At 72.0% G+C, this 230686-nt stretch carries 182 protein-coding genes, 5 tRNA genes and 11 pseudogenes (2 of these 198 cut by a window edge); 110 read left to right on the top strand and 88 right to left on the bottom strand.

Features of this window, described 5'->3' with window-relative positions:
• A protein-coding gene (locus ACZ4O3_RS08735) for a helix-turn-helix domain-containing protein (RefSeq protein WP_467721708.1) crosses the window boundary here: on the bottom strand, positions 1-312 show its start. Its footprint begins 552 nt before the window's first position; only the first 312 of its 864 coding nucleotides appear in the window; the start codon lies at positions 310-312; its stop codon lies beyond the left edge, outside the window.
• A gap of 86 nt (positions 313-398) precedes the next feature.
• Positions 399-1229 carry a helix-turn-helix domain-containing protein gene (locus tag ACZ4O3_RS08740; RefSeq protein WP_362720188.1) on the bottom strand — a complete coding sequence of 277 codons (831 nt, stop codon included), beginning with the start codon at positions 1227-1229 and terminating at the stop codon, positions 399-401.
• Between the two features lie 128 nt (positions 1230-1357).
• Here ACZ4O3_RS08740 and ACZ4O3_RS08745 point away from each other — a divergent pair, with 128 nt between their 5' ends.
• From ACZ4O3_RS08745 to ACZ4O3_RS08780, 8 genes and pseudogenes are all read left to right on the top strand, one after another.
• Positions 1358-1663 (top strand): 4a-hydroxytetrahydrobiopterin dehydratase, encoded by a 306-nt coding sequence (locus tag ACZ4O3_RS08745; protein ID WP_362720186.1) that lies wholly within the window; start codon positions 1358-1360, stop codon positions 1661-1663.
• A gap of 288 nt (positions 1664-1951) precedes the next feature.
• Positions 1952-2656: a ferritin-like domain-containing protein gene (locus tag ACZ4O3_RS08750; RefSeq protein WP_467721709.1), complete on the top strand. Its 705-nt coding sequence runs from the start codon at positions 1952-1954 to the stop codon at positions 2654-2656.
• A gap of 72 nt (positions 2657-2728) precedes the next feature.
• A complete protein-coding gene (locus ACZ4O3_RS08755) occupies positions 2729-3937 on the top strand; it encodes a cysteine desulfurase family protein (protein WP_467721710.1) in 1209 nt (402 codons plus the stop codon).
• A 69-nt stretch (positions 3938-4006) separates the two neighbouring features.
• Positions 4007-7231, top strand: a pseudogene (fdh, locus tag ACZ4O3_RS08760) (formate dehydrogenase); the annotation flags it as partial.
• Positions 7232-7317: 86 nt separating this feature from the next.
• Positions 7318-8346 (top strand): 4Fe-4S dicluster domain-containing protein, encoded by a 1029-nt coding sequence (locus ACZ4O3_RS08765; protein WP_362727026.1) that lies wholly within the window; start codon positions 7318-7320, stop codon positions 8344-8346.
• A complete protein-coding gene (gene nrfD / locus ACZ4O3_RS08770) occupies positions 8343-9344 on the top strand; it encodes an NrfD/PsrC family molybdoenzyme membrane anchor subunit (RefSeq protein WP_467721711.1) in 1002 nt (333 codons plus the stop codon). The genes ACZ4O3_RS08765 and nrfD overlap by 4 nt, the downstream gene beginning before the upstream one ends.
• Positions 9345-9581: 237 nt before the next feature.
• Positions 9582-10937 (top strand): L-seryl-tRNA(Sec) selenium transferase, encoded by a 1356-nt coding sequence (selA, locus tag ACZ4O3_RS08775; protein ID WP_467721712.1) that lies wholly within the window; start codon positions 9582-9584, stop codon positions 10935-10937.
• Positions 10938-10940: 3 nt separating this feature from the next.
• Positions 10941-12722: a SelB domain-containing protein gene (locus ACZ4O3_RS08780; RefSeq protein WP_467721713.1), complete on the top strand. Its 1782-nt coding sequence runs from the start codon at positions 10941-10943 to the stop codon at positions 12720-12722.
• Positions 12723-12745: 23 nt separating this feature from the next.
• Here ACZ4O3_RS08780 and ACZ4O3_RS08785 read toward each other — a convergent pair.
• Positions 12746-12838 (bottom strand) — tRNA-Sec (locus tag ACZ4O3_RS08785).
• 85 nt (positions 12839-12923) lie between these two features.
• Between ACZ4O3_RS08785 and selD the strand changes: the two genes are divergently transcribed.
• A complete protein-coding gene (gene selD / locus ACZ4O3_RS08790) occupies positions 12924-13970 on the top strand; it encodes a selenide, water dikinase SelD (protein WP_467721714.1) in 1047 nt (348 codons plus the stop codon).
• A 117-nt stretch (positions 13971-14087) separates the two neighbouring features.
• Positions 14088-14774: pseudogene (locus tag ACZ4O3_RS08795) on the top strand (glycoside hydrolase family 6 protein); the annotation flags it as partial.
• 27 nt (positions 14775-14801) lie between these two features.
• Here the strand turns inward: ACZ4O3_RS08795 and ACZ4O3_RS08800 are convergent.
• Positions 14802-15578: a phytanoyl-CoA dioxygenase family protein gene (locus tag ACZ4O3_RS08800; RefSeq protein WP_384990044.1), complete on the bottom strand. Its 777-nt coding sequence runs from the start codon at positions 15576-15578 to the stop codon at positions 14802-14804.
• 122 nt (positions 15579-15700) lie between these two features.
• Between ACZ4O3_RS08800 and ACZ4O3_RS08805 the strand changes: the two genes are divergently transcribed.
• Both ACZ4O3_RS08805 and ACZ4O3_RS08810 read left to right on the top strand, forming a co-directional pair.
• Complete coding sequence (locus tag ACZ4O3_RS08805) at positions 15701-16654, top strand: class I SAM-dependent methyltransferase (protein WP_467721715.1); 954 nt, start codon at positions 15701-15703, stop codon at positions 16652-16654.
• Positions 16655-16745: 91 nt separating this feature from the next.
• Positions 16746-17447, top strand: a complete 702-nt coding sequence (locus ACZ4O3_RS08810; protein ID WP_362729968.1) for an SDR family oxidoreductase — start codon at positions 16746-16748, stop codon at positions 17445-17447.
• A gap of 51 nt (positions 17448-17498) precedes the next feature.
• On the opposite strand, the gene ACZ4O3_RS08815 is transcribed toward ACZ4O3_RS08810, so the two are convergent.
• Positions 17499-18194, bottom strand: coding sequence for a glycoside hydrolase family 75 protein (locus ACZ4O3_RS08815; RefSeq protein ID WP_467721716.1), 696 nt, complete (start codon positions 18192-18194; stop codon positions 17499-17501).
• Between the two features lie 226 nt (positions 18195-18420).
• On the opposite strand from ACZ4O3_RS08815, the gene ACZ4O3_RS08820 reads away from it, so the two are divergent.
• Entirely contained in the window at positions 18421-19032 is a 612-nt protein-coding gene (locus tag ACZ4O3_RS08820; protein WP_467721717.1) for a hypothetical protein, read from the top strand.
• 89 nt (positions 19033-19121) lie between these two features.
• Here the strand turns inward: ACZ4O3_RS08820 and ACZ4O3_RS08825 are convergent, their stop codons facing one another.
• The 3 genes from ACZ4O3_RS08825 to ACZ4O3_RS08835 all read right to left on the bottom strand — a co-directional run bounded on the left by ACZ4O3_RS08825 (position 19122) and on the right by ACZ4O3_RS08835 (position 23991).
• Positions 19122-19958 (bottom strand): aldo/keto reductase, encoded by an 837-nt coding sequence (locus ACZ4O3_RS08825; RefSeq protein WP_384989912.1) that lies wholly within the window; start codon positions 19956-19958, stop codon positions 19122-19124.
• A 543-nt stretch (positions 19959-20501) separates the two neighbouring features.
• Positions 20502-22328 (bottom strand): AMP-dependent synthetase/ligase, encoded by a 1827-nt coding sequence (locus ACZ4O3_RS08830; RefSeq protein ID WP_362729689.1) that lies wholly within the window; start codon positions 22326-22328, stop codon positions 20502-20504.
• A gap of 799 nt (positions 22329-23127) precedes the next feature.
• Complete coding sequence (locus ACZ4O3_RS08835; protein ID WP_362731737.1) at positions 23128-23991, bottom strand: LysR substrate-binding domain-containing protein; 864 nt, start codon at positions 23989-23991, stop codon at positions 23128-23130.
• Between the two features lie 158 nt (positions 23992-24149).
• Here ACZ4O3_RS08835 and ACZ4O3_RS08840 point away from each other — a divergent pair, with 158 nt between their 5' ends.
• Both ACZ4O3_RS08840 and ACZ4O3_RS08845 read left to right on the top strand, forming a co-directional pair.
• Positions 24150-25202, top strand: coding sequence for a bile acid:sodium symporter family protein (locus tag ACZ4O3_RS08840; protein ID WP_467721718.1), 1053 nt, complete (start codon positions 24150-24152; stop codon positions 25200-25202).
• Between the two features lie 87 nt (positions 25203-25289).
• Positions 25290-25817 (top strand): isochorismatase family protein, encoded by a 528-nt coding sequence (locus tag ACZ4O3_RS08845; RefSeq protein ID WP_362731213.1) that lies wholly within the window; start codon positions 25290-25292, stop codon positions 25815-25817.
• Between the two features lie 4 nt (positions 25818-25821).
• Here the strand turns inward: ACZ4O3_RS08845 and ACZ4O3_RS08850 are convergent, their stop codons facing one another.
• Entirely contained in the window at positions 25822-26541 is a 720-nt protein-coding gene (locus ACZ4O3_RS08850; protein WP_362731215.1) for an SDR family oxidoreductase, read from the bottom strand.
• A 139-nt stretch (positions 26542-26680) separates the two neighbouring features.
• Here ACZ4O3_RS08850 and ACZ4O3_RS08855 point away from each other — a divergent pair, with 139 nt between their 5' ends.
• Complete coding sequence (locus ACZ4O3_RS08855) at positions 26681-27505, top strand: LysR family transcriptional regulator (RefSeq protein WP_467721719.1); 825 nt, start codon at positions 26681-26683, stop codon at positions 27503-27505.
• 72 nt (positions 27506-27577) lie between these two features.
• Here the strand turns inward: ACZ4O3_RS08855 and fdhD are convergent, their stop codons facing one another.
• The 5 genes from fdhD to ACZ4O3_RS08880 are packed head-to-tail and all read right to left on the bottom strand — an operon-like array spanning position 27578 to position 34000.
• A complete protein-coding gene (gene fdhD, locus ACZ4O3_RS08860; protein WP_467721720.1) occupies positions 27578-28426 on the bottom strand; it encodes a formate dehydrogenase accessory sulfurtransferase FdhD in 849 nt (282 codons plus the stop codon).
• A 7-nt stretch (positions 28427-28433) separates the two neighbouring features.
• Positions 28434-29294, bottom strand: coding sequence for a 2Fe-2S iron-sulfur cluster-binding protein (locus tag ACZ4O3_RS08865; RefSeq protein WP_362730549.1), 861 nt, complete (start codon positions 29292-29294; stop codon positions 28434-28436).
• A complete protein-coding gene (locus ACZ4O3_RS08870; RefSeq protein ID WP_467721721.1) occupies positions 29291-31108 on the bottom strand; it encodes an NADH-ubiquinone oxidoreductase-F iron-sulfur binding region domain-containing protein in 1818 nt (605 codons plus the stop codon). Before ACZ4O3_RS08870 ends, ACZ4O3_RS08865 begins: the two co-directional genes overlap by 4 nt.
• A 4-nt stretch (positions 31109-31112) precedes the next feature.
• Positions 31113-33032 (bottom strand): molybdopterin oxidoreductase family protein, encoded by a 1920-nt coding sequence (locus tag ACZ4O3_RS08875; protein ID WP_467721722.1) that lies wholly within the window; start codon positions 33030-33032, stop codon positions 31113-31115.
• Positions 33029-34000 (bottom strand): 2-dehydropantoate 2-reductase, encoded by a 972-nt coding sequence (locus ACZ4O3_RS08880; RefSeq protein WP_467721723.1) that lies wholly within the window; start codon positions 33998-34000, stop codon positions 33029-33031. Before ACZ4O3_RS08880 ends, ACZ4O3_RS08875 begins: the two co-directional genes overlap by 4 nt.
• Positions 34001-34205: 205 nt before the next feature.
• Here ACZ4O3_RS08880 and ACZ4O3_RS08885 point away from each other — a divergent pair, with 205 nt between their 5' ends.
• The 4 genes from ACZ4O3_RS08885 (at position 34206) to ACZ4O3_RS08900 (ending at position 37558) form a co-directional block, all read left to right on the top strand.
• Positions 34206-35534, top strand: coding sequence for an OFA family MFS transporter (locus ACZ4O3_RS08885; protein WP_362723551.1), 1329 nt, complete (start codon positions 34206-34208; stop codon positions 35532-35534).
• On the top strand, positions 35509-35643 hold the full coding sequence (locus ACZ4O3_RS08890) for an MFS transporter small subunit (RefSeq protein WP_362723548.1): 135 nt from the start codon (positions 35509-35511) through the stop codon (positions 35641-35643). Before ACZ4O3_RS08885 ends, ACZ4O3_RS08890 begins: the two co-directional genes overlap by 26 nt.
• Before the next feature lie 147 nt (positions 35644-35790).
• The gene (locus ACZ4O3_RS08895; protein ID WP_467721724.1) at positions 35791-36738 is read left to right on the top strand and encodes a beta-ketoacyl-ACP synthase III; all 948 of its coding nucleotides are present in this window, start codon (positions 35791-35793) and stop codon (positions 36736-36738) included.
• 142 nt (positions 36739-36880) lie between these two features.
• Entirely contained in the window at positions 36881-37558 is a 678-nt protein-coding gene (locus tag ACZ4O3_RS08900) for a GntR family transcriptional regulator (protein ID WP_384989888.1), read from the top strand.
• Between the two features lie 33 nt (positions 37559-37591).
• On the opposite strand, the gene ACZ4O3_RS08905 is transcribed toward ACZ4O3_RS08900, so the two are convergent.
• The 6 genes from ACZ4O3_RS08905 to ACZ4O3_RS08930 all read right to left on the bottom strand — a co-directional run bounded on the left by ACZ4O3_RS08905 (position 37592) and on the right by ACZ4O3_RS08930 (position 47016).
• Positions 37592-38581 (bottom strand): WD40 repeat domain-containing protein, encoded by a 990-nt coding sequence (locus ACZ4O3_RS08905; RefSeq protein ID WP_467721725.1) that lies wholly within the window; start codon positions 38579-38581, stop codon positions 37592-37594.
• Positions 38582-39022: 441 nt separating this feature from the next.
• Entirely contained in the window at positions 39023-40426 is a 1404-nt protein-coding gene (locus ACZ4O3_RS08910; protein WP_362726778.1) for an OFA family MFS transporter, read from the bottom strand.
• A 1-nt stretch (position 40427) separates the two neighbouring features.
• Entirely contained in the window at positions 40428-41816 is a 1389-nt protein-coding gene (locus ACZ4O3_RS08915; protein ID WP_362726775.1) for an OFA family MFS transporter, read from the bottom strand.
• Between the two features lie 123 nt (positions 41817-41939).
• Positions 41940-44084, bottom strand: coding sequence for an acetate--CoA ligase family protein (locus ACZ4O3_RS08920; protein ID WP_362730561.1), 2145 nt, complete (start codon positions 44082-44084; stop codon positions 41940-41942).
• A gap of 4 nt (positions 44085-44088) precedes the next feature.
• Complete coding sequence (gene frc / locus ACZ4O3_RS08925) at positions 44089-45321, bottom strand: formyl-CoA transferase (protein ID WP_467721726.1); 1233 nt, start codon at positions 45319-45321, stop codon at positions 44089-44091.
• Positions 45322-45333: 12 nt separating this feature from the next.
• On the bottom strand, positions 45334-47016 hold the full coding sequence (locus tag ACZ4O3_RS08930; RefSeq protein ID WP_384989878.1) for a thiamine pyrophosphate-binding protein: 1683 nt from the start codon (positions 47014-47016) through the stop codon (positions 45334-45336).
• Between the two features lie 188 nt (positions 47017-47204).
• Between ACZ4O3_RS08930 and sucC the strand changes: the two genes are divergently transcribed.
• The 7 genes from sucC to ACZ4O3_RS08965 all read left to right on the top strand — a co-directional run bounded on the left by sucC (position 47205) and on the right by ACZ4O3_RS08965 (position 53975).
• Complete coding sequence (gene sucC, locus ACZ4O3_RS08935; RefSeq protein ID WP_362727568.1) at positions 47205-48335, top strand: ADP-forming succinate--CoA ligase subunit beta; 1131 nt, start codon at positions 47205-47207, stop codon at positions 48333-48335.
• 14 nt (positions 48336-48349) lie between these two features.
• Positions 48350-49234 carry a succinate--CoA ligase subunit alpha gene (sucD, locus tag ACZ4O3_RS08940; RefSeq protein ID WP_467721727.1) on the top strand — a complete coding sequence of 295 codons (885 nt, stop codon included), beginning with the start codon at positions 48350-48352 and terminating at the stop codon, positions 49232-49234.
• A gap of 2 nt (positions 49235-49236) precedes the next feature.
• Complete coding sequence (locus ACZ4O3_RS08945; protein ID WP_467721728.1) at positions 49237-50772, top strand: aldehyde dehydrogenase family protein; 1536 nt, start codon at positions 49237-49239, stop codon at positions 50770-50772.
• A 217-nt stretch (positions 50773-50989) separates the two neighbouring features.
• Positions 50990-51074, top strand: a tRNA-Leu gene (locus ACZ4O3_RS08950).
• A 570-nt stretch (positions 51075-51644) separates the two neighbouring features.
• The gene (locus ACZ4O3_RS08955) at positions 51645-52280 is read left to right on the top strand and encodes a ParA family protein (RefSeq protein WP_362724166.1); all 636 of its coding nucleotides are present in this window, start codon (positions 51645-51647) and stop codon (positions 52278-52280) included.
• A gap of 650 nt (positions 52281-52930) precedes the next feature.
• Positions 52931-53383: a RidA family protein gene (locus ACZ4O3_RS08960; protein ID WP_362724169.1), complete on the top strand. Its 453-nt coding sequence runs from the start codon at positions 52931-52933 to the stop codon at positions 53381-53383.
• A gap of 10 nt (positions 53384-53393) precedes the next feature.
• Complete coding sequence (locus tag ACZ4O3_RS08965; RefSeq protein WP_467721729.1) at positions 53394-53975, top strand: TIGR03086 family metal-binding protein; 582 nt, start codon at positions 53394-53396, stop codon at positions 53973-53975.
• Here the strand turns inward: ACZ4O3_RS08965 and ACZ4O3_RS08970 are convergent.
• Positions 53957-54946, bottom strand: coding sequence for a helix-turn-helix transcriptional regulator (locus ACZ4O3_RS08970; RefSeq protein WP_467721730.1), 990 nt, complete (start codon positions 54944-54946; stop codon positions 53957-53959). The two genes, ACZ4O3_RS08965 and ACZ4O3_RS08970, sit on opposite strands and share 19 nt — an antisense overlap.
• 94 nt (positions 54947-55040) lie before the next feature.
• Between ACZ4O3_RS08970 and ACZ4O3_RS08975 the strand changes: the two genes are divergently transcribed.
• The 9 genes and pseudogenes from ACZ4O3_RS08975 (at position 55041) to ACZ4O3_RS09015 (ending at position 71933) form a co-directional block, all read left to right on the top strand.
• Positions 55041-55439, top strand: coding sequence for a VOC family protein (locus tag ACZ4O3_RS08975; protein WP_362724177.1), 399 nt, complete (start codon positions 55041-55043; stop codon positions 55437-55439).
• 50 nt (positions 55440-55489) lie between these two features.
• Positions 55490-55849, top strand: a complete 360-nt coding sequence (locus tag ACZ4O3_RS08980) for a hypothetical protein (protein ID WP_467721731.1) — start codon at positions 55490-55492, stop codon at positions 55847-55849.
• A gap of 473 nt (positions 55850-56322) precedes the next feature.
• Positions 56323-59883 carry a choice-of-anchor D domain-containing protein gene (locus ACZ4O3_RS08985; protein WP_467721732.1) on the top strand — a complete coding sequence of 1187 codons (3561 nt, stop codon included), beginning with the start codon at positions 56323-56325 and terminating at the stop codon, positions 59881-59883.
• 75 nt (positions 59884-59958) lie between these two features.
• A pseudogene (locus ACZ4O3_RS08990) lies at positions 59959-61522 on the top strand (discoidin domain-containing protein).
• A gap of 32 nt (positions 61523-61554) precedes the next feature.
• Positions 61555-62178: a class I SAM-dependent methyltransferase gene (locus ACZ4O3_RS08995; RefSeq protein WP_467721733.1), complete on the top strand. Its 624-nt coding sequence runs from the start codon at positions 61555-61557 to the stop codon at positions 62176-62178.
• 89 nt (positions 62179-62267) lie between these two features.
• A complete protein-coding gene (locus ACZ4O3_RS09000) occupies positions 62268-63254 on the top strand; it encodes a hypothetical protein (protein WP_362727830.1) in 987 nt (328 codons plus the stop codon).
• A gap of 43 nt (positions 63255-63297) precedes the next feature.
• Complete coding sequence (locus ACZ4O3_RS09005) at positions 63298-65148, top strand: HSP90 family protein (RefSeq protein ID WP_467721734.1); 1851 nt, start codon at positions 63298-63300, stop codon at positions 65146-65148.
• 2 nt (positions 65149-65150) lie between these two features.
• A complete protein-coding gene (locus ACZ4O3_RS09010) occupies positions 65151-68084 on the top strand; it encodes a hypothetical protein (protein WP_467721735.1) in 2934 nt (977 codons plus the stop codon).
• A 576-nt stretch (positions 68085-68660) separates the two neighbouring features.
• Positions 68661-71933 (top strand): GH92 family glycosyl hydrolase, encoded by a 3273-nt coding sequence (locus tag ACZ4O3_RS09015; RefSeq protein ID WP_467721736.1) that lies wholly within the window; start codon positions 68661-68663, stop codon positions 71931-71933.
• A gap of 83 nt (positions 71934-72016) precedes the next feature.
• On the opposite strand, the gene ACZ4O3_RS09020 is transcribed toward ACZ4O3_RS09015, so the two are convergent.
• The 3 genes from ACZ4O3_RS09020 to ACZ4O3_RS09030 form a co-directional block, all read right to left on the bottom strand.
• On the bottom strand, positions 72017-73720 hold the full coding sequence (locus tag ACZ4O3_RS09020; RefSeq protein ID WP_467721737.1) for a carbohydrate binding domain-containing protein: 1704 nt from the start codon (positions 73718-73720) through the stop codon (positions 72017-72019).
• A 269-nt stretch (positions 73721-73989) separates the two neighbouring features.
• The gene (locus ACZ4O3_RS09025; RefSeq protein WP_467721738.1) at positions 73990-74187 is read right to left on the bottom strand and encodes a hypothetical protein; all 198 of its coding nucleotides are present in this window, start codon (positions 74185-74187) and stop codon (positions 73990-73992) included.
• A gap of 70 nt (positions 74188-74257) precedes the next feature.
• Positions 74258-75436, bottom strand: a complete 1179-nt coding sequence (locus ACZ4O3_RS09030) for an MFS transporter (RefSeq protein ID WP_467721739.1) — start codon at positions 75434-75436, stop codon at positions 74258-74260.
• A gap of 993 nt (positions 75437-76429) precedes the next feature.
• Between ACZ4O3_RS09030 and fusA the strand changes: the two genes are divergently transcribed.
• From fusA to ACZ4O3_RS09070, 8 genes are all read left to right on the top strand, one after another.
• Complete coding sequence (gene fusA / locus ACZ4O3_RS09035; protein WP_467721740.1) at positions 76430-78490, top strand: elongation factor G; 2061 nt, start codon at positions 76430-76432, stop codon at positions 78488-78490.
• A 1243-nt stretch (positions 78491-79733) separates the two neighbouring features.
• Positions 79734-81050, top strand: coding sequence for an ABC transporter substrate-binding protein (locus ACZ4O3_RS09040; protein WP_362723503.1), 1317 nt, complete (start codon positions 79734-79736; stop codon positions 81048-81050).
• A gap of 5 nt (positions 81051-81055) precedes the next feature.
• Positions 81056-82048 carry a carbohydrate ABC transporter permease gene (locus ACZ4O3_RS09045; protein ID WP_362723500.1) on the top strand — a complete coding sequence of 331 codons (993 nt, stop codon included), beginning with the start codon at positions 81056-81058 and terminating at the stop codon, positions 82046-82048.
• Positions 82041-82901 (top strand): carbohydrate ABC transporter permease, encoded by an 861-nt coding sequence (locus ACZ4O3_RS09050; protein ID WP_362723497.1) that lies wholly within the window; start codon positions 82041-82043, stop codon positions 82899-82901. Before ACZ4O3_RS09045 ends, ACZ4O3_RS09050 begins: the two co-directional genes overlap by 8 nt.
• A gap of 38 nt (positions 82902-82939) precedes the next feature.
• Positions 82940-84298 (top strand): GH1 family beta-glucosidase, encoded by a 1359-nt coding sequence (locus ACZ4O3_RS09055; RefSeq protein ID WP_467721741.1) that lies wholly within the window; start codon positions 82940-82942, stop codon positions 84296-84298.
• A gap of 144 nt (positions 84299-84442) precedes the next feature.
• Complete coding sequence (locus tag ACZ4O3_RS09060) at positions 84443-86317, top strand: discoidin domain-containing protein (RefSeq protein ID WP_467721742.1); 1875 nt, start codon at positions 84443-84445, stop codon at positions 86315-86317.
• Positions 86318-86415: 98 nt separating this feature from the next.
• Positions 86416-87069 carry a hypothetical protein gene (locus tag ACZ4O3_RS09065; protein ID WP_467721743.1) on the top strand — a complete coding sequence of 218 codons (654 nt, stop codon included), beginning with the start codon at positions 86416-86418 and terminating at the stop codon, positions 87067-87069.
• 51 nt (positions 87070-87120) lie between these two features.
• Positions 87121-87849, top strand: a complete 729-nt coding sequence (locus ACZ4O3_RS09070) for a YcnI family copper-binding membrane protein (protein ID WP_467721744.1) — start codon at positions 87121-87123, stop codon at positions 87847-87849.
• A gap of 125 nt (positions 87850-87974) precedes the next feature.
• Here the strand turns inward: ACZ4O3_RS09070 and ACZ4O3_RS09075 are convergent, their stop codons facing one another.
• On the bottom strand, positions 87975-88823 hold the full coding sequence (locus ACZ4O3_RS09075) for a CDP-alcohol phosphatidyltransferase family protein (RefSeq protein ID WP_467721745.1): 849 nt from the start codon (positions 88821-88823) through the stop codon (positions 87975-87977).
• Positions 88824-88944: 121 nt separating this feature from the next.
• Here ACZ4O3_RS09075 and ACZ4O3_RS09080 point away from each other — a divergent pair, with 121 nt between their 5' ends.
• The 5 genes and pseudogenes from ACZ4O3_RS09080 to ACZ4O3_RS09100 form a co-directional block, all read left to right on the top strand.
• Positions 88945-89928: a zinc-dependent alcohol dehydrogenase gene (locus ACZ4O3_RS09080; protein WP_467721746.1), complete on the top strand. Its 984-nt coding sequence runs from the start codon at positions 88945-88947 to the stop codon at positions 89926-89928.
• 150 nt (positions 89929-90078) lie between these two features.
• Complete coding sequence (locus ACZ4O3_RS09085; protein ID WP_467721747.1) at positions 90079-90477, top strand: 6-pyruvoyl trahydropterin synthase family protein; 399 nt, start codon at positions 90079-90081, stop codon at positions 90475-90477.
• Positions 90474-91685, top strand: a complete 1212-nt coding sequence (locus ACZ4O3_RS09090) for a glycosyltransferase family 4 protein (RefSeq protein ID WP_385000497.1) — start codon at positions 90474-90476, stop codon at positions 91683-91685. Before ACZ4O3_RS09085 ends, ACZ4O3_RS09090 begins: the two co-directional genes overlap by 4 nt.
• A gap of 92 nt (positions 91686-91777) precedes the next feature.
• Positions 91778-92725: a class I SAM-dependent methyltransferase gene (locus ACZ4O3_RS09095; protein ID WP_467721912.1), complete on the top strand. Its 948-nt coding sequence runs from the start codon at positions 91778-91780 to the stop codon at positions 92723-92725.
• Positions 92722-93600 (top strand): annotated as a pseudogene (locus ACZ4O3_RS09100) (lysylphosphatidylglycerol synthase transmembrane domain-containing protein); the annotation flags it as partial. The gene ACZ4O3_RS09095 and the pseudogene ACZ4O3_RS09100, both read left to right, overlap by 4 nt.
• A 101-nt stretch (positions 93601-93701) precedes the next feature.
• On the opposite strand, the gene ACZ4O3_RS09105 reads toward ACZ4O3_RS09100, so the two are convergent.
• Positions 93702-94463 (bottom strand): creatininase family protein, encoded by a 762-nt coding sequence (locus ACZ4O3_RS09105; protein ID WP_362725419.1) that lies wholly within the window; start codon positions 94461-94463, stop codon positions 93702-93704.
• A gap of 35 nt (positions 94464-94498) precedes the next feature.
• On the opposite strand from ACZ4O3_RS09105, the gene ribA reads away from it, so the two are divergent.
• Both ribA and ACZ4O3_RS09115 read left to right on the top strand, forming a co-directional pair.
• Positions 94499-95158 (top strand): GTP cyclohydrolase II, encoded by a 660-nt coding sequence (gene ribA / locus ACZ4O3_RS09110; RefSeq protein WP_362725422.1) that lies wholly within the window; start codon positions 94499-94501, stop codon positions 95156-95158.
• Positions 95159-95213: 55 nt separating this feature from the next.
• Positions 95214-96359, top strand: coding sequence for an NAD(P)/FAD-dependent oxidoreductase (locus ACZ4O3_RS09115; RefSeq protein ID WP_467721748.1), 1146 nt, complete (start codon positions 95214-95216; stop codon positions 96357-96359).
• Positions 96360-96366: 7 nt separating this feature from the next.
• On the opposite strand, the gene ACZ4O3_RS09120 is transcribed toward ACZ4O3_RS09115, so the two are convergent.
• Positions 96367-97590: a serine hydrolase domain-containing protein gene (locus ACZ4O3_RS09120; RefSeq protein WP_362725426.1), complete on the bottom strand. Its 1224-nt coding sequence runs from the start codon at positions 97588-97590 to the stop codon at positions 96367-96369.
• A 304-nt stretch (positions 97591-97894) separates the two neighbouring features.
• Here ACZ4O3_RS09120 and ACZ4O3_RS09125 point away from each other — a divergent pair, with 304 nt between their 5' ends.
• The 3 genes from ACZ4O3_RS09125 to ACZ4O3_RS09135 all read left to right on the top strand — a co-directional run bounded on the left by ACZ4O3_RS09125 (position 97895) and on the right by ACZ4O3_RS09135 (position 99235).
• Entirely contained in the window at positions 97895-98320 is a 426-nt protein-coding gene (locus ACZ4O3_RS09125) for a PPOX class F420-dependent oxidoreductase (protein WP_467721749.1), read from the top strand.
• A gap of 117 nt (positions 98321-98437) precedes the next feature.
• Positions 98438-98848, top strand: a complete 411-nt coding sequence (locus ACZ4O3_RS09130; protein WP_362725432.1) for a VOC family protein — start codon at positions 98438-98440, stop codon at positions 98846-98848.
• A gap of 45 nt (positions 98849-98893) precedes the next feature.
• Positions 98894-99235, top strand: a complete 342-nt coding sequence (locus ACZ4O3_RS09135; RefSeq protein ID WP_362725435.1) for a VOC family protein — start codon at positions 98894-98896, stop codon at positions 99233-99235.
• Here ACZ4O3_RS09135 and ACZ4O3_RS09140 read toward each other — a convergent pair.
• The 3 genes from ACZ4O3_RS09140 to ACZ4O3_RS09150 form a co-directional block, all read right to left on the bottom strand.
• Entirely contained in the window at positions 99132-100346 is a 1215-nt protein-coding gene (locus ACZ4O3_RS09140) for a glycosyltransferase (protein ID WP_467721750.1), read from the bottom strand. The genes ACZ4O3_RS09135 and ACZ4O3_RS09140 overlap by 104 nt on opposite strands.
• 74 nt (positions 100347-100420) lie before the next feature.
• Positions 100421-101743, bottom strand: coding sequence for a nucleotide sugar dehydrogenase (locus ACZ4O3_RS09145; protein WP_362730460.1), 1323 nt, complete (start codon positions 101741-101743; stop codon positions 100421-100423).
• Positions 101744-101822: 79 nt separating this feature from the next.
• Complete coding sequence (locus ACZ4O3_RS09150) at positions 101823-103244, bottom strand: glycosyltransferase (RefSeq protein WP_467721751.1); 1422 nt, start codon at positions 103242-103244, stop codon at positions 101823-101825.
• A gap of 101 nt (positions 103245-103345) precedes the next feature.
• Between ACZ4O3_RS09150 and wecB the strand changes: the two genes are divergently transcribed.
• Genes wecB through ACZ4O3_RS09170 form a run of 4 tightly spaced genes read left to right on the top strand, consistent with a single transcriptional unit; the run spans position 103346 to position 109089 of the window.
• Positions 103346-104434, top strand: a complete 1089-nt coding sequence (gene wecB, locus ACZ4O3_RS09155; protein ID WP_362731070.1) for a non-hydrolyzing UDP-N-acetylglucosamine 2-epimerase — start codon at positions 103346-103348, stop codon at positions 104432-104434.
• Entirely contained in the window at positions 104427-105098 is a 672-nt protein-coding gene (locus ACZ4O3_RS09160) for a class I SAM-dependent methyltransferase (RefSeq protein ID WP_467721752.1), read from the top strand. The genes wecB and ACZ4O3_RS09160 overlap by 8 nt, the downstream gene beginning before the upstream one ends.
• Positions 105098-106906: a hypothetical protein gene (locus ACZ4O3_RS09165; RefSeq protein ID WP_467721753.1), complete on the top strand. Its 1809-nt coding sequence runs from the start codon at positions 105098-105100 to the stop codon at positions 106904-106906. Before ACZ4O3_RS09160 ends, ACZ4O3_RS09165 begins: the two co-directional genes overlap by 1 nt.
• Positions 106903-109089: a glycosyltransferase gene (locus tag ACZ4O3_RS09170; protein WP_467721754.1), complete on the top strand. Its 2187-nt coding sequence runs from the start codon at positions 106903-106905 to the stop codon at positions 109087-109089. The genes ACZ4O3_RS09165 and ACZ4O3_RS09170 overlap by 4 nt, the downstream gene beginning before the upstream one ends.
• Before the next feature lie 97 nt (positions 109090-109186).
• Here ACZ4O3_RS09170 and ACZ4O3_RS09175 read toward each other — a convergent pair whose 3' ends face one another.
• A complete protein-coding gene (locus ACZ4O3_RS09175; RefSeq protein WP_467721755.1) occupies positions 109187-110188 on the bottom strand; it encodes an acyl-CoA desaturase in 1002 nt (333 codons plus the stop codon).
• 264 nt (positions 110189-110452) lie between these two features.
• On the opposite strand from ACZ4O3_RS09175, the gene ACZ4O3_RS09180 reads away from it, so the two are divergent.
• Positions 110453-110758 carry a hypothetical protein gene (locus ACZ4O3_RS09180; protein WP_362728204.1) on the top strand — a complete coding sequence of 102 codons (306 nt, stop codon included), beginning with the start codon at positions 110453-110455 and terminating at the stop codon, positions 110756-110758.
• A gap of 82 nt (positions 110759-110840) precedes the next feature.
• Here ACZ4O3_RS09180 and ACZ4O3_RS09185 read toward each other — a convergent pair whose 3' ends face one another.
• Positions 110841-112202: an MFS transporter gene (locus ACZ4O3_RS09185; RefSeq protein WP_467721756.1), complete on the bottom strand. Its 1362-nt coding sequence runs from the start codon at positions 112200-112202 to the stop codon at positions 110841-110843.
• A 209-nt stretch (positions 112203-112411) separates the two neighbouring features.
• Positions 112412-113077 carry a TetR family transcriptional regulator gene (locus ACZ4O3_RS09190; protein WP_467721757.1) on the bottom strand — a complete coding sequence of 222 codons (666 nt, stop codon included), beginning with the start codon at positions 113075-113077 and terminating at the stop codon, positions 112412-112414.
• Positions 113078-113220: 143 nt separating this feature from the next.
• On the opposite strand from ACZ4O3_RS09190, the gene ACZ4O3_RS09195 reads away from it, so the two are divergent.
• Positions 113221-114102 carry a shikimate dehydrogenase gene (locus ACZ4O3_RS09195; protein ID WP_467721758.1) on the top strand — a complete coding sequence of 294 codons (882 nt, stop codon included), beginning with the start codon at positions 113221-113223 and terminating at the stop codon, positions 114100-114102.
• A 6-nt stretch (positions 114103-114108) separates the two neighbouring features.
• Positions 114109-115926: a bifunctional sugar phosphate isomerase/epimerase/4-hydroxyphenylpyruvate dioxygenase family protein gene (locus ACZ4O3_RS09200; RefSeq protein WP_467721759.1), complete on the top strand. Its 1818-nt coding sequence runs from the start codon at positions 114109-114111 to the stop codon at positions 115924-115926.
• A 273-nt stretch (positions 115927-116199) separates the two neighbouring features.
• Here ACZ4O3_RS09200 and ACZ4O3_RS09205 read toward each other — a convergent pair.
• The 9 genes and pseudogenes from ACZ4O3_RS09205 to tkt form a co-directional block, all read right to left on the bottom strand.
• A pseudogene (locus ACZ4O3_RS09205) lies at positions 116200-116331 on the bottom strand (beta-galactosidase small subunit-related protein); the annotation flags it as partial.
• A gap of 9 nt (positions 116332-116340) precedes the next feature.
• Positions 116341-116691 (bottom strand): annotated as a pseudogene (locus ACZ4O3_RS09210) (carbohydrate ABC transporter permease); the annotation flags it as partial.
• An 89-nt stretch (positions 116692-116780) separates the two neighbouring features.
• Complete coding sequence (locus ACZ4O3_RS09215; protein ID WP_362727200.1) at positions 116781-117374, bottom strand: histidine phosphatase family protein; 594 nt, start codon at positions 117372-117374, stop codon at positions 116781-116783.
• Between the two features lie 6 nt (positions 117375-117380).
• Positions 117381-118259 (bottom strand): phosphogluconate dehydrogenase (NAD(+)-dependent, decarboxylating), encoded by an 879-nt coding sequence (gene gnd / locus ACZ4O3_RS09220; RefSeq protein ID WP_362727202.1) that lies wholly within the window; start codon positions 118257-118259, stop codon positions 117381-117383.
• 6 nt (positions 118260-118265) lie between these two features.
• Positions 118266-119906 (bottom strand): glucose-6-phosphate isomerase, encoded by a 1641-nt coding sequence (gene pgi, locus ACZ4O3_RS09225; protein WP_467721760.1) that lies wholly within the window; start codon positions 119904-119906, stop codon positions 118266-118268.
• Positions 119899-120834: a glucose-6-phosphate dehydrogenase assembly protein OpcA gene (gene opcA / locus ACZ4O3_RS09230; protein ID WP_467721761.1), complete on the bottom strand. Its 936-nt coding sequence runs from the start codon at positions 120832-120834 to the stop codon at positions 119899-119901. The genes pgi and opcA overlap by 8 nt, the downstream gene beginning before the upstream one ends.
• A complete protein-coding gene (zwf, locus tag ACZ4O3_RS09235) occupies positions 120831-122399 on the bottom strand; it encodes a glucose-6-phosphate dehydrogenase (RefSeq protein ID WP_385000435.1) in 1569 nt (522 codons plus the stop codon). Before zwf ends, opcA begins: the two co-directional genes overlap by 4 nt.
• Positions 122399-123541 carry a transaldolase gene (tal, locus tag ACZ4O3_RS09240; RefSeq protein ID WP_362726221.1) on the bottom strand — a complete coding sequence of 381 codons (1143 nt, stop codon included), beginning with the start codon at positions 123539-123541 and terminating at the stop codon, positions 122399-122401. The genes zwf and tal overlap by 1 nt, the downstream gene beginning before the upstream one ends.
• A gap of 32 nt (positions 123542-123573) precedes the next feature.
• On the bottom strand, positions 123574-125652 hold the full coding sequence (gene tkt, locus ACZ4O3_RS09245; protein ID WP_385000429.1) for a transketolase: 2079 nt from the start codon (positions 125650-125652) through the stop codon (positions 123574-123576).
• 145 nt (positions 125653-125797) lie between these two features.
• On the opposite strand from tkt, the gene ACZ4O3_RS09250 reads away from it, so the two are divergent.
• Positions 125798-126694, top strand: a complete 897-nt coding sequence (locus ACZ4O3_RS09250) for a helix-turn-helix transcriptional regulator (protein WP_362726226.1) — start codon at positions 125798-125800, stop codon at positions 126692-126694.
• A 94-nt stretch (positions 126695-126788) separates the two neighbouring features.
• A complete protein-coding gene (locus ACZ4O3_RS09255; RefSeq protein ID WP_467721762.1) occupies positions 126789-127310 on the top strand; it encodes a hypothetical protein in 522 nt (173 codons plus the stop codon).
• Positions 127311-127383: 73 nt separating this feature from the next.
• Here ACZ4O3_RS09255 and ACZ4O3_RS09260 read toward each other — a convergent pair whose 3' ends face one another.
• Both ACZ4O3_RS09260 and ACZ4O3_RS09265 read right to left on the bottom strand, forming a co-directional pair.
• On the bottom strand, positions 127384-128793 hold the full coding sequence (locus ACZ4O3_RS09260; RefSeq protein ID WP_467721763.1) for a glycoside hydrolase family 16 protein: 1410 nt from the start codon (positions 128791-128793) through the stop codon (positions 127384-127386).
• Between the two features lie 156 nt (positions 128794-128949).
• Positions 128950-129702, bottom strand: a pseudogene (locus ACZ4O3_RS09265) (L,D-transpeptidase); the annotation flags it as partial.
• On the opposite strand from ACZ4O3_RS09265, the pseudogene ACZ4O3_RS09270 reads away from it, so the two are divergent.
• Positions 129701-129904, top strand: a pseudogene (locus ACZ4O3_RS09270) (hypothetical protein); the annotation flags it as partial. The pseudogenes ACZ4O3_RS09265 and ACZ4O3_RS09270 overlap by 2 nt on opposite strands.
• Positions 129905-130177: 273 nt before the next feature.
• Here the strand turns inward: ACZ4O3_RS09270 and ACZ4O3_RS09275 are convergent.
• The 7 genes from ACZ4O3_RS09275 to ACZ4O3_RS09305 form a co-directional block, all read right to left on the bottom strand.
• Complete coding sequence (locus ACZ4O3_RS09275) at positions 130178-131509, bottom strand: lanthionine synthetase LanC family protein (RefSeq protein ID WP_467721764.1); 1332 nt, start codon at positions 131507-131509, stop codon at positions 130178-130180.
• A gap of 9 nt (positions 131510-131518) precedes the next feature.
• Positions 131519-132298, bottom strand: coding sequence for an IclR family transcriptional regulator (locus tag ACZ4O3_RS09280; protein WP_467721765.1), 780 nt, complete (start codon positions 132296-132298; stop codon positions 131519-131521).
• A 168-nt stretch (positions 132299-132466) separates the two neighbouring features.
• Entirely contained in the window at positions 132467-135388 is a 2922-nt protein-coding gene (locus ACZ4O3_RS09285; protein WP_467721766.1) for a glycoside hydrolase family 2 TIM barrel-domain containing protein, read from the bottom strand.
• Positions 135385-136245 carry a carbohydrate ABC transporter permease gene (locus ACZ4O3_RS09290; RefSeq protein WP_362723384.1) on the bottom strand — a complete coding sequence of 287 codons (861 nt, stop codon included), beginning with the start codon at positions 136243-136245 and terminating at the stop codon, positions 135385-135387. The genes ACZ4O3_RS09285 and ACZ4O3_RS09290 overlap by 4 nt, the downstream gene beginning before the upstream one ends.
• A gap of 14 nt (positions 136246-136259) precedes the next feature.
• Positions 136260-137216 carry a carbohydrate ABC transporter permease gene (locus ACZ4O3_RS09295; protein WP_362723387.1) on the bottom strand — a complete coding sequence of 319 codons (957 nt, stop codon included), beginning with the start codon at positions 137214-137216 and terminating at the stop codon, positions 136260-136262.
• Positions 137216-138502 (bottom strand): ABC transporter substrate-binding protein, encoded by a 1287-nt coding sequence (locus ACZ4O3_RS09300; protein ID WP_362723389.1) that lies wholly within the window; start codon positions 138500-138502, stop codon positions 137216-137218. Before ACZ4O3_RS09300 ends, ACZ4O3_RS09295 begins: the two co-directional genes overlap by 1 nt.
• Positions 138503-138579: 77 nt before the next feature.
• Positions 138580-139599 (bottom strand): carbohydrate kinase family protein, encoded by a 1020-nt coding sequence (locus ACZ4O3_RS09305; protein WP_362723392.1) that lies wholly within the window; start codon positions 139597-139599, stop codon positions 138580-138582.
• A 126-nt stretch (positions 139600-139725) separates the two neighbouring features.
• Here ACZ4O3_RS09305 and ACZ4O3_RS09310 point away from each other — a divergent pair, with 126 nt between their 5' ends.
• The 4 genes from ACZ4O3_RS09310 to ACZ4O3_RS09325 all read left to right on the top strand — a co-directional run bounded on the left by ACZ4O3_RS09310 (position 139726) and on the right by ACZ4O3_RS09325 (position 146458).
• Positions 139726-140490, top strand: a complete 765-nt coding sequence (locus tag ACZ4O3_RS09310; RefSeq protein WP_362723395.1) for a DeoR/GlpR family DNA-binding transcription regulator — start codon at positions 139726-139728, stop codon at positions 140488-140490.
• Between the two features lie 286 nt (positions 140491-140776).
• A complete protein-coding gene (locus ACZ4O3_RS09315) occupies positions 140777-142114 on the top strand; it encodes a 6-phospho-beta-glucosidase (protein WP_467721767.1) in 1338 nt (445 codons plus the stop codon).
• A 44-nt stretch (positions 142115-142158) separates the two neighbouring features.
• A complete protein-coding gene (locus tag ACZ4O3_RS09320; RefSeq protein ID WP_467721768.1) occupies positions 142159-145203 on the top strand; it encodes an alpha-mannosidase in 3045 nt (1014 codons plus the stop codon).
• A 4-nt stretch (positions 145204-145207) separates the two neighbouring features.
• A complete protein-coding gene (locus tag ACZ4O3_RS09325) occupies positions 145208-146458 on the top strand; it encodes an alpha-L-fucosidase (RefSeq protein ID WP_467721769.1) in 1251 nt (416 codons plus the stop codon).
• A gap of 219 nt (positions 146459-146677) precedes the next feature.
• On the opposite strand, the gene ACZ4O3_RS09330 is transcribed toward ACZ4O3_RS09325, so the two are convergent.
• Together ACZ4O3_RS09330 and ACZ4O3_RS09335 are read right to left on the bottom strand one after the other, a co-directional pair.
• Entirely contained in the window at positions 146678-148360 is a 1683-nt protein-coding gene (locus tag ACZ4O3_RS09330; protein WP_362726843.1) for a carbohydrate binding domain-containing protein, read from the bottom strand.
• 184 nt (positions 148361-148544) lie between these two features.
• A complete protein-coding gene (locus tag ACZ4O3_RS09335; RefSeq protein WP_385001452.1) occupies positions 148545-149666 on the bottom strand; it encodes an ATP-grasp domain-containing protein in 1122 nt (373 codons plus the stop codon).
• Positions 149667-150022: 356 nt separating this feature from the next.
• Here ACZ4O3_RS09335 and ACZ4O3_RS09340 point away from each other — a divergent pair, with 356 nt between their 5' ends.
• On the top strand, positions 150023-150928 hold the full coding sequence (locus tag ACZ4O3_RS09340; protein WP_467721770.1) for a metallophosphoesterase family protein: 906 nt from the start codon (positions 150023-150025) through the stop codon (positions 150926-150928).
• Positions 150876-151556 (top strand): 4'-phosphopantetheinyl transferase family protein, encoded by a 681-nt coding sequence (locus ACZ4O3_RS09345; protein ID WP_385001446.1) that lies wholly within the window; start codon positions 150876-150878, stop codon positions 151554-151556. Before ACZ4O3_RS09340 ends, ACZ4O3_RS09345 begins: the two co-directional genes overlap by 53 nt.
• A gap of 27 nt (positions 151557-151583) precedes the next feature.
• On the opposite strand, the gene ACZ4O3_RS09350 is transcribed toward ACZ4O3_RS09345, so the two are convergent.
• The 3 genes from ACZ4O3_RS09350 to ACZ4O3_RS09360 form a co-directional block, all read right to left on the bottom strand.
• Positions 151584-151814 carry a hypothetical protein gene (locus tag ACZ4O3_RS09350; protein WP_362729813.1) on the bottom strand — a complete coding sequence of 77 codons (231 nt, stop codon included), beginning with the start codon at positions 151812-151814 and terminating at the stop codon, positions 151584-151586.
• Between the two features lie 169 nt (positions 151815-151983).
• Entirely contained in the window at positions 151984-152553 is a 570-nt protein-coding gene (locus tag ACZ4O3_RS09355) for a toxin-antitoxin system, toxin component (protein WP_467721771.1), read from the bottom strand.
• Positions 152554-152599: 46 nt separating this feature from the next.
• Positions 152600-153256 carry a helix-turn-helix domain-containing protein gene (locus ACZ4O3_RS09360; protein WP_362729807.1) on the bottom strand — a complete coding sequence of 219 codons (657 nt, stop codon included), beginning with the start codon at positions 153254-153256 and terminating at the stop codon, positions 152600-152602.
• 246 nt (positions 153257-153502) lie between these two features.
• On the opposite strand from ACZ4O3_RS09360, the gene ACZ4O3_RS09365 reads away from it, so the two are divergent.
• Positions 153503-154171, top strand: coding sequence for an MmyB family transcriptional regulator (locus tag ACZ4O3_RS09365; protein ID WP_362729804.1), 669 nt, complete (start codon positions 153503-153505; stop codon positions 154169-154171).
• 629 nt (positions 154172-154800) lie between these two features.
• On the opposite strand, the gene ACZ4O3_RS09370 is transcribed toward ACZ4O3_RS09365, so the two are convergent.
• Together ACZ4O3_RS09370 and ACZ4O3_RS09375 are read right to left on the bottom strand one after the other, a co-directional pair.
• Entirely contained in the window at positions 154801-155580 is a 780-nt protein-coding gene (locus ACZ4O3_RS09370; protein WP_467721772.1) for a cache domain-containing protein, read from the bottom strand.
• A gap of 38 nt (positions 155581-155618) precedes the next feature.
• The gene (locus ACZ4O3_RS09375) at positions 155619-156359 is read right to left on the bottom strand and encodes a FadR/GntR family transcriptional regulator (protein WP_467721773.1); all 741 of its coding nucleotides are present in this window, start codon (positions 156357-156359) and stop codon (positions 155619-155621) included.
• A 123-nt stretch (positions 156360-156482) separates the two neighbouring features.
• Between ACZ4O3_RS09375 and ACZ4O3_RS09380 the strand changes: the two genes are divergently transcribed.
• From ACZ4O3_RS09380 to ACZ4O3_RS09425, 10 genes are all read left to right on the top strand, one after another.
• Positions 156483-157514, top strand: coding sequence for an ABC transporter ATP-binding protein (locus ACZ4O3_RS09380; RefSeq protein ID WP_385001429.1), 1032 nt, complete (start codon positions 156483-156485; stop codon positions 157512-157514).
• 68 nt (positions 157515-157582) lie between these two features.
• A complete protein-coding gene (locus ACZ4O3_RS09385; protein WP_467721774.1) occupies positions 157583-158773 on the top strand; it encodes an ABC transporter substrate-binding protein in 1191 nt (396 codons plus the stop codon).
• A gap of 3 nt (positions 158774-158776) precedes the next feature.
• Positions 158777-159640, top strand: coding sequence for an ABC transporter permease (locus ACZ4O3_RS09390; protein WP_467721775.1), 864 nt, complete (start codon positions 158777-158779; stop codon positions 159638-159640).
• Between the two features lie 11 nt (positions 159641-159651).
• Complete coding sequence (locus tag ACZ4O3_RS09395; RefSeq protein WP_362714963.1) at positions 159652-160467, top strand: ABC transporter permease; 816 nt, start codon at positions 159652-159654, stop codon at positions 160465-160467.
• Positions 160468-160524: 57 nt separating this feature from the next.
• Entirely contained in the window at positions 160525-161520 is a 996-nt protein-coding gene (locus ACZ4O3_RS09400) for a LacI family DNA-binding transcriptional regulator (RefSeq protein WP_362714966.1), read from the top strand.
• Positions 161521-161671: 151 nt separating this feature from the next.
• Positions 161672-163024, top strand: a complete 1353-nt coding sequence (locus ACZ4O3_RS09405) for an ABC transporter substrate-binding protein (RefSeq protein ID WP_467721776.1) — start codon at positions 161672-161674, stop codon at positions 163022-163024.
• Between the two features lie 6 nt (positions 163025-163030).
• The gene (locus tag ACZ4O3_RS09410) at positions 163031-163987 is read left to right on the top strand and encodes a carbohydrate ABC transporter permease (RefSeq protein ID WP_385001413.1); all 957 of its coding nucleotides are present in this window, start codon (positions 163031-163033) and stop codon (positions 163985-163987) included.
• Complete coding sequence (locus ACZ4O3_RS09415) at positions 163984-164865, top strand: carbohydrate ABC transporter permease (protein WP_362729152.1); 882 nt, start codon at positions 163984-163986, stop codon at positions 164863-164865. Before ACZ4O3_RS09410 ends, ACZ4O3_RS09415 begins: the two co-directional genes overlap by 4 nt.
• Before the next feature lie 30 nt (positions 164866-164895).
• Entirely contained in the window at positions 164896-166503 is a 1608-nt protein-coding gene (locus tag ACZ4O3_RS09420; RefSeq protein ID WP_362729154.1) for a glycoside hydrolase family 13 protein, read from the top strand.
• A 61-nt stretch (positions 166504-166564) separates the two neighbouring features.
• Positions 166565-168742 carry a discoidin domain-containing protein gene (locus tag ACZ4O3_RS09425; RefSeq protein ID WP_467721777.1) on the top strand — a complete coding sequence of 726 codons (2178 nt, stop codon included), beginning with the start codon at positions 166565-166567 and terminating at the stop codon, positions 168740-168742.
• Here the strand turns inward: ACZ4O3_RS09425 and ACZ4O3_RS09430 are convergent.
• The 6 genes and pseudogenes from ACZ4O3_RS09430 to ACZ4O3_RS09455 all read right to left on the bottom strand — a co-directional run bounded on the left by ACZ4O3_RS09430 (position 168711) and on the right by ACZ4O3_RS09455 (position 172382).
• Positions 168711-169455: pseudogene (locus tag ACZ4O3_RS09430) on the bottom strand (ABC transporter ATP-binding protein). The gene ACZ4O3_RS09425 and the pseudogene ACZ4O3_RS09430 sit on opposite strands and share 32 nt — an antisense overlap.
• A 24-nt stretch (positions 169456-169479) precedes the next feature.
• Positions 169480-169575: pseudogene (locus ACZ4O3_RS09435) on the bottom strand (ABC transporter permease); the annotation flags it as partial.
• Between the two features lie 160 nt (positions 169576-169735).
• On the bottom strand, positions 169736-170674 hold the full coding sequence (locus ACZ4O3_RS09440) for a PDR/VanB family oxidoreductase (RefSeq protein ID WP_467721778.1): 939 nt from the start codon (positions 170672-170674) through the stop codon (positions 169736-169738).
• Positions 170671-170841, bottom strand: a complete 171-nt coding sequence (locus ACZ4O3_RS09445) for a hypothetical protein (protein WP_467721779.1) — start codon at positions 170839-170841, stop codon at positions 170671-170673. Before ACZ4O3_RS09445 ends, ACZ4O3_RS09440 begins: the two co-directional genes overlap by 4 nt.
• Positions 170838-171902, bottom strand: coding sequence for a Rieske 2Fe-2S domain-containing protein (locus tag ACZ4O3_RS09450; RefSeq protein ID WP_467721780.1), 1065 nt, complete (start codon positions 171900-171902; stop codon positions 170838-170840). The genes ACZ4O3_RS09445 and ACZ4O3_RS09450 overlap by 4 nt, the downstream gene beginning before the upstream one ends.
• A gap of 147 nt (positions 171903-172049) precedes the next feature.
• Entirely contained in the window at positions 172050-172382 is a 333-nt protein-coding gene (locus tag ACZ4O3_RS09455; protein WP_467721781.1) for an ATP-binding protein, read from the bottom strand.
• A 377-nt stretch (positions 172383-172759) separates the two neighbouring features.
• Between ACZ4O3_RS09455 and ACZ4O3_RS09460 the strand changes: the two genes are divergently transcribed.
• On the top strand, positions 172760-176140 hold the full coding sequence (locus tag ACZ4O3_RS09460; RefSeq protein WP_467721782.1) for a S8 family peptidase: 3381 nt from the start codon (positions 172760-172762) through the stop codon (positions 176138-176140).
• 69 nt (positions 176141-176209) lie between these two features.
• On the opposite strand, the gene ACZ4O3_RS09465 is transcribed toward ACZ4O3_RS09460, so the two are convergent.
• Complete coding sequence (locus ACZ4O3_RS09465) at positions 176210-177208, bottom strand: helix-turn-helix domain-containing protein (RefSeq protein ID WP_467721783.1); 999 nt, start codon at positions 177206-177208, stop codon at positions 176210-176212.
• Between the two features lie 275 nt (positions 177209-177483).
• On the opposite strand from ACZ4O3_RS09465, the gene ACZ4O3_RS09470 reads away from it, so the two are divergent.
• The gene (locus ACZ4O3_RS09470; RefSeq protein ID WP_467721784.1) at positions 177484-178902 is read left to right on the top strand and encodes a DEAD/DEAH box helicase; all 1419 of its coding nucleotides are present in this window, start codon (positions 177484-177486) and stop codon (positions 178900-178902) included.
• A 63-nt stretch (positions 178903-178965) separates the two neighbouring features.
• Here ACZ4O3_RS09470 and ACZ4O3_RS09475 read toward each other — a convergent pair whose 3' ends face one another.
• Positions 178966-179361, bottom strand: coding sequence for a nuclear transport factor 2 family protein (locus ACZ4O3_RS09475; protein WP_362732305.1), 396 nt, complete (start codon positions 179359-179361; stop codon positions 178966-178968).
• A gap of 53 nt (positions 179362-179414) precedes the next feature.
• Here ACZ4O3_RS09475 and ACZ4O3_RS09480 point away from each other — a divergent pair, with 53 nt between their 5' ends.
• The gene (locus ACZ4O3_RS09480; RefSeq protein ID WP_467721785.1) at positions 179415-179993 is read left to right on the top strand and encodes a PadR family transcriptional regulator; all 579 of its coding nucleotides are present in this window, start codon (positions 179415-179417) and stop codon (positions 179991-179993) included.
• Positions 179994-180043: 50 nt separating this feature from the next.
• Here ACZ4O3_RS09480 and ACZ4O3_RS09485 read toward each other — a convergent pair whose 3' ends face one another.
• The 4 genes from ACZ4O3_RS09485 to ACZ4O3_RS09500 all read right to left on the bottom strand — a co-directional run bounded on the left by ACZ4O3_RS09485 (position 180044) and on the right by ACZ4O3_RS09500 (position 185708).
• On the bottom strand, positions 180044-181192 hold the full coding sequence (locus ACZ4O3_RS09485; RefSeq protein WP_467721786.1) for a C40 family peptidase: 1149 nt from the start codon (positions 181190-181192) through the stop codon (positions 180044-180046).
• Positions 181193-181289: 97 nt separating this feature from the next.
• A complete protein-coding gene (locus ACZ4O3_RS09490) occupies positions 181290-181850 on the bottom strand; it encodes an RNA polymerase sigma factor (RefSeq protein WP_467721787.1) in 561 nt (186 codons plus the stop codon).
• 66 nt (positions 181851-181916) lie between these two features.
• Positions 181917-182582, bottom strand: coding sequence for a M15 family metallopeptidase (locus ACZ4O3_RS09495; RefSeq protein WP_467721788.1), 666 nt, complete (start codon positions 182580-182582; stop codon positions 181917-181919).
• Between the two features lie 84 nt (positions 182583-182666).
• A complete protein-coding gene (locus ACZ4O3_RS09500) occupies positions 182667-185708 on the bottom strand; it encodes an AfsR/SARP family transcriptional regulator (protein WP_467721789.1) in 3042 nt (1013 codons plus the stop codon).
• Between the two features lie 391 nt (positions 185709-186099).
• Between ACZ4O3_RS09500 and ACZ4O3_RS09505 the strand changes: the two genes are divergently transcribed.
• The 4 genes from ACZ4O3_RS09505 (at position 186100) to ACZ4O3_RS09520 (ending at position 190563) form a co-directional block, all read left to right on the top strand.
• Positions 186100-187035 (top strand): hypothetical protein, encoded by a 936-nt coding sequence (locus tag ACZ4O3_RS09505; protein WP_467721790.1) that lies wholly within the window; start codon positions 186100-186102, stop codon positions 187033-187035.
• Between the two features lie 93 nt (positions 187036-187128).
• Positions 187129-187590 carry a hypothetical protein gene (locus ACZ4O3_RS09510; RefSeq protein ID WP_363014281.1) on the top strand — a complete coding sequence of 154 codons (462 nt, stop codon included), beginning with the start codon at positions 187129-187131 and terminating at the stop codon, positions 187588-187590.
• Positions 187591-187792: 202 nt separating this feature from the next.
• Entirely contained in the window at positions 187793-189841 is a 2049-nt protein-coding gene (locus tag ACZ4O3_RS09515) for a phosphocholine-specific phospholipase C (RefSeq protein ID WP_467721791.1), read from the top strand.
• A 65-nt stretch (positions 189842-189906) separates the two neighbouring features.
• Positions 189907-190563 carry an LURP-one-related/scramblase family protein gene (locus ACZ4O3_RS09520; RefSeq protein ID WP_362712997.1) on the top strand — a complete coding sequence of 219 codons (657 nt, stop codon included), beginning with the start codon at positions 189907-189909 and terminating at the stop codon, positions 190561-190563.
• A gap of 121 nt (positions 190564-190684) precedes the next feature.
• On the opposite strand, the gene ACZ4O3_RS09525 is transcribed toward ACZ4O3_RS09520, so the two are convergent.
• Positions 190685-191644 (bottom strand): DMT family protein, encoded by a 960-nt coding sequence (locus tag ACZ4O3_RS09525; RefSeq protein ID WP_467721792.1) that lies wholly within the window; start codon positions 191642-191644, stop codon positions 190685-190687.
• Positions 191641-192486 carry a phosphatase PAP2 family protein gene (locus tag ACZ4O3_RS09530; RefSeq protein ID WP_362730683.1) on the bottom strand — a complete coding sequence of 282 codons (846 nt, stop codon included), beginning with the start codon at positions 192484-192486 and terminating at the stop codon, positions 191641-191643. The genes ACZ4O3_RS09525 and ACZ4O3_RS09530 overlap by 4 nt, the downstream gene beginning before the upstream one ends.
• A gap of 234 nt (positions 192487-192720) precedes the next feature.
• Between ACZ4O3_RS09530 and ACZ4O3_RS09535 the strand changes: the two genes are divergently transcribed.
• Complete coding sequence (locus tag ACZ4O3_RS09535; protein WP_467721793.1) at positions 192721-193371, top strand: TetR/AcrR family transcriptional regulator; 651 nt, start codon at positions 192721-192723, stop codon at positions 193369-193371.
• Positions 193372-193488: 117 nt separating this feature from the next.
• On the opposite strand, the gene ACZ4O3_RS09540 is transcribed toward ACZ4O3_RS09535, so the two are convergent.
• On the bottom strand, positions 193489-194568 hold the full coding sequence (locus ACZ4O3_RS09540) for a DUF2510 domain-containing protein (RefSeq protein WP_467721794.1): 1080 nt from the start codon (positions 194566-194568) through the stop codon (positions 193489-193491).
• Between the two features lie 179 nt (positions 194569-194747).
• Positions 194748-196019 carry an MFS transporter gene (locus ACZ4O3_RS09545; RefSeq protein WP_467721913.1) on the bottom strand — a complete coding sequence of 424 codons (1272 nt, stop codon included), beginning with the start codon at positions 196017-196019 and terminating at the stop codon, positions 194748-194750.
• Between the two features lie 141 nt (positions 196020-196160).
• Here ACZ4O3_RS09545 and ACZ4O3_RS09550 point away from each other — a divergent pair, with 141 nt between their 5' ends.
• The gene (locus ACZ4O3_RS09550; RefSeq protein WP_362725071.1) at positions 196161-198842 is read left to right on the top strand and encodes an ATP-binding protein; all 2682 of its coding nucleotides are present in this window, start codon (positions 196161-196163) and stop codon (positions 198840-198842) included.
• Positions 198843-198914: 72 nt separating this feature from the next.
• Here ACZ4O3_RS09550 and ACZ4O3_RS09555 read toward each other — a convergent pair whose 3' ends face one another.
• From ACZ4O3_RS09555 to pcaH, 5 genes are all read right to left on the bottom strand, one after another.
• Positions 198915-199706, bottom strand: a complete 792-nt coding sequence (locus ACZ4O3_RS09555; RefSeq protein WP_384997569.1) for an SDR family NAD(P)-dependent oxidoreductase — start codon at positions 199704-199706, stop codon at positions 198915-198917.
• 64 nt (positions 199707-199770) lie between these two features.
• Positions 199771-200886 (bottom strand): bifunctional 3-oxoadipate enol-lactonase/4-carboxymuconolactone decarboxylase PcaDC, encoded by a 1116-nt coding sequence (gene pcaDC, locus ACZ4O3_RS09560; protein ID WP_362725316.1) that lies wholly within the window; start codon positions 200884-200886, stop codon positions 199771-199773.
• Positions 200883-202229 carry a 3-carboxy-cis,cis-muconate cycloisomerase gene (gene pcaB / locus ACZ4O3_RS09565; RefSeq protein ID WP_467721795.1) on the bottom strand — a complete coding sequence of 449 codons (1347 nt, stop codon included), beginning with the start codon at positions 202227-202229 and terminating at the stop codon, positions 200883-200885. The genes pcaDC and pcaB overlap by 4 nt, the downstream gene beginning before the upstream one ends.
• The gene (gene pcaG / locus ACZ4O3_RS09570; RefSeq protein WP_467721796.1) at positions 202226-202828 is read right to left on the bottom strand and encodes a protocatechuate 3,4-dioxygenase subunit alpha; all 603 of its coding nucleotides are present in this window, start codon (positions 202826-202828) and stop codon (positions 202226-202228) included. The genes pcaB and pcaG overlap by 4 nt, the downstream gene beginning before the upstream one ends.
• A gap of 6 nt (positions 202829-202834) precedes the next feature.
• Positions 202835-203608, bottom strand: a complete 774-nt coding sequence (gene pcaH / locus ACZ4O3_RS09575) for a protocatechuate 3,4-dioxygenase subunit beta (RefSeq protein WP_467721797.1) — start codon at positions 203606-203608, stop codon at positions 202835-202837.
• Positions 203609-203851: 243 nt separating this feature from the next.
• On the opposite strand from pcaH, the gene ACZ4O3_RS09580 reads away from it, so the two are divergent.
• On the top strand, positions 203852-204316 hold the full coding sequence (locus ACZ4O3_RS09580) for a MarR family winged helix-turn-helix transcriptional regulator (protein WP_362725328.1): 465 nt from the start codon (positions 203852-203854) through the stop codon (positions 204314-204316).
• Here ACZ4O3_RS09580 and ACZ4O3_RS09585 read toward each other — a convergent pair.
• Together ACZ4O3_RS09585 and ACZ4O3_RS09590 are read right to left on the bottom strand one after the other, a co-directional pair.
• Positions 204313-205287 carry a DUF3048 domain-containing protein gene (locus tag ACZ4O3_RS09585; RefSeq protein ID WP_362725331.1) on the bottom strand — a complete coding sequence of 325 codons (975 nt, stop codon included), beginning with the start codon at positions 205285-205287 and terminating at the stop codon, positions 204313-204315. The two genes, ACZ4O3_RS09580 and ACZ4O3_RS09585, sit on opposite strands and share 4 nt — an antisense overlap.
• A gap of 73 nt (positions 205288-205360) precedes the next feature.
• Positions 205361-206425 carry an ATP-dependent DNA ligase gene (locus tag ACZ4O3_RS09590; RefSeq protein ID WP_467721798.1) on the bottom strand — a complete coding sequence of 355 codons (1065 nt, stop codon included), beginning with the start codon at positions 206423-206425 and terminating at the stop codon, positions 205361-205363.
• Positions 206426-206579: 154 nt separating this feature from the next.
• Between ACZ4O3_RS09590 and ACZ4O3_RS09595 the strand changes: the two genes are divergently transcribed.
• From ACZ4O3_RS09595 to ACZ4O3_RS09605, 3 genes are all read left to right on the top strand, one after another.
• On the top strand, positions 206580-207134 hold the full coding sequence (locus tag ACZ4O3_RS09595; protein ID WP_467721799.1) for a hypothetical protein: 555 nt from the start codon (positions 206580-206582) through the stop codon (positions 207132-207134).
• 135 nt (positions 207135-207269) lie between these two features.
• Entirely contained in the window at positions 207270-208289 is a 1020-nt protein-coding gene (gene ligD, locus ACZ4O3_RS09600) for a non-homologous end-joining DNA ligase (protein ID WP_362725084.1), read from the top strand.
• Between the two features lie 108 nt (positions 208290-208397).
• Positions 208398-209435 (top strand): LacI family DNA-binding transcriptional regulator, encoded by a 1038-nt coding sequence (locus ACZ4O3_RS09605; protein WP_467721800.1) that lies wholly within the window; start codon positions 208398-208400, stop codon positions 209433-209435.
• Between the two features lie 12 nt (positions 209436-209447).
• Here ACZ4O3_RS09605 and ACZ4O3_RS09610 read toward each other — a convergent pair whose 3' ends face one another.
• Complete coding sequence (locus ACZ4O3_RS09610) at positions 209448-210236, bottom strand: VOC family protein (protein WP_362725078.1); 789 nt, start codon at positions 210234-210236, stop codon at positions 209448-209450.
• Positions 210237-210457: 221 nt separating this feature from the next.
• Here ACZ4O3_RS09610 and ACZ4O3_RS09615 point away from each other — a divergent pair, with 221 nt between their 5' ends.
• The 7 genes from ACZ4O3_RS09615 to ACZ4O3_RS09645 all read left to right on the top strand — a co-directional run bounded on the left by ACZ4O3_RS09615 (position 210458) and on the right by ACZ4O3_RS09645 (position 214390).
• Positions 210458-210751, top strand: a complete 294-nt coding sequence (locus tag ACZ4O3_RS09615; protein ID WP_362725093.1) for a WhiB family transcriptional regulator — start codon at positions 210458-210460, stop codon at positions 210749-210751.
• A gap of 67 nt (positions 210752-210818) precedes the next feature.
• A tRNA-Gly gene (locus tag ACZ4O3_RS09620) sits at positions 210819-210890 on the top strand.
• Positions 210891-210901: 11 nt separating this feature from the next.
• A tRNA-Ala gene (locus tag ACZ4O3_RS09625) sits at positions 210902-210973 on the top strand.
• A gap of 26 nt (positions 210974-210999) precedes the next feature.
• On the top strand, positions 211000-212328 hold the full coding sequence (locus ACZ4O3_RS09630; protein ID WP_467721801.1) for an SDR family NAD(P)-dependent oxidoreductase: 1329 nt from the start codon (positions 211000-211002) through the stop codon (positions 212326-212328).
• Positions 212325-213497 (top strand): leucine-rich repeat domain-containing protein, encoded by a 1173-nt coding sequence (locus tag ACZ4O3_RS09635; protein ID WP_467721802.1) that lies wholly within the window; start codon positions 212325-212327, stop codon positions 213495-213497. The genes ACZ4O3_RS09630 and ACZ4O3_RS09635 overlap by 4 nt, the downstream gene beginning before the upstream one ends.
• An 80-nt stretch (positions 213498-213577) precedes the next feature.
• Positions 213578-213653, top strand: a tRNA-Trp gene (locus ACZ4O3_RS09640).
• A gap of 113 nt (positions 213654-213766) precedes the next feature.
• On the top strand, positions 213767-214390 hold the full coding sequence (locus tag ACZ4O3_RS09645) for a hypothetical protein (RefSeq protein ID WP_467721803.1): 624 nt from the start codon (positions 213767-213769) through the stop codon (positions 214388-214390).
• 46 nt (positions 214391-214436) lie between these two features.
• Here the strand turns inward: ACZ4O3_RS09645 and ACZ4O3_RS09650 are convergent, their stop codons facing one another.
• From ACZ4O3_RS09650 to ACZ4O3_RS09660, 3 genes are all read right to left on the bottom strand, one after another.
• Positions 214437-215411, bottom strand: coding sequence for an acyl-ACP desaturase (locus ACZ4O3_RS09650; protein WP_362726310.1), 975 nt, complete (start codon positions 215409-215411; stop codon positions 214437-214439).
• Between the two features lie 228 nt (positions 215412-215639).
• Positions 215640-216416, bottom strand: coding sequence for a dimethylargininase (gene ddaH / locus ACZ4O3_RS09655; RefSeq protein ID WP_467721804.1), 777 nt, complete (start codon positions 216414-216416; stop codon positions 215640-215642).
• Positions 216417-216513: 97 nt separating this feature from the next.
• Positions 216514-218151 carry an ABC-F family ATP-binding cassette domain-containing protein gene (locus ACZ4O3_RS09660; protein WP_467721805.1) on the bottom strand — a complete coding sequence of 546 codons (1638 nt, stop codon included), beginning with the start codon at positions 218149-218151 and terminating at the stop codon, positions 216514-216516.
• 325 nt (positions 218152-218476) lie between these two features.
• Here ACZ4O3_RS09660 and ACZ4O3_RS09665 point away from each other — a divergent pair.
• A pseudogene (locus ACZ4O3_RS09665) lies at positions 218477-219301 on the top strand (isocitrate lyase/PEP mutase family protein); the annotation flags it as partial.
• A 16-nt stretch (positions 219302-219317) separates the two neighbouring features.
• Here the strand turns inward: ACZ4O3_RS09665 and ssgD are convergent.
• The gene (gene ssgD, locus ACZ4O3_RS09670; RefSeq protein WP_467721806.1) at positions 219318-219734 is read right to left on the bottom strand and encodes a spore wall synthesis regulator SsgD; all 417 of its coding nucleotides are present in this window, start codon (positions 219732-219734) and stop codon (positions 219318-219320) included.
• 202 nt (positions 219735-219936) lie between these two features.
• Between ssgD and ACZ4O3_RS09675 the strand changes: the two genes are divergently transcribed.
• The 3 genes from ACZ4O3_RS09675 (at position 219937) to mmpA (ending at position 222070) form a co-directional block, all read left to right on the top strand.
• Positions 219937-221040: a WD40/YVTN/BNR-like repeat-containing protein gene (locus tag ACZ4O3_RS09675; RefSeq protein ID WP_467721807.1), complete on the top strand. Its 1104-nt coding sequence runs from the start codon at positions 219937-219939 to the stop codon at positions 221038-221040.
• A gap of 121 nt (positions 221041-221161) precedes the next feature.
• Positions 221162-221851, top strand: coding sequence for an endonuclease V (locus tag ACZ4O3_RS09680; RefSeq protein WP_467721808.1), 690 nt, complete (start codon positions 221162-221164; stop codon positions 221849-221851).
• A gap of 75 nt (positions 221852-221926) precedes the next feature.
• A complete protein-coding gene (gene mmpA, locus ACZ4O3_RS09685; RefSeq protein ID WP_467721809.1) occupies positions 221927-222070 on the top strand; it encodes a morphogenic membrane protein MmpA in 144 nt (47 codons plus the stop codon).
• A 1-nt stretch (position 222071) separates the two neighbouring features.
• Here the strand turns inward: mmpA and ACZ4O3_RS09690 are convergent, their stop codons facing one another.
• Complete coding sequence (locus ACZ4O3_RS09690) at positions 222072-223250, bottom strand: saccharopine dehydrogenase family protein (RefSeq protein ID WP_467721810.1); 1179 nt, start codon at positions 223248-223250, stop codon at positions 222072-222074.
• A gap of 178 nt (positions 223251-223428) precedes the next feature.
• Between ACZ4O3_RS09690 and ACZ4O3_RS09695 the strand changes: the two genes are divergently transcribed.
• Genes ACZ4O3_RS09695 through ACZ4O3_RS09710 form a run of 4 tightly spaced genes read left to right on the top strand, consistent with a single transcriptional unit; the run spans position 223429 to position 229079 of the window.
• Positions 223429-224577, top strand: coding sequence for a CaiB/BaiF CoA transferase family protein (locus tag ACZ4O3_RS09695; protein WP_467721811.1), 1149 nt, complete (start codon positions 223429-223431; stop codon positions 224575-224577).
• On the top strand, positions 224577-225590 hold the full coding sequence (locus ACZ4O3_RS09700; RefSeq protein WP_384997525.1) for an LLM class F420-dependent oxidoreductase: 1014 nt from the start codon (positions 224577-224579) through the stop codon (positions 225588-225590). The genes ACZ4O3_RS09695 and ACZ4O3_RS09700 overlap by 1 nt, the downstream gene beginning before the upstream one ends.
• 38 nt (positions 225591-225628) lie before the next feature.
• The gene (locus ACZ4O3_RS09705) at positions 225629-226843 is read left to right on the top strand and encodes an acetyl-CoA C-acetyltransferase (protein WP_362718245.1); all 1215 of its coding nucleotides are present in this window, start codon (positions 225629-225631) and stop codon (positions 226841-226843) included.
• Positions 226844-226883: 40 nt separating this feature from the next.
• On the top strand, positions 226884-229079 hold the full coding sequence (locus tag ACZ4O3_RS09710; RefSeq protein ID WP_467721812.1) for a 3-hydroxyacyl-CoA dehydrogenase NAD-binding domain-containing protein: 2196 nt from the start codon (positions 226884-226886) through the stop codon (positions 229077-229079).
• 27 nt (positions 229080-229106) lie between these two features.
• Here the strand turns inward: ACZ4O3_RS09710 and ACZ4O3_RS09715 are convergent, their stop codons facing one another.
• Complete coding sequence (locus tag ACZ4O3_RS09715; protein WP_467721914.1) at positions 229107-229832, bottom strand: MerR family transcriptional regulator; 726 nt, start codon at positions 229830-229832, stop codon at positions 229107-229109.
• Between the two features lie 261 nt (positions 229833-230093).
• On the opposite strand from ACZ4O3_RS09715, the gene ACZ4O3_RS09720 reads away from it, so the two are divergent.
• Positions 230094-230686: the 5' portion of an amino acid permease gene (locus ACZ4O3_RS09720; protein WP_467721813.1), read on the top strand. It continues 877 nt past the right edge of the window; only the first 593 of its 1470 coding nucleotides appear in the window; it begins with the start codon at positions 230094-230096; the stop codon falls past the right edge of the window.

A 230686-nucleotide genomic window follows, 5' to 3' on the forward strand; every position in this document is an offset into this window, starting at 1 on the left:
CACGTACAGACTGAACCAGTCCGGCAGCACGTCGTGGAACCGCTGCCACCAGCCCGGCTGGTTGGCCTCCTCGGCCAGCCGCACGAACGCCGCGTGCTCCTCCTCGGGCACCCCGTACGTCTCCAGCAGCACCTGGACGTAGGGGATCTTCAGCGCGACCTCGGCCATCTCCATCCGCCGCACGGTCGCCTGCGCCACCCGCAACACCCGCGCGGCCTCGTCCCGGCCGAGGCCCGCGGCCTCCCGCAGTTCCTGCAACCGCTTGCCGAGCACGACCTGCCCTACGGTGGGCGCAGCACGCCGCTCACTCACGCCACGCCTCCCCTACGCGCACAAGTACGGGGAGCAGTGTGTCACGCGATGCCGCCTCGCACATCTGGTCGAAGCAACCTCTTGAGTCAACTTGCCAACGAATGCAGGTACTTGGCGGTCGCCGGATCCGCCGGCAGGAACGTCTCGATGGCCAGTTCGGCGACCGTCACGTCCATCGGGGTGTTGAACGTCGAGATGGACGACACGAACGACAGCACCCGGCCCTCGTGCTCGATCCGCATCGGCAGCGCGAACCAGACGGCCGGTTCCGTCGGCCGCCCGTCGTCCGCGCCCGCCGGGGCCGGGTAGGCGGTGACCTCCTCGTACAACTCCCGCAGCGCGTCGCAGCGGTGCAGCGCGATCCGCCGAGCCATCTGCTCCAGCAGGTGTCCGCGCCACTCGCGCAGGTTGCGGATGCGCGGTGCCAGGCCCTCGGGGTGCAGGGTCAGCCGCATCGCGTTCGGCGCGGGCGTCAGCAGGGACTCCGGTACCCCCTCCAGCAGCATCGAGATGCCCCGGTTGGCGGCGACCACCGTGTACGTGGCGTCCACCACCAGTGCCGGGTAGGGCTCGTAGCCCTGGATCAGCCGCTGCATGCCATCGCGGAGTGCGTCCAGCGCGGGGTCCTCCAGCGGGGTCTGCGGGTAGTGCGGGGCGTAACCGGCCGCCAGGAGCAGCGCGTTGCGCTCCCGGACCGGCACGTCCAGGTGCTCGGCCAGGCGCAGCACCATCTCCTCGCTGGGGCGGGACCGGCCGGTCTCGACGAAGCTGATGTGCCGCGCGGAGGAGCCGGCACGCAGTGCCAGCTCCAGCTGGCTGACCCGCCGCCGCTCCCGCCAGGCGCGCAGCAGCGGACCGGCACCCTTCCCGTCGGGGGCGGGCGGGGAGGCGGCGGGGCCGGAGGAGGCAGCGGTCATGCCGACGACCGTAGCCGAGGAGGGTGCGGGGCAGGCGCGCCGCGCGATGCGGGTGCGCCCGCAGGGCCCGGTCGTGGCAGGCTGAACCCACGTACGCCTCCGGGCACCTGAGGGAAGGAAGCCGCATCATGGCCGTCGAACCGCTGGCGCAGCAGGAGATCGAGGACCGGCTGACCGAGCTGCCCGGCTGGTCGCTGGACGGCGACCGGCTCGCCCGCGGCTACCGTCTCGACTCGCACTTCGCAGCCGCCGCGCTCGTCCTGCACATCGCCCGGATCCAGGACGAGCTGGACCACCACTCCGACCTCACGCTCGGTTACCACACGGTCACCCTCACCGTGAACACGCACAGCGTGGGCGGTGCCGTCACCGCCCTGGACTTCGAACTCGCCCGCAGGGTTGAGGACATCGCCCCAGGCCACGGCGCACACTGAGCCATGTGCTCGACCACGACAGGGAAGCCGGTGCCTACGACGCGACGCGCGGCGGCGAAGCGCGCGCCGAGGCGGCCGCCGACGCCGTCCGCGGCCTGATCCCGGCCGCCCGGACCGTTCCGGCCGTCTCCTCGACCTCGCCTGCGGCACCGGCATCCTCACCCGGCGCCTCGCCGCCGCCCAGCTCAAGGTGCGCGCCGCCCGCACGCCGACCGGATCAGCGGCCGCTTCCACCTCGACGCTCCCGGCTGGTACCCGGACGCCGTCCAGGCCCCGTACCTCCCCGTGGTGGCCGCCGTCGTCCAGGTGATGACCTACCTGGTGGAGAACGAGCAGGCCGCCCTGGTGATCCCGGGGCGGCTGCTGGTCCAGGTCCATCCGCACTTCCGCGAGGTGCTCCAGCTGCTCGCGGTGCAGGCGGCCGACGAGGCCAGGCACGTGGAGGTCTTCACCAGGCGGGCGCTGCTGCGCGGCGGCGAGATGGGAACCTCCTCGGTGGGCGGCCGGGCCTCCCTGGCGAGCCTGCTGACCGAACCGGACTTCTCCGTCGCCTCCTTCCTGCTGTCGGTGCTCGGGGAGGGCAGCTTCCTGAACCTGCTGTCCTTCCTGGAGCGGCACGCCCCCGATCCGGTCACCCGCCGCATCAGCCGTCTGGTGCGCCAGGACGAGGCGCGGCACGTGGTGTTCGGTGTCGGGCACCTGGAGCACCGGGCCGCGGTCGACCCGCTGCTGCACGGCCGGCTGCGTGCCGCGGTGGAGCGGCGCCACGACGCCCTGACCGGCACCGCGGGACTCGACCAGGACGTCTCCGACTCCCTGGTGCTGCTCGCCGCCGGCTCCTGGGCGCCAGGGGACATCGCCCGCGGCTGGCAGGCGGTGCAGCGGCTGCGCAACGAGATGGACGAAGGACGCCGCCACCGCCTGGGACGCCTGGGCTTCCCCGACGACGAGGCGGCGGACCTGTCCGCACTGCACACCCGCAACTTCATGTGACGCTCCGGGGCGGCGCACGCACCCGCACCCGGGGCCCGGCTCCGTCCGCGACCGAACGAATGCGCAGGGACCATGACCGACACACCGGAGCCCCCGGGCCGGGGCGACGCTCCGATCTACCTGGACAACAACGCCACCACCCCCGTCGACCCCCGGGTGGTGCAGGCGATGCTCCCCTTCCTGACCGACTGCTTCGGCAACCCGTCCAGCGCACACGCCTACGCGCGGGAACCGCGCACCGCCCTGGCCCGGGCCCGGGAGCAGATCGCCGCGCTCGTCGGAGCCGACCCGCGGGAGGTCGTACTCACCGGCTCCGGATCCGAGGCGAACAACCTCGCGCTGCGCGGCGCCGTCCTCGCCTCCGCCGCCGGCAGACGGCGCGTGATCACGCAGGTCACCGAGCACCCGTCGGTGCTGGAGACCTGCCGTGCCCTGCACCGCCTGCACGGCGTGGACGTGACCTGCCTGCCCGTCGACGGGGAGGGCCTGGTCGATCCCGCCGACCTGGCCGCGACGCTCGACGAGCGGACGGCGGTGGTCTCGGTCATGGCCGCCAACAACGAGACCGGCACCCTGCAACCGGTCGCCGAACTGGCCCGGCTCGCCCACGACCACGGCGCGCTGTTCCACTGCGACGCCGCCCAGGCCGCCGGCAAGGTCCCGGTGGACGTACGGGCGCTCGGCGCCGACCTGCTGACCGTCGTGGGCCACAAGATGTACGCCCCGAAGGGCGTGGCCGCGCTGCGCGTACGGGCCGGCGTCCGCCTCGAACCTCTGGTGCACGGCGGCGGCCAGGAGGGCGGGCTCCGCGCCGGCACCGAGAACGTCGCCCTCGCCGTGGCGCTGGGCGCCGCCGCCGAACTAGCCGCCGCCGAACTCGCCGAGGGCGGTGCCCGGCGCGTCGAGGCACTCCGCGACCGCCTGCACCGGAGCCTCACCGAGGCGCTCCCCGGCCGGGTGCGCCTGAACGGGAGCGTCGTCCACCGCCTGCCCGGCACCCTGAACGTCAGCGTCGAGGGCACCACGGGCCACGACCTGCTCGCCGCCGTGCCGCAGCTCGCCGCCTCCACGGGCTCGGCATGCCACAGCGGGACGCACACGCCGTCACCGGTACTGCGCGCTATGGGCCTCGACGACCCCCGGGCACTGGCCGCCGTGCGGCTGTCGCCGGGCCGCTGGACGACACCGGCGGACGTGGACCGGGCGGCCGGGATACTGGCCGGCGCCGCACGCTCGCTCGCCACCGCGGGCCGGGCCGGGGCCGGGTCCGCGGCGCCCTGACTTGCCGCGGCCCACCCCGCGGGTAGTTTGGAGGGGAGGTCGGGGGCCCTGACGCGAAGGAGCGGGCGGATGGGCGTGAAGCGGTGGGCGGACCTGTGGCCCGTGTACCGGCAGATCACCGGAGCCGACCGGCTGGGCCGGGGCAGGGCCGTCGAGTCGAAGCGGTCCAGGAAGCTCGCGCCCCGCACCGAGGACGCCGACCGGGTCGTGCACTCGGTGTGCCCCTTCTGCGCCGTCGGCTGTGCCCAGAACGTCTACGTCCAGGACGAGCACGTCACCCAGATCGAGGGCAACCCGGACAGCCCGGTCTCCCGCGGCCGTCTGTGCCCCAAGGGCTCCTCCAGCAAGCAGCTGGTCACCGGACCGCAGCGCGAGGACAAGGTGCGCTACCGGGCCCCGTACGCCACCGAGTGGCAGGACCTGGACCTGGAGACGGCCCTCGACATGGTCGCCGACCGGGTTCTCGACGCCCGCCGCCGGGGCTGGCAGGACACCGACGAACAGGGCAACCCGCTCCGCCGCACCATGGGCTTCGCCAGTCTGGGCGGAGCGGCGCTGGACAACGAGGAGAACTACCTCATCAAGAAGCTGTTCACCGCCCTGGGCGCCCTGCAGATCGAGAACCAGGCGCGCATTTGACACTCCGCCACGGTTCCCGGTCTGGGAACCTCGCTCGGCCGTGGCGGTGCCACGGACACCCCGGAGAGCCTGACGGACGCCGACTGCATCGTCATCATGGGCTCCAACATGGCCGAGGCCCATCCGGTCGCCTTCCAGTGGGTCGTCGAGGCCAGGAAGCTCGGGGCCCGGGTGGTCCACATCGACCCCCGGTTCACCCGCACCAGCGCGCACGCCGACCAGCACGTGCGGATCAGGGTGGGCAGCGACATCGCCTTCCTCGGCGGAGTCGTCAACCACATCCTCTCCCACGACCTCCACTTCGAGGAGTACGTACGGGCCTACACCAACGCCACGTTCCTGGTCCGCGAGGACTTCCGGGACACCGAGGACCTGGACGGGCTGTTCAGCGGCTACAACCCGGAGACCGGCAAGTACGACAGCAGCAGCTGGGCGTACGAGTGCGTGGGCGGCGAGGGCGACGGCAGGCAGGGCAGCACCCTCATCTCCGCCACCCCCGCGCAGTCGGCGGGCGGCCACGAGGACCTGCCCGGTACCGCCGGCCGGATCGCCACGGACCCCACGATGCGGCACCCGCGCTGCGTGCTCCAGATCCTCAAACGGCACTTCTCCCGGTACACCCCGGAGATGGTGGAGCGGGTCTGCGGCATCCCCCGGCGGCAGTTCCTCGACGTGTGCCGCGCCTGGACCGAGAACTCCGGCCGGGAGCGCACCACTTCGCTCGTCTACAGCGTCGGCTGGACCCAGCACTCCGTCGGCGCCCAGTACATCAGGGCCGGCGCCATCGTCCAGCTGCTGCTGGGCAACATGGGGCGCCCCGGCGGAAGCATCCTGGCGCTGCGCGGTCACGCCAGCATCCAGGGCTCCACGGACATCCCGACCCTGTACAACCTGCTGCCCGGCTACCTGCCGATGCCCAACGTCACCCACACCAGCCTGACCAGGTTCGTGGACGACGTACGCCATGTGATGCGCAAGGGGTACTTCGCGAACGCCAGGACGTACATGGTCTCCCTGCTCAAGGAGTACTGGGGTGACGCGGCCACCGCGGAGAACGACTTCTGCTACGACTGGCTGCCGCGGATCAACGGCGACCACGGCACCTACCGCACCGCGATGGACATGATCGCCGGCACGGTCCACGGCTTCTTCCTGGTCGGGCAGAACCCGGCGGTGGGATCGGCCCACGGACGGCTCCAGCGGCTCGGCATCGCCAACCTGGAGTGGCTGGTCGTCCGCGACCTGGCGATGATCGAGAGCGCGACGGTGTGGAAGGACGCGCCCGAGATCGAGACGGGCGAGATCTCCACCGAGACCTGCAGGACCGAGGTGTTCTTCTTCCCCGCCGCCTCGCACGTCGAGAAGTGCGGCACGTTCACCCAGACCCAGCGCATGGTCCAGTGGCGCGACCAGGCGCTCGAACCGATCGGCGACCGCCGCTCCGACCTGTGGTTCTTCTACCACCTCGGGCGGCTCGTCCGGGAGAAGCTGGCGGGGTCCGAGGACGAACGCGACCGACCGGTCCTCGATCTGGCCTGGGACTACGCGCTGGAGCACGGGGACGAACCGTCCGCCGAGGACGTCCTGCGCCACATCAACGGCATCGACCTCACCACCGGACGGACCGTCAACTCCTACGAGGAGCTCAAGGACGACGGGACCACCGCGTGCGGCTGCTGGATCTACAGCGGCGTCTTCGCGGACGAGACGAACCAGGCCCGCCGCCGCACCTCGCGGTTCGAGCACCCGATCACGGACAACCAGTGGGCCTTCGTGTGGCCGCTCAACCGCAGGGTCCTCTACAACCGGGCGTCCGCCGACCCGGACGGACGGCCGTGGAGCGAGCGCAAGGCCCTGGTCTGGTGGGACGCGGACCGCGGTGAGTGGACCGGCAACGACGTGCCCGACTTCCAGCGCCACAAGCCGCCGCACCACCAGCCGCCGCCGCAGGCGACCGGTACGGACGCGCTGGCCGGGGACGACGCGTTCATCATGATGGGCGACGGGAAGGCGGCGCTGTTCACACCGACCGGCCTGGTCGACGGGCCGCTGCCCACCCACTACGAACCCGAAGAGTCCCCGGTGCGCAACGCCCTCTACACACAGCAGTCCAACCCGACCCGGCTCACCTACCCGCGCACCGACAACCCGTACAACCCCTCGCCCCCCGAGCCGCACACCGACGTGTTCCCGTACGTGTTCACCGCCTCCCGGTACACCGAGCACCACACGGCCGGCGCGATGAGCCGTCAGCTCCCCTGCCTCTCGGAACTCCAGCCGGGACTGACGGTGGAGGTCTCGCCGGAACTCGCCGCCGAGCGCGGGCTGCACCACATGGACTGGGCGCACGTGATCACCAGCCGGACCGCGGTGGAGGCCAAGGTGGTCGTCACCGACCGGCTGGCCCCGCTGCGGCTCGACGGCCACACGGTCCACCAGATCTGGATGCCCTACCACTGGGGCGGCCGCGGCATCACCACCGGCGACGTCGTCAACGACCTGATGGGCGTGGTGGCCGACGCCAACGTACTGATCCAGGAGAGCAAGGTGCTCACCTGCGACATCCGGCCCGGGCGGCGCCCGCGCGGCCCCGCGCTCCTCGCGTACGTCGAGGAGTACCGGCGCCGCGCGGGGATCACCACGAGGACCGGCACCAGCGAGGTGACGGCCCACGGCCACCGGACGGACGGACCGGACGAAGACGGCCGCCCGGCCACCACTGAAGGGCCGGAGGAACCCTGATGAGCGAGCACGAGAACAGCTTCTTCGGCCCGCTGGCGGACCCGGCCGGGGACGCCGGCCACCCCGAGGACCACCCGCCCCGGGTCGGTTTCTTCACCGACACCTCCGTCTGTATCGGCTGCAAGGCGTGCGAGGTGGCCTGCAAGGAGTGGAACGGTGTCCCGACGGACGGCTTCGACCTGCTCGGCATGTCCTACGACAACACCGGCTCGCTCGGCGCCAGCACCTGGCGGCACGTCGCCTTCATCGAGCAGGACCTGCGCCTCGGCGACCAGGACTCCGGCCTGGTCGGCCTGCCCACCGGACCGTCCGGGACGGAGACCACCCGCGAGGTGGTCGCGGAGGCGCTGCAGGACGCGGGCCACCGTGCCGGCGCCGAACTCGGCACGGAGCCGGTCGACCTGGGCTTCCCGAGCTTCGACCTGCCCGGCGCCGGGAGCGGCGCGGAGACCCGCACCGACTTCCGCTGGCTGATGTCGTCGGACGTGTGCAAGCACTGCACCCATGCCGGATGCCTGGACGTCTGCCCCACCGGGGCGCTCTTCCGGACCGAGTTCGGCACCGTCGTCGTCCAGCCCGACATCTGCAACGGCTGCGGCTATTGCGTCTCCGCCTGCCCCTACGGCGTCATCGACCGCCGCCCCGACGACGGCCGGGCCTGGAAGTGCACCCTGTGCTACGACCGGCTCAAGGGAGGTCTGGAACCGGCCTGCGCGAAGGCCTGCCCGACCGACTCCATCCAGTTCGGCGTCCTCGACGAACTGCGCGAGCGCGCCGACGCCCGCCTGGAACAGCTCCACGAGGCAGGCGTGCCCGAGGCCCGGCTCTACGGCCGTGACCCCGACGACGGGGTCGGCGGCGACGGCGCGTTCTTCCTGCTCCTCGACGAGCCGGAGGTCTACGGGCTGCCACCGGACCCGGTCGTCACCACCCGCGACCTGGGATCGATGTGGAAGCACGCGGCGGTTGCGGCGGGGATGATGATGGCCGCGTCCGCCTCGGTGTTCGTCAAGGCAGGCCGTCGATGACCGGACGCGGCGCGGGCGGGAAGCACCGCGGGGGCGGCGCCGGCGAGGAGCCGATGGTCCCGCGCGCGGAGTTCCGTTCCTACTACGGACGCCCGGTGCTGAAGCCGCCGGTCTGGGAGTGGAAGGTCCCCGCCTACCTCCTCGCCGGCGGCCTGTCGGCGGGCGCCGCCCTGCTGGCCGTCGGCGCCGACCTGACCGGGCGGCCCGAGACGCGCAGGTCCTGCCGGGTCGGCAGTTTCGGGGCCCTGCTCGCCAGCAGCTACTTCCTCATCGGTGACCTCGGCCGGCCACTGCGCTTCCACCACATGATGCGGGTGGCGAAGCCGAGTTCCCCGATGTCGATGGGCACCTGGATCCTGATGTCCTACGGCCCCGGCTGCTCCCTGGCCGGCATCGCCGAACTCGTGCCGAAGCCCTGGCTGGACCGAGCGGGGCTCACCACCGCCGTGAAGTGGGCCGCCCGGCTCGGCGGCGTCTCCGCGGCCGCGATCGCCCCCGCGCTCGCTTCGTACACGGCCGTGCTGCTCTCCCAGACGGCGGTGCCGGCCTGGCACGAGGCCTACCGGGAGCTGCCGTTCGTCTTCACGGGGTCCGCCGCGGCGAGCGGCGCCGGTCTGGCGATGATCTGCGCCCCGCCGGCGGAGGCGGCCCCGGCCCGCCGGCTGGCTCTCCTCGGGGCCGCGATCGAGATCGTGGCGGCCCACCGCATCGACCGCAGGCCGCAGTTCGAGACCTCGGCGTTCACCCACGGTGCCGCCCACCGGATGCGCAGGGCGTCGGAGTACCTGACCATCGGCGGGGCGTGCGCCGCCCTCACCTTCGCCCGCCGCAGCCGGGTCGCCGCCGCGCTCGGCGGCCTCGCGCTCCTGGCGGGCAGCGGGTTCCAGCGGTTCGGGACCTTCGAGGCGGGCGTCGCGTCCACGAAGGACCCGGCGTACGTGGTGAAACCACAACGCGAACGCCTCGACGCCCGCCAGGAGTCCGAGGGCGACGCCTGACCCCGTCACGATCAGCACCGGGCACCGATCCCGGCGGGGGCGTGGGCCGCTCGGGGTGCGGCGCGGTTTTTGGGCGCGGTCCGATCCGGGTCGGCGGGCCGGGTGCCGATCCTGGTGGGGGCATGAGCCGGGCAGGTCAGGGAGGGGACGCTCACGGTGCGGCGCGGGCCGCGGAAGCGGTCGCCGACCTAGCCTGGCCGGGTTGCCGTCAGCAGGGCCGGAGCGGAGGTGCACGGGATGGCGCGCGAGCAGGCGGACGCCGGGGCGCCCGTCGACGGGCGGCGCGGACTGCCGCGTACCGATGTGCTGCTGGCCGATCCCCGGCTGACCGCGGCGGCGCGGCGGCTCGGGCGGGAGCTGGTCAAGGACGTGGTCGCGGCAGTGCAGTCCCGGGCCCGGGCGGGCGAGGTACCCGTCGACGAGATCGCCGACCGTGCCGTGGCCGCCCTCCCCGCCACCGCCTGCGCCCTGCGCCCGGTCGTCAACGCCACCGGCGTACTGCTCCACACCAACCTGGGCCGGGCCGCCCTCTCGCCGGCCGCCCGGGACGCCGTACTGGCCGCGTCCGGCACCGCGGACGTCGAACTCGACCTCGTCACCGGGACCCGTTCCCGGCGGGGGCGAGCGGCACTCGACGCCCTGCTGCGCGCCGTGCCGGCCGCCGAGGCCGCCCACGTGGTCAACAACGGCGCGGCGGCGCTCGTCCTGGCCGCGACCGTGCTCGCCCAGGGCCGGGAGATCGTCGTCAGCCGGGGCGAGCTGGTGGAGATCGGGGACGGCTTCCGGCTGCCCGACCTGCTCGTCGCCACCGGCGCCCGGCTGCGCGAGGTCGGCACCACCAACCGCACCACACCCGCCGACTACGCGGCGGCCCTGGGTCCGGAGACCGGCTTCGTCCTGAAGGTCCACCCGTCCAACTTCCGGGTCACCGGTTTCACGCGGGAGACCTCCGTGGCCGAACTGGCCCCGCTCGGCGTGCCGGTGGTGGCCGACATCGGCTCCGGACTGCTCGCCCCGGAACCCGCGCTGCCGGGCGAGCCCGACGCGACGACCTGGCTGCGGGCCGGGGCGTCCCTGGTCACCGCCAGCGGCGACAAGCTGCTCGGCGGACCGCAGTGCGGGCTTGTGCTCGGCGACGCGGAACTGGTGCGGCGGCTGGTCCGGCACCCGCTGGCCCGTGCCCTGCGGGTGGACAAGCTGACCCTTGCCGCCCTGGAGGCGACCGTGCGCGGCCCCCTCCCCCCGACGGTCACCGCCCTGCGCGCCGACCCGGTACGGCTGCGGGAACGCGCCCGGGACCTCGCCGCGGGCCTGCGCGCGGACGGCTTCGACAGCCGTGCCGTCGACACCGAGGCGGTGGTCGGCGGCGGCGGCGCGCCGGGCGTGACGCTGCCGAGCGCCGCCGTCTCGCTGCCCGCCGCCTACGCGGCCCCGCTGCGCGCGACCGACCCCGCCGTCATGGGCCGCGTCGAGGACGGCCGCTGCCTGCTGGACCTGCGGGCGCTGCCGCCGGAGGCCGACGCGCTCGTGGCGCGGGCGGTGCGCCTGGCCGAGGTCCCGTCCGGGGCGGCGGGGCCGGGGACGGGGAGCTGACCCGTGCACGTCGTCGCCACCGCGGGACACGTCGACCACGGCAAGTCCGCGCTGCTGCGCGCCCTGACCGGGATGGAGCCCGACCGCTGGGCGGAGGAACGGCTCCGGGGCATGACACTGGACCTCGGGTTCGTGTGGACGCGCCTGCCCGGCGCGGGTGACATCGCCTTCGTGGACGTACCGGGGCACGAACGCCTCGTGGGCAACATGCTGGCCGGGGTCGGCCCGGTCCCCGCCGTCCTCTTCGTCGTCGCCGCCGACCAGGGCTGGCAACCGCAGTCCGAGGAGCACCTGTGCGTCCTGGACGCGCTCGGGGTACGGCACGGCGTCCTCGCCGTCACCCGCCGCGACCTGGCCGCACCGGACGCGGCCCGCGCCGGGGCGCTCGCCCGGATCGCCCGCTCGTCCCTCGGTGCCGTGCCGAGTGTGGCCGTCAGCGCGGTGACGGGTGCCGGCCTGGACGCGCTGCGCGCCGCCCTGGTCCGGATGACCGGCGGCCTGCCCGCCCCCGACCTCACCGCGGACGTACGGCTGTGGGTGGACCGGGCGTTCACGGTGCGCGGCCACGGCACGGTCGTCACCGGCACTCTCGGCGCGGGGACCGTGCGCGTCGGCGACCGGCTCCGGCTCGCCCGCGACGGGCGGACGCTGCGGGTACGCGGGCTGGAGTGCCTCAAGGAGCAGTGCCAGGAGGCCGGCGCGGTCGCGCGGGTGGCGGTCAACGTGACCGGGCCGGGCGCCGCGGACCTGCGTCGCGGGGACGCGCTGCTCACCCCGGACCGCTGGCTGATCACCGGCGTCACGGACGTACGCCTGCGCGGCGACGCGGCCCGCGACCTGCCCCGCGACCTCACGCTGCACGCGGGCTCCGCTGCGGTGCCGGTGATGGTCCGTCCGCTCGGCACGGACACCGCACGCCTGCGGCTGGCCGCACCGCTGCCGCTGCGCGTCGGCGACGTCGCGCTGCTGCGCGACCCCGGGCTGCACCGTGTCCCGGCCGGGGTCACCGTGCTCGACGTCCGCCCGCCGCGGCTTGCCCGGCGCGGTGCGGCGGCGGCCCGGGCCAGGGAACTGGGGGCGGTTGCCGAACACGCCGACGGCGCGGGAGAACTGCGCCGACGCGGTCTCATCCACCGCTCCGAGCTGCTCGCCATGGGCGTGCGGCCCCCCGTCGAACCGGTCGCGGGGGAGTGGCTGGCGGACCCGGCCCACTGGGCGGCGCTGCGCGAGCGCCTGGCCGAGGCGGTCGAGGAGTACGCCGTCCGCAACCCCCTCGAACCCGGCATGCCCCTGGAGGCGGCCCGCCGGACGCTCGCTCTGCCGGACCGCGGCCTCGTCGACGCGCTCCGGGCACACTGCCCCGCCCTGCGGTACCGCGACGGCCGGCTCTACGGCAGCCACGGCGGCCCCACCCTGCCGCCCGCGGCCGAGGCCGCGGTGGCAGCCGTACGCGCGGACCTCGCGCGTGCTCCGTTCCACGCCCCGGACGCCGGGCGGCTGCGCGAACTCGGCCTCACTCCCCAGCTGCTGGCGGCCGCCGAGGCCGCGGGAACCCTGCTGCGGATCGGCCCGGGGATCGTGCTGCTTCCGGACGCGGACGTACGGGCCGCGGCCGTCCTCGCCCGGCTGGCGCAGCCGTTCACCACCAGCCAGGCACGCCGGGCGCTGGACACCACGCGCCGGGTCGCCGTTCCGCTGCTGGAACACCTGGACCGGCACGGTCACACCGTGCGGGTGGACGCCGCGCTGCGCCGCTGCCCGGCACCGGGTCCGGACGGCCGGTGACGGGGCCCGAACGCGCCGGCCGGCGGAGACGGACGGGAATCGAACCCGCCTGCCCGAGTTGCTCGGACACCTCGGTTTTGAGGACCGGGAGGGCCACCAGGCACCCTTACGTCTCCCCGTCGGGCCATCGAACCGTCGCATTCCCGGGCAAGTCAACGCGCCACACGGCGCTCCCCCTCACCCGCAAGGACTGATGCACCCATGACCGACATCCGGACCGGTGTCCAGGAGCCACGGCAGCAGGGCCCCGCGCGGCTCACGCAGTACGCCCACGGCGGCGGTTGCGCCTGCAAGATTCCCCCCGGCGAACTCGAGGAGATCGTCGCCGCGCTGACGGTCCCGGGGACGCCCGGCGTCGCGAGGGGCGACCTGCTCGTGGGGCTCGAAGCCGGTGACGACGCGGCGGTCGTCCGGCTGCCGGGCACCTCCGGGGCGACCGCCGCCGTCGCCACGGCGGACTTCTTCACACCGGTGGTCGACGATCCCTACGACTGGGGCCGCATCGCCGCCGCCAACGCGCTCTCCGACGTCTACGCCATGGGCGGCACCCCGCTCGTGGCGGTCAACCTCCTGTGCTGGCCCCGGGACGTGCTGCCGTTCGACCTGGCACGAGAGGTGCTGCGCGGCGGACTGGACATCGCCGCGGCGGCGGGCTGTGTCGTGGCGGGCGGCCACAGCGTGGACGATCCGGAACCCAAGTACGGCATGGCGGTGACCGGCACCGTCGATCCGGACCGCCTCCTGCGCAACGACGCGGGACGGCCGGGGACGCCACTGTCGCTGACCAAGCCACTGGGGCTGGGAGTCCTCAACAACCTGCACAAGGCGACCGGCGAGGTCTTCCCGCAGGCGATCGAGACGATGGTGGCGCTCAACCGCGACGCGGCCCGCGCCGCGCTGGCCGCGGGGGCGGTCTGCGCCACCGACGTCACCGGCTTCGGCCTGCTGGGACACCTGTACAAGCTCGCCCGCGCATCGGACGTGACGGCCGTCGTCGACTCCGCCGCGGTGCCGTTCCTCGACGGTGCCCGGGAGGCCGCCCGCACCGGACACATCAGCGGCGGCACCCGCCGCAACCTCGCATGGGTCACCCCGTACACCGACTTCGGCGACACCGACGACCTGACCCGGCTCCTCCTCGCCGACGCCCAGACCTCCGGCGGCCTCCTCGTCGCCGGCGAGGTCCCGGGCGCCCCGGTCGTCGGCGAACTGGTCCCGCCGGGAGCGCACCGGCTGGTCGTACGCTGACCGGACCCGTCGAGCGGCGGGGGCCGTTCCGGTGTGAGCGGAAAGCGCCTTCCGGCCGGTGCGAGAGGTGCCGGGCCCCGTGCGAGGGGGCCCGGCAAGCAGGTGCGGCCGCAGCGCGCCCTCGCCAGGCTCGGTGCGATCCCGCACGTCTGCGACTATCTGGACGCCGGGCAGCACGGCCGGCTCGCCTGGGACGACAACTTCGCCCCCGCGACCGCCATCGTCAGGCAGGCGGCCACCAGCGCGGGCGCGACCGCCGACGACGTGGCCGGCTTCATCACCGACACGGCAAGCCACAGCGCCCTGAAGGAGACCAACTTCACCGCCAACGACACGGTGAACGGCACCTCCGTCCGCCAGTCGCTGGTCTCGGTCGGCTTCGACTCCGGCATCGGCATGCTGACCGACACCTCCCGCAACGGCCGGGGCGGCAGCGCCCGCCCGGCCGGACCCGGCGCGACGACCAGTGTGGACACCTATGTCTACGGCGGGCGCTACGACCGCCGGATCCACATCGGCAACTGGTGCAACCGGTCCGGAGCCGGTCTCGGCGAGCGTCCGCAGGCCAGCCCCGTCACCCGGATCGACGCCTACGTCTGGATCAAGCCTCCGGGCCAGTCCGACGGGTCCAGCACCGCCGTCGCCGACGAGGGCAAGGGCTTCGACCGGATGTGCGGCCCGACCTGCACGGGCAACGCCCGCAACGGCATCAACCCCTCGGGCGCGCTGCCCAACGGGCCGCTGTCCGGGCACTGGTTCTCCGCCCAGTTCCAGCAGCTGATGGCGAACGCCTGCCCGCCGCTGTCCTGGGACGGCGACCGTCCGCCGGGGTCAGCCCCGGGAGTCCAGGGCCAGGCCCCGGCGGACGGCGCGCTCGACCGGCGAGTGGTTCCCGTCGGGGCGGTCCAGCTCCAGGGGCGCGTTCAGGTACAGCGGCGGCTGGGCCAGGAAGCGCGGACGGGTGCCGTGGTTCGGCTGCGCGGCATGGACGAGGAAGGGGTGGCACAGGTAGACGTCGCCCGGCCGGCCGGTGGCGAGAGCGACCGGCCGGTGCGCGGAGGCCGCCGCCACCTGTGCGCCGAGCTCCCGCAGCGTGGCACCCCGGGCGCCGTAGGGCTGCAGGATCCGGGGCACGTCCAGGTGCGAGCCGACCCGGATCCGGGTCGGGGCGTCCTGGTCGGTCACCTCGCTGAACAGGAACAGCATCAGCAGGGCGCGCTCCCTGGACCACAGGTTGGCGTACCAGTCGGTGGCACCCTCCGGCATGAAGCTCGTGTCGATGTGCCAGCCCGCGTCGTCCGGCTCCTCACGGTGCGGGAACCTCAGCGGAAAGGCGCCCAGCGAGTAGCGCGGGTCCCAGCGCCGCTCACCGACCAGCAGGTCGAACGCCTCATGCAGCACATGGGAGTTGGGTGCGGCGGCGAACGGGCCGTCGGCCAGGCCGCCGACCCGGACCACCGGGTCCTTCCAGGTGGCAGGGTCCTCGGCGTCGTACCCCGTCTCCCGCCACAGCCGCCGGGCGCAGCCCTCGGCGACACGGGGTGCGACGGCGCCCTCGATCTTCACGAAGCCGTCGGTCACGAAGCGCTCGGCCAGTTCGTCGTCCATCCGGCCATCGTGGCCCGCCGGCCTTGCCGTCCGCATCCTGTTTTTTGCCGCCCCGGCAACAGGACTGGCCTTCGGGGGCACGTCGGCGCAGGCTGGCGGCACCCGGACGAGAGGCCGCTCCCATGGCGCACGATCACCACCACCAGCACACCGACAGCCGTGCCCACCCGCACTCCCACACGGACATCGACTGGGCCGAGATGGCCCCGCACCTGGAATCGCAGGCGGAGCTGTTCGCCCCGCTCTACGAGAACGCCCTGGGCTGGCTCGGCACGGAGGTCACCGAGCCGGGGCTGATCGTCGACGCGGGCAGCGGGCCCGGTGTGGTGTCGTGCCTGTTCGCCGAGGCCTTCCCGGGCGCCCGGGTGGTGGCCGTGGACGGCAGCGAACCGCTCCTGGACCGGGCCACGGCCCGCGCGGCGCGCCTGGGCGTCGCGGACCGCTTCGGCGTCCTCGCCGGTGAACTCCCCGGCGTGCTGGACAAGCTGGAGTACCCGGCGGACCTCCTGTGGGCCGGGCACAGCCTGCACCACCTCGGCGACCAGCGGGCGGCGCTCACCGCCTTCGGCGAGCGGCTGGCCCCGGGTGGCACCCTGGCCATCCTCGAAGGGGGGCTGCCCAGCCGCTTCCTGCCCCGTGACCTCGGCTTCGGACGGCCCGGGCTCCAGGCACGGCTGGACGCGCTCCAGGAGGAGTGGTTCGCGCGGATGCGCGCCGACCTGGCGGGAACCGTCGCCGAGCCCGAGGACTGGCCCGCGCTGCTCGGCTCCGCCGGTCTCAGGTACGCCCGCAGCCGCACCTTCCTCATCGACCTGCCCGCCCCTGCCTCCGGCAAGGCCCGCGCCTACGTGACCGAGATCCTCTCCCGGCTGCGGGACACGGTCGGCGAAGGGCTTGACGCCGATGACCGTGCCACCCTGGACCGCCTCCTCGACCCGGCGGACCCGGCGAGCGCGCACCGCAGGCCGGACGTGTTCGTCCTGGGCGCCCGCACCGTGCACACGGCGGTACGGCCCGTCCAGCGGCGGCGGGCCGCGTCGGCCCGGAGGCTTCGGGAAGCCGCGGTGCCGGATTGAGCAACGCCCGTGACGCGAACGGCGGTTGACATCGAGAGCACTCGAAGTGATGGACTCCGGGTCGATCGTCCAGTCACCAGGGGGAAACATCATGACCGACTCTCCGGTCGCGCTCGTCACCGGTGGCGGCAGCGGCATCGGCGCCGCCGTCGCACGGCAACTGCTCGACGCCGGTCACCGGGTGGCCGTCACCGGCCGCGGTGAGCGGCGGCTGCGCGCCTTCGCCCGCGAACTCGGCGACCCGGACGGCCTGTTGACCGTCGTGGGGGACACCGCCGAGTACGCCGACGTGCAGGCGGCGGTCGAGCGCACGCTCAAGACGTACGGCAGGCTCGACACGGTCGTCGCCAACGCAGGCTTCGCCACCCATGACACCGTGGTGGACGGCGACCCGGCGGGCTGGCCCGAGATGATCCTCACCAACGTCCTCGGCCCCGCCCTGCTGATCCGGGCCTCCGTCGACGCCCTGAAGGCGAGCCGGGGCCGGATCGTGCTGGTCGGCAGCGTCGCCGGGTTCGTGAACACGCCCGGCAACCTGTACGGCGCGACCAAGTGGGCGGTCACCGGGCTCGCGGAGAACACCCGCCGCCAGGTCACCGACTTCGGCATCGGCGTCACGCTGGTCGCGCCGGGCCGGGTGGAGACCCCGTTCTGGGAGGCCAACGGCAGCCTGCCGCCCGGTCTTCTGCTGACCGCCGACCAGATCGCCGACTCGGTGGTGTGGGCGATCCGGCAGCCGGCCGGCGTGGACGTCAACACCCTCGTCGTACGGCCGCTGGGGCAGCCCAACTGACCTGTCCAGGGCTGGTCCCGGCCTGTCCGGGACCAGCCCGCTCCCGGCCTGTCAGTTGGCGCTCAGGAACTGCTTCGCCAACTGGTCACCTAGAGACACCGCCGCGCTGTGGCTCTCGATGGGGGAGACCTTGGAGTTCTTGAACAGGATGTAGGTCACCCCGGAGTCGGCGCCGCCGGTCTCCGGGTCGGGGTCGATGCCCAGGGCCTTGGCGGTGGCGTAGGACGCCTCGCCGATGATCTGCGTGGGGCCGGTGTCGCCGACCACCGCGTACTCCACCTTGTTGTTGTAGATGACGGCCACCACGCCGCCGCCCTTGATGCCGGCGCTGGAGTAGTTCCATATGCTGCTGGAGCTGGGCACCACCACGTAGGGCAGGGTCTCCGCCTTCAGTGGGCTGCCGTCGGACTGGTGGAAGGCCGTGTCGTCCTGGTACCAGGGATCGCGGTCCTCGTTGCAGTTGGTGGTGCGCTGGCCGTCGCAGTCGATGTCCATGTCGGACTTCCAGAACACCGCGCCGTTCTTGCCGCACACGGGGACCGTGGCCGAGGTCTCGTCGTCGGTCCGGTACTTGCCGTTGGAGATCTGGGAGCAGGAGGTCACCTTGGCGAGCAGGTCGGCCGCGCTGACCGAGCCCTCCTGGGCGGACTTCGGGACGGTGGCGCCGGACGCGCTCGCGGGAAGCACTCCGGCGGCCAGCAGTGCGGCCCCGGAGGCCGCGGCGAGGGTCAGTGTTCGGATGCGCACTGTGGGGGTCCCCTTCTGTTAGGAAAGTTTCCTGACCGGGTGCCGTACAAGGTGGCCCCAGCTGCATGTCCGCGTCAACCCCTGAGTGTGAACTCGGGGAATTGTCATGCATTGCGAGCGAATGAGCCCCGGGGAACACTGGTGGTGCAGGACATTCCGAACATTTACGCAGGAGCCGCGCGCGGGTTGGGTGGTGGCTCCGGTGGCTCCTGGGAGACGAGGGGTCATGTTCGTACGTACCGTGTACGTCACCGGCGATCCGGCGCGGATCGACGCGGCCGTCCGGGCGCTGAACAGCGAGGGGCGCAGTCTGCTGGAGGAGCGCCCCGGGTACCGGGGTGCGGGCGTCTTCGTCGACCGGGAGCTGGGCAAGCTGCTGGCGGTGAGCTGGTGGGGCTCCGAGGAGGCACGGCGCAACAGCGACCAGGTGATGCGCGAGCGGCGCGGGCCGATGCTGGAGCCGTTCGCGGGCACCGTCACCGTCGAGAACTACGAGGTGGCCGTCTTCCGCTCGGCGCAGCCGCCGAGGGTGGGCGGCGGAGTGCGGACGACCAGGGTGGAGTTCGACCCGTCCGACGCGGACCTGTTCGTCGAGACGTTCCGCGCGTCGGCGATACCCCGCCTGGAGACGCTGCCCGGGTTCGCGCGGTGCGCCCTGTTCGTGGACCGGGAGCTGGGCCGGGGCCTGGCCGGTGTGCTCTTCGTCGACCGCGCCTCGATGGCCGCGTCCCGCGGCGGCCAGGCGGCCGCGCGGCGACAGGACGTGGCCAAGGCGCATGTGACCGTGATCGCCCTGGAGGAGTTCGAGGTCGTCCACGCGGACATGCACTCCGACTGACGGTCCCCGCACGGGCGTCGGGGAACGCGGACGGCCGTCCCGCCGTGAACACGGCGGGACGGCCGGTGCGCTGCGCGGCGGGCTGCGGATCAGCCCACGTCGAAGGTGGCCGGGTCGGGGCCGATGCGGCGGTCCTCGTTGAGCGCGCTGATCGCCGCGAGGTCCTCGGTGTCCAGGCTGAAGTCGAACACCTCGATGTTCTCCTTGATCCGGGACGGTGTGACCGACTTCGGGATCACCACGTTGCCCAGCTGGATGTGCCAGCGCAGCACGACCTGGGCCGGGGTGCGGTTGTGCTTCTGCGCGATGGCGACGATCGCGGGCACCTCCAGCAGGCCCTTGCCCTGGCCGAGCGGCGACCAGGCCTCGGTGGCGATGCCCTGCTCATCGTGGAACTCCCGGGCCGCGTGCTGCTGCAGGTGCGGGTGCAGTTCGATCTGGTTGACCGCCGGGATGACCGACGTCTGCTCGATCAGCCGCTCCAGGTGCTCCGGGAGGAAGTTCGAGACGCCGATCGCCCGGACCCGGCCGTCGGCCAGCAGCTTCTCGAACGCCCGGTAGGAGTCGACGTACTTGCCCCGGGTCGGCAGCGGCCAGTGGATGAGGTACAGGTCCAGGTGGTCCAGACCCAGCTTCGCCAGCGACGCGTCGAAGGCGCGCAGGGTGGCGTCGTACCCGTGGTCGGCGTTCCAGAGCTTGGTGGTGACGAAGATGTCCTCGCGAGGCACACCGGAGGCGGCGATGGCCTTGCCGGTGCCCTCCTCGTTGCCGTAGATCGCCGCTGTGTCGATGCTGCGGTACCCGGCCTCCAGTGCCGTGGCGACGGCCCGCTCGGCCTCGTCGTCGGGCACCTGCCACACACCGAAGCCCAGCTGGGGCATCTCGATGCCGTTGTTGAGGATTTTCGGGGGGACCTTGCTGCTCACGAGCTCTCGATCCTTAGGTTGTCGACAGGTGGTACCCCCATCGTCAACGATCACCGGCCGTGATGCATTCCTGAGCCCGGAATCCGCCGGAACCGTGCGCCGAGTCGGCCTCCCGAGACGGAGATTGGCCGGAAATGCATCCGACCTTACGGGTCCGGACCATTGACCGCGGCCCGTTCCTGCCGCTGTCTGCGCTCTGCGACCTCCGACCTCACGAAAGCAGGTACGTGCCCATGGGCGAGATGAGGCCCGAAGGCAAGCGGCCGGAACCCGCTGTCCGGCAGACATCCGATGAAAAGGTCGGGCGAAGCCCTGGTCACCAGGTCGTGGAGACGGCACTCGAAGTGACCGGTCACACCCTCGGCGGCGAGGACGCGCTCACCCTGGTCCTGCTCCGGGCCCGTACCCGAGCGCTCCACCGTGACCGAGGTGCCGGGCGGTCTGGCTGTGGCTGTCCACCACCGGCTGCGACAACAGGGGCGACGAGCCCGACGGATCCGACCAGGTCCTCCGGATCGACATCAGGTGCCGGCCGATGGTCCCTCAGGCCCGGTAGAGGGCCTCGACCTCGTTGGCGTAGGCGTTCTCGATCGCCTTGCGCTTGAGCTTCAACGACGGGGTCAGCAGGCCGTGTTCCTCGGTGAACGGCTGGGCGAGGATACGGAAGGTACGGATCGACTCGGCCTGTGAGACCAGGGTGTTGGCGGCCACCACCGCGCGCCGCACCTCGGTCTCCAGGTCGTCGTCGCGCACCAGCTGGGCCGCGGACATCGGCGGTTTGCCGCGCATCTGCAGCCAGTGCTCGACGGCCTCGGTGTCCAGGGTGATCAGAGCGGCGATGTAGGGGCGGTCGTTGCCCACCACGATGCACTGGTTGACCAGCGGATGGTCGCGCACCCGCTCCTCCAGGACACCGGGGGAGACGCTCTTGCCGCCGGAGGTCACGAGGATCTCCTTCTTGCGGCCGGTGATGGTCAGATAGCCGTCCTCGTCGAGAACGCCCAGGTCGCCGGTTGCCAGCCAGCCATCGTGCAGGGATGCGTCGGTGGCCTTCTGGTTGTTGAGGTAGCCCTGGAAGACGTTGTCGCCGTGCAGCCACACCTCGCCGTCGTCCGCGATGTGCACGGCGGTGCCCGGGATGGCCTGGCCGACCGTGCCGTAGCGGGTGCGCTCGGGCGGGTTGGCGGTGGCGGCCGCCGTCGACTCGGTCAGGCCGTAACCCTCGTAGATCTGCACGCCCGCGCCGGCGAAGAACAGGCCGAGCCTGCGGTCCATGGCCGAGCCGCCGGACATCGCGTTGCGGATCCGGCCGCCCATCGCCGCCCGCACCTTGGCGAAGACGAGCTTGTCGAAGACCTGGTGCTGCACCCGCAGTGACGCCGACGGGCCGGCTCCGGTGCCCCACGCCTTCGCCTCGACGGCGTCGGCGTACTTCACGGCGATCTCGACGGCCTTCCCGAACGGGCCGCCCTTGCCCTCCTTCTCCGCCTTGCGCCGGGCCGCGTTGAACACCTTCTCGAAGATGTACGGCACGGCAAGGATGAACGTCGGCCGGAACGCGGCCAGGTCGGGCAGCAGCGCGGCGGCGTTCAGCTGCGGCTGATGGCCGAAGCGGACGCCGTGCCGGATCGCGGCCACCTCGACCATGCGGCCGAAGACGTGCGCGAGCGGCAGGAAGAGCAGGGTGGAGACCTCCTCACCCTTCTTCGCACGGAACACCGACTCCCAGCGGCCGACGACCGTGTCCGCCTCGTACATGAAGTTGCCGTGCGAGAGGACACAGCCCTTCGGCCGGCCGGTGGTGCCCGAGGTGTAGATGATCGTGGCGACCGAGTCCGGGGTGACCGCCTGCCGGTGCCGGTGCACGACCTCGTCCTCCAGGTGTGCGCCCGCGTCGTACAGCTCCTGCACCGCGCCGGAGTCCAGCTGCCACAGCTGGCGCAGCTGCGGCAGCCGGTCGATGACGGTGGCGATCGTCATCGCGTGGTCCTCGTGCTCCACGATCGCGGCCGTGCACTCGGCGTCGTACAGCATCCAGAAGCACTGTTCGGCCGACGACGTGGGGTAGACCGGCACGACCTGGGCGCCGATCGTCCACAGGGCGAAGTCGAACAGCGTCCACTCGTAGCGGGTGCGGGACATGATCGCGACCCGGTCGCCGAACCGGATGCCGCGTGCCAGCAGGCCCTTGGCGAGGGCCAGGACCTCGTCGCGGAACTCGGCGGAGGTCACATCACGCCAGTTTCCGAGGTCGTCCTTGCGGCCCAGGGCGATGTGCAGCGGGTCCGTCAGGGCATGCTCGAACACGCAGTCGGCCAGACCGCCCACCGGCGGCGTCGACGCCAACGGCGGGTTGGTGAACTCGCGCAAACCCCGCTCCCGCTTCTCGCTCCCCAGTCACGCTCCGCACAGCGCCGTGAAAGCTACCCCACCGGAGAACCGTTCGGGAGGGGGTGCGAAATCGAGCATTGCGCTCGTATGCGCCCGTCAGGGCCTGGAAAATGCGCTCACATGGGGAAGGGTCGGACAGAATACCTACGGCAGAGTAAGTTCCGCCTCCGTAATCTCCACTGAATCTGTACGACCCGGTTACCGCCCCTGGCCGGTTACCGGCCGGTCGGCCCCGCGGCAGGGCCGTGTCCTCCGGCGACTGCCTGACCGGGTCCGTTGTCGGCCCCCGCGCCGCCCGCGCACGGGTCATCCGTGCCCTCACCACGGTTCCCGGAGACGGCGACCCCGAGCGCGTACCCCAGCCGCCGGACGGTGTTCGCCGCACCACCCGCCGTCGGCGCCGCGCCCGCGACCGTCGGTGACACGCGGCCGGTGCCGACACCCACCAGCGCGAACCCCGGTGTCGGGGCGGCCCATCAGGAGCCGCCTCGTCGTGCCTCGCCAGCGCCTGGCCCACGGCGTGCATCGCGGCCGGTGTGGTGGTGATCCACAGCACCGCGGACTTCGAGAATCCCAGCACCTCGGACCGGTGCCCGACGTCGATGCAGGCCGCCCCGGAGGCGAGCAGCCCGGCCGGCCGGCGCCGGTGCGGGCGACCTCGGCCAGGCGGTGCTCGGCGCCCGTGCCGCGTGATACCGCGCATCTGTGCGCATGCCCGAGCGGGGCGCCGGGACGGCTGGAGTGGGTGCCGGCCACGGAGGGCCCGGGGCGCCGCCGGTCAGGGGCGCCTGAGGTGGGTGCCACTGGCCAGGATCGCGGCGGCCAGCGCGTCCGCCGCGGACTGGGCCGGTGACCGCCTGGGGCCGTGCACCAGGACGAAGTCGACCTTGCCCAGATCCGGGAGGTCCGCCCGGTCGGGGACGCGGAACAGGCCCGGGGGGATCAGGCCCCTCGAGTGGGCCATCACGCCCAGGCCCGCCCTGGCCGCCGCGATCAGCCCGTTCAGGCTGCCGCTCGTGCAGACGATGCGCCACGGGCGGCCCTGGCGTTCCAGGGCCTCCAGGGCCAGGGTGCGGGTGATGCCCGGCGGGGGATAGACGATCAGCGGGACCGGGCGGTCGGGGTCCACGCGGAGCCGTTCCGCGCCGATCCACACCAGGTCGTCGTGCCAGACCAGCTCGCCCAGCGGATCCTCCGCGCGCCGCTTCGCCAGTACCAGGTCCAGCTTCCCGGCGGCCAGCTGCTCGTGCAGGGTGCCCGACAGCTCCACCGTCAGCTCCAGGTCCACCTCGGGGTGGTCGTGGCGGAACCCCTCCAGAATCTCCGGCAGGCGGGTGAGGACGAAATCCTCCGACGCGCCGAAGCGGAGCCGGCCGCCGACCCGGGTACCCGTGAAGAAGGCCGCCGCCTGCTCGTGCACCTCCAGGAGCCGGCGGGCGAAGCCGAGCATCGCCTCGCCGTCCTCGGTCAGTTCCACCGAGTGCGTGTCCCGGGAGAACAGCTGGCGGCCGGCCGCGTCCTCCAGACGGCGGACGTGCTGGCTGACCGTCGACTGGCGCAGTCCCAGCCGGCGGGCCGCCTGGGTGAAGCTGAGGGTCTGGGCCACCGCGAGGAAGGTCCGCAGCTGCGAAGGTTCGTACACTCCGACATGCTATCGCGGAACGCGATGGCAGTCAGAGTGGTATACCGGATTCCCGATCACCTTTCGGAGGAGGACGATGGGGAGGGGCCTTCCGGCCTCCAGCGACAGCCCGGCGCACGCGCCGGCCGACACCGTGGACCGACCGCAAGTGGAGCACCGTGAAACGCCTGAGCTGGCCCCGTTGGATGCCGATCGACCCGTACGTCCTGCTGCTGCTCGGGACGGTGGGCCTCGCGGCGCTCCTCCCGGCCCGGGACACGGCCGCCGACGTGGCCTCCGGCGCCTCCACGGCCGCGATCGCCTTTCTGTTCTTCCTCTACGGCGCCCGGCTGTCCACCCGGGAGGCCGTCGACGGACTGCGGCACTGGCGGCTCCACGTCACGGTCCTGGTCTGCACCTTCGTGGTCTTCCCGGTGCTCGGACTGGCCGCCCGCGGCCTGGTGCCCGTGCTGCTCACCCATCCGCTCTACCAGGGGCTCCTTTTTCTCACCCTGGTGCCCTCGACCATCCAGTCGTCGATCGCCTTCACCTCGATCGCCCGGGGCAACGTGCCCGCCGCGATATGCGCCGGGTCCTTCTCCTCGCTGATCGGGATCGTCCTGACCCCGCTGCTCGCCGCCGCACTGCTCGGCAGCGGCGGAGGCGGCTTCTCCGCCGACTCGATCGTCAAGATCGTCCTCCAGCTGCTGGTGCCGTTCCTCGCCGGACAGCTGCTGCGCCCGTGGGCCGGGAAGTTCATCGCCCGGCACAAGAAGATCCTCGGCCTGGTCGACCGCGGGTCGATCCTGCTCGTCGTCTACACCGCGTTCAGCGAGGGCATGGTCCGCGGCATCTGGCACCAGGTCAGCGCCGTCCGGCTGGCCGGGCTGCTCGCCGTCGAGGCCGTACTGCTCGCCGTGATGCTCCTGCTGACCTGGTACGGCGCCAGGGCGCTCGGCTTCGGCCGCGGGGACCGGATCGCCATCCAGTTCGCGGGGTCCAAGAAGTCCCTCGCGTCCGGGCTGCCCATGGCCAGTGTCCTGTTCGGCGCCCACGCCTCGCTGGCCGTGCTGCCGCTGATGCTGTTCCACCAGATGCAGCTCATGGTGTGCGCGGTCATCGCCAAGCGCCGCGCCCATGACCCGGAGGCCCAGGAGGCGGAGGCCGCGCCCCCTGCCGCCCCCGTGGCGACGCCACGGCCGCCGGTGCGCACCGGGACCTCCGGCCGCTGAGCGGACACGTCGGCGGACGCGACCAGGTCATGGGCCTGTTGATCCGGATTTCCGGTACGGACGGCTGATGACGGCTAACGTTCCGTCATGACCGCACCCCTGGCGCTCGACCCGGCGCGCACCGCTCTCGTCCTCGTCGACCTGATGGACCGCATCGTCGCGCTGCCCCTGGAGCCCCGCAAGGGCACCGACGTCCTGCGCACCGCCGAGGAACTGGCCCACTCCTTCCGGGCGGCCGGCGCACCCGTCGTGCTGCTCCGCGTGGAACGGCCCGCGCTCGCCGACCAGCCGCCGGGCAGCGGGCTGGTGGCCGGACTCCGCAGAGAAGGGGACCTGGAGATCGTCAAGCACACCATCGGCGGCTTCCAGGGCACGGAACTCGACGCCCGGCTGCGCCGGCTCGGCGTCACCCGTCTGGTGTTCGGCGGCATCGCCACCAACCTCGGCGTCGAGTCCACCGCCCGTGCCGCCGCCGACCTCGGCTACGACCTCGTCTTCGTGGCGGACGCCATGGCCGCCCTCACCGCCGCCGAGCACGACGCCTCCGTCCGGCTCGACTTCCCGCGCCTGGGCACGGTCGTGACCGCGGCCGACGTACGCCTCACCCCCGCCTGACCGCTCAGACCAGCGACCCGCCTCCGTCCACGACCACCACCGACCCGGTGCTGTATCCCCCCCGCATCAGGTACAGGTACGCCTCCGCCACATCCGCCGGCTCGCCCATCCGCCCCACCGGCAGCGACTCGGCGGACGACCGGTACAGCTCCTGGCGCGTCGCCTCCGGCAGCGTCCGCCACAGCTCGGTGCGCACCACTCCCGGCGAGACCACGTTGACCCGCACCGGCGCCAGCTCCACGGCCAGCGCCCGCGTCAGCGACTCCATCGCCCCGCACAGCGCCGACGCGACACTCGACCCCGGCAGCGGCCGCTGCCCCGCCGTCCCGGTCGTCAGCACCACCGAACCGCCCGGACGGATCGACCCGACGCCCTGCTTCACCACCGTGTACGCACCGAACAGCCGGGTGTCCAGGAAACGCCGGGCCGCCTCGACACTCGTCCCGGCCACCGTCTCCAGCAGCAGCGCGTCACCCGCCGTGAACACCAGGTGGTCGTAGCCGCCGACCGCGGCGAAGAAGCCGCGCACCGCCTCCTCGTCCGTGGCGTCCAGCACCCGCCCCTCGACCCCCTCGGGCAGCACCTTCAGCGCCGCGTCCACGTTCTCCTGACGGCGCGAGGCGACCACCACGTGAGCGCCTTCCCGCGCCGCGCCCTGCGCGACCGCGAGCCCGATGCCCGACGTACCCCCGACGACAACCACGCGCTGACCCTGCAGATCCATGACCGGCCCCTTCCGAGCTGCTGTTCCGTCCCGTTCGGACGCTTCCAGCCTGCGACCTTTCGGCAGCCGCCGTCCAAGACCTCTTTCGTCGGTGGCGATACCCTGAAGACATCGTCGTCACCGGCCGGGAGGCGTGGGCATGGACCTGGATCTGCGCAAGGTCCGTTACTTCGTGGCGGTCGCCGACCTCCTCCACTTCGGCCGGGCGGCCGAGCGCCTGCACATCGCCCAGCCGGTGCTCAGCCGCCAGATCCGCGCGCTGGAGAAGGACCTGGGCGCCGAGCTGTTCGTCCGCGACAGCCACGGTGTGACCCTGACCGACGCCGGGCGTCAGCTGCTCGACGACGCCAGGCAGCTGCTGGCGGTCGCCGCCGGCACCCGGCGCCGCGTCCTCCAGGCCGCCCGCGGCCGGCGCCGTCTGGTCGTCGGGTTCCGCGCCGGTGTCGTCGTCACCCGGGCCCTGCGTGCCTTCACCGCGGCCCACCCGGACGTCGAGACCAAGGCCTGCCGGGTCGAGTGGGACGACCAGGAGGAACTGATCCTCCAGGGCACCGTCGACATCGCCTGCGTACGGCAGCCGGTCCGGCCGGACGGACTCGAACTGCGCCCGCTGTACAGCGAGCCCCGGGTGGCCATGCTCCCGGACCGGCACCGGCTGGCCGGGAAGCAGGAGATCTCACTGGCCGACCTCCAGGGCGAGCAGTGGGTGCGCTACAACGACCCGCTCCCCGGCGACCTGCCGCTGCGCACCATCGAGGAGAAGTTCGAGTGCGTGGCCGCCGGCACCGCCATCACGATGGTGCCGCGCTCGGTCGCCCAGCAGTACTCCCGTCCCGACATCGCCTACGTCCCGGTCACCGACGCCGAACCCGACCAGGTGCTGCTGGCGTGGGCGGCCGGCCGCCGCTCCCCGCTGATCGCCGCGTTCGCCGAGGCCGCGGCGGGCGTCGCGGAACCAGGCTGAGGCGGGGCCCCTGCGGCGCAGGGGGCGCTCCCCGCCGGTCGGGGCCCCGCCGCCGTGCCGCGGGGAACCGGTTCAGCCCTGGGAGGTCGCGGCCCGCAGGGCGATGCGGTCCTCGCCCGCGTACACGTTCATGTTCGGACCCCGCAGGAAGCCGACCAGGGTCAGACCGGTCTCCGCCGCCAGGTCCACCGCCAGCGAGGACGGCGCGGAGACCGCCGCCAGCATCGGGATGCCCGCCATCACCGCCTTCTGCGCAAGTTCGAAGGAGGCCCGGCCGGAGACCAGCAGGATCGCCCGGGAGAGCGGCAGGCCGCCGTTCTGCAGGGCCCGTCCGACCAGTTTGTCGACCGCGTTGTGCCGGCCGACGTCCTCACGGACGTCCACCAGCTCCCCGTCCTCGGTGAACAGGGCCGCCGCGTGCAGCCCCCCGGTCCGGTCGAACACCTGCTGGGCCGCGCGGAGCCGGTCGGGGAGGCTCGCGAGCAGCCGGGGTTCCACCCGGACCGGGGGAGTGTCGGCGATCGGCCAGCGGGCCGTCGTACGCACCGCGTCGAGGCTCGCCTTGCCGCACAGGCCGCAGGACGAGGAGGTGTAGACGTTCCGCTCCAGGGTGAAGTCGGGGAGCTCGACCCCGGGCGTGGTCCGTACGTCGACCACGTTGTAGGTGTTGGAGCCGTCCACCGTCGCCCCCGCGCAGTAGACGATGTTCTGCAGGTCGTCGGCGGTCGCCAGGACGCCTTCGCTCACCAGGAACCCGGCCGCGAGCGCGAAGTCGTCGCCGGGCGTGCGCATCGTGACGGCCAGCGGTTTCCCGTTGAGCCTGATCTCCAGCGGTTCCTCGGCGACGAGCGTGTCCGGCCGGGCGGAGACCGCTCCGTCCCGGATCCGGAGGACCTTGCGTCGTTCCGTGACTCGTCCCATGGTCTGATCAGCCCCGGTTCTGTACGTGCTGGTAGCCGAAACGGCCCTTGATGCAGAGATTGCCGTGGGTCACCGGGTTGTCGTGCGGCGAGGTGACCTTGACTATCTCATTGTCCTGCACATGGAGCGTGAGGTTGCAGCCCACACCGCAGTACGCGCACACCGTGGTCGTCTCCGTCTGCCGCGACTCGTCCCAGGTGCCCGCCGCCCGCATGTCGAACTCCGACTTGAACGACAGCGCCCCGGTGGGACACACCTCCACGCAGTTCCCGCAGTACACACAGGCCGAGTCGGTCAGCGGGGCGTCCTGCTCCACGGCGATCCGGGCGTCGAAGCCGCGCCCGGCGACCGAGATCGCGAAGCTGTTCTGCCACTGGTCGCCGCAGGCGTCCACGCACTTGTAGCAGAGGATGCACTTGCCGTAGTCGCGTACGTACAGATCGTTGTCGACCCGGGGCTCCTCGTCCAGCCGGGCCGCGCCGGGGCCGAAGCGGTCCGGTCTCGCCTCGTACTCCTTGATCCACTCGGCTGCCCGTGGGGTCGTCGACAGGTCCACGGAGGAGGCCAGCAGCTCCAGGACGATCCTGCGGCTGTGCCGGACGCGCTCGGTGCCGGTGCGCACCACCATCCCCGGCTCGGCCTTCCGCGAACAGGCCGGCACCAGGGTCCGGGCGCCCTCCACCTCGACCACGCACGCCCGGCAGGCGTTCTTCGGGCGCAGGGTGTCGCCCTCGCAGAGCGTCGGGACGTCCGTGCCGGCCGCCCGGCAGGCCTCCAGGATCGTCGAGCCCTCCGGGGCCCGGACCTGATCGCCGTCGATCGTGAACTCGAGGAGCCGGCGCGGGATCCCCAGCGGTGTGACGGTCATCGGTACGCTCCCAGACGGTCGATGGCGGATTCCACGGCGTTCCAGGCGGTCTGGCCCAGACCGCAGATCGAGGCGTCCCGCATCGCCCGGCCGACCTCGCGCAGCAGCGCGATGTCGTCGGCCGCCCCGGCGCCGGTGCGCGCGACGATCCGGTGCAGTGCCTCCTCCTGCCGGACCGTGCCCACCCGGCACGGCACGCACTGACCGCAGGACTCGTCCCGGAAGAACTGGGCGATCCGGAGCAGGAGCCGGGGGAGCGGCACGGTGCCGTCGAAGGCCATCACCACACCGGAGCCGAGTGTGGTGCCCGCCTGTGCGGTGCCCTCGAAGGTGAGCGGGATGCCCAGTTCGTCGGGCCGTACGAAGCCGCCGGCCGCCCCGCCGAGCAGCACCGCCCGCAGGTCCTCCCGGACTCCGGCGAGCCGGAGCAGCTCGCCGAGCGTGGCGCCGAACGGCAGCTCGTAGACCCCGGGGCGGGCCACGCTCCCCGACACGCAGAAGAGCTTCGGGCCGGTGGACTTCGCGGTGCCGATCGCCGCGTACGCCGGGGCGCCCATGGTCAGGATCGGCAGCACGTTGACCAGCGTCTCCACGTTGTTCTCGACCGTCGGCTTCCCGAACAGCCCCTTCTCCACCGGGAACGGCGGCTTCGAGCGGGGCTCGCCCCGGTACCCCTCGATGGAGTTGAACAGGGCCGTCTCCTCACCGCAGATGTACGCCCCGGCACCGCGCCGGATCTCGATGTCGAAGGCGAAGCCCTGGCCGAGGACGTCGTCGCCGAGGAAGCCCCGGGCGCGCGCCTGGCCGATCGCGTGCCGCAGACGCCGGGTCGCTCGCGGGTACTCGCCGCGGACGTAGACGAAGCCCCGGTGCGCGCCGATCGCGTACGCCGCGACGGTCATCGCCTCCACCAGCGCGTACGGGTCGCCCTCCAGGAGCACGCGGTCCTTGAAGGTGCCCGGCTCGGATTCGTCGGCGTTGCAGACGAGGTGGTGCGGCCGGTCCGGCTGGGACGCCGTGGCCTGCCACTTGCGGCCGGTGGGGAAGGCGGCGCCGCCGCGCCCGACCAGGCCGGAGTCGGTGACCTCGCGGATGACGCCGGCGGGACCGAGCGCGAAGGCCCGGCGCAGGGCGGTGTAGCCGCCGTGCGCACGGTAGTCGTCCAGGGACGCCGGGTCGACCACGCCGACCCGCCGGAGCAGGACGAGGCCTTCCTGGCCCGCCTGCGGCACGGCCGACGCGGCCGGTGGCTCCTGCGGTGCCGAGTCGGGCGTGGTGGCCGCGAGGACGGCCGTGGCCACGGTCGCCGGCGCCGCCACCGCCGTACGCACCGTTTCCCCGGCCCGGATGGCGAGGGCGGCCGGGGCCCGCTCGCACAGCCCCAGACAGGGGCCGCGCTCGACGTGCACGCCAGCGCCCAGCTTCTCCTCCGCCCCGGCGCACAGCGCGGACGCCCCGGCCGCCGTGCACGCCAGGTCCGTGCAGACGTGCAGGACGGTCGCAGGGCGGGGGGTGACGGAGAACATCGCGTAGAAGGTGGCCACGCCGTAGGCCTCGGCCGGCGGGACCGTCAGGCGGCGGCACAGGTAGTCGAGGGCGCCCGCGCTGATCCAGCCGACCCGGTCGTTGATCGCGTGCAGCCCCGGCAGCAGCAGGTCGCGGCGGTCCCGGGCCTCCCGGCCGCCGCGCGCCCACCTCAGGTCCGCGTCGCAACGGTCGGCGCCCTCCCAGGAGGATTCCGGGGGGCCCAGCAGGGCGTCGACGGCCGCCCGTTCCTCGTCCGTCGGTTTGCTGTCGCCGAAGTGCAGGTCCACTGGGTCACCTCACGATGGTCGCGACCGGGAGCTTCTCGATGCGGATCGCCGACGCCTTGAACTCCGCCGTCCCCGCGATCGGGCAGTTGGCCTCGATCGTCAGCTGGTTGGTGTCCACCTCGTCGGGAAAGTGCATGGTCATGAAGGCGAGGCCGGGGCGCAGCGCGGTGTCGACCCAGACCGGGGCCACCACCGAGCCCCGCCGCGAGGACACCCGGACCTCCTCGCCGACCGCGACCCCGTACCGTTCGGCGTCCTCGGGGCACAGTTCGATGTACTCGCCGCGCCGCAGCGGGGAGGCGTAACCACCGCTCTGCACCCCGGTGTTGTAGGAGTCGAGCCGGCGTCCGGTGGTGAGCCGGACCGGGTACTCCTCGTCGGTGAGGTCGACCGGCGGATCGTGCCGGACCAGCCCGAAGGGGGCCGGTGCCCCGCGCCGTGCCGGATCCTTCTCCCACAACCTGCCGTGCAGATAGGCCGGTTCGAGGCGCTCGGTGCTCGGGCACGGCCACTGGATGCCCTGGTGCTCGACGAGCCGGTCGTAGGTCATCCCGTAGTGGTCCGGGGAGACCGACCTCAGCTCGTTCCAGACGGTCTCCGCGTCGGCGTACTTCCAGTCGTGGCCGAGCCGGGCGGCGAGGTCGCAGATGATGTCGATGTCCTCGCGGGCCTCGCCGGGCGGCGTCACGGCCCGGCGCACCCGCTGCACCCGGCGTTCGCTGTTGGTGGTGGTGCCCTCGGTCTCCGCCCAGCCGGCGGTCGCGGGCAGCACCACGTCCGCCAGCTCGGCGGTCCTGGTGAGGAAGATGTCCTGCACGACCAGGAAGTCCAGGGCCTTCAGCCGGCGGATCGCCTGCTCACTGTCGGCCTCCGACTGCGCGGGGTTCTCGCCGATGCAGTAGACCGCCTTGAGCGTGCCCTCCTCCATGGCCTCGAACATCTCGGTGAGGGTCAGCCCGTAGTGCGGCTGGATGACCGTGTCCCAGGCCGACTCGAACTTCAGCCGGGCGTCCGGGTCGAGGATGTCCTGGAAGCCGGGCAGCCGGTTGGGGATCGCGCCCATGTCGCCGCCGCCCTGCACGTTGTTCTGGCCCCGCAGCGGCTGCAACCCGGCGCCGTAGCGTCCCACTTGACCGGTGAGCAGGGAGAGGTTGATCAGCGCGCGGACGTTGTCGGTGCCGTTGTGGTGCTCGGTGATGCCGAGGGTCCAGCACAGCTGGGCGCGCTCGGCACGGGCGTAGGCGTGCGCCAGGTCCCGGATCGCGGCGGCCGGAACGCCGGTCACCTTCTCCGCCAGCGACAGCGTCCACGGTTCGACGAGCGCCCGGTACTCCTCGAAGCCGGTGGTCGCCCGCTCGACGAACGCCTCGTTGGCCAGCCCGGCGTGGATGATCTCGCGGCCGATCGCGTGCGCCATCGGGATGTCCGTGCCGACGTTCAGCCCGAGCCAGCTCTCCGCCCACTCGGCGGTCGAGGTGCGGCGCGGGTCGACGGCGTACATCCGGGCGCCGTTCCTGATGCCCCTGAGCACGTGCTGGAAGAAGATCGGGTGCGCGAAGCGGGCGTTGGAGCCCCACATCACGATGACGTCGGTGTGCTCGATCTCCTCGTACGAGGAGGTGCCCCCGCCGGAGCCGAAGGCCGCGCTCAGACCGGCCACGCTCGGGGCGTGACACGTCCGGTTGCAGGAGTCGACGTTGTTGGTGGCCATCACCACGCGGGCGAACTTCTGGGCCACGTAGTTCATCTCGTTGGTGGCGCGGGCGCAGGAGAACATCCCGAACGCCCCGCGGTTGCGGTCCAGGCCGCGGGCCGCGCGGTCCAGGGCCTCCTGCCAGCTCGCCCGCCGGAACGGCCCGTCACGGGAGTCCCGTACCAGGGGGTGGGTGAGCCGGGTGTAGGTCTTCTGCTGCCGTTTCCTCATGCGGCGCTCCTCAGCGCGAGCAGGTCCGAGATGGCGTGCACGGTGCGCAGGGTGGGCACCTCCACACCGGTGATCTCCGCCAGCTCGACGACGGCCGCGAGGAGCACGTCGAGTTCCAGCGGCTTGCCGCGCTCCAGGTCCTGGAGCGTGGAGGTGCGGTGGTCACCGACCTTCTCGGCACCCGCGAGCCGGCGTTCGATGGAGACGCCGACCTCGCAGCCGAGGGCCTCGGCGACCGAGAGCGTCTCGCGCATCATGATCTCGATGACCCGGCGGGTGCCGCCGTGCAGGCACATCTGCCGCATGGTGGCGCGGGCCAGCGCGCTGATCGGGTTGAAGGAGATGTTGCCGAGCAGCTTGAGCCAGATGTCGTTGCGCAGATCCGGCTCGACCGGGCACTTCAGGCCGCCAATCTGCATGGCCTCGCTGAATCGCAGACAGCGTGCGGACACACTGCGGTCGGGCTCGCCGACCGAGAACCGTGTGCCCTCCAAGTGCCGTACCACGCCCGGGGCTTCGAGCTCGGTGGCGGCGTAGACCACGCAGCCGACGGCGCGTTCGGGGGCGAGTACGGCGCTGACCGCGCCGCCCGGGTCGACGCTCTCGACGCGGTGTCCGTCGTGGGGGCCGCCGTGCCGGTGGAAGTACCACCAGGGGATGCCGTTCTGAGCCGCGACCACCGCCGTGCGCTCGTGCAGCAGCGGCTCGATCAGCGGCCCGCACGCCGCGTACGAGTTGGCCTTCAGCCCCAGGAAGACGTAGTCGGCCGGGCCGACCTCGGCCGGGTCGTCGGTGGCGTGCGCGTGCGCGGTGAAGTCGCCGCGCGGGCTCAGCACCCGTACTCCGTACCGCCTCATGGCCGCCAGATGGGGTCCACGGGCGACGAGATGCACATCGGCACCCGCGCGGTGGAGCGCGGCACCGACGTAGGCGCCGATCGCACCGGCGCCGAGGACTGCGACTTTCACGGAACACTCCGTTCGGTTTGAGGGATACCGCGGAGGTGGCCCGTAGGGGCCGGAAGATGTCGACGAAATATTGTCTACAGTATGGACTTGAGGTGGGCAAGGGTTCCGGCCATGACCGTTCGGCGCATTCTGGATACCGCTCATCGCATACGATCCGGCCGTCGGGTTCTCAACCACCCGGGCCCGGCCCTACCGTTCGGGACTCATGAGCAGCCCCCCTGTAGCACCGCCGGGCTGGAGCCGCTGGCTCGTCCCGCCCGCCGCCCTCGCCGTCCATCTCTCCATCGGCCAGGCCTACGCCTGGAGCGTCTTCAAACCGCCGCTCGAATCCGCGCTGCACCTCAGCGGCACCCAGAGCGCGCTGCCCTTCCAGCTCGCGATCGTGATGCTCGGGCTGTCGGCCGCGTTCGGCGGCACCCTCGTCGAACGCAACGGGCCGCGCTGGGCCATGACGGTCGCCCTGGTCTGCTTCTCCACCGGCTTCCTGATCTCCGCGCTCGGCGCCGAGACGAAGCAGTACTGGCTGATCGTCCTCGGCTACGGCTTCGTCGGCGGCATCGGCCTCGGCATCGGCTACATCTCGCCCGTCTCCACCCTGATCAAGTGGTTCCCGGACCGTCCCGGCATGGCCACCGGCATCGCCATCATGGGCTTCGGCGGCGGCGCGCTGATCGCCTCGCCGTGGTCCGCGCAGATGCTCTCGTCCTTCGGCGGCGACAACGATGGCATAGCCCTCGCCTTCCTGGTGCACGGGCTGTCCTACGCCGTCTTCATGACGCTGGGCGTGCTGCTGATCCGGGTGCCGCGCAGCGAGAAGCCGGTCGCGGACGCGCCCAGCGCCTTCGAGGGCGCGCAGGTCTCGGCGAACACCGCGATCCGCACTCCGCAGTTCTGGTTCCTGTGGGTCGTGCTCTGCACGAACGTGACCGCGGGCATCGGCATCCTGGAGAAGGCCGCCCCGATGATCACGGACTTCTTCGCCGACAGCTCCACCCCGGTCACGGTGTCCGCGGCGGCCGGGTTCGTCGCCCTGCTGTCCGCCGCCAACATGGCGGGCCGCATCGGCTGGTCGTCCACCTCCGACCTGGTCGGCCGCAAGAACATCTACCGCCTCTACCTCGGCGTCGGCGCGCTGATGTACCTGCTCATCACGTTGTTCGGAGACTCCTCCAAGCCGCTGTTCATCCTCTGCGCGCTCGTGATCCTCTCCTTCTACGGCGGTGGCTTCGCTACCGTCCCCGCCTATCTGAAGGACCTCTTCGGCACCTATCAGGTCGGTGCGATCCACGGCCGGCTGCTCACCGCCTGGTCCCTCGCCGGTGTGCTCGGGCCGCTGATCGTCAACTGGATCGCCGACCACCAGAAGGACGCCGGCAAACACGGCTCCGACCTGTACACCCTGTCCTTCGGCATCATGATCGGACTGCTCGTCGTCGGCTTCGTCGCCAACGAGCTGATCCGGCCCGTCAACACCCGCCACCACATCCCCGCACCCAGGGAGGCCGTCGATGTCGAACGACAGCAGCCGGCGTGAGCCCGACCGCCGCTGGCTGATCGCCGTCGCCTGGCTCTGGGTCGGCGCGCCCTTCGCCTACGGCGTGTACGAACTCGTACAGAAGGCCACACAGCTGTTCAACGGATGAACCAGGACGGCGGCCGGGCGTCCGAGGGTCTGCAAGAAGCCGACAACTCGGGCGCCCGTTTCCTGTGGCCTTACATGCCGTCGTACCCGTGAGTCACTGAACAGACTGGTGGGCCCACACCGAGGCAACGAGGGGGACCCACCACTCATGAACGGCTCGCGCATCGCCGCCGTCGGCCACTACCAGCCCGCCAAGGTGCTCACCAACGAGGACCTGGCGAGCATGGTCGACACCAGTGACGAGTGGATCCGCAGCCGGGTGGGCATCCGCACCCGGCACATCGCGGGCCCCGACGAACCCGTCGACGAACTCGCCGCGCACGCGGCGGCCAAGGCCCTGGCCGCCGCCGGGCTCACCCCCGGTGACATCGACCTGGTACTGGTCGCCACCTCCACCGCGATCGACCGCTCTCCGAACATGGCCGCCCGCGTCGCCGCCCGGCTCGGCGTCCCGCAGCCCGCCGCGATGGACATCAACGTCGTGTGCGCCGGCTTCACCCACGCCCTCGCCACCGCCGACCACACCGTACGGGCCGGGGCCGCCACCCGTGCCCTCGTCATCGGCGCCGACAAGATGTCCGAGGTGACGGACTGGACCGACCGGACGACGTGCGTGCTCGTCGGCGACGGGGCGGGCGCGGCCGTGGTCGAGGCCTGCGGGCCGGGCGAGGAGCCCGGGATCGGCCCGGTGCTGTGGGGCTCCGTCCCCGAGATGAGCAACGCGGTACGCATCGAGGGCACCCCGCCTCGGTTCGCGCAGGAGGGGCAGAGCGTCTACCGCTGGGCCACCACCCAGCTGCCGCCCATCGCCCGGCGCGCCTGCGAGAAGGCCGGGGTGGACCCCCTCGACCTCGCCGCCGTCGTCCTGCACCAGGCCAACCTGCGGATCATCGAGCCGCTCGCCCAGAAGATCGGCGCGGCCAACGCGGTGGTCGCCAGGGACGTCACCGAATCGGGCAACACCTCGGCCGCGAGCATCCCGCTCGCGCTGTCCAAGCTGGTCGAGCAGGGGCGCGTCTCCAGCGGCGACGCGGTCCTGCTGTTCGGCTTCGGCGGCAACCTGTCGTACGCGGGGCAGGTCGTGCGGTGTCCCTGAGGCGCGCGCTCCGCGGTGTGACGTGGTCAACTCCCGCTTCCGCTGGCGGTTGTGCGCCGTAGACTGTAGACGAAAGACAATCGATACTGAGTCTACGCACTGAGTGTCCGCTCGTGACGGGTGTCTGCCGAAGGGGGACCCGATGTTGTCAGCCGGACTGCCGCAGGGCGCGGTGCCCAAGCTCGAACGCCCCGGACCGCTCCGCGACCGTGTGTACGAGGCGCTGCTGGAACTCATCACCACCCGGTCCCTCCAGCCCGGCCAGCATCTCGTGGAGAGCGAACTCGCCGGGCACCTCGGTGTCTCCCGGCAGCCGGTGCGCGAGGCGCTCCAGCGGCTGAACACCGAGGGCTGGGTGGATCTGCGGCCCGCCCAGGGCGCGTTCGTGCACGAACCCACGGAGGACGAGGCCGACCAGCTCCTCACGGTCCGCACGCTGCTGGAGGCCGAGGCGGCGCGGCTGGCGGCGGCGGCCGCGGGCAGCGCGGGAGTGGCCGCGCTGGAGTCCCTGTGCGCCGAGGGCGAGAAGGCCGTCGCCGCGGACGACGTGGACGCGGCCGTCGCCCTGAACGCCGCGTTCCACGCCAAGGTGATGGACCTGGCCGGCAACGCGGTGCTCGCCGAACTCGCGGCCCAGGTCGACCGCCGGGTCCGCTGGTACTACACGCCGGTGGCACGGCAGCGCGGCCGCCAGTCCTGGATCGAACACCGCGAGCTGATAGCGGCGATCACGGCCCGCGACGAACAGCTGGCGACCACCCTGATGCGCGAACACACCGAGCACACGCGTCGGTCGTACCACGAGCGGGCGACGTCCTGAACCGGGTCTGGCTCACGACGGTGTGACGCGGGCTCACGGCAGCGTGACGAGGGCGATCCCGTCCGGCTGCGTGACGGCCAGCCGGATGCCGTCGGGGTGGAGGGCGGCCACCGGGCTCGGGACGCGGCGGTGCCCGAAGCACCCGGCTTTGAGGGGCACGCTCACCTCGGGCCATTCCGCGACGACGACCCCGGTGGCCGTGTCGAGCAGGCGCGGGTGGCCGGAGAACGAGATCACCTGGTCGCCGCGGGGCAGCAGCAGGACACCCGGCTCGGCGTCGGCGATCGGGCTGCGGTGGAGCCAGCGTCCTTCGGACACCGACCACACCCCGAGGTGGTTCGGCGGCAGACCGGCCGGCTCCTCGTCGCTGCCCTCCTCCGCCCCCGTCGCCAGGACCAGCCGGTCGGCGTCGGGCCAGCAGCCTGCCGTCACCTCGCCGCACGTGACCACCTCCGTCGCCGGCACACCCGGTCCGTCGAGCGTGCCGGGGTCGGCGAGCGCGAGCGCGGTGTCGTAGACCATGGCCGTGCCGAAGGGATGCCAGTACCAGCCGACCGAGAGCAAGTACCGGCCGTCCGGGCTCAGGCTCAGCCTGGAGTGGAAGACGTCCTCCGGCTCCCGCCCGCCGGCGGTCAGCCGCTCGCCGCTCGCCGCGTCCTCGATCTGGAGCACGTTGTACTCGTCGGGACAGTGCACGACGACCTCGCGCCCGTCGCCCAGCCGGCCGAGCGCGAGGGGGTAGTCGTAGTCCGCCGCGCGGTAGTAGCTGCGGTTCAGCTCCCGTACGGCCTGCTCGCCTTCGAGCAGAACCGCCTTGGTACCGCGCTCCTGGTACACGGCGGAGAACGCCCCCGATGCGGAAGCGGTCCCGGCGTCGAACGGAAAACCCCACGCGAACGGCGCCCTGCGCTCCACGCCGTCGAGGCCCCAACGCCGCCCGCCCCCGACCACGGAGACCAGCTCGTCCCCCTGCCACACCAGCGACTTCGGCACCGACTTCACCGGTATGGACTCCACGGTCATCGATGTCCCCCTCGGAAGAATCGGAGCGCCGCGAGCGGGCCTCCCGCCCGGAATCTACGGGCCGTCGGGCAGTCCGCGCCCACGAATTTCGCGGGGCCCTGCTCCCGCTCGCGTTGCTGCCCGCGGCCGCGTCAGGGGCAGAAAGGGCGACCGGCGGGACCTCGCCACATCCCGCCTCTCCGGGATCGCACGGCCGGAACCGTCCCGGCACGAAGCACACCGCGAGCGACGGGCACCGGGTGACCGGCGTGCCCGGGCCCACGGCGAACGCCTTCTCCGTCAGACCTCGTCGACGGGCCGGTCCAGGTGTTCCGGGTTTGCCGCCGAGGCCGGTCGGTTCGCGGACGGGGCACGGTGTCGTCCGGGAGGGCGGGGGGAACGCCCCCTGTCCCGGCAGCGGCTGAGTCCCGGACGTGGGTCCGGGACTCGGCACGCCGACGGTCAGCCAGCCGTCTGTGGCCGGACCACCCCCACCTTCGTCCTCGTGCCCGGGTCCCGGCCCGGCTGCCGGAGCAGCAGGGCCACCGCCGCCGCCAGCATCGAGATGCCGCCGGCCAGGGCGTAGGCGCCGTTGTAGCCCCAGGCGCCGACCACCATGGAGCCGAGGCCGCCGCCGAACAGGCCGCTGATCAGCTTGCCGCTGTAGACCAGGCCGTAGTTGGTGGCGTTGTAGTTCTCGCCGAAGTAGTCCGGGGTGAGGGCGGCGAAGAGCGGGTAGAAGGCGCCGCCGCCGAAGCCGGAGAGGAAGGCGAAGAACAGGAACAGCCACTCGCTCTTGATGTCGCCGGCCCAGATCACGCCGAACTGGGCGAGGCCCAGGACGACGATCACGAAGACCAGGGTCGGCTTGCGGCCGAGGCGGTCGGAGAGCCAGCCGACCACACCGCGGCCGATGCCGTTGATGACCGCCATCACGCCCATGGACGAGGCCGCGACCAGCGGGCCGAAGCCGACGTCCTTGGCGAAGTCCACCTGGAACGAGATACCGAAGATCGAGACACCGGCCGTCATCACGATCGCGATCCACATCAGCGGGAGCATGCCGGTGCGTATCGCCTCCTTCGGCGTGAACTGCCGCACCGCGGGCGGGTTCTTGGCGAGCGCCGTGGCGCTCTTGGCGTCGCCCGTCTGGGAGAGCGGGTCGATGTCGGCCGGCCACCAGTTCTTCGGCGGGTCCTTGAAGAAGAACGCGGTGACCAGGACCACGACCATCACGTAGGCGCCGATGAGGTCCAGGACCCGGTGGTAGTTGGCCGTGTCGAAGGCGTAGTTGAAGATGAAGATGAAGGGGAGCGAGCCGTAGGCGAAGCCGCCGTTCACGAACCCCGTGCGGGCGCCCCGGCGTTCGGGGAACCACTTGCCGACCATGTTGATGCAGGTCGCGTAGACCAGGCCGGAGCCGAGGCCGCCGATCACACCGAAGCCGATGATCGCCAGCCAGATCTCGCTGATGTGCGACAGGGCGAGGAACCCGATCAGGCACATCACGGACCCGGTGTACATGGCCCGGCGTGCGGTCAGGACGCCCTTCTCGCGCAGCCAGCCCGCCGGGAAGGCGATACCGGCCTGGAAGAACACCCAGATGCTCAGGATCCAGAAGGTGTTGGACTGCGTCCAGCCGTGCGCGTGCGACAGGGTGTCCTCCGCCGAGCCGTACGCGTACTCGAAGACGCTGATGGCCATCATGGCCACCCACGGGAGGTACACCATGAGGTTGCGGGAGTGGCCGAGGATGTCCCGGTCGGTCTCCCCGATCCGGTACACCCGGCCGCGGGCGTCCGTCACCTCGCGGTACGGGCGCCGCTGGGCGCCGGTGCTGTTCGTGGCCACAGGGTCAGCCGTCATGTCACGCCATCTCCTCGCCGAGCGGATGCGGGTTGGGGACGATGCGCCGGGCGCTGGGCCTGCCCGGTGCCTTGAGGAAGAGGGCCAGTACCGCGGAGGCCAGGCCCACGGAACCCGCCAGGACGAACGCGCCGTGGTAATCCCACTCACCCACGACGACCGCACCCAGACCGGAGCCCACCAGGCCGGAGATCAGCTTGGAGCTGTAGACCATCCCGTAGTTGGTGGCGTTGTTGTTCTCACCGAAGTAGTCCGCCGTCATGGCCGCGAACAGCGGGAAGATCGCCCCGCCGCCGAATCCCGAGACCATGGAGCAGAACAGGAAGAACGGCATGCTGCCCATCTGGCCGGAGACCAGCACGCCGAACTGCGCGCTGCCGAGCACGATGCACACGATGATGAGCGTGTTGCGGCGGCCGTAGCGGTCGGAGATCCAGCCGATGACCCCGCGGCCGGTGCCGTTGACGATCGCCTTCAGGGACATGGCCGTGGCCACGATCCCGCCGGCGAACCCCATGTCCTTGCCGAACGGCACCTGGAAGGCGATGCCGAAGATGTTGATCCCGGCCGTGCACAGCAGGCAGAACCACATCATCCACAGGACGGGCGTACGGGCCGCCTCCTTGGGGGTGTACTGCTTGACCGCGGGCGGGTTCTTCTCCAACGCCCGCCGTATGCGCGGATCCTGGGTTGCCTTCAGGGGATCGACGTGCGGCGGCCACCAGTTCTTCGGCGGGTCCTTGAAGAACCAGCCGGCCGACGCCACCACCAGACAGAGCCCGACGCCGACCGAGGTGAGCAGGACCTTGTAGTTGCCCAGGTCCAGAACTGAGGTGAACAGGAACACGAACGGCACCGACCCGTAGGCGAAACCGCCGTTCACGAAGCCCGTCTTGCCGCCCTTGCGCTCCGGATACCACTTGCCGACCATGTTCACGCAGGTCGCGTAGACGAGACCGGCACCGATGCCGCTGCACATGCCGAAGCCGAGATAGGCGACGACCACGTTCGGCGCGAACGCCAGTGCCACATAGCCGAGGAGCGTGCCCACCGCGCCGATCAGCATGGCGGTACGCGCGGGGAGCCGTCCGCTCTCCCTCAGTTGCCCGGCCGGGAAGGCCACGGCCGCCTGGAAGAAAACCCAGACGCCCATCAGCCAGAAGATGTGCCCGCTGCTCCACAGATGCGCCTCGTGCAGAGTGTCCTCCGCCGACGTGAACGCGTACTCGGCGGAACTGATGCCCATCATGCCCACCCAGGGCAGGATGACCATCCACTTGCGTGTCCGGCCCATCAGATCGACGTCACTCTCGCCGATCCGGTACGTGCGGCCGTTGCGGTCCGTCACCTCCCTGAAGGGGACGGACGCCGTGAGATCGATGGATGACATGTTCGTTCAGCACCCCTTGCGTCGAAAGCTCTGGCCAGCGCCCCCTGTCCAATGCCTTTCGTGCGCGCACGGGTCCCGGGGCCGGCCGCAGCGCACCGCCGGCCGGCCCCCTCCTCGGCTAGGTCATGACCCGCCCCCCAGCAGTCCGGCCGCCCGCGCCCAGCGGTACTTGGCGCCGAGCACGGCCACCGGCCGTTCGGTCGTGTACGGGTAGGCCACGACGCCCCGCTCGTACAGGTACTGGCAGGCCTCCTCGACCTCGACGTCCCCCGCGAGCGAGGCGACGACCGGCTTCTCGATGCCCCGCTCCCGGAACTCCGCGACCACCCGCGCGGTGAGCTCGGCGAACACCATCGGCGGGGTGACGATGGTGTGCCAGTAGCCGAGGACCAGGGCGTGGATGCGCGGGTCCTCGAGGCCGAGCCGGATCGTCGCCTCGTACGTCGACGGCGGCTCGCCGCCCGTGATGTCCACCGGGTTGCCCGCGGCTCCGAAGGGCGGGATGAAGCGGCGGAACGCCTCGTCCAGGTCCGGCGGTATCTCCATCAGGGACAGGCCGTTGTCGGTGACGGCGTCGGACAGGAGCACACCGCTGCCGCCCGCGCCGGTGATGATCACGACGTTGTCGCCCTGCGGGGCCGGCAGCACCGGCAGGCCCCGCGCGTACTCCAGCATGTCGTTCAGGCCCGGCGCGCGGATCACCCCGGCCTGCCGGAGGATGTCGTCGTACACCGCGTCGTCCCCCGCGAGGGCCCCGGTGTGCGAACCGGCCGCCCTGGCACCGGCCGCCGTACGGCCCGCCTTGAGGACCACGACCGGCTTCTTCGGTACGGTGGCCCGCGCCGCCTCGACGAAGGCGCGGCCGTCCTTGAGGTCCTCCAGGTGCATCGCGATGCAGTCGGTGTGCGGGTCCTCGCCGAACCAGGTCAGCAGGTCGTCCTCGTCCAGGTCCGACTTGTTGCCGAGGCCGACGATCGCCGACACACCCGTCCTGGTGGTCCGGGCGAAGCCGAGGATCGCCATCCCGATGCCGCCCGACTGGGACGTCAGCGCCACCCCGCCCTTCACGTCGTACGGCGTGCAGAACGTCGCGCACAGGTCCTGCCAGGTGGAGTAGTAGCCGTAGATGTTCGGCCCGAGGAGGCGGACGCCGTGGCGCTCGCCGATCGCGGCGATCTCCTCCTGGAGCGCGTGCTCGCCGGTCTCCGCGAAACCGGAGGGGATCAGGACGGCGTTGGGGATCCTCTTCCGGCCCACCTCCTCCAGCGCCGCCGCCACGAACCTGGCCGGAATGGCGAAGACTGCCACGTCCACCTCACCGGGAACGTCCGTGACACTCTTGTACGCCTTGCGGCCCAGAATGTCATCGGCCCTGGGGTTCACCGGATGGATCTCCCCGGCGAAGCCGCCGTCGACGAGGTTGCGCATCACCGAGTTGCCGATCTTGCCGGGCTCGTTGGAAGCGCCGATCACGGCGACCGAGCGGGGCTGCATCAGCCGGCGCATGGAGGTGAGGATCTCCTCGCGTCCGTACCTCCGGCGCGGCGGCGGCTGCTTCTCGGCGAGGATGACCCGGATGTCGGCGGCGACCGCGCCCTGCGGGGTGGCGATCACCGGGTTGAGGTCCACCTCGGCTATCTCCGGGAAGTCCGCGACCAGTTGGGAGACCCGCCGGATCTGCTCGGCGAGGGCCCACCGGTCCACGCCGGCCTGCCCGCGCACCCCGCGCAGCACCTCGGCCGCCTTGACGGAGTCCAGCATGGACAGCGCCTCGTCGGCGGAGACGGGCGCCAGCCGGAACGTCACGTCCTTCAGCACCTCGACCAGCACCCCGCCGAGCCCGAAGGCGACCACCTTCCCGAAGGTGGGGTCGGTGACCGCGCCGACGATCACCTCCGTGCCCTTCGGCACCAGCTCCTGCACCTGGACGCCCTCGATCTTCGCCGCGGCGTCGTAGGCCCGCGCGTTCTCGACGATCCGGTGGAAGGCCGCCCGTACGTCCGCCGCGCCCTCGACCCCGACCACCACCCCGCCCGCGTCGGTCTTGTGCAGGATGTCCGGCGAGACGATCTTCATCACCACCGGCCCGGCGAAGCGCGCCGCGCACGCCACCGCCTCGTCGACGTCCCTCGCCAGCTCCTCGCCCGGTACGGCGATCCCGTACGCGTCGGCGATCACCTTGCCCTCGGGTGCGGTGAGCGCGTTGCGGCCCTCCGCGCGCACGGAGTCGAGGAGCTCGCGGACCCGCGGCTCCCGGTCCTCTGCCATCACGTCAGATCACTCCGTTCGACTTGAGCAGGCGCAGCTCTTCGTCACCGAGGCCGAGTTCGCCGATGTAGACCTCGGCGTTGTGCTCGCCCAGCAGTGGTGAACCGGTCACGTCCACGGGGGAGTCGGAGAGCTTGAGCGGGCTGCCGACGGTGACGAACTCACCGCGCTCGGGGTGCGGGACGGTGACCACCATCTCGTTGGCGACCAGCGACTCGTCCTCGATGATCTCCTTGGTGGACAGGATGGGCCCGCACGGGATGTTGTGGGCGTTGAGCCGCTCCAGCACCTCCCACTTGGGGAGCGTCGAGGACCACTCCTCGATCAGCTGGAACATCTTGTTGAGCTTGGGGAGCCGGGCCTGCGGGGTGGCCCACTCCGGGTCGTCCGCCAGCTCCGGGCGGCCGATCAGCCCCGTGATCGGCCGCCAGCCGACGGGCTGCACGATGACGTACACGTAGTCGTTCGGGCCGCCCGGCGCGCACTGGACCGCCCAGCCGGGCTGACCGCCCCCGGAGGCGTTGCCGGAGCGGGGCACCTCGGTGCCGAAGTCCTCGTTGGGGTACTCGGCGAGCGGTCCGTGCGCCAGCCGCTGCTGGTCGCGGAGCTTGACCCGGCAGAGGTTGAGCACGGCGTGCTGCATGGCGACGTTGACCCGCTGGCCGCGTCCGGTCCGCTCGCGCTGGAAGAGCGCCGCCAGTATCCCGGCCACCGCGTGCACCCCGGTGCCGGAGTCACCGATCTGGGCGCCCGTGGCCAGCGGCGGCCCGTCCTCGAAGCCGGTGGTGGCCATCGAGCCGCCCATCGCCTGAGCGACGACCTCGTACGCCTTGAAGTTGGTGTACGGGCCGTCCCCGAACCCCTTGATGGAGGCGTAGACGATCCGGGGGTTGATCTCCTTGATGCGGTCCCAGGTGAACCCCATACGGTCGACCGCGCCGGGCCCGAAGTTCTCCACCATCACGTCCGAGCGGCGGATCAGCTCGGTGAGGAGCTCCTTGCCGCGCTCGGTCTTGGTGTTGAGGGTGATGCTCCGCTTGTTGCAGTTGAGCATCGTGAAGTAGAGGGAGTCGACGTCCGGAAGGTCGCGCAGCTGCCCCCGCGTGATGTCCCCGGTCGGCGCCTCCAGTTTGACGACGTCCGCGCCGAGCCAGGCGAGCAGCTGGGTCGCGGAGGGGCCCGACTGGACGTGGGTCATGTCGAGGACGCGTATGCCCTCAAGTGCTCTGGTGGTCATGGGCGTTCCACCTCACTTGTACATGGTCTGGTTCATGGTTCCGGGGGCGTACGCGTCCGGGTCGACCCAGACGTTGATCAGCGACGGCTTGCCCGACTCGCGGGCCCGGCGCAGCGCGGGGCCGATGTCGGCGGGGTCGCGGACCTCCTCGCCGTGACCGCCCAGCATCTGGGCGAACTTGTCGTAGTGGACGTCCCCGAGGGTGTTGCCGACCCGCTCGCGCTCCTTGCCGTACTTGGCGGCCTGGCCGTAACGGATCTGGTTCATCGAGGAGTTGTTGCCGACGATCCCGACGAAGGGGAGGTCGTAGCGGACCAGCGTCTCGAAGTCCCAGCCGGTGAGGGAGAAGGCACCGTCGCCGAAGAGGGCGACCACCTCCTTGTCGGGGCGGGCCTGCTTGGCGGCGAGCACGAAGGGGACGCCGACGCCGAGAGTGCCGAGCGGGCCGGGGTCCATCCAGTGCCCGGGCGACTTCGGCTGCACGACCTGACCGGAGAAGGTGACGATGTCGCCGCCGTCGCCGATGTAGATCGAGTCCTCGGTGAGGAAGTCGTTGATCTCGCTGACCAGGCGGTAGGGGTGGATGGGCGAGGCGTCCGACTTCAGGCTCGGCAACCGCTTCTCCAGCGCGGTCTGTTCGGCGGCCCGCAGCTCGTCGAGCCACTCCTTGCGCCGGGCGGCACCGCCGTCGATCCGGCCCGAGGCCGCCTCGGTCACCGACTTGAGGACCAGCCCCGCGTCGCCGACGATCCCGAGGCCGATGTCCCGGTTCTTGCCGACCGTGCGGTAGTCGAGGTCGATCTGGACGACGGTCGCGGCGGGGGAGAGGCGCTTGCCGTAGCCCATCCGGAAGTCGAAGGGCGTGCCGACGATCACGATGACGTCGGCGTTGGAGAACGCGTACCGGCGGGAGAGCTGGAAGTGGTGCGGGTCGCCGGGCGGCAGGGTGCCGCGTCCGGCGCCGTTCATGTACGCCGGGACGTTCAGGGTGCGGACCAGCTCGATGGCGGCCTCGGTGCCCCGGGTCGTCCAGACCTGGCTGCCCAGCAGGACGGCAGGCTTCTCCGCGTGCACGAGGAGGTCGGCGAGCTTCTCGATCGCCTCGGGGTCGCCGGCCGAGCGGGTGGAGGCCCGGTAGGCGCCGGACCGGGGCACGCGCGCCTTCGCCGCCGGTACCTTGGCGTCCAGCACGTCACGCGGTATCTCCAGGAAGGAGGGGCCGGGTGCGCCGTGGTAGCACTCGCGGAACGCCATGGAGACCATGTCGGCGGCGCGGGCGGTGTCCGGGACGGTCGCCGCGAACTTGGTGATCGGCGCCATCATGTCGACGTGCGGGAGGTCCTGGAGGGACCCCATCTTGTGCTGGGTGAGGGCCCCTTGGCCGCCGATCAGCAGCATCGGGGACTCCGCGCGGAAGGCGTTGGCGACCCCGGTGACGGCGTCGGTCGTCCCCGGTCCCGCGGTGACGACCGCGCATCCCGGCTTCCCGGTGATGCGTGCGTAGCCGTCGGCGGCGTGCGCGGCCACCTGCTCGTGGCGGACGTCGACGACTTCTATGCCCTCGTCCACGCAGCCGTCGTAGATGTCGATGATGTGGCCGCCGCAGAGGGTGTAGACGCGGTCGACCCCCTCGGCCTTCAGCGCCTTGGCAACGAGGTGACCACCGGAGATTGCGTCCTGGGTGTCGTCGGGCATGGCGAAGTCCTGTCCCTTCGTAGGGGGTGGGGATGCCGTCTTCGTACATTGCATACAGTCGACGAATACTGTATGAAGCTTGTTATCCCGCATCCGGTGGGTGGTGTCCAGGGGGCGTGCGGCACTTTCCAGTCATCGGAGTTCGGCCTCGCGATGACATCTGGATGACTTCGCAGACAGGAGCCGGAATGGACCTGTACGAACACCAGGCAAGAGAACTCTTCGAGGAACACGGCATCGTGGTGCCGAGGGCCGAGGTCACCGACTCGCCCAAGGAGGCCCGCGGGATCGCCCGCCGACTCGGCGGCCCGGTCGTAGTGAAGGCACAGGTCAAGACGGGTGGCCGGGGCAAGGCGGGGGGAGTGAAGATCGCCGCGGACCCGGCCGCCGCCGAACTGACGGCCCGGCAGATCCTGGGGACGGACATCAAGGGACACACCGTCGGCAAGGTGATGCTGGCCCAACCCGTGGACATCGAGAGCGAGTTCTACGTCTCCTACGTCCTCGACCGGGCGGCCGGCGGCTTCCTGGCGATCGCCTCCGCCGAGGGCGGCATGGAGATCGAGGAGGTGGCCGCCACCCGGCCGGAGGCGGTGGCCCGCATCCCGGTCGACCCCGCGGCCGGCGTCACCTCGGCCAAGGCCCAGGAGATCGCCCGGGCCGCGGGCCTGCCGCCCCAGAGCGTCGACGTCCTGGTACGCCTCTGGCAGGTACTGGTGCGGGAGGACGCCCTGCTCGTCGAGGTGAACCCGCTCGTGCGCACCACAGAGGGCCGGATCCTGGCGCTCGACGGCAAGGTCACCCTCGACGACAACGCCGCGTTCCGGCAATCCCGTTGGGGCGCGGACCAGGCCGAGCACCACGACCCGCTGGAGGCCACGGCCGCCGCGCGCGGCCTCAACTACGTCAAGCTGGACGGCGAGGTCGGCATCATCGGCAACGGCGCCGGCCTGGTGATGTCCACCCTGGACGTGGTGGCGGGCTGTGGCGCCAGGCCCGCCAACTTCCTCGACATCGGCGGCGGAGCCTCCGCCCAGATCATGGCCGACGGACTCTCGGTGATCCTCTCCGATCCCGCCGTGAAGTCGGTCTTCGTCAACGTCTTCGGAGGCATCACGGCATGCGACACGGTCGCCGACGGAATCGTGCAGGCCCTGGAGACCGTACGGCTGACCAGACCGCTGGTGGTCCGCCTCGACGGCAACAACGCGGCACGCGGCCGGGCGATCCTCGACGGCCGCGCACACCCCCTGGTCGAACAGGCCACCACCATGGACGGCGCCGCCCGCCGCGCGGCGCGGCTCGCCACCACAGCCTGAGGAGACGGGACGACATGGCGATCTACCTCACCAAGGAGAGCAAGGTCCTCGTCCAGGGCATGACCGGCGGCGAGGGCATGAAGCACACCCGGCGGATGCTCGCCGCCGGGACGGACGTCGTCGGCGGGGTCAACCCGCGCAAGGCCGGGCAGAGCGTCGACTTCGACGAACGCTCCGTCCCGGTCTTCGGGACGGTCGCCGAGGCCATGGCCGCCACCGGCGCCGATGTCACGGTCGTCTTCGTGCCGCCCGCGTTCGCCAGGGCGGCGGTCCTGGAGGCCGTCGACGCCGGCATCGGCCTCGCGGTGGTGATCACGGAGGGCATCCCGGTCCACGACTCCGTCGCCTTCACCTCGTACGCCCGCGCCAGGGGCACCCGGATCATCGGGCCCAACTGCCCCGGCCTGATCACTCCCGGTCAGTCCGGCGCGGGCATCATCCCCGCCGACATCACCAAGGCCGGCCGGATCGGACTCGTCTCCAAGTCGGGCACCCTCACCTACCAACTCATGTACGAGCTGCGGGACATCGGCTTCTCCACCTGCGTGGGCATCGGCGGCGACCCGGTCGTCGGCACCAGCCACATCGACTGCCTGGCCGCCTTCCAGGAGGATCCCGACACCGAACTCGTCGTTCTCATAGGCGAGATCGGCGGTGACGCGGAGGAGCGGGCCGCCGCCTACATCCGGGAGCACGTCACCAAGCCGGTCGTCGGCTACATCGCCGGGTTCACCGCACCCGAGGGCCGGACCATGGGCCACGCCGGCGCGATCGTCTCCGGTTCGGCCGGCACCGCGCGGGCCAAGCAGGAGGCGCTGGAGGCGGCCGGGGTGCGGGTGGGGAGCACACCGACCGAGACCGCCCGGCTGGTCATGGACCTTCTGGAAGCGAGGGGCTGACCATGGTCCTGGTCCGCAAGCCCGGCACCGGGTGGAACGATGCCTGGGCACGCTGTGTCGCCCTCGCCCCCGAGGCCTTCCGGGACGACCGTGTCCTCAACCTGCACGCCGGCACCTGGCAGCCCGACGGCCGGCCGCTGCCGGCGACCAGTCCCGTCGACGGCAGCCCCATCGCCGGTGCCCCGCGGCTGGACCGCGGCACCGCCCAGCGGGCCGTCCGCGCCTGCCTCGACCAGCACCGCGCCTGGCGGCATGTCCCGCTGGCGGAGCGCCGGGCCAGGGTGGCCGCCACCCTGGACGCCCTGACCGAACACCGCGAACTGCTCGCCCTGCTCCTGGTCTGGGAGATCGGCAAGCCCTGGCGGCTGGCCCAGGCGGACGTGGACCGGGCGATCGACGGGGTGCGCTGGTACGTCGACGGCATCGAGCCGATGCTCGCCGGGCGTGCCCCGCTGGACGGGCCGGTGTCCAACATCGCCAGCTGGAACTACCCGATGAGCGTGCTCGTCCACGCGGTACTGGTCCAGGCCCTGGCGGGCAACGCGGTGGTGGCGAAGACCCCGACCGACGGCGGTGTCGCCTGCCTCACCCTGGCCTGCGCACTGGCCGCCCGGGAGGGCCTGCCGGTCACGCTGGTGAGCGGCAGCGGGGGCGAGCTGTCCGAGGTGCTGGTGCGGGCGCCGGAGATCGGCTGCGTCTCCTTCGTCGGCGGCCGGGACACCGGGGCCGAGGTCGCCACCGCCGTCGCCGACCTCGGCAAGCGGCACGTCCTGGAACAGGAGGGGCTCAACACCTGGGGCATCTGGAACTTCACCGACTGGGAGGCGTTCACCGCCGTCGTTCCCGGGCTCTTCGACTACGGCAAGCAGCGCTGCACCGCCTACCCGCGGTTCGTCGTCCAGCGCGAGCTGTTCGACGAGTTCCTGACCGCCTACCTTCCGGCCGTCCGGCGCCTGCGGATCGGCCATCCGCTGGCCGTGTCCGACCCCGCCGACCCGTTGCCCGAGCTGGACTTCGGGCCGGTGATCAACGCGACCAAGGCCAAGGACCTGACCGACCAGGTGGCCGAGGCCGTCGACCGCGGCGCCGTACCCCTGCACCGCGGCCGCCCGGCCGACGCGCGCTTCCTGCCCGGCCAGGACACGTCGTCGTACGTCCACCCGGTCACCCTCCTGAACCCGCCCCGGTCCTCCCCGCTGCACCACGCGGAGCCGTTCGGCCCGGTCGACACGATCGTCCTGGCCGACACGGAGGCCGAACTGCTGGCCGCCATGAACGCGTCCAACGGCGCGCTGGTCGCCACGCTCTCCACCGACGACGAGGCCACCTTCGCGCGGCTGGCCCCGCAGATCCGCGCCTTCAAGGTCGGCCACGGCAAGCCGCGCTCGCGCGGTGACCGGGACGAACTGTTCGGCGGCTTCGGCGCCTCCTGGCGGGGGGCCTTCGTCGGCGGGGAGCTGCTGGTGCGGGCGGTCACGAAGGGTCCGACGGGGGAGCGGCTGCCGGGGAACTTCCCGGAGTACCAGCTGATGCCGTGACGCGACCCGCAGGCCGCGGCACGGCACGGTGCCGCGGCCCGCGCGGATTCCCCGCACGGCGGGCGCCCGCGAGCGGGTAGCGGGGCGACCACGCACGGTGAGCCCGTGCCGACCTGCGGATATGGCGACGGAAACGCAGGTGAAGGGCGCTCCGAAAGCTTGGTATTGTTGTCCGTGTCGCCGCGGGGAACACCCTCGGTCAGGTGACAGACACCTAGTCCGGGTGGCGGAATGGCAGACGCGCTAGCTTGAGGTGCTAGTGCCCTTTATCGGGCGTGGGGGTTCAAGTCCCCCCTCGGACACTCGCCATAGCGATACGCGGATGAGGGCCTCGACCTGACGGTCGCGGCCCTGCCTGCGTTTTCGTAACTGATCGTGATCCCGAGGGCTTCGTAGAGCGGGCTCTTCTTCTCTGCGTCGACGGTCTGCACGCGTTGTGCGATGTCTCCGAATCTCTCAGTGATCTCCCGGATCTGGTCGGCGCCGACTCGCACTCCTCGACCACTTTGCGGGCCTGAGTCTGCTGCGGGGTGAGCGTCTCGGCCGCGTTCGGTGCCGTGCTGGCTTGGGCGAGGGCGGCGAGGGCGGCGAGGGTGGCGCCGAGCCGGTCGGGGGCGAAGGCTTTCGCGATCCACCGGTCCAGAGCCCGGCAGACCACGTCCTCCCGGAGGTAGACGGTCCGGGGGTGGTTCGGTCCGGGGTGGAGGGACTGTTCCTGTTCCTTGAACTCGCGGCCGCACCCGCATCTTTCGGTCCTTGCGACTTCCGTACTGGCCCATACGAATGATTCACCGGCGCCGCAGGGTGAACGATGGCACTGTGTGCCCCAAGTCGGCGGCCGGGCAGCCGCTCGCGACCATACGTTGACTCACGTGCCGCTGAGCTACGCCTTTGTGAACCTGAAGCCCGGAGTGGGAAAGACGACCAGCGCGGTCTGGTTGGCCCACGCACTTCACGAGTCGGGCTTCCCACCGCTACTGGTCGACAGCGACCCCGCCTCCTCCGCGCTGCGCTGGAGCGAGTTGGCAGGTGGCTTTCCGTTTCCTGTGGTCGCTCTTCCGGTGGGCGATGTGCACCGGCGCGTGAACGACTTCCTGGGCGACCGGCAGGCCGTCGTGTTCGACGCTCCGCAACTGGAGGACCACGCGCACATCGCCCGCAGCATCATGAGGTACGCAAGCGAATGGATCGTGCCGGTGACTCCAGCTCCCATCGAACTGGATCGCATGGCGCCCATCGGTGGTGAGATGGGCGACGTACAGTCCCTGCGCGTCGAGCCGGCCCGCGCTGCCGTTCTGCTGAACCGAACGAATCGTGCCGACGCCACGCGTACCGGTCCCGATGCCGACGCCCGCGAAGCCCTCACCGAGCGGGGATTCGACGTGTTGTCCACGCACATTCCGCGGCTCGACTTGTACGCCCAGTCATTCGGAAGTCCAGTGGAGGTCAAAGCCTCGGCCTACATGGACCTCGCAGACGAACTCATCAAGCGACAGGACAAGGCATGAATCAGCGGAAGGACACCTACCGAGCCGCATTGCAGCGCGGACCGGACGCCGTCGTACCGCGTCCCGTCACAGTCACTCAGCTGCACACCCGGTACGTGCGGGTGACCATCGAGCTCGACTCCGGCTTGCCGCGTGACCTCGTGCGATGGGCAGGGTCAACGGTGTCCGTGATGATGCGGGCCGGCGCCGCTGCCCTGCGGCCCCCGAGAAGCGCCCCGTAAGCCGGGTGACGCAGGCGTGCACCGGCCTCCGCCCGCCCACTGGCTTGACTGCGCCGGGTGATCTCGCTGGATTGCGGAGGCCCGGAAATTTGCGCCCGCCGGATGCCGGTTCTCATGGGGAGACAGCGAGGGCACCCGGCGGATCTTGGAGCTTGAGCCGCCCCTGCGCGAGTACGAGCGTATCGGCAGCGATCAACTCCCCCGGCGAAGTCGCCACGAGGCGATTCCGTTCTGTGTCCAAGGGGCGAGGCAGGGGATCGCAACCCGCTGACGGCCTTCGGCCAGGGCGGGTGTCCGTGGTTTCGGCGCCTTCGTGTGCCCTCGGGATCGCCCGCACCGTGCTCGGCACCCACCCCGGAAATTGACGCGACGTGCCGGGCCGGTGCCTGGGAGCATGACCGGATCTCACCCGCACCGAAGGGAATCGCCGTGGTCCGGGCCGTCACCCTGATTCGTTCCAGCTCCTTGTCCGACGTCGCCGAGTACGCGTACGCGGCCACCGCACCCGCCGCGGCACGGCTGGTCTTCCTCGCCGGGGCGTGCCCGCTGAACGAGGACGGGTCCACGGCGGCGGTCGGGGACTACGCGGGGCAGGCGGCGAAGGCCTTCGAGAACATGCGGACCGCGCTGAGCGAGGCCGGCGCATCGGTCGAGGACGTCATCAGCACCCGCGTGCTCGTCGCGTCGAGCAGCCAGCCCGATCTGGTGGCCGCCTGGAAGGTGGTCCGGGACGGGTTCGGCGATCATGATGTCCCCAGCACCCTGTTCGGCGTCACCGTGCTCGGCTACGACGACCAGCTCGTCGAGATCGAAGCGGTCGCCGCCGTGCTCGACCCGCCCGCCTCCGAAAACCGGTGGCCCACGAACGAGGGGCGCGGTTAGCCGCGCGGCCGTGGACATCAGAGAACTGGACCGCCACGCCCTCGCCACCATGGCAGCGGTGACCGCGCGGATCGGCCCGGATCAACTCCGTCTTCCGACGCCGTGTGCCGACTGGACGCTGCACGGCCTGCTCCGTCACCAGGTGAGCGAGAACCTCGGCTTCGCGGCCGCCGCGGGCGGCGTCACCGGTGACCCGCGGGCCTGGGACCAGGGCACCCTGGGCGAGGATCCGCACCAGGCGTTCCTCGACTCGGCCGCCGCCATGACGAGCGCGTTCACCGAGGACGTCCTGGACCGACCGCTCCAGATCAGGGAGTTCGGGTTCTTCCCCGGCCGGGTCGCGCTCGGTATGCACGTGCTCGACTGCGTGGTCCACGGCTGGGACGTCGCCCAGGCCATCGGTGTCGCCTACGATCCGGACGCCGACCTGGTCCAGCACTCACTCAAGGTCGCGGCGCTGATCCCGGCCGGTGCGCCGTCCGACGACCGGCCGAGGACCGCGTTCGCCCCGGTGGTCGAGATCGCCGTGGGCTCCTCCGGCCTGGAGCGGCTGCTCGGACTCGTCGGCCGTCGTCAGGCCTGGCGGGCGTAGGACGCGAGGCGGTCGGCGAACTCGGCGATCAGGCGGCGGAGTTCGTCCGGGCTCTCGACCACGAACGGCCGGTCGAGGGAGGCGAGTGCCGGAGGCAGCCAGTCGAGCCGCTCCGCCCGCACCTCGACACGCCGCCAGCGCTCGGCCGCCCGGTCCTGGTCCGCCGCCGGCTCGTCCTCCCGAAGGACCGCGACGCCGGCGGGGAGGCGGGCGCGGATCTGCTCGACGGTTCCGTGGATCCGCAGGGTCACCTCGTGCCGGTAGCCGGCCGTGGCGAACCCGGACAGCAGGCGCTGTGCCGGACCGGGGCCCGTGGGCGCCTCGAAGGAACCGGGCAGGATCCTCGCGTCCGCGATGCGGTCCAGCCGGAAGGTCCGGTCCTCGCCGATCCCCGGGTCGTGGCCCGTGACGTACCACCGGCCCGAGTGGGCGACGATCCCGTACGCGTGCAGCGTGCGGTCGCCCCGCCGTCCGTCGCGGGCGGTGTAGCGCAGCGCGACCGGCCGGCGGTGGCGCACCGCGTCGGCGAGGGTGAGCAGGACGGCGGCGTCCGGGGTGTCGAAGTCGCCGGGCCGCTCCGTGAACGCGACTGCCTCCAGGAGGTCGTCGAGCCGACGGGCGAGGTGCCTGGGCAGCACCCGCCGGATCTTCGCCGACGCCGTCTCGTTCGCCGTGCGCTCCGCCGTCGCCAACCCCGCTCGGCGGCGGAGGAGCAGGCCGAGCAGTACGGCCAGCGCCTCGTCGTCGCTGAGCATGAGCGGCGGCAGGCGGTACCCGGGGGCGAGCCGGTACCCGCCGTAGCGGCCGCGCACCGATTCCACCGGCACGTCCAGGTCGGTCAGCTGGCCGACGTACCGCCGCACGGTGCGTCCTTCGACGCCGAGCCGGTCGGCGAGTTCGGCCACGGTGCGGGTGCCGCCCGACTGCAGCAGCTCCAGGAGGGTCAGCACGCGGCCGGTGGGGCGAGACATGGTCCCAACCTAACGCGAATACCGGACCGATTCTGTCCGCTATCTCTCCTAGCCTGCGCAGTGCCCTTCTGGAACACAGCCAAGGAGATGTCCCATGGACTTCGTCTCGATCCGCATCATCACCGGCGACGTCGCGCGCCTCGTCGAGTTCTACGAGCGGGCCACGGGGGTGCGGGCCACGTGGGCCACCGAGGACTTCGCCGAACTCACGACCGCGGGCGCGACCCTCGCGATCGCCGGCACCCGCACGGTCCCGCTGTTCGCCCCCGGCTCCGCCCGCCCGGCGGACAACCACAGCGTGATCACCGAGTTCCTCGTCGACGACGTGGACCGCGTCCACCGCGACCTCACCGCCTTCGTCGCCGACTTCGTCAGCGAGCCGACCACCATGCCCTGGGGCAACCGTTCGCTGCTGTTCCGCGATCCCGACGGGAACCTCGTCAACTTCTTCACCCCCGTCACCCCGGCTGCCAGGGAGAAGTTCGCGCGCTGACGTCACCCGCCGCGGCGGGCCGCGTCCGAAGTGCTCCCAGGGTTGTCGCAATGTCCCCTCTGGTGGTCTCCGGCATGCTCCTGGCCGCCCTGGGGCCGGCCGGCTGGGCCGCGGCGCGAGCCGACCCCGGCTACCCGCTGCTGATCGCCCCGATGAAGGCCGCGGGATTCGGCACCTCCTTCGCCCTCACCGGTTCGACCGCCACCGTGATGGGCGCCGCGCCTCCGGCGTACTCGGGTGCCGCCTCCGCCCTGTTCAACACCGCCCGCCAGATCGGCAGCGCCACCGGCGTCGAGCTCGGCGGCAGCCTGCTCGCCACGGCCACCGGCTACGGCACCGGGCTGCGCACCAGCATGGCCGCCGCGGCCCTCGCCTGGCGGTGCGTACCGGTGCCGCCGAGACAGGCCTGAGAGCCGGATCTCCTGAGCGCCCTCACACTCGGGGGAGGCGCACCATCCGTTATTTGCGGGCTTCTACCAGAATATTGCGGTCCTCTGTGCCGAGGACCGCCGACGGCAGTACCGACTGCGCCACCTTCACTGCCGGCCGGTGACACCTGGCCTGCGGGCCAGGTGTCCGAGTTCCAGATCTGGAACGCCTGACCCCGCCGATGCGGGGGCGCCGCCGGGGGCCTCGTCCGGCGGCGCTGCGGCCTGCCCTGACGCGCTGCGGCACATGGGATCTTGCGAGCTTCATTTTTATTGTTGCAAAGTTCTGTCGAGTTATTGCGCGATGATATCGGCGATATTACGGTCCCCCTTGCGCCCTCACCACCCCCCACCGTCCCCCACCAACCCCCGCGTCCCCCGTGTCCCGCTGTGTGCCGGACCGCGCCGTTCGCCTGCGCTCCCGAGTCCGGCATGCCGCGTGAAAGGAGTGGTAAATGTTCCATTCCATCCGATATCTGAGACGAGCCCTCGTCTGGGCGGTCGGCACCGCGATGGTGGCCGCCGTGTCCGTCGTCGTCCTGGCCGTCCAACCGGCCTGGGCGGCCTCCACCGCCACCGGCGGCAGCGGCGCGAGCCTGCCGTACGTCGAGGTGCAGGCGGAGAACTCCGCGACCAACGGCACGAACATCGGCCCCAGTTACACCCAGGGCCAGCTGGCCGACGAGGCGTCGTACCGCAAGGCGACGACACTCCAGGGCACCGGCAAGTACGTCACGTTCACCACGCCGGTGGCGACCAACTCGATCAACTTCCGGTACAGCATCCCGGACACCTCGGGCGGTTCGGTCTACACCGCCGCGCTGTCCCTGTACATCGACGGCGTCAAGCAGCCCGACTTCACCCTGACCAACGCCTACAGCTGGTACTACGGCAGCTACCCGTTCACCAACACGCCGGGCAGCAACCCGCACCACTTCTACGACGAGGCCCACCGGCTCTTCACCACCACCTATCCGGCGGGCACCACCTTCAAGCTGCAGGTCGACGCGGGGGACACCGCCTCCTCGTACACCATCGACTTCGCCGACTTCGAGCAGGTCGGTGCCGCCCTGACCGCGCCCTCGGGGGCGGTGTCGGTGACCAGCAAGGGCGCCGACGCGACCGGTGCGGCCGACGCGACCAGCGCGTTCAACGCGGCGATCAGCGCAGCCGGCCCCGGCGGCACCGTGTGGATCCCGCCGGGCACCTACAACATCCCCGGCCACATCAGCGTCAACAACGTCACGATCGCCGGCGCCGGCATGTGGTACTCGACCGTCACGGGCACGGCCCCCGGCTTCTACGGCAACTCCGCGCCCTCGGCCAGCACGGGCGTACGCCTGCAGAACTTCGCGATCTTCGGCAACGTGCAGGAGCGCGACGACAGCGCCCAGGTCAACGGCATCGGCGGCGCGATGAGCGATTCGACCGTCTCCAACCTGTGGATCGACCACATGAAGGTCGGCGCCTGGATGGACGGGCCGATGGACGGGCTGACCTTCACCGGCCTGCGCATCCGGGACACCACCGCCGACGGCATCAACTTCCACGGCGGTGTCACCAACTCGAAGGTGACCAACAGCGACATCCGCAACACCGGTGACGACGGCATCGCCACCTGGGCGGACTCCGCCCTCGGCGCCGACGCCAACGACACCGTCTCCAACAACACCGTCTCCCTGCAGATCCTCGCCAACGGCATCGCGATCTACGGCGGTCACGACAACACCGTCAGCGGCAACCGGGTGGTGGACTCCGGCATCGCGCAGGGCGGCGGGATCCACGTGGGGCAGCGCTTCACGTCGACGCCGGTCGGCACCACCACCATCTCCGACAACACCCTGATCCGGGACGGCAGCCTCGACCCGAACTGGCAGTTCGGTGTGGGCGCCCTCTGGTTCGACGGCAGCCAGGGCGCGATCAACGGCCCGATCAACGTGACCAACGCGCTGATCCAGCAGAGTCCCTACGAGGCCGTCCAGTGGGTCGAGGGCACCATCAGCGGGGTCAACCTGAACAACGTGACCATCGCCGGTACCGGAACCTTCGCTCTCCAGGAGCAGACCGGCGGCGCCGCCAAGTTCACCAACGTCACGGCCACCGGTGTCGGTTACTCGTCCCCGGTGTACAACTGCTCCGGCGGCAACTTCGTCGTCACCGACGGCGGCGGCAACTCCGGCATCAGCGGCACCCCGTACTGCGGCGGCTGGCCCGCCCCGGTCTTCCCGCCCTACCCGTCCGAAGGCGTGACGGCCACCCCCGGCGCGCTGAACTTCGGAGCGGTGGCGACCGGTTCGACCAGCGCGGCACAGACCGTGACGGTCTCGAACCCGACCAACAGCGCCGCGTCCGTCTCCTCGATCTCGGCCTCCGGCGACTACTCCCAGACCAACACCTGCGGCTCGTCGATCGCGGCGAACGGCTCGTGCACCGTCAGCGTCAAGTTCACGCCGACGGCGACCGGCAGCCGTACCGGATCCCTGACCGTCACCGCGGGCGGGACCACCAACACGGTCAGCCTCTCCGGCACCGGCACCGCGCCGGGCCCGGTCCTGAACACCGACCCGGCGAGCCTGTCCTTCGAGGGCACGGTGGTCGGCTCCTCGGCCACCGCGCAGACGGTGAAGGTGACCAACTCGGGCACCGCGTCGGCGACCGTCTCGGGAGTCTCGGCCTCCGGCGACTTCAGCCAGACCAACAACTGCGCCACCCTCGCGGTCGGCGCCTCCTGCACGGTCAACGTCGGGTTCAAGCCCACCAGCGGCGGCACCCGCAACGGCAGCCTGACCGTCACCAGCAACGCCAACAACAGCCCGACCACCGTCTCCCTGACCGGCAGCGGCATCGACAGCACCACGAACATCGCCGCCGGGCGCCCCGCGACGGCCAGTTCCAGCAGCAGCCCCTACGTCGCCTCGAACCTGACCGACCCGGACGCCTCCACGTACTGGGAGGGCACGAACGGTTCGTTCCCGCAGTGGGCCCAGGTCGACCTCGGCCAGAACTACGGCGTCGGCAAGGTCGTGCTCAAGCTCCCGCCGGCGACGGCGTGGTCGGCCCGCACGCAGACCCTGTCGGTGCAGGGATCCACGGACGGGACGAGCTTCGCCACGATCAAGGCGTCGGCCGGGTACACCTTCGACCCGAACACCAACAGCAACACGGCCACCATCACGTTCAACGCCGCCACGGCGAGATACGTGCGGGTGAACATCACCGCCAACACCGGCTGGAACGCCGCCCAGTTGTCGGACTTCGAGGTGTTCCCCAGCAGTGGCGGCTCCTCGCCGGCGACCCTGTCGGCCGACCCGACGTCACTGACGTATCCCACCCAGGCGCTCAACACCTCCAGCAGCGCGCAGACGGTCACGGTGACCAACACCGGAACCGCGGCCGCCACCGTCTCCGGCATCACCGCCACGGGTGACTTCTCGCAGACCAACACCTGCGGGACGTCGATCGCGGCGAACGCCTCCTGCACGGTGAACGTCACCTTCCGGCCCACCGCGTCCGGCACCCGTACCGGCGAACTCAGCATCGCCAGCAACGCGTCGAACGGCACGACCACGGTCGCGCTGACCGGCACCGGCGCCGGCACGGTGAGCAGGAACCTGGCGGCGGGCGCGGCCACCACGGAGTCCAGCCACACCGACGTGTACCCGTCGTCGAACGTGACGGACGGCAACCAGGGCACCTACTGGGAGAGCGCCAACAACGCCTTCCCCCAGTGGGTGCAGGTGGACCTCGGCTCCGCGCAGAGTGCGAGCCGCGTCGTCCTCCAGCTCCCCGCGGGCTGGGGCGCGCGCAACCAGACGCTGTCCCTGTCGGGCAGCACCGACGGCTCCTCCTTCGCCACCATCAAGTCGTCGGCCACCTACGCCTTCGACCCCGCCACCAACAACACGGTGACCATCACGTTCACCGCGACCACCCAGCGGTACGTCCGGGTGAACATCACGGCGAACAACGGCTGGCCGGCCGGTCAGCTGTCCGAGGTCCAGGTCTGGAACACCTGACAGCCAGACCTGACGGTGCCGCCGGACGCGGACAGGCCCGCGCCCGGCGGCACCGACCACCGGCGGCCACCCGACCTGCGCCGGCGACGGCGCGCCCATCAACGGCTGGTGGCACTGGACGCCACCGGCGGTGAGGGCCCCACCCGCGACGCCATGGCGGCCAGGGGGCGCGCCGCCGCCGAGTCGTACGGCCGGAAGTTCTACCTCATGTACGACGTCTCCAACTGGACGGACATGCGGTCCGGGATCAGGACGGACAAGATGTCCGCGCACACCGCGAGTGCGGCCTACGCGAAGCAGAACGGCAAGCCGGTCGTCTGCATCTGGGGCTTCGGCTTCAACGACCCCAACCACCCCTTCACCGCAGACGACTGCCTCGACGTCGTCAACTGGTTCAAGGGGCAGGGGTGTTACGTCGTCGGTGGCGTGCCGTGCGAATGGCGGACGGGGACCGGGGGCTCGCGGCCCGGCTTCCTCGGCGTCTACCACGCCTTCAACATGATCTCGCCATGGATGGTCGGCGCCGTCGGCAACGTGCCGGAAGCCGACAACGCCTACACCGTCGGCGACCAGGCCGAATGCAACGCCAACGACATCGACCACCGCCCTGCGTGCTGCCCGGAGACGTCTGCGGACGGCAGCGCGCGCACGGCGACTTCATGTGGCGGCAGCTCCACAACATGGTCCGGGCCGGGGTGCAGGGCATCTGCATCTCGATGTTCGACGAGTACAACGAGGGCAACCAGATCGCCAAGACCGCCGAGACCCAGCGTGGGTGCCCACCGACTCCGGATTCCTCGCCCTCGACGAGGACGGCACCGCCTGCTCCTCCGACTACTGCCTCCGGCTGACCGGTGACGGCGGCCGCATGCTCAAGGGCCGGATCGCGGTGACCGCCACCCGCCCCACCCAGCCGACCGTCGCCACCGGCGACACCACCCCGCCGGACGCGCCGGGCGGCCTGACCGTCACCGCGCACACCAGTCACGCCGTCTCGCTGGCCTGGAGCCCGTCGGCCGACAACGCCGGTGTCACCGGCTACCGCGTCCTGCGGGTGACCGGAACGACCAGCACCCAGACCGGCGCCACGTCGTTCACCGTCACCGGACTCGAGGCGTCCACCGCGTACACCTTCGACGTCGTCGCCCTGGACGCGGCGGGCAACGTGCCGCAGCCCTCCCACCAGGTCACCGTCACCACCGACGCCCCGTCCGGCACCACCGGCCTCGCCCTGCACCGGCCCACCTCGGAGAGCAGTCACATCCAGACGTACGCCTCGGGCAACGCGACCGACGGCGACACCGGCACCTACTGGGAGTCCGCCGGCAACGCCTTCCCGCAGTGGATCCAGCTCGGCCTGGGCGCCGCCACCGGCGTCCGGCGGATCGTCCTGCACCTTCCCCCGGCGACCGCCTGGGCCGCCCGGACCCAGACGCTCTCCGTCCAGGGCAGCAGCGACGGCACCACCTTCACCCAACTGCTCGCCCCGGCGGGCTGCACCTTCGACCCGGCGACCGGCAACACCGCCACCCTCACCCTCCCCGCCGCCGTCACCACCCGCTACGTACGGCTCACCATCACCGCCAACAACGGCCGGCCCGCCGGGCAGGTCTCGGAGTTCCAGGTCTTCGGCGCCTGATGCCCCGGCCACCCCGTCCTATAGTTCCTCGCATGAGTCGCTGGCACGAACTGACCGGGGGCGCGTCGGGGCACGACTACGCCGCGCGGTTCGCCGCACTGGCCCGCGGCGGAGCGGACGTGCACGGGGAGGCACGGTTCTGCGCGGCGCTGGTGCCCGCCGGAGCGCGGGTACTGGACGCCGGGTGCGGCACCGGACGGGTCATGATCCGGCTCGCCGAACTCGGCTACGACTGCGTCGGGGTGGACCTCGACGCGTCGATGCTGGCCGTGGCCCGGCAGCAGGCGCCCGGACTGGCCTGGCACCAGGCCGACCTGGCCGGGTTCGAGCCCCGCCGGCTCGGCATCGCGGCCGACTTCGATCTGGTGGTCGCGGCGGGCAACATCTTCCCGTTGCTGGCCGCGGGCACCGAGGCCACCGTGGTCACGCGGCTGGCCTCGGCCCTGCGCCCCGGCGGCCTGCTGGTCGCCGGGTTCGGCCTGGACGAGGCCCATCTGCCCGTGCCGCCCGGCATCACCCTGGCCGAGTACGACGACTGCTGCGCCGCGGCCGGCCTGACCCTCACCGACCGCTTCGCCACCTGGGACGCCGACCCCTACGACGGCGGCGGCTACGCCGTCAGCGTGCACCGCCGCCGAACCCTCCGGCAGCCGTGAGCCACCGCTGAAAACCCTGTGGAACCGATGTCGGTGGAGCCGCCTATGCTGCACTCCGATGATCACGCGGATCCTGGGGAGGGCGCGGCATGTTCGGCAAGCTGTTCGGCAGGGGCGGGGAGAGACCGGCGACGGATCCGCACGCCCTTCCCGGCCCGCGCAGGCTGATGAACGGGATGTACACGCTGCGCGCCCTCGGCGACACACGGGTGCTCGCGCTGGTGGAGGCCGCCGGCGCCGGCGACTGGACGGCGGTCAGGACGGCGCTGGCCCCCTTCGACCTCGGCCGCGACGACCGGGTCCTCGGTGAACTGGCCGACCTGGACGGTGTGCAGGACTGGATCGGCCGCGCCGTGGAGGAGGACAAGGAGCACCGGGCGACCGCGCTGCTGATATCCGGCGCGCGCCACGTCAGCTGGGGCTGGGAGGCCCGTACCCGGGCCAGTGCCGTGGACGTCACGCCCGAGCAGTGGCGGGTCTTCCGGGAGCGGCTCGACATCGCCGAGGACCAGCTGCTGGAAGCGGCGGAGCTGCGGCCGGAGTGGGTCACCCCGTGGCGGCGCCTGCTCACCTCCGGCCGTGGCATCTCGCTCGGCCGCGCGGTCAACGAGACCCGCCTCGACGCCGCCCTGCGCCGCGACCCGCTGAACCTGGAGACCCACGTCGAGTGGGTGTCCTACCTCCAGCCCCGGTGGAGCGGCGAGCCCGGCGAGGCCCTGGCCTTCGCCCGCGCGGCCTTCGCCGGAGCGCCCGACGGCCATCGCCTCGGCTGTGTGGTCGCCCTCGCGCACATCGAGGACTGGGTCGAGTCCAGCCGCAAGAACTGCCTCATCACCCCGGAGATCCAGGACGAGTTGATGGACGCGGCCGAGCGCAGCATCCTCCACCCCGACTACGAGCGCCGCCCCGGCTGGCAGCACGACTTCAACGTCTTCGCCATGGCCCTGTCCCTGGCATCGGAGCGGATCGCTCTGCCCTACGTCTTCCGCGAGCTGGGCGGCGCCTACACCACCTGGCCCTGGAGGTACATGGCGGAGCCGGAAAAGATGTACGCCCGCGCCCGGCGCAACGCCTGACCCCGCCACCCCGCCCGCCGCTCATCTCACCCCGGACTGCCCGATGACTGTGTCCCACACCCCTTCGAGCCCGGCCGCCGGCGCCGACCGCACCTTCCAGGTGGATCTGCGCGGCCTCGTCGATCTCCTCTCCCACCACCTCTACTCCAGCCCTCGCGTCTACCTGCGGGAACTCCTGCAGAACGCGGTGGACGCGCTGACCGCGCGGCACGCCCTCGAACCGGGTGCCCCCGCCGACGCGTTCGGTATCCGCCTGTACGCCGACGGTTCGGTGGTCCGGGTGGAGGACGACGGCGTCGGTCTCACCGAGGCCGACGTCCACACCTTCCTCGCCACCATCGGCCGCAGCAGCAAGCGGGCCGACAAGATCGCCGAGCAACGCGCCGACTTCATCGGCCAGTTCGGCATCGGCCTGCTCTCCTGCTTCCTGGTCGCGGACGAGATCCTCGTCCTGAGCAGGTCCGCCCGCACCCCCGACGCCCCCGCCGTGGAATGGCGGGGACGCGGCGACGGCAGCTACTCCGTCCGTGCCCTGCCCGCCTCCGCCCGACCGCGGCCCGGCACCACCGTCACCCTGACGCCCCGCGCCGACACCGGCGAGTGGACCCGGCCGGTTCAGGTGCACGCGCTGGCCCGGCACTTCGGCTCCCTGCTGCGCCACCCGGTGACCTTCGACGACGGCACCGGCGGCCCCGGCGCGCCCGTCAATCCCGAACCCGCACCCTGGGCGCGCACCTACCCCACCCCGGGGGCACGCTCCCGTGCGCTGGCCGCCTACGGCGAGGAGACCTTCGGGTTCACCCCGCTGGACACCGTCGAGCTGGACCTGCCGGCCGTGGGTCTCAAGGGCATCGCGTGCGTACTGCCCGACGCGGTGCCGGCCGGACGCCGCCACGGCCACCGTGTGCACGTCAAGGGCATGCTGCTGTCCGAGCAGGCCGAGGAGATCCTGCCCGAGTGGGCCTTCTTCGTCCGCTGCGTCCTCGACGCCGAGAGCCTGCGCCCGACCGCGTCCCGTGAGTCCCTGTACGAGGACGACACCCTCGCCGCGGTCCGTGACGCGCTGGCCGAACGGCTGCGCGCGTGGATCGCCCGGACCGCCGCCAGCGATCCCGACCTCCTCGGCCGCTTCCTCCAGGCCCACCACCTGGCCGTGAAGTCCCTCGCCGTGCACGACGACGAGATCCTGCGGATGCTGCTGCCCTGGCTGCCGTTCGAGACCACGGCCGGGCACGCCACCCTCGACGAGTTCGCCCGCACCCACCGCACCGTCCTGGTCACCTCCAGTGTGGAGGAGTTCCGGCAGGTCGCGGCGATCGCCTCGGCCGCCGGGCTCGGCGTCGTCAACGGCGGCTACACCTACGACCGTGAACTGGTCCACCGGCTGCCGGAGATCAGGCCGGAGGTCAGCGTCGCCGACCTCGACCCGGCGACCCTCACCGCCCACCTCGACCCCGTCGACCGGGAGACGGAACTCGCCGCCGCGGCCTACCTCGCCCAGGCCCGCGACGCGCTCGCCGTCTTCGACTGCGACGTCGCGCTGCGCACCTTCCAGCCCGCCTCGGCGCCGGCGCTCCTCCTCGACAGCCGTGAGGCCCGGCACGAACGCACCCGCTCCCAGCTCGCCCGTGAACAGCAGGGCGGGGTGTGGGGCGACATCCTCGGCCACCTGCGCCAGGAGGCCCCGCGGGCCCAGCTGATCCTCAACCAGCTCAACCCGCTGGTCCGCACCGCGGTCGCCATCGAGGAACCGGAGCTGGCCCGCACCAGCGCCGAAGCCCTCTACGGGCAGGCCGCGATGCTCTCCCGGCGCCCGCTCAGGCCCGCCGAGTCGAGCCTCATCAACCGCTCCTTCCTCGACCTCCTCGCCCACGCCCTCCGCAAGGACAGCTGACGATGCCGACCGCACCCCATCCGCAGAACACGGACGAGCTGTACCGGGCGCTCCAGGAGAACGACCGGCGCCCCCACGGCCGTTCCCGCACCGTCAGGGCCGAGGAACTGGTCGAGACCGCCGAGCAGTTCGCGGAGCCGCGTCCGCTGGTCCAGGCGCTCTTCGCACTGCAGAATGCCTACAACTACGGCGCCGAGCCCAGGAAGTCGCCCGTCGTCTTCGCCCGTGTCCTCACCCTCTTCGACGAGCAGCCCGACGTCTTCGACGAGCGGCTGCGGCACACGCTGTTCTGGCGGTTCAAGTGGGTCGCCAACGCCCTTGTCGCGCTGCCCGAGATACCGCTGGCCAGCCTGCGCCAGTGGCTGACCGAGATGCGCGACCGGTACGAGAAGGCCGGTCTCGGACTCCAGCCCTACTACGGACAGGCGTACCACCTCGCCGCCCACGTCGGCGAGGACACCGACCTGGCCTTCGAACTGTGGGCGGGACGGGCCCGTACCCGGCTCAGCGACTGCGAGGCCTGCGAGATCTGCGACCGCGCGCTCCACCACCTCGCGGCGGACGACGACGAACGGGCCCTGCGCACCTGGGAACCCGTGCTGGCCGGGAAGGAGTCCTGCCAGGAGGAACCCGCCCGCTCCGTCTCCCACGCGCTGCTTCCGCTGCTGCGCCTCGGCCGTACCGACCAGGCCCGCGAACTGCACCTCGTCGGCTACCGGGCCTGCCGCCGCAACCCCTCGATGTCCGGCGAGGTCGCCCGGCACCTGGAGTTCTGCGCGCTGACCGGCAACGAGGCGCGCGGCCTGGAGCTGCTCGCGGAGAACCGGAACCTGTTCGACGACGTCGACTCGCCGCTGGACCAGCTGGCCTTCCTCACCGGCGTCGAGGTCCTCCTGCAGCGCGTCGAACTCCTCGGCCACGGCGAACTGCCCGCCGCCGGCTACCCGGGCCGCACCTGGACGGTGGCCGGCCTGCGGGCCGAGGTACACCGCCGGGCCGACGACCTCGCCGCCCGCTTCGACGCCCGCAACGGCACCACGGCCCACACCGACCGGCGTGCCGCCCGGCTCGGCCGTGCCCCCCTGCTGGACGCGCTGGAACTGACCCTGCGTACCCGCGTCCTCGACGACGTGGCCCCGGCCGCCCCGCCCGCCGTCCGCCCGGCCGCCACCGCCCTGCCCGAGTCGCTGCCCGAACTCGTCGTCCGGGCACGGGAGCTGGATGAGCGGGGACACCCGGACGCGGTGGCCTGCTGGGCTCGGTTGCGCACGCTCGTCGCCGACCCCGGCTACGTCCACCCGGACGACCCGGACGTGCGGCCGCTCGCCCATCTGCGCGCGGACCTGCTGGCCGACGAGGCGGGCCGGGCGGGCCAGAAGGACGAGTTCGACCGGGCGGTCGCCCTGTGGGAGGCGGCCGCCGGCCTGTACGACGAGGCCGGCGCGCCCGGTCACGCGGCGCTCGCCCGCGCCTGCGGCCTGCTGCCCACGGCGGACATCCCCGCGGCGGACGGCGACGGAGCCGAGGCGAAGGCCGCCGCGCTGACCGCCGTCCACGACGCCCTCGTCCGGCTGAACGAGGAGACGACCGGCCTCGCCCCGTACCAGGAGGCCCGGGTGCTGCGGCTGCGGGCGAGCGCGCTCGGCCTGCGGCTGCAGGCGACGGGGAACGACGAACACCTCGCGCCGGTGCTCGCCGAGGTGGACCTGCTGCTCGACTTCGCCACCCGGCACGAGATCGCCTCGCAGATCTCCGGCGGCCGTCTGCTGCGGGCCACCACGCGGGCCCTGTCCGGCGACCTCCCCGCCGCGGTCACGGAGGTCGACGCGCTCCTCGACCGGCTGCGGGCACAGGGCCCCGCCTGGCACCTGCCCCGCACGCTCGGGCTGCGCGGCCGGCTCCGGCTCGGCCTCAGGGACGCGCAGGCCGCGCACACGGACCTGACCGAGGGCCTGCGGCTGGCCGCCGACTGGCCCTCCGATTCGGCCGACACGGCCCGCCTGCACGCTGACCTGGCGCTGGCCTGCATGCGCCTGGGCCGTCCCGAGGAGGCGCTACGGCACCTGACACGCTCCGCGGAGCGGGAGCTGCGCCACGGCAGCCGGACGGAGGCGCTCTGCACCTATGGCAACGTGGCCCGGCTCAGTCTCGAACTCGGACGCGTCGAGGACTGCATCGCGCTGCTCGACTCGCTCCTGGCCGAACCGGACGTCGTCGCCGGTGAGGTGGACGACCGTCTCGTCGCCCAGCTGCGCCTGTACCGCGCCCGCGCGTTGCACGCGGGGGAGGACCTCAAGGCCGCCACGGCCGAGTTCGTCGCCCTCGCGGCCGAGTCGGCCGGCTGGGACGACGATCCCGGGAGCCACGCCGGCATCGCCGCGGAGACCGCCGTACTCCTCGCCGAGTCCGGTGAGTTCGGCCGGGCCCGTGCGGCCGCGGACCAGGCCCTCGCCGCGCACTCCCTGGCCCCGCGCTACGAGCAGCTCAGCAGCAGCCTGCGTGAGATCGCCCGCCTCCAGGCCCAGCGGCAGGGTGCCGAGGGACTGGCGGACGCCCTCGCCCTCCTCGCGGATGCGGGCAGGGTCGCCGACGAGGCCAGGGCCGCGGAGTACGAGTCCCCCGACCGCTCCCTGGACAGTGCCCTCGCCTACGAACACGGCCGGGTCAACGCCTACGCCGGCGAGTACGAGACCTCTCTGGCCGCACTGGACAAGGCTCTCACCCTGCTCGGCGAACCGGGACCCGACGACGGCCACGCCGGAGAGTGGGCCGAGTGCGTCCGGCTCGCGTCCGTCGTGGAAGGCCTCTACCTGGAACGCCCCGCCCCCGCCCTCACCCGCCTCGACGCGGCGGTCGCCCGTCTCACCGCCCAGGGCAGGACCGAGGAGACCGAGTCGCTGACCTCCCTGGCGGCCCAGCTGCGCGACGAGAGGTGAGGACGAGGGACGAGGCCAGGGGCGCGGACCAGGGGCGGGAGGGCCGCGCACAGCCCTTCCGCCCCGCTGCGCACCGACCGTGACCTGCTGCTCCAGGGGTACCGCGTCCTTCCTGCCGAGGCCTGTCCGCGCCGGACGGGAAGCCTTTGCTGAGGAGTCGTCACTCCCGCAAGGAATCCGGCGGTTCGCCGCCGCCTCCGGTCCCTCCCGCGCGGGGGCGGGTCCGCGTCCGGCACGGCACCGACCCGCGAGGACGCCGCGGCCGCCGTGCGACGGCCGCGGCCGGGTGCCCGCCCCGCCGTGAACTTCGCGCTCAGAAAGTCTTGTTGGCCTCGTTGACACGCCACAAGCACAGGCGTTTCACTCGACACTCGTGCATGGCAACGTTGTCAGGCCGTGGGAGCGACCCGAACTGTTGCCTGTCGCCGGCATTCCGGTGTTTTTCGGCGCGCCGACACCTGATGTGCGAAGCACGAACCGCTGCGGAGGCAACCGATGGTGAGACCCCGACGTCCAGCTGCACCAGCCGACCGAGCAAGATTCCGCCGACGCCTAGTCGCCGTGTGCGTCCTTGGCATGGCGGCCCTTCCGCTGCAGGCGCTCGGCAGCGCCCAGGCCGCGGGCAACGCGACACCGCCCCTCGTGAAGGACCCCGCGTCCCTCGTCAACCCCCTCATCGGCACCTCCGGTGCGGTGGACACCTTCCCCGGCCCCGACATGCCGGCCGGCATGGTGCAGTGGGGCCCCGACACCACCCCGCACCGCCCCGACGGCGGCGGCTACGAGTACGCCGACAGCAAGATCTCCGGCTTCAGCCTCACCCATGTCTCGGGGCCCGGCTGCCCTGTCGCGGGCGACCTGCCGATCCTGCCGGTGACCGGTGCGCTGTCGGGCGACCTCGGCGGCACGTCCGTCGGCTTCGGCCACGACAAGGAACAAGCCGCCGTCGGCTCCTACAAGGTCACCGACGCGAACGGGGTCGCCACCGAGCTGACCGACACCACCCGTGCCGGCATCGGCACCTTCACCTTCCCCTCGGACCGGCAGGCGAACCTGCTGTTCAAGCTCAGCGGGGGCGCCACCCAGGTGGACGGAACCCGCGTCCAGGTGGTGAACAGCAAGGAGATCAGCGGCGCGATCGACAGCGGCCACTTCTGCGGCGCCGCCAACCGGTACACGCTGCACTTCGACGTCAAGTTCGACCGCCCGTTCACCGCGAGCGGCACCTGGGTCGGCGGCACCATCACCCCCGACGCCACGTCGCTGAAGGCCGGCAAGGTGGTGCAGACCCCGAAGAAGTCCACGTCGGCACCGCTGAAGGAGAAGCACTTCACCGTCCCGGCGAAGCCGGCCCCGACGGTCCACAGGAACGGCGGCGAGACCGCCGCCGCGTCCGCCCAGCCGCCCACGACCGGCGCGAACGGCATGTACCTCACCTTCGACACCTCCTCGAACCCCAAGGTGACGGCGAAGGTCGGTATCTCGTACACGAGTGACGCGAACGCGGCGGCCAACCTCGGCGCCGAGATCGGCAGCCGGAACGTCGGCGCCGTCGAGAAGGCCAACCACGACGCCTGGAACACGGTGCTGAAGAACATCCAGGTCGGCGGCGGATCCACCGACCAGCAGACGCAGTTCTACACCGCGCTCTACCACGCCCTGCTGCACCCGAACGTCTACTCCGACACCAACGGCCAGTACATGGGCATGGACAACCAGGTCCACAAGCTGGCCAAGGGGCAGCAGGCCCAGTACGCCAACTACTCGGGCTGGGACACCTACCGCTCCCAGACCCAGCTGATGGCGCTGGTCGAGCCCAAGGTGGCGAGCGACGTCGTCACCTCGATGCTCAACGGCTACGACCAGACCGGCCTGCTGCCCAAGTGGGCCTCGAACAACGGCGAGAGCTACGTGATGGTCGGTGACCCGGCCGCCGGCATCATCGCCGACGCGTACGCCTTCGGCGCGACCGGCTTCGACACGGACAAGGCCCTCGCGGCCCTCCAGCACGAGGCCACCGTCCCGAACAACGACCGCCCCGGCGAGTCGGTGCGGGACGCCAAGGGCTACCTCCCGCTCGACGAGAGCTACGGCTGCTGCAACTTCTACGGCCCGGTCTCCACCCAGCTGGAGTACGACTCCGCCGACTACGCTCTCGCCGCCTTCGCCAAGTCGCTCGGCAAGACGTCGGTCTACGAGAAGTTCGCCACCCGCGCCCAGGACTGGATGAACGTCTTCAACCCGCAGTCCGGCTACCTCCAGGCCAAGAACAAGGACGGCCAGTTCGCGAGCGGTTTCACCCCCGGCACCTCCAACGGCTTCGTGGAGGGCACCTCGGCCCAGTACACCCCCATGGTCCCCTTCAACCTGAAGCAGCTCATCCAGGCCCGGGGCGGCACCAAGGCGTACTCGTCCTACCTGGACAGCCTGCTCGACGACATCACCCGTCCCGGCAGCACCGACGCCGACCTGAGCAACGAGCCCAGCGTGGAGATCCCCTGGGAGTACAACTACACCGGCGAGCCCTGGAAGACCCAGGCGGCCGTCCGTGACGCCCAGCAGGACCTGTACTTCAACGCCCCGGTCGGCTCCTTCGGCAACGACGACCTCGGCGCCATGAGCTCCTGGTACGTCTGGTCCGAGCTGGGCATGTACCCGGAGACCCCGGGCGCGGACACCCTGGTGCTCGGCAGCCCGGTGTTCCCGGTGGCCCAGGTGACCCTGGGCGGCGGAAAGACGGTGCGGATCAACGCACCGCAGGCCGCGACCGACGCGCCGTACGTACAGTCGCTGAACGTCAAGGGCAAGGCGTGGAACGCCTCCTGGCTCACGTACCAGCAGTTCAAGGGCGCGGGCACGCTCGACTACACGCTCGGCACCCGGCCGAACACCTCCTGGGCGTCCGGCCCGTCGGCGGTGCCGCCGTCGGACACCACGGGCGGCGGCCGGGTGCTGGCGGCGACCGGTCCCGGCAACGGCCTGGTCCTCCAGCCGGGCACGAGCGACGACAGCACCCTGGACCTGACCAACCTCGGCGACAAGGCCGTCACGGTCGACTGGACGGCGGCGGCGCCCGCCGGCGTCACCCTGGGCAGCGCGTCCGGCTCGCTGACCGTGCCCGCCTCGGGCAGTGCCGAGGCGAAGGTCCACGTGACGGCGGGTCCGGACGAAGGCACGTTCCCGGTCACGTTCGCCCTGACCGACCACGACACCGGTGCGGCGCTGTCCGGGGCGGCGCTCCGGGTCGCCGTGGCCAAGGCCGGTGCCCTGTGGCCGTACGACACCAACGAGGGCATCTACCCCGACGGCACCGGCTACTCGGGCGGCTTCGACGGCGGCGGCTGGGCCTACTCGCAGAACGCGCTGTCGGCGGCCGGTGTCACCAGCGGCTCCACCCTCACCGTGGACGGTGTCTCCTACACCTGGCCGACGGTGAAGTCCGGGCAGCCCGACAACCTGGAGATGGCCGGCCAGACCATCCCCATGCCGGCCGGCACCTCGGGCGCCTCGCTGGGTCTGCTGGGCTCGGCGACCAACGCGCCCACCGACGGCAGCGGGGTCTCCGGCACACTGACCGTCACCTACACCGACGGCACCACCTCGCAGGCGACGGTCGGCTTCTCCGACTGGACGCTGAACGGCGGGCCGAGCAAACCGCTGCCGGGTGACACGACGGCCGTCAGCACGGGCTACCGGAACACCGGGAGCGGCGGCCGGGACAACGTGAAGACGTTCGTCTTCGCCACGAAGGTACCGCTGGACGCGAGCAAGCAGGTGGCGTCGGTGACGCTGCCGGTGACCGGCTCGACCGGCACCGACCACCTGTTCGCCTACGGCTTCGGCCAGTAGGCCTGGCCCGGCACGGACGAGGGGGCCGGTTCCCCTGGGCGCGCGCCCAGGGGAACCGGCCCCCTCGTGCCGATGTGCCGCGCTCAGCTCAGGGTGAAGTCGTCCGCGTTCACCGCGGCCTGGCCGTACCAGCCGTGGACGTAGACGGTGACCGTTCCGCTGCCGCCGGTGGTGAAGGTGACCTTGAGCTGGTTCCAGCTCGTACCGTTCGACCAGGTGCTGGCGGTGGCGCCGCCGCTGACACCGACGTAGGCGTACGGGCCCTGCACCCAGCCGGAGAGCGTGTAGGTGTGGTTGGGGGAGAGTGTGACGGTCTGGTCGCATTCACCGGTGGCACTGGCGCTCGGGGTCACCTGGAGGCTGTGGCTGCCGCTGTGGACCGGGCTGGAGACCACCGTGCTGCCGCCGGTGCAGGTCCACGGACTCGGACTGCCGCTCTCGAAGCCCGCGTTGACCAGTGAGCCCCCGCCGCCACCTCCGCCGGAGGAGGTGACCGTGAGCGTGTAGGTCGCGCTGTGGCTGCCGCTCGCGGCGGTGCCGGTGACCGTGATCGGGTAGCTGCCCGCGGCCACCGACGAGCCGACCGTCGCCGTCAGCGTCGAACTGCCGCCGGAGGTCACGGAACCCGGGCTGAAGGAGACGCCGACACCGGAGGGCGCGCCGGAGGCGGAGAGGCTGACGGACTCGGCGCTCCTGGAGGTGACGGCCGTGCCGACGGTCGCGGTCGCCGAACCGCCCTGGGCGACCGAGGCGGAACCGGGCGACAGGGAGAGGGAGAAGTCGGTGGTGGTGCCTCCTCCTCCGCCCGAACCGCCCTCGTAGGGTACGAACGCGTCGGTGAAGGCGAGCGGGTTCTGGCTGATCTCACTGCACGTGGACAGGGAGTTGGCGCTCCCGCCGCACGGCTGGTCCCGGTTGGCCGACCAGAACGCCAGCCGGCCGACGCCGTTCTGCGCGGCGAAGCTCTCCACCGTCTGGGCGTCGGCGAGGGTGAAGGTGGACCCGTCGTCGTTCTTGCCGATCATCGGGGTGATGCCGAGGTTGGCGTAGCCGTAGCCGGAGTCGACGGACTGCATCTGCGCGAGGGTGGCCCGGGCCGCGGAGAGGGCGGCCTGGCCCATCTCGGTGCCGGTACCGGCGTAGTAGTCCATGGTCATGACGTTGACGACGTCGATCTTGACGCCGGCGTTCTTGGCGGCCTTGAGGATGTTGACGCCGTCGCCGGTCAGCCCGCTCGTCAGGACGGGCAGGGTCATGGAGAACTGGAGGCCCGGGTTGGACGCCTTGAGGTCCTTCATCGCCTGCATCTGACGGGCCACGGCCGCGGTGTCGGCCACGGCGGCGCCCTCGACGTCGAAGTCGAGCTGGGTGACGCCGTAGTCGTTGATGACGGCCTGGTACCCGGCGTCGATGCTGCTCTGGTTCGAGCAGGTCCAGGCGAGCGGCTCGCCGCTCGCCCCGCCCGAGGAGATGATCACGGACGCGCCCTCGGCCTTCGCCCTGGCGATCTCCGGGTCGGTGTAGGAGTCGTTGCCGACGGGGAGGGTGTCGCCCCAGATCTGGTTGCAGCCCACGCCGAGGACGAAGGCCGCGGTGTACGCCTTGAGGTGGTGGCCGGTGATGGCGGTGTCGAGCAGGCCTTCCTGACCGTTCGACATGTCGACGTAGGGAGCCACGGAGTAGACGCTGCCCGCCGCGGCGCTGCCGGCGGGGGCCAGCGCGACGGCGGCGCCGGTGGCCGCGAGGGCCAGGGCGCACGCGGAAGCCGCAAGTCTTGCCAGGTACATGACAGTGGCCCTTTCGGGATGCCCAAGGAGGGTGGAGGGGTGAGGACGGGGCCGCAGAAGTATTGGTACATACCAAACTCCCCGAGGTCTCCGCCGTCAAGAGGACTAGACCAAAGCCTCCGTCAAGACGAGCGTCCCCTCTCTGTCCTCTCCTGCGGAGGGCCCGTTCGGCGGAGCCTCCGTCCCGGTGGTCGGATACGAGCCGTACGGCGGGTGCCGGGCCGTGTGACGGGGCCCGGCCGTGCGGCGGGTGCGGGCGTCGGCGAAGGTCAGGCCGGCATGCGCGGGCCGGTCGGGGTGGCGGTCGTATCGGACCACGTCCGCGCGTCCGCGTCGGTGCTTGGCGGGGGCACCACCGCCGGGTCGTCGTGCTTGCCGGACAGGTCGGGCACGGTCCGGCCCGCGGTGAGCGCGGTGCCGGGCGCGCCCGGCATGTCGAGGCGGCGGTACGCCGGCGTGCCCTTCACCAGCTCCCGGGCGGCCGGCCGGGCCGGCCGCGGTCCTGCCCGGCTGCTGTCCGACCGGCCGGTCGGACGCTCAGGCCGAGGGCTCCGTCACGGTGCGCTCGCCGCGCCGGGCGAAGACCAGGCCCGCCCACGCCATGGCGGCCAGCGGGATGACGCCGGAGACGATCACCTGACCCTGGCTGGAGACCACGCTGTTCGGAGTGCCCAGCAGGTAACCGACGCCGATGCAGCTGCGGGACAGGGCCTGGAAGCAGGCCCAGGCGCTGCCGTGCACCTCGGCCGGCACCCGCGAGTGCACCGCGTTGCGCAGACCGACGTTGCACGCGCCGTTGCCGAAACCCGCGACCAGGAACAGCGGGAAGATCACCGCGGCGACCGGGATCAGACCGGTGAGGAGCAGGCCCAGGCCGATGCCCATGACGCCGCCGACGATCAGCAGGGTGTGCCGGTCCGCCCAGCCGGCGCGGCCCGCGAGCAGGGCGCCGGGCACGGACCCCAGGGCCCAGGTGGCCAGGAAGAGACCGAAGACGGTGTCGTTGCCGTTGACGACGTCGCGCAGGTAGAAGACGCCCGCGACGTTCTCGATGCTGGTGGCCAGCATCGCCGCCGCCAGGGCCGGCATCAGGGTGCCCACCACCGGGGCGTCGCGCAGTGCCCGGTAGCCGTCCGCGAGCTTGGTGGCGGGGCGGCGGCCGATCGCCACGTCCACGGTGCTCGGCACCGCCAGCATGGTGCACCCCGCCAGCACGAGGAAGGAGGCGGCGTCCACGCCGAGGAGCACGCCGGTGCCCCACCGGGAGTTGAGGAAGCCGGCCAGTGGAGGTCCGAGCAGCCCCGCCACGGAGAGTCCGGCCGTCAGCAAGCTGTTCGCCCGGCCGGTGTGCTGGTCACCGGCGACGGCGGGCAGCATCTTGAACCCGGCGGCCACCGAGGCCACTCCGGCCAGGGCGGACAGCGCGATCAGCGCGACCTTCACGTGGAAACCGCCGACGGCGGTGGCCGCGCCCAGGGCCAGCGACTGGGCGAGCAGCGCCCACAGGCAGACCGCGCGAGCGCTGAACCGGTCCACCAGTGAGCCGATCAGCGGCGCCGCGAGCACCGTCGGGATGAGTTCGGCGAGCATCACCTCGGTCACCCCGAACCGGATGTCCCGGTCCGCCGCGTGCAGCACCAGTCCCAGCGAGGCGAGGGTGTCGCCGAGACGGGAGAACAGCGTTCCCGCGATGAGCACCTGCGCGGCCACCGGCATCGCCGTGGTCCGGCGCAGCGCGGCGAATGGCGCTCTCCGCGTCTTTTGCGTATCCAATCCAGTCCAATCCGTCCACTTGCCGTGCCTGTTCAGTCTGCTCGCCGATCAGATTAGGCCTGCTCGCAGAGTGGTGGTGCGTCCACCGGCCACCGGGACGGGCTGCGTTCCGGCCTTTGCGTGCCCTGCCGGAACCCGGTGTGCGATGCCAATTTCTCAGCCACGAACGGCGCTTCACCGAATATCCACACATGTTCCACATCAACTCCGGGTGGAGCGGAACGGACCGGCGCGTTCCGTGTGCCACCCGCGACGATGTGCATCCGGGGCGTTCCGGACGTCCTTTCCCGAGCGGGCCGGACCGTGGCGGGGGATGCGCGTCCCGATGTCCTGCTGGGGGCTGGAAAGCCTGCTTTTCGGCCAATCGCTGGAGTTGCGGCGGTCTCTTCCGGCCGACCTGCTCCCGCGCCGTTCGCCGACCCGGAAAGCGCCTTCCGCGACGGCGGGGTTATCGAGGCCGGCCGGATGAATGTCCGGAAAATGTCGGGACAACAAGTCGCCCCATTCCCCGAGGTGCGACGAAATGGGAACGAACCGGTATCTCCGGGAAGCGCAAGTCCCCTGGTCGGAAAAGTGCGTGCCGCCTCCGGCATCTCCTGCCTACACTCGATCGGTATCACGCACGGTAGCCGCGGAAGGCGGCCGCTCCACTTCGGCGTGACGAGTCCGGACGATTGAGGGGAGAGGGTCATGCGCGATCGCGCGACTGCCGTCTCTTCCCGTTCCCGGTACGAGGTGATCCTCGTGTCCCCGTCCCTCCGGTACCCGCCGCGCGGCCGGTACCGGACTCCGTGACGCCCGGCCGGGTTCTTCAACTTCAGTCATATGCCTGAACATTGACGTGTCATCAGACACGTCCCGGTGAACTTCGCGACACGGAAATTGCGCGCCCATTCCAGGATTCGTCCGGGAACCGCATTCGAAAGGCAACGGGCCATGCGCGCCGAACTCCACCCGAACTCCGTCACCTCCCCAGCGGCCGTTCGCAACCTGGGCGTCCTCGCCCACGTCGACGCCGGAAAGACGACCGTCACCGAACGCATCCTCTTCGCGACCGGCACCATCCACAAACGCGGCGAGGTGCACGACGGCACCACCGTCACCGACTTCGACCCCCAGGAACGCGACCGTGGCATCACCATCTTCGCCGCGGCCGTCAGCTGCGCCTGGGCCGGCCACCGCGTCAACCTCATCGACACGCCCGGCCACGTCGACTTCGCCGACGAGGTCGAACGCTCCCTGCGCGTCCTCGACGGCGCGATCGCCGTGTTCGACGCGGTGGCCGGCGTGGAGCCGCAGAGCGAGTCGGTGTGGCGTCAGGCCGACCGGCACGGAGTCCCCAGGATCGCCTTCGTCAACAAGCTGGACCGCGCGGGCGCCAGCCTCGACGCGGCCGTCGAATCGATCCGCACCCGGCTGCACCCGGCCCCGCTCGTCGTCCAGCTGCCCATCGGCGCGGAGGACTGCTTCACCGGCGTCGTCGACCTCGTCGGCATGCGGGCGCTGGTGTGGCCGGACGACGGCGCCACGGCGGTCACCGGACCGGTCCCCGACGGGCTGCGCGCGGAGGCGGAGCGCCGACGGCGCGTGCTGGAGGAGACGGTGGCCGCCCTGCACCCGGCGGCGCTGGAGGAGTTCTGCGGGCCGGCCGGCCGGCTGTCCGACGGCACGCTGCGCGCCGTCCTGCGCGACCTCACCCTGACCGGTGGGGGCGTCGTCGTCCTGTGCGGCTCCGCCTACCGCAACCGGGGCATCGAACCGCTGCTGGACGCGGCCGTCGCCTATCTGCCATCCCCGCTCGACGTACCCGCCGTACGCGGCACCCATGAGGGCGCCGAACGGCGGCGGGCCGCCGACCCCGAAGGGCCGTTCGCGGCGCTCGCGTTCAAGGTGACCGCGACGCCCACCGGACGCCTCACCCATGTCCGCGTCTACTCCGGCACGATCGAGAAGGGAGACACCGTGTGGGACCCCGCGACCGGCCGCGGCGAACGTGTCGCCCGTATCCTCCGCGTCATGGCGGGGCGCCACGAGCCCCTCGACCGGGCGGTTGCCGGTGACATCGTCGCCGTCGTCGGGCCGAAGTCGGCCCGGCCCGGCTCCACGCTGTGCACACCGGACGCCCCGCTGCTCCTGGAACCGCCCCTCGCCCCGGAACCGGTGGTGTCCGTCGCCGTCGAGGCCCGTCTCCGCACCGACACCGGGCGGCTGGCCCAGACGCTGGCCCGGCTGACCGAGGAGGACCCCTCGCTGGTGGTGCGCACCGACTCGGAGACCGGGCAGACCGTGCTGTCCGGGATGGGTGAACTGCATCTGGAGGTCGCGGTGGAGAAGATCCGCGGGGCCGGCGGCCCCGAGGTCGCGGTGGGCCGGCCGCGGGTCGCCCTCCGGGAGACCGTGGTGCGCGGGGTGACCGGCTTCGTCCACCGGCACGTCCATCAGACCGGTGGTGCCGGGCAGTTCGCGCACGTCGTCCTGGACGTCGAACCGCTGGAGCACGAGGCGGGCTTCGTGTTCCGGTCGGCGGTCACCGGCGGCCGGGTGCCCCAGGAGTACGTCCGCGCGGTCGAGGCCGGCTGCCGGGACGCGCTCGCCGAGGGCCCCCTCGGCGGACACCCGGTCACCGGGCTGCGGGTCACCCTCACCGACGGTTCGACGCACGTGAAGGACTCCTCCGACACGGCGTTCCGTACGGCGGGCAGGCTCGGTCTCCGGGAGGCGCTGCGGGAGTGCGCGATGGACCTGCTGGAGCCGGTCGCCGAGGTCGTGGTGACCGTGCCGCAGGAGGCGGTCGGCGGGGTGCTGGGCGACCTGGCCGCCCGGCGCGGCCGGGTCACCGGCACCGTCGCCCGGGGCGGGGCGGCGGTGCTGACCGCCACCGTGCCGCTGGCCGAACTCTTCGGCTACGCGACCCGGCTGCGCGGCCGCACCCGGGGCCGGGGCACCTTCACCACCCGCCCGACCGGCTACACCCCGACCCCACCGCCCACCGCCTGACACCGGCAGGTACCGGGGACAACCTCCTCGCCTCCCGCCCCGGCGTCAGGTCGGCCGCCCTCACCGCGCCCGGTGCCCGCCGGGGTCCGGTGCCCCGGAGGGACCTCGCCCGCTCCCGCAACGGGCTACGCCCCGACGGGGCCGGGCGCGGCACCCCGTCCCCGGCACCGGGTGGGGAGCGGGGGCACCGCCCCGGGTCCCACCGCGGCGTCCGGCCAGCGATTCTCGCCGTGTCCGGTGTCCGGTGTCCGGTGTCCGGTGGTCGGGGTCCGCCGGGTCCGGTGCCGGTGCTGACGCTCGGGTGGCGGGCACAGGGAGGGGACCGGGGGTACCGCCCTCGGTCCCCACCACGGCGGCCGGTCGGTGACGTTCGCGGTGTCTGCAGCCCGCTGTCCGCCGCGTCCGGCAGTAGGACCCGCTACCCGCATCGGGCTGGGGTCCGGTGCCCACGCCCGGGTCGGGACCCCCTCCCGCCCGCGGCGGAGTTCGCCCCGGCGGGGCCGGGCGCGGCAGGCGGTCACCGGCACCGGGAGAGGGTGGGGGACCGTCCTCGGTCGCCGCCGCGGCGTCCGACTGCACCACGCCCGCCGGGTCCGGTGATCGGTGCCCGGCGGTCGGGCCCCGCCGGTGCCCGCTAACCGCCACGGGCCGGGGTCCGCCACCCGCCCCGGACCGGAGCCCGGCGCCCGCGCTCGGGTCGGAGGCACCCCAGTCCGCGACGGGCACCGCCCCGGTGTTCCCGGCGGTCGGGCCCCGCTGGGGACTGGTGCGCGCCCCCCGACCCGGAGGTACGTCACGTCCCCGGCGCGGCGGGCTGCGCCCGGTCGTGCGGCCACGGGACCCCCTGGCGTCGCCGGGAAGGGGAGAACGAGGACACCTCACCGGTCCCCGTGACCGCGCGCGGGGGCCCGGTGCCCGCCGCGCCGCAACCCCGTCGAAACACAACCGTTGTGGAACGCCCCGTAAGCGCTCTCCGCCCAGGTCACCCGGCTTCCGTGCAGGTCACGCCGCCTGGCGTGCGGACACCGCCCGGACGGAACCGGCTGTTCCCCGCCCCGCCTGGGCGGATACCCGTGCCGGATCCCTTGACGAGTCACTGTTCGGGGGATTAACTCACGTCCTAAATTAAGCCATGAGGGGGCTTCGGAAGCCGAACGATGGTCTCGGCCTTCGCACTTGCGGGCGCCGGCCGTCGCGAAGTCCTCTCGGGGTTCTCGACTCCCGGAAAGGCACAGCTGGAGCCATGCGCAGCATCCGAGCCGCGGCCGTAGGCGCCGTCACCATGTCTCTCGCCCTCGCGGCCACGGCCTGCGGTGGCGGTTCGTCCACCGGGGGCGGGTCCAACGACTCCCCGAAGACGCTCACCTACTGGGCCTCCAACCAGGGCGCCAGCATCGAGATCGACAAGAAGACACTCCAGCCGGAGCTCGACAAGTTCCAGAAGCAGACCGGCATCAAGGTCAAGCTGGAGGTCGTGCCCTGGTCCGACCTGCTCAACCGCATCCTGACCGCGACCACCTCCGGCCAGGGCCCCGACGTGCTGAACATCGGCAACACCTGGAGCGCCTCGCTGCAGGCGACCGGCGCCCTGCTGCCCTGGGACGCCAAGAACTTCGACAAGATCGGCGGCAAGGACCGCTTCGTCGACTCCGCGCTCGGCTCCACGGGTGCCGAGGGCAAGGACCCGGCGGCCGTCCCGCTGTACTCGATGGCCTACGCCCTCTACTACAACAAGAAGATCTTCGCCGACGCGGGCATCGCCAAGCCCCCGGTCACCTGGGACGAGTTGATCGCAGACGGCAAGAAGATCCAGGCGAAGGGCAAGTCGGTCCTCGGCGCCGAGGGCGGCAACGTCTCGGAGAACATCCACCACGTCTTCGTCTTCGCCAAGCAGCACGGCGCCGACTTCTTCACCGCCGACGGCAAGCCGAACTTCACCGACGACAACGTCGTGGCCGCCGTGAAGCAGTACGTCGACCTGATGGCCAAGGACAAGGTCATCCCGACCGGCGACGCCGAGTACGCGCAGAACCAGTCGGTCAGCGACTTCGCCAAGGGCAAGCAGGCGATGCTGCTGTGGCAGTCGGCGTCCGCCAACCTCAAGTCGCAGGGCATGAGCGAGAGCGACTACGGCATCGCCCCGGTGCCCGTGCAGTCCGGCACCCCCGGCACCGGCGCCCAGGTCAACTCGATGGTGGCCGGCATCAACATGGCCGTCTTCAAGAACACCAAGAACCTCGACGGCGCCACGAAGTTCGTGAAGTTCATGACCAGCGACGACGAGCAGAAGATCCTCAACACCGCCTACAGCTCCATCCCGCCGGTCAAGGCGGCCCAGGCGGACGCGGCCTTCAACTCGCCCGCCAACGCCGTCCTGAAGAACACCCTCGCCACCAGCGCCTCGGCCCTGCCCCAGGTGGCCGCCGAGTCGCAGTTCGAGACGACCGTCGGTACCGCCGTGAAGAACCTGTTCGCCGCCGCGGCCGCCGGTCACGCCGTCACCACCGAATCGGTCAAGGCCGAGCTGGAGAAGGCCCAGCAGCAGATGCCGGCGGCCTGAACGCGATGACGACCACCACCACCGCCGTAACCGAGCCGGTGCGTGCGAACTCCCCCGGGACGGCGGGCGGCTCGGGCCGCCGTCCCGGGCGGATCCGCCGGATCGGACTGCCCTACCTGCTGCTCCTGCCCGCCCTGCTGCTCGAACTCCTCGTCCATCTCGTCCCGATGGTCATCGGCGTCGTGATGAGCTTCAAGGAGCTCACCCAGTTCTACATCCGGGACTGGACCACCGCCCCCTGGGCCGCGTTCGACAACTACAAGATGTCGGTCGACTTCGACGCCCCGGTCGGCAAGGCCCTGCTGCACTCCTTCTTCGTCACCGTCGGCTTCACGCTGCTCTCGGTCGGCCTGTGCTGGCTGATCGGCACCGCGGCCGCGGTGTTCATGCAGGACACCTTCAAGGGCCGGGGCCTGCTGCGGGCCCTCTTCCTGGTGCCGTACGCGCTGCCGGTCTACGCGGCCGTCATCACCTGGGTGTTCATGTTCCAGCACGACAACGGCCTGGTGAACCACGTCCTGCACGACCAGCTGCACCTCACCGACAAGCCCTCGTTCTGGCTGATCGGCGACAACAGCTTCTGGGCGCTGCTGACCGTGTCGGTCTGGAAGGGCTGGCCGTTCGCCTTCCTGATCGTGATGGCCGGACTCCAGAACATCCCGAGGGAGCTGTACGAGGCGGCCGCCCTGGACGGCGCCGGCATGTGGCAGCAGATCCGCCGCATCACCATGCCCTCGCTGCGCCCGGTCAACCAGGTGCTGATCCTGGTCCTGTTCCTGTGGACGTTCAACGACTTCAACACGCCGTACGTGCTGTTCGGCAAGTCCGCGCCGGAGGCCGCCGACCTCATCTCGGTCCACATCTACCAGGCCTCCTTCGTCACCTGGAACTTCGGCACCGGCTCGGCCATGTCCGTGCTCCTGCTGCTGTTCCTGCTGGTCGTGACCGGCGTCTATCTCGCGCTCACCTCACGCGGACGGAGGACCGCCGATGTCTAGCCCCAGTTCGCCGATGGCGCCGCCGCGCTCCTTCCTGTGGGCCCGGGGGATCTTCCTCACGCTGCTCACCGGGTTCGTACTGATCCCCGTGTACGTGATGATCTCCAGCTCGCTGAAGCCGCTCGCGGACGTCACCGGCAAGTTCCGCTGGGTGCCCAGCGGCCTGACCATCCGCCCGTACATCGACATCTGGTCCACGGTCCCGCTCGCGCGGTACTTCGTGAACTCCTTGATCGTGTCGGTCGCGGCGACCGTCTGCTCGGTCGTGGTCGCGGTGTTCGCCGCCTACGCGGTGAGCCGCTACGAGTTCCGCGGCAAGCGGGTCTTCACGGTCACCGTGCTGTCCACGCAGATGTTCCCGGGCATCCTCTTCCTGCTGCCGCTGTTCCTCCTGTACGTCAACATCGGCAACGCCACCGGGATCGCCCTCTTCGGCTCCCGCGGCGGCCTGATCCTCACCTACCTGACGTTCTCGCTGCCGTTCTCGATCTGGATGCTGATCGGGTACTTCGACTCGGTGCCGAGAGACCTGGACGAGGCCGCACTGGTGGACGGCTGCGGGCCGCTCGGCGCGCTGCTGCGGATCGTCGTACCCGCCGCGATCCCCGGGATCGTCGCGGTGGCCGTCTACGCCTTCATGACCGCGTGGGGCGAGGTCCTCTTCGCGTCGGTGATGACCAACGACACCACCCGCACCCTGGCCGTCGGCCTTCAGGGCTACTCCACGCTCAACGACGTGTACTGGAACCAGATCATGGCCGCCTCGCTCGTGGTGAGCGTCCCCGTCGTGGCCGGTTTCCTGCTGCTCCAGCGTTACCTCGTCGCCGGGCTGACGGCCGGCGCCGTCAAGTGAACCACCCTAGTTCCGAAGCTTGTCGCGAAGGGAATTCCGTGACCATCGACCTCGCCGCACTCCCGCACGACTTCCTGTGGGGAACGGCAACCGCGGCGTACCAGATCGAGGGAGCCGTCGCCGAGGACGGCCGCTCACCCTCCATCTGGGACACCTTCTCGCACACCCCGGGGAAGATCGCGGGCGACGACAACGGCGACATCGCCTGCGACCATTACCACCGCTGGCGCGAGGACATCGCCCTGATGGGCCGACTCGGCACCAACGCCTACCGGCTGTCGGTCGCCTGGCCGCGGGTGCGGCCGGGCGGCGACGGCCCGGTCAACGCCAAGGGCCTCGACTTCTACGACGAGTTGATCGACGCCCTGCTGGCGGCGGGGATCACCCCGTCGGTCACGCTCTACCACTGGGACCTGCCGCAGGCCCTCCAGGACCGGGGCGGCTGGCCCGAGCGGGCGACCGCGGAGCACTTCGCCGCCTACGCATCCGTCGTCGCCGAACGCCTCGGCGACCGTGTGCGCCACTGGACCACCCTCAACGAGCCCTCCTGCTCGGCCTGGATCGGCCACCTCGAGGGCACGATGGCCCCGGGCCTGACCGACCTGACGGCCGCCGTCCGCGCCTCCTACCACCTGCTCCTCGGCCACGGCCTGGCCGCGCAGGCGATCCGCGCCGCCGCTCCCGGCGCCGAGGTCGGCATCGTGAACAACCTCTCCACGGTGTTCGCCGCCTCGGACCGTCCCGAGGACGCGGCCGCCGTCCGCCGCCACGACGGGCACGTCAACCGCTGGTGGCTGGACCCCGTGCACGGCCGCGGCTTCCCCGCCGACATGGTCGAGACGTACGGCGTCGAACTCCCCGAGCGCCCCGGCGACCTGGCGACCATCGCCACCCCGCTGGACTGGCTGGGCCTGAACTACTACTTCCCGGCCTACATCGAGAACGACCCGAACGGCCCCGCCCCGTACGCCCGTTCGGTGCGCCGCCCCGGCGTCCCGCGCACCGGCATGGACTGGGAGATCGACGCGAGCGGCATCGAGACGCTGTTGCTGCGCCTCACGAACGAGTACGGCGCGCGCAAGCTCTACGTCACCGAGAACGGCTCGGCCTACCCGGACGTGGTCCGTCCCGACGGCGCGGTCGACGACCCCGAGCGCCAGGAGTACCTGGCCGGCCATCTCGCGGCCTGTGCCTCGGCGGCCCGCAAGGGCGCCCCGCTGGCCGGGTACTTCGCCTGGTCGCTGCTGGACAACTTCGAGTGGGCCTACGGCTACGACAAGCGGTTCGGCCTGGTCCACGTCGACTACAAGACCCAGGTCCGCACCATCAAGGGCACCGGCCACCGGTACGCGGACATCATCCGCGAGCACCGGGGACAGGTCCGCAAGGCGGCCTGACCGGATCGGCGGTGGGCGCGGTTCAGGGGAGTTCCGCGTCCACCGCACCGCACCTCCACGCGCATGCGCGACGGTCCGCCGGCACCGCCCTCTGATCTGTCATGAACACAACATATGTGCAGCATCGACACTCAGGAGACCCGCATGCCCACCCGCATCCCCCGTACCCTCCTGGCCGCCCTCGCGACGGCCGCCCTGCTGGCCCCGGGTCCGGTGCTGGCGGTACCGGCGTCCGCCGCCGCTGCCGCCGTGACCTGGGACACCGACCGCGCGAACACCGCCTGGACGGCGAACCCGAACGCCGTCACCGCCTCCGGCAGCGAGAACGCCGGCACCACCCCGGGCCTCGCCCTCGACGGCAACGGCACCACCCGCTGGTCCAGCAACTTCGCGGACGACGCCTGGATCCGCGTCGACCTGGGCGCCACGATCCGCATCGACCGGGTGGTCCTCGACTGGGAGGCCGCCTACGGCAGGAGGTACGTCCTGGAGGCCTCGAAGAACGGCACGGACTGGACGCCGTTCTACACCGAGACGGCGGGCACCGGTGGCTCGGTCACCGCGAGCACCTACCCGCAGGAGGTCACCGGCCGCTACGTTCGGATGCGCGGCCTCGAACGAGCCACCTCCTACGGCTACTCCCTCTGGAACTTCAAGGTCTACGGCGGCGAACCGGCGCCCGCGTCCTCGACCCGCACCAACCTCGCCCTGAACCACCCGGCGTACTCCAACTACTACCAGCACGCGGGCAATTCGCCGGCGTTCGCCACCGACGGCGGCTGGCCGGCCGACCTGAAGGGCGACTCCACCCGCTGGTCGAGCGACTGGAACGCCGACCGCTGGATCTCGGTCGACCTGGGCGCCACCTCCACGATCTCCTCCGTCGACCTGTACTGGGAGTCGGCGTACGCCGTCGACTACCTCCTCCAGGTCTCCGACGACAACGCCGACTGGCGGACGGTGTACGAGCCTTCGGCAGCCCAGATCGCGTCCCGCCGCGCGAACGTCGCCGCCCCGGGGGACGCGGCGGGCCTGCACGACACGGTCACCCTCCCCACCCCGGCCACCGGCCGCTACGTCCGGATGCTCGGCAAGGAGCGCCGCAGCTTCTACAACCCGGCGCCCTACACCGCCCAGTTCGGCTACTCGCTCTACGAGTTCCAGGTCTGGGGCACCGGCGGCAGCGCGCAGGCGGCCTACCCCGCCCTGCCCGCCGAGCAGCCGGGCACCTACCAGACCACGTTCTTCGACGACTTCACCGGCTCCGCACTCGACCGCTCCAAGTGGCGGGTGGTCCGCACCGGCACCGAGATGGGACCGGTCAACGGCGAGTCCCAGGCGTACGTCGACTCGACGAACAACGTCTCGACCCAGAACGGCGAGCTGATCCTCAAGGCGAAGTACTGCAAGGGCTGCACCCAGGCGGGCGGTGGCAGCTACGACTTCACGTCCGGCCGCATCGACACCAACACCCACTTCGACTTCACGTACGGCAAGGTCAGTGCCCGCATGAAACTCCCGGTCGGCGACGGCTTCTGGCCCGCCTTCTGGCTGCTCGGCAGCAACGTCGACAACCCCTCGGTCTCCTGGCCGGCCTCCGGCGAGACCGACATCATGGAGAACATCGGCTACCCGGCCTGGACCAGCACCGCCCTGCACGGCCCCGGCTACTCGGCCGACGGCAACATCGGTGCCCGCCAGACCTTCCCGAACGGCGGCACCGTCGACCAGTGGCACACCTACGCGGTGGAGTGGACGCCTACCGGGATGCGCTTCTACGTCGACGACACCCTGGTCCAGGAGACGACCCGCAACAAGGTGGAGTCCACCCGCGGCCAGTGGGTCTACGACCACAACCAGTACGTCATCCTCAACCTGGCCCTGGGCGGCGCCTACCCGGCTGGCTGGAACCAGGTCACCACCCCCTACTGGGGCCTGCCCCAGTCCAGCGTGGACAAGATCGCGGCCGGGGGAGTGCAGGCGGAGGTGGACTGGGTGCGGGTCGAACAGAAGAAGTAGGAGAGACGCAGGGGGAGAAGCGGGGGGCGCATCCACCCCGTCACTGAACCGGCCGTCCGCGCCGCCCGTATCCCCCCACCGTGGGAGGATCACTCACCATGAGTGCGTCACCGGCGGTACGGAGCCTGCGTGCCGCGGTGTTCGCCGCGGTGTGCGTGCTCCTGGCCGCCGCCGGACACGCGCTGGCCATGGGTCGGATGCCGCCGCTGTGGGCCGATGCGGCCGGGTTCGTCGCCGTGTTCGGCCTGGGACGTGCCCTCGCGGCGCGGGAGCGCGGACTGCCGGAGATCGGCGCCGGCATGCTGCTCACCCAGGCGGGCCTGCACGCCGGCTTCGACGCGGCACGCGCGGCCACGCCCGCACCGCAGCGCACCATGGGCATGACGCACATGGGCATGACGCACATGGGCATGGCTCATACGGGCGTGGCTCATATGTCTCACATGTCCATGGCGGGGGCGGCGCCGCACCCGCATGCCCTGACCGCGCACGCCACCCTGGCCCATGTCCTCGCCGCCCTGGTCGCCTCCTGGTGGCTGCGGTGCGGCGAGGCGGCGGTGTGGTCACTGCTGCGCCGCGCGGCCGCCCTCGTGCCCGGCCTGGCCGCCTGGTGGCGCGACGCCCCGTTGCCCGGCCCGGCCGCCGGACCGCACCTGGTCCCGGCCGGTCCGGTACGCCCCCGCCGACTGCTCGCCCTACGGCACACGGTGAGCCGACGCGGCCCGCCGGTGGCGATCCCGTACCCGGTCTAACACCCGCAAGATCCCCTGACAGACCTCATTCCGTACGGAGATCCCCCACCCATGTCTGCCACCTCTGCCCTGCGCCGCGCCGGCGCCGTCACCGCGCTCACCGCCGCCTCGGTCCTCGTCGCCGCCGGTGTCGCCTCCGCGCACGTCACCGTCCACCCCGAGAGCTACGCCAAGGGCGCCACCGACGGCGTCCTGACCTTCCGCGTGCCCAACGAGGAGGACACCGCCTCCACCACCAAGGTGCAGGTCTTCCTGCCCACCGACCACCCGGTCCTCGGCGTGCTCGTCTCCCCGCGGGACGGCTGGACCGCCAAGGTGACCACCACCAAGCTCAAGACGCCCGTGAAGACCGACGACGGCACCATCACCGAGGCCGCCTCCGAGATCACCTGGACCGGCGGGAAGATCGGTGCCGGGCAGTTCGAGGACTTCGACGTCGCCTTCGGCCAGCTCCCCGAGGACGCCGACCAGCTGACCCTCAAGACCCTGCAGACCTACTCCGACGGCAAGGTCGTGCGCTGGATCGAGGAGGCCGGGAGCGGCGGCGAGGAGCCGGAGAACCCGGCGCCGGCGCTCAAGCTCACCGCGAAGGGCGCCGACGACGAGGGCGCCGCGGCCGCGCCGGCGACGCAGAGCAGCGCCAAGGCGACGCCGGCCGCGTCGGCCGGCTCCAGCGACTCCACCGCGCGGGGCCTCGGCATCGCGGGCCTGATCGTCGGCGTGCTGGGCCTGGCGGCGGCCACGTTCGCCTTCGTACGGACGCGGGGCGCACGGTCGTAGGCACCCACTCGTGGGCCTACAGATGTAGGCCCACACCCGTAGCAAACGCCCACAGGCAAACCGCAGGGCCCGGACCATCCCCCGGTCCGGGCCCCGCGGCGCGCTCGGTCAGTTCGGCGGGCGGTTCACCGGACCGCCAGTTCCAGCATCTCCCTCTCCTCCGCGCGGGCCCGCACGTCGGCGCGCACCGTCAGCCGCACCTCGGCCGCCCGGGCCTCCCCCCGCTGCTCCGGCGCGACCTGGGCCACCGCCGGCGTCGCCTTGCGCGAGTTGCGCCACAGCCACACCACGTCCCGCCCGAACGACCACACCAGGGAGCCGAGCGCCAGCAGGACCACGGCCAGGTTGCCCAGGTACGGCAGCAGGTCCGCGCCCGCGAGGAGCAGGCAGATGCCCTGCATCGCGGCGACGGTCTTGCGGGCCATCGACGGCGGCAGCGGGGCGTTCAGCCAGGGCGCGAACCTCGCGGCCGCGACGAACGCGTAGCGCATCGCGCCGATCAGCAGCACCCACGGGCCCTGCTGCGTGGAGACGTACACGCTCAGCACCAGGATCAGGAACGCGTCGACCTCCATGTCGAAACGCGCGCCGAGGGCCGTGGACGTACCCGTGTGGCGGGCCACCTTGCCGTCCACGCCGTCGAGGATCAGGGCAACGGCGGTCAGACCGACCAGGAGCGAGACCGGCGGGGAGCTCTCGAAGGAGTCGGCGACCAGCGCCGTCACACCGCCGACCAGGATCGCCCGGCCGAGGGTCACCCGGTTGGCGGGGCCGAACGAGCGGGGGCGGGTGCGGTGCAGGGCCCGGGAGAGCACCGCCCAGGTGGCCATCGCGAACGCGAGACCCGTCAGCCAGCCGGCCGGCCCCATCCCGATCGCCGACCCGAGCAGGGCCAGCAACAGGATCTGCACGCCCGCTCCCACAGCGGTCTCCTGCTGGACCAGCCTGGCTTCGTAAGTGTTGTTCAGGGCCACCGCACGTCCTCCGGCCGAGTGACATAGTCGATCAACGCCGCGTACTGTGCGCGGCCTGTGCACTTGTCGCTGTGCACAACTCGGTACGTGAACAACATCCCGATCGTTCAGGAGGATGCCGATGAACCGCTCGGCCCGCGCGTTCTGGCTCCGCTCTCCGGGCCACGGAGAGCTGCGTGACGTCGCCCTCGCGGAGCCCGCCGAGGGCGAGGTGCTGGTGCGCGCGCTGTACTCCGGAGTCAGCCGGGGCACCGAGACACTGGTGTTCCGCGGCGGGGTGCCGGAGAGCCAACACGCGGTGATGCGTGCGCCGTTCCAGGAGGGCGAGTTCCCCGGGCCGGTGAAATACGGCTACCTGAGCGTGGGCGTCGTGGAGGCGGGCCCCGCCGAGCTGGTCGGGCGTACGGTGTTCTGCCTGTACCCGCATCAGACGCGTTACGTCGTCCCGGTGAGCGCGGTGACGGTGGTACCGGAGGGGGTACCGGCGGCACGTGCGGTGCTCGCGGGCACCGTGGAGACCGCCGTCAACGCCCTCTGGGACGCGGCGCCCCTGGTCGGCGACCGGATCGCGGTGATCGGCGGCGGCATGGTCGGCTGCTCGGTAGCCGCCCTGCTCGCCCGCTTCCCGGGCGTACGGCTCCAGCTGGTCGACGCCGACCCGGGCCGCGCCAAGACCGCCGAGGCACTGGGGGTGGACTTCGCGACACCCGGGGACGCCCTCGACGGCTGCGACCTGGTCGTCCACGCCAGCGCCACCGAGCAGGGCCTCACCCGTGCCCTGGAACTCCTCACCCCCGAGGGCACGGTCATCGAACTGAGCTGGTACGGAGACCGGCGGATCGCCCTCCCGCTCGGCGAGGCCTTCCACTCCCGGCGCCTGACCGTGCGCAGCAGCCAGGTCGGCACCGTCTCCCCGGCCGCCCGCTCCGGACGCGGTTACGCCGACCGGCTCGCCCTGGCCCTCGACCTGCTCGCCGACCCGGCGCTGGACGCCCTCATCACGGGGGAAAGCGCGTTCGAGGAGCTCCCGGACGTGCTCCCGAAACTCGCCTCCGGGGACATTCCGGCGCTCTGCCACCGGGTCCGCTACGGCGACATCGGCTGACGCGACGTCCCATGCGGGCGGCCAAGAGGCCCTGACCTGAGAAAAGAGTCAGAGTGGACTGAACACGGGGAAGCCGACAGCCGTACTAAGGGCATCCCCCGGCAGGGATCAGCCGGGGGACCAGACGCGCCGCACCTGGAGGGTCGTCCGTTGTTCAGCATCACCGTCCGCGATCACATCATGATCGCCCACAGCTTCCACGGCGAAGTGTTCGGACCCGCGCAGCGACTGCACGGCGCCACGTTCCTGGTGGACGCCACCTTCCGGCGTGAACAGCTGGACGACGACAACATCGTCGTCGACATCGGTCTGGCCACCCAGGAACTCGGCGCCGTGGTCAGCGGGCTGAACTACCGCAACCTCGACAACGAGCCGGACTTCGCCGGGGTCAACACCTCCACGGAGTTCCTGGCCAAGGTCATCGCCGACCGGCTGGCCGAACGGATCGAGAAGGGCGCCCTGGGCGAGGGTGCCCAGGGCCTCGCGGGCCTGACCGTGACCCTGCACGAGTCGCATGTCGCCTGGGCGAGTTACGAGCGTGCCCTGTGACCGACGTGACCCTCGGCCGCCCGTCGGCCCTGACCTACGTGCCCGCGCAGCGCGCGGCGACCACCGACCCGGCCGGCGAGAACGCCCCCGCGAACATCGGGATCCTCCCCATGTCCCTGCGCATCGTGCACTTCGTCATGCCGGGCGGTGTCGACGACCTGGCCACCCCGAGCGGCGGCAACGCCTACGACCGGCGGGTCTGCCTGGATCTGCCCGGCTTCGGCTGGCAGGTCAGCAGGCACGCGGTGTCCGGCTCCTGGCCGCGTCCCGACGCGACCGCCCGGGACACCCTCGCCCGCACCCTGCGGGAGCTGCCCGACGGCGCCGTCGTCCTGCTGGACGGCCTGGTGGCCTGCGGGGTCCCCGAGGTCGTCGTACCCGAGGCCGAACGGCTGCGGCTCGCCGTCCTGGTGCACCTCCCGCTCGGCGACGAGACCGGGCTGGATCCCGCCGTGGCCGCCGACCTGGACGCCCGGGAGCGGGCGGTGCTGCGCGCCGTACCGGCCGTGGTGGCGACCAGCGACTGGGCGGTACGACGGCTGGTCTCGCACCACGGCCTGGCACCCGAACGGGTGCATGTCGCCACACCGGGTGCCGACATCGCCCCGTTGGCCGGCGGCACCGACGGTGTCTCGCACCTGCTGTGTGTCGCCGCCGTCACCCCGCGCAAGGGCCAGCACCGGCTGATCGAGGCACTCGCGGCGGTCCGGGACCTGCCGTGGACCTGCACCTGCGTGGGCGGTCTCGGCCAGGACCCCGAGTACGTCGCCCACCTGCGGTCGCTGATCGCCCGGCACGGTCTGACGGACCGGCTGCACCTCGCCGGCCCCCGCTCCGGCGCGGACCTCGACGCCAGTTACGCCGCCGCCGACCTGATGGTCCTCACCTCCTACGCCGAGACCTACGGCATGGCGGTCACCGAGGCCCTCGCCCGCGGCATCCCGGTGCTCGCCACCGATGTCGGCGGCCTGCCGGAAGCGGTGGGCAGGGCCCCCGACGGCGGGGTACCCGGCATCCTCGTACCGCCGGAGGATCCCGCCGCGCTCGCCGCCGAACTGCGCGGCTGGTTCGGGGAGGCGGACGTACGCCGTCGTCTGAAGGCCGCCGCGCGCGGCCGGCGGGCGGCGCTCGACGGCTGGGCGACGACCGCCCGCAGCCTGGCAGGAGTCCTGTTGCGGCTCCCCGACGAACCCCGGAGGGCGGCATGACCAGCGAGACGACGACCACTGCCACGGTCGGCGCGATACCCGCGCAGCCCGGACCCGGGAATGTCATCGACGCAGGGGTGGAACGAGAGCACATGGATGCCGCAGCCTCCGGTGAGCCCGGACGGTCCGAGGTCATAGCCGGGGCCGGCCCCGTCGTACGGCTGGGCGAGCGGCCCACCGTCCGGCTGCGTGAGAGCGAGCCCGAGGAGCCGCCGCGGTACGCCCCCGAGTGGCTGGAGCTGCGGGAGAGCGCGGACGCGGCCGCCCGGTCGAACGACCTGCTGGACCCGCTGCGGATCCGGCTGGCCAACCTGCCCGGCAAGTCGGGCGGCCTGGTCGTGCACGACCTGGGCTGCGGGACCGGATCCATGGGCCGCTGGCTGGCGCCCCGCCTGGACGGCCCCCAGCACTGGATCCTGCACGACCGCGACCCCTACCTCCTGCACTTCGCCGCCGTCGCCTCGCCCCGGGTGGCCGCCGACGGGAGCCGGGTCACGGTGGAGACCCGCCGGGGTGACGTCGCCCGGCTCACCCCCGACGCGCTGACAGGCGCCTCGCTGGTGACCGCCTCCGCGCTCCTCGACGTCCTCACCCGGGAAGAGGTCGACACCCTCGCCGAGGCCTGCGCCGGGGCCGGCTGCCCCGCCCTGCTCACCCTCTCGGTCGCCGGACGGGTCGAGTTCGACACCCCCCTCCCGCTGGACGCGGAGCTGACGGAGGCCTTCAACGCCCACCAGCGGCGCGGCGGGATGCTCGGCCCGGACGCCGTCACCGCCGCCCGCGAGGCCTTCTTGGGCCGTGGCGCCACCGTGAAGGTGAACCCCAGCGCCTGGCGGCTCGGCCCCGACGAGAAGGCGCTCACCGAGCAGTGGCTGCGCGGCTGGGTCGGCGCGGCCGTCGAGGAGCGCCCCGAACTGGCCGGCCGCGCCGAGGCCTACCTGGCCGAGCGGCTCGCCGCCTGCGCGGCAGGCGAACTGCGGGTCGTCCTGCACCACAGCGACCTGCTGGCGCTCGCCCGCCCGACCGGGGGGACCTCATGACCACGCCCACCCTGGTCCGGGAGCCCGCCCCCGTCGTCCCGGTGGCCGTGCCGAGGCGCCCCGCCTTCCGCGCCGTCCGTGCCCACCTGGGCACCGCCGCCGGTGTCGCCATCATCGCCGTGCTGCTGTGGCGGCTCGGCACCGGCGTGTTCCTCGACGGACTGCGCCGCATCGACACCCCGACGCTGGTCGCCGGCCTGCTGATCGGGGCCGTCACGACCGTACTGAGCGCCTGGCGCTGGCAGTTGGTGGCCCGCAGCCTCGGTCTGCGGCTGCCGCTCGGGCCCGCCGTCGGCGACTACTACCGTGCGCTGTTCCTCAACGCGGCCCTGCCCGGCGGGGTGCTCGGCGACGTGCACCGGGCGGTCCGGCACGGGCAGAGCGAGGGCGACATCGGGCGCGGGGTCCGCGCGGTCGTGCTGGAACGGGCCGCGGGGCAGATCGCGTTGACGGTGTTCGGCGCGGGCGCGCTGCTGATCCTGCCCTCGCCGGTCCGTGACCAGGTGCGCAGCTTCGCCCCGCTGGCAGTGGCCGGCCTGGCGGGCGCCTGCGCGATCGTGGTCGCGGTCCGGATGAACAAGGCCCCCGGCAAGCGCGGCAGCGCCCTGCGCGCGACGCTCGGCGAGGCCCGGCGGGCGCTGCTGTCACGCCGGAACGGGCCGGGTGTCGCGCTGTCCTCGGCGATGGTCCTCGCCGGGCACGTCGTGATGTTCGTGGTGGCCGCGCGGGTCGCCGGCTCCGCCGCCTCGGTGGCCGCGCTGACGCCGATCGCGGTGCTCGCCCTGGTCGCCATGGGCCTGCCGCTGAACGTCGGCGGCTGGGGCCCGCGAGAGGGCGTCACCGCCTGGGCGTTCGCCGCGGCCGGCCTCGGCGCGGACCGCGGGCTCGCCACGGCCGTCGTCTACGGTGTCCTGAGCTTCGTGGCGGCCCTGCCGGGGCTGGTGGTCCTGGTCGTCCGCTGGTACGCCGGGATGCGCTACCCGCGCGCCGAGGTGAGCAGTTCGAAAACCGCGCCGAAGGAATCGGCGAGGCTCGTCAGGAGCTCCTTCCCCTTTTCCGCCGACCCCAGGGAGGGACGGCCGATGACGCCCGACTCGGTATAGGCGGACATTCCCAGGGTGAGGAGATGACGGCGGTCGTCAGCGGTGAAATCGGCCAACTCGTGACCAGGGCGGACGAATTCGGGATGAGCGTGCAGCAGAATCGAGGTCTCGATTTCTCCCGCGTGCATGTCGGTGAGCGCCGAGGTCTCCACCCCGGCCCGCGAGAGCGCCGTCTCCCAGTCCTCCGCGGCCGGGTACAGCGCCATCCGCTCGCCCCGCGCGGACGCCTCCTGGACGACGTTGCCCAGCACGTAGTTGCCGCCGTGGCCGTTGACCACGACCAGTGCCTCGACGCCCGAGCGGTGCAACGATTCTGCGATGTCCCGGACCACCGCGTGCAGGGTCACCGAGGAGATGCTCACGGTCCCCGGCCAGGCGGCGTGCTCGTGCGAGCAGGACACCGTCACCGGCGGAAGGAGGTGCACCGGGTACGCGGCGGCGATCTCCCGGGCCACGGCACAGGCGACGAGCGTGTCCGTCGCCAGCGGAAGGAAGGGGCCGTGCTGTTCGAAGCTCCCCACGGGAAGGACGGCGACCTGAGTTGAAACGCCCGCCCCCCTGGTCCGTACCTCTTCCGTAGTGTCCGTCGGCAACAAGCCGTATGCCGCCGTACGCGCGCCCGAACCATTCGTCATTTCACGGCCTTTCGTCTCCTCTTAGGAATCAGATCATGACAGAGAACATCGGCGTAATCGGCAACAAGTCCCCACGGCGTTCGGGCGTGGAACGCGTCGTCAATGCACCGCTGCCCACCGTCTACGGGAAATTCCAGGCGATCGGCTACCTGGACCACGACCGTGGTGACGAGCAAGTGGCGCTGGTCTACGGGGACATCGAGAGCGACCGGGTGCTGACCCGGCTGCACTCCGAATGCCTCACCGGTGACGCGTTCGGCTCCCAGCACTGCGAGTGCGGTGACCAGCTGGCCGCCGCCCTGCGCGCGGTCGTCGCCGAAGGCAGCGGCATCGTCGTCTACTTGCGCGGTCACGAGGGCCGCGGCATCGGACTGCTCGGCAAGCTGCGCGCCATGGCGCTCCAGGCGGAGGGCCTGGACACGGTCGAGGCCAACCTCGCGCTCGGCCTGCCCGTCGACTCCCGCGACTACGGTGTCGCCGCCGGCATCCTGCGCGACCTCGGGGTGGGTTCGGTACGCCTGATGTCCAACAACCCGCGCAAACGCGAGTCCCTGGTGCGCCACGGCATCGAGGTCGCCGAGACGGTTCCGCTGCTCATCGAGCCGTGCGAGAACAACATCACCTACCTGCGCACCAAGCGCGAGCGGCTCGACCACGTGCTGCCCCACCTGGACGCGGTGGCGCACTGGTCCTGAGGTACCAGGCGGCCTCCGGGGGAAGGAAGAGGGGAGACCGACAGGAGGCACACGCGTGAATCTCCGGGCCCGGGCCGTGATCATCGGCGGCGGGGTGATGGGCACCAGCATCGCCTACCACCTGGCGAGCGCGGGGGTCCGCGACGTCGTCCTCGTCGAACGCGACGAACTCGCCGCCGGCTCCACCTCGAAGGCCGCCGGCGGAGTGCGCGCCCAGTTCTCGGACGAACTCAACATCCGGCTGGGCGCACGCAGTCTGGAGGCCTTCGCCCGGTTCGGCGAGGAGATCGGGTACGACATCGGGCTGCACCGTGTCGGCTACCTCTTCCTCCTGTCCACCCCCGAGGAGGTCGCCTCCTTCGAGGCGGGTGTCCGGCTCCAGAACCACCTCGGTGTGCCCAGCCGGATGCTCACCCCGAAAGAGGCGGCGCGGCTCTCCCCGCTGATCGCCACCGACGGACTGCTGGCCGCCGCCTACTCCCCGGACGACGGCCACTGCACCCCCGAGTCCGTCGTGCACGGCTACGCGGCCGCCGCCCGCGCCCAGGGTGCCCGCGTACTGCGCCACACCGAGGCCACCGGCATCGAACGGGACGGGGCCCGCATCACCGCCGTGCACACCACCCTCGGCCGGATCGCCACCGACACGGTGATCTGCGCGGCCGGGGCGTGGTCGAGGGCGGTCGGCGCGATGGCCGGCGTCGACCTGCCGGTGCAGCCGCTGCGCCGCCAGATCGCGGTCACCGAGCCGGTCCCCGGACTGCCGCCCACGCTGCCCATGACCATCGACTTCGGCAGCAGCCTGTACTTCCACGCCGAGGGCCCGGGACTGCTGCTCGGCATGTCCGACCCCGACGAGCGGCCGGGCTTCGCGACCGACCCGCACGACCGCTGGATCCCGCGCCTGTGCGCGGCGATGGAGCGGCGCGCGCCCGCCCTGCTCGACCTGCGCCGCACCGGCGGCTGGGCCGGCCTGTACGAGAACACCCCGGACCACAACGCCCTGATCGGCGAGGCGACTTCGGTCTCCCGGTTCCTGTACGCCACCGGGTTCTCCGGCCACGGCTTCCTCCAGGGCCCGGCGGTCGGCGAGGTGATCCGCGACCTCTACCTCGGCCGCGCCCCCTTCCTCGACGTCCGCCCGCTCGGCGCCGGCCGGTTCGCGGCCGACGCCTCCCGCCCGGAGACCAACCTCGTGTGAGCGCCGGTCAGTCCTGGATCGTCTCGTGGACCAGCCGGCGCAGCTCCGGGAGGATCTTCAGCGTCTTGGGGCGCACCTGGGTGTGGAACTGCACGGTCAGGTCGTGCGCGGGGTCGACCCAGAAGGCGGTGGTGGCCGCGCCGGTCCACCCGTAGGCGCCGGGACTGCTGGGCGAGAGGGTTCGGGCGGGGTCGATCACCACGGAGACGCCCAGGCCGAAGCCGAGGCCGTCGTTGCCGGGCTCCTGGTGGGGCGGGGCGCCGAAGGCCCGCAGATCGGTGCCCCCGGGCAGGTGGTTGCCGGCCAGCAGGTCCACCGAGGCGGGGGAGAGCAGCCGGACGCCGTCCAGCTCGCCGCCCCGGCGCAGCATCTCCATGAAGCGGTGGTAGTCGTACGCCGTCGCCGCCAGTCCGCCGCTGCCGGACAGCAGGCGGGGACGGCCGCGCAACGGCAGCCCGGGGATCGCCTCGATGCCCCCGCCCTCCGTCTCGCCGTACAACTCCGAGAGCCGGTCCGCCTGTTCGGGCACGATGTGCAGGCCCGCGTCCGGCATGCCGAGCGGGCGGAAGATCCGGTCCGCGAAGAACTCGTCGAGCCGCTGCCCGGAGACCACCTCGATGACGCGGCTGAGCACGTTGAAGCCGACGGAGTAGTTCCACTGCGTGCCCGGCTCGAACTGGAGGGGCATACGGGCGTACACCGCCATCGTCTCGGCGAGGTCCGCGCCCGCGGGCACCGAGAACTCCAGGCCGGCCTCGCGGTAGCGGGCGTCCACCGGGTGCGCGTGGTAGAACGCGAAGGTCAGCCCGGCGGTGTGGGTGAGCAGGTGCCGGATCAGGATCGGCCCGTCGGCCGGCCGGGTCACCATGCCGTCGCCCGAACCGCTCACGTACACCCGGGGCTCGGCGAACTCCGGCAGCAGGCGGCCGACCGGGTCGTCCAGGGACAGTACGCCGTCCTCCACCAGCAACAGGATCGCCACCGCGGTGACCGGCTTGGTCATCGAGTACACCCGCCAGATGGTGTCCGGCTCGACGGGCAGTCCGGCCGCGCGGTCGCGGTGGCCCTGCGTGGTGAGGTGGGCGATCCGGCCGCCGCGTGCCACGGACACCAGGTAGCCGGGCAGGCGTCCTTCGTCGACGTAGTGGGCGAAGTGCTGGTCGAGGCGGTCCAGCGCCTTCACGTCCAGCCCGACCTCACTGGGGTCGACTTCCTGTCGCAGCTGTGCCATCGCTCTCCTCCGGTCGTGTCGCCCCGCCGTGCGGTGCGACCTCGGACCTCATCGTCGCGCAGGAAACGGCGAACCGGCCCGCACATCCGCGTGTGGTGTGACGGACGCTATAGAAGGGGTGCCGGGTGAGGGGGACGCGACCGCCACGCCGGGGGCGGCCGGGACGCCCCTGCGAGCTGCGGTTCCGCGGTCCCGGTGTCGCGGCGGGCCGCCCTCGTGTACATGCCCCCGTCTTCCCCTGTGCACTCCGGGTACACCCGGCCCGGCGGGAATGCGGGGCGGGTCGGACGGGGTTCTCCGGAGCATGACCCAGGACGCTCTTCTGAAGCTGCTCGCCGAAGGCAACCACGGGGTGCTGGTCACCCTCAAGAGCGACGGCCGCCCCCAGCTGTCCAATGTCAATCACGCGTACTACCCGGACGAGCGGACCGTCCGGGTCTCGATCACGGACGACCGCGCCAAGACCCGCAACCTGCGCCGTGACCCGCGTGCCTCCTACCACGTCACCAGCCCCGACCGCTGGGCGTACACGGTCGCGGAGGGCACCGCCGAGCTCTCGCCGGTCGCCCGGGACCCGTACGACGCGACCGTCGAGGAGCTCGTCCGCCTCTACCGAGACGTCCAGGGCGAACACCCGGACTGGGACGACTACCGCGCCGCGATGGTCCGCGACCGCCGGCTGGTGCTGCGGCTGCGCGTGGAGCGGGCGTACGGCATTCCACGCGGCTGACGCCCGGCCCGGGGCCGGACCTAGGACCGGTGATCCAGGGCGATCGGCCGATGGCCGCGCGCGAGGGCGGACGCCTAGGCTTCCCGGCACCGAACGGCAGTCCAGGAAGAGGTCACCATGCCCGTCAACGGCCGCAGTCACCTCCGCGTCGCCCGGCCCTCCCGGGACCTGGCCGCGGCCGAGCGGTTCTGGGTGCGGGGGCTGGGTCTCGGTGTGGTGTGGCGGGCCGAGGGCGGACCGGAGCCGGGGGAGCACGACCTGCTGATGCTGGGCTGGCCGGACGCCGGCTGGCATCTGGAGCTGGTCCACGAACCCGCCCGGCCCGTCGAGCCGCGGCCCACCGAGGAGGACCTGCTGGTGGTCTACGTCGACGGCCCGGTCCCCGACGACCTGGTCGCCCGGCTGGAGGAGCAAGGCGGCACCCGGGTGCCGTCACCGAATCCGTACTGGAACCGGTGGGGAGTCACGGTCGAGGACCCGGACGGGTACCGGCTCGTGCTGTGCGAGCGGGGCTGGTCCAACGCGTAGCCGCGGCTGCTTGCCGCCCGCCCGCGCCGCCGCTACCCTCCGCGGGTGATCAATGGGGCACATGTGGTGATCTACACGCGCGACGCCGAAGCGGACCGCGCCTTCCTCCGGGACGTCCTGGGCTGGCCGCACGTCGACGCCGGGCGCGGCTGGCTCGTCTTCAGGCTGCCGCGGGCCGAGGTGGCCTGTCACCCGGCCGACGGCGAACCCTCGCACGAACTGATGCTGATGTGCGACGACCTCGATACCACCACCGCCGAACTCACCGCGAAGGGCGTGGAGTTCAGCCGACCCGTCCAGGACGCGGCCTGGGGCCGGGTGACGGGCTTCCGGTTGCCGGGCGGAGGCGAGGTCGCCTTGTACGAGCCGCGCCACCCGCGCGCCTGACGCCGCCCTCCTCCCGTGCCCAGGTCTCCAGCGTGTGCGTGAACTCGGCCGCCTTGTCAGGCCAGTTGAAATGCGTCACGGCCGCCTCGCGACCGCGCTGGGCGGCGGTGTGGCGCAGGATCGCGTCGCTGCTCAGCCGCCGTATCGCCGCCGCCGCGGCGTGCGGATCCTCGTAGGGGACGACGAGACCGCAGCCGTGCCGCTCGACCATGTCGGCCGCGAGCGGGGTGGGCGTGGTGACGACGGGGACGCCGTGGGCCATGTACTCGACGACCTTGGTGGGCCGCGAATGGCGGTAGTTGGGCTGGTCGTGCAGGAGGGACAGGCCGGCCAGGGCGCCCGTGAGCAGCGCGAGGGCGCGGTCGTTGGGCAGGAAGCCGTGCCAGCGCAGCACGCCGTCGCGGTCGGCCGCCGCGAGCGCCTCCCGGACGTCCGGGTCGGCCGCCCCGGCCACCTCGACGCGCAGGCCGGGCCCCAGGTGCCGGGCGGTCTCGATCAGGTCCAGCGCGCCCCGCGCCCGCGACAGGTGGCCGACGTACACGACGCGTTCGCTGCCCGGCGGCTCGGGCGCCCGCACCGGTGCCGTCGTGAAGTTGGGCACCACCGGGTGGGTGCGGCTGAACCGCTCCTGGTAGGCGTCCTCGGCGAGCAGCAGCCGCAGGTGGCGTTCGGCCAGCCGCTCGGCCGCCCGCACACCGAGCCGCAGCGGCGACCGCAGCGCCCGGGGCACCCAGCGCTTCATGGCGAGCGCGGCGGCGGTGTCCTCGTGGACGTCCCACACGACCACGGGCGAGGCCCCGGACCGCCGCCAGCGGCGCAGGGTGCCGGGCAGGGCCAGGAGCAGTTCCGGGTCGTGGAGGAGGATCACGTCCGCCTCGTGGCCGCGTTCGGCGAGCAGGGCGCGGGCCGCGCCCACCGCGGCCCGGCGGCTCCGGCCCGCCGCCCGGGGCAGGTCGATGCCTTCGAGGTCCGCTCGGGGCCGCGCCTCGCGGGCCGAGAAGGGTGCCGCGTAGACGACGTGGTGACCCCGGTCCCGCAGCGCGGTGATCTGCCGGTGCAGTATGCGTGCGTCCTCGGGATGGTGGACGACGGTGACGACGAGTATCCGCATCTGAGTGCCTTTCGGCCCGCCGCCCGGAGCCCTCGGACTCCGGTCGGCGGAAGGGGGGTTGCCGCAGAGGTCGCCTACAGCACCTCGACACCGGGCCGGAAGATCCGCCCGCGGGTGTCGAAGAGCAGCCGGGCCTTGTCACCGATGGCCGGCAGATCGTAGGCGGAGTGGTCCTGGAGCAGGATCGTCAGGTCGTGCGAGCGCACGGCCGCCATGACGTCGGTGACCCGCGGCACGGCCTCCCCGTCCACGAACCAGGCGGGCACGAACGGGTCGTGGAAGGCGATCTCGGCCTCCCGGGCCCGCAGCAGCCGGGCCACCGGCACTGCCGGCGACTCCCGCTGGTCGGCGACGTCCGGCTTGTAGGTGACGCCGAGCAGCAGCACCCGGGAGCCGTGCAGGGCACGGCCCTCGTGGTTGAGCAGATCCTGCGCGCGCCGGACGACGTACTCCGGCATGTGCGCGTTGATCTCCCGGGCGAGTTCCACGAACCGGAACTCGTAGCCGATCGAACGCACCTTGTACGAAAGGTAGTTGGGGTCGATCGGGATGCAGTGGCCGCCCACCCCGGCGCTCGGCCGGAAGGCCTGGAAGCCGAACGGCTTGGTGCCGGCGCAGCGGATCGCGTCCCATACGTCGACGCGCAACTCCTGGCAGAGGATCGCCAGTTCGTTGACCAGGGCGATGTTGACGTGCCGGTAGGTGTTCTCCAGGAGCTTGGCCATCTCGGCCTCCCGGGTGCCCTTGGCCTGCACCACGGTGTCGACGAGCTTGCCGTAGAAGGCGGCCGCCCGGACCGCGCATGCCGGGGTGCAGCCGCCCACCACCTTCGGGGTCTCGCGCAGCCCGTGGGTGGTGTTGCCGGGGTCGATGCGCTCCGGTGAGAACGCCAGCGCGAAGTCGTCGCCGGCCCGCAGCCCCGACTCCTCCAGGATCGGCTTCAGCACCTCTTCGGTGGTGCCCGGATAGGTGGTCGATTCGAGGACGACGAGCCGTCCGCGGCCCAGCCTGCGCGCCACCGCCCGCGCGGCGGACGTCACCGCGCCCAGATCGGGACCGCCGTCCTCGCTGAGGGGGGTCGGCACACAGATCACGATCGTCTGCGCACGGGCCAGACACGCGTCGTCCGTGAACGCGGTGAAGCCGGCCTGCCGCATGCGGGCGACGTCGTCGTCGGAGACGTCGTCGACATGGGAGTGTCCGGCGTTGAGGCCCTCCACGACCCGTGGGTCGAGGTCGAGCCCGGCGACTCTCAGCCCGACCAGCGACGCCTCCCGCGCGAGCGGAAGCCCGACGTAGCCGAGCCCGATGACGGCCAGTTCGTAGCCGTCGGTCCGATCTTCATCCCCGAGCGATTCGCTCAATTTCCCGAGCGGTACGGCCTTTTCGACCTGCATAGGGACACTCCGCCCTCAACGGCAGACGCCGTATGGATCCGAAGGGCCCGGACGGTGCGATTCCGGGCGACGGCGGGCCTCAGACACATCCAAGAGCGAGATACGCCTCTCGGGTCGTGGCAGCGACCCTCTTCCAGGTGCGATCACGCGCCACCAGGGCGCGGGCGGATGCTCCCCATTCATGCCGCCGTTCTCGACTGTAAAGCAATACTTCGAGAGCTTCTGCCCAAGCATGAGCGGAATCGGGCGGAATGAGTTGTCCGTTGACGTCCGGTTCGACCACTTCCCGCAGGGCTGTGAGATCACTGGCCGCCACCGGAACGCCGCTCGCCATCGCCTCGACCGGCTTGAGCGGAGTGACCAGCCGGCAGACCCGTTCATCGGTGCGCGGTACCGCGAAGACATCAAGAACGCCGTGGTAGGAGCGCACATGGCGGTGCGGGACGCGACCGGTGAACAGCGCGACGCCGGCCCCCAGTCCCAGCCGGCCGGCCAGCGCCTCCAGCGCCGCGCGCTCGGGTCCGTCACCGACGATCAACAGCCGCAGCGGAACCCCCCGGCGGCGCAGCTCGGCACCCGCATGGAGCAACGTGCCGATTCCCTCGTGTGGAGTAAGGCTGCTGACAGTGCCGACCACGTAGTCGTCCGCCGCGATGCCGAGCCGGGCACGCAGCTTGGCCCCGTCCGGCGGCGGGGCGAGGAAGGTGTCGTCCACCGCGTTGGGCACGATCAGGACCCGCTCCCCGGGCACCCCGCGGGACACGATCTCGGCCTTCATCGCCGCCCCCAGCGTCAGCACGAGGTCGGCCTGGCGCATGCAGTACGTCTCCAGGGCGCGCCGCGCGCGGTAGGTCGGGTCGTCCGGGGTGCGGCCCGCCGCCTGGGTCAGCCAGGTCTCCTCAAGGAAGCCGCGCACCTCGTACACCACCGGCAGCCCGTAGGTCTCCCGCAGGGCCAGCGCCACCCGCCCGTTGCCGTGGTCGGTGGCCGCGTGCAGCACCGCGGGCCGCAGCCGCTCCACCAGGCGCCCGGCCAGCTCGGCGTTGCGGGCCAGCACCGCGCCCTGCCCGTACGGCAGGCCGAGCGGCAGCAGCCGGTGCTGCGGCACCCCGTTCACGATCTGCAGCGGACGGCCGTCCAGGACGCCCTGCGCCACCGGGAACCCGATACGGGTCACCACGTGCGGATCGAGCCCGGCGGCCCGCTGGGCCTCGGCCAGCGCCTGGGTGCGCACGGTGTAGCCGGCGTGCTTGAACGGCACCCCGTTGGTGACCAGATGGAGCACCCGGCCCGGTTCGGGCCGCACCGGCCGCCCGGCGGGCCCCGGGACCCGGGCGGCGGACGGCGCGGCGGCCGGACCGGCCGTCCGGGCCCGGACGGCGAGCCGCCCCTCGACCGGCCGCAGCCCGCGCCGCACCCGCCCCGGCAGCAGCCGCAGGCCGAGCAGCGCGGCCCGCGCGGGATCGTTGCGCAACTCGCCCCATGCGACGGATGCGGCCAAGCTGAGTGCACGGGGGATCCAGAGAACACGGCGCGGCATGGGACGGAACAGAAGTCGGGCCATGTCGTCAAGGTAGGCCGACAGAGCGGAGAACGTACGACATGAACGGCCGCGTACTCCATGTCGTAGGGACCAGGCCGAACTTCGTGAAGGCCGCGCCCGTCGTCGCCGCCCTGCGCGCGACCGGGCACGACCAGGTCCTGGTGCACACGGGTCAGCACTACGACGAACGGATGTCGCACATCTTCTTCCGGGAGCTGGGGCTGCCCGCCCCGGACACCGACCTGGGCGTCGGCTCCGGCAGCCAGGCCCGGCAGACCGCCGACCTGCTGGTGGCGCTGGAGGGCGAGCTGCTGGCCCGCGCCCCGGCCCTGGTCGTCGTGTACGGCGACGTGAACTCCACCCTCGCCGCGGCGCTGGCCGCCGCCAAGCTGGGCATCCCGGTGGCCCATGTCGAGGCGGGCCTGCGCAGCTTCGACATGGCGATGCCGGAGGAGGTCAACCGGCGCCTGGTCGACCAGCTGGCCGAACTGCTCTTCGCGACCAGTCCGGAAGCCGTGGGCCACCTCGCCCGCGAGGGCGTCGACCCGGCCCGGGTGCACCTGGTCGGCAACCCGATGATCGACACCCTGATCACCCATCTGGACCATTTCGACCCGGCCGCCGCCCGCACCGCCCACGCACTGCCCGAACGGTACGGCGTGGTCACCCTGCACCGCCCGGCCAACGTCGACGACCCCGAGGCCGCCACGGCCGCCGCCCGCGCCCTGACCGAGGCGGCCGGCCACCTCGACCTCGCCGTGCCCCTGCACCCGCGCGGCCGGGAGGCGCTGCGCAAGGCGGGCCTCGCCGACGCGCCCGGCATCCACCTGCTCGAACCACTCGGCTACGTCGAGTTCATGGGCCTGGTCCGGGGCGCCGCCGCCGTGATCACCGACTCCGGCGGCGTCCAGGAGGAGACCACCGTGCTGGGCGTCCCCTGTCTGACGCTGCGCACCACGACCGAACGCCCGGTCACCGTCAGCCACGGCACCAACCGACTGGTGAGCCACGGCGAACTGGTGCCCGCCCTGCGCAAGGTCCTGGACGGACAGCCGGCGGCCGACCCCGAGGGTCCACCGCTGTGGGACGGCAAGGCCGGCCCCCGCATCGCCCGTGTCCTCACCGAGTGGCTGGAGCGCCATGACTGACGCCACCCGCACCCGCCCCGACGGTCCCCGCGCTCCCGGGCACACCGTCCGCACCTACTGGGACACCCGGCACCGCGAACGCGACGATCTCGCCTCCGGCGGCCACATCGGCCTGGACCGGCCCGGCAACGAGATCTTCTACACGGTACGGCTCGGCCAGCTGCTCACCCTCATCGGCGACCTGTCCAGCCCGGCGTCGCCGCTGTTCGTGCTCGACGCCGGGTGCGGCAAGGGGCACTTCGCCCGCTCCCTGGCCCGCTGCGGCCACCACGTGGACGCCTTCGACGCCAGCGAGGAGGCCGTCACCCAGGCCCGGGCCGAGGGCGGCGGACCCCGCTACACCCTGGCCGCCCTCGACGAGTGGCGCAGCCCCTGGCTCTACGACGTGGTGATGTGCGTGGACGTCCTCTTCCACGTCATGGACGACAGGGAGTGGGCGGCCGGTCTGCGCAACCTCGCCTCGCTGGTGCGGATCACCGGCCGGCTGATCGTCACCGACGAGAACACCGACGAGCCCGTGCCGCGCGGCGACTACATCCTGCACCGGCCGATCGCCGCCTACCGCAAGGAACTCGAGCCCCTGGGCCTGAGTCACTCCCTCTTCCGGCCCTACGGCTTCCGTGAGAACCGGGTCGGCTTCCATGTCTTCACAAGGACCAGCTGATGCGTCTGACCGATCTGCTCCACCCGCACCTGGACGACGTCACCTCGGTCGTGGACGCGACGAGCGGCGGCCTGCGTCTGGACCCCTACCTGCACCTGCCGCCCGGTGTGGACCTCACCCGGCACGAACAGCCGGTCGGCGAGGGGGAGCTGATGCTCCTCTGCCACGGTCCCGACGCCGCCCTGCACGGCGACGAGGCGGACTGTCTCACCGCACTGGGACGGATGCGGCCCGGCGGCCGGGGTCTGATCGTCTTCGGCCACCCCGGCATCGACCTGCCCTACCACCGGCTCCTGGACGCCCTGGTGGCCCACCGCTGTCAGGTGCTGCACGCCGCCGCGCTCGGCTACACACATCTGCACGCCGGCGCGGTGTTCGCCTGCACCGAGGAACTCCTGCCGCCGCACGACTGGTTCGGCCGCCCGCTGCCGGCGGACGGCTTCGCCACGGCCCTGCGGATCGCCGACGAGTACGTGCTCGCCGACTTCGTCTCCCGCTCCCAGCGGGCCCGGCTGATCGACCTGGAGCGCGCAGCCGAGGAGACCGCCCGCGCCCTGGAGACCGCGCGCGAGGACGGACTCGCCGAACGGCTCGCCGCCGCCCAGCGGGACAAGGACCAGCTCGCCTCGGCCCTGCGCGGGGCCCGGGAGCGGACCGGCGTCCTGGAGGCCCGCGTGGCCATGCTGGAGGGCTCCACCTCGCTGCGCGTGGGCAAGGCGCTGGTGTCGGCCGCCCGGTCGCCCAGGCGCGGCGCGGCCCGGCTGCCCGGGGAGCTGTACGGACTGTGGCGGCAGCGGAAGGCCAAGGGGCGGCCGGCGCGGGCCGTGAGCGCCGCCCCGGCACCGGAGGCGGCGGCCGACGACCGCTTTCACCTCTCCCACCGTGCCCTGTCCGTGGCACCCCGCGACCGGCTGGTGATCACCGGCGTGCTGACCGACCGAACCGCCGCCGACTTCGCCGCCGACGCCGTGGTCAGCCGGATGCTGCCGCACGACGGCCGGCTGCTGCTCGAACGCACCGACCCGGACGTCTTCCTCGTCCAGCTCGGCGCCTGCACCGGCGAGGCGGGCCCCTGGACGCTCACCGGCACCGGACACGCCCCCGACCTGGACCGCCGCCTGGCCGAACTGATCGGCCAGGCCCGGGGGCTGGGCCGGATGGCGGTGCTGTGGCGGGACGGCCCGGCCTCGTCCGCGCCGGGTCTGTCCCAACTGCCCTGGGACGCCGTCCTGGACGGCGACACCGGGACGGCGCTCTCCCGCCTCGACCCGGTCACCGACGGCCGCGACCGGCTCCGGGACGTCTTCCAGCTGGACAGCAGCCGGGTACGGCTGGCCCGGCTCGCCGAGCTGGCCGGCGCCCCCGCCCCGACGGCCGAGCGCCGGGTCGCCGTCCTGGCCGCGCCCCGGGACGCCACCGGCGTCGCCCGGCTCGTCGCCCAGACGCTCTGCCAGCTGCACCGGCCGGCCGAGGTGGTCGTCGCCGACCCGGCGGGGCTCGACCTCGGCGAACTCACCGCCGCCTCGGTCACCGTCCACTCCGGACCGCCCACCGCGCCCTGGGTCGCCGACTGGACGGACCTCACCGAGGACCGCCCCGACACCCTGCTGCTCGACCTGCTGTGCGCCCAGGAGTTCTCGGGCGCCGACGCGGTGGGGCACACCCCCGCCGCCGACGACTACGTCTTCGTACCGACCCTGACGCCGCTTCTGGTCCGCCGGTCGCTGCTGGACACCGGCACTCCACCGGAGACCTGGTCGCGGGCCGGCCACCGCCTGTTCGCCGTGCGTGGAAAGGAGCCGTCATGACCCGCACCCTCCGGGCGCTCGTCTACGGCGACGTGGACCTCAACCTCATCGACGGCTCGGCCGTCTGGGCGCAGTCGACCGTGCAGGCGCTGTCCCGCGCGGGCTGCCGGACCCGGCTCGTCCTCAAGGCCCCCGTGGAGACCGGCCGGCTGACCGACCCGCTGGCCGGGCTTCCCGGGGTCACCGTGGTCCGCCCGTACGAGGAGCACCTCGTCCCCGGCCAGGGCGCGCACCCCCTGTCCCCGTACCAGGCCTCGCAACTGCTCGCCCGCCTCGACGAGGAGGAGCCCTGCGACCTGCTGGTGCTGCGCGGCCGCCGGCTGGTGAAGCAGATCGTCGGCGACGGCCACTTCCACGGACGCATCTGGGCCTACCTCACCGACATCCCGCAGTCCCCGGCCCAGATGACCGAACAGGACCGCGTCGACCTGGCCCGCATCGCCGACGCCTCTCGGCAACTCCTGTGCCAGACCGAGGAGTTGCGCTGCTTCCTGGAGGCCTGGGTGCCGGAGGCCTGCGGCCGGGCCGTGCTCTGCCCGCCCGCGGTGCCCGAACCCGGCTTCCCGGTCCCGCAGCGCGACGCACTGCGCGATCCCGTACGCCTCGTCTACACCGGCAAGTTCGCGCCCCGCTGGAACACCCTGCCCATGACCCGGCTGCCCGCACGGCTCGCCGAACGCGGCATCCGGGCCGAACTCCACGCCGTCGGCGACAAGATCCACCAGGATGCCGCCCACCCCGGGTTCGACACCGCCATGGCCGAGGCGCTGCGCACCACCCCCGAGGTCGTCCACCACGGCGGCGTGCCCCGCGAGGAGGCCATGCGGATCGCGGCCGACTGCGACCTCGGCCTCGGCTGGCGCGACCCCTCACTCGACGCCAGCCTCGAACTCTCCACCAAGGTGCTGGAGTTCGGCTCCCTCGGCCTGCCCGTCGTGCTCAACCGCACGCCCGCGCACGAGGCGCTGCTCGGCACCGACTACCCGCTGTTCGTGCCCGGCGACGCGGCCCTCGCGGACGCGGTGGACGCGGTCACCGTCGCCGTACGTGACCCCGGGGCCAGGCAGCTCGCGGCCGACCGGTGCACGGCCGCGGCGCGGCAGTACACCATGGAGGCCGCGGCGGCCCGCTGGCGCGCCCACCTCGACGGCGCCTTCCCCGCCGCACCCGCCGCCGTCGCCGGCCGCGCGCGCCCGCTGCGGATCGGGGTGGCGGGCCACGACCTGAAGTTCCTCACCCGGCTGCTCGACCACCTCCGCGCCCTGCCCGGCTTCGACGTACGCGTCGACGCCTGGCCCGCGCTCGCCAAGCACGACCCGGCCGCGAGCCGTGAACTGGCCGACTGGGCCGATGTGGTGGTCGTCGAGTGGTGCGGTCCGGCGGCGGTCTGGTACAGCCGCCACAAGCGGCACGGCAGCAGGCTGATCGTCCGCCTGCACCGCTTCGAACTCGACGCCGGCTACCCGCAGCAGCTCGACATCGACGCCGTCGACCGCGTGATCTGCGTCAGCCCCTACTACGCCCGCAGCACCCGGGAGCGCACCGGCTGGCCCGCATCGAAGATCACCACGATCGGCAACTGGGTCGACGTCGGCCAGCTCGACCGGCCCAAGGCGCCCGGCGCCCGGCACCGCCTCGGCATGATCGGCATCGCGCCCAGCCGCAAACGACTCGACCTCGGTCTCGACGTCCTGGAGTCGCTGCGCGCCCACGACCGGCGCTGGCACCTCTCGGTCAAGTCCAAGCCGCCGTGGGAGTACTGGTGGATCTGGAACAAGCCCGAGGAACGCGCCCACTACGAGGCCGTCCTGCGCCGCATGCAGACCTCGCCGCTGCTCGAAGGGGCCGTCGTCTTCGACCAGTTCGGGCCGGACGTGCCGAACTGGCTGCGCCGCGTCGGCCATGTTCTTTCCACCAGCGACGACGAGAGCTTCCATCTCGCACCGGCCGAGGGCATGGCCTCCGGTGCGGTGCCCGCGCTGCTGCCGTGGCCGGGCGCGGACGAGATCTACGACCGCCGCTGGATCCACGCCACCCCGCAGGCGATGGCCGAGTCGATCGCCGCACTGGGCGAGCAGGACGAGTGGCGGGAGGCCGGGGAAACGGCCCGCGGCCAGGTACGGGAGGGCTTCTCGCTGGAACGGGTGGCGAAGGAGTGGACGGAACTGCTGGTCTCCGGCTGACCTGCTGAGCGGCCTGCGGTTCTCGCGTCCGCCGGGGCCTGCCCGAAGACCCCGCCCGCGGCGGTCTCGCCGTGGACGGGGTCCTCGCCGAAGGGCGTCAGGCCGCGGACCGCCGCTGGGCGGCCGGTTCGGGCAGCAGGCGCGCGCTGAGCCGGTCCGCGCTCGGCCAGCGGACGTCGTGGGCCCAGCCCAGTTTCTCGAAGATCCGGATCAGGCGGGCCGAGGGGTCGATCTGCCCCGGCAGCACACCGTGGCGGGCGCCCGTGGGGTCGGCGTGATGCGAGTTGTGCCAGCTCTCGCCGAAGGACAGCAGCGCGAGCGGCCAGAAGTTGGTGGCCTTGTCCCGGCTGGCGAACGGGCGCCTGCCCGCGACGTGGCACACCGAGTTCACCGACCAGGTGACGTGGTGCAGCAGCGCCATCCGCATCACGCCGGCCCAGAAGAACCCGGTCACCGCACCAGTCCAGGTCCCGGTCACGAGCCCGCCGACCAGCGCGGGGGCCAGCAGCGAGACGACGGTCAGGGGCCCGAAGAGCCGGCCGACGATCCGCAGGTCGCGATCGGCGGCGATGTCCGGCGCGAACCTGGTCCGGTTGCTCAGCTCACGCCTGAGCATCCAGCCGATGTGGGCGTGCAGCAGCCCCTTGAGCAGCGCGCGCGTGTCGGTGCCGAAGCGCCAGGGGGAGTGCGGGTCACCCTCGCGGTCGGAGAAGGCGTGGTGGCGGCGGTGATTGGCCACCCACTGCACCGGCGAGCCCTCGACCCCGAGCGAGCCCGCGACGGCCAGGGCGATGCGCAGGCCCCGCTTCGCCTTGAACGAACGGTGCGTGAAGAGGCGGTGGTAGCCGACCGTGAGTCCGAAGCCGGACACCAGGTAGGCGACCACGGCCATGCCGGCGTCCAGCGCGGACAGGCCCCGCCCCCACACCAGTGGCACCGCGGCGACCAGGCCGGCGAGCGGGCCGACGACGAAGATCCACATCGCGACGCCGGCCGCGGCCGTCTGCGGGGCGTCCAGGAGCGGCCTGACCCCGGCCGCGGTCTCGGCGTCGCCTTCGGCGACGGTCTGTTCGGGAAGGTCAGCTGTGCTCGGGTTCATCGGTTCCCCGCCGTTGCTCAGGGTTGTCGGACACGGTGCCGGACCGACCTGGAGACGGCGCGCGTGTGCGCTGTGGAGCGTGCTCGGCCGGCTACGCACACGATCGCAGCGGACGGCATCCCCGCAGGTCGTCGCTCATGTCCGGGGTGTGAACGGCGCGGGACCAAATCGCCGTCGCGCGACCGCCCCGCAACCCTTGATCTCAAGTCCGCTCGAGGTTCTACAGTCGACTGCGCTGACGCCGACGTACGGGAGGGACGGGCCATGAGGACACTGGTGCTCGGGAGGACGCCCGCCAGGGTGACGGCCGTGCTGGCCACGCTGCGCGCGGACGGTTTCGACGCGGAGGGGGTGAGCACCGACGACGAGGCCCGGGAACTGCTGCGGACCGGTGAGTTCGAGGTGCTGATCATCGGTGGGGGCGTGGGCCCCGGATCCCGCGCCGAGATCAAGGAGTTCGCGGCCGGACACCGGGTGCGGCGGGTGATCGACGGAGCGCTGTCGGAACCGTTCGACGCCTACGTGCGACGGGAGTTCGAGCCGCTGATCCGGGAGGCCGCGGCGGGATGACGGCCGCGGTCCGCCCGGACTCCGGTCCCGGTGGGCCGGAGTCCGGGCGGACGGACGCCTGCCGCTCGCGCGGCCGGGGATCTCAGGCCGCCACCGTCTCCGGGCGGGACGCCTCGCGGGGGGTGCGTGAGCCGAGGTCCTCCGTGGCCAGCCGGTGCGTCTCGCGCGCCGAGAGGGCGGCGATCACCGGCGGCACGCACAGCGCGGCCGTGAACAGCGCCACCGCCGGCCAGTCGTCCCCGCCCGGACCCGCGATCCGCGCCGCGAAGGTCACCGCGAACCCGGCCACCGCGAACCCGGTCTGGGTGCCGACCGCCATGCCGGACAGCCGTACCCGGGTCGAGAACATCTCGCCGTAGAAGGACGGCCAGACCCCGTTCGCCGCGCTGTAGACGACGCCGAACGCCGTGATGCCGAGGACCAGGACGAGCGGGTAGGAGCCGGTGGAGATCGCCCACAGGTAGCCGTACATCGCCACCGCGCTGCCCACCGCGCCGATCAGGTACACCGGCCGCCGGCCGATCCGGTCCGACAGCGTCGCCCACGCCGGGATCGCCCCCAGTGCCACCAGGTTCGCCAGCGCGCCCACCCACAGCATCGAGGTCTTCGACATCCCGACCGGGCCGCTCGTCGCGTACGCCAGCGCCCACACCGTGAAGACCGTGCTCACCGAGGCGATCAACGCGCCCCCGATCACCCGCAGTACGTCCGCCCAGTGGTGCCGCAGCAGGGCCACCAGCGGCAGCCGTACGACCCCCTCGGCCGCCGCCTGCCGCGCGAAGGCGGGCGTCTCCTGGACCGTGCGGCGGATGAACCAGCCGACCGCGGCCACCACGGCACTCAGCCAGAACGGCACCCGCCAGCCCCAGGACAGCAACTGGTCCTCGGGCAGCTGGGAGACCGGGATGAAGACGAGGGTGGCGATCAGCTGACCGCCCTGGGTGCCGCTCAGCGTGAAACTGGTGAAGAAGCCGCGCCGGTCCGGCGGCGCGTGCTCCAGGCTCATGGAACTGGCGCTGGCCTGCTCACCGGCGGCCGAGACGCCCTGCAGCACCCGGCACAGCACCAGCAGCACCGGGGCCAGGCCGCCCACCTCGGCGCGGCTGGGCAGACAGCCGATCAGGAACGTCGACAGGCCCATCAGCAGCAGGGTGAAGAGCATGATCTTCTTGCGGCCGATCCGGTCCCCGAAGTGGCCGAGGAACAGCGCCCCGACCGGACGGGCCGCGTATGCGACACCGAAGGTGGCCAGGGAGAGCAGGGTGGCGGTGGCCGGGTCCGACTCGTCGAAGAAGACCTTCGGGAAGATCAGCGCGGCCGCGCTGCCGTAGACGAAGAAGTCGTAGTACTCCAGGGCGCTGCCGATCCAGGCGGCCAGAGCCGCCTTCTTCGGCTGGCCGCCCGGCGGTGCGGCGGGGGCGGAGGGCGGGGCGGGGACGGACACGGCGGTGCTCCTTCGGAGAACTCCGGCGCGGGCGGAGTGAGCGGCGGGGGAGAGGGCCGGTTCCCAGGGATGACGGGTCGGCGGGCCCGGCGGGCGGCTGCTAATTAACCCACTGGGTAGTTAGTCGCGATGGGTAGGGATGTTGCGCTCGCGTTTCCCCGCTGTCAAGAGGTCGCGCGGGACCGGCCGGCCCCCCGCCCCCGCGGCGGTCACCCCGCCGCGCGCTCCGCGGTGAGGTAGGCGATCACCATGTCGCCGAGCATGGTCCGGTAGTGCCCGCGCTGCGCCGGGTCCACCAGGTCCCGGCCGAAGAGGGCGCCGAAGGTGGCCCGGTTCGCGACCCGGAAGAAACAGAACGAGCTGATCATCGCGTGCAGGTCGACCGCGTCGACGTCGGCCGTGAACAGTCCGGACTCCTGTCCCTCGCCGAGGATCCGGCGGATCACCTCGAGGGCCGGCGAACCGATCCTGCCGAGCTCCTCGGAGGCCGCGATGTGCTCCGCGCCGTGGATGTTCTCGATGCTGACCAGGCGGATGAAGTCCGGGTGCTCCTCATGGTGGTCGAAGGTGAGCTCCGCGAGCCGGCGGATCGCCGCGACCGGGTCCAGATGCTCGACGTCCAGCTGCTGCTCGGCCTCCCGGATCACGCCGTACGCCCGCTCCAGGACCGCCGTGAACAGCTGTTCCTTGCCGCCGAAGTAGTAGTAGATCATCCGCTTCGTGGTGCGGGTGCGGGCCGCGATCTCGTCGACGCGGGCACCGTCGTAGCCGGCCCGGGCGAACTCCTGTGTGGCCACGTCGAGGATCTCGGCCCGGGTACGGGCGGCGTCACGGATCCGCCCGTTGGTCTGTGCCGGTTCTTCGGCGGTGGTCATCGGCTTCCTTCGGGAGTACGGCTCCGGTGCGGAGATTCTAGAAGGCCGGGCCGGTGCGGCGGCCCGGGACTTCCCGGGGGCCGGTCCGCCTGATATAGCTAACGTACTAGTTCGTACATTAGAACCCGGATCAGGAGGTCCCCGTGGCCAAGGACTCGTTTCTCGTCGGACTGATCGGCTCCGGTGTCGGGCCGTCGCTCAGCCCGGCCCTGCACGAGCGCGAGGCCGGCCGGCAGGGGCTGCGTTACCTGTACCGGCTGATCGACATCGACGTGCTCGGCGTTCCGCCACGAGCGGTGGGGGATCTGGTCCGGGCCGCGCGTGACCTCGGCTTCGACGGGCTCAACATCACGCACCCCTGCAAGCAGCTGGTCATCGAGTGCCTGGACGCGCTCGCCCCGCAGGCCGAGGCGCTCGGCGCGGTCAACACGGTGGTCTTCGAGGCCGGCGGCAGGGCCGTCGGGCACAACACGGACGTCACCGGGTTCGCCGCGTCGTTCGCGCGCGGACTGCGGGACGCCTCGCTGGAGCGGGTGGTGCAGCTCGGCGCCGGGGGCGCGGGGGCGGCGGTGTCGCACGCGATGCTGACGCTGGGGGCGGAGCGGGTCACCGTGGTGGATCCGCTGGCCGACCGCGCCGCGGACCTCGCGGGCTCGCTGAACCGGCACTTCGGGGCGGGGCGGGCCGTCGCCGCGACACCGGACCGGTTGGCGGCACTGCTGGCCGACGCCGACGGTCTGGTGCATGCGACGCCGACGGGAATGGCCGCGCATCCGGGGCTGCCGGTGGCCCCGGAGCTGCTGCGTCCCGGGTTGTGGGTCGCCGAGGTGGTGTACCGGCCGCTGGAGACGGAGCTGGTGCGGGTCGCCCGGGCGTCGGGGTGTGCCGTGCTGGACGGGGGCGGGATGGCGGCGTTCCAGGCCGCCGACGCGTTCCGGCTGTTCACGGGGGCGGAGGCCGACAGCGGCCGGATGCTCGCCGACATCGCGGAGTTGTCCTCCGGTGCCGCAGCGGACGTGAGGTGACGGGCTGTGCGGACCTCCATCGCCACCGTCTCGCTCAGCGGGTCACTCACCGAGAAGCTCAACGCCGCCTCGCGCGCCGGGTTCGACGGGGTCGAGATCTTCGAGAACGACCTGCTCGCCAGCCCGCTCCCGCCCCGCGAGATACGAGCCCGGTGCGCCGACCTCGGACTCACCGTCGACCTGTACCAGCCCATGCGGGACATGGAAGCCGTCCCCGACGACGAGTTCGCGCGCAATCTGCGCCGTGCCCGGCACAAGTTCGGGGTGATGGGGGAGTTGGGAGCCGACACCGTCCTGGTCTGTTCGTCCGTCTCCCCGCTCGGGATCGACGACGACAGCCTCGCCGCCCGGCAGCTGCACCGACTCGCCTCACTGGCCCAGGACTTCGGCATCCGTGTCGCCTACGAAGCACTCGCCTGGGGACGGCACGTCAGCACGTACGACCACGCCTGGCGCATAGTCGAGGCGGCCGGCCACCCCGCCCTCGGGACCTGCCTGGACAGTTTCCACATCCTCTCCCGCGGCTCCGACCCCCGGGGTGTCGAGGCCATCCCCGGTGAGAAGATCTTCTTCCTCCAGCTGGCCGACGCCCCGCTGCTCGCCATGGACGTGCTCCGGTGGAGCCGTCACCACCGCTGCTTCCCGGGGCAGGGCGGCCTCGACGTCGCCGGGCTGGTCCGGCACGTCCTGCGGGCCGGGTACGACGGGCCGCTCTCCCTCGAAGTCTTCAACGACGTCTTCCGGCAGGCCGAGGCCGGCCCGACCGCCGTCGACGCGCGCCGTTCCCTGCTGATGCTCCAGGAGGCGGTCGGCGTGGTCGAGTTGCCCGAGCCGGTGGTGCCGACGGGAGTCGCCTTCGCCGAACTCGTCACCCCCGACACCGAACCCGTCGCCGCACTGCTCGGCGCCCTCGGCCTCAGCCGGACCGCCCGGCACCGCGGCAAGCCGGTCGACCTGTGGGAGCGGGGCGCGGCCCGGATCCTGGTCAACACCGGCCCCGCCGCCCGCCGCGACGGCACCGGGCTCGCCGCGATCGGCCTGGAGTCCCCCGACCCCCAGGCCGCCGCCCGCCGCGCCGAGGCCCTGCTGGCCCCCGTGCTGCCCCGGCGCCGCGCCCCCGAGGACACCCCGCTCGACGCGGTCGCCGCACCCGACGGCACCGAGCTGTTCTTCTGCGCCACCGGCCGCGGCCCCGAACTCGCCGACTGGCGGGACGACTTCGTCCCCGTGACGGCCACCCCGGCGCCCGACCCGGCACGCATCGGCCCGACACGTGTCGACCACCTCGCACTCACCCAGCCCTGGCACCAGTACGACGAGGCGGCCCTCTTCCACCGAGGCGTCCTCGGCCTGCACGCCCAGGAGAGCGTCGACGTCGCCGATCCCTACGGCCTGCTGCGCTCCCGAGTGGTCACCGACGCCGACGGCGGCGTCCGGATCGCCCTCGGGGTCGGCGCGGCCCCTGCCGACGACACCCTGCACGCCCAGCACATAGCCCTGGCCGTCGACGACGTGGTCGCCGCCGCCCGTGCCTTCCGCGCCGCCGGCGGCAGTACGCTGCCCATCCCCGCCAACTACTACGACGACCTGGCCGCCCGTCACGAGTTCGCCGACGGCGAGCTGGAGACGTACCGCGGCCTGGACATCCTCTACGACCGGGACGCCGGCGGCGCCTTCCGGCACTGCTACACCCGCACCGTCGGACGGGTGTTCTTCGAACTGGTCGAGCGCGATCCCGGCTATCGCGGATACGGCGCCCACAACGCGCCGGTGCGCCTCGCGGCCCAGCACGCCGGGCGCCAGGCCCGCCGGACCGCCGGGTGAGCTCCCGGTGACAGGCCGGTGAGACACGGCCCCGGCGCGGGCCGCGCACCGGCACCGCGACGGGTACTCACGAGGATCCGGAATGTTTGACCGCTGTGGATGTGACCTTCGTCGACTTCCGCCCGTCCTGGAGGCCGCCTCCGGTGCCCCGCCGGGTCGTCGGCCCCTGCTCGCCGGTCCGTGTCTCGGTGTACACGGTCTACCGCCGCGGGCCGGGACACGGAGGGTGAGCGCGCCGGCGGGTCGGCCGATGTCCGTGAACACGAAGGAGAACGCGGCCGGCCTGGGGTGCAGCCGGTACGGCGGCCGGACACCCGGGCCGCAGGACTGTGAACCGATGCCGTGCCGGCCGTGGTCCAGGTTGATCCACAGGGCGGCTCCGGTCTCCTGGTCTTTCGAAGAGATCGAAGAGGGTCAGCCCTTGATGCCGGTCTGCGCGATCCCCTGCACCAGCCGGCGCCGGAGGAAGAGGAAGACGAACACCAGCGGCAGGATGGAGATGGCGGTGGCCATGAAGATCAGGTGGAAGTTGACCGTCTGGTTGGTCATGCAGGAGGAGAGCGCGACCCGGACCGTCCAGGAGTCTGGGTCCTGGCCGATGACCAGCGGCCACAGGAAGGCGTTCCAGCCGCTGATGAACGTGATCGTGGCGATGGCCGCGAAGAAGTTCAGCGAGTTGGGGACGACGACACGCCAGTACGCGCCCCAGTAGCCGAGCCCGTCCACGCGTGCCGCCTCCTCCAGTTCCCTGGGGAACCCCAGGAAGGGACCTGGAAACCCGGCCAAGTCATCAGAGGCACCCGACGAATGCCAGCGGCCCGCCAGTTGACACTGGCGGGCCGTCACAAGGTCGTCTACGGCTTCTTGTTCCACTCGGCGATCACGGGCCACCCGTGTTCCGTGGACAAACGGCTGACCGTCCCGGTCGCCAGCTGGAACAGCCGCCCCTCGGCGGGGGGCAGGCCCAGCCGGCGCGCTGTCAGCACGCGCAGGAAGTGCGCGTGGGCGACCAGGACCACATCGCCGCCGCCGTCGGCGAGTGCCCGTTCCACCTTGGCGAGCACCCGGTCGGCCCGGGCGCCGATCCGCTCCGGCGACTCACCGGGGTGGCCCTGCGGACCGGGCGGCACGCCGTCGGTCCACAGGTACCAGTCGGGGCGGGAACGGTGGATCTCCGCCGTGGTGATGCCCTCGTAGCCGCCGTAGTCCCATTCGTGCAGGTCGGGGTCGGGCACGACCCCGCTGAGGCCGGCCAGCTCGGCCGTGCGTATCGCGCGGTCCAGCGGGCTGGCCAGTACCAGTGCGTAGGTCCGGCCGGTGAGCAGCGGGGCCAGGGACTTGGCCTGTTCCTCGCCGTGCCCGGTGAGGGGCAGGTCGGTCCAGCTGGTGTGCTGTCCCGACACGCTCCACTCCGTCTCACCGTGGCGGACCAGAAGAAGGTCCCCCACGCCGCACTACTCCTTCGACTCGACCGCGTGGCCGCCGAACTGGTTGCGCAGGGCCGCGATCATCTTCATCTGCGGGGAGTCGTCCTGGCGGGACGCGAACCGCGCGAACAGGGAGGCGGTGATCGCCGGGAGCGGCACCGCGTTGTCGATGGCCGCCTCGACGGTCCAGCGGCCCTCGCCGGAGTCCTGCGCGAAGCCCTTCAGCTTCTCCAGGTGCTCGTCGTCGTCCAGGGCGTTGACCGCGAGGTCGAGCAACCAGGAGCGGATGACGGTGCCCTCCTGCCAGGAGCGGAAGACCTCGCGGACGTTGTCCACGGACTTGACCTTCTCCAGCAGCTCCCAGCCCTCGGCGTACGCCTGCATCATGGCGTACTCGATGCCGTTGTGGACCATCTTGGAGAAGTGCCCGGCACCGACCTTGCCCGCGTGCACGTAGCCGTACGGGCCCTCCGGCTTGAGCGCCTCGAAGATCGGGTGCAGCCGCTCGACGTGCTCCTTGGTGCCGCCGACCATCAGGGCGTAGCCGTTCTGCAGGCCCCACACGCCGCCGGAGACACCGGCGTCGACGAAGCCGATGCCCTTGATGCCGAGTTCGGCGGCGTGCTTCTCGTCGTCCGTCCAGCGGGAGTTGCCGCCGTCGACCACCGTGTCGCCCTCGGACAGCAGGTCCTTGAGCTCGTCCATGACGGACTGGGTGGCGGTGCCGGCCGGGACCATCACCCAGACCGTGCGCGGGGCGTCGAGCTTCTCGACCAGTTCCTCGAGGCTCTTGACGTCGGAGACGTCAGGGTTGCGGTCGTAGCCGATGACGGTGTGGCCCGCGCGGCGGATCCGCTCGCGCATGTTGCCGCCCATCTTGCCGAGACCGATGAGTCCGAGCTGCATGTCAGTTCACTTCCTAAGCGTGCGGTACGTCGAGACGAGGGCGGTGGTGGACGGATCGAGGCCGGGCACGTCGGCGCCCTCGGTCAGGGCGGGCTCGATGCGCTTGGCGAGCACCTTGCCGAGCTCCACACCCCACTGGTCGAAGGAGTCGATGTTCCAGACGGCACCCTGGACGAACACCTTGTGCTCGTACAGCGCGATCAGCTGGCCGAGCACGGACGGGGTCAGCTCACGGGCCAGGATCGTCGTGGTCGGGTGGTTGCCCTGGAAGGTGCGGTGGGCGACCTGCTCCTCGGCGACGCCCTCGGCGCGGACCTCCTCGGCGGTCTTGCCGAAGGCGAGCGCCTGCGTCTGGGCGAAGAAGTTCGCCATCAGCAGGTCGTGCTGGGCCCTGAGTTCGCCGCTGAGTTCGGCGACCGGCTCGGCGAAGCCGATGAAGTCCGCCGGGATCAGCTTGGTGCCCTGGTGGATCAACTGGTAGTAGGCGTGCTGCCCGTTGGTGCCGGGCGTGCCCCACACCACGGGGCCCGTCTGCCAGTCCACCGGACGGCCCTGCCGGTCCACCGACTTGCCGTTGGACTCCATGTCCAGCTGCTGCAGGTAGGCGGTGAACTTGGAGAGGTAGTGCGAGTACGGCAGCACCGCGTGCGACTGGGCGTCGAAGAAGTCGCCGTACCAGATGCCCAGCAGGCCGAGCAGCAGGGGCGCGTTGGACTCGGCGGGCGCGGTGCGGAAGTGCTCGTCGACCAGGTGGAAGCCGTCCAGCATCTCGCGGAAGCGGTCCGGGCCGATGGCGATCATCAGGGAGAGGCCGATGGCGGAGTCGTAGGAGTAGCGGCCGCCGACCCAGTCCCAGAACTCGAACATGTTGTCCGGGTCGATACCGAAGCCCGTGACCTTCTCGGCGTTCGTGGACAGGGCCACGAAGTGCCTGGCCACCGCCTTCTCCTCGCCGTCGAGACCGTCGAGCAGCCACTGGCGGGCCGAGGTCGCGTTGGTGATCGTCTCGATGGTGGTGAACGTCTTCGACGCGACGATGAAGAGCGTCTCCGCCGGGTCCAGGTCGCGGGTCGCCTCGTGCAGGTCGGCGCCGTCCACGTTGGAGACGAAACGGAACGTCAGTTCCCGCGCGGAGAAGGCCCGCAGGGCCTCGTAGGCCATCGCCGGGCCCAGGTCGGATCCGCCGATGCCGATGTTGACGACGTTCCTGATGCGCTTGCCGGTGTGGCCGGTCCACTCGCCCGACCGGACCCGTTCGGCGAAGCCGGCCATCTTGTCCAGGACCGCGTGCACGGCGGGCACCACGTTCTCGCCGTCGACCTCGACCACCGCGTCGCGCGGGGCGCGCAGGGCGGTGTGCAGGACCGCCCGCCGCTCGGTGATGTTGATCTTCTCGCCGCGGAACATCGCGTCCCGCAGGCCGGAAACGTCGGTGGCGGCGGCCAGTTCCTGGAGCAGGGCGAGGGTCTCGTCCGTGATCAGGTGCTTGCTGTAGTCGATGTACAGGTCGCCGACCCGTACCACGTACCGCTCGGCGCGGGCCGGGTCCGTCGCGAACAGCTCACGCAGTTCCGGCCGGCCCTGGGAGCGATGGTCCTCCAGGGCGGTCCACTCGGGCCGTTCGGTGAGCCGGGGGGTGTCAGACATCGGAAACGGACTCCTTGGTGCCGTCGCCGCGCAGGGCGATGGCGTACATCTCGTCGGCGTCGAGGCGGCGCAGCTCCTCGGCGATCAGTTCGGAGGTGGCGCGGACCTTCAGCGCGAGGGTGCGCGGCGGCTGGCCCGGCAGGGTCAGGGTGGCCAGCGGGCCCTCGGGGCGGTCGATGACGATGTCGCCGCCCGCGGTGCCGAGCCGGACGGCCGTGACGACCGGGCCGGGGGAGACCACGCGGTCCACCTTGACGCCCAGGCGGGCCTCCAGCCAGCGCGCGAGGAGTTCGGCACTGGGGTTGTCCGCCTCGGCCTCGACGGCCGCCGAGGTCACGGCGACCCGGGCCTGGTCCAGGGCGGCGGCCAGCATGGACCGCCACAGGGTGAGCCGGGTCCAGGCGAGGTCGGTGTCGCCGGGCGCGTAGGTGCGGCCGCGGGCCTCCAGGACCTCCATCGGCCGCTCGACGGCGTACAGGTCGGTGATCCGGCGCTGGGCGAGGGCGCCGAGCGGGTCCTTGGACGGGGTGTCCGGGGCCTCCACCGGCCACCACACGACGACCGGGGCGTCCGGCAGCAGCAGCGGCAGCACCACCGAGTCGGCGTGGTCGGAGACTTCGCCGTACGTCCGCAGCACGACCGTCTCGCCGGTGCCGGCCTCCGAGCCGACCCGGACCTCCGCGTCCAGGCGGGAGGTGGTGCGGTCGCGCAGGGTGCGCGCATGCCGCTTGATGACGACCAGGGTGCGCGAGGGGTGCTCGTGCGAGGCCTCCTCGGCGGCCTTGATCGAGTCGTAGGCGTTCTCCTCGTCCGTGACGATCACCATCGTCAGGACCATGCCCACCGCGGGGGTTCCGATGGCGCGGCGGCCCTGCACCAGCGCCTTGTTGATCTTGCTTGCCGTGGTGTCGGTCAGGTCGATCTTCATGGCCTGCGCCAGCTCCGTCCGTCTCGTGCGAGCATCTCGTCGGCTTCCTTCGGTCCCCAGCTGCCGGACTCGTACTGCGCGGGCTTGCCGTGCTTCGCCCAGTACGTCTCGATCGGGTCGAGGATCTTCCAGGACTCTTCCACTTCCTGGTGACGGGGGAACAGATTGGCGTCACCGAGCAGCACATCCAGGATGAGCCGCTCGTACGCCTCGGGACTGGACTCCGTGAACGACTCGCCGTACGCGAAGTCCATCGACACGTCCCGGATCTCCATGGACGTGCCCGGCACCTTGGAGCCGAACCGGACCGTCATGCCCTCGTCCGGCTGGACGCGGATGACGATCGCGTTCTCGCCCAGCTCCTCGGTGGCCGTCGAGTCGAACGGGGAGTGCGGGGCGCGCTGGAAGACCACCGCGATCTCGGTGACCCGGCGGCCGAGCCGCTTGCCGGTGCGCAGGTAGAAGGGGACGCCCGCCCAGCGGCGGTTGTCGATCTCGACCTTGACGGCGGCGTAGGTGTCGGTCTTCGACTTGGGGTCGATGCCGTCCTCTTCGAGGTAGCCGATGACCTTCTCGCCGCCCTGCCAGCCCTCGGCGTACTGGCCGCGCACGGTGTGCCTGCCCAGGTCCTCCGGCAGCCGCACCGACTTCAGGACCTTCAGCTTCTCGGTGAGCAGCGCGTCCGCGTCGAACGCGATCGGCTCCTCCATCGCGGTCAGCGCCATCAGCTGGAGCAGGTGGTTCTGGATGACGTCACGGGCCGAGCCGATGCCGTCGTAGTAGCCCGCGCGGCCGCCGATGCCGATGTCCTCGGCCATGGTGATCTGCACGTGGTCGACGTAACTGCGGTTCCAGATCGGCTCGTACATCTGGTTGGCGAAGCGCAGCGCCAGGATGTTCTGGACGGTCTCCTTGCCGAGGTAGTGGTCGATCCGGAACACCTGGTCCGGGTCGAACACGTCGTGCACGACCCGGTTGAGGTCCTGTGCGGAGGCCAGGTCGTGGCCGAAGGGCTTCTCGATGACCGCCCGCCGCCAGGCCCCGGCCGGCGGGGTGGCGAGGCCCACCTTCTTCAGCTGCTGCACGACCTTCGGGAAGAACTTGGGCGGCACCGAGAGGTAGAAGGCGAAGTTGCCGCCGGTGCCCCGGGAGCCGTCCAGCTCGTCGACGGCGGCCTTCAGCTGCTTGAACGCGGTGTCGTCGTCGAAGTCACCGGGGATGAAGCGCATGCCCTCGGCGAGCTGCTGCCAGACCTCCTCGCGGAACGGGGTCCGGGCGTGCTCGCGCACCGCGTCGTGGACGACCTGCGCGAAGTCCTGGTCCTCCCAGTCCCGGCGGGCGAAGCCGACGAGCGAGAAGCCCGGCGGCAGCAGACCCCGGTTGGCCAGGTCGTAGACGGCCGGCATCAGCTTCTTGCGGGACAGGTCACCGGTCACACCGAAGATGACCAGGCCGGACGGCCCGGCGACCATCGGCAGCCGCCGGTCGCGCGCGTCCCGCAACGGGTTGTCCCAGTCGGCGGCGGGCACCACAGGCACCCGCACCTCCTTGTCCTTCTTGCTCATTACGCGTCAACTCCCTTGTTGTTCAAGGACTTCGTGACGGCGTCCAGCAGCTCCTGCCAGGCCACCTCGAACTTGGCGACGCCCTCGTCCTCCAGCTTGCCCACGACCTCGTCGTAGGAGATGCCGAGCCGCTTAACGGCCGCCAGGTCGGCGCGGGCCTGCTCGTAGCCGCCGGTGACGGTGTCACCGCGGACGTCGCCGTGGTCGGCGGTGGCGTTCAGCGTCGCCTCCGGCATGGTGTTGACCGTGCCGGGCGCGACCAGCTCGTCGACGTAGAGGGTGTCCTTGTACGACGGGTCCTTCACGCCGGTCGAGGCCCACAGGGGCCGCTGCCGGTGGGCGCCCGCCGACTCCAGGGCGCTCCAGCGGTCCCCGGCGAAGACCTGCTCGTAGGCCTCGTAGGCCAGCCGCGCGTTCGCGAGCGCGGCCCGGCCCTTGAGCGCGAGCGCCTCGTCCGTGCCGAGGAGGGTCAGCCGCTTGTCGATCTCGGCGTCGACGCGGGAGACGAAGAAGGAGGCCACCGAGTGGATGGCGGAGACGTCCAGGCCCTTGGCGGCGGCCTGCTCCAGACCGGTCAGGTAGGCGGCCATGACCTCGCGGTAGCGCTCCAGGGAGAAGATCAGCGTGACGTTGACGCTGATGCCCTGGGCGATGACCGCGGTGATCGCGGGGAGGCCGGCCCTCGTCGCCGGGATCTTGATCATCACGTTCGGGCGGTCGACCAGCCAGGCCAGCTGACGGGCCTCGGCGACGGTGGCCACCGTGTCGTGCGCCAGACGCGGGTCGACCTCGATGGAGACCCGGCCGTCCCGGCCGTCGGTGGCGTCGTACACCGGGCGCAGCACGTCGGCGGCGGCCCGCACGTCCTGCGTCGTCATCATGCGCACGGCCTCGTCGACCGTGACACCGCGCACGGCCAGGTCGGCGAGCTGCTCCTCGTACCCCTCGCCGGAGCCGATGGCGGCCTGGAAGATCGACGGGTTCGTGGTCACGCCCACCACGTCGCGGTCGGCGACGAGCGCGGCGAGGTTGCCGGTGCTGATCCGCTTGCGCGACAGGTCGTCCAGCCAGATCGAGACGCCCTCGTCGGACAGGCGCTTCAGTGCTCCCGCGGTGGCGGTTGCTTCGGTCACAGTGATCATCTTCCTCTACTGAACTGTTTCTGGCTGGTGGATCAGGCGGTACGGGCGGCCGTGCGGGACTCGCGGGCCGCCGCGGCCACGTGCTCGGCGGTGAAGCCGAACTCGGCGAACAGGGTCTTGGCGTCGGCGGAGGCGCCGAAGTGCTCCAGGGAGACGATCCGGCCGGCGTCGCCGACGTAGCGGTACCAGGTCAGGCCGATCCCGGCCTCGACGGCGACCCGCGCCTTCACGGCCGGCGGCAGGACACTCTCGCGGTACTCGCGCGGCTGCTCCTCGAACCACTCCACGGACGGCATCGACACCACGCGGGTGCCGATCCCCTCGGCCTCCAGGAGGTCACGCGCCTCGACGGCGAGGTGCACCTCGGAACCGGTGGCGATCAGGACCACCTCCGGGGTCTCGGTCGACGACTCGCGCAGTACGTAGCCGCCCCTGGCCGCGTCGGGGTCCGGCGCGTACGTCGGCACGCCCTGGCGGGTCAGCGCGAGCCCGTGCGGGGCCGGGTGGGTGGCGTGCCTCTTCAGGATCTCGGCCCAGACCGTCGCGGTCTCGTTGGCGTCCGCCGGGCGGACGACGTTCAGGCCGGGAATCGCGCGCAGCGAGGCGAGGTGCTCGACCGGCTGGTGGGTGGGGCCGTCCTCGCCGAGGCCGATGGAGTCATGGGTCCAGACGTAGGTCACCGGGAGCTGCATGAGCGCGGCCATCCGCACGGCGTTGCGCATGTAGTCGGAGAACACCAGGAAGGTGCCGCCGTAGATCCGGGTGTTGCCGTGCAGCGCGATGCCGTTCATCTCGGCGGCCATCGAGAACTCGCGGATCCCGAAGTGGACCGTACGGCCGTACGGGTCGGCCTCGGGCAGCGGGTTGCCCTTCGGCAGGAAGGAGGACGTCTTGTCGATGGTGGTGTTGTTCGAGCCCGCGAGGTCGGCGGAGCCGCCCCACAGCTCGGGCAGCACCTGCCCGAGCGCCTGCAGCACCTTGCCGGAGGCGGCCCGGGTGGCGACGGACGTGCCCTCCTCGAAGACGGGGAGCTCGGCCTCCCAGCCCTCGGGGAGCTGGCCGGCCACGACCCGGTCGAAGAGCCGCGCCTGCTGCTCGTTCGCGGTGCGCCACTCGGCGATGCGCTTGTCCCAGGCCGCGTGGGCCTCGGCGCCCCGGTCGAGCGCCTGGCGGGTGTGGGCCAGGACCTCGTCGGCCACCTCGAAGGTCTGCTCCGGGTCGAAGCCGAGCAGGCGCTTGGTGGCGGCGATCTCGTCGGCGCCGAGCGCGGAGCCGTGGGACGCCTCGGTGTTCCGCGCGTTCGGGGCGGGCCAGGCGATGATCGTGCGCATGGCGATGATGGACGGGCGGTCGGTCTCGGCCTGCGCCGCCTTCAGGGCCGCGTACAGGGCGTGCACGTCGACGTCGCCCTCGGCGGTGGGCTCGATGCGCTGGGTGTGCCAGCCGTAGGCCGCGTACCGGCCAAGGACGTCCTCGGAGAACGCCGTCGCCGTGTCGCCCTCGATGGAGATGTGGTTGTCGTCGTAGAGGAAGACCAGGTTGCCGAGCTTCTGGTGGCCGGCCATCGAGGAGGCCTCGGCGGAGACGCCCTCCTCCAGGTCGCCGTCGGAGACGATCGCCCAGATCATGTGGTCGAAGGGGGAGGCGCCCTCGGGGGCCTGCGGGTCGAACAGGCCGCGCTCGTAGCGGGCGGCCATGGCCATGCCCACCGCGTTGGCGACACCCTGGCCGAGCGGGCCGGTGGTGGTCTCGACGCCGGCCGTGTGCCCGTACTCCGGGTGACCGGGCGTCTTGGAGCCGTGCGTGCGGAAGGCCTTGAGATCGTCCAGGTCCAGCTCGTATCCGGCGAGGAACAGCTGGGTGTAGAGGGTGAGCGAGGTGTGCCCGGGGGAGAGGACGAAGCGGTCGCGGCCGGTCCATTCGGGATCGGCGGGATCGTGCCGCATCACCTTCTGAAAGATCGTGTACGCGGCCGGGGCCAGACTCATCGCGGTGCCGGGGTGCCCGTTGCCGACCTGCTGCACGGCGTCGGCGGCGAGAAGGCGCGCGGTGTCCACGGCACGCCGGTCCAGGTCGGTCCACTCGAAGCCGTCTGATGTGTGCGTGCTCATCTTCAAGAAATCCTCGTTCGAAGCGTTCTGGCTGCCCTGACGCGTTCAAAACTAAAAGTCTGACTTTTGGGAAGGAAGGTCGGAGTGTGTCAGCCTGTGGTGAAAGTGGGACACGGATCTTCGACAGGGACGGCACGAGAAGGACATGGCGGACAGAACGCCCGAAGGGCCGGGCGACGGTGACGGAATCAGGACCTTCCCCTTCCCGGTGGATCTGAGCGTCGGCGGCGTCGGCGTACAGGTCGGCCCGATGGGGGCCGGACACGTATGGCACGTGGATGCCCCCCTGGAGCGCGTCCACCGCATCGACTTCCACGTGGTCATGCTCTTCACCCACGGCCCGGTCCGTCACATGGTCGACTTCGCCGAGTACGAGGCCCGGGCCGGCGACCTGCTCTGGATCCGGCCGGGTCAGGTCCACCGCTTCTCACGGACCTGTGAGTACCGCGGAACCGTCCTGACCATGCAGCCCGGCTTCCTGCCGCGGGCCATCGTCGAGGCGACCGGCCTCTACCGCTACGACCTGCCACCCCTGCTCCGCCCCGACGCGCCGCAGCTCACCGCGGTGCGGGCGTCGCTCGCCAACCTGCAACGCGAGTACGAGGACGACGCGACCCTCCCGCTGAGCCTGCACACCTCGGTCCTGCGGCACTCGCTCACGGCGCTGCTGCTGCGGCTCGCGCACCTCGCGGCCAGCTCGGCGGAGGCGGCCCGCCGTCAGGCCGACACCACCTTCACCCTGTTCCGGGACGCCGTGGAGAAGGACTTCGCCGGCAACCACAGTGTCAGCGCCTACGCCGACGCCCTCGGTTACTCCCGCCGCACCCTGGTCCGCGCGGTCCGCGCAGCGACCGGACAGACTCCGAAGGGCTTCATCGACAGGCGGGTCGTCCTGGAGGCCAAACGCCTGCTGGCCCACACCGACCTCCCGATCGGCCGGGTGGGCGCGGCGATCGGCTTCCCGGACGCGGCCAACTTCTCCAAGTTCTTCCACCTGCACACGGGGCAGACGCCGGTGGCGTTCCGGGCGGAACTGCGCTGAACCGGCGCGGAAATTCGCGAGCGAACGCTCCGGCTCCCCTCCTATCGTGAACCGCTGCCGTCCGCGCGGGACGGCCGGAGGGGGAGTCGCCGCGGTGCCGGACGTGTACGGGGTTCTGCTGGAAGCCGAGTTGAGCAAGGCGTTCGACGTGTGGTCCGGCTATCTCGACGCCCGCACCGGCGAGGATCCCGCGGCCCGGGCCGCGCTGCGCTCCCTGCTGGACGACGCCCGCGCGCTCGCCGCCGGGGGCGACCGGGCCGCCGCCCGCGCCCGGCTCGCGGACATGGACGACACGGCCCGGGAGGCCGACCTTTCCTGGGCCCCGACGCCGCCCCGTCCCTGCGAGGCGGACCGGCAGGCGCGCGACTACGTCAAGGACGCCAAGCCCCCGCTGCCCCTGCGTCTTCGGGACCGCCTCGGCGGCATCGAGGTCTCCCTGGCGGTCACCGGATACCGGCTCCGGGACGCGGGTGACCTCGACGCGGCCACCCGCGAGGACATCGGCTACGTCACCGCGCGCGCCTGGATGGCCCTCGACCTCGCCCATGCGGCCGCGGCAGAACGCGAACTGGAGCGGCTGAAGGCCATCGCGCGGCGCTGCGGCGTGGGGTGCTGAGAGCGGCCCGTGCCTTCCGCGCGGACGGGAACGCCCCGCGAGGCGAACCCCGCGGGGCGTCCCCGGCGGCCGGTCAGTGTCCGAAGCCGAACCAGTTCACGTTCACGAAGTCCGCCGATTGGCCGCTGCTGAAGGTGAGGTAGACGTCGTGCGTGCCCGTCACCGAACTGATGTTGGCCGGGATCGTCTTCCAGGTCTGCCAGCCGCCGGTGTTCCCCGCGGAGAAGCTGCCGACCGGGGAGCTGGACGGACTGTCCAGGCGTACCTGGACCAGGCCGCTCACCCCGGCCGCCGCGCCGCTCGCCACCCTCGCGTAGAACTGCGTGGCCGCCGAGGAGCCGAAGTCGACGCCCTTGTAGAGGGCCCAGTCGCCGTTGGAGACGTACCCGATGTCCTGGCCCCCGCCGGTGTCCGTGGTGGTCTCGGCCGTGACGCCGGACTGGCTGTCGTACGACTCGGCCTGGATCGTGCCGTACGCGTCCCGGTCACCGGTCGGCGGGGTCGTGGTACCGCTCCCGCCGGCCTGCAGCACCTGGACGTAGTCGACGACCATCGGGTGACCGGACTCGGTGGCGCTGGTCGGGCCGCCGCCGAACGCGCCCGGGAAGCCGCCGCCCATCGCCACGTTCAGGATGACGAAGAAGCCGTGGTTGGTGGCGTTCGCCCAGGTGGTCGCGTCGACCTGACCGGCGGTCACCGTCTGGTAGGTGACGCCGTCCACGGAGAACCGGATCGCCTCGGGGCTCACCGAGCGGTCCCACTCCATCGTGTAGGTGTGGAAGCCGGACTGACAGGTGGTGCCGGGGCAGGCGGTCGAATTGCCGAGGCCCGTCGTCTCGTTGCAGGGGCCGCCCGGGTTGGTGCCGCAGTGCATGGTCGCCCAGACCTTGTTCAGGCCCTGCACGTTCTCCATGATGTCCAGCTCGCCGACGGCGGGCCAGTTCTGGTAGTTGCCCCGGTAGGGCGCGCCCAGCATCCAGAACGCCGGCCAGTAGCCGAGGGCGGCGTCACCGGTGACGTCCGGCATCTGGATCCGCGCCTCGACGCGCAGCTTGCCGCCCGCCGGGGGCTGGAAGTCGGTGCGGGTGGTCTCGATCCGGCCCGAAGTCCAGTTCCCCGACGAGTCGCGGACCGGGGTGATCTTCAGGTTGCCGTTGCCGTCGAGCGCGACGTTGGTGGTGGACGAGGTCATCGTCTCGACCTCGCCCGTGCCCCAGTTGGCGGCGCCGCCCGGGTACGAGGTCCCGGTGTCGTACTGCCAGTTGGAGGTGCTGACGCCGGTGCCCGCCGAGCCGTTGAAGTCGTCGAGGAAGACCTGGCTCCAGCCGGAGGGCGTCCCGGGGGCGGAGGCGCTGGCGGGGAGGGTGGCGGTCGTGGCGGCGGCCGCCGCGAGGCCCATCGTGGCGAGTACGGCGACGAGAGCCCGGCGGAAGGAGCGCCGCCGTCCGTGGTCCGCAGGGGATGTGCCGGAGGTTTCACTCATGGGGGTGCCTCTCGGGTACGGAGCGGGATGCGCGGGATGCCCCTGAGAGCGTCGGGAGTTGTCGCTGAGAGCGCTCTCAAAGTGCGCCCAATGTGCTCTCCGCGCCTGCGGTCGTCAAGAGTTAAAGCGAAGAATCTCCTTACCTCCCAAGGGAGTTCAGGCGGTGAAGGCGGCAGGGGGGGGGCAGACCGCGCTGCCGGCCTTCCAGTCCGACCAGGACAGGTTCCAGCCGTTCAGGCCGTTGGCGGCCTCGACGGTCCTCTCGCCGGAGTTCCTCACGATCACCGCCTCGCCGAGCATCGAGCTCTCGTAGAACTTGTAGCCGGCCACCGACGAGTCGCTCGCGCCCTTGGCGTCGTGCAGGCCGACACAGCCGTGGCTGGCGTTCTGGCTGCCGAACACCGCGCTGGACGCCCAGTAGTTGCCGTGCGCGAAGGTGCCCGAGGTGGTCAGGCGCTGGGCGTGCGGAACGCCGGAATGTCGTACTCGTCACCGAGGCCGACGGTGGAGGACTCCATCCGGGTCTGCTTGAACCGCTCGCTGATCACCATGATCCCGGACCAGGTGGTGTGGCCAAAGTCGCCGCCGGAGACCGGGTAGTCGGCGTACGCGGCGCCGTCCCGCCTGACCACCATCCGTTGGTGGACAGGTCGACCGTGGAGATCTGCTCCCGGCCGATGAGGGAAGGTGACGTCGTTCGACTGGGTGCCGTACACCCCGTCCGTCCCCTCGACGTCCTTCAGCCGCAGACTGAGGGTGATCTCGGTGCCGGCCGCCCAGTACGTCTGCGGGCGGAAGTCGAGCCGGGTGTCGCTGAACCAGTGTCGACGATCTCGACCGCCGGCTCGGCCGTCACCGTGATCGCCTTCTGGACGCCGCCCGGTCCGCGACCGCGTGCGTGAACGAGGCGGCCCGGGGGCTCGCCGCCCTGCTGCCGGTCCTGCGCAGGGTCGGCGGCAGCGCGGCCCAACGGGAGGTCGTGGAGGAGACGTTGCTGTACGCCCTGGTCGCGGGCGGCCGTTGCGACGAGGTCCGGCGCCTGCTGGACGCCCGGCTCGACCGAAGGCCGGCGCCCCGTGACCGGAGGCTGCGCGCGGCCCTGCCCGCCTGAGCCGGGAGGACGGGCGGGCGGCGGTGGAGGCCGGTCCCGGTGAACCGGCCTCCACCGCGTGACCGATCCGACGGGCGGGTGATCGTCCTGTTGCCGTGGCCGGTCGACCCCACGGCCCCGGGATTCCCTCTCCCCAGTCGAAACGGAGTGTTCGCAGCGGGTGCACGGTCCTGGACCGACGGTCGCGGTCGTCACCGGTCCCGGCAGCGCGACCGCCGTCACACCGGGGGACCCGCCGTGCCCAGTCGCCGGCGACGCCCGGCCGACCCGCGCTCACGTGCCGGACGTGTGCCGGGTCCCGGCCGGTACCGCCCACCACTGGTCCGGGCGGTCCACCACCGGGGCGTCCGGGCCGGTGTCGAGATACCGGGCCAGGCGCAGCAGGTAGGCGGCGATGCCCGCCGCGCCCTGCATCCAGGACGTGCCCGGCGGCAGCAGCGGGTTCTCGACGCGGTACTCCACGAACCGCCAGCGGGCGCCCGCCGCGTCCCTGATCGCCCGCTCCACCAGGGCGTCGCCCATCCGCAGCGCGCCGTCCACCAGTGTCTTCGCCCTCGGTGTCCCCGCGCAGTCCTGGGCCGCGTCCAGGAGGACGTCACCCACCCCGGCAGTGCCGCAGCAGCGGCCGTCGTTGTCCCAGAACCCGGGGCGCAGCCGCTCCGGGAGTCCCGAGGCGAGGACCGAGGTCATGCAGCGCTGCCGCAGTTCCCCGACGTCGTGCCCGGCCACCTCGGTGACGCCCGCGTGGGCGAGCGCCGTGAACAGGTGCGAGGTGCCCGTCGGTCCGTGGCACCAGGTGTAGGTGACCGGCTCCACCTCGCGCTTCGACGGAGGGATCGTGTGCGGCACGACGAAGCCGCCGTCCGCCAGTGAGCCCGTGGACAGCACGTGCCGGGCCCCCGCCACGGCGGCCGTGACGAAGTCCTCGCGGTGCAGGGCCGCGCCCGCCACCGCCAGGGCGGAGGCCACCCCGGCGGCGCCGTGCGAGTAGTTCGGGCAGCGCGACTGCGTGCTGGGCGAGATTCCCCAGTCCAGGCCCGCCTCGGTGCGGTCGGCCATCCGCAGCAGGGCCTCGCCGCCGGTCGTCGCGATCGGTTCCGCGTACGCGCCGCCCGCCCAGACGGCCGTCATGACCACGCCCGCGACGCCCATGATGATGTCGGTCAGGGGCGCGTCGGAATCCGGTACGAACGCGGTCGTGGTCCGCCAGCCCTCGGGGGTCGCGAGCTCGGCGAGCCGCCGCAGCACGACCGCCTCGCTGCCCGGTTCGAGCAACCGCAGCGCCGTGGCGTGGCCAGCCAGGCCGATGTAGAGGGAGGGTTCGGCAACGACGGGGGCCCGCGCCGACAGGCGGCGCACGATCCCGGCCGCCAGGGCCTGTTCCCGCTCGCCGAGCGCCCGGTACCGGGCGATCTCCGCCAGCACCGGGGCCAGCCCCGCGATGCCCGAGTACAGCGAGTCCCGGTCCTCGGCGGGCGCGAGGTCGCCGGTGTCCTCCTCGGGCACGTCCTCCGGCAGCCAGGGGCCCTCGTCGTCCCGCACCTGGTCCAGTACCCACGACCAGGCGGCCTCGCCCAGCTCCCGGTAAACCTCGCTCACTGTCACCCGGTCACGCTACACGGTCTGGTCCGTGCGCTCCGGCCGCCAGCCCAGGGCCCGGGAGACCCCGCGGGCGGCCAGCCGCACCGCCGGGACCAGCGCCGGTACCTCGGCGTCCGCCCACGGCACGACCACCGACACGGCGGCGGCCACCTGTCCCGCGGCCCCGCGCACCGGGGCCGCCACCGACAGCGCGTCGTCGGTCACCTGACGGCTGCTCACCGCGACCCCGGTACGCCGGACTTCGGCCAGTGCACGGCGCAACCGGGCGGGTTCCGTCAGGGTGTACGGCGTGAAGGCGGCCAAAGGGCCGCCGCAGTAGTCCTCCTGGAAGCCGGGCGTCTCGTGGGCGAGCAGGGCGAGCCCCACTCCCGTGGCGTGCAGCGGCCAGCGGGCGCCCACCCGGATGTGCACGCCCACCGCCGAACGCCCGGCCAGCCACTCGATGTAGACGGCCTCGGCGCCGTCCCGCACCGCCAGCTGCACGTTCTCGTGCGTCGCCTCGTACAGGTCCTCCAGGTACGGCAGCGCGGCCTGGCGCAGCGCGAGCCCCCGGGGCGCCAGCGCGGCCAGCTCCCAGAGCCGCAGCCCCACGTGGTACAGGCCCTCGGCGTCGCGTTCCAGCGCGCCCCACGCGGTGAGCGCGCCGACCAGGCGATGCGCGGTGGTCAGGGAGAGCCCGGCCCGGCGGCCGATGTCGCTGAGACTGAGCGCCGGATGCCCGTGGTCGAACGCGGCCAGCACCGACAGCAGCCGGTCGGGCGCCGAGCGGAGGGCGGGTGCGCTGTGGGGCACGGATCGCAGCATGGCGCACCCGCGGGCCGGCGGCAACCGCCGGCGAGCGACCGTCAGGAACCCACTACGTCCGCGAAGAGGGGGTTCGACCAGAGCCACGTGTCCGCCCACGGGGCGCCGTCGCCCGGTTCGTGGGTGACCGGGCCGTGCGAAGGGCGCGGCGGGATCTCACAGGACGCGCAGGGTCCAGCTCCAGCGGTGGACTCCCGGGGCGACGAGGTACGAGGGGAAGGTGTCGGAACCGCACGAGGCCGTACCGAGGCCCCGGTGCGCGGCGTCGATGTGGACCACGCAGCCCGCCCGGGGCACGAGTTCGTCGTGGTGGGTGACGGCGGTGAGGTCCTCGGTGCGGTAGCGGCTGACGGAGACCTGGCGGGGCCCGTCCAGCTCGACCGCGAGTCCGGTGGCGTCCGGCGCCGACAGCGTGAACCGCCGTACACCGTGCCGGCCGCCGCTCTCCTGGGGCCGCAGATACGGGGTGAACAACTCGTCCACCGGGAGGCGGTGGTGGCCGACGGGGGCACCGGAGGCACGGTCCGGGTACGACTCCCAGGGACCCTGACCGAACCACTCCAGCACATCCGGGCCGGCCACCGTCTCGAAGACCGAGCCGACCCGGGCCACGTCGTCGAACTCCGCGGGCAGTTCGGCCGACTCCTCGACCCGGACGCCACCCTCGACCGCGGTGAACTCCTGCCGGTGCCGCACGGCTCCGGTCGTCCCGGCGTACTCGGCGAGCACCGTCACCCGGTCGTCGTCCCGCCGTACCGACACCACCTTGCGCACCAGGCTGTCCAGGCCCCAGGCCCGCCAGCGCACCGCGATCCCGCCCAGCTCGTCGTTGTCGGTCGGCGCCCGCCACAGGGAGAGCGCCGGCGCGGCGGCCAGCAGCGGATGCCGCAGCAGCCCCTCGCCGTCCACCTCGACACGGGCCCCGACCGGGACGGCCGCCGGCGCCGGGGCGGGGGCCCGCAGCCGGATCTGCGGCGCGCACACCTCCGTGCCGGCCGGTGCCCACGCCTGGTCCCCGGCCGTGGTCACCCGCAGCGTCAGCCATGCCTCGCCGCCGTCCGCCGGGACCTCGAAGGGCAGCGGCACCGCCGCGGTCTCGCCGGGGCACAGCTCGGGCAGCTCCGCCGGACCGCTGAGGGTACGGCCGTCGGCCAGTGCCAGCTCCCAGGTTCCCGTCAGCCAGTCGAAGCCCCGGAAGTGCTGGTGGTTGGCGAGCACGATGCCCTCGTGCCGGAAGCACCTGATGCGGACCGGCGCCGCGATCTCCCGGTGCTCGTACATCGCGGGCTTGGGGGTGCGGTCCGGAAAGACCATGCCGTCCGCGACGAACGCCCCGTCGTGCAGGGCCTCGCCGAAGTCGCCGCCGTACGCCCAGCGGTGACCGGGCGCGGCGACACCGTTGTCGTACAGTCCGGCGCCCGCGCGCCCGACCGGTCTGCCGTCGCTCACCCGCTGGAGGATTCCGTGGTCCCAGAACTCCCAGATGAACCCGCCCTGAAGACCCGGAGTGGACTCGATGGCAGCCCAGTGGTCGGCCAGCGTGCCGTTGCTGTTGCCCATGGCGTGCGAGTACTCGCACTGGATGAGCGGTTTCGTCTGTTCCCCGGACAACGCGTGCGCCACGCAGTCCGCCAGCGGCGCGTACATGGGGCAGGCGATGTCGGAGGTGACGTCCGGGTCGGCCCAGCCGCGCTTGGCCGCGCCCTCGTACTGGACCGGCCGGCTCGGGTCGTGCCGCCGCACCCAGCCCGCCGCCGCGTCGTGGTTCGCCCCGTAGTCGGACTCGTTGCCCAGGGACCAGATGATCACCGACGGATGGTTCTTGTCCCGCAGCACCATGCGGGAGACCCGGTCCACGAAGGCGTTGAGATAGCGGGGGTCGTCGGCGATCTCGTGCGCGTGGTCGTGGGACTCGATGTCCGCCTCGTCGACGACGTAGAAGCCCAGCTCGTCGGCGAGGCCGTAGAGCGCGGGGTCGTTCGGGTAGTGCGCGGTGCGGATCGCGTTGAACCCGAACCGCTTCAGCACCACCAGGTCCGCGCGCATGTCGTCGTACGACACCGTCCGTCCGGTGAGCGGGTGGAAGTCGTGCCGGTTGACGCCCCGCACGAAGATCCGCTCGCCGTTGACCAGCAGGTCCCGGCCGACGATCTCGACGTCCCGGAAGCCGATGCGCTGGTACGACGTGTCGGCGACCGTGCCGTCGGCGCGGTGCAGCCGGACGGTCAGCCCGTACAGCTCGGGCTGCTCCGCGTTCCAGGTGCGGACCCCGGCCACGGTGGCACGGATGCGGGCCTCGCCGAGGAAGTCGGAGACCCGGTCGTCCTCGGTGTTGAACCGGTCGAACTCGGCGTCCTGCGCGAGGAGCGTGCCGTCCAGGTCGCCGGTGACGTACCAGCCGTCCGGCAGCGCACCGCCGCGGTCCCGTACGAGGCAGTCCACCCGCAGGTCGCCGTCCCGGCGTGCCCGCACGGTCACGTCCGCGAGATACAGCGGGTCGGTCGCGTACAGCAGTACGGAGCGGGTGATCCCGCCGTGCCACCAGTGGTCCTGGTCCTCGAGGTGCGAGGCGTCCGACCACTTGACGACGGTCAGCCGCAGGAGGGACCGCTCACCGGGGCGTACCACCCCGGTGAGGTCGAACTCGGCCGCCAGATGGGAGTCCTTGGAGATGCCGACGGGCCGCCCGTCCACGTGCACGAGGAGCACGCTCCCGGCGGCCCCGACCTGGAGGACGATCCGGCGGCCGGCCCACTCGGCGGGCACGTCCAGCTCGCGCTCGTGGACGCCGGTGGGGTTGGCGGCGGGGGAGTGCGGCGGGAACTCGGGGAAGGGCATCCGGACGTTCGTGTACTGCGGCAGGTCGTCCGTGTCCTGGAGGGTCCACGCACCGGGGACGTGCACGGTCGACCAGGCCGCCCCGACCGGCGCGTCGGGGGCCGGCAGCAGCTGGAAGCGCCACTCGCCGTCCAGGGACAGCGCCCCCGGACGGCGGTCGACGGCGTTCATCGGCAACCGCCCCCAGGAGGTCACCTCGGGTGCCTCCCAGGGGCGGACGGCCACCAGCGGGTCCGTCACTTGATGGCTCCCTTGGCCAGGTCGCCGATGATCTGGCGGGCGCCGACCGCGAACACGACGAGCAGCGGGACGAGGGCGAGGAGTGCGCCGGTCATGACCATTCCGTAGTCGGTGGTGCCATGGGTTCCGTTGAGCTGGGACAGCGCGACCTGGAGGGTGACGTTGTCCGGGTTGGTGAGGGCGATCAGGGGCCAGGCGTAGTCGTTCCACTGGCCCATGAAGGTGAAGATGCCGAGGAAGGCGAGGCCCGGCCGGACCACCGGGAGGGCCACGTGCCAGTACTGGCGGAGGAAGCTCGCGCCGTCGATGCGGGAGGCGTCGAGGAGTTCGTCGTGGATGGCGCCCTTCATGTACTGGCGCATCCAGAAGATGCCGAACGCGTTGGCCGCCGCCGGCACGATCAGCGAGGTCATCGAACCGATCCAGCCCAGCTTCGCCATGATGACGAACTGTGGGATGGCGGACAGCTGGGCCGGCACCATGAAGATGACCATCAGCAGGGCGAACAGCACGTTCTTGCCGGGGAAGGCGAACTTGGCGAAGACGAAGGCGGCCAGCGAGTCGAAGAACAGCACCAGGAAGGTCACCGAGCCCGCGACCAGCAGCGAGTTCCACATCGACCCGAAGAAGTCGACGTTGTCGAAGAGGCTGCGGGCGTTCTCCAGGAAGTGCGAGCTCGGCAGCAGCTTGGGCGGGTAGGAGAAGATCTCCGACGTGGTGTGCGTCGACATGATCACGGCCCAGTAGAACGGGAAGGCCGAGAGCAGCAGACCGACGATCAGGACGGCGTGCAGGGCGATACCGCGGCCGCGGGTGCCCTTGATGGCCCTGGGGCGGGTCGTCCGGATGGATGCCATGGTGTGCGGCCTCCCTAGTCTTCGCCCCGGCGCTGCACCAGGCGCCAGTTGACGATCGAGAAGATGATGACGACGAGGAAGATGCCCCAGGCCACGGCCGCGCCGTAGCCGAAGTCGTTGTTGTCGAAGGTCTGCTGGAAGAAGTAGAGGACCATGGTCTGGCCGGCGTGGCCCGGACCGCCCGCGAACGTCGAGTCGTTGGACGTGGTCTGGAGCAGGACCTGCGGTTCGGAGAAGCTCTGCAGACCGGTGACGGTCGACACGACGAGCACGAACAGCAGCACCGGCCGCATCATCGGCAGCGTGATCCGGAAGAAGGTCTGCACCGGCCCGGCGCCGTCCATGCGGGCGGCTTCGTACAGTTCACCGGGGATCGTCTGCAGTCCGGCGAGGAAGATGATCGCGTTGTAGCCGGTCCACTGCCACGTCATCAGCGTGGCGATGGCGACCTTGATGCCCCACGGGGTGTTCAGCCACGCGATCTGGTCGAACCCCACCGCCTGCAGAAAGGCGTTCACCAGGCCGAAGTTGGTGGAGAACACGGAGCCGAAGATGATCGCGATCGCGACCACCGAGGTGACGTTGGGCAGGAAGTAGGCGAAGCGGTAGACGTTCTTGAAGCGGACCGCCGAGTTGAGCATCACGGCCGTCACCATCGCCAGGAAGATCATGGGGAAGGTGGCGAGCGCCCAGATGACGATCGTGTTCCCGACCGCGGTCCAGAAGTCGGTGTCGCCCAGCAGGTATTGGTACTGCGACAGGCCCGCCCACTCCATCGAGCCGAGGCCGTCCCAGCGGTGCAGGGAGACGTAGAGCGAGAAGCCGACCGGGATGAGGCCGAAGCAGAGGAAGAGGAGGTAGAAGGGGGAGATCGCGGCGTAGAGGTGCCAGTACTTGCGGATTCCGGTACGGGGACCTGCCGTGGCGGTCCGTTCCACGGTCGTGGTGGGCTTGTCCAGTGCGGTGGCCATCAGTAGGTCACCCCCAGGTGCTTGGCTATGCGCCGGCACTTGCTCATGGCGTCCTTCCAGGCCTGCTCGGGGTTCTTGCCGAGGACGCCGACGTTCTTGATCTCGTCCTTGAGGGGTTGCGCGAGCGCCACGTCGAACGGGCTGTTGTAGGCGACCGCGATCTTCTGCGCGGCGGGCCCGAAGACGTCCATGGTGACCTGGCCGCCGAAGAACGGGTCGGGCGCGCGCAGGGTCTTCAGGTCGTACGCCGCCGGGGTCGAGGGGAAGAGTCCCGCGTCCACGAAGCCCTGTGCCTGGTTGCCGGCGTTCAGCATCCAGGTGATGATCCGGAACGCCTGCTCGGGCTCGCGGCACTCCTTGGTGATCGACAGGAAGGAACCGCCGTTGTTGGACGGCCGTACCGGCATCTGCGCCACCCGCCACCGGCCCTTGGTCTTCGGTACACCGGTCTTGATGTCGTTGGTGGCCCAGGAGGCGTTGAGCTGGCTGGGCAGCTTGCCGTCCTGGAGCGCGGAGAGCTGGTCGGGCGTGCCGCTGACCAGGTCCGAGACGATCCCCCGCCGCTTCGCCTCCACGGCCAGTGCCCAGGCCCGGCGGACGTGGTCCTGGTCGCCGATGAAGTGCCGGTCCTTGTCGACGTACCGCGCGCTGCCCTGCTGCACCACGTTCTCGAAGACCGCGTTGACGTCGGAGAGCAGACAGGTCCCCGGGATCCGCTTCCTCAGCTGCTCGCCGGCGGCGAAGAACTTCTCCCAGGTGTTCAGTTCGGCGGAGACGTCGTCGGGTTCGTAGGGCAGTCCGGCCTTCCGGAAGACCTGGTACTGGTAGAAGTGCGCGACCGGGCCGCAGTCGATCGGGAAGCCGACCATGGTGCCGTCGTCGGCGATGCCCTGGTCCCACTTCCAGGAGAGGTACTGGCTCCTGTACTTGTCCGCGCCCAGCGTGCGCAGGTCCACGAACTGGTTCGCGTTCGGGAGGTAGGACGCCATGTCCTCGCCCTTGAGGCCCGCGATGTCGGGGATGTGGGCCCGGCCTGTCATGGTGGTGAGCAGTTTCGACCGGTAGTAGCCGCCGATCTTGATGGCCTGCAGGTCGACGTCGGCGCCGTAACGGGCCTTGGCCTTGTTGACGACCGTGTCGCCGAGGCCGCCGTCCCAGTACCACAGGACCATGTTCCGGCCGGTGGAACCGGTCGGAACGGCGCAGCCGGATGCCAGGCCGCCGAGCGCCGTGGCGGCCGTGCCGGCCAGGCCCGCGCGCAGCAGGCCTCTACGTGAGAGCCGCACAGCTCCCACCGCCTTTCGGATCTTTCGGATCTGTTCGGGACTTTCACATGGAGCGTGGGGGGCTTGGTGCGTGGGGCTCAGTACTGCCGCGCGGGGGGTGTGACGGGTGCGTGGTGGACCGGCGGGCCGGGGTCGGCCGGCAGCCGGTCGGTGAGGAAGCCGTAGGCGCGGCGCAGACCGGGGTCGGTGAGCGAGCGCCACCAGCGGTCGACGCCGTACCAGCCGGGCGCGGCCAGTGCTCCGCCGTGGTGGCCGACGGAGAGACCCGCGGCGAGTACGGCGAACCGCAGCCGTTCCTCCAGTGGCCAGCCGGCGAGCGAGGCGGTGACGAAGCTCGCCCCGAACACGTCACCGGCGCCCGTCGCGTCGAGGACGTCCACGGCCAGGGCCGGGACCTCCGCGAACTCACCGGTGGTCTGGTCGACGGCCACCGCGCCGTCCCCGCCGCGGGTGACCACGGCCACCGGGACCAGTTCGGAGAGGGTGCCGAGGGCCGCGACCGCGCTGTCGGTGCGGGTGTAGGCCATCGCCTCGGTCTCGTTGGGGAGGAAGGCGTGGCACAGGGCGAGCTGGTCCAGGAGGTCGCGGGACCACTGCTGGGTGGGGTCCCAGCCGACGTCGGCGTAGATCCGGGTTCCGTTCGCGGCGGCCTTGGCGATCCACTCGCGGGGTTCGGCCTCGATGTGGACGAGGGCGGTGCGGGCCTCGGGCGGGTCGCCCATCAGCACGTCCTGCGAGTACGGCGGTTCACAGCCGTGGGTGACCAGGGCCCGGTCCTGGCCGTGGGCGAGGGCGACGGTGACCGGGGTGGGCCAGCCGTCCGCGACCCGGGACAGGGAGAGGTCGACACCCTCCTGTCCGGCGAGGACCTCGTGGCAGTGGGCGCCGTAGAAGTCGTCGCCGAAGACCGTGGCCAGCGAGGTGCGCAGGCCGAACCGGGACGCCGCCACCGCGAGGTTCGCGATGCCGCCGGGGCCGCAGCCCATGCCGGCCGTCCAGACCTCCTCGCCCGGTGTCGGCGGCTTCCCGAGCCCGGTGAGGACGAGGTCGTAGAAGAGGAGCCCGGTCAGCAGCACATCGGGCATGTCGTCGTCCACACGCCACCCTCTCGTCAAAACTCGTCAATTTCGATGACGGAATCGTGCGCTGCCACGCGAGATTGGTCAATACACGAGCAGAACTGAGCATAGAAATGATTGAAGATGACGAGTACTGTTCATCGGGTGCTGGCAGAACGACGACACCAACTCATCCTGCGGGCCCTGCGCTCGGGCGGCCCCGCGGCCGTGACGGATCTCTCCGAGCAACTGGGCGTGAGCCCCGCAACCGTCAGGCGTGACCTGCTGAAACTGGAGGAGGAGGGGCTGCTGACGCGGGTGCACGGCGGTGCCGTCGCCGACGAGGGCGACCAGCCCTTCGCCGACGTCGCCGAGGTGCGGGTCGCGGAGAAGGACGCCATAGCGGCGCACGCGGCGGCCCTGGTCGCGGACGGCCAGTCGGTCCTCCTGGACATCGGCACCACCGCCTACCGGCTGGCCCGCCAGCTGCACGGCCGCCGGCTCACCGTCATCACCAGCAACCTCGTGGTCTACGAGGAGCTCGCCGACGACGAGGGTATCGAGCTGGTGCTGCTCGGCGGCGTGGTCCGCCGCGAGTACCGCTCCCTGGTCGGCTTCCTCACCGAGGACAACCTGCGCCAGCTGCACGCCGACTGGCTCTTCCTCGGCACCAGCGGGGTGCGCCCGGGCGGCCAGGTGATGGACACGACCGTGGTGGAGGTGCCGGTCAAACGGGCGATGATCAAGGCGAGCGACAAGGTGGTGCTGCTCGCCGACACCGCCAAGTTCCCGGGGACGGGCATGGCGAAGGTCTGCGGTCCCGAGGACCTGGACATGGTGGTGACCGACATGCCGGTGGACGCGGCGACGCGGGCCGCCCTGGAGGAGGCTCGCGTCGAGGTGGTGGTGGCGGGAAAGGCTCAGGCTTGAACACCCTGCCCCGGGGCCGAAGGGGATTCCGGGCTCATGCCGCCCGGTCACCCGGCCCGCGGACGGGTCTGACGCGATCAACACCAGCCGGGTCGCAGCCGGCCCGGGTTCTTGGAACAAGTGCAAGGAGACAGTGCGTGCCTGGTTGTCGTGACGCACTATGCGGAGCTGCTCCGCCGATGGGGGCAGAGGTCCGCCGAAGCGGCGGAACCCCGTTCCCCGACATCTCCCGTGGAGGCCCGGTCACTTCGTGGTCCACGCGGGTGGGCATCCTGGGAGGAAGCCGGTGAGACTGACCATTCTGGGCGGCGGCGGATTCCGGGTGCCGCTCGTGTACGGCGCCCTGCTGACGGACCGCGGCGAGGGCCGCGTCACCGAGGTCGTGCTGCACGACCTCGACGCGGGCCGCCTCTCCGCGGTCGCCCGGGTGCTGGCCGAACAGGCCGCCGGGGCCCCCGGCGCCCCGACGGTGACCGCCACCACCGACCTCGACGAGGCCCTGCGCGGGGCCGACTTCGTCTTCTCCGCGATCCGCGTCGGAGGCCTGGCGGGCCGCGCCGACGACGAACGGGTGGCCCTCGCCGAGGGCGTCCTCGGCCAGGAGACGGTCGGCGCGGGCGGCATCGCCTACGGGCTGCGGACCGTCCCGGTCGCCGTCGACATCGCGCGCCGGGTGGCCCGTCTGGCCCCCGACGCCTGGGTCATCAACTTCACCAACCCCGCCGGCCTGGTCACCGAGGCCATGTCCCGCCACCTCGGCGACCGCGTCATCGGCATCTGCGACTCCCCGGTCGGCCTCGGCCGCCGTATCGCCCGGGTGCTCGGCGCGAACCCGCGCGAGGCCTGGATCGACTACGTCGGCCTCAACCACCTCGGCTGGGTGCGCGGCCTGCGCGTCGCAGGCCGCGACGAACTCCCGCGCCTGCTCGCCGACCCCGCCCTGCTCTCCTCCTTCGAGGAGGGCAGGCTCTTCGGGGTCGACTGGCTGCAGTCCCTCGGCGCGATCCCCAACGAGTACCTGCACTACTACTACTTCAACCGCGAGGCCGTCCGCGCCTACCGGCAGGCCGAGAAGACCCGCGGCGCCTTCCTGCGCGACCAGCAGGCGCACTTCTACGAGGCGGTCGCCGAGCCGGAGGCGAAGGCCCTGGACGTCTGGGACCGCACCCGCGCCGAGCGCGAGGCGACCTACATGGCCGAGAACCGGGAGACCTCGGGCGCCGGCGAGCGCGACGCCGACGACCTGTCCGGCGGCTACGAGAAGGTCGCCCTGGCGTTGATGCGGGCCATCGCCCGCGACGAGCGCACCACCCTGATCCTCAACGTCCGTAACCGCTCCACCCTGTCCGTGCTCGACGGTGATGCCGTCATCGAGGTGCCCTGCCTGGTCGACGCCAACGGCGCCCACCCGGTCTCCGTGGCCCCGCTGCCCGGCCATGCCACCGGTCTCGTCTGCTCGGTCAAGGCGGTCGAGCGCGAGGTGCTGGCCGCCGCCGAATCCGGCTCCCGCAGGACGGCCGTGAAGGCGTTCGCGCTGCACCCGCTGGTCGACTCGGTGAACGTGGCCCGTCGGCTGGTGGAGGGGTACGCCGAGGTCCATCCGGGCCTCGCGTATCTTAAGTGACCAGCCGGTCAGAAAGCGCTTTCCATCCCTCTCTGGAGACTTCCATGCACGACGAACGCCGCCGGATCGAGGAGCGCGTAGAACGCCTCCACAACCAGCGCATCAAGCCCGCGATCTATGCGGCCGCCGTTCCCTTCGAGGTGTCCGCCTGGCAGGCCCCCGGGGAGCCGGTGCCCTTCGAGGAGGCCGCCGCCGCCCCGTACGAGCCGTTCGCGATGGACACCCCGTGGGGGCCGCCGTGGGGGACCACCTGGTTCCGGATGCGCGGCCGGGTGCCCGCCGCCTTCGCGGGCCGCCGGGTCGAGGCCGTCATCGACCTCGGCTTCGTGGGCGACTGGCCGGGCAACCAGGCCGAGGCCCTGGTCCACCTCGCTGACGGGACCCCGCTGAAGGCGGTCAACCCGCTCAACCAGTACGTGGCCATCGCCAACCCGGCGGCCGGCGACGAGGTGATCGACTACCTGGTCGAGGCCGCCTCCAACCCCGACATCCTCGCGGGCGACTTCGCGGCGCCGACCCCGCTCGGCGACGTGCTGACAGCCGGCGACAAGCCGCTCTACACCTTCAGGCGCGCCGACATCGCCGTCCTCGACGAGGACGTCTGGCACCTCGACCTCGACATCCAGGTGCTGCGCGAGCTGATGCTGGAGCTCGGCGAGCACGACCCGCGCCGGCACGAGATCGCGCACGCCCTCGACCACGCGATGGACCTGCTGGACCTCGACGACATCGCCGGCTCGGCCGCCGCCGTGCGCGAGGCCCTGAAGCCGGCGCTGTCCAAGCCCGCGCACGCGAGCGCCCACCGCGTCTCCGGCGTCGGCCACGCGCACATCGACTCGGCCTGGCTCTGGCCGATCCGCGAGACCAAGCGCAAGACCTCCCGCACCTTCTCCAACGTCACCTCGCTGGCCGACGAGTACGAGGAGTTCGTCTTCGCCTGCTCCCAGGCCCAGCAGTACGAGTGGGTGCGCGACAACTACCCGCAGGTCTGGGCCCGGATCCAGGAGGCCGTCAAGAAGGGCCAGTGGGCGCCGGTCGGCGGCATGTGGGTGGAGTCCGACGGCAACCTGCCGGGCGGCGAGGCGGTCGCCCGCCAGTTCGTGCACGGCAAACGGTTCTTCATGGAGCACTTCGGCGTCGAGACCAAGGGCGTGTGGCTGCCGGACTCGTTCGGATACAACGCGGCCTACCCGCAGATCGCCAGGCTGGCCGGCAACGAGTGGTTCCTCACCCAGAAGATCTCCTGGAACCAGACCAACAGGTTCCCCCACCACACCTTCTGGTGGGAGGGCATCGACGGCACCCGCATCTTCACGCACTTCCCGCCCGTCGACACCTACAACGCCCGCTTCAGCGGCGAGGAGATGTCCCGCGCGGTCCGCAACTACGCCGAGAAGGGCGGCGCCACCCGCTCGCTGGCCCCCTTCGGCTGGGGCGACGGCGGCGGCGGCCCCACCCGCGAGATCATGGAGCGGGCCCGCCGGCTCAAGGACCTGGAGGGTTCCCCGCGCGTCGAGGTCGAGCACCCGGACGCCTTCTTCGCCAAGGCCCGCGCCGAGTACGAGGACGCCCCGGTCTGGGTCGGCGAGCTCTACCTGGAGCTGCACCGCGCCACCTACACCTCGCAGGCCCGCACCAAGCAGGGCAACCGGCGCAGCGAGCACAAGCTGCGCGAGGCCGAGCTGTGGGCCACCACGGCCGCCCTGCACGCGCCCGGCTACCGCTATCCGCACGAGAAGCTCGACCGGCTCTGGAAGACGGTCCTGCTCCACCAGTTCCACGACATCCTGCCGGGCTCCTCGATCGCCTGGGTGCACCGCGAGGCCGAGGCCGAGTACGCCCGCGTCGCCACGGAGCTGGAGGCGCTGACCGCCGAGGCGGTCACCGCGCTGGGCGGCGGCCCGGCCCGCGTCTTCAACACCAGCCCCTACGACCGTGCCGAGGTCGTCCGGGACGCGGCGGGCGCCCCGGTGTACGTCGAGGTCCCGGCGAGCGGAAGCGCGCCGCTGACGGCCGCCGCCGAGACCCCGCGGCCGGTGACGGTCGACGGCCGGGTCATCGACAACGGCCTGGTCCGGGTGGAGGTCGCCGAGGACGGCACGCTGTCCTCCGTCCGCGACCTGCGGGCGGACCGCGAGGTCCTCGCCGGCCAGGGCAACCTGCTGCGCCTGCACACCGACCTGCCCAACTACTGGGACGCCTGGGACGTCGACAAGCACTACAAGAACCGCTACACGGACCTGCTGGACCCCTCGGAGATCACGGTCACCGACACGGACCCGCTGCTCGGCTCGATCCGTGTCACCCGTCCCTTCGGCAACGGCTCGACGATCACCCAGACGATCACCGTCCGCGCCGGCAGCCCGCGGATCGACTTCGAGACGGACATCGACTGGCACGAGGCCGAGAAGTTCCTCAAGGCCGGGTTCCCCGTGGACATCCGTGCCGCGCACTCCTCCGCGGAGATCCAGTTCGGCCACGTCCAGCGGCCCACGCACACCAACACCACCTGGGAGGCGGCCCGGTTCGAGGTCTCCGGCCACCGTTGGGTGCACCTCGCCGAGCCCGGCTACGGTGTCGCCGTCATCAACGACTCGACCTACGGCCACGACGTCTCCCGCACCGTCCGCGAGGACGGGGGGACGACCACCACGGTCCGCCTGTCCCTGGTCCGCGCCCCGCGCGTCCCGGACCCGGGCGCCGACCAGGGCCGCCACCGCTTCACGTACTCGCTGCTGCCGGGTGCCGCCGTCGAGGACGCGGTGGCGGAGGGCTATGCCCTCAACCTCCCGCTGCGGGTGGCCGATGCGGCGGGCGCGCCCGAGCCGGTCGTCTCCGTCCTGGGCGAGGGCGTGACCGTCGAGGCGGTCAAGCTCGCCGACGACGCCTCCGGCGATGTCGTCGTCCGGCTCTACGAGTCCACGGGCGGCCGCGCCCGGGGCGTCCTGCGCACCGGCTTCCCGCTGGCGGGCGCCCAGGTGACCGACCTCCTGGAGCGACCGCTCGAGGACGCCTCCGTCGACGGCGACACCGTCGCCGTGCAGCTGCGCCCCTTCCAGATCCTCACCCTCCGGCTGCGCAGGAGCTGACCGGATGACCATGCAACCCTGGTTCACCGACGCCAAGTTGGGGATCTTCGTGCACTGGGGCATCTATGCCGTCGACGGGGTCCAGGAGTCCTGGTCCTTCTACGACGGCATCGTGCCGCACGAGCAGTACATGTCCCAGCTGGAGCGGTTCACCGGCGCCCGCTACGACCCGGAGGCGTGGGCGGACCTGTTCGCCCGCGCCGGGGCCCGGTACGCCGTGCTGACGAGCCGGCACCACGACGGGGTGGCCCTGTGGGACACCGGGTACGGCGACCTGAACCTCGGCAGGGACTACCTCGGCCCCTACGCCGAGGCCCTGCGCGAGAAGGACCTCAAGGTCGGCCTCTACTACTCGCACTCCGACTGGAACCACCCCGACTACGCCTCCACGCGCAAGCCGGGCCGCCCGCCGGAGCAGGAGGACAACCGCTACTCGGAGGTGGCGGCCGAGCACGAGGACCTGGCCGCCTGGGAACGGTTCATCGCCTACCGCGACGGCCAGATGACGGAGTTGGCCTCGCGGATCCGACCGGACCTGATGTGGCTCGACGGGGAGTGGGAGCGCAGCGAGGAGCAGTGGCGCATCCCCGAACTCGCCGCGCTCATCAGGTCGTACGTCCCGCATGTCGTCTTCAACGCGCGGATGCTCAGCGAGGGCGACTACGCCACCCCCGAGCAGGGCGCCCCGGTCGTGCCGCCGGACGGCCCCTGGGAGCTCTGCCTGACGATCAACGACTCGTGGGGTTACCAGCACCACGACGACAACCACAAGTCCCTCGCCCAGCTGATCCGGTACTTCACCGAGACCATCGGGGGCGGCGGCAACCTGCTGCTCGACGTCGGCCCCATGGAGGACGGCACCATCCCGCAGCCGCAGGTGGAGCGCCTGGAGGGGCTGGGGGAGTGGATCCGGCGGCACGCCGAGGCGGTCTACGGCACCGGTCGCGGGCTGCCGGCCGGGCACCACTACGGGCCCAGCACCCTCTCCGCCGACCGGCGCACCCTCTATCTCACCCTGTTCGACGCCCCGCGCGCCGAGATCGGCGTCCGCGGGCTGGCGACCGGGGTGCGCGGGGTGAGGGTGCTCGGCAGCGGGACGGAGCTGGGCCACCGGGTGGTCGGCGGGCTGCACGAGGCGGTCGGCGTGCTGTGGATCGACCCGCCGGCCGCGGCCGACCTCGATCCGTACGCCACGGTCCTCGCCGTCGAACTGGACGGGGAGCTGGAGCTGTACCGGGGATCGGGCCGGTTCTGATCGGACCGATCCCGATCAGGTTATTGCATGGTTAAGGTACGTTTCGACATGAAAAATCGGTAGTTCGAAGCCCGGCGACTGGAGCAAGGAGATCAAGTCCGGCAGGATCCAGGCCGCCCGCCGGGCCGATCCGGCCGCCGAACTCCCGCCCAGGCCGGCCGAGATAGCGAAGGCGTGGGGGTACCCGGTCCAGGGACCCCACGCCTTCGCCGCCGGTGCTCAGCCGGTGAAGCCGGCCGTGATCGAGGTGAACTGCCAGTCGCTCTGGCTGATCCCGGAGCAGTTGCTCACCACGCCACCGCCTGCGCAGCCGCGGTCCCGGTTCACGGCCCAGAACGCGAGCCGGGCGATGTGGTGCGAGTTCCCCCAGTCACGGATCTGCGTCCAGATCGCGGGGGTCGTGGTCTCCTGCTGGTCCGACAGACCGTTCATCCCGGAGATCCCGATGTGCGCGTAGGCCGTCGCGTCGTCCCATCCGAAGGTGGACTTCAGCTTGGTCTTGAGCCCCTCGGCCGCGGCCACCGTGTTGCCGTACATGTCGGCGCCGCCGCCGAAGTCGAACGGCATGATCGTGAAGACGTCGATGTCCGCGCCCAGCGACTGGGCCTGCTCGATGAGCCGGTTGCCGTAGTAGGTCGGCCCGGTGGTCGAGGTGCCGAAGGTGACGATCGTCTTCAGGCCGGGGTTGTTGGCCTTGACCGTCTTCAGGGCGGTCAGGATCTTCGCCTGCACGGCCTCGTTCTCGAACTCGTCCGTGTTCTCCACGTCCATGTCGACGGACTTGAGACCGTACGCGTCGATCACCTTCTGGATCGCCCCGGCCAGCGCGCTCGCGGAGGAGCAGTTGGCGCCGAGCTTGCTGCCCTGCCAGCCGCCGAAGGACGGCGTGATGTCACCGCCGGCCGCCCGGATCTGGTTGATCGCGGTCTGGTCGGCACCCCCCGTCAGCGCCCGGCTGCCGTCCCAGGCAGGCGTGCAGCCCCCCGAGTCCAGCACGAAGGCCATGGTGAAGTTCTTGATGCCGGTCGCGTTCATCACCGTGGTCGGGTTCGGCGGATCCCCCCAGCCTTCGTAGAGGTAGGGCGCGGCCTGCTTGAACCCGGTCCCGCCGCCGGTGCCCGCGTCGGTGGTGACACTCACGGAGTTGGAGGCGGCCGAGACGTTCCCCGCCGCGTCCCGCGCCTTCACCGTGAAGGCGTACGCCGTGCTCGCCGACAGCCCGCTCACCGTGGCCGAGGTCCCGGTGACGCTCGTCGCCAGGGTCGACCCGCGGTAGACGTCGTAGCCGGTCACCCCGACGTTATCCGTCGCGGCCGACCACGACAGGGAGACGCTCGACGAGGTCTTCCCGGTGGAGGTGAGGTTCGTGGGCGCGGTCGGCGCCTGGGTGTCGGAGCCGCCGCCGCCGGGCCCGTCGAGGCTGATGTCGTCGGCGTAGTAGGTCCCCTGCGCGTACCAGCCGTGGACGTAGATCTGGGCGCTGGTCTGCCCGGCCGCGGTGGTGAAGGAGACGCTCAGCTGGCTGTACTGGGACGGGGAGCTGGTCCAGGTGGAGGTGCCGCCGGTGACCCCGAGGTAGACGTACGAGCCGCGGACCCAGCCGCTGAGCGAGTACGTGGTGTTGGGCTGCACGGCGACGGTCTGGGTGCACTGGGCGGTGTCACTGGAACTCACGGCTCCCGCGAGGGCCTTGGAGCCGCCGTGCACGGGGGAGGAGACGACCGAGCCCAGGTTCCCGGTGCAGGACCAGGGCGACAGACTCCCCGACTCGAAGCCGGGGTTGGACAGGACGTTGGCCGCCTGTGCGGTACCGGGAAGCGCGATGGCCCCGGCGAGCGCGAGGGCGGCGGAGCCGAGCAGTGCGAGTATCCGACGTCTGGAACGTCTGAGCGAGTTGCGCACGCGATCTCCCTGCGGGAATGGGGGTGTTCGGGAGTTGCACGAAGGTGCGGAAGGGGGTGCGCAACAAAAATGGTATGGACCAATCGAGCTGTCAAGGAGACGAGCGTGAATTGGTCCATACCGGTGAGCCGTCGTGCCCCGTGAGGGGCGCGGGGCCGCTGCGATGCGCGGCTCCGCCGCCGGCCTAGAGCGGCAGCACCGCAGCCGCGGCGTCGACCGGCTCCACCTCCACGGGAACCGGAGGCGCCAGCACCACGTCGGCCTCCTCCCGCACGGTCGGCACGGACGGCAGAACGGGACGCGGGCCCGAGACCACCGCGTAGTCCTGGCCCAGGAACGGCGGCTCGATCACGCCGGGGTCCTCGCCCAGCGCCAACTGGACGGCCGCCCACGGTGCGTTGACGCCGCAGAGGGACAGCTGATGCAACCCTCCGGCGGGACGCGTGTTGACGTCGAGCAGGACCGGCTCGTCGCCGTACATCCGGAACTGGATGTTGGACAGGTAGTGCAGGCCGAAGCCCTCGGCGATCAGCCTGGCGGGCTTCAGCCAGCGCTCGTCCAGGGTGAAGCCGCGACGGCGGCCCTTCTTCGTGCGGCCCACCGCCATCCGGACCCGGTTGTCGGGCCCGGTGAGGCAGTCCACGGACACCTCCGGCTCCTCCAGGCGCGGCATGACCAGCCAGTCCACCGGCTGGTCGGCGCACCGCAGCGCCTCGAGGACCAGGTCGAGCTGGACGTACGGCCCCGGGAACCCGTTGAGGTGGAAGAGCGAGAACGGGGCGCGCGTGATCACCCGGAATCCCACCCCGCCCGCACCGGCGGCCGGCTTGAAGCAGGCCTTGTGGCCGTCGGCCTCCAGCGCCTCGACCGCGGCGACCAGTTCGTCGGCCGTACGGACCCGCCACCACGGCGGCACCGGGACCCCGACCGCGCCGACCGCCTCGTAGGCCGTCGCCTTGTCCTCGAAGACCGCCGTCGCCTCCGGCGTCGGCGCCAGCAGGGCCGTACCGACCGCCGCGAAGTCGGCCCGGTGGGCGACGATCGCCGACTGGTGCAGGCGGGGCACGAAGACATCGATGCCACGGCGCTGGCACTGGTCGAGCGCGTACTCGACGTAGCCGGCCGGGGAGAGGCCCTCCGGCTCCAGATCGGCGGTGTCGGCGGCGGCCAGCACGGGGGAGTCGGCGTCACCGTGCGTCGCATGGATCTCGACCGCCCGGTCGCTGGGATTTCTCTTCAGCTGATCCATGAAGAACACGTTCTCCGCGTACGTGCGGTTGAGCCAGACGCGTACGCGAGAGCGCATTAATGCCGCCTTCCGGGGTTTTCGGGCAGGGCTCAGCGAGCCCGTGCCCGGGCAGGGTGGTTGGAGGGTCACCAAACCGCCCTGGACGAAGGGAAGTTCGTGGCGGTGGTGTTGAGGGGGATCATACGGCTTTCAAGGGGCCCCGCGTGCAACGCCCGTGTTACGGATTCCCCGGGACTGTCCACACGCGTTTTCCTGCACCGTCCACGCCGGTTTCCTTGACGGACGGGCACCGACCGGCGGCCCGTCCGGAACCGGCCGCCGAATGACCCGCGACAGGCCGACAGGTCCCCTTGTTCCGCCGACCCGTCATGTGCTGAGGTGGGTGGCGACGACATGATCGGAAGGGGTACGGGGTGGAGTCCACGGCCGGTGCCGGGCAGTTGCTGGCCATCAGCGACCTGCACATCTCGTACCCGGAGAACCGCGAGCTCGTCGAGAAGATGCGCCCCGGGACGGACGACGACTGGCTGATCGTGGCGGGTGACGTCGCGGAGACCGTCGCCGACATCCGCTGGGTTCTGGAGACCTTCGCCGACCGCTTCGCCAAGGTGCTGTGGGCCCCGGGCAACCACGACCTGTGGACCCACCCCAAGGATCCGGTCACCCTGCGCGGTGTCGCCCGTTACGAGCACCTCGTCGCCCTCTGCCGGGAACTCGGCGTGGTCAGCCCCGAGGACCCCTATCCCGTCTGGGAGGGCCCGGGCGGCCCGGTCGTGGTCGCGCCGCTCTTCCTCCTGTACGACTACTCCTTCCTGCCGGCCGGCTGTACGACCAAGGAGGAGGGCCTCGCCTACGCGCACGGCACCGGCATCGTCTGCAACGACGAGTACCTGCTGCACCCCGACCCCTACCCGACCCGCGAGGCCTGGTGCCGGGCCCGGGTCGAGGCCACCGAACGCCGGCTCGCCGAACTCCCCGAGGACCTGCCGACCGTGCTGGCGGGCCACTACCCGCTGGACCGGCATCCCATGGACGTCCTGTGGTATCCCGAGTTCGCCATGTGGTGCGGCACCACCCGCACCGCCGACTGGCACCGCCGGTTCCGCGTCGACACCATGGTCTACGGACACCTGCACATCCCCCGGACCACCTGGCACGAGGGAGTCCGCTTCGAAGAGGTCTCCGTGGGATACCCCCGCGAGTGGCGCAAGCGCTCCCGGCCCCCGGGTGAGCTGCGCCGTATTCTGCCGATGGAGGTCGCAACCGGTGATCGAGGAGCTGCTCCCGGACTCGGTGGTGGCCGTGGAGATGCTCGGTGACGAGGCGCTCCGGGAAGCCCCCCTCTACCCGGAGGAGGCGGCGCTCGTCGCGCGTGCCGTGCCCAAGCGCCGCCGCGAGTTCTCCGCCGTGCGCGCCTGTGCCCGGCGCGCCATGGAGAAGCTCGGGGTCCCGCCGCAGCCGGTGGTGAGCGGCGAGCGCGGCGCACCGCGCTGGCCGGACGGGCTGGTCGGCAGCATGACCCACTGCGAGGGCTACTGCGCCGCCGCCCTGGTCCGCGCCACCGACCTGGCCTCCCTGGGCATCGACGCCGAACCGCACGCCCCGCTGCCCGAGGGTGTCGCGGAGTCCGTCCTGCTGCCCTCGGAGCGGGAGCGATTGCGGCGGCTCGCGGCCGAGCGGCCCGACCTGCACTGGGACCGCCTGCTGTTCAGCGTCAAGGAATCCGTATACAAGGCGTGGTTCCCCCTCACCGGGAAGTGGCTGGACTTCATGGAGGCCGACATCGAACTCTTCCCGGAGCCCGGCGGGCATCCGCACGGCACCCTGCGCGCCCGCCTCCTGGTCCCCGGCCCCGAGGTCGGCAGGGAGCGGCTGCAGGTCTTCGAGGGCCGCTGGAGCGTGCGGCACTCCATGCTGACCTCGGCCGTGATCGTGCCGCACCCCTGACGGTGCCCCCGAACGTGCTTTGCCGGCTCAGGTGGGTGGGCACCAGTCGTGCAGGAGCCGGAAGAACGCCTCCTCGTTGCCGGCGAGTCCGGCGCGGGCCAGGGCCTCCTCGGCCTCGGCGAGCACGGCCGGCGGGACCAGGAAGGGGCGCGGGGCGCCGTCCGGAGGTCCGTCGAAGGCCGCGCGGACGGTGTGCAGCAGCCGCAGATAGGCCTGGACGGCGGTGCGCTCACGGTCGGTCAGTACGGCGGTGGGCATGGCTCGGCTCTCCCCGTCGGTCGTCACGGTCACGCGCCCGGACGGCGCGGCCGCACCGCGTGTGTGCGGTGCGCACCCACCAGCTTGCCGTCCGCCACTGACAACGCCTGCCCGCTGCGCCCGGGTTCGCCCGCTCAGCCGAGTCGGAGCGAGCCGAGCCCAGCCGGGGTCACTTCCCCGGATAGCCCAGCGAGGCCCCGATACGCCCCGCCACGTCGTGTCGCCGCACCCGACCGCGCAGGGCCGAACCCATGAGCCAGGCCCGGCACTTGCTGGCCAGCAGCAGTCCGAAGGTCTCCGCGTCCCGTTCCTCGGCCCGGTCGGAGCGGGTGCGGGCGGCCATCCGCCGGACGGCGGCCTGGACCGCGGCCCGGTCGGTGGCCACGCCTCCGCCGGTGCCTTCGCCGACCCGCCGGGCCGCCACCGCGACCCCGTCGACGTCGTGACCGTGGTGGTCGGCGTGCATGTGCCACAGCTCGTGACCGAGGATCACCAACTGGTGGTCGGGCGCGGTGCGTTCCTCGACCACCACCAGGTCCCGGTCGGTCAGGTCGAGCCACAGGCCGCTGGCCGTGCCGGGCGGGAAGACGGCCGTACGGAACAGGACCGGGCGGCCGCGGCGGCGGCTCATCGCGTCGCACAGCGCCCGGTACAGCTCCTGCGGCGGGGCGGGCGCGGGCAGGGTCAGCTCCCCGACCAGCCCGCCGCTCAGCCGGCGCATGTCCCTGCCGATGGCCATGTTCTCCTGGTTCTCCTGTTCCCTCGTTCCCTCGTTGCCTCGCAGCTCACGACTCGGGGCGCTTGACGCTCTCCAGGAGCATGTCCAGCCATTCCGCGACCTTGTCGCGGTGCTGGTCGGTGGGGAGCTGGGCGGCCCGCCAGGCGATCCCGCGCACCCCGTGGTCCTGCAACAGCCGTTCCAGCGGGTCCGCCGCGGCCTCGGCCGCCGCGCGCTCCCGGTCGGCCAGCTTCTGCAGCAGCTCCTGCTCGACGCGCTGGAGGGCGCCCGCCAGCGCCTCGGGGTCCGCGGCGGTCAGGAATCCGGCGTGCACCCGGAAGAACCGCTGGAGAGCGTCGCAGTGCTCCATGGTCGGCCGCCGGTCACCGTTGAGCAGGGCGCCGGCCTGCTGCCGGGACATACCGGCGCCGTCGGCGATCTCCTGCTGGGTGTGTTTTCGGCCGTTGGGCTTGAGGCGGGTGCGGCGCAGCAGGTCGAGGCGTTGCAGGAAACGTTCCTGGACGTCGGGTTCGCCCGCGGGCCGGCCACCGAGCAGGGCCTTGACCACGGGCTCGGGGACACCGCAGGCGTAGGAGAGCCGTCGGATGTCGTAGACCTCCGCGTACGCGACGCCGAGCCGGTCGGCGAGCGCGGTGACGCGGGAGACGACGGCCGGCAGCTGGGCGGTCGCCGTGGCGCCCGGATCCTCGTAGCCATCCGTCACCGACAGAACTCCTACGTCTCTCAGAGGGATCAGAGGCTTCGCACAGGCGGTCGCCGTGGACCGCCCGGCGTGAACCTCCCGGAGATTATCGGGTCGTTCGAACTCACATCCAGGTGTCGCCACAACTGTGGCCAATTTCGGCCGTCAACAGGCATGAAATGCCACGATAGTTGACATGCCTGTGGGTGGGGCAGCAGGATCACATCGCCGCGAGAAGGCCGCATAGGCAAGAGGGGTGACCTCCCGATGGCATATCAGGCAGGTGGGCGGCGACCGGCGCCGCGGCCCGTCCCCGAAAGTCTTGAGGCCCAGGCCTATCTCCAGGACTACGCACTGCTGCTGGACGCCGTTCCCTTCCCGTCCCTGGTGGTCGACCACCGCTGGGACGTGGTGCTGGCCAACGACGCGTTCGAGACACTTTTCGGGGAGGTCGCCCCGCATCCCACCGCCATGCCGGGGGACAACTTCCTCCGGTTCGTCCTGTTCCATCCGGACGCCGGTTCGGTGCTCGGCGCGCACGAGTCGGGCTGGTGCCTGCCGATGCTGGCCCAGTTCAGGGCCACCCTGGAGCGGTGCGGCCACGACCACGAACTCCAGTCGATCCGGCGGGAGATCGCTCAGGACCCGATCATGGAGGCGGCCTACCGGCACGGGCTGCCGCACTGGCTGCGCGCGGTCGGGGAGGAGGGCGCCCGGCTCGACGGTGCCGTCCGGCCCGTGCTGCACCCGGACCCGCAGCTGGGCGCCACCGAGTGCCGGGTGGTCGGCGAGACCCCCAGGACCCTTGAAAGCATGGGCTACGCGCGTTACACCCTGGTGCTGCGTGTCGCTCCCCGCCCCGCCGCCCCGCGCCGCTCCCGCCGGCCCGGTGGCCTGGGTGCCCATCTGACCGTGGTCCCCGCCCCTGACGCCTGACCCGGCACCGTCGGCGTTCAGGTCGCCGACGGCGCCGGGCCGGCGTTCACCCCTGCCCCCACCACCAGCCGCCCGGACACGGCCGCCCGCCGTGCCCCGGCCCTGGGCCCCGGGATCCGGACACGGGACAGGTCCCGCGCCGCGGTGCCCGAACGCGGCGCACGTCCCGCACGTGATGCTCAGGCACGCGTCCCCGTTCACGCCGTAGCGCTGCGCGCGGCCGCTGGACATGCCCTGCCGTGGCCTCTGTCCGGCCATGGCAACCGCGCGCGGGTCCGGACGTGGCCGGTGGTGTCCGCGGCGCGGGGCACGTCCCGTGCCGTGATGCCCGGGCGCGCGTTCCCTTTCATGCGGCGGCGCTTGCGCGCGGCCGCGCGCTCGGGTCGTGGCGACCGCCAGGACGAGCGGCACGCCGGTGGGGCGCGGGCCGCGGTCGCCGAACACGCCCGGCGTGGCCTCTGCCGGGGCGTGGCACCCGCGAGCGGTTCCCGACTCGGGCCGTCGCATCCGGACGCCTGGCGCCCAGGGGCGGACCCAGCCGTGGTGTTCAGACGTGGGGCGCGGCCCGTGTCATGGCGTCCGGGCGCGGGTTCCCGTGCGTGTCGCCGCCTTCGCGCGTGGGCTCCCGCTCAGGTCGTGGCGACCGCCAGGACGAGCGGCACGCCCCGGCATGGCACCAGGCGCAGCGCGCCGAACAGGGCCGGGTGGCCGTTTTCCAGTACGGCGGCGAAGTCCGGTCCCCTGGTCAGTGAACCGGCCAGGTGTGCGGGGTCCGCCGACGCCGCCACCCGGCCGCGCGCGTTGACCAGGCGGGCCGGCCCGGGCAGCGCCCGCAGCAGGGGCAGTGCGGCCGCCTCGAAGTGCCGTAGATACACGTCGGCGGCGGCCACGCCCGTGAAGCGGCCCGCCACCTGGACCGGAGCGGACAGGGTGAGGCTGTACTCGTCCGAGCAGAGGTAGTCGACGTACGGTCCGGCCACCGCCCGCCGCCCGGTGTCGCGGGGCAGCGTGAACCAGTCCCAGTGCGTGTAGTCGGAGTACGCCGAGGTGCGCGGGTCGAGATCGAGGAGCAGAGGGCGTACGTCCCCGCCGGCGTCGCTCTGCCACCACTCCAGCCACGCCGGTACGTCGGCCAGCAGTCCGGGCGCGGAGACGAAGCCGACACCGGACACCAGCTCCTGCCGGATCAGGCGCAGATGGAGTCCGGGGCGCAGTGCGGCGAGGTCCGCGGTGACCGGACGGCGGCCCTCGGCGGCCACCCGGGCCAGCAGCGCGGCGGTGTCGGACCGGGTCTGCTCGACGGCGTCGAACACCGCCTCCAGGGCGTGGCCGACCCGCTCGGCCACGTACTCCTCGGCTGCGGCCGGGGTCCTGGTCGCGGGGGTGGCGGGGGCGGTGCCGCGGCTCATGCTGCCCTCCGGCGGACGGGGGAGCCGGCGCGGCGCGGCTACAGGGCCAGCCGCAGGGCGATGAGCCGCGCCGTCGAGTCCCGCACGCACCGCTCGGCCAGCTCCCTGGCCGATGCGTCCGCCCCATCCTGCACGGCCGAGATTACGGACCGGTGACGGTCCGCCACCTCTTCACGATATTCGTCGTCGCCGAGCACAAGGCACAGCAGCGCCCCGACCTCCGTCTGGAGCGCCACCTGTTCCCGGGTGAGCCGGGCCGACTGGGCGGCGGCGGCCAGCTCCACCTGGAAGCGGCCGTACAGCCGGCAACGCGCCGAGGCGTCCCGGGCCTTGCCCAGCTCCTCCGTGGTCCGGCGGAGTTGGGCAAGGTCGTGGTCCTCGGTGCGCTCCGCCGCGAGGTGCGCGGCGGTGCCGGACAGGGCCGCCCAGTGGTCGCCGAGGTCGCGCAGTTCCTCGGGGCTCCAGCCGCGCAGCCGCTCCACGAGCCGCTCCCGGCCGGGGGTGTCCGGCAGGGAGACGAAGCTGCCGCCGCCGCGGCCCCGGCGGGTGACGACCAGGCCCTGCTGGCGCAGGGCCATCAGCGCCTCCCGCAGGGTCACCGTGGACACCCCGAGCTGTCCGGCCAGCTCCGTCTCGCCGGGCAGCTGCTCCCCGTCGGCGAGCAGGCCGAGTTCGATGGCGTCGCCGATCCGGCGTACGACGGCGTCCACCCGGGCCCTGCTGTCCACCGGGGCGAAGACGGCCCTTTTGGCGCCGCCGTCCGTCTGCTGCTGTTCCACGGCCCACCACCCTATGCGTTGACCCAAGCTTTACCTCAGAAGGGTCTTGAGCTTTGAACTATGACTTCATATCTTTCCGATCACCACGTCCAACGCAAGAGAGCGCCAGAGAGGTTCCCGCCCATGGAGGCCAGCGCGATCCGGTTGCGGGATCTGCGGAAGTCGTTCGGTGACACCAGTGCCGTGGCAGGGGTCGACCTGGAGATCCGCGACGGCGAGTTCTTCTCGATGCTCGGCCCCTCCGGCTCCGGCAAGACCACCGTCCTGCGCCTGATCGCCGGATTCGAGACCCCCACCTCGGGCGTGGTCGAACTCGCCGGACAGGACGTCACCCGCCGCGCCCCCTTCGAACGGGACGTGCACACCGTCTTCCAGGACTACGCCCTGTTCCCGCACATGAACGTCGAGCAGAACGTCGCCTACTCCCTCAGGGTCCGCAAGGTCGCCAAGGCCGAACGCCTGGTCCGGGCCCGCAAGGCCCTCGCCGAGGTCCGACTCGACGGCTTCGGCACCCGCCGCCCCGCCCAGCTCTCCGGCGGCCAGCGCCAGCGCGTCGCCCTCGCCCGCGCTCTCGTGGGACGCCCCCGCGTCCTGCTGCTCGACGAGCCCCTCGGCGCCCTGGACCTCAAGCTGCGCGAGCAGATGCAGCTCGAACTCAAGGCCCTGCAACGGGAGGTGGGCATCACGTTCGTCTTCGTCACCCACGACCAGGAGGAGGCTCTGACGATGAGCGACCGCGTCGCCGTCTTCCACCAGGGCCGTATCGAACAGGTCGGCACCCCGGCCGAGATCTACGAACGCCCCGCCACCGCCTTCGTCGCCTCCTTCGTCGGCACCTCCAACCTGCTCACCGGCGAGGCCGCCCAGCGCGTACTCGGCGAGAGCGGCACCCACAGCGTCCGGCCCGAGAAGATCCGGGTCCTGGCGGAGGACGCGGAGCCGGGCGGACCCGACCAGGCCGACGCCGTCGGCACCGTCGCCGAGGTGGTCTACCTCGGCGACGCCACCCGCTTCCTGGTCGACCTGGACGGCGGCGGCCGGCTCACCGCGCTCCAGCAGAACCTCGACACCTCCGCCGAGGACGTCGCCGCCTACCGCGGCACCCGCGTCCGGCTGCGCTGGCAGCGCCGGCACACCGTCCACGTCCCCGGCTGACCCGCCGACCCGCACCACCGGATCCGCCGTCCCCACCCCTGGCACCCCTGGCACCCCTGGAGTACGTCGTGCGCCTCATCCGTCCCCGCGCCGCGGCCGCCGTCGCCGCGCTGCTGCTGGCCGCCACCGCCTGCGGCTCCTCCGGCTCCGGCTCCTCGTCCGGACTCAACCCGCCCGACCTCAAGCCCCTGGCCAAGCTCGGCAAGAGCGAGGGTGCCGTCAACCTGATCGCCTGGGCCGGCTACGTGGAGGACGGCTCCGACGACCCCAAGGTGGACTGGGTCACCGATTTCGAGAAGCAGACCGGCTGCCAGGTCCACTCCAAGGTCGCCGCCAGCTCCGACGAGATGGTCAAACTGATGAAGACGGGCGAGTACGACGCCGTCTCCGCCTCAGGCGACGCCTCGCTGCGCCTGATCGCCTCCGGCGACGCGGCCCCGGTCAACACCAGGCTCGTACCGAACTACAAGGACATCTTCAGCGGCCTCAAGGACGGGGCCTGGAACTCCGTCAAGGGCCAGATGTACGGCATCCCGCACGGCCGCGGCGCCAACCTGCTGATGTACAACACGCAGAAGGTCGCCCCCGCGCCCACCTCCTGGTCGGCCGTCTTCGACGACGCGGGCACGTACCAGGGCCATGTCACCGCCTACGACTCGCCGATCTACATCGCCGACGCGGCCCTCTATCTCAAGGCCACCAAGCCCGAGTTGAAGATCAAGGACCCCTACGCGCTCGACCAGAAGCAGTTCGACGCGGCCGTCGCCCTGCTCAAGAAGCAGAACGCGGACATCGGCGAGTACTGGAGCGACTACCTGAAGGAGATCTCCGCCTTCAAGAGCGGCGACTCCGTGATCGGCACCAGCTGGCAGGTCATCGCCAACCTCGCCGCCGATGAAGGCGCGAAGGTCAAGGCCTTCGTGCCCAAGGAGGGCTCCACCGGCTGGTCCGACACGTGGATGGTCTCCGCCAAGGCCAAGCACCCGAACTGCGCCTACAAGTGGCTGGACTGGATCGTCTCCCCGAAGGTCAACGCGGAGGTGGCCGAGTACTTCGGCGAGGCCCCGTCCAACGCCAAGGCCTGCGACCTGACCAGCGACAAGAGCTTCTGCGCGACCTACCACGCGGCCGACGAGAGCTACTGGAAGAACATCGCCTTCTGGAACACGCCCATCGAGCAGTGCCTGGACGGCCGCACCGACGTCAAGTGCGTGCCGTACGCGAAGTGGGTGCAGGCCTGGACCGAGATCAAGGGCTGAGCCATGACCGTGCTCACCCGGACCGCGGGGGCGCTGCACCGGCGCCCCCGGCTCCGCCTCGCCCTGCTGCTGACCGCTCCGCTGCTGTGGCTCGCGGTGCTCTATCTGGGCTCGCTGGCCGTGCTGTTCGTCTCCGCGTTCTGGACGACGGACTCCTTCACCTCCGAGGTGGTGAAGGTCTGGTCGACGGACAACTTCCACGAGCTGTTCACCACGCCGGTGTTCCGGCAGGTGGTGCTGCGCAGTGTCGGCGTCGCCCTCGCGGTGACCGCCCTGTGCGCGGTGATCGCCTTCCCGGTCGCCTTCTACACCGCCCGGGTGGCCGGGCCCCGGCTCCGCCCGCTCCTGGTGGTCGCCATCCTCACCCCGCTGTGGGCGAGTTACCTCGTCAAGGTGTACGCCTGGCGGCTGATCCTGTCCGAGGGCGGGCTCGCCGACTGGCTGCTGAAGCCGTTCGGGCTCAGCGGGCCCGGCTTCGGGCTGCCGGCCACCGTGCTCGCCCTGACCTATCTGTGGCTGCCGTACATGATCCTGCCGATCCACACCGCGCTGGAGCAGCTGCCCGACAACCTGCTGGACGCGTCCGCGGACCTGGGGGCCCGCGCCGGCCGCACCTTCCGGTCCGTCGTGCTGCCGATGGTGATGCCCTCGGTCGCCGCCGGGTCGGTGTTCACCTTCTCGCTCAGCCTCGGTGACTACATCACCGTGCAGATCGTCGGCGGCAAGACCCAGCTCATCGGCAACCTCGTCTACGCCAACATCGAACTCAACCTGCCCATGGCCGCCGCGCTCGCCACCGTCCCGGTCGTCGTCATCGTGCTGTACCTGCTCGCGATGCGCCGTACGGGCGCGCTGAGCAGCCTGTAGAGGAGCCCGCCGTGCAACTCTCCCGTTCCGCGCGGATCGCGGTGCGTGTCGCCGCCGGCCTCGGCTTCGCGGTGATCTACGTGCCGCTGCTGCTGGTACTCGTCAACTCCCTGAACCCGGACCGCAGCGCGAGCTGGCCGCCGCCCGGCCTGACCACCCGCTGGTGGTCCACCGCCTGGCACAGCTCGGGTGCCCGCGAGGCCCTGTGGACCTCGGTGAAGGCCGGGCTCGGCGCCACCGCGATCGCCCTGGTGCTCGGCACGCTGATCGCCTTCGCCGTCGCCCGGTACCGGTTCTTCGGCCGGGACGCCCTGTCCTTCGTGGTGGTCCTGCCGATCGCGCTGCCCGGCATCGTCACCGGCATCGCCCTCAACTCGGCCTTCAGCACGGTCCTCGCGCCGCTCGGCGTCGGCCTCGGGCTGTTCACCGTGGTCGTCGGACACGCCACCTTCTGCGTGGTGATCGTCTTCAACAACGTGGTCGCCCGGCTGCGCCGCACCTCCGGCAGTTACGAGGAGGCCGCGGCCGACCTGGGAGCCGACATCTTCCGTGCCTTCGCCGACGTCACCTTCCCCCTGGTGCGTTCCGCGCTGCTCGCGGGCGGACTGCTCGCCTTCGCGCTCTCCTTCGACGAGATCGTGGTCACCACCTTCACCGCGGGACCGGGCGTCCAGACCCTGCCGCTGTGGATCTACGACAACATGACCCGCCCCCAGCAGGCACCGGTGGTCAACGTGGTGGCGGCCGTCCTCGTGCTGCTGTCGGTGATCCCGATCTACCTCGCCCAGCGCCTGTCCGCGGACACGGCGACCGGCAGTCGCGTCTGATCCCCGCCTTCCGCCCTTACGCAAGCAGCTTGCGTAAATTGCGCTATCCTTGCGCTCATGACGCGACGACTTGCGGAAGTGGCGAAGAAGGTCGGGGTCAGCGAGGCCACGGTCAGCCGGGTGCTCAACGGCAAGCCCGGGGTCTCCGAGGCCACCCGGCAGGCGGTGCTCTCGGCCCTGGACGTCCTCGGCTACGAGCGCCCCACCCAGCTGCGCGGCGAGCGCGCCCGACTCGTCGGTCTGGTCCTGCCCGAGCTGCAGAACCCCATCTTCCCGGCCTTCGCCGAGGTCATCGGCGGCGCGCTCGCCCAGCTCGGGCTGACCCCGGTGCTGTGCACCCAGACCAAGGGCGGGGTCTCCGAGGCGGACTACGTGGAACTGCTGCTGCAACAGCAGGTCTCGGGCGTGGTCTTCGCCGGCGGTCTGTACGCCCAGGCCGACGCGCCCCACGACCACTACCGGCTGCTCGCCGACCGCAACATCCCGGTGGTGCTGGTCAACGCGGCCATCGAGCACCTCGGTTTCCCTGCCGTGTCCTGCGACGACGCGGTGGCCGTGGAACAGGCCTGGCGGCACCTCGCCTCCCTCGGTCACGAGCGCATCGGTCTGGTCCTCGGTCCCGGCGACCATGTCCCCTCCGCCCGCAAACTCGCCGCCGCGCGGGCGATCGGCGAGGTCCCCGACGAGTACGTGGCCCGCGCGATCTTCTCCATCGAGGGCGGTCACGCCGCCGCGTCCCGGCTGATCGACCGGGGTGTCACCGGCATCATCTGCGCCAGCGACCCGCTCGCGCTCGGCGCGATCCGCGCCGCCCGCCGCAAGGGGCACGAGGTTCCCTCCCGTATCTCCGTCGTCGGCTACGACGACTCCGCCTTCATGAACTGCACCGAACCTCCGCTCACCACCGTCCGCCAGCCCATCGAGGCCATGGGCCGCGCCGCCGTCGAACTGCTGAGCGTCCAGATCGGCGGCACCGCCGTACCGCCGGAGGAGCTGCTGTTCGAGCCGGAGCTGGTGGTCCGCGGCTCCACAGCGCAAGCGCCCAAGGTCTGATTTACAGCAGAACCAATCCGCTGCCAATCGACTGTCGACTAATTACAGATTCTGCGCGACATCTTGCGCACGGCTGTCGCCGGTGCTTGAGTGTGCGGCGCCCACCGGTCCCGGTGCGGCGCCCACTGCTCCTGTTCTGGGGGGTCCACCGATGTCCAGCACCGGGTTCCGCCGTGCTCTCGTCGCGATAGGTGTCTGTTCGTCCCTTGCGCTCTCGGCCTCGGCCTGCGGGTCGGGCGACGACGACGCAGGAAGCGGCAAGACGCGCATCACCGTCAACTGCGAGCCGCCGAAGAGCGCCAAGGTCGACCGTTCGTTCTTCGACCAGGACACCGCCGACTTCGAGAAGAAGAACCCGGACATCGACGTCGTCATGCACGACGCGTTCCCGTGCCAGGACCCGAAGACCTTCGACGCCAAGCTCGCCGGCGGCCAGATGGAGGACGTGTTCTACACGTACTTCACCGACGCCAAGCACGTCGTGGACATCAACCAGGCCGCGGACCTCACGCCGTACCTCAAGGACCTGAAGAGCTACGACACCATCCAGAAGCAGCTGCGGGACATCTACACCGTGGACGGCAAGGTCTACGGCATCCCGCGCACCGGATACAGCATGGGGCTGATCTACAACCGCGCGCTCTTCCAGAAGGCCGGTCTCGACCCCGACAAGCCGCCGGCGACCTGGGAAGAGGTCCGCGCCGACGCCAAGAAGATCGCCGCCCTCGGCAACGGCACCGTCGGCTACGCCGACTACAGCGCGCAGAACCAGGGCGGCTGGCACTTCACCGCCGAGCTGTACTCCCAGGGCGGCGACGTCGTCTCCGCCGACGGCAAGACGGCGACCGTCGACACCCCCCAGGGCCACGCCGTCCTGCAGAACCTGCACGACATGCGCTGGACCGACGACTCGATGGGCAGCAAGCAGCTGCTGATCATCAACGATGTCCAGCAGATGATGGGTTCGGGCAAGCTCGGCATGTACCTCTCCGCCCCGGACAACATCCCCATCCTGGTCAAGGAGAAGGGCGGCAACTACAAGGACCTCGCCCTCGCCCCGATGCCCGGCGGCCAGGGCACCCTCATCGGCGGCGACGGCTACATGTTCAACAAGAAGGACACCCCGGCCCAGATCAAGGCCGGCCTCAAGTGGCTCGACTCCATGTTCCTCACCCCCGGTGACGGCTTCCTCGGCGACTACGCCCGCGCCAAGAAGAACAACGCGCCCGTCGGCCTGCCCGAGCCGCGGCTGTTCACCGGCGCCGCCGACGCCAAGGACCAGGAGGTCAAGAAGGCCAACGCGAACGTCCCGGTGGAGAACTACCAGGCCTTCCTGGACGGCAACCAGTCCCTCCAGATGAAGATCGAGCCGCCCGACGCCCAGCAGATCTACTCCGTCCTCGACGGCACGGTCTCCGCCGTCCTCACCAAGAAGGACGCCGACATCGACCAGCTCCTCAAGGACGCCAACGAGAAGATCGCCGGCATCCTGGCCCGGAGCTGACCCGCGATGACCAAGACAGCCGAGCGCCGACCCGCCCCCGCGGCGGTCGGCGCCCGACAGGCCCCGGCGCCGTCCCCGGCAGGGGACCGGAGACGGCGCCGGTTCCTCGACCAGGTCCGCGCCTACGGGTTCCTGCTCGGCGGACTGATCTGCTTCGCCCTGTTCTCCTGGTACCCGGCGATCCGCGCGGTCGTGATCGCCTTCCAGAAGTACACGCCCGGCTCCTCGCCGGAATGGGTCGGCACCGCCAACTTCACCCGGGTGCTGCACGACCCCGAGTTCTCGGCGGCCTGGCGCAACACCCTCACCTTCACGCTGCTGGCGCTGCTGATCGGCTTCGCGATCCCCTTCGTGCTCGCCCTGGTGCTCAACGAACTGCGGCACGCCAAGGCGTTCTTCCGGGTCGTGGTCTACCTGCCGGTGATGATCCCGCCGGTGGTCAGCGCCCTGCTGTGGAAGTGGTTCTACGACCCGGGAGCCGGCCTCGCCAACGAGACGCTGCGCGCTCTGCACCTGCCCACCTCGAACTGGTCCAACGGCGCCGACACCGCGCTCGTCTCCCTGGTCATCGTGGCCACCTGGGCCAACATGGGCGGCACCGTCCTGATCTACCTGGCCGCCCTGCAGTCCATCCCAGGTGAGCTCTACGAAGCCGCCGAACTGGACGGCGCGAACCTCCTGCAACGCGTCCGGCACGTGACGGTCCCGCAGACGAGGTTCGTCATCCTCATGCTGATGCTCCTTCAGATCATCGCGACCATGCAGGTGTTCACCGAGCCGTTCGTCATCACCGGCGGCGGTCCCGAGAACGCCACGGTCACCGTCCTCTACCTCATCTACAAGTACGCGTTCCTCTACAACGACTTCGGCGGCGCCTGCGCCCTCAGCGTCATGCTCCTGGTGCTGCTCGGCGTGTTCTCCGCCGGCTACCTGCGCCTGACCCGCTCCGGGGAGGACGGATGAGCAGCGCCACCCGAACCCTGATCTCGCCCGCGACCCTGGCCCGCCCGCGCGGGAAGGCGGTCTACTGGACCGTCTTCACCGGTGTCGTCCTGCTCTTCGCGCTCGCCTTCCTGTTCCCCGTGTACTGGATGGTGACCGGAGCGATGAAGTCCCCGGACGAGGTCGCCCGGACCCCGCCCACCCTCGTCCCCGAGCACTGGCACCTGACCGGGTACACCGATGCCTGGGACCTGATGCAGCTGCCCGAGCACCTGTGGAACACGGTGGTGCAGGCGGCCGGTGCCTGGGCCTTCCAGCTGGTGTTCTGCACGGCCGCGGCGTACGCCCTGTCGAAACTGAAGCCGGCCTTCGGCAACGTGGTCCTCGGCGGCATCCTGGCCACCCTGATGGTCCCGGCCCAGGCCCTGGTCGTACCCAAGTACCTGACCGTCGCCGACCTGCCGTTCATCCACACCAGCCTGCTCAACGACCCGCTCGGCATCTGGCTGCCGGCCGTCGCCAACGCCTTCAACCTCTACCTCCTCAAGCGGTTCTTCGACCAGTTGCCGCGTGACGTGCTGGAGGCCGCCGAGATCGACGGCGCCGGAAAGCTGCGCATCCTGTGGTCGGTGGTGCTGCCCATGTCCCGCCCGGTGCTCGGGGTGGTGTCGATCTTCGCCCTGGTCGCGGTGTGGCAGGACTTCCTGTGGCCGCTGATGGTCTTCTCCGACACCGACAAGCAGCCCATCAGCGTGGCCCTGGTCCAGCTGTCGCAGAACATCCAGCTCACCGTGCTCATCGCCGCGATGGTGATCGCCAGCATCCCGATGGTCGCGCTGTTCCTCGTCTTCCAGCGGCACATCATCGCCGGGATCAGCGCGGGCAGCACCAAGGGCTGACGCCCTTCCTCCGACAGAAAGGCACGCACAGTGGGACAGCCCAGCCATGCCCCCAAGGACCTCGACTGGTGGAGCTCGGCCGTCATCTACCAGGTGTACGTCCGCAGTTTCGCGGACGGCGACGGCGACGGCACCGGCGACCTCGCGGGCGTCCGCGCCAAGCTGCCGTACCTCGCCGAACTGGGCGTCAACGCCCTGTGGTTCAACCCCTGGTACCTGTCACCGCTGAAGGACGGCGGTTACGACGTCGCCGACTACCGGGCCATCGACCCGGCGTTCGGCACCCTCGCCGAGGCCGAGAAGCTCATCGCCGAGGCGGAGGAGCTGGGCATCCGGACGATCGTGGACATCGTCCCCAACCACGTCTCCGACCAGCACCCGTGGTTCCAGGCGGCGCTGGCGGCCGGACCCGGCAGCCCCGAGCGCGAGCTGTTCCACTTCCGTCCGGGACGTGGCGCGAACGGCGAACTCCCGCCCAACGACTGGCCGTCACAGTTCCTCGGCTCCACCGAACCGGTGTGGACCCGGCTCCCCGACGGCGAGTGGTACCTGCACCTGTTCACCCCCGAACAGCCCGACCTCAACTGGGACCACCCGGCCGTCCGCCAGGAACACGAGGACATCCTGCGGTTCTGGTTCGAACGCGGTGTCGCCGGCGTCCGCATCGACTCCGCGGCCCTGCTCGCCAAGGACCCCGACCTGCCGGACCTGGCCACCGATCCGCGGCCGCACCCCTTCGTCGACCGCGACGACCTGCACGACATCTACCGCTCATGGCGCGCGGTGGCCGACGCCTACGGCGGTGTCTTCGTCGGCGAGGTCTGGCTCCCCGACGCCGAGCGCTTCGCCCGCTACCTCCGCCCCGACGAACTGCACACCGCCTTCAACTTCTCCTTCCTGTCCTGTCCCTGGGACGCGGACCGGCTGCGGACGTCGATCGACACGACCCTCGCCGAGCACGCCCCGGTCGGCGCGCCCGCCACCTGGGTGCTGTGCAACCACGACGTGACGCGCACGGTCACCCGCTACGGCCGCGAGGACACCGCCTTCGACTTCGCGACCAAGGCCTTCGGCACCCCCACGGACCTGGAGCTGGGCACCCGCAGGGCCCGCGCGGCCGCGCTGCTGTCCCTGGCGCTGCCCGGCGCGGTCTACGTGTACCAGGGGGAGGAGCTGGGGCTGCCCGAGGCCGAGATCCCGGCGGACCGTATCCAGGACCCGATGTACTTCCGGTCGGGCGGTACCGATCCGGGCCGCGACGGCTGCCGGGTGCCGATGCCCTGGGCGGCCGGTCTGCCGTACGCGGGATTCGGTTCGCGCGAGGAGCCGTGGCTGCCGCAGCCGGCCGGCTGGGCGGCGTACGCGGCCGACCGCCAGCAGGAGGACGGTGAATCCATGCTCAGTCTCTACCGCCGGGCCATCGCCGCCCGTCCCCTCTTCGGTGCCGGTCCGCTGACCTGGCTGCCGGCTCCGGAGGGCGTCCTCGCCTTCACCCGCGGCGAGGGAACGGTCTGCGTGGTCAACCTCGCTCCGGAGGCCGCCGAACTCCCCGCCCACACCCGGCTCCTGCTCACCAGCGGCCCGTTGGACGACGAGGGCCGGCTGCCCCGGGACACGGCGGTCTGGCTGACGACCTGAGCCACCGGTACCGCTCGCGCTGTCCCCCCACTCCCTCCCCCCACACCGAAGGGATCAGCACATGCAGAGCACCACCGCCCAATCTGTCAGGAGCATGTCAGCAGTGACGGCCGCCGTGGCCCTCGCCGCCGGGCTGCTCGTCGCCGTCGCGCCCGCCGCCCACGCGGCCGCGGGCGCGAGTCTCCCCTTCACCTCGGTCGAGGCGGAGACGGCGACCACCACCGGTACCAGGATCGGTCCGGACTACACCCAGGGCACCCTCGCCTCCGAGGCCTCCGGACGGCAGGCCGTGCGCCTCAGCTCCGGGCAGCGCGTCGAGTTCACCGCGCCCCGGGCGGCCAACGCCGTGAACCTCTCCTACAGCGTCCCCGACGGCCAGTCCGGCTCCCTCGACGTGTACGTCAACGGGGTCAGACTGGCGAAGACCCTGACGGTCACCTCCAAGTACTCCTACGTCGACACCGGCTGGATCGCCGGCGCCAAGCAGCACCACTTCTTCGACGACGCGCGGCTGCTGCTGGGCCAGAACGTCCAGGCGGGGGACAAGGTCGCCTTCGAGTCCACCGGCACCCAGGTCACCGTCGACGTCGCCGACTTCGAGCAGGTGGCCGGGGCCGCCACCCAGCCCGCCGGGTCGGTCTCCGTCACCTCCAGGGGCGCCGACCCCAGCGGCAACGGCGACTCCACCCAGGCCTTCCGGGACGCCGTCTCCGCCGCCCAGGGCGGGACGGTGTGGATCCCGCCGGGCGACTACCGGCTGACCTCCTCCCTGAGCGGCGTACAGAACGTCACCCTGCTGGGCGCCGGCAGCTGGTACTCGGTCGTGCACACCTCGCGGTTCATCGACCAGTCCAGCTCCTCCGGGAACGTCCACATCAACAACTTCGCGGTGATCGGCGAGGTCACCGAACGCGTCGACTCCAACCCGGACAACTTCGTCAACGGCTCGCTCGGGCCCAGCAGCTCGGTCTCCGGGATGTGGATCCAGCACCTCAAGTGCGGCTTCTGGCTGACCGGCAACAACGACAACCTGGTCGTCGAGAACAACCGGGTCCTCGACACCACCGCCGACGGCCTCAACCTCAACGGCACCGCCCACGGCGTCCAGGTCCGCAACAACTTCCTGCGCAACCAGGGCGACGACTCCCTGGCCATGTGGTCGCTGTACTCACCCGACACCAACTCCAGCTTCACCGCCAACACCATCTCCCAGCCGAACCTGGCCAACGGCATCGCCATCTACGGCGGCACCGACATCTCCGTGAAGAACAACCTGATCTCCGACACCAACGCGCTGGGCAGCGGTATCGCCATCTCCAACCAGAAGTTCGCCGACCCGTTCTCGCCGCTGTCCGGGACGATCACCGTGGACGGCAACACGCTGGTCCGCACGGGCGCCGTCAACCCCAACTGGAACCACCCGATGGGCGCCCTGCGCGTCGACTCCTACGACAGCGCCATCAACGCCACCGTCGACATCACCAACACCACGATCACCGACAGCCCGTACAGCGCCTTCGAGTTCGTCTCCGGCGGCGGGCAGGGCTACCCGGTCCGCAACGTCAACGTGACCGGCGCGACCGTGCGCAACGCCGGGACGGTCGTCGTCCAGGCCGAGGCGCAGGGCGCGGCCACCTTCCGCAACGTCACCGCGAGCGGCGTCGGCGCGGCCGGCGTCTACAACTGCCCCTACCCGTCGAACTCCGGCTCCTTCGCGCTCACCGACGGCGGCGGCAACTCCGGCTGGTCCAGCACCTGGTCGGACTGCTCCAGCTGGCCGCAGCCCGGCAGCGGCAACCCCGACCCGGACCCCGGCCGCAACCTCGCCAAGGGCCGCCCGGCGACCGCCACCGGCTCGCAGGACGTGTACACGCCGGGCAAGGCGGTCGACGGCGACGCCAACAGCTACTGGGAGTCCGCCAACAACGCCTTCCCGCAGTCGCTCACCGTCGACCTCGGCTCCTCCTACGCGGCACGCCGGGTGGTGCTGAAGCTGCCGCCGTCCTCGGCCTGGGGCGCGCGCACCCAGACCGTGGCCGTGCTGGGCAGCACCGACGGGTCGGCCTACTCGACCGTCGTGGGGGCCACCGGCTACCGGTTCGACCCGGCCACCGGCAACTCCGTCACCGTCGCGCTGCCCTCCGGCACCAGCCTGCGCCATCTGCGGCTGACCGTCACCGCCAACAGCGGCTGGCCGGCCGCACAGTTCAGCGAGGTGGAGGCATATCTGACGGCGTGACCCGCGCCGCCGGGAAAGTCCCGCGCTTCGCCGCCTGGATCTGCTCCTACACATGGGTGCCCGGTTCGGCGAAGCGCGGGGCGACCCGGGTGTGCAACTGGTCCCGGTCGTCCGGCAGATCCACCCTCAGCCGCTCCTGGACGACGGTCGGGGAGGTGCACAGGACGATCACCCGCCGGCCCGGGCAGACCACCTCGTCGATGTCGTGGGTGACGGTACGGATGGTGATCCCGCCCTCCCGCCACAGCGCCCGGGGATCGTAGGCCAGGGCCCGCGCGATCGCGACCCGCTGCCGCATACCGCCCGAGAGCTGCCAGGGGCAGGCACCGGCGGCGTCCGCCAGGCCGACCGGGAGCAGCGCGTAGGAGACCAGTGCCCCGCGTCGCTCCCGCGGCAACCGCTCCTGCTTCAGGGGAAGTCCGACGTTCTCGGCGACCCGCATCCAGGGGAACGGGCCGCGTCCGTACTCCTGGAAGGCGAACGCCGTCCCGGGCGGCGGCCCCGTCACCCTTCCGCCCCTCCAGGAGCACTTCGCCGCCGGTCGGGGTGAGCAGACCGCCCATGCACGTGAGCAGGGTGGTCCTGCCGCAGCCCGACGGGCCGACGAGACAGACGAGTTCGCCCGCCTCCACGGTGAGGGGGAGGTCCCGCACCGCCTCGATGCGGCGGCCGGAACCGTCATAGACCTTCCTCAGGCCGCGTACGTCGAGCATGGACCGCCCCTACTCGATGCGCACTCAGGACCGCCGGGTCGTCGCGCGCAGTCCGTGGTGCCAGCCGGGCACCCGTCGTTCGACCAGCTGGAAGACCACCGACAGGGTGACCCCGAGGACGGCGTGACGACTGGCCGCTCCGGTGCGGGACGGCGGCGGCCTGGCGGTGGCCGGGGTGAGCCTCGCGGTGCGCTCCGGCCGGATGTCCGACTCCACGGTCCGCCGCGATCTGGTGCCGCGTCTGGGGGCCGCCGCGGCGGCGATCGAGGCGGACCGTGGATCACAGATCGAGCACCAGGCGATCCCCTCGACACCGCGACACACAGATGAGCATGGTCTCCCCGGCCGCCCGTTCCTCCTCGGAGAGCACCGAGTCCCGGTGGTCCGGGTCGCCTTCGAGGACGTCCGTCTCGCACGTCCCGCAGGTGCCCTCGGTGCAGGAGTACAGCACCTCGACCCCGGCGGCCCGCATGGCGTCGAGCACGGAGACCCCGGGTGCGACGGTGAGGCTACCGCCGCTCCGCCCGAGGACGACCTCGAACTCCCGCTCGCCGTCCGCCTGCCGGGCCTTCGGCTGAAAGCGCTCCGTCCGCAGCACGGCCGCCGGGCAGCGCTCCTCCACGGCGTCCAGCAACGGCCCGGGACCGCAGCAGTACACGAGGGTGCCGTCCGGGACGTCGTCCAGTACCGGGCCGAGGTCCAGCAGTCCGGACTCGTCCTGCGGGGCGACGGTGACCCGCTCCCCGCCATAGCGCGCCAACTCGTCGGTGAACGCCATGGACCGCCGGGTCCGGCCGCCGTACAGCAGGCTCCACTCGGCGCCCGAGGCCTCGGCGGCGGCCAGCATCGGCAGGATCGGGGTGATGCCGATGCCTCCCGCGACGAAACGGTAGCGCGGGGCAGGATCCAGCCGGAAGCGGTTGCGCGGTCCACGCACCCGCACCGTGTCGCCGACGCCCAACCGGTCGTGGACGTGGGCGGATCCGCCCCGTCCGGCGGGCTCCCGCAACACCGCGATCCGCCATCCGCAACGGTCCCCGGGATCCCCGCACAGCGAGAACTGCCGCTCCAGCCCCGGGCCGAGTACGACGTCGACATGCGCCCCCGGCTCCCAGTCCGGGAGTTCCCCGCCGTGCGGACGGCGAAGGGTGAGGGAGACGACCCCGTCGGCCGCCGGAACCCTCTCACCGACGACCAGTTCGTCCTCGTACAAATTCATGGCGTGCGCTCCGGGAGCCGGTGTCCTTCGGGGTGGCCGAGCATCCACGTCCACATCTCCACCGGGTCCCGCGCGGTGTGCTCGGCTCCGCAGTGGCAGGTGCCGTGCAGCACGTCGGTGCCCGGCAGCCAGTCGACGCGGTAGATCTCACCGGCGGTCCCGCTCACAGGACCCTCTCCACGGGCTTGTCGCCCTCCTCGGCCAGCCGGGCGAGGATACGGCGGGCGGCGAGGCCGCCGGTGTCGATGTTGATGCTCAGCTCCTGGTAACCGGACCGCTCCGAACCCAGCGTCCGCTGAAGGAGGTTGAGGGCGTCCACGTCCTGCATCACCACCGTGTGGTTGTTGTCCCGCAGGAAGCCGGTGACCTCGGCGTCGTCGGTCGCCCAGTCCCGGGAGACCATCCAGAAGTCGTACACCTTGCCGTCCGAGGACGGGGTGATCGCGTAGGTGATCTCGGTGTGGAAACCGTGCGGGTCGTTGCCGTCGGCCTCGGGCACCACACCGGACGGTGCGATCCGGCTGTGCAGCAGGTACAGACAGGGTGCGTGGTACTCGATGTCCTGCCAGCGGGTGATCCGGCCCTCGATCCCGGTCGAACGGGCGTAGAACGGCGGGCACTCGGCGTCGTCCATGTGCCGGCTGACCCGCACGATCCCGGCGCCCTCGTCGACCTCCGTGGTGATCGGCGTCTCGGCGACCTCCGGGGTGCCTATGTAGCCCCCGTGCAGGTAGGTCTCGTGCGAGAGGTCGAGGAGGTTGTCGACGAGGAGTCCGTAGTCGGCGTCGACGGGCTCCATGCCCCTGACCGTCGTCCAGCCCGGCGCGTCCAGGTGCCGGGCCCGCGGCACGGCGTCCGGGTCGGCGAGCCCGGGGTCGCCGATCCACACCCACACCAGGGAGTCCCGCTCGACCACCGGGTAGGAGGCGACGCGTGCGGTGCGCGGGATGCGCTTCTGCCCCGGCACGTACACGCACGCGCCGGTCCGGTCGTAGGTGAACCCGTGATACCCGCAGACGATCCGGTCACCGTCGAGCCCGCTCTCCGACAGCGGGTAACGCCGGTGCACACAGCGGTCGTTGAGAACGACGGGACTGCCGTCCTCCTCGGCCCGGTAGAGCACGAGCGGCTCGCCGAGAACCGTCCGCCCGAGCAACTCCCGCCCCACCTCGTGACGGTAGGCGGCGACGTACCACTGGTTCCTGGCGAACGCGGTGATGTGCGGCATGAGAGGGGTCCCGTCATCCTCGACGTCGTGTCGGGAACACCATGACGACGGCGCCTCCACCCCGGCAACAGGACTTCCGCCGGGCGGAAAATCCCCGGTCGGCGGAGAGTGATCTGACTCGGAGGGCCTCGGCCGGCTTGAGCCGCCTCAGGCTGCCGCGAGGTCCTGTTCGGCCCGGATGGTCTTTCCGATGTCGCCGAACCTGGTTCGCCGGCGGTCGGTCAGTTCCGCGATCAGGAACGGGCCCCGTCCTCCCTGGTCGCCGGAGCGTGCGTATCTCAGATGCGGGGCTGTGGCGCTGCACTCGGAGACCTCGCAGATGAGCATCTGGCGGTCGCGGATCATCCGGAGGCCGAAGGGTCCGCTTCCGTAACGGATCGCGTTGGTGACCAGCTCGCTCACCACGAGCTCGGTCGTGAACGCCGCCGCGTCGTTCCGCAGGGGCCGGTACGGGATCACGAGGAACCAAGACCCGCGCATCCGTCGGTGGCGCCCTCGTGGCGCCGCCGGCCGGCTCGTTCGGCCCCATCGGGCCGCACCACGTCGACGGGGGATGCCCGCCGCCCGGGCTTCGAGAACGGTGTCGGCGGTGCCGCCCCCTCTGCCGGTTGGGGGGACTGTCACCCGGATCGTCGCCCTCGGGAACCCCTCGTCCCGCGAGCAGCGGTCCGGGTCGGCGACCTCAGGCGGGACGGACTTCACCGCGGCTGGAGGGGAGGCGGGCCAGAACCGGGCCTGGGTCACCGCCCTCTTTGTGAGGTATTGGCGTTGGCGTAAAGGTGACTTGACGCCTGATGGACAGGGCAAACTGCTGACCTCGGCGCTCGACGGCACCACGCTGTCCTCCCATGAGAGACATGAACAACAGGTGGCGCCGCGGGGTGCGCCTTCCACGGCCTCGGCGTACGGCGGCGACCGCCGCCCTCGTGGTGCTCGTGGCCGGTCTGACCGCCGCCCCCGGGGCCGCTCAGGACCTCGGCCCGCACACCGGGCTCACGCAGGCCGCCGCGCGGACCGGAGCGGACCGGACGCAGATCGTCTCCCGGCATAAGGTCACGTTGATCACCGGTGACCGGGTCACCCTGGACACGGACTCCTCGGGCCGGCAGAGCGTCACGGTCGAGCCCGCCAAGGGACGCGAGCACCTCACGTTCGTCAAGCGTCAGGACGGCCGGGACTGGGTCGTCATACCCGCCGACGCCCTCCCCCTGCTGACCGCCGGCCGCCTCGACGCGGCGCTGTTCAACGTCTCGGCCCTGGTCGCGGGGAAGTACGCCGAGCGGTCCGGCCTGCCGCTGATCGTCCAGTACGCGGGTGACGCGGGCACCGCCGAGCGCCGGCTCACCACGGCCGGGGCCGACGGTGCCCGGACCGTCGCCGGCACCCCCTTCGCGACGCTTTCCGAACACCGCGAGGACGCCGCGGAGTTCTGGAAGGGCATCGCCCCCGGCCGGGCGGGCGCCACGTCCTTCGGGGCGGGCCTGCGCCGGGTCTGGCTCGACGGACACTCCAAGGTCCAGGCCGAGAGCACGGCGAGCCGCATCGGCGCCCCGCACGCCTGGCAGCAGGGGCTCACCGGCAGCGGCGTCAAGGTCGCGGTGCTGGACACCGGCTACGACCCGAACCACCCGGACCTCAAGGGCCTCGTCACCGAGTCGGCGAACTTCACCGACGAGCCGAACACCGACGACCTGATGGGGCACGGCACCCACGTCACGTCGACCATCGCCGGTTCCGGCGCGCTCTCCGACGGCCAGTACAAGGGCGTGGCTCCCGGTGTGCGGATCCTGTCCGGCAAGGTGTGCACCGGGGACGGCAACTGCGACAACTCCGCCGTCGTCGAGGGTCTGGCCTGGGCGGCCCAGCACGGCGCCAGGGTGATCAACCTCAGCCTCGGCGACACGGACACGCCGGAGACCGACGCGGTGGAGGCCATGGTCGACACCGTCAGCCGTGACTACGGCGTCCTGGTGGTGGCCGCGGCCGGCAACAACGGCTCCGGCAGCAGGGTCTCCTCGCCCGCCTCCGCGGACCGGGCGCTGGCCGTCGGCGCCGCCGAGGCCGACGACGACCGCGCCGTCTTCAGCTCGGTCGGCCCGCGGACCGGCGACTCCGGCCTCAAGCCGGACATCATCGCCCCCGGCGTCGGCGTCGTCGCCGCCAGGGCGGGCGGCACCACCGCCGACGACGGCTACATCGCGATGGACGGCACGTCCATGGCCACGCCGCACGTGGTCGGCGCCGCGGCCATCCTGTTCCAGCAGCACCCGGACTGGACCGCCGAGCAGGTCAAGCGTCAGCTGATGCAGTCGGCGACCGGCGCCCTCGGGCACGGCGCCTACTACCAGGGCGCCGGGCGCGTCGACGTCGCCCGGGCGGTCGACCAGGAGGTCACCGCCGACGTCGCCGCAGTGGACTTCGGGCTGGTCCGCTGGACCGACGCCCAGCGGCCGCCGGTGACCCGGAAGATCACCTACCGGAACCCGGGCTCCGCCCCGGTCACCCTCCGGCTGGCGCAGAACGCGAGCAGCGGCCTGCTGGACAAGCCCGCCCCCGCCGGCCTGTTCCGGCTGAGCGCCGACACCGTCACCGTGCCCGCGCACGGAACGGCGGACGTCACCCTCACCGGGACCCCGGAGGCGACGACGGCCTACGCCGCCTACAGCGGCGTGGTGACCGCGAGCACTCAGGACCACCAGGTCTCGGTGCGCGTCCCGTTCGGCCTGGACCTCGAGCAGCCGTCCTACGACCTGCGCATCGACATGAAGAGCCGTACGGGCGCGGCCCCCGACACCGCGTACCTGCTCGTCCAGTCGGCCGACCACAAGTCCTTCGAGGTGGAGGCGCTCGGCAAGAACAGCACCGTGGTGCGGCTGCCGAAGGACACCTACTCGGTGAGCGGCTTCTTCTTCGACGCGTCGTTCACCGAGGGCGTCATCGTGGGCGTGCCGAAGGTCGTGATGACCGCCGACCGGCAGGTCGCCATCGACGCACGGAAGGCGAAGCCCGTGACCGTCTCGGCGCCGAACCGCTCGGCGCGCATCCTCTCGGCGGAGATCGGCACCATCAGCGTGGGCGACGAGCTGCTCTCCGTCACCATGTACGACGCGGTCGGCGAGGACCACCTCGAGGGCGTGTACGCGACCCCGACGGCACGGGAGAAGGACTCGAAGTTCACCTACCTCGTCAGCACCGTCTGGGGTGGCCCCACCGGCGCGGACGGCAATCCCTCGTCGGTCTACTACCTCTCCCACCCGGTGCACGGCGCCATCCCGGCCGACCCGGGGTACCGCCCCCGCTCCTCGGAACTGGCCGAGGTGCACACCACCTTCGCCGCCACCACCCCGGGCACCACCGCTGCCCGGCTCGTCTGGATGTACGTCGACAACGTCCGCTTCAGCGCACCCTCGATGACGGGCCTGCCGGTGCCGACCCGGCGGGTCGACTACTTCTCGTCCGCCGAGGGACTGCGCTGGCAGGCGGCCTTCGACCAGAACAACATCTTCGACCCGGACACCCGCGGACAGAGCTACCTCGGCGACCTGCACGGCTACAAGGCCGGCGCCGAGGTCGAGGAGCGCTGGAACGGCGGGATCCAGGCCGTGGGCCTCGCGTCCTCGATGGCGGCCTTCCGTGAGGGCGACACCATCTACCGTCCCTTCCAGTCGGCCGCGAACGGAAACCTCGACCTGGTGGCCGACACGACGGCCGGCCTGCCCACGGTGGAGCTGCGGCGCAACGGCGAACTCGTCTCCGAGGACTGGAGCATGAGCGACGTGCCCGCCGACGCGACGCCGGCCGACTACCGGCTGACGGTCGAGCAGGACCGCGACCTCACCCCCAGCTCGGTCTCCACCCACGTGTCGGCCGAATGGCGGTTCCGGTCGCAGACCACGGCGACCCGGCAGGCACTCCCGCTCTACGCGGTGCGCATGTCGCCGAAGCTGGACGAGTGGAACCGGGCCGAGGCCGGCCGCAGGCTCGACATCCCGGTCCTGATCCAGCGGACGCCCGGCGCCCCGGTGTCACCCGTCCGCGTCTTCACCACCGAGGTCTCCTTCGACGAGGGGAAGACCTGGCATCCGGCGCGGGTCAAGGGCTCCGGCATGGAGCGCACCGTGACCGTGGAGCACCCGCGCCGCGCGGCGGGCGGCTCGGTCAGCCTGCGCGTGAACGTCGAGGACGCGGCGGGCAACTCCTTCGAGGAGACCGTCGTCAAGGGCTACCTGCTCAAGTAGCCGGCTGACGGGACGGGGCCCACCGGACACGCCCGGTGGGCCCCGTCCCGTCAGCGTCGCGGGCGGCGCTCAGAGCCAGTCGCGGCGGGCCGCGTGCCAGCCCAGCTGCATCCGGGTCGCGACGCCCGCCAGACTCATCAGGCCCTGGATGCGCCGCTGGACGGTGCGCTTGCTGACCCGAAGCTGTCCGGCTATCGCCTCGTCCGTCATGCCGGCGACCATCAGGGAGAGCAGGTGCCGGTCCTCCCCGACCGGCGAGGCGGCGTCCGTGGTGCCGGCGCCGCCGATCTGGCCCTCCTCGGTCACCCGGAGCGGGGCACCGATCTCCCAGTGGTGTTCGAACAGGGCGATGAGCGCGTCCAGCAGGCTGGACTCCCGCACCACCGCGGCCTGCAGTTCCCGGGGGTTGCGGGAGGTCCCGGAGGGAGCCAGCGGCAGGATGGCCACCGAGCGGTCGGCGATCGCCATCCGCAGTGGCAGCAGAGGCACCGCCCGGGCGACCTCTCCGGCGCACACGCCCTTGACGACGTAGTCCACCGCGTCGGGGTCGTCGAAGTACGCCTGCTCGTACAGGGCCCGGTAGAGCACGCCCCGCTCCAGCGCGTCGAACTCCTCCTGGTTGCTCTCCGGGGACATGGCCACGTACTGGGCCTTCACGAACCACATCATCTCGCGGCCGGCGCCGTACTGGAGCTGGCGCAGGTGCTGGCGCAGCGCCGCCGCGCCGGTGATGATCTCGATGGCCTCGCCCGTGCCCCGGGCCCATGCGCTGCGGCGGTGGGTCTCCACCAGTTCGTGGACGGCGGCCCGGGTCTGTTCCAGGGCGTCGAAGCGGCGTTGGAGCCGGGGCAGGAGGGCCACCTGCGGCGGCACGGCCGTGAACCATTCGGGACTGTCCTCGGCCACCGACGCCAGGCCCTTGTGTTCCAGCGCACGCAGCAGCAGCCGCGCGGTCACGACGTCGAGGGCCGAGCGGCCGGAGATGTCCTGGACGGACGCCGTCCCGGTGGCGACCAGGAGGCGGTACACCTCGCTCTCGTCGGCCGTCAGGCCCACCGTCTCCAGCATGCCGTCACCCTTCTCCCATCCAGTGGACCCCGGTCGGGGACGCTCGAGTCTCACAGACCGCGGGCCACGGCGCCGGATCGATCCGCGCCGGCGGGTTCGGCCGTCGTTCCAGCGCCGGGCGGGGAGGCCGCGCGAGGAGGACCGCACGGTGAGCCGCGTGCTAGCGTGGAGCGTTTGCAGCGTCGCTGTGACGGTGCCCGCTCCGCGGTCCCCGGCCGGCGGCCGCGTTCCCGCCGCGCCTTCCTCGGTACGGTCCCTTCGGAGGAAGGCTCTCTGTGAGCGAATCACCACGCGCCGATGACCGGCGGCAGGACGAGGTGCCCGGGTCGCCGGACACCGCCGCCGCTTCGCCGGCGGCGTCCTTCGCGGAGCTGGGGCTGCCGCCCGCGCTCCTGCGGGCGCTCGACGAGCACGGCGTGACCGTGCCCTTCCCCATCCAGGCGGCGGCGCTGCCGAACGCGCTCGCGGGGCGGGACGTCCTGGGCCGGGGCCGCACGGGATCCGGCAAGACGCTCGCCTTCGGTCTCGGGATGCTGGCCCGGACGGCCGGGCGGCGCGCGCGGCCCAAGGAGCCGCTGGCGCTCGTCCTGGTCCCCACCAGGGAGCTGGCGCAGCAGGTCGGCGAGGTGCTCACCCCCTACGCCGGGGCGCTTGGGCTGCGGCTCGCGACCGTGGTGGGCGGGGTGTCCGTCGGACGTCAGGCGGCGGCGCTGCGGGACGGCGCCGAGATCGTCGTCGCCACGCCCGGCCGGCTGCACGACCTCGTCGACCGCAACGGATGCCGGCTGGGACAGGTGCGCATCACGGTCCTGGACGAGGCCGACCAGATGTGTGACATGGGGTTCCTGCCGCAGGTCACCGAAGCCCTGGACCAGGTGCGCCCGGACGGGCAGCGGATGCTGTTCTCCGCCACCCTCGACGGTGATGTCGACCAGCTGGTACGGGACTACCTGCGCGACCCCGCCGTCCACTCCGTGGACCCCTCGTCCAGCGCGGTCTCGGCGATCGACCACCACGTCCTCGTCGTGCACGGTCCCGACCGCTACGCCGTGATCACGGAGATCGCCGCGCGGGACGGCCGCGTCCTGCTGTTCTCGGACACCAAGCACGGCGTCGACCAGCTCACCCGGCATCTGCGGGCCAGCGGGGTGGCCGCGGCCGCCCTGCACAGCGGCAAGTCGCAGCCACAGCGCACCAGGACCCTGGCCCAGTTCAAGAACGGCCAGGTCACCGCGCTGGTGGCGACCAACGTCGCGGCACGCGGCCTGCACGTCGAGGATCTCGACCTGGTGGTCAACGCGGACCCGGCCACCGATCCGAAGGACTACCTGCACCGCGCGGGCCGCACGGCCCGGGCCGGCCGCTCCGGCACCGTGGTGACACTCGTCCTGTCGGCACAGCGCCGCGAGACGAGCCAGGTCATGGCGGACGCCGGCGTCGCCCCCCAGGTCACCAAGGTGCGGTCCGGCGAGGCGGAGCTGAGCCGGATCACCGGCGCCAGGACCCCCTCAGGAAAGCCTCTCGACGGCAGCCCGGCCGTACCGCGCCCCAAGAACCACAATGCCCCGTTCCGTGGTTTGGGCAGCACCAAGGACGCCAGGAGCGGCTCCGGCGGCAGGCCGTCCCGCAAGACCAGCGAGGCCCGCAAGCTCGCGGAGGCCCGCGAGGCGGCGCGGGTACGGCGCGGCGGCTGAGCCCGGCTCCGCCCGCCGGTCCCCGGCGGGGCGAGGGCGGAAGCCGGTTCCGGTACCGCGCGGTCACCGCGCGGCGGCGGCCTCCCGGGCGATTTCCTCGAACCGGGCGTTCATGGCCTCGCCCAGCGCCTGGGCGGCGGAGAGCGGGCGCACCATCACGGTGAGGTCGTCGATCTTCCCGTTCTCGTCGACGTGCAGGAAGTCGCAGCCCTGGAGCTGTTTGCCGGCCACCGTCGCGGTGAAGACCAGGGCGTGGTCCCGGCCGTCGGGGCTCGCCATCTCCCGTACGTAGGTGAAGTCCCCGAAGACCTGGGTCACCGCGCGCAGGATCGCCACGGTGATCGCCTTGCCCGCGTACGGCCTGAAGGCGACCGGGCTGGTGAAGACGACGTCGTCGGCCATCAGGGCGGCCACGGCGTCCAGGTCGTCGCTCTCGACGGCCTTGCGGAAGGGATGCATGGGTCCACCTCACCTAGTCAAAAAATTGAGTAGGTGCATGCTAGCGTGCACCCATGGCTCTGCGGAATGCGCTGATGGCCGCCCTCCTGGAGGGCGAGGCCTGCGGGTACGACCTCGCGAAGGAGTTCGACGCGACGGTCGCCAACTTCTGGGCGGCCACGCCCCAGCAGCTCTACCGCGAGCTGGACCGTCTGGAAGCCGAGGGCCTGGTCGCCGCGCGCGTCGTCGAGCAGGAGCGCCGGCCCGACAAGCGGCTGTTCTCGCTCACGGAGGCGGGCCGCCGGGCGGTGCGCGCCTACACCGCCGAGCCCCCGGCCCGGCCCGCGGTGGTCCGGGACGAGCTGCTGGTCAAGGTGCAGTGCGCGGACGCCGGTGACATCGCTGCGGTCCGCGCGGCCGTCGCCGGGCGGATGGACCTGGCCACCGCCAAACTGGCCCGCTACGAACGGATCCGCCGGCGCCTGCTCGCCGGGCGCTCGGAGGAGGCGTACTTCGCGGAGGCGGAACGCGTCGGCCCGTACCTCACCCTGCTGCGCGGGATGTCCTTCGAGCGGGAGAACCTGCGATGGGGTGAGCTCGCGCTGCGCAGGCTGGCGGAACGGGCGGCCGTACATAGTCAACAAAGTGATTAGGTGCACGGACGGGGCGCCCGACATGCGGACGCCCCGTGACCGGGCTCGGATCAGCAGGTGGCGACCCCCGGCAGCCACGCCGGGCCCTTGATGTAGATGTTCGTCATCCAGGCGCCGTTGGTCAGCTTGGACCAGGCGTCGTTGGTGTACCCCTCGGCGGTGACCGTCTGGGCGTGGGACTGGCAGACCACGTTGACCGTCGTGGGCTGCGGGAAGTAGTCGACGACACCGGCGTTCACGTTGGGCTCGCTGTGCGTGCGCACGCCCGTGCCCCAGGTCTGGAACGCGGTGCTGCCCCCGCTCGGCGGCGGGGCGCTGTCGCCGCCGCAGTCCGGGATGCCGGGCAGCTCGGCCGGTCCCTTGATGTAGATGTTGGTCAGCCAGGAGCCGTCGGCCAGCTTGGACCAGATGTCGTTGGTGTACCCCTCGGCGGTCACCGTCTCCGCGTGCTCCTGGCACTGGACCGACACCTGGGTCGGCCCGGCGAAGGTGTCCACGACGGAGGAGCGCACGCTCGGCGTGGAGTGCGTGCGCACCCCCGTTCCCCAGGTCTCGAACGTCGTACCGCCGTTGGCCGGCGGCGGCACCGGCGTGCCCGACGGGTTGACGCGGATCGCGCCCGCGTAGTCGCCGCCCGTGCGCACCGGGGCGACCCGGATGTGGGTGCCCGACTCGTAGGCCTCCACCATCTGCCCGGCGCCCAGGTACATGGCGACGTGGTGGATGTGCCCGCTGCCCCAGAACATCAGGTCGCCGGGGACCAGGGGAGCGGTGCCCTGGGAGGCCGAGAAACGGGCCGTGGCCTGTGAGCTGTGGTACTGGTCGTCGGCCGTGCCGTTGAGCAGGTCGCGGCCGGTCGCCCGGTAGTACGCGTACCGCATCAGGCCCGAACAGTCGAAGCCCCTGCGCTCGTTGTCGTGCAGGCTGTCGGGGTCGGAGCCGTCGTAGTAGCCGTAGGTGGCACCGGGGGTGGCACCGTGGCCGCCGCCCCAGCTGTACCAGACGCCGATCTGTGTGCAGGCCGCGTCGACGGCGGCCTCCGCGGTGGCCGAGGCGCCGGAGGCCAGCACTCCGCAGGCCGTGTCCTGGGCGGCACGCGGGGCGGCCGCGTGTGCGGTGGCGGGGAGGAAGGCGATCAGCGAGATTGCCGCGGTGGCGGCCAACGCCCGGCCCGGCGAGGTGATTTCGGAGACTTTCAAGATGCACATCCTTGGTCGACGTGGAGCCGTGTACCGGGGGTCCGGTGGCGTGCCCGGGTGCCGCGTCCCACCCCCGTCGGGACGCGGCACCCGGTGTTCAGCCGCCCAGCGCGGCGCGCATCTTGGCCAGCGCCCGCATCCGGTTGCGCTGGACGGTGCCGCGATGGGCACCGAGCCGTTCCCCGGCCGTGTCGTGGGTGAGGCCCTCCAGATCGACGAGGATCACCGCGGCGGCCTCCTTCGGGGAGAGCACGCTCAGCAGGGCCAGGGCGGTGGCCGAGGCCTCGTACGAGCCGAGCCCGCCGTCCCAGCCGGCCTCGGGCAGGCGGTCGGTGGTGCGCTCACGGCGGGAGGGGTGCAGCCAGGAGTCGCGCAGCAGGTTCAGCGCGACCGTGCAGGTGTAGGCGTACGGATGGGTCTGGTGCGTGAGATTCCGGGCACGGGCCCGCCGGGACAGCCGCAGATACGTCTCCTGCAGCAGGTCGTCGGCGTCGTGCGGATTGCCGGTCAGGGCCAGCAGCCGTCTGCGCAGTCTGGGCATGTCGGCGGTGAAGGCGGCGTCGAAGTCGGCGGGAGTGACGGGTACGCGACCCGCCTCACCCGTTCCGCGTGCGGTTTCGCGCGGCTCCTGCGTACAGGTGCCGCCGTGGCTTTCCATGATCGTCCCCCGTCGGTCGGTCGTGGTCCTCGCGGTGTCCGCGCGGAAGAGGTGCGGTTCCGCTGTTCAGGCGGTGCGGACGGAGGCCGGGGCGGGTCCGTAGCGGGCGGCCGGCGCGCCGCTCAGCAGCGCCCAGTACCGGTCTCCGTAGGACCAGTGCCACCACTCCGTCGGGTAGTTGACGAAGCCGGCCGTGGTCAGGGCCTGCGCCATCAACGCCCGGTTGGCGCGCGCCTCGGCGCCGATGCCTGCCGCCCCGGTGCGGCAGGCGCCCGCGCTCTCCTCCGGGGTGGCGTTGACCTCCGTGCCCAGCGGCAGTTCGGTGCCGTCGGCGGTGCACAGGGTCAGGTCCACCGCCCCGCCGCTGACATGAGGGGCCACCTCCGGCGGGGAGATGTAGGCGCTGGCCAGCTCCCGGATCCGGTCCGGCGGCGCGTCGGGACGGGCCGCGCGCAGCGTCGCCGCGTACTGCTCGAAGTAGCGGCTCTGCAGTTCGGGCGGCCGGTACCCCTCCACCAGCAGGAACCTGATCCCGGCGGGCAGCAGCGACTGCGCGTCCAGGAGCCGGCCGAGCGCTCCGGAGCGCAGGCGCGCGTAGCTGCCGTCCGGGTCCGCCTGGCGGGGGTCGAGCAGCAGGCCGTCAGTGCCGCGCAGATCGACCAGCGGTTCACCGCACTCCTGCTCGGTGACCGCCGCGACCCGGGGGTCGGAGAGCGTGATGATGTCCGTCACGCAGACAACAGTGCCCGGTGCCCCTGCAATTGCCCTGCAGGATCGCTGCAAGCCGGCACCAGGGGTGGCACGGACCCGGCCGGGTCACGACGGCCCGTCGGCCCGGCGTTCGCGGGCCTCCCGTCCGCCCGACGACCGGAACACCTCCAGCGCCTGTGCCCGGGCCGCCCGGGCGGTCTCCGGGTCGCCGTCCGCCGTCCACACCGCGGCCAGGTCCCAGACCGTCCGCGCCCGCCACAGCGACAGCCCGAGCTCCGTCCAGAGGGCCGTCGCGTGCTCCAGCGGCTCCCGGGCCCCGTCGGTGTCCCCGGCGGCAAGCCGCGCCTCCCCGAGCGTGCGCAGCACCAGCGCCTCGCCGAACCTGTCCTGCCGTTCCCGGGCCACCGCCAGACAGCGCACCAGCCGCCGCGCCGCCTGCTCCGCCCGGCCCGTGCGCAACTCCACCTTGGCCAGGGCCTGTTCGGTGTACATCGCGCCGAAGGTGTCGTGCAGGTCGGTGAAGAGCCGCAGTGCGTCGCGCAGCAGGCGTTCGGCCTCCGGGTACCGGCCCTCGGCCCGGTCGCACAGGGCCAGCGAGCGCAGGGTGAGCCCCTCGCCGTGCAGGTCGCCGGCGGCCCGGTAGAGGTCCAGGGCGCGGGACAGTGCCTTTCGGGCCTGTGTGCCGTGCCCCAGTTCACGGTGCACGTACCCGATGCCGTACAGCACCCGGGCCCGGGGACTCACGTCGCCGTCCTCGCCGTACCGCTCCAGGGCGGTCTCCAGCAGGTTCAACGACTCCGCGTAGCGGGCCTGTTCGTGCCGGACGGTGCCCATACCGGCCAGCGCAACCGCCGACCCCTCCGCCGAGCCGTCCCCGAACAGCCGCAACGCGTCCGTGAAGTACGCGTAGGACTCCTCGAACCGGTCCTGTTCGTAGCGGAGCTGACCGAGTCCGGCGAGCAGCCAGGCCTCGCCCTCGACGTCGCCGCTGCGGCGCACCGCGGCCATGGCGGCGGTGTGCGAACGGGACCAGGCGTCGAACTGGTTGTACAACGCGGCCGAACTCGCTATCAGCGCCCCGGCGAGGTCCCGGGCGGCCCGCGCCATGCCGTGGTCGGCGCAGTGCGTCACGGCGGCCAGCAGTCCGGGCTGCTCGGCGGCGAACCAGGCCGCGGGCCGGGCGAGCAGCGCATCCTCGGTCTCCGGGTCGAGCGGCCGTACGGCGGCCGGTTCCGGGAAGTGCCGTACCGCGCCGCCGGGGCCGCGGGCGGCCGCCTTCCGGGCCAGGTCCAGCCAGCAGCCGACCAGACGCAGCACCGCGGCGGCACGCTCCTCGGCGCTCTCCTCGGCGAGACAGCGCTCGCGGGCGTGTTCGCGGGCCAGGTCGTGGATCCGGTAGCGGGCGAGGCCGGTGCCGTCCATGCCGATCACGTCGATGAAGTGGCAGTCCACCAGCCGCTCGACGGCTTCCTCGGACTCCTCGGCCCCTATGCCGAGGAGCGGGGCGGCGATCCAGGCCGCGAAGTCGGGCAGCTCCAGCAGGGCGAGGCGGCGCAGGGCCCGTCGCTCCTGCGGTGCGAGGTCGGCGTAGCCGAGTTCCAGACTGGTGCGCAACTCCAGGTCACCGGCGCGGAGTTCGTTGAGCCGGCGCTGTTCGTCACGCAGACGCCCGGCGAGCCGGGCGGGCGCCCAGTGCGGGCGGGCGGCCAGCCGGGCCCCGGCGATGCGCACGGCGAGCGGCAGCCGCCCGCACAGGGTGACGATCTCCGCGGCCCGCTCCGGATCCGCCCCGGTCCGCCCTTCGCCGGCCACCCGGCGGAACAGGTCGAGAGCCTCGGCCTCGTTTGGCGCGGCGAGGTCCAGATGGGCGGCACCCTCCAGGGCCACCAGCCGGCGGCGGCTGGTGATCAGCACCGCGGAGCCGGGGCCGGGCGGCAGCAGCGGCCGGACGTCCGCCTCGCCGGCCGCGTTGTCCAGGACGACCAGGACCCGCCGGTGCCCGATGTGGGTGCGGTACAGGCCGGTCAGCTCCTCGACGCCGGAGGACACCGAGTCCGGGTCGACCCCCATCGCGCGCAGCAGCCGCGCGAGGGCGTCGGCGGGTTCCAGCGGGGTGGTGTCGGCGGCCCTCAGGTCCACGAACAGGCGCCCGTCCGGGAAGAGCTCGGCGGTGCGGTGGCCGACGTGCACGGCGAGGGCCGTCTTGCCCATGCCGGAGCGCCCGGAGATCACCCCGATCGGGGGTGCGGTGCGGCCGCTGTCGCCGACGCTCCGCAGCAGCTCGGTGGCCCACTTCACCTGTTCGGCACGGCCGACGAAGTCGGCGATGTCGGGCGGGAGATGGGAGGGAGCGGGCTCGGCGCTCCGTTGGGCGGGAACCGTGCGGGCCGGCTGCCCCGTCCCCAGCACGTGGGTGTCGCCGCTCAGTACGGCCTGGTGGACCGCGCGGAGCTCCGCACCCGGGTCGATGCCCAGCTCGTCACGGAGGACCGTACGGCCGTCCTGGAAGACGCGCAGCGCGTCGGAGACCCGGCCGGTGCGGAACAGGGCCGTCATCAGCTGGCCGCGCGGCCGCTCCCGCAGCGGATGGGCGGCCACATGGGCGAGCAGCGGCGCGATCACCCCGTCGGCGCGGCCCAGCTCCAGCGCCAGCCCGAAGGACTCCTCCTGGGCGACGAGCCGCAGCTCCCCGAGCCGGGCCGCCTCGATCCGCGCGAACGACTGACCGAGCCCTTCCAGCGCCTCCCGGCCCCGCCACAGCCCCAGCGCCTCGGCCAGCGTCTCGGCGGCCTCCTCCGGACGCCCCGCGGACCGACCCGCCGCGAGGAGTTCCTCGAAGCGGCGGGCGTCCACCCGGCCGGGGGCGAGGTCGGCGACATAGCCCGGGGGACGGGTGCGGATCACCTCGGTACTGCCGACCCGGGACAGCGCCCGGCGCACGGCCGAGACGTGGGTGGCCACCAGAGCGCCCGCGGTGGCCGGGGCCTCCTCGTCCCAGACGAAGTCCACCAGGCGTTCGGTGGAGATCACCTCGCCCAGGTGCACGACGAGTGCGGCGAGTACGGCCAGGGGCCGCGAACCGCCGAGCGGGGCCCGTCGGCCCCCTTCCCAGACCTCCACCGGGCCGAGCAGACGCACTTCGAACATCGGTCCCCGATCGCTCCTGGCGGATGCCGACAACGATATCGGCGGGGGCCGTCCGAGCAGGGCGATAGGCGGGCCGTCGTGACCGGATCCGTGCTGCCCGGCCGGTGGCCGGGAACCTCCGGGACGCCCGGTCCGCCGATCGCGGGCGGGGCCGTGAGGGTCCCGGGGCGGGATCCGCCGGCGAGCGCAGTTGGCTGGTTTCTGCGGGTGGGCACAGCGGTCCCTGTACGTGAGACGGGTGGGCGGGGGTCCTCGTATGACCGTGCCCCCGGATTCGCCGCGAATTCCGTCCCGCCGGAACGTCTTCCCGGCCGCATGTCATACGAACGCCCCGCCGGCACCGTCAACGGCGCGAAAGCACCCAGCCGTCCGCCGCCCAGGGAGTTGCCCGATGAAGCGCCCCGTCCTCCGTCGCAAGGTCGCGCAGCTGAGCGCCGTCGCCGCCGTGGCCGCGCTGGCTCTCACCGGCTGCTCCCGGGAGTCCGGCGGCGGTCCGGCACCGGTCGCCGCCGCCAAGGCGCGCGAGCTGACCTGGGCCGAGGACCTCCGGATCTCGGACGCCGAACAGGGCCTGATCGCGCGGTGCATGGACCGCCAGGGCTTCCGCTACTGGTCCGGCAGCTCCCTGTCCCTGGCGGAGAGCCGGCCGGTGGGCTACGTCCAGGACGACGTCCGCTGGGCGCGGACCTACGGCTACGGCAGCCGGATCGCCGCCAAGGAGGACCGCGCCCGGCTGCGCAACCCCAACATCGCCTACCGCAGAGGACTTTCGGCGGACCGCCGAGCCGCCTACGACACCGCCCTGGACGGCGGACGCAAGACGGAGCTGCTGCGCACCGGGGTACCCGGCGGCGGCTCGGTCAGCAAGCGGTCCGGCGGCTGCGACGCGGCCGCCGAGCGCACGCTGTACGGCGATCCGGCCGCCTGGTTCCGGCTGGACTCCACCGCGAGCAACCTGCGTCCGCTGTACGTGGGCAAGCTGCTGCACGACCGGCGCTTCACCGCCGCCGTGCACGACTGGGCGAGCTGCATGAAGCGGGCCGGTCACCCCTACCCGGACCCGGACGCGGCCCGGCAGGCCACCCGGCAGCACCCCGCCGTGCAGAGCCGGGCCGAGGAGGCCCGCAGCTTCGCCGCCGAGACCCGGATCGCGGTCGCCGACGCCACCTGCGCCCGCCAGGTCTCCCTCAAGTCCGTGGGCCGGGACCGGGAGGCCCACTACCTGGCGCGGCTGAACGCGAAGTACGGCACCCAGCTGGACGCCTACCGGCAGGCGCGGCAGCAGGCGCTGGCACGCGCCGAACGGCTGGTGCCCGCCCGCGCCTGACACCGGCGGGCGCCCCACGAACTCCGCGGCACTCCGCCCGCGGCTCCCACCCACACCCACACCCGCCTCCGTCGAGGCAGAACGGAATCCGTCATGCGCAAGATGACCATCGCCCTCGCCACCCTGGGCCTGGCGGCCCTCGGCCTGTCCGTACCCGTGAACGCCCACGCCGTCTCCGGCTGCAACGCGAAGTGGCCGGGCCGGGACGGCTATGTGCGGGCCTGGCGGGACGCCGACTGCCAGGGCGAGCTGCTCGGAGCCACCGCGGGCAACGACCCCGACTGGGGCGACAATTACGACGCCTTCCGCAGCGGCGACCAGAACGCCGCCTCCTCGGTGATGAACAGCGGCTTCGTCGGCGGCAAGGACGTCGTGGCCTTCTACTACGTGGCCGGCTACCCGGACTGGGCCTACGGCTGCCTCAAGCCGGGCGAGCTGTACGTGGACAACCTCGCCCGCAACCACTTCACCAACGGCGAGAACATGAACGACAACATCATGTCCCACGTGTGGGTGGCGTCCAGCGCCTGCGCCCCGGGCTCCTTCATCAGCTGAGACCGCACACCGGCCACGGCCGTCCCGGGCCGTGGCCGGCCCCGCCTCCTCAGCGGCCGACCATCACCTCACGTACCGCCGAGTTTCACATCCGCGCCACCGGACCCTTCCCTGACGTTCGATGCCCTTGGAACACTCGCACCTGCACACAATCCGCCCTGTTCCGGCCATCCCGTACGCCAGGATGAGAGGTCGCACACCCATGACCGAAGTAAACCGGCGCCGATTCCTTCAAGTCGCCGGCGCCACCACGGCGTTCACCGCGCTGTCCAGCAGTGTCCAGCGCGCCGCCGCACTGCCCGCCAACCACCGCACGGGGTCGATCGAGGATGTCGAGCACATCGTCGTCCTGATGCAGGAGAACCGTTCCTTCGACCACTACTTCGGCACCCTCAGAGGCGTCCGCGGCTTCGGCGACCCGCGTCCGGTGACCCAGGGCGGCAGGTCGGTGTGGCACCAGTCGAACGGCACCAAGGACATCCTGCCGTTCCACCCGGACGCCGACGACCTGGGCCTCGCCTTCATCCAGGACCTCCCGCACGGCTGGGCCGACACGCACACCGCCGTCAACAACGGCAAGTACGACAAGTGGGTCCCGGCCAAGGGCTCCACGACCATGGCGTACCTGAACCGGGACGACATCCCGTTCCACTACGCGCTCGCCGACGCCTTCACCATCTGCGACGCCTACCACTGCTCGTTCATGGGCTCCACCGACCCCAACCGCTACTACCTGTGGACGGGGTACACCGGCAACGACGGCCAGGGCGGCGGCCCGGTCCTCGGCAACGACGAGGCCGGCTACTCCTGGACGACGTACCCCGAGCGCCTGGAGAAGGCGGGCGTCTCCTGGAAGATCTACCAGGACGTCGGCGACGGCCTGGACGCGGCCGGCGGCTGGGGGTGGATCCAGGACGCCTACCGGGGCAACTACGGCGACAACTCGCTGCTCTACTTCAAGCAGTACCAGAACGCCAAGCCCGGAGACCCGCTGTACGACAAGGCCCGCACCGGGACCGACGCCACCAAGGGCGAGGGCTTCTTCGACCGGCTCAAGGCCGACGTCAAGTCCGGCGAGCTGCCGCAGATCTCCTGGGTGGTCGCCCCCGAGGCCTTCACCGAGCACCCCAACTGGCCCGCCAACTACGGTGCCTGGTACATCTCCCAGGTCCTCGACGCGCTCACCGCCGACCCCGCGGTGTGGGCGAAGACCGCCCTGTTCGTCACGTACGACGAGAACGACGGCTTCTTCGACCACCTGATACCGCCGTTCCCGCCGGCCTCCGCCGCGCAGGGCAGATCCACGGTCGACCCGGCCCTGGACCTCTTCAAGGGCGACGCGAGCCACGCGGCCGGCGCCTACGGCCTCGGCCAGCGGGTGCCGATGATCGTCGTCTCCCCGTGGAGCAAGGGCGGTTACGTCTGCTCCGAGACGCTCGACCACACCTCGGTCATCCGGTTCATGGAGAGGCGCTTCGGTGTCCACGAGCCGAACATCTCGCCCTGGCGGCGCGCCGTCAGCGGTGATCTGACCGCCGCGTTCGACTTCTCCCGCAAGGACACCAAGCCGGTCGCGCTGCCGTCCACGGACGGCTACCGGCCGCCGGACAAGGACCGCCACCCCGACTACGTGCCGACCCCGCCCGCCAACCCGGCGTTGCCCAGGCAGGAGCGCGGCTCCCGGCCCACCCGGCCGCTCAAGTACGCCCCGCTGGTGGACGGTTCGCTGGACGCGGCGGCCGGCAGGCTCACGCTGACCTTCGCGTCCGGTGCGCAGGCCGGTGCCGCCTTCCTGGTCACCTCCGACAGTCGTACCGACGGCCCCTGGAGCTACACCACCGAGGCCGGCAAGTCCGTCTCCGACACCTGGAACTCGGTGTACTCGGGCGGCTCCTACGATCTGACCGTGCACGGCCCGAACGGCTTCCTGCGCGGCTTCCGGGGGCGCGGCAAGGCGGCCGGACCCGAGGTCACCGCCCGGCCGCACGGCGACGACATCGAGCTGACCTTCACCAACCGGGGCAGCGGCACGGTGAAGCTGCGGGTGGCGGACGGATACGGCGGCCGGGGCCGCACGTTCACGGTGCGCGTGGGCGCCACCGTCAAGCACGTCGCCCACCTCAACCACAGTGACCGCTGGTACGACCTGACCGTCACCTCCGAGTCCGACGCGGCTTTCGTGCGCCGGTTCGCGGGGCATGTGGAGACCGGCCGTCCCGGCGTGAGCGACCCGGCGATCATCACCGTATGACAACGGGCCGGGAACGCATCGTGCGGACTGATCAGGTACCGGTCAGCCCGGGGTAATGTGCCCCGGTGACCACGCAATCGAACACTCCCGCAGACTCGTACCGCGATCCGAGCGGTGCCTCTCCGACACTCTTCACCGAGCCGGTCCTGGTGGTGAACCAGAAGGCCAAGCTGATCGAGCTGACCAATGAGTACAAGGTCATGGACCAGCACGGCCAGGAGATCGGCTCGGTGGTCGAGGTCGGCCAGAGCGCTCTGAAGAAGATCCTGCGCTTCGTCTCCAGCCTCGACCAGTACATGACCCACCGGCTGGAGATCCGCGACGCCCAGGGGCAGCCGCAGCTGCTGCTGACCCGGCCCGCGAAGATATTCAAGTCCCGGGTGATCGTGACGCGCCCGGACGGCTCCACGGTCGGTGAGATCGTCCAGCAGAACATGATCGGGAAGATCAACTTCGCGATGATGGTGGACGGCCAGAAGGTCGGCGCGATCAAGGCGGAGAACTGGCGCGCCTGGAACTTCGCGATCGTCGACCACGCCGAGCAGGAGGTGGCCCGGATCACGAAGACGTGGGAGGGGCTCGCCAAGACCATGTTCACCACCGCCGACAACTACGTGCTGCAGATCCACCACCAGTTGCCGGAGCCGCTGCGGAGCCTGGTGGTGGCGACGGCGCTGACCGTCGACACGGCACTGAAGCAGGACTCCCGCGGACTGGGCTGAGGATCCGTCCGCGGCCGCGTGACGGGCCTGCGCACCGGGCGGGAGTGCGATCGGTCCGCGCGCGGCCGCGGGCGTGGGGGCCGGCCCCCAGTGCCTCCCCCGGCCGAAGGCCGGGGGAGGGTCAGAGCGCCGTGAGCTGCCCGGGTTCCTGTTTCTGCTGAGGAAGCAGCGCCTGCTCCGCCGCGACCCGTGCCGACTCCAGGGCCAGCACCGCGGCCACCGGATGCTCGTCGCCGTCCGGTTCCACGACCCGGGCGGCCGCCGGGGTCACCCGGGTCAGCAGGATCACGCCGTAGGAGGCGAGGCCGGCGCCCGCCAGCGCGAGCAGGATGCCGGTCGCACCGCCGTTCAGGCCCTGTCCCAGCAGGGTCAGGCCGATGACCGCGGCCACCATCGGGTTGGCCAGGGTGACCACCGCGAGGGGGGCGCCCAGCCCGCCCCGGTAGGCGAGCTGGGAGAGCAGCAGGCCGCCCACCGCGAACGCGGCCACCAGGAGCGTCACCACGATCACCTCGACGCTCAGAACGGGGCCGGAGCGGTCCGTGGCCGCCACCGTGACCGTCTGGGTGAGGGCCGAGGCGACGCCCGAGGCGAAGCCGGACGCCGTCGCGTGCCGCAGACCCGGCCGGGCGCCGGGGCGCGACAGGGCGCCGATCAGGGCGGCGGTGGTACCGGCCACCGCGAGGGCCTCGGTGAGGCTCAGCACCCGATGGGGTGCGGGGCCGGAGGCCGTGACCAGCAGGGCACCGAGACCGAGCAGGGTCAGGGCCGTGCCCCGCCACTCCGTCACGCTGACCCGGCGCCCGGCCGCCCGCGCGCCCATCGGGACGGCCGCGACCAGGGTGAGTGCGCCCAGCGGCTGTACGAGGGTGAGAGGCCCGTACTTGAGAGCCACGACGTGCAGCAGCGCCGCGCCCGCGTTGAGGCCGACCGCCGCCCACCAGGCACCGGAGCCGAGCAGTCGTACCAGACCCGCTTCGGAGGTCTTCGCCGCGAGCCGCTCCTGGGCGACCGCGGCGGCCGCGTAGGCGACGGCCGAGACCAGGGAGAGCAGGACGGCGATCAGGGCCGCGGCGCTCATCGGCCCACCCCTGCCAGTGCGGGCTCTTCCACGGCCAGTCCCCGGGTACCGCGTCCGGCCGTGGTGGCCGTGCGATGGGGCGGGTTGATCAGGGCGAGGGCGGCGGCCAGCATCACGGTGGCGACGATTGCGTCCAGCCAGTAGTGGTTCGCGGTGCCCACGATCACCAGCAGGGTGAGCGCCGGGTGCAGCAGCCACAGCCAGCGCAGGCTCGGTCGGACACCGCGGCGCGCAGCGCCTCGTCCGGGGTGGCGGGAGACGGGTGGGCGGGTCGCGACGATCAGGCCGACCGCCACCATCAGGGCCCAGCCGAAGTGCAGCGAGGGCATCGCGGCGAACTGGTTGGAGAGGTGGTCGCTGGCGGGCGGGCCGTACACGGAAGGGCCGTACACCCGGGCCGTGTCGACGAGGCCGGTCGCGGCCAGCATCCGCGGCGGGGCCAGCGGGAAGGTGAAGGGGAGCACCAGGGCGGCGGCGGTGACCACGGCGAGGACCCGGCGGGCCCAGACGTAGTGCGCGGGCCGCTTGAGGTAGAGCCAGACCAGGAAGGCCAGCGTGGCCGGGAAATGAATCGTCGCGTAGTAGGTGTTGGCCAGGTGGACGAGGGTGCCGTCGTGCAGCAGCGGGGACTGCACGTCGGCCTCCGAGGGCAGGTGCAGGGTGCGTTCCAGGTCCCAGATCCGGTGGGCGTTGTGCAGGGCCTCCGTGGTGTGGCCGGTGGCCAGCTGACGCCCGAACTTGTAGACGAGGAAGAGTCCCGCGACGAGCAGGAACTCACGGACGAGCGGCGGCCGGGCTATCGCCCCCGGCTCCGCTGCTGCCGGCTCGGACTGGGATCTCATCCCAGGCCCCCTCACTGACGGTGGTGCTGTACGGGGTCCGGGCGGTGGCCCGAACACGCCGATGCTCATCGATACGAATGCGTACCGATACGCCACTGTACCGATACGGCCGAGTACCGGTACAGTGGCGTATCGATAGACGTAGGCCACACTGGTTGTAGGTTTCCGCCCCGCACGAACGGCGGGCGGGGAGCAGATGATCCGTAAGTGATGCGCGAGTGAGGAGCAGGGCACATGACGTCGCAGGCCGCGGACGAACCGGAGTCGGTTGTCGCCTCGCGCCGCTCCAAGATCACGCCGGAGCGTGAGCGGGAGTTCTTCGACGCCGTGCTCGAACAGATCCGCGAGTGCGGCTACGACTCCGTCACCATGGAGGGCGTCGCCAGCAGCACCCGGTGCAGCAAGTCCACGCTCTACCGGCAGTGGAAGACCAAGCCGCAGTTCGTCGCGGCCGCGCTGCGGGCCACCCGCGAGGTGCGCTTCGCCGGCGTCGACACTGGATCGCTCGCCGGTGACCTGCGCGAGGTGGCGCGGGCCGCGGGGGACTGGTCACGCAAGGACACCAGGCTGCTCTCGGCGCTGAGCCACGCGCTCCACTCGGACGTGGAACTCGCGCAGGCGCTGCGCGAGGCGCTGGTCGAACCGGAGATCGCCGCACTCCAGGAGATCCTGTACCGCGGTGTCGAGCGCGGCGAGGTGCGCGCGGGCCATCCCGCGCTGGAGTACGTGCCCGCCATGATGTTCGGCGTGCTGCGGATACGGCCGGTGCTCACCGGCGAGTACGCCGACGCCGGCTATCTCGTCCGCTTCGTCGAGGCCGTCGTGCTGCCCGCACTCGGACTGACCCAGACCCAGGCCGCCGTCCACGGGATGACTGGACGGTGACCTGCTCGCGCCGCACCGTGGGGACGGGGGCGGCGCGCACCCCCCGGCCGGGTGGGGCTCCCCTTTGAGCGGAGGGGCGCTCCACCCGGCCGATCTGCGTTCCGGTGCCGGAGCGGATCAGACGGTCTGGCCGTCGCCGCCGCCGGAGGACACCTTGATGCCCTTGGTGATGTCGTCTATCAGCGACTGGTCCTGGCCGACGTCGACACCGAACCGGACCACCACGATCTGCCGGGGGTTCGAGGGCGACGGGAAGGCCAGCGACTCGACGTAACCGTCGGCGCCCTTGCTGGTCACCGCCTTCCAGCGGACCAGGTAGCCCTTCTGCCCGGCCACCGTGACCGCCTTGGAGGCCAGCACCTGGTGCGAGGTGATCGAGCCGTAGGTCTTTCCGCCGTACGACTCAGTGGCGTTGGCCGAGATGTCCGCCTTGGCGACCTCCTCGGCGGTGTCGCCCTTGGTGCCCAGCGCCACCGCGGGTGCCGAGTAGGCGCCGCCCGCGGTGCAGGACTGGGAGGTGTCGCCCGGGCACTTGTAGGAGTCGTCGGAGGTGATCTGGGCACCGACGTTGATCGCCTGCCCGGTCCAGCCCTTGGGTACCGGGATGCCGATGGCGTTGATGGAGTCGGACACCGTGCCGCCGCCCTGTACCTTCGGTGCCTCGGACTGGCCGGGCGCCGGTGAGGTGTCTCCTCCGGAGCCGCCCGAGCCGCCGGACCCCGAGCCGCCGGACCCCGAGCCGCCCGACCCGCCGAACGGGAAGCCCTGTCCGCCGTCCTGCCCCTCGGGGCCGCCCTGGCCGAAACCGCCGCCCGCACCGCCCGAGCCCTGCTGCGAGGCCTGGCCGCCGCCGTCGCCACCGCTTTCGGCGGTGAGCGCCCACGCACCCACCCCGATGGCGGCGAGGACCGCCACGGCGACACCGACGGCCACGCCGGTGCGCAGCCCGCGCTTCCCGGCGGCCGTCGGCGTCGGATGGCCGGGGTACCCCGGATGGGCCGGGTATGCCGGGTAGGCCGTGCCGGCCGTGCCGATCACGTCGGCCGGGGGGTGCACCGGGGGACCCCAGCCGATGCCCGACCCGGCGGGGCGGGTCTGCTCCGTCCACGTCCTGCCGTCCCACCAGCGCTCGCCGGCCGGACCGTCACTTGTCTGCCCGGGGTCGGGGTACCACCCGGGGGGAGTCGCCTGCGTCATGCCCCCACCGTATGAGGCGTCGGTGAAAGTCGGATGAGAGGATCCGGCGACTTTCGGATGAGTCACCTCGGCGCGCCTCCCGCGAGCCGCCGCACCTCCCCGGTCCGCAGCCGCACCGGCGGTCCCGGAGTCCCCGGCGGCACCCGCGGACCGCCCCGCCCCGGGCCGGGGAGCACCGCTCAACCCCCTCCCGTCCGCACCGGCCGCGCCAGCGCGAGCACGCTCACCGCGCAGGCCGCCGCCGCGTAGTAGCCGGGAACGTCCAGGTCGCCGGTGCGCCTGACCGCCTCCGTGATGACGAGGCCCGCACAGCCCGAGAACACGGCATTGGACAGGGCGTAGGCGAGTCCCAGGCCCGTGCAGCGGGCGCGCGCCGGGAACATCTCGGCCAGCAGGGCGGGCCCCGGTCCGGCCATCAGCCCCACCACCGCGCCCGCACCGAACAGGGCCGCGCCCTTCACCCCGGCGGACACCCCGCCGTCCTGGAGGAGGCCGAGCAGCGGCAGTGCCAGCACGACCACGAGGCCCGCGCCCGCCAGCATCACCGGCCGCCGCCCGACCCGGTCGCTGACCAGCCCGGCCGGGAGGATCGATGCCGCGAACCCGATGTTCGCCAGCACGGTCGCCAGCAGGGCCGCACGGAAGCCGGTGTGCAGCGCGGTCTGGAGGTACGACGGCAGGACGACCAGGAAGGTGTACCCGGCCGCGGACCAGCCCATCACCCGCCCGACGGCCAGCGTGACCGCCCCTGGCGACACCCGCACCGTCCGCTCCCCGGGCTCCCGGAACTCGGGCGTCTCGTCCAGCCCCACCCGCAGCCACAGCGCGAGCCCGCCCAGGGGCAGCGCCAGCAGGAACGGCAGCCGCCAGCCCCACGCGTCGAGTTGACCGTCCGTCAGTACGGAGGCGAGCCCGGCCGCCGCGCCCGCCCCGCCCAGCAGCCCCAGCGCCACGGTGAAGGACTGCCACGCCCCGTACAGCCCCCGCCTCCCCGGCGGCGCGAACTCGGTCAGCATCGCCACCGCGCCACCGAACTCCCCGCCCGCGGACAGCCCCTGAACAGCCCTCAGGAACGTCAGCAGCCAGGGCGCGAGCGTGCCTGCCTGTGCATACGTCGGCAGCAGGCCGATGAGCGCGGTGGCGCCCGTCATCAGCGCGACGACGAGGATCAGCACCGGCCGCCGCCCGAGCCGGTCGGCCAGTCGCCCGAACAGGGCAGCGCCCAGCGGCCGGAAGAAGAACGCCAGCCCGAACGAGGCATAGGTGCGCACCAGCCCCTCGGCCGCGCTGCCGCCCTCCGGGGTGAAGAACCGCTCGGCGACGACCGTCGCGAAATAGCCGTAGACGCCGAACTCGTACCACTCGATGAAGTTGCCCACCGAGCCCGCCGCCAGCGCCCGGAGGGGGCGATTCCGCTCCTGAACTGCCCGATCTTCGAAAGCCGGCTTCATTTCCATGCCCGTTGGCGGTCCGTTCGCTCGACAGCGGCAGGTCGGGGCGGCAACAGGTGTCCGGTCCCGCCTCCGGACAGCCAACAGGAAGGCTAGGCTCGTGGTCTGTACGTCGTTCGGGCGACTTGGGGAGGTAACGGGATGACAGAGGACCTGTCTCCAGGGGGCTCCTCGGCACCACTCTGGGAGCGCGAGGCCGAGATCACCGCCGTCACCGAGGCGCTCGACCTCCTGTGTGCCGACCGGACGACCTCCGGGAACCTGCTGGTGCTGCGCGGCGAGGCCGGACTCGGCAAGACCGCGCTGCTGGCCGAGACCCGGCGGATCGCCGGGAGCCGCGGGTGCACCGTCTGGTCCGCCCGCGGCGGCGAGACACTGCGCAGCGTTCCCTTCAACGTCGTACGGCAACTGCTCCAGCCCGCGCTGGTCTCCCTGCACCCCGACGAGGCCCGGGAGTACCTCGGCGACTGGTACGACATCGCCGGCCCCGCCCTGGGCATAACCGACCCCGGCGAGCGCCAGGCCGACCCGCAGGGCGTCTGCGACGGCCTGGTCGCCGCTGTCCGCCGGCTGGCCAGACGCGACTGGCCGCTGGTGCTGCTGATCGACGACGCGCACTGGGCCGACCAGGAGACCCTGGCCTGGCTCGCCGCCTTCGTGGAGCGCCTCGACGACCTGTCCGTGCTCGTCCTGGTCGCCCGCCGCCCCGGCGAGGTCAGCGGCGACAGCGCCCGCTACCTCGACACCGTGGCCGCGGCGGCCGCGAGCCCGGCGCGCGATCTCAGCGCCCTCAGCCCGGAGGCCACCGCCGGACTCACCCTCGCCACCCTGGGCGCGCACGCCGACGCCCCGTTCTGCCGTGAGGTCTGGGCCGTCACCGGCGGCAACCCGTACGAGACCGTCGAACTCCTCGCCAAGGTCCAGGACAGCGAGGTCGAACCCGTCGAGGCCCGGGCCGGTGAGCTGCGCGCCCTCAACCGGTCGGCCCGCGGCGGCGGACTCGTCACCCGCCTCGAAGGCCTCGGTATCGACGCCACCCGGTTCGCCTGGGCCGCCGCGATCCTCGGTACCGGCATCTCCGTCGACCTGGTCGCCCAGCTCGCCACCATGAGCGTGGCGGACGCCGAGCGCTGCGCCGACCTGCTGCGCAGCGCCCGTATCCTCACCGCGCCGGACCCCGCGGGCTCCCGCTCCCACGCCGGTGACCTGGAGTTCGTCCACCCGCTGATCGCCAGCGCCGTCTACAACTCCATCCCGCCCGCGATGTGCACCGCCATGCACGGCATCGCCGCCCAGATCGTCATCGACGACGGCCGGACCATCGCCGAGGCGTCCCGCCATCTGCTCAAGGTGCATCCGGACGACGACGAGGAACTCGTCCAGCAGTTGCGGGACGCGGCCAAGGAACACCTCGCCGTCGGCGCCCCGGACGCGGCCCGCCGCTGCCTGGAACGTGCCCTGCTGGAGCCGCCCGTGCCCGAGGTGCACGCGCGCGTGCTCTACGAACTGGGCTGCGCCACCCTGCTCACCAAGCCCGCCGTCACCATCGGCCATCTGCGGAGCGCGCTCGGCATGCCCGGCCTCGGCGGTGCGCAACGCGTCGACGCCGTCTTCCGCCTCTCCCAGGCCCTCCTTCACAACGACCAGCTGGAGGAGGCCGTCCGTACGGTGGAGGCGGAGGCCGCCCGGCACGAGGAGGGGCCGGCCAGACTCCGGCTCCAGGCCGTCCAGTTCATGTGGGAGGGCATCGCCGGCGAGGCCGTCTCCCCGCACCGCTCCGAGCGCCTCGGCGCGCTCACCGACACCTGCACCGGCCGGGACAACTCCGAGCGCGCCCTGCTGATGCTGCGCGGCTTCGACCTCCTCATCCAGGGGGAGAACGCCGAAGAGGTCGTGGAACTGTGCGACCGCGCCCTCGTCAACGGGCGGCTCGCGCCCGGACTCGGCTGGACCGACACCGAGTGGGGCATCGAACTGCTGCTGATGCTCGCCAGCGCCTACGTCTACACCGACCGCCTCGACCGCGCGGAGAGCCTCTACAACGAGGCCCTGCGCGCCTACGAGTCCTCCGGCTGGAGCGGCGGTCATCTCGCCCTCGCCCATGCCTACATGGGCCTCGGACACCGCAGGCGCGGCCGGCTGCGCGACGCGGAGACATCCCTGCGGGAGTCCTTGCGGATCGCCGAGCGGGTCGGCCGCAGACTGCCCCTGTACTGGACCGCGACCTGCAACCTGGTCGACACGCTGCTCGCCCGCGGTCATGTCCAGCAGGCCTGGGAGACGGCCGAGCAGTACGCTTTCGCGCCGCCGTACCCCTCCACGATCGTGATGCCGGACCCACGGTCCGTGCGCGGCCGGCTGCTGCTCGCCGTCGGCCGTACGAAGGAGGCCGTCAACGAACTGGAGGCCGCGGAGAAGGCCGCCGCCGCGCGCGGCCACTTCAACCCGGTGGTGGTGCCCTGGGCGCTCGACCTCGCGCGAGCCCTCGCCGTCGAGGACCCGGCGCGGGCGGCGCAGCTGACGGCGGACGCACGGCGGCAGGCCGAGCGGTTCGGCACGGACACGGCCATCGGCGAGGCGCTGCGGTGCGCCGCCGCTCTGGAGACCGGGCAGCGGCAGGTGCGGCTCGCCTCGCAGGCGGTCGCCTATCTGGAGGCGTCGCCGTGCCAGTACGAGCACGCGGCGGCGCGGGTGGAGTACGGGATCGCCGCCCGGTCGGTGGCCGAGTTGAACCGCGGGCTGGCGCTGGCCCGGTTGTGCGGGGCGGACGGGCTGGTCGCTCAGGCGCGGGAAGTTCTGGACACGGGAAGAGGGCTGCGCTGACCGGTGCGCTGTGGGCCGCGGGTGCCTGGGGCCCTGTCGCGCGGTTCCCCGCGCCCCTGGAAAGGAGAGGTGCTACAGCGACAGGAGTTGGTCAGTGACCGCTGAGAGGCGTTTCTGTACGTCCCTGTCGTACGTCCCCGCGTGCGCCCTGGCGGGATTCGTGCCGTCGAAGTAGCCGCCCGTCCCCAAGTCCCGAGTGGCCAGGGCGAGTACCCCGGGCGCGCCGTCCGCCACCGTGTTCCAGGGCGCGACCCCGCCCTCCCGGACCATCGCGGTGTCCATGAACGTCGCCGGGTGCAGGACGTTCACCGAGACCCCCGTGCCCGCCAGCTTCTCCGCCAGGGCGAAGGTGTGGGCCGCCAGCGCGAACTTCGCCCGGCAGTAGGCCGCGAAGCCCTGGTAGCCGCGGGTGAACTCGGGGTCGTCGAAGTCCAGCGGCTCCTGGCCGGCCGAGCCCACGTTGACGATCCGGGCCGCGGTGCGGGCGCGCAGTACCGGCAGCAGGGCCCGGGTCAGGGTCACCGGGGCCAGGTAGTTCACGGCCAGGCGCAGCTCATGGCCGTCCGCGCTCAGTTCGCGTCCCGAGCCGGGCGCGCCGGCGCCCACGCCCGCGTTGTTGATCAGTACGTCCAGGCCGGGTCGCGCCTCGGCGACGCGGGCGCCCAGCTCGCGGACCTGCGCCAGCGAGGCCAGGTCCGCGACGAAGCCCTCCGCGTCGCCCTCGGCGCGCAACTCCTCGGCCAGCGCCGCGGTACGGCCCGGATCCCGGCCGTGCGCGAGGACCGCGTGTCCGGAGCGGACCAGCTCGAAGGCGACGTACCGGCCGAGCCCGGAGGTGGCACCGGTGATCAGAACAGTCGACATGCTGCCAGCGTAGGCACGGCCCGCCGCCGGATGCTTGACCCTGCTGGGGCTACGACTGCCAGGATCACCCTTCCTCTTCCAGCACCCGCTGAGCCGTCGCGAACGCCGCGTTCGCCGCCGGGACCCCGCAGTACACGGCCGTCTGCAGCAGCACCGCGCCGATCTCCTCAGGGGTGAGCCCGTTGCGCCGGGCGGCCCGCACGTGCATGGCCAGCTCGTCGAGGTGACCGTGTGCCACCAGCGCGGTGAGGGTGACCAGGCTGCGTTCGCGGCGGGAGAGGGTGGGGTCGGTCCAGATCTCGCCCCAGGCGTAGCGCGAGATGAAGTCCTGGAAGCGTGCCGTGAACGGCGTCTGGCGGGCCTGTGCCCGGTCGACGTGCGCGTCGCCCAGCACCGCCCGGCGCACCGCCATGCCCCGCTCGGCGCCGCCGTCGAGGTGCGAACGGAGCGCCGTGAGGACGGCCTCGGGACACTGCGCGGGCGCCAGGTGGGAGGCGCCCGGCAGCTCGACCAGGGTGGCCGCCGGCACCGCGTCGGCGATCTCCCGCAGATGCGGCGGCGGGGTGGCGGGATCCCGACGGCCCGCGACCAGCAGGGTGCGGACGGCGATCTCACCGAGCCGGTCCCGCAGGTCGAAGGCGGCCAGCGCGTCGCAGCAGGCGGCGTACGCCTCCGGATCCACCGTCCGCTGGTCCTCGACCAGGCGCGGCACGGTGAAGCCGGGTGTGAACCAGCGGGCGTCCGCGTTCTCCGCGAGCCACGCCACGCCCTCCCGGCGCACCCGTGCGGCCCGTTCCTCCCAGGGCCCGGACCCGTTGAAGTGGGCGGAGGAACAGATCACGGCCAGGCTCTCCAGCCGGTCCGGGTGGTGGACGGCCAGGTGCAGTCCGACCGCACCGCCCAACGACACCCCGGCATACGCGAACCGCTCGATGCCGAGTGAGTCGGCGAGCGCGAGCACCAGGCCGGCGAGGTCACCGACGGTCGCTCCCGCCCTGACCAGGCCGGGCGCCGCACCGCCGTGCCCCGGCAGGTTCCAGCGCACCACCCGGTGGCCGCTCGACAGCTCGGGCGCCACCGCGTCCCACAGCGCGTACGAGGTGCCGAGCGACGGCCCGAGCAGCAGCGGGGGAGCGGAAGCGGGGCCCTCGGAGCGGTGGTCGAGGAGGTTCTCGATCAACGTCGCTCCAGTGCTCGGTCGGTGAGGACACCGGCGGAGCCGGTGTAGCGGGCCGGGTCGGTCGGATCGCCGAGGTCGATGTCCTTCACCTCGGGCTCCTGTGCGAGGAGTTCAGGCAGCGTGCGCCGCTCGGTGTGCGTGCGGCGGGCGAGCTCGGTGAGCAGCTCCTTCGCCCGGTCCCGGCCGAGCGCCGGGGCCAGTTCGGCGGCCAGCCGCTCGGAGACGATCAGACCGCGGGTGAGATCCAGGTTCCGGCGCATCGCGTCCGGGTGCACGCGCAGCCCCGCCGTCAGCTCCGCCGTGTCCCGGGCGGCGCCCCCGACGGCGCGCAGCAGGTCCCGCAGCGGCTCCCACTCGGCGTGCCAGGCGCCGGCCGGCCGTTCGTCCTCCGCGGCCAGTGAGCCGTACAGGACGGCGGCGAGCTGCGGGGCCCGCCGGGCGGCCGCCGCGACGAGCGTGGACCGCACCGGGTTCGCCTTGTGCGGCATCGCCGACGAGCCGCCCCCGCCGCCCTCGGACAGCTCACCGATCTCGGTACGGGACAGCGTCAGCACATCCACGGCGACCTTGCCCAGCGCCCCGGCCGTGAAGGCGAGACACCCGGCGAGATCGGCGATCGGAGTGCGCAGGGTGTGCCAGGGCAACAGGGGGGCGGCGAGGGCGAGTTCGCGCGCGTACTTGGGCGGCAGCTCTTCGGCGTGCGCGGCGCCGTACGCCCCGAATGCCGCCAGCGTGCCCGCCGCGCCGCCGAGTTGCACGGGCAGCGACGCCCGCACCCCGGACACCCGGTCCCGGGCGTCGAGGACCAGCGAACGCCAGCCCGCCGCCTTCAGCCCGAAGGTCGTCGGAACGGCGTGCTGGGTGAGCGTGCGGCCCGGCATGGGTGTGTCACGGTGCTCGGCTGCCGTCCGGGCGAGCGCCTGCTCGGTACGGCCGAGGTCGGCGCGGATCAGGTCCAGGGTGCGGGCCGCGACCAGCATCGTCGCCGTGTCCATGATGTCCTGGCTGGTGGCACCCCGGTGCACGTACGGTCCGTACTCCGCGCCGGCCGCCTCGGTCAGATCGGCGACCAGCGGGATGACCGGGTTGCCCCCGGCGCGGGCCCGCTCCGCGAGGGCGGCGACGTCGAAACGGGCCGGATCGGCCGCCTCGGTCACCGCCGCGGCGGCCTCGTCCGGGACCAGCCCAAGCGCCGCCTGGGCGCGGGCGAGGGCCGCCTCCGCGTCGAGCAGGGCCCGCAGAAAGGCGGTGTCGCCGGTCGCGGACGCGGCGGCGGACCCGGCCCACCCGGGACCGAGCAGCCCGGCGTCACCGCCCCCGTGCCCGGCGGGCGGGGGAGTCACCGGTACTCCAGGAAGACCGTCTCGCCCTCGCCCTGAAGGCGGATGTCGAAACGGTAGGTCTGCCGGCCCTCGTCGGCGGCGATCAGCGTGTCGCGTCGCTCGCCCACCCGGGTGAGCAGCGGGTCGGCCGCGAGCGCCGCGTCGTCGCCCGGCAGGTAGATCCGGGTGAACAGGTGCACCAGCAGCCCGCGCGCGAACAGGCACACGCTGAGGTAGGGCGCGCTGGCCCCGCGGGCGCCGGGCCGCAGCGTCCGCGCGTACCAGTGCCCGTCGGTGTCCGTCTGGATCCGGCCCCAGCCGGTGAACTCCACGCCGTTGCGGCCGAGGTGGCCGCCGGTCGCCGGGTCGCGCCGGATCGAACCGTCGGTCGTGGACACGTTCCCGTCCGGGCCGGCGCCCCACAGCTCGACGAGCGCGTCCGGCAGCGGGGCGCCCGCACCGTCGAAGACGTATCCGTGGACCGTGACGGTGCCGGGGTGTCCGAGCGGTGCGATGTCCTCACCGCCGCGGAACGGCAGCGCGTAGCCGTAGAACGGGCCGACCGTCTGCGACGGGGTCGGCAGCACGTTCTCCGGGCTGCTCGTGTCGATCTTCGTCATGGCAGGTCAGCGTCCTTCTTCGAGCCAGGTGGCGTGCGGGCCGTCGAGCACGATGTCCCAGTGGTAGCCCATCGAGAACTCCGGCACGGACAGGCTGTGGTCGTAGGTCGCGACCAGCCGCTGCCGGGCCGCGTCGTCCGTCACCGACTGGATGATCGGGTCGTGGGGGAACAGCGGGTCGCTCGGAAAGTACATCTGTGTCACCAGCCGCTGCGTGAACGCCGTGCCGAACACCGAGAAGTGGATGTGCGCCGGGCGCCACGCGTTGAGGTGGTTGCGCCAGGGGTAGGGGCCCGGCTGGACGGTGGTGAAGCGGTAGCCGCCGCCGGCGTCCGTGATCGTACGGCCGACACCCGTGAAGTTCGGGTCCAGCGGGGCGTCGTGCTGCTCGCGCTGGTGCGCGTAGCGGCCCGCGGAGTTGGCCTGCCAGACCTCGATCAGCTGGCCCCGGACCGGCCGGCCGTCCCGGTCGAGCAGCCGCCCGGAGACGGTGATCCGCTCCCCGATGGGCTCACCGTCGTGCTGCCGGGTCAGGTCGTTGTCCATCCCGGTGACGTCCCGCTCCCCGAACGCGGGTGAGTGCAGCTCCACCAGCTCCGGGTCCTTGCCGGTGTCGATGGCGACCAGGGGGTGTCCGGGATGCCGGAGCAGCGAGGACCGGTAGGGGGCGTAGTCCCGGCGGGGGTGGTGTTCGACGGGGGCGCCTTCGGCCACGCGCTCTTCGTAGCCGGCGTGCTCGGCCGCGATCTCGAGGTCGATGTCGCCTTGGGTGAGTGTCATAGGAAGTCCTAGGTGAGGCGCCCTCGTCCGGAGGGGCGTGGGCACGACCAGCCACGACGTCGAGCCACTTCTCGATCAAGGAATTAATCAGGGCACTGAGTATTCAGCGAGATGCCTCTCACGCTGCCACCGGCACCGCTCCCCGTCAAGAGCCTGCCGGATCGCGAACCGTTGCACAGGACGCGACGCGGCGACACCGAGTATCGTTCAGTGCACTTACCAATTCCGACCTTGGGGGCGCACATGGCCGCGGTGGACCTCACCACCCACCCCGGGCACCTGGCCCGGCGGCTGCAGCAGGCCCACTACCTGCTGTGGAACACGATGGTGTCGGAGGAGATCACCTCCCCGCAGTTCGCGGTCCTGAACGCGCTCGTCGCCGAGCCGGGACTGGACCAGCGCACGGTGGGGGAGCGGGTGGGGCTCGACCGGTCGACCATCGCCGAGGTCGTCAGCAGGCTCGGACGGCGGGGGCTGGTGGACAAGGTGCGCGACCCGCAGGACGGCCGCCGCTCCCTGCTGCGCCTCACCGGCGACGGGCTGCGCACCCACCGCAAGCTCACGGTGCGCACCGCCCGGATGAACCAGGTGTTCCTGGCCCCGCTCGCGGCCGAGGAGCAGACCCAGTTCTTCGATCTGATCCGCCGGGTCGCGGACGCGGCGGAGGGGCTGCGCCATCCCGTGGAGCCCGTCGCCCCGCAGGCCTAGGACTTCGCGAACACCACCCACACCTGCCCGGCGGCGAAGTCCACCGGAGCGCCGTCGGCCCCGGTGAACGTCGTGGCGTCGGTTGCCTCCCGCCGCGTCCAGGTGGCCTCGAACGACCGCCCGTCCCGCAGTACCTCGGCCCTCCCCGTCCCCACCGTCTCGGTGAACGGCGTGTAGTTGCCGAGCACGTCGTGATAGTCCGACGTGCGTATCCGCACGTGTTGCACCACGACCGTCGCGGCCGTCACCCGCCGGCCGGCCGTGGTGCGGGCCGGGGTGCCGTCCATCGACACCAGCCAGCACTGCCGGGCCGCGGACCAGGTGAAGGTGAACCGGGCCACGGGATACCGCACGGTGCGGGTGGTGGTGACCGTGCCGCCGGCCGGGGCCGGCCCGTGGCGGAAGCCGGTGGTGAGCGCCGCCTCGCCGGGTGCGCCGGACATCAGCCTGGCGGGGCGGAGGTACAGGTTGTGCGGGGCCGGCCTGCCGCTGTCCCGGTAGTAGGCGCCGGACGCCGTGTCGGGGGTCTCCGGCCGCAGCGGTGCCCGGTCGATCAGCGGGAGCAGCTTGCGCTGGGCACCGGAGAAGGCGAGCGTCGGCCGGTCGAACTGGCGCAGCAGTTCCAGATCGGACTCACGGGCGCTGCGCACCGGCCCGACGACCGCTGGCAGCCTGGTGGCGTACACCGCCATCAGCCTGCTGAGCCCGCCCTCCACCTGCTCCGCGTACACCACGTCGGCCGAGTCCAGCCCGGTCTGCGGGCGGGCCGCGCCGACGTTGTCGATCTTCACGGCCAGTACGGAGCCGGTGGGGGCGGTGGTCCGGCCGTCCGGTGTCCGTCCACCGTGCGGGGCGCGGGCGTCGTCCGAGGGGCCGTGCCGGGTGCAGCCGGCCGTCGGGGCGGCCGTCAGCACGGCCGCGGCCAGTGCGGCCTTCAGTGCGGTCCGGCGCGTCGGCGCCCCGTGTCCCATGCCCACCGCTGTCACCCCGTTCGTCCCCTGATTGTGTGCTCGTCGGCACACCGGTGGCCATACCCCGTCGGAACTACGACCCCAGGATCTCCGCCAGGTCGTACCGCACCGGTTCGTCCAGCTGGGCGTAGGTGCAGCTGTCCGGCGTGCGGTCCGGGCGCCAGCGGCGGAAGCGGGCCGTGTGGCGGAAGCGGGCGCCGTTCTCCATGTGGTCGTACGCCACCTCGGCCACCCGCTCCGGCCGCAGCGGCACCCAGGACAGGTCCTTCTTGCCCGACCACCGGCTCGGGGCGCCGGGCAGCCGGGCCGACTCGTGGGCGGCCTCCTCCGCCCAGGCCGCCCAGGGATGCCCGGAGGCGTCGTCCATGCGCAGCGGCTCCAGTTCCCCGATCAGTTCGGCCCGCCTCTTCATCGCGAACGCGGCCGAGACGCCCACGTGCTGGAGGGCGCCCCGGTCGTCGTACAGGCCCAGCAGCAGCGAGCCGACCACCGGGCCGCTCTTGTGCAGGCGGTAGCCCGCCACCACGACGTCGGCGGTCCGCTCGTGCTTGACCTTGAACATGGCACGCTCGTCCTGGAGGTAGCGCAGGGTGAGCGGCTTGGCGATGACGCCGTCGAGGCCCGCCCCCTCGTACTGCTCGAACCACTGCCGGGCCACGTCCACGTCGGTCGTCGCCGGTGCCAGGTGCACCGGTGGGGTGACCTGGGCCAGCGCCGTGGTGAGCAGGGCGCGGCGGTCGGTCAGCGGAACGTCCAGCAGGGACTCGTCGGCCAGCGCCAGCAGGTCGAAGGCGACGAACGAGGCGGGCGTCCGCTCCGCCAGGGTGCGCACCCGGGAGTCCGCCGGATGGATCCGCTCGCTCAGCGCGTCGAAGTCCAGCCTGCCGTCCCGCGCGATCACGATCTCCCCGTCCAGCACGCACCGCTCGGGCAGCCGCTCCGCCAGCGCCGCCACCAGTTCGGGAAAGTACCTGGTCAACGGTTTCCCGGTGCGGCTGCCGAGCTCCACTTCGGCACCGTCCCGGAACACGATCGCGCGGAAGCCGTCCCACTTGGCCTCGTACTGCATGTCCGGCGGGATCGCCGCCACCGACTTGGCGAGCATCGGCTTCACGGGTGGCATCACCGGCAGATCCATGCCACGACTCTACGAGCGGACCACGGGCTGCGCGCGTCGCGCGGCAGACCTTTCGACGGCACTTGTCGATCACAACATGGACACGCCATCCGCACGGCACGCGCACGGGCGGGATGATGCCCCTTCGGCAGACGCGCTTCGCGGGGGAACATTCATGCGTATCCGTACGACCGTCACCACCGTCCTGCTGCTGGCGGCCACCGCGACGGCCTGCACCGGCGGTGGCTCCGGGACGACCGGCGCCGGCGCGTCCGGCCCGTCCGGCGCCGAGGCCCTCACGCTCGGCACCGGCACGCACTGGAAGGACGTCGACGGCGACGGCAGCCACATCAGCGCCACCACGACCGCCGTCAGCTACACCCAGCCCGCCGAGGGCGTGCGCCTGCCCACCAACCTCGCCGACTTCCCCGACTCCGAGTGGGCCGTGCTGGAGGTGAGGACGTGCGCCGACGCCGACAGCACCGACGTCATCGTCGCGCAGTCCCCCTGGACCCTCCGGCTCAAGGACGGCACGCAGGTCAAGCCGCTCGGGCTGAAGGGATACGGCGTTCCCGCGCCGGCCTATCCCGTCTCGGCGGGCACCGTGCGACCGGGCGGCTGTCTGCGCGGGAAGATCACCTTCGGCGTGGCCGAGGGCAGCCGCCCCGACATCATCGTCTACGACGTCCAGCGCCGGCCGGCCGTCACCTGGTCCGTCCCCCGGGCCTAGCCGAAGTCCGTGTCCCCGGGCCGTGCCGAGGCGAGCGGGCCGGCGCGACCGGAGGGTGCGGGCCGGGCACGCGGGTGGGCGCGGATCGGGTGCAACCGATGTGCGCGGGGCGGGCGGTGCGCCTACGGTGGCCGCATGGGCGATGCGGTGGAACTGGAGGTGGCCGGCCGGACCGTACGGCTGTCCAGCCCCGGAAAGGTGTTCTTCCCGGAGCGCGGCTTCACCAAGCTGGACGTCGCCCGCTACTACGCGGCCGTGGCCCCCGGCATCCTGCGCGCCCTGCGCGACCGTCCCACCACCCTGCAGCGCTACCCCGACGGCGTCGACGGCGAGTGGTTCTACCAGAAGCGGGCGCCCAAGAGCATGCCCGACTGGATCCCCACCGCTCACATCACCTTCCCCAGCGGCCGCACCGCCGACGAGATGTGCCCCACCGAGGAGGCCGCCGTGGTGTGGGCGGCCCAGTACGGAACCCTCACCTTCCACCCCTGGCCGGTACGCCGCGCCGACGTGGACAGCCCCGACGAACTCCGGATCGACCTCGATCCGCAGCCCGGCACCGACTTCACCGACGCCGTCCGCGCCGCCCACGAACTGCGCTCCGTCCTCGACGAGTTCGGGGGGCTGCGCGGCTGGCCCAAGACCTCCGGCGGCCGGGGACTGCACGTCTTCGTGCCGATCGAACCCCGCTGGACCTTCACCCAGGTGCGGCGCGCGGCGATCGCCCTGGGCCGCGAGCTGGAACGGCGGATGCCGGACCAGGTGACGATCAAGTGGTGGAAGGAGGAGCGCGGCGAGCGCATCTTCGTCGACTACAACCAGACCGCCCGGGACCGCACCATCGCCTCGGCCTACTCCCTGCGGCCCCGCCCCGACGCCCCGGTCTCCGCGCCCCTGCGCTGGGTGGAGGTCGACGAGGTGCGGCCGGGCGACTTCGACCTCGCCACGATGCCGGCCCGCTTCGCCGAGGTCGGCGATGTGCACGCCGACATGGACGACCACGCCTACTCGCTCGACGCGCTGCTCGAACTCGCCCGCCGCGACGAACACGATCACGGCCTGGGCGACCTGCCCTATCCGCCCGAGTACCCGAAGATGCCTGGCGAGCCCAAACGCGTCCAGCCGAGCCGCGCACGGCCCGAACAGCCCTCCTGACGCGGGGCCTTGGGGTGATTCCCGGCGGCCCCCGAGCCGCCGGGCGCTCCCGTTCCTTCGCCCGCCCGGGGCTATGCTGATCGTCAGCCGCCGAGGAGGAGGGCCGAGGTGTCCGAGGCAGTGTCGCGCCCCACTCTGGAGGCCGTGGCCGCACGGGCCGGGGTGTCCCGGGCCACCGCGTCACGGGTGGTCAACGGCGGGGACGGGGTCCGCGAACCCCTCGTCGAGCGGGTCCGCAAAGCGGTCGAGGAACTCGGGTACGTCCCCAACCAGGCGGCCCGCAGCCTGGTCACCAGACGCCACGACGCGATCGCCGTCGTCATCGCCGAACCCGAGACACGGATCTTCACCGACCCCTTCTTCGCTCTCCAGCTACGCGGCATCAGCAAGGAGTTGACCGCCCGCGACAACCAGCTCGTGCTGCTGCTCACCGAGGGACGGGACGACCACGTGCGGGTGGCCCGCTACCTCACCGGCGGCCATGTCGACGGCGCCCTCGTCTTCTCGCTCCACCTCGACGACCCGCTGCCCGGCCTGATCGAGGGCGCCGGAGTCCCCACCGTGTTCGGCGGCCGGCCCGGCTGGAGCGACGGCACCGACAGCGCCGTGTACGTGGACTGCGACAACCGGGGCGGCGCCCAGGACGCCGTACGCCATCTCGCGGGCCTCGGCCGGACCCGGATCGCCCACATCACCGGGCCCCTGGACCAGACGTCGGCCGCCGACCGCCTGCAGGGCTACCGGGACGTCATGGGCACGCTGGGGGAGACCGATCCGAGCCTGGTCGTGCCGAGCGACTTCACCCCGGCCGGCGGCGCACGGGCCATGGGCGAACTCCTCGACCGCTGCCCGGACGTAGACGCCGTGTTCGCGGCCAACGACCTCACCGCACTCGGCGCCCTGCGCGTCCTGCACGAGCGCGGTCGCCGGGTACCCGAGGACGTGGCCGTGATCGGCTTCGACGACGTACTGCCCGTCACCGAACAGACCCGGCCGTCACTGACGACGGTCCGTCAGGACATCGAGGAGATGGGCCGGTTGATGGCCAGACTCCTGCTGGCCTCGCTGTCCCGGGGCGACCCGGCGACGGGGGCGCCGTCCAGCGTCATCCTGCCCACGACACTGGTACGGCGTGCCACCGCCTAGGCACCGGCCGGCTCAGCCCTGCTGCTCGCCCCTGATCACCGCGAACCGGGCGCCGTACGGGTCGGCGAGCTTGGCCATGCGGCCCACACCCTCCAGCGTGGTCGCCGGCATCCGCACCTTGCCCCCGGTCTGCTGCGCCTTCTCCACCACCGTGTCCGGGTCCTCGACCTCGAAGTACGGCAGCCAGTACGCGCCGATCTGCGCCTCGGCAGGGTCCTCCGCCAGCGGAACCATCCCGCCGAACATCGAGTCGTCGTCGCCGTCCGCCGGGTTGACACAGGTGTAGGTGCCGCCGGGGTAGGGCACTCCGGAGGTCTCCAGACCGAGCACCTTGTGGTAGAAAGCGGCGGCCGCCGCGATGTCCGGGGTGTACAGCTCCACCCAGCACAGCGAACCCGGATCGTTCGCGATCTCCACGCCCTTGGTCCGCCCGGGCTGCCAGATTCCGAAGGGCACGCCCGCCTGGTCGGCGAGGATCGCCAGATGCCCCTGGCCCATCACGTCCATCGGCTGGGCGAGGACGCTGCCGTGCGCCTGCTCGGCGGTCTTGGCGGTGGCCTGCGCGTCCTCGCTCTGGAAGTACACGCTCCAGCTCGGCGGGCCCTGCTCGGGAGAGGTCTGCATACCGCCGGCGACGGTTTTGCCGTCCAGCTGGAAGAAGCCGTAACCGCCGGCGTCCGGTCCCGCCGACCGGAACTGCCAGCCGAAGAGGCCGTTGTAGAAAGAGACGGCGCCGTCGATCTCGGGGGTGCCGAGGTCGATCCAGTTGGGAGCGCCGTTGACGAAACGGGTGGTGAGCATCTTCGCCCTCCTCGGAAGGGTCCCGTGCATTGCAGAGCCGAGTCTTCCACCGCCCACTGACAATCGCTGCCGGAGCGCGCCCACCGGCAGCCGGTTACCGTGGGTCACTTGACGCACTCGCCGAGTTCTGGATTCCGTTGCGCGCGCCGCCGTGCGCAGGCGTGGTGCCGTCCCGCATGATCGAGGCTGCCGCGGTCCGTCGCGCCCTCGTTGAGCGGGCGTTGATCGAACGTTTTTCGCCGCCCGGCACGATCCTGGCCATGCACTTCGACACCACCATCCCACCCCGCACGCCCGTCCCGGTCTGGCATGCGCAGGCGCTGTGCGCGCAGACCGGTGCGGACTTCTTCTTCCCCGAGCCCGGCAGCTCGGTGCGCGAGGCGAAGCGCATCTGCGGTATGTGCGAGATGCGTTCGGCCTGCCTGGAGTACGCGCTGGACAACGACGAACGCTTCGGCGTCTGGGGCGGCCTGTCCGAGAAGGAACGGCTCGAACTGCGGCGTGCCTCCCGCTGATCCGAGGCCGGCCCGGAAAACCCAGTGGGATTCCTCCGCCGCGTCCGGCTAGGCTCCGGGCACGCGGCCGGACGTAGCGCAGAGGCAGGCGCACCGCCTTGCCAAGGCGGACACGCCGGTTCGAATCCGGTCGTCCGGATCGCGTGCCGAGGTCCTGTAGAGCAGAGGCAGACTCGCCGTCATGGCATGACGGATACGCCGGTTCGAATCCGGCCGGGACCACGAGCGGCGGACACGGGGCGGGACGGATGGACGAGGCGATCACCGAGGCGGAACTGACGGCTTTCCACGACGTGGTGGGGAAGCTGCGGGCGCTGCCCGTCGACGACCCGGTGCGGCTGCGCGCCGAGCAGGTCGCCGCGTCCTTCGCCCGCGACGGACGGCTGCGCCGCCGCCGGACCCGCTCCACCGAACTGTCGTCGGCGGACGCCGCGGTGATGGCCGCGACCGCGACCGGCGCCCCGGACCGCCGCGAGGACGCGCCGCTGGCCGTACCCGGCGCAGGGGGTGTCTTCCACAAGCCCCGCACCTGCTACGTCTGCAAGTCGCCCTACCGACAGGTCGACACCTTCTACCACCGGCTCTGCCCGGACTGCGCCGCCGACAACGCCGCCCGCCGCGCGCTGAGCGCGGACCTGAGCGGCCGTCGGGTGCTGCTCACCGGCGGCCGGGTGAAGATCGGCTTCCAGCTGGCGCTGATGATGCTGCGCGACGGCGCCGAGGTCCAGGTCACCTCCCGCTTCCCGCACGACACCGTGCGCCGGTTCGAAGCCGCCCCCGGCAGCGAGACCTGGCGGCACCGGCTGGCCGTGCTCGCCGTCGACCTGCGCGATCCGCGCCAGGTGCTCGGCCTGTGCGAGGAGTTGCGGCAGGACGGCGAGCCGCTGGACATCCTCGTCAACAACGCGGCCCAGACCGTGCGCCGGCCGCCCGAGGCGTACGCGCTGCTGGCCTCCGGCGAGCGCGCCGCGCTGCCCCCGGGAGCCCGGCGGGCCCCCGGGTTCACGTCGCCGCGGACACCGGCCACCGGGGCCGCGGCCCTGCCGGCCGCGCTGCGCGAGGCCGACGAGGCCGGGCTGCTGCCCGATCCCTCGCCGGAGAACTCCTGGTCGGCCCGGCTCGGCGCGCTCGACCCGGCCGAGGTCCTGGAGACCCAGCTCGTCAACGCCCTCGCCCCGGCCCTGCTCTGCGACCGCCTGCTGCCGCTGCTGCTGGCCTCGCCGCACCCACGCCGGTACGTGGTCAACGTGACCGCGGTCGAGGGGCGGTTCGCCGTCCGCAACAAGATGGCGGGCCATCCGCACACCAACATGGCCAAGGCCGCCCTCAACATGCTCACCCGCACCAGCGCCGCCGAACTCGCCGAGCGCGGCGTCCACATGTGCGCCGTCGACACCGGGTGGATCACCGACGAGAACCCGGCGCCGAAGAAGGCCCGGATGGCGGGCGCGGGATTCCGCACTCCCCTGGACATCGTCGACGGGGCGGCCCGCGTCTACGACCCGATCGTGCGCGGCGAGGCGGGCGACCCGGTGTCCGGGGTGTTCCTGAAGGACTACCGGGAGGCCGCGTGGTGAGTGAGGAGCCGACGTTCGCCGGGGTGCCGCGCGTCCTGCCGCGCCCGGCCGCCGAACTCGCGCCGCTGCTGGACTGGTTGCGGGCCGGACGCCCGGCGGGGGAGCGGCTGGACTTCACGGCCGGGACCGCGCTGCCGGACGGGCGCCTCGACCTGTGCAAGCAGGGCGTCGGTGCGGCGGGGGCCGCCCTGATCGCCGAGGCTCTCGGCGCGGGTCCCACGCCGGTACGGCATCTGCTGCTCGGCACGGACGCGCTCGGCGACGAGGGCGCCGCCGCGGTGGCCGGGTCCGGCGCCGGGGTCGAGACGCTCTACCTCGGCTGCAACGGCATCACGGCGGGCGGCGCCTGCCGGATCGCCGACCAGCTGCGTGCCTCGCCCCAGGTCGTCACCGGTGTCTGGCTGAAGCGGAACCCGCTGGGGGGCGGCGGTGGACGGGCCGCCGCCGAACTCGTCGAGTCCGCGCGCTCCCTGCGCACCCTCGACCTCGTGCAGACCGGGCTCGACGCGGACGGAGCGGCGGTGCTGGCCGACGCGCTGCTGGTGGCCGCCGACGGCGGGCGCCGGATCGAACGGCTCTTCGTCGGCGGCAACCCGCTGGGCGAGGCCGGTGCCCGGGCGCTGGCCGCCGTCGTCGCCCAGGGCGCGGTCGACGAACTGTACGTGTCCGCCGCCCGGTTGGGCGACGCGGGCGCGCTGCTGCTGGCCGACGCCCTGGACCGGGCCCCGTACGGGCGCCTGGCCCGGCTCGCCGCCGCCAGCAACGGCATCGGTCCCTCGGCCGCCGCCCGTCTGGTGACGGCGTCCGCCTCGGCCGGGGTCACCCTGCTCGACCTCGGGCGGGTCCGGGCTGCCGCCGTGCTCGCGGCACCGGACAACCGGCTGGACCTGGCCGCCGCCGACACCATCGGGCAGGCCCTGGCCGGCGCCGGGCACCGCCTCTCCCATCTCGTCCTGACCCACACCGGCATGCGCAGCCGCGAGGCCCACCGCCTCCTCGACCACGCGGCCCGGGCCGGCACGGCCACCCGCTACCGTCTCGGTGCCGGCATCGCCGCCAGCGTCAAACGCCGTCTGGACGACCTCAGCGCCCACGTGCCGGCACCGACGGTCCCGGCCGACGTGGCCGCCGTACGCAGTGTGCACCGGACGGCACCGTCGGAAGGCTGAGCGTCCCCGGGGCTGGTGACGCTGTCGCTCCGGCGTCCGCTCGGCGGTCCGGAGGCGCCCCTCTAGGATCTCCCGCACGGGCGGGGCCGTAGCGCAGAGGCAGGCGCGCTGGTCTCCAGAACCGGAACACGCCGGTTCGAATCCGGCCGCCCCGCCCCCCGGAAAGACCGCTGGACGGAGGCAGCGTGCCGCCGCGGACCGGAGAGCATGCGGACCGCCCACCCGCGCGGCACGCTGGTAGGGGACCAGGTGGCGACGGGAGGAGCCCCATGGGACACACCGAACAGCGGCCGTCCGTCCGGGCCCGGGCCGGGAAGCCCGTCGGCAGCGGAGGCGTCTTCTTCTCGTTCGCCCCGTGGATCATCTTCGGCGTCGTCGCGAGCCCCAGTACCTGGGAGTACGCGGCGCTGGCGGCGCTGGTCGCCGCGGCCGTGCTGTCCGGCAAGGACATGCTCCGGGGCCGGTTCTTCCTGCTGGACATGGTCGCGATCGTGTTCTTCGCGGTGCTCTGCGTCCTCGCCCTGGCCCTGGAGCGCCACGAGCTGATCTGGCTGGAGACGTACGCCCAGGTCATCTCCAACCTGGTCGTGGCCGTCGTGGCGCTCGGCTCCCTGCTCTCCGACCCCTTCACCGCCCAGTACGCCCGCCACCGGGTACCGCGCGAGTACTGGGGCTCGCCCGTCTTCACCCACGTCAACATGGTGCTGACCACGGCCTGGGGGGTGGTGTTCGCGCTGATGGCCCTGTCCACCTGGCTGGCCATCCGGCTGCCCGGGCAGAGCGACTGGTTCAACTGGGTCGTGCCCATCGCCCTGCTGGTCTGGGTGGTGAAGTTCACCGAGCGCTACCCGCAGCGGTACAAGGAGCGGTACCGGGAGCGGGCGGCGGCCTAGACGGACAGGGCGCACCGGGAATTTCGTGCGCCCCTCCGTCGTGGGGTCACGCCTGGGCGCGTGCCGCCATCCGTGCCTTGCGGGCGGCCAGCTTCTCGTCGAACTTCAAAGCCTCCGCGTCCAGTCCGCCCATGAACAGGCCGAGTTCCTCCTGCGCCCGCAGGCCCTCCGGGCCGAGACCGTCGATCTCCAGGACCTTCAGGTGGCGCAGCACCGGCTGGATCACGTCGTCGTGGTGGATGCGCAGGTTGTAGACCTCGCCGATGGCCATCTGGGCGGCGGCCCGCTCGAAGCCGGGCATGCTGTGGCCGGGCATCCGGAAGTTGACCACGACGTCCCGCACCGCCTGCATGGTCAGATCGGGGGCGAGTTCGAAGGCGGCCTTCAGGAGGTTGCGGTAGAAGACCATGTGCAGGTTCTCGTCGGTCGCGATCCGGGCCAGCATGCGGTCGCAGACCGGATCGCCCGACTGGTGACCGGTGTTGCGGTGCGAGATGCGGGTCGCGAGCTCCTGGAAGGCGACATAGGCGATCGAGTGCAGCATCGAGTGCCCGTTGTCGGACTCGAAGCCCTCGCTCATGTGCGACATCCGGAACTGCTCCAGCTGGTCCGGGTCGACCGCGCGGGAAGCGAGCAGGTAGTCGCGCATCACGATGCCGTGCCGGCCCTCCTCGGCGGTCCAGCGGTGCACCCAGGTGCCCCAGGCGCCGTCTCGGCCGAACAGCGAGGCGATCTCGTGGTGGTAGCTGGGCAGGTTGTCCTCGGTGAGCAGGTTCACCACCAGAGCGATCCGGCCGATCTCGGTGACCTTGGACTGCTCCTTGCCCCAGGCCTCGCCGTCCTCGAAGAAGCCGGGGAAGTTACGGGCGTCCCCCCAGGGCACGTACTCGTGCGGCATCCAGTCCTTGGCCACCTTCAGATGGCGGTTCAGTTCCTTTTCGACCACTTCCTCCAGGGCGTACAGCAGCCGCGCGTCGGTCCATGCGGACGAGCTGCCGAGATGGGAAGAAGTGATCGTCACGAGAACTCCAGGGGGACGCCGAACAAGAGCGGATGAACAGGAGAGAACCGGCGAGCGGTGCCGGAAACCTACGTGATCGTAGGCTACGAATCCGTAGGTTACGAAGCCGTAGGTTAAGTGCGCTGTAAAGATCGCTGATCAGGCGCTGTGCCCAGGTCGCGCCAGGACACGCCAAGCAGCCCTGGGACCCGCAGGTCCCAGGGCCGGTGGAGTGACTCGATCACCCGGTCAGGCGTGCAACTCCCGCAGCCGCACCGAGAGGCACGTCACACAGCCCTCCAGTTTCTCGAACTCGGAGATGTCCACGGCGATCACGTCGTGACCGAGGTCGGTCAGCAGTTCCGCCGTCTTCGGGGCGCTCGCCGACATCAGCAGCTTGCCGCTGCCCAGCAGCACCACATGGGCGCCGGCCTCCTCGGGGACCGCCAGGAAGCCCGGGAAGAGGGAGGGCCGGTCCACGTTCGGGATGTGCCCCAGCACCGTTCCGTCCGGCAGCGCGGTCACCGCCGACTTCAGATGCAGCACCTTGCTCACCGGTACCGCGACGACCCGCGCGCCCAGCGGCTCGAACACCGCCCGCACCTGCTGCACCCCGGCCGCGTTGGTCCGTCCGCCCCGGCCGACGTAGACGGTGTCGCCGACCTTGAGGACGTCACCGCCCTCCAACGTGCCCGGCTCCCAGACCCAGTTCACCGAGCAGCCGAGGCGGGCCACCGCCTCCTCGACCCCGGCTGTCTCCGCGCGCCGGGACTCGGCGCCGGGCCGGGTGATCAGCGCCACGTTCCTGTACATGACGACGGTGTCCTCGACGAAGACCGAGTCCGGGCAGTCGTCCTCCGGGTCGACCTCGATGGTCTCCCAGCCGTGCGTGCGCAACGTCTTCGCGTACGCCTCCCATTGGTCCTGGGCGAGCTCGACGTCGACCTTCTCCCGCTCGATGTGCGTCACCAGGCCTTCGGCCAGGCGCGGGCTGGGACGGCGGATGAGGGCCTTCTTGCTGGGCACGACGGGTCTCCGGGGTCGGCGGTCGGGTCCGGCGCCCAGTGCGGGGCGCCGGACGGACATCATGCAGTGCGGGTCCGTGTCGACAAAACCCTCGTTGTCAGGCTGTGCCCCTCCTGAGACTCGCCACCTCCTGCGGTGTGGTGCCCGTCAGCTCGCCGTCCGCCACCAGCAGCCAGCGGGTGATCCCGATCGACTCCAGGAAGGGGAGGTCGTGACTGGCCACGATCAAGGCGCCCAGATAGGACTCCAGGGCCGTGGTGAGCTGCCGCACGCTCGCCATGTCCAGATTGTTCGTCGGCTCGTCGAGCATCAGCAGCTGCGGGGCGGGATCGGCCAGCAGCAGCGCGGCCAGCGCGGCCCGGAAGCGTTCCCCGCCGGAGAGCGTGGCCGCCCGCTGGTCGGCGCGGGCGCCCCGGAACAGGAAGCGGGCGAGCCGGGCCCGGATCCGGTTGTTGGTGGCGCCCGGCGCGAACCTGGCCACGTTCTCGGCCACGGTCAGCTCCCCGTCGAGCACGTCCAGCCGCTGCGGCAGGAAACGCAGCGGCACGTGCGTGTGCGCCTGGCCCGCGACCGGTGCCAGCTCCCCGGCGATCGTGCGCAGCAGCGTCGTCTTGCCCGCGCCGTTGCGTCCGATCAGGGCGATCCGCTCGGGCCCGCGCAGATCGAGGATTCCCTTCACCCGTGAGCCGTGCGCGAGTTCCAGGTTCTCCAGCGTCAGCACGTTCCGGCCCGGCGGTACCGCCGTGTACGGCAGCTCGACGCGGATCTCGTCGTCGTCCCGTACCGCCTCGACCGCTTCGTCCAGCCGCTCCTTCGCCTCGCTGAGCCGCTCCTCGTGCATGATGCGGTGCTTGCCGGCCGACTCCTGAGCGGCCCGCTTGCGCGCCCCCATGACGATCTTCGGCTCGCGTTTCTGCTCGGACATCTTCTGCCCGTACCGCTTGCGGCGGGCGAGCTTGACCTGGGCGTCGGACAGTTCGCGTTTCTGCCTGCGGACATCGGCCTCGGCGACCCGCACCATGCGTTCGGCCGCGTCCTGTTCGACGGCGAGCGCCTCCTCGTAGGCCGAGAAGTTGCCTCCGTACCAGGTGACCTCCCCGGCCCGCAGGTCGGCGATCTGGTCGACCAGGTCGAGGAGTTCACGGTCGTGGCTGACCACGATCAGCAGGCCCGGCCAGGACGCGACCGCCGCGTACAGCCGCCTGCGGGCGTACAGGTCGAGGTTGTTGGTGGGCTCGTCGAGCAGCAGGACATCGGGCCGGTCCAGGAGCAGCGCGGCCAGCCGCAGCAGCACCGACTCACCGCCGGAGACCTCGCCCACGGTCCGGTCGAGCCCGATGTGGCCGAGCCCGAGTTCGCCGAGGGTGACCAGCGCGCGCTCCTCGACGTCCCAGTCGTCGCCGAGTGTCTCGAAGTGCGCCTCGGACGCGTCGCCCGCCTCGATGGCGTGCAGCGCGGCCCGCCGGGTGGCGATGCCGAGCGCCTCCTCGACACGCAGCGCGGTGTCGAGGGTGACGTTCTGCGGGAGGTAGCCGACCTCGCCGGCCACCTTCACGGTGCCGTCGGACGGGGTGAGCTCACCGGCGATGAGCTTGAGAAGGGTGGACTTCCCTGATCCGTTGACGCCGACGAGACCGGTGCGGCCGGGGCCCACGGCGACGTCGAGGCCGTCCAGGACGGGGGAGCCGTCGGGCCAGGAGAAGGACAGGGACGTACAGGTGACGGAAGCAGACATGGGCGCCTCGCGGTTGCTTGCGGTGTCGGGGGACAGACGCGTGTCGAGACACCGCGGGACGGCAGCCGGGGCCAGGGGAGTTGCCTGTGCCGAAGGACGGCTCGCACGCCGAGGTCGAACGCCACGGACACACCTCACGGGTGTGACGCGGTGTCTCGAATCCTCAGACGAGCAACGTCCTTCTCCTATCGGCGGCAACAGAACCGTCGTCCAAGGTAGGAGGCCGCCGAGGGGGTGTCAACGCAATTGATCGGCGGCTCGCGTCCCGCCTGCGTGTCGGATTCCTGCCGGCCCGTGCCCGGCCCCGGATGGTTGAGTCGTCCGCATGACGAACCTGACCACCCTTCGGGAACAGGCCCTTGCCTTTCACGCCCTGCACGTCCCGGGGCGTCCGCTCGTCCTCCCGAACGCCTGGGACGCGGTGAGCGCCCGGCTCGCCGAGGACGCGGGCGCCGCGGCGGTGGCGACCACCAGCGCCGGGCTCGCCTGGGCGCTGGGCGCCCCCGACGGCGACCGGCTGGACCGGGGCCGTGCGGTGGAGGCCGTCGCCCGCATCGTCGCCACGGTGCGGGTTCCGGTCAGCGCCGACATCGAGAGCGGGTACGCCACCGACCCGGCAGGGGTCGCCGACACCGTCCGCGCGGTGCTCGCGGCGGGCGCCGTGGGCGTCAACATCGAGGACGCGTTGTACGACGGTGAGGGGAGCGGGCCGCTGAGGCCGGTCGCGGAGCAGGCCGAGAGGATCGCCGCCGCCCGGGAGGCCGCCGACAAGGAGGGCGTGCCGATGTTCGTGAACGCCCGGATCGACACCTTCCTGCGTGCCACCGGTGACGTGGCGGCCACCCTGGAACGTGCCGCCGCCTTCCGGGGCGCGGGCGCCGACGGGATCTTCGTCCCCGGGGTCGTCGACCCGCAGACGGTCACGGCGCTCGTCGAGGGCGTCGAGGGACCGCTCAACGTGCTGGCGGGCCCGGGTGCGCCGACCGTCGCCGAACTGGCCGCCCTCGGCGTGGCCCGGGTGAGCGCCGGATCGGCCCTGGCCGAGGCGGCACACGCGGCCGTCCGCCGTGCCGCGCGGGAGCTGCTGGACACGGGGACCTACGGGGCGCTGGCGGACGGGCTGGGCTACGGCGAACTCAACGCCCTGCTGACCAGGGAGGGCTGGTTCAGCAGGCGTCCCGCATCAGTTCGGCCAGGTCGTGGTCGAGGTCCAGCCGGAGGTGTTCGAGGCCGGCGGCCACCAGCTCGCCGGTCGCCTCCAGGAAACGCCGGATCTCGTCCGTGCGCACATGGATGACGGCGGTGCCCTCGGGGGCGTGGAACTCCAGCACGGTGCGGTCGTAGCCGTACGGCCGCACCCGGACGTCACCGTCGCCCTCCGGGGCGTCCAGGCCCGCCGTGAGCAGGTCGCGGGAGAACGTCCAGCAGACGTCGACGCCCTCCAGGGTGGCCGGGGCCGGGAAGGTCATACGGACGGCGAAGGGATCCTCGCTGTCGTAGCACAGGCTGGCGGGAATGCTCGGCATCCGCGGCGACGCGGCGACCAGGCGGGCCTCTACGGGCTGCTCGATGACAGTGGACAAGGCCTGCTCCCTAGCGACGGCTGGACGAATTCCCGGGCGTGTGAGACCTGGCAATGGAAGAGACGAGGGAAGCGCCCGATCCGTGCACGCGAAGTGCGAGTGACCTCTGTCACCGGGCTCATTCACACCCGGGGCTTACCCGGCCCGTGGGACGGCCGGGCCCTCTGGACGGCACCGGGACGGTGGGCTAACTTGCCGCGCCATGAGGCGCTTGGGGAGCACGCGACGGTCAGGACGGACGGGACGAACGAGCCGGACGGTGACGGTGGGGGTGGCGTGCGCGGCGGCGCTGGCCGCGCTGACCGCGGGTTCCGCGCACGCGGCGACACCGGCACCGCGGTGGGTGGTCAAGGACACCGGCACACCGGACGTGCGGTTCCGCGGTCTGGCCGCCGTCGACCGCCACACCGCGTGGCTGGCCGGAACGGCCGGCACCGTGCTGCGCACCACCGACGGCGGGACGACCTGGCGGAACGTCTCTCCGCCGGGCGCTGCCGACCTCCAGTTCCGGGACGTCGAGGCGTTCGACGCACGCCGCGCGGTGGTGCTGGCCATCGGGGAGGGCGAGGCATCCCGGGTCTACCGCACCGATGACGGCGGGGCGACCTGGACCGAGTCGTTCCGCAACACCGACCCGGCCGCCTTCTACGACTGCATGACCTTCTTCGACCGCCGTCATGGCCTCGTCATGAGCGACCCGGTGGACGGGAAGTTCCGCATCCTGTCCACCGGGGACGGCGGACGCTCCTGGCGGGTGCTGCCCGGCACCGGGATGCCGGCCGCCCTGGACGGTGAGGCGGGCTTCGCGGCCAGTGGCCAGTGCCTGGTCGCCTCCGGGCCGAAGGACGCCTGGCTGGCCACCGGCGGCGCCGCCCACGCGCGCGTGCTGCATTCCACCGACCGCGGACTGACCTGGACCGCCACCGACACGCCCGTCCCGGCCGGCGATCCCGCCAAGGGCGTCTTCGCCCTCGCCTTCCGGGACCGTACCCACGGCCTCGCGGTCGGCGGCGACTACCGCGCCGACCAGTCCTCCCCGCGGGCCGCGGCGGTCACCCGGGACGGCGGCCGCACCTGGCAGCCCGCGACCACCCCGCCGCCCGCCTACCGCTCCGGTGCCGCCTGGCTCCCGCACAGCCGTACCGCCGCCCTCGCCGTCGGTCCCACCGGAACCGACCTGACCGCCGACGGCGGCCGCACCTGGCGGACCGTCGACACCGGTTCGTACGACACCGTCGACTGCACCCCCGATGTGAGCTGCTGGGCCGCCGGTGAGCAGGGACGGGTGGCACGTCTGGAGCGCTGACGCGCGGGTGTCCGGGCGGCGAGCGCGCGCATGACGGCGGGTCAGCCCCACCCCGCGTCCACGGCGCCGTGCGGCGGTGGGCCGCACGCGCGTGTGTGTGCGTCGTACGCTCGTGGTCACCATGACGACCGTATCCGTACCTGTGGACTGGCCCGCGACCGAGGAAGCGGCGCTGGCCGTTCAGGACGGCCTGCGGGGGCGGGTGATCCTCGACGAGCCGGGACCGGCGCCGGGCGCCGGCCACGTCACCGGGGTCGACGTGGCCTACGACGACGAGCGGGACCTGGTCGCGGCGGCGGCCGTCGTGCTGGACGCGGCGACCCTGGAGCCCGTGGCCGAGGCCACCGCCGTCGGCCGGGTCTCCTTCCCGTACGTGCCCGGCCTGCTCGCCTTCCGCGAGATCCCCACGGTACGGGCCGCCCTGGACGCCCTGCCCTGCCCGCCGGGCCTGGTCGTCTGCGACGGCTACGGCCTCGCCCACCCGCGCCGCTTCGGTCTCGCCAGCCACCTCGGCGTCCTCACCGGCCTGCCCACCGTCGGCGTCGCCAAGAACCCGTTCACCTTCGCCCACGACGACCCGGACGCGCCGCGCGGCAGCCACGCACCGCTCCTCGCCGGCACCGAGGAGGTCGGCAGGGCGCTGCGCACCCGGGACGGCGTCAAGCCGGTGTTCGTCTCCGTCGGCCACCGGGTGAGCCTGGACAACGCCTGTGCCCACACGCTGGCGCTCACCCCGCGGTACCGCCTTCCGGAGACCACCCGCCGCGCGGACGCGCTGTGCCGCAGGGCACTGCGTCAGGCCCGGGCCTGAGCACCCGGACCGAGCACTCGGACCGAGTACGCGTACGGATGTGGCCGCCCCGGTGCCGGCGGCAGGCCGGCCCGCATGACGACAGCCCGTGCGCCCAAGCCCCTGGCCGACCCCGCCCAGCCCGTCGAGCGCGCCGTCGATGCGGCGCTCGTCCTGGCCGTGGTGGCGGGGTTCGCCCGGATCACCGGCATGTTCTGCACGGTCGTGGCCTGGTCCTGAGCTAGCGGACGGCGGCCACCCGGAAGCCGATTCCGGCCCCGCGCAGGCGTTCGGTCAGGGCGTCGCCCATCGCCTGCGCCGTGGTGACCTGGCCGGACGTCGCCGGCAGGTCGTCGAGGGCGAGGCACAGCGCGGCCTCGGCGAACATCTTCGCCGTCTCGCCGTAGCCGGGATCGCCGCCCGAGACCTCCGTGAAGACCCGCCGTCCGCCGCCCTCGCCGACGAACCGGACCCGGAACCAGCTGCGGGCCCGCTTCTCCTCGCTCGGCCCCTCGCCGGGCCTGAGCCGGTCCGACAGCCAGCGCCGGGCGGGCGGCAGTTGGGCTGCCGCGGCCACCGCGCCCACCGCCGTGATCCCGCCGAGCGCCATCGGAAGACGCCGGACGGCCGCGTAGTGCCGGTAGCGGAAGTCCGGGCCGTAACGGTCCAGTGCCTTCGCCGAGCGGCGCACGATCTGGGCGTCGATGGTGGGCAGCGGCAGTGCCCAGGCACCGATCTCGCCGGCGAAGCGCGGCGGTCCGGCCGGGGCGGTCGCCCGGCGGCCCATCAGACGGGGTTCGTACCGGGCGCGGTCCCGGGCGGCGGCGATCATCTGCCGGGGGCGCGCGAACTGGTCGAGGACGGAGGCGAAGGTGCCGCCGGAGAAGGCCGCGTCGGCGGTCACGAAGCCGTCCACGGTCAGCGGCACGCCCTCGGGCAGGTGGCGGACGGTGAAGTAGGCGCCCAGGTCGTGCGGGACCGAGTCGAAGCCGCAGGCGTGCACCAGCCGGGCCCCGGTCTCGCGCGCGCGTGCGTCGTGCCGCACGTAGGTCAGGTCGACGAACTCAGGCTCCCCGCACAGGTCCAGGTAGTCCGCACCGGTGTCCGCGCAGGCCGCGACCAGGTCCTCGCCGTAACGGCCGTACGGACCGACCGTGGTGGCCACCACGCGCGCCTGTTCGGCGAGGGCGCGGACCGTGGCGGGTTCGGTGACGTCGGCGCGCAGCAGCCCGACCTCCGTGCCGGCCGGCAGCCGCTTGCGCAGGGACTCCAGCCTGCGCTCGTTCCGGGCCGCGACCGCCCAGCGCAGGCCTTGGGGCGCGTGGGCGGCGAGGTAGCCGGCGGTGAGTTCGCCGACGAAGCCGGTGGCCCCGAAGAGCACGATGTCGTAGGGACGGTCCGTCGTCTTCAGCCTGCTCATGACACCTCTCGGTCGTGCAACCCGTGCCGTTGTCGGTGGCTGAGGCTAGCGTGAGGAGTGCGGACGCACCCCCACCGGGTATCTTGACTAAGCGCTTGCTCGTCCACCCTTGTGCTCGGTAGAACGTGTTCCTAGCATCGTCGGTGTTACATCAGTTGTGTCAATGACTGGGGGCGGCATGACCACGGCAGGGACGCCAGGACACGGCCCGCTCTCCGGCGTGCGCGTGATCGAGCTGGCCGGCATCGGACCGGGTCCCTTCGCCGCCATGCTCCTGGCCGACCTGGGCGCCGACGTGGTCCGCGTCGACCGGCCCGGCGGCCAGGGCCTCGCCATCGACCCGGCGTACGACGTCACCAACCGCAACAAGCGCTCCGTGCTCGTCGACCTGAAGGCCCCGGACGGCCCGGCCCGCGTCCTCGACCTGGCCGAGCGTGCCGACATCCTCGTCGAGGGCTACCGCCCCGGCGTCGCCGAGCGCCTCGGTGTCGGCCCCGAGGACTGCCACGCCCGCAACCCCGGCCTGGTCTACGGCCGGATGACCGGCTGGGGTCAGGAGGGACCGCTGGCCCGCCGCGCGGGCCACGACATCGCCTACATCGCCCTCACCGGCACCCTCGGCATGATCGGCCGCCCCGACGAACCCCCGGCGGTCCCCGCCAACCTGCTCGGCGACTACGCGGGCGGCGCCCTCTACCTGGTCGTCGGCGTCCTGGCCGCGCTGCACCACGCGCGCGCGGGCGGCACCGGCCAGGTCGTGGACGCCGCCATCGTGGACGGCACCGCGCACCTGGCCGCGATGATCCACGGCATGGTGGCCGCGGGCGGCTGGCAGGACCGGCGCGCCGCCAACCTGCTGGACGGCGGCTGCCCGTACTACGGCACCTACGAGACCGCCGACGGCGGACACATGGCGGTCGGCGCCCTGGAGCCGCAGTTCTACGCCGAGTTCCTCAGGCTGCTGGGCGGCCTGGACGACCTGGCCGACGCCCGCAAGGACTGGACTCGCTGGGGCGAGCTGCGCGAGCGGGTCGCGGTCCGCTTCAAGGCCCGCACCCGCGAGGAGTGGACGGCCGTCTTCGAGGGCTCCGACGCCTGCGTGGCCCCCGTGCTCTCCCTGGGCGAGGCCCCGCACCACCCCCATCTGGCCGCCCGCGGCACCTTCACCCACCACGGCGGCATCACCCAGCCGGCCCCTGCCCCCCGGTTCTCGGTGACCCCCACGGCCGTACGCACCGCGCCCGCCCGGCCCGGCGCGGACACCATCGAGGTGGCCCGCGACTGGGCCGTACCCGCCCTGCTCGACGAGGACAAGGACACCGCCTGATGGAGCTCTCGACCTTCCTCGACTACGCGGGCGACCCGCGGGCCGCGGCGGACCGGGCGGCCGCGCTGGAGTCGGCGGGCCTCGACACCGTCTGGGTCGCGGAGGCCTACGGCTTCGACTCGCCCACCATCATGGGTTACCTGGCCGCCCGCACCGAGCGGATGAAGATCGGCTCCGCGATCCTCAACGTCTACTCCCGCACCCCCGCCCTCATCGCCCAGACGGCCGCCGGCCTCGACGCGATCTCCGGCGGCCGGGCGATCATCGGCCTCGGCGCCTCCGGCCCCCAGGTCGTCGAGGGCTGGCACGGGAAGGCCTACGACAAGCCGCTCGGCCGCACCCGCGAGACCATCGAGCTGACCCGGCGGATCCTGCGCCGCGAGACCATCGACCACCACGGCATCACCGACATGCCCCGCCCCGGCGGCCTCGGCAAGCCCCTGAAGATCCTGACCAGGCCGGTCCGCGCCGAGGTCCCGCTCTACGTGGCCTCCCTCGGCCCCGCCAACGTCCGGATGACCGCAGAGATCGCCGACGGCTGGCTGCCCACCCTGTTCATCCCCGAGAAGGCCAAGGACGTCTGGGGGACGCCACTGGCGGAGGGTGCCGCCCGCCGCGACCCGGCCCTCGGGCCGCTGCGGATCGCCGCCGGGGGGCTGCTGGCCATCGGCGAGGACGCGGCGGCCGCCCGCGACCTGGCCCGGCCCCGGATCGCCCTGTACGTCGGCGGCATGGGCGCACCCGGCAAGAACTTCTACAACGACCTGGCCGTCGCCTACGGGTACGAGAAGGAGGCCCGGCTCATCCAGGAGCTCTACCTCGCCGGCCGCCACCGGGACGCGGCGGCCGCCGTACCCGACGAGTTCTGCGAGCTCATATCCCTGTGCGGCCCGCAGGGATACGTCCGCGAGCGCGTCGCCGCCTTCCGCGAGGCGGGCGTGACCACGCTGGACGTGATCCCCGTCGGCCCGGATCCGGCCCGCCTGGTCGAGACCGTCAAGAACTGGCTCTGACCCCCACCGCCACCGAACCCTCGTTGAAAGGCTTGTCAGTGAGCACCGAAGCGTACGTGTACGACGCGATCCGCACCCCGCGCGGCCGCGGCAAGGCGAACGGCGCCCTGCACGGCACGAAGCCCATCGATCTGGTCGTCGGACTCATCCACGAGATCCAGGGCCGTTTTCCGGGCCTGGACCCGGCCGCGATCGACGACATCGTGCTCGGTGTCGTCGGCCCGGTCGGCGACCAGGGCTCCGACATCGCGCGGATCGCCGCGATCGCCGCCGGCCTGCCCGACACGGTGGCAGGCGTGCAGGAGAACCGCTTCTGCGCGTCGGGCCTGGAGGCCGTGAACATGGCCGCCGCCAAGGTCCGTTCCGGCTTCGAGGACCTCGTCCTCGCGGGCGGCGTCGAGTCCATGTCCCGGGTGCCGATGGCCTCCGACGGCGGCGCCTGGTTCAACGACCCGATGACCAACCTGGCCACCAACTTCGTGCCGCAGGGCATCGGCGCCGACCTGATCGCCACCATCGAGGGCTTCTCCCGCCGGGACGTCGACGAGTACGCGGCGCTCTCCCAGGAGCGTGCGGCGACGGCCGTGAAGGAGGGCCGCTTCGACCGTTCCGTGGTCCCCGTCAGGGACCGCGCGGGCCTGGTCGTCCTCGACCACGACGAACACCTGCGCCCCGGCACCACCGCCGACTCGCTCGCCAAGCTCAAGCCCTCCTTCGCCGACATCGGGGAGCTGGGCGGGTTCGACGCGGTCGCGCTGCAGAAGTACCACTGGGTCGAGAAGATCGACCACGTCCACCACGCGGGCAACTCCTCCGGCATCGTCGACGGCGCCTCCCTGGTCGCCATCGGCACCAAGGAGATCGGTGAGCGCCACGGCCTGACCCCGCGTGCCCGGATCATCGCGGCCGCCGTCTCCGGCTCCGAGCCGACCATCATGCTCACCGGCCCGGCCCCGGCCACCCGCAAGGCACTCGCCAAGGCCGGACTCACCATCGACGACATCGACCTGGTCGAGATCAACGAGGCGTTCGCGGCGGTCGTGCTGCGCTTCGTCAAGGACATGGGCCTGTCCCTGGACAAGGTCAACGTCAACGGCGGCGCGATCGCGCTGGGCCACCCGCTCGGCGCCACCGGTGCGATGATCCTCGGCTCTCTCGTCGACGAGCTGGAGCGCCAGGACAAGCGCTACGGGCTGGCCACCCTGTGCGTGGGCGGCGGCATGGGCATCGCCACGATCGTCGAGCGCGTCTGAAAACCCCGGCGGAACCAAGAGACCTCACGGAGACCCTCACATGACCGAGAGCACCACCATCCGCTGGGAGAAGGACGACACCGGCGTCGTCACCCTGGTCCTGGACGACCCGAACCAGTCCGCCAACACCATGAACGCGGCCTTCGTCGAGTCCCTCGCCGCGGTCGCCGACCGGCTGGAGGCCGAGCAGGACTCGATCCGGGGCATCGTCTTCACCTCCGCCAAGAAGACCTTCTTCGCCGGCGGCGACCTGCGCGACCTCATCCGGGTCACCCCCGAGACCGCCCAGGACCTCTTCGACGGCGGCCTCGCCATCAAGCGCAACCTGCGCCGCATCGAGACCCTCGGCAAGCCCGTCGTCGCCGCGATCAACGGCGCTGCCCTGGGCGGTGGTTTCGAACTCGCCCTGGCCTGCCACCACCGGGTCGCCCTCGACACCCCCGGCACCAAGATCGGCTGTCCCGAGGTCACCCTCGGCCTCCTCCCGGGCGGCGGTGGTGTCGTCCGCACCGTGCGCCTGCTCGGCATCGCCGACGCGCTGCTGAAGGTCCTCCTCCAGGGCACCCAGTACAACGCGCGCAGGGCCCAGGAGAACGGCCTGGTCCACGAGGTCGCCGACAGCCCCGAGGATCTCCTCGCCAAGGCCCGCGCCTTCATCGACGCCCACCCGGAGTCCCATCAGCCCTGGGACGTCCCGGGCTACCGGATCCCCGGCGGCACCCCGGCCGACCCGAAGTTCGCGGCCAACCTGCCGGCCTTCCCGGCCTCCCTGCGCAAGCAGACCAACAACGCCCCCTACCCGGCGCCGCGCCGCATCCTCGCCGCCGCCGTCGAGGGCAGCCAGGTCGACTTCGAGACCGCCCAGGTCATCGAGGCCCGCTACTTCGTGGAGCTGGCCGCCGGGCAGATCTCGAAGAACATGATCCAGGCGTTCTTCTTCGACCTCCAGGCCGTCAACTCCGGCGCCAACAGGCCGGGGGGCGTCGAGCCTCGCAAGGTCACCAGGGTCGCCGTCCTCGGCGCGGGCATGATGGGCGCGGGTATCGCCTACTCCTGCGCCCGCGCGGGCATCGACGTCGTCCTCAAGGACGTCTCCGCCGAGGCCGCGCAGAAGGGCAAGGCCTACTCCGAGAAGCTGTGCGCCAAGGCCGTCGCCAAGGGCCGCACCAGCCAGGAGAAGGCGGACGCGCTGCTCGCCCGGATCACGCCCACCGCCGACCCGCAGGACCTCGCCGGCTGCGACGCGGTCATCGAGGCCGTCTTCGAGGACACCTCGCTCAAGCACAAGGTGTTCCAGGAGATCGAGTCGGTCGTCGCCCCCGACGCCCTGCTGTGCTCCAACACCTCCACGCTCCCCATCACCGCCCTCGCCGAGGGAGTCGAGCGCCAGCAGGACTTCATCGGCCTGCACTTCTTCTCGCCCGTCGACAAGATGCCGCTCGTCGAGATCATCAAGGGCGAGCGCACCGGCGACGAGGCGCTGGCACGCGCCTTCGACCTGGTCCGGCAGATCAACAAGACGCCGATCGTCGTCAACGACTCGCGCGGCTTCTTCACCTCCCGGGTGATCGGCCACTTCATCAACGAGGGTGTCGCCATGGTCGGGGAGGGCATCGAACCGGCCTCCGTCGAGCAGGCGGCGGCCCAGGCCGGCTACCCGGCCAAGGTCCTCTCCCTGATGGACGAGCTGACCCTCACCCTGCCGCAGAAGATCCGCCGCGAGTCGAAGCTGGCCGTCGAGGAGGCCGGCGGCACCTGGACCGCGCACCCGGCCGAGGCCGTCATCGACCGCATGGTCGACGAGTTCGGCCGCCCGGGCCGCAGCGGCGGCGCCGGCTTCTACGACTACGCCGAGGACGGCCGGCGCGCCGGGCTCTGGCCGGGCCTGCGCGAGCACTTCACCGAGCCGGGTCGTGAGATCCCGTTCCGTGACATGCAGGAGCGGATGCTCTTCGCGGAGGCACTGGACACCGTCCGCCTCCTGGAGGAGGGCGTCCTGACCTCGGTCGCCGACGCCAACATCGGATCGCTCTTCGGCATCGGCTTCCCCGGCTGGACCGGCGGTGTCCTCCAGTACATCAACGGCTACGGCGCCTACGGCGGGGCGGATGCCGGCCTGCCCGGCTTCGTGGCCCGCGCGCGTGAGCTGGCGGAGACCTACGGCGACCGCTTCACCCCGCCCGCGCTGCTGGTGGAGAAGGCGGACAAGGGGGAGACCTTCACGGACGGCCGCTGACCGGACCGCCCGGTCCCGGCCCCCGTCTCAGGAGGGCCGGGACTCCTCCGGGCCGGCGAGCCACTGGTGCACCTCGTGCCTGAGCGACCGCTGGAACGTGGTCAGCAGCGCCTGCACCACCAGCGGCTGCACATGGGCGGACAGTGACCTCACATCCTGCTCGGTCCGCTCCGCCACCTCGGCCCGGAACACCTGCGCCAGCGCGTGGGCGGCCGAGCGCGAGTGCTCGACCAGCACGGTGCGCGCGGCCAGGATCGCCTGCTCGGACAGCGGTACGTCCAGCAGCTGCACGGCGAGCCGGAGCAGGCCCGGGTCGACGCGGTAGGCGTCTCCGTCGGGCCGTACGACGTCCATCGCGACGAGCCGCTCGACGTCCCCCTCGTCCAGCTGCCGCCCGGCCCGCCGGCGCAGCTCGCCGGCGCTCACCCTCTCCTCGGTGTCAGGCGCCCAGGAGGCCACCACGGCCCGGTGGATGGCGAGGTCGTGGTCGGTCAGCCCGGGCGGCAGCCGGTGCAGATAGCGTTCGATCGCCGCCAGTGTCATGCCCTGGTGCTGAAGCTCCTCGATGAGCGCCAGCCGGGCCAGGTGTCCGGCCCCGTAGTGACCCACCCGGCGGGCACCGATCACCGGCGGCGGAAGCAGCCCCTTGGTGCCGTAGAACCGGACCGTGCGGACCGTGGTGCCGGCCCGGGCGGCCAGTTCGTCGATCGTGAGCACCGGCTCCCCGGAGTCGCTGTCGGTGTGGGTCGTCATGTGCAGCAGTATCGCTGTCACAGCGGCACTGTGACACCGGCATCGCCATGTCATCGATGATCATTTGTTCGCCAAAAATTCATCCACATGACTAGATCATCATCTTGTGAGAAGTGCCGCTGTGTGACGTGTGCCATCGCATACGCCCAGGTGGCCGGGGAAGGTGGCACCTCGGTCCGTGCCGTCACCGAGTGCGCCGACCGAGTACGTCCGGACACCCGAGCGCGACCCGCTCGGGCGCACCAGAGAGTGGAACCACCTGTGAGCAAGAACGCCGTGGACACGGCACAGGCCGTCGCCACCCGGACCGACGCGGCCCAGACGCCCGCGGACGCGGGCGACGCCGGCTACAGCAAGGACCTCAAGGCCCGCCACGTCAACATGATCGCCGTCGGCGGCGCGATCGGCACCGGCCTCTTCCTCGGCGCAGGCGGACGGCTCCACAACGCGGGCCCGGCGCTCGCGCTGGCCTACCTGGTCTGCGGAATCTTCGCCTTCTTCGTCGTACGCGCCCTCGGCGAGCTGGTCCTTTACCGCCCGTCGTCCGGATCCTTCGTGTCGTACGCGCGTGAGTTCCTCGGCGAGAAGGGCGCCTACGTCGCCGGCTGGATGTACTTCCTGAACTGGTCGACGACCGGCATCGCCGACATCACCGCGATCGCGCTCTACACCCACTACTGGTCCATGTTCACCAGCATCCCCCAGTGGACGCTCGCGCTGATCGCCCTGGCGGTGGTCCTCGCGGTGAACCTCATCTCGGTGAAGATCTTCGGCGAGATGGAGTTCTGGTTCGCGATCATCAAGGTCGCCACCCTGGTCGGCTTCATGCTGATCGGCATCTTCCTGCTCGCCAC

This window comes from Streptomyces sp. NPDC026515 (genome assembly GCF_055567595.1).

What these genes read in the sequence shown, in the direction of transcription:
- ACZ4O3_RS08740 (WP_362720188.1), bottom strand. Translation starts at nt 1,229, where the DNA reads ATGACCGCTGCCTCCTCCGGCCCCGCCGCCTCCCCGCCCGCCCCCGAC.
- ACZ4O3_RS08745 (WP_362720186.1), top strand. Translation starts at nt 1,358, where the DNA reads ATGGCCGTCGAACCGCTGGCGCAGCAGGAGATCGAGGACCGGCTGACC.
- ACZ4O3_RS08755 (WP_467721710.1), top strand. Translation starts at nt 2,729, where the DNA reads ATGACCGACACACCGGAGCCCCCGGGCCGGGGCGACGCTCCGATCTAC.
- ACZ4O3_RS08765 (WP_362727026.1), top strand. Translation starts at nt 7,318, where the DNA reads ATGAGCGAGCACGAGAACAGCTTCTTCGGCCCGCTGGCGGACCCGGCC.
- nrfD (WP_467721711.1), top strand. Translation starts at nt 8,343, where the DNA reads ATGACCGGACGCGGCGCGGGCGGGAAGCACCGCGGGGGCGGCGCCGGC.
- selA (WP_467721712.1), top strand. Translation starts at nt 9,582, where the DNA reads ATGGCGCGCGAGCAGGCGGACGCCGGGGCGCCCGTCGACGGGCGGCGC.
- selD (WP_467721714.1), top strand. Translation starts at nt 12,924, where the DNA reads ATGACCGACATCCGGACCGGTGTCCAGGAGCCACGGCAGCAGGGCCCC.
- ACZ4O3_RS08800 (WP_384990044.1), bottom strand. Translation starts at nt 15,578, where the DNA reads ATGGACGACGAACTGGCCGAGCGCTTCGTGACCGACGGCTTCGTGAAG.
- ACZ4O3_RS08805 (WP_467721715.1), top strand. Translation starts at nt 15,701, where the DNA reads ATGGCGCACGATCACCACCACCAGCACACCGACAGCCGTGCCCACCCG.
- ACZ4O3_RS08810 (WP_362729968.1), top strand. Translation starts at nt 16,746, where the DNA reads ATGACCGACTCTCCGGTCGCGCTCGTCACCGGTGGCGGCAGCGGCATC.
- ACZ4O3_RS08820 (WP_467721717.1), top strand. Translation starts at nt 18,421, where the DNA reads ATGTTCGTACGTACCGTGTACGTCACCGGCGATCCGGCGCGGATCGAC.
- ACZ4O3_RS08845 (WP_362731213.1), top strand. Translation starts at nt 25,290, where the DNA reads ATGACCGCACCCCTGGCGCTCGACCCGGCGCGCACCGCTCTCGTCCTC.
- ACZ4O3_RS08850 (WP_362731215.1), bottom strand. Translation starts at nt 26,541, where the DNA reads ATGGATCTGCAGGGTCAGCGCGTGGTTGTCGTCGGGGGTACGTCGGGC.
- ACZ4O3_RS08855 (WP_467721719.1), top strand. Translation starts at nt 26,681, where the DNA reads ATGGACCTGGATCTGCGCAAGGTCCGTTACTTCGTGGCGGTCGCCGAC.
- fdhD (WP_467721720.1), bottom strand. Translation starts at nt 28,426, where the DNA reads ATGGGACGAGTCACGGAACGACGCAAGGTCCTCCGGATCCGGGACGGA.
- ACZ4O3_RS08865 (WP_362730549.1), bottom strand. Translation starts at nt 29,294, where the DNA reads ATGACCGTCACACCGCTGGGGATCCCGCGCCGGCTCCTCGAGTTCACG.
- ACZ4O3_RS08875 (WP_467721722.1), bottom strand. Translation starts at nt 33,032, where the DNA reads ATGAGGAAACGGCAGCAGAAGACCTACACCCGGCTCACCCACCCCCTG.
- ACZ4O3_RS08885 (WP_362723551.1), top strand. Translation starts at nt 34,206, where the DNA reads ATGAGCAGCCCCCCTGTAGCACCGCCGGGCTGGAGCCGCTGGCTCGTC.
- ACZ4O3_RS08890 (WP_362723548.1), top strand. Translation starts at nt 35,509, where the DNA reads ATGTCGAACGACAGCAGCCGGCGTGAGCCCGACCGCCGCTGGCTGATC.
- ACZ4O3_RS08895 (WP_467721724.1), top strand. Translation starts at nt 35,791, where the DNA reads ATGAACGGCTCGCGCATCGCCGCCGTCGGCCACTACCAGCCCGCCAAG.
- ACZ4O3_RS08900 (WP_384989888.1), top strand. Translation starts at nt 36,881, where the DNA reads ATGTTGTCAGCCGGACTGCCGCAGGGCGCGGTGCCCAAGCTCGAACGC.
- ACZ4O3_RS08905 (WP_467721725.1), bottom strand. Translation starts at nt 38,581, where the DNA reads ATGACCGTGGAGTCCATACCGGTGAAGTCGGTGCCGAAGTCGCTGGTG.
- ACZ4O3_RS08910 (WP_362726778.1), bottom strand. Translation starts at nt 40,426, where the DNA reads ATGACGGCTGACCCTGTGGCCACGAACAGCACCGGCGCCCAGCGGCGC.
- ACZ4O3_RS08915 (WP_362726775.1), bottom strand. Translation starts at nt 41,816, where the DNA reads ATGTCATCCATCGATCTCACGGCGTCCGTCCCCTTCAGGGAGGTGACG.
- ACZ4O3_RS08920 (WP_362730561.1), bottom strand. Translation starts at nt 44,084, where the DNA reads ATGGCAGAGGACCGGGAGCCGCGGGTCCGCGAGCTCCTCGACTCCGTG.
- frc (WP_467721726.1), bottom strand. Translation starts at nt 45,321, where the DNA reads ATGACCACCAGAGCACTTGAGGGCATACGCGTCCTCGACATGACCCAC.
- ACZ4O3_RS08930 (WP_384989878.1), bottom strand. Translation starts at nt 47,016, where the DNA reads ATGCCCGACGACACCCAGGACGCAATCTCCGGTGGTCACCTCGTTGCC.
- sucC (WP_362727568.1), top strand. Translation starts at nt 47,205, where the DNA reads ATGGACCTGTACGAACACCAGGCAAGAGAACTCTTCGAGGAACACGGC.
- sucD (WP_467721727.1), top strand. Translation starts at nt 48,350, where the DNA reads ATGGCGATCTACCTCACCAAGGAGAGCAAGGTCCTCGTCCAGGGCATG.
- ACZ4O3_RS08945 (WP_467721728.1), top strand. Translation starts at nt 49,237, where the DNA reads ATGGTCCTGGTCCGCAAGCCCGGCACCGGGTGGAACGATGCCTGGGCA.
- ACZ4O3_RS08970 (WP_467721730.1), bottom strand. Translation starts at nt 54,946, where the DNA reads ATGTCTCGCCCCACCGGCCGCGTGCTGACCCTCCTGGAGCTGCTGCAG.
- ACZ4O3_RS08975 (WP_362724177.1), top strand. Translation starts at nt 55,041, where the DNA reads ATGGACTTCGTCTCGATCCGCATCATCACCGGCGACGTCGCGCGCCTC.
- ACZ4O3_RS08980 (WP_467721731.1), top strand. Translation starts at nt 55,490, where the DNA reads ATGTCCCCTCTGGTGGTCTCCGGCATGCTCCTGGCCGCCCTGGGGCCG.
- ACZ4O3_RS08985 (WP_467721732.1), top strand. Translation starts at nt 56,323, where the DNA reads ATGTTCCATTCCATCCGATATCTGAGACGAGCCCTCGTCTGGGCGGTC.
- ACZ4O3_RS08995 (WP_467721733.1), top strand. Translation starts at nt 61,555, where the DNA reads ATGAGTCGCTGGCACGAACTGACCGGGGGCGCGTCGGGGCACGACTAC.
- ACZ4O3_RS09000 (WP_362727830.1), top strand. Translation starts at nt 62,268, where the DNA reads ATGTTCGGCAAGCTGTTCGGCAGGGGCGGGGAGAGACCGGCGACGGAT.
- ACZ4O3_RS09005 (WP_467721734.1), top strand. Translation starts at nt 63,298, where the DNA reads ATGACTGTGTCCCACACCCCTTCGAGCCCGGCCGCCGGCGCCGACCGC.
- ACZ4O3_RS09010 (WP_467721735.1), top strand. Translation starts at nt 65,151, where the DNA reads ATGCCGACCGCACCCCATCCGCAGAACACGGACGAGCTGTACCGGGCG.
- ACZ4O3_RS09015 (WP_467721736.1), top strand. Translation starts at nt 68,661, where the DNA reads ATGGCGGCCCTTCCGCTGCAGGCGCTCGGCAGCGCCCAGGCCGCGGGC.
- ACZ4O3_RS09020 (WP_467721737.1), bottom strand. Translation starts at nt 73,720, where the DNA reads ATGTACCTGGCAAGACTTGCGGCTTCCGCGTGCGCCCTGGCCCTCGCG.
- ACZ4O3_RS09030 (WP_467721739.1), bottom strand. Translation starts at nt 75,436, where the DNA reads ATGCCGGTGGCCGCGCAGGTGCTCATCGCGGGAACGCTGTTCTCCCGT.
- fusA (WP_467721740.1), top strand. Translation starts at nt 76,430, where the DNA reads ATGCGCGCCGAACTCCACCCGAACTCCGTCACCTCCCCAGCGGCCGTT.
- ACZ4O3_RS09040 (WP_362723503.1), top strand. Translation starts at nt 79,734, where the DNA reads ATGCGCAGCATCCGAGCCGCGGCCGTAGGCGCCGTCACCATGTCTCTC.
- ACZ4O3_RS09045 (WP_362723500.1), top strand. Translation starts at nt 81,056, where the DNA reads ATGACGACCACCACCACCGCCGTAACCGAGCCGGTGCGTGCGAACTCC.
- ACZ4O3_RS09050 (WP_362723497.1), top strand. Translation starts at nt 82,041, where the DNA reads ATGTCTAGCCCCAGTTCGCCGATGGCGCCGCCGCGCTCCTTCCTGTGG.
- ACZ4O3_RS09060 (WP_467721742.1), top strand. Translation starts at nt 84,443, where the DNA reads ATGCCCACCCGCATCCCCCGTACCCTCCTGGCCGCCCTCGCGACGGCC.
- ACZ4O3_RS09065 (WP_467721743.1), top strand. Translation starts at nt 86,416, where the DNA reads ATGAGTGCGTCACCGGCGGTACGGAGCCTGCGTGCCGCGGTGTTCGCC.
- ACZ4O3_RS09070 (WP_467721744.1), top strand. Translation starts at nt 87,121, where the DNA reads ATGTCTGCCACCTCTGCCCTGCGCCGCGCCGGCGCCGTCACCGCGCTC.
- ACZ4O3_RS09080 (WP_467721746.1), top strand. Translation starts at nt 88,945, where the DNA reads ATGAACCGCTCGGCCCGCGCGTTCTGGCTCCGCTCTCCGGGCCACGGA.
- ACZ4O3_RS09095 (WP_467721912.1), top strand. Translation starts at nt 91,778, where the DNA reads ATGGATGCCGCAGCCTCCGGTGAGCCCGGACGGTCCGAGGTCATAGCC.
- ACZ4O3_RS09105 (WP_362725419.1), bottom strand. Translation starts at nt 94,463, where the DNA reads ATGACGAATGGTTCGGGCGCGCGTACGGCGGCATACGGCTTGTTGCCG.
- ribA (WP_362725422.1), top strand. Translation starts at nt 94,499, where the DNA reads ATGACAGAGAACATCGGCGTAATCGGCAACAAGTCCCCACGGCGTTCG.
- ACZ4O3_RS09120 (WP_362725426.1), bottom strand. Translation starts at nt 97,590, where the DNA reads ATGGCACAGCTGCGACAGGAAGTCGACCCCAGTGAGGTCGGGCTGGAC.
- ACZ4O3_RS09125 (WP_467721749.1), top strand. Translation starts at nt 97,895, where the DNA reads ATGACCCAGGACGCTCTTCTGAAGCTGCTCGCCGAAGGCAACCACGGG.
- ACZ4O3_RS09130 (WP_362725432.1), top strand. Translation starts at nt 98,438, where the DNA reads ATGCCCGTCAACGGCCGCAGTCACCTCCGCGTCGCCCGGCCCTCCCGG.
- ACZ4O3_RS09140 (WP_467721750.1), bottom strand. Translation starts at nt 100,346, where the DNA reads ATGCGGATACTCGTCGTCACCGTCGTCCACCATCCCGAGGACGCACGC.
- ACZ4O3_RS09145 (WP_362730460.1), bottom strand. Translation starts at nt 101,743, where the DNA reads ATGCAGGTCGAAAAGGCCGTACCGCTCGGGAAATTGAGCGAATCGCTC.
- wecB (WP_362731070.1), top strand. Translation starts at nt 103,346, where the DNA reads ATGAACGGCCGCGTACTCCATGTCGTAGGGACCAGGCCGAACTTCGTG.
- ACZ4O3_RS09160 (WP_467721752.1), top strand. Translation starts at nt 104,427, where the DNA reads ATGACTGACGCCACCCGCACCCGCCCCGACGGTCCCCGCGCTCCCGGG.
- ACZ4O3_RS09165 (WP_467721753.1), top strand. Translation starts at nt 105,098, where the DNA reads ATGCGTCTGACCGATCTGCTCCACCCGCACCTGGACGACGTCACCTCG.
- ACZ4O3_RS09170 (WP_467721754.1), top strand. Translation starts at nt 106,903, where the DNA reads ATGACCCGCACCCTCCGGGCGCTCGTCTACGGCGACGTGGACCTCAAC.
- ACZ4O3_RS09175 (WP_467721755.1), bottom strand. Translation starts at nt 110,188, where the DNA reads ATGAACCCGAGCACAGCTGACCTTCCCGAACAGACCGTCGCCGAAGGC.
- ACZ4O3_RS09180 (WP_362728204.1), top strand. Translation starts at nt 110,453, where the DNA reads ATGAGGACACTGGTGCTCGGGAGGACGCCCGCCAGGGTGACGGCCGTG.
- ACZ4O3_RS09190 (WP_467721757.1), bottom strand. Translation starts at nt 113,077, where the DNA reads ATGACCACCGCCGAAGAACCGGCACAGACCAACGGGCGGATCCGTGAC.
- gnd (WP_362727202.1), bottom strand. Translation starts at nt 118,259, where the DNA reads ATGCAGCTCGGACTCATCGGTCTCGGCAAGATGGGCGGCAACATGCGC.
- pgi (WP_467721760.1), bottom strand. Translation starts at nt 119,906, where the DNA reads ATGTCTGACACCCCCCGGCTCACCGAACGGCCCGAGTGGACCGCCCTG.
- opcA (WP_467721761.1), bottom strand. Translation starts at nt 120,834, where the DNA reads ATGAAGATCGACCTGACCGACACCACGGCAAGCAAGATCAACAAGGCG.
- zwf (WP_385000435.1), bottom strand. Translation starts at nt 122,399, where the DNA reads ATGAGCAAGAAGGACAAGGAGGTGCGGGTGCCTGTGGTGCCCGCCGCC.
- tal (WP_362726221.1), bottom strand. Translation starts at nt 123,541, where the DNA reads ATGATCACTGTGACCGAAGCAACCGCCACCGCGGGAGCACTGAAGCGC.
- tkt (WP_385000429.1), bottom strand. Translation starts at nt 125,652, where the DNA reads ATGAGCACGCACACATCAGACGGCTTCGAGTGGACCGACCTGGACCGG.
- ACZ4O3_RS09250 (WP_362726226.1), top strand. Translation starts at nt 125,798, where the DNA reads ATGGCGGACAGAACGCCCGAAGGGCCGGGCGACGGTGACGGAATCAGG.
- ACZ4O3_RS09260 (WP_467721763.1), bottom strand. Translation starts at nt 128,793, where the DNA reads ATGAGTGAAACCTCCGGCACATCCCCTGCGGACCACGGACGGCGGCGC.
- ACZ4O3_RS09290 (WP_362723384.1), bottom strand. Translation starts at nt 136,245, where the DNA reads ATGGCATCCATCCGGACGACCCGCCCCAGGGCCATCAAGGGCACCCGC.
- ACZ4O3_RS09295 (WP_362723387.1), bottom strand. Translation starts at nt 137,216, where the DNA reads ATGGCCACCGCACTGGACAAGCCCACCACGACCGTGGAACGGACCGCC.
- ACZ4O3_RS09320 (WP_467721768.1), top strand. Translation starts at nt 142,159, where the DNA reads ATGCACGACGAACGCCGCCGGATCGAGGAGCGCGTAGAACGCCTCCAC.
- ACZ4O3_RS09325 (WP_467721769.1), top strand. Translation starts at nt 145,208, where the DNA reads ATGACCATGCAACCCTGGTTCACCGACGCCAAGTTGGGGATCTTCGTG.
- ACZ4O3_RS09335 (WP_385001452.1), bottom strand. Translation starts at nt 149,666, where the DNA reads ATGCGCTCTCGCGTACGCGTCTGGCTCAACCGCACGTACGCGGAGAAC.
- ACZ4O3_RS09350 (WP_362729813.1), bottom strand. Translation starts at nt 151,814, where the DNA reads ATGCCCACCGCCGTACTGACCGACCGTGAGCGCACCGCCGTCCAGGCC.
- ACZ4O3_RS09355 (WP_467721771.1), bottom strand. Translation starts at nt 152,553, where the DNA reads ATGGCCATCGGCAGGGACATGCGCCGGCTGAGCGGCGGGCTGGTCGGG.
- ACZ4O3_RS09365 (WP_362729804.1), top strand. Translation starts at nt 153,503, where the DNA reads ATGGCATATCAGGCAGGTGGGCGGCGACCGGCGCCGCGGCCCGTCCCC.
- ACZ4O3_RS09370 (WP_467721772.1), bottom strand. Translation starts at nt 155,580, where the DNA reads ATGAGCCGCGGCACCGCCCCCGCCACCCCCGCGACCAGGACCCCGGCC.
- ACZ4O3_RS09380 (WP_385001429.1), top strand. Translation starts at nt 156,483, where the DNA reads ATGGAGGCCAGCGCGATCCGGTTGCGGGATCTGCGGAAGTCGTTCGGT.
- ACZ4O3_RS09390 (WP_467721775.1), top strand. Translation starts at nt 158,777, where the DNA reads ATGACCGTGCTCACCCGGACCGCGGGGGCGCTGCACCGGCGCCCCCGG.
- ACZ4O3_RS09400 (WP_362714966.1), top strand. Translation starts at nt 160,525, where the DNA reads ATGACGCGACGACTTGCGGAAGTGGCGAAGAAGGTCGGGGTCAGCGAG.
- ACZ4O3_RS09405 (WP_467721776.1), top strand. Translation starts at nt 161,672, where the DNA reads ATGTCCAGCACCGGGTTCCGCCGTGCTCTCGTCGCGATAGGTGTCTGT.
- ACZ4O3_RS09410 (WP_385001413.1), top strand. Translation starts at nt 163,031, where the DNA reads ATGACCAAGACAGCCGAGCGCCGACCCGCCCCCGCGGCGGTCGGCGCC.
- ACZ4O3_RS09415 (WP_362729152.1), top strand. Translation starts at nt 163,984, where the DNA reads ATGAGCAGCGCCACCCGAACCCTGATCTCGCCCGCGACCCTGGCCCGC.
- ACZ4O3_RS09425 (WP_467721777.1), top strand. Translation starts at nt 166,565, where the DNA reads ATGCAGAGCACCACCGCCCAATCTGTCAGGAGCATGTCAGCAGTGACG.
- ACZ4O3_RS09440 (WP_467721778.1), bottom strand. Translation starts at nt 170,674, where the DNA reads ATGAATTTGTACGAGGACGAACTGGTCGTCGGTGAGAGGGTTCCGGCG.
- ACZ4O3_RS09450 (WP_467721780.1), bottom strand. Translation starts at nt 171,902, where the DNA reads ATGCCGCACATCACCGCGTTCGCCAGGAACCAGTGGTACGTCGCCGCC.
- ACZ4O3_RS09455 (WP_467721781.1), bottom strand. Translation starts at nt 172,382, where the DNA reads ATGCGCGGGTCTTGGTTCCTCGTGATCCCGTACCGGCCCCTGCGGAAC.
- ACZ4O3_RS09460 (WP_467721782.1), top strand. Translation starts at nt 172,760, where the DNA reads ATGAACAACAGGTGGCGCCGCGGGGTGCGCCTTCCACGGCCTCGGCGT.
- ACZ4O3_RS09465 (WP_467721783.1), bottom strand. Translation starts at nt 177,208, where the DNA reads ATGCTGGAGACGGTGGGCCTGACGGCCGACGAGAGCGAGGTGTACCGC.
- ACZ4O3_RS09475 (WP_362732305.1), bottom strand. Translation starts at nt 179,361, where the DNA reads ATGCATCCCTTCCGCAAGGCCGTCGAGAGCGACGACCTGGACGCCGTG.
- ACZ4O3_RS09480 (WP_467721785.1), top strand. Translation starts at nt 179,415, where the DNA reads ATGGCTCTGCGGAATGCGCTGATGGCCGCCCTCCTGGAGGGCGAGGCC.
- ACZ4O3_RS09490 (WP_467721787.1), bottom strand. Translation starts at nt 181,850, where the DNA reads ATGGAAAGCCACGGCGGCACCTGTACGCAGGAGCCGCGCGAAACCGCA.
- ACZ4O3_RS09500 (WP_467721789.1), bottom strand. Translation starts at nt 185,708, where the DNA reads ATGTTCGAAGTGCGTCTGCTCGGCCCGGTGGAGGTCTGGGAAGGGGGC.
- ACZ4O3_RS09505 (WP_467721790.1), top strand. Translation starts at nt 186,100, where the DNA reads ATGAAGCGCCCCGTCCTCCGTCGCAAGGTCGCGCAGCTGAGCGCCGTC.
- ACZ4O3_RS09510 (WP_363014281.1), top strand. Translation starts at nt 187,129, where the DNA reads ATGCGCAAGATGACCATCGCCCTCGCCACCCTGGGCCTGGCGGCCCTC.
- ACZ4O3_RS09515 (WP_467721791.1), top strand. Translation starts at nt 187,793, where the DNA reads ATGACCGAAGTAAACCGGCGCCGATTCCTTCAAGTCGCCGGCGCCACC.
- ACZ4O3_RS09525 (WP_467721792.1), bottom strand. Translation starts at nt 191,644, where the DNA reads ATGAGCGCCGCGGCCCTGATCGCCGTCCTGCTCTCCCTGGTCTCGGCC.
- ACZ4O3_RS09530 (WP_362730683.1), bottom strand. Translation starts at nt 192,486, where the DNA reads ATGAGATCCCAGTCCGAGCCGGCAGCAGCGGAGCCGGGGGCGATAGCC.
- ACZ4O3_RS09535 (WP_467721793.1), top strand. Translation starts at nt 192,721, where the DNA reads ATGACGTCGCAGGCCGCGGACGAACCGGAGTCGGTTGTCGCCTCGCGC.
- ACZ4O3_RS09540 (WP_467721794.1), bottom strand. Translation starts at nt 194,568, where the DNA reads ATGACGCAGGCGACTCCCCCCGGGTGGTACCCCGACCCCGGGCAGACA.
- ACZ4O3_RS09545 (WP_467721913.1), bottom strand. Translation starts at nt 196,019, where the DNA reads ATGAAGCCGGCTTTCGAAGATCGGGCAGTTCAGGAGCGGAATCGCCCC.
- ACZ4O3_RS09550 (WP_362725071.1), top strand. Translation starts at nt 196,161, where the DNA reads ATGACAGAGGACCTGTCTCCAGGGGGCTCCTCGGCACCACTCTGGGAG.
- ACZ4O3_RS09555 (WP_384997569.1), bottom strand. Translation starts at nt 199,706, where the DNA reads ATGTCGACTGTTCTGATCACCGGTGCCACCTCCGGGCTCGGCCGGTAC.
- pcaG (WP_467721796.1), bottom strand. Translation starts at nt 202,828, where the DNA reads ATGACGAAGATCGACACGAGCAGCCCGGAGAACGTGCTGCCGACCCCG.
- pcaH (WP_467721797.1), bottom strand. Translation starts at nt 203,608, where the DNA reads ATGACACTCACCCAAGGCGACATCGACCTCGAGATCGCGGCCGAGCAC.
- ACZ4O3_RS09580 (WP_362725328.1), top strand. Translation starts at nt 203,852, where the DNA reads ATGGCCGCGGTGGACCTCACCACCCACCCCGGGCACCTGGCCCGGCGG.
- ACZ4O3_RS09585 (WP_362725331.1), bottom strand. Translation starts at nt 205,287, where the DNA reads ATGGGACACGGGGCGCCGACGCGCCGGACCGCACTGAAGGCCGCACTG.
- ACZ4O3_RS09590 (WP_467721798.1), bottom strand. Translation starts at nt 206,425, where the DNA reads ATGGATCTGCCGGTGATGCCACCCGTGAAGCCGATGCTCGCCAAGTCG.
- ACZ4O3_RS09595 (WP_467721799.1), top strand. Translation starts at nt 206,580, where the DNA reads ATGCGTATCCGTACGACCGTCACCACCGTCCTGCTGCTGGCGGCCACC.
- ligD (WP_362725084.1), top strand. Translation starts at nt 207,270, where the DNA reads ATGGGCGATGCGGTGGAACTGGAGGTGGCCGGCCGGACCGTACGGCTG.
- ACZ4O3_RS09610 (WP_362725078.1), bottom strand. Translation starts at nt 210,236, where the DNA reads ATGCTCACCACCCGTTTCGTCAACGGCGCTCCCAACTGGATCGACCTC.
- ACZ4O3_RS09630 (WP_467721801.1), top strand. Translation starts at nt 211,000, where the DNA reads ATGGACGAGGCGATCACCGAGGCGGAACTGACGGCTTTCCACGACGTG.
- ACZ4O3_RS09645 (WP_467721803.1), top strand. Translation starts at nt 213,767, where the DNA reads ATGGGACACACCGAACAGCGGCCGTCCGTCCGGGCCCGGGCCGGGAAG.
- ACZ4O3_RS09660 (WP_467721805.1), bottom strand. Translation starts at nt 218,151, where the DNA reads ATGTCTGCTTCCGTCACCTGTACGTCCCTGTCCTTCTCCTGGCCCGAC.
- ACZ4O3_RS09675 (WP_467721807.1), top strand. Translation starts at nt 219,937, where the DNA reads ATGAGGCGCTTGGGGAGCACGCGACGGTCAGGACGGACGGGACGAACG.
- ACZ4O3_RS09680 (WP_467721808.1), top strand. Translation starts at nt 221,162, where the DNA reads ATGACGACCGTATCCGTACCTGTGGACTGGCCCGCGACCGAGGAAGCG.
- mmpA (WP_467721809.1), top strand. Translation starts at nt 221,927, where the DNA reads ATGACGACAGCCCGTGCGCCCAAGCCCCTGGCCGACCCCGCCCAGCCC.
- ACZ4O3_RS09690 (WP_467721810.1), bottom strand. Translation starts at nt 223,250, where the DNA reads ATGAGCAGGCTGAAGACGACGGACCGTCCCTACGACATCGTGCTCTTC.
- ACZ4O3_RS09695 (WP_467721811.1), top strand. Translation starts at nt 223,429, where the DNA reads ATGACCACGGCAGGGACGCCAGGACACGGCCCGCTCTCCGGCGTGCGC.
- ACZ4O3_RS09700 (WP_384997525.1), top strand. Translation starts at nt 224,577, where the DNA reads ATGGAGCTCTCGACCTTCCTCGACTACGCGGGCGACCCGCGGGCCGCG.
- ACZ4O3_RS09710 (WP_467721812.1), top strand. Translation starts at nt 226,884, where the DNA reads ATGACCGAGAGCACCACCATCCGCTGGGAGAAGGACGACACCGGCGTC.
- ACZ4O3_RS09715 (WP_467721914.1), bottom strand. Translation starts at nt 229,832, where the DNA reads ATGACGACCCACACCGACAGCGACTCCGGGGAGCCGGTGCTCACGATC.